Raw genomic sequence first — 230,686 nt, 5'->3', positions numbered from 1 at the left:
CGGCAGCTGCGGCGGTGGAAGAAGCAGCTGGACGCCTCCCGCAGCCGGGACCTGCCGGGCGTCGACGAGCTGCACGACCGGCTCGCCGCGGCGGTCCCGGTGTCCGGGACGCCGTCGATCGTCCACGGCGACTACCGCCTCGACAACGTCCTGGTCGACGAGACCGGCCGGATCTCCGCGGTGCTCGACTGGGAGATGTCGACGCTCGGTGATCCGCTGACCGACCTGGCGCTGCTGGTCGCCTACGCCGAGCGCGACAAGGTGTCGCTGCCGTTCGTGTCCAACGCCAGCTCGGCGCCCGGCTACCCGAGCACCGACGAGGTCGTCGCCCGCTACGCCGAGCTGTCCGGGCGGGACGTCTCGCAGCTGAACTGGTACGTCAGCTTCGCGTTCTTCAAGCTGGCCGTGATCCTGGAGGGCATCTACTACCGCTTCAGCAAGGGCCAGACGGTCGGAGCGGGCTTCGAAGGCGTCGGGGCCGGGGTCGCCCCGCTCGTCGCGCACGGCAACGAGATTCTCAAAGAGGAGAAGTAAATGGACTTCGCGTTCGACGAGAAGACCGAGGAGCTGCGCGGGAAGCTCCTCGAGTTCATGGACTCGCACATCTACCCCGCGGAGCCGGTGTTCGAGCAGCAGCTCGCCGAACGCGACGACCCGTGGGCCATCCCGCCGGTCGTCGAGGAGCTCAAGGCCGAGGCCCGCAAGCGCGGCCTGTGGAACTTCTTCCTCCCCGGCGAGCACGGCGCGGGCCTGACGAACCTGCAGTACGCGCCGCTGGCGGAGATCACCGGCCGCAGCATCCGGCTCGCGCCGACCGCGCTCAACTGCGCCGCGCCGGACACCGGGAACATGGAAGTGCTGGCCATGTTCGGCAACGAACAGCAGCAGAAGCAGTGGCTGGAACCGTTGCTGAACGGCGAAATCCGCTCGGCCTTCGCGATGACCGAGCCGGACGTCGCCTCCTCCGACGCCCGCAACATCGAGACCGCCATCCGGCGTGACGGCGACGAATACGTCGTCAACGGCCGCAAGTGGTACATCTCCGGGGCGATGAACCCCGCCTGCAAGATCTTCATCGTCATGGGGAAGACCGACCCGGACGCCGCGCCGCACAAGCAGCAGAGCATGATCCTGGTCCCCCGCGACACTCCCGGTGTCACGGTCAAGCGCGGCATGCACGTCTTCGGCTACGACGACAGCGACCACGGCGGCCACGCCGAGGTGCTCTTCGAGGACGTCCGCGTGCCGGTCGAGAACCTCATCGCCGGCGAGGGCGACGGCTTCGCGATCGCCCAGGCCCGGCTCGGCCCGGGCCGCATCCACCACTGCATGCGCGCCATCGGCATGGCCGAGCGCGCGCTGGAGCTCATGTGCCGCCGCGCGATCTCGCGCGAGGCGTTCGGCAAGCCGATCGCCCAGCAGGGCGTGGTGCAGGACTGGATCGCCGAGTCACGGGTCAAGATCGAGCAGCAGCGGCTGCTGGTGCTCAAGACCGCGTGGCTGATGGACACCGTCGGCAACCAGGGCGCGCACACCGAGATCCAGGCGATCAAGATCTCCACCCCGATCACCGTCGAGTGGATCCTCGACAAGGCCGTGCAGGTGCACGGCGCGGGCGGGGTCAGCCAGGACTTCCCGCTGGCCGCCATGTGGGCCGGGAACCGCACGCTGCGCCTGGCCGACGGGCCGGACGAGGTCCACAAGCGCTCGCTGGCCCGGCGCGAACTGAAGAAGTACCTCTCGGAGGGCGCGAAGTGACTGTCACCGCCGAAGACCTGACCCGCCAGGCGACCGAATTCCTGGCGAACCACGACCCCGCGTCGACCGACCGCATGGACTTCCTGCGCGCCCGGTTCGACGCTGGGCTCGCCTGGATCCATTTCCCCGCCGGGCTCGGCGGGCAGAACGCGCCGCGCGCGCTGCAGTCCGTTGTGGACGAAGTGTTCACGGCGGCGGGCGCGCCGGACAACAACCCGCGCCGGATCGGCATCGGCCTCGGCATGGCCGCGCCGACCATCCTCGCCTTCGGCACACCGGAGCAGCGCGAGCGCTTCCTGCGTCCACTGTGGACCGGCGAGGAGGTGTGGTGCCAGCTGTTCTCCGAGCCGGGCGCCGGCTCCGACCTCGCCGCCCTCGGGACGCGCGCGGTGCGCGACGGCGACGACTGGATCGTCACCGGCCAGAAGGTCTGGACGTCCGGCGCGCACGAGTCGCAGTGGGCGATCCTGGTCACCCGCACCGACCCGGACGTGCCGAAACACCAGGGCATGACGTACTTCCTGTGCGACATGACCGCGCCCGGCGTCGAGGTCCGGCCGCTGCGCCAGATCACCGGCGAGGCCGAGTTCAACGAGGTCTTCCTGACCGACGTCCGGATCCCGGACACCCAGCGCCTCGGCGCGGTCGGCGAGGGCTGGAAGGTCGCGCAGACGACGCTGATGAACGAGCGCGTCGCGATCGGCGGGCACGTCCAGCCGCGCGAAGGCGGCCTGATCGGGATCGTCGCGAAGACCTGGCGCGAACGCCCCGAGCTGCGCACGCCGGAGCTGCGCGACCGGCTCGTGAAGCACTGGGTCGAGGCGGAGACGCTGCGGCTGGCCGGCACCCGGCTGCGCCAGCAGCTCGCGGTCGGCGCGCCCGGGCCGGAAGGGTCGGCCATGAAGGTCGCCTTCTCCGAGCTCAACCAGGCGCTCACCGGCCTGGAGGTCGAGCTGCTCGGCGAAGAGGGCCTCGCCTACGACGACTGGACGTTCCGCCGCCCGGCGATCGTCGACTTCACCGGCCGCGAAGCCGGTTACCGCTACCTGCGCGCGAAGGGCAACTCCATCGAGGGCGGCACCTCGGAGGTCCTGCGCAACATCATCGCCGAGCGCGTGCTGGGGCTGCCCTCGGAGCCGCGCGTCGACAAGGACGTCGCCTGGAAGGACCTCCCCCGATGACCGACCTCCTGTATTCCGACGTCGAAGAGGACCTGCGGGCTTCGGTCCGGGACCTGCTCGCGGACAAGGCCGGCGCCGAGGCGCTGCTGGCGCGCGTGGAAACGGCCGAGCCGTACGACCTGAAGCTGTGGCGCACGCTGGCCGACGAGGTGGGCGTGGCCGGGCTGGCGGTGCCGGAGGAGCTGGGCGGCCACGGCGCGTCGGCCCGCGAGGTCGCCGTCGTCGCCGAGGAACTCGGCCGCAGCGTCGCGCCGGTGCCGTTCCTCGGCAGCGTCGTGCTGGCGACGACGGCGCTGGTGCACGCCGGCGCGCGGGACTTCGTCGGCAAGCTGGCGGCGGGCCAGGCGATCGGTGCGCTGGCCGTGCCGCTGTCGACGGCGCCGGGGGCGGGCTTCCCGTCGTCGGTGACGGCGAACCCGGACGGCACCTTGAGCGGCCGGGTGGGCACGGTGGCGGACGCGTCGGTGGCGGACCTGCTGGTCGTCCCGGCCGCCGGCCCGGACGGCCCCGGGCTGTACGTGGTCGAGGCGTCGGCGGCGACGGTGTCGGAGCTGGTCTCGTTCGACCTGACCCGGCGGGTGGCCGACGTGACGCTGGACAACGCCCCGGCCACGCCGGTCGCCTCCGGTCCGGCGGCCGCCGGGGCGCTGGAGCAGGCGCTGCTGTTCGGCGCGGGCATCCTGGCCTCGGAGCAGACCGGCGTCGCGGAGTGGGCGCTCACCGAGACCGTGCGCTACCTCAAGGGCCGGTACCAGTTCGGCCGCCCGGTCGGCGGGTTCCAGTCGCTCAAGCACCGGCTGGCGAACCTGTACACGGACCTGGTGCTCGCCCGCGCGGCGGCCCGCAACGCCGCCGACGCGCTGGCCACGGGCACCGACGTGCCGATCTCGGTGGCGGTCGCCCAGGCCCGCAACGCGCCGATCGCCGTCCGCGCGACGGAGGAGGCGATCCAGCTGCACGGCGGCATCGGGATGACGTGGGAGCACCCGGCGCACCTGTACCTGAAGCGGGCGAAGGCGGACGAGATCGCTCTCGGCACCCCCGGCAAGCACCGGGCCCGGCTCGCGGACCTGATCGACCTGCCCGCCTGATCCATCGGCGGAAACGGCCCTTTACCCGGGCCGTTTCCGCCGATGCGCAACACATTCGGCCGTGCCGGACGGGGCAATGACTGCCGTACGCTGGCTCCCATGGCGCAGGCCATCCAGAAGCACCTCAACCAGGCCCTGATGCGCATTCCCCGGCGCGCGGAAAGCGCCGACCGGTCGACACTGGCCGCCACCTACGTCGCCGCCGGATCCTTTTCCGCGATGATCAATTCCGCGGATCACCAGATCCTGTTCGGCCGCCGTGGCACCGGCAAGACGCACGCGTTGCTGCACCTGCAGGAACTGGCCGAGGGCACCGGGGACATCCCGGTCTACCTGGACCTGCGGACGATCGGCTCCACCGGCGGCCTGTACGCCAGCACCGCGCTGAGCCCCGCCCAGCGCGGCACGCAATTGCTGGTGGACACCCTCGAAGCCGTCCACGACCGGCTTTTCGCCTTGGCCGTCGACGGCGATTTCCCGGACGCGTTGCTGAGCGGCCTCGACGCACTGGTGTCCGCCGCCACCGAAGTCGAAGTCATCGGGGAAACCGAACAGGAACAGACTTTCGGCGACGCCGTGGAACGGGAATACTCGGCGGAATTGTCCGTCGCCCGCCACGGCGGCGCCAAAGCCGGCGGCCGGCGCAGGACGTCGGCGACGGCGTCGAGCCGCCGCAAGCGCACCGGCGTCGAGCAGCACCGCGTACTGTTCGGCCCGCTGAGCCGGGCCGTGCAGGCCGTCGCCGACGGCGTCCGGCCGGCCCGGCTGTGGCTGCTGCTGGACGAGTGGAGCAGCGTGCCGCTCGACCTGCAGCCGTTCCTGGCCGACCTGCTGCGCCGCAGCGTCCTGCCGGTCCGGGGCGTCACGGCGAAGATCGCCGCGATCGAGCACCGCGCCCGGTTCTTCGTCCCGCTCGACGACGACTACCTGGGCATCGAAGTCGGCTCGGACGCGGCGTCCGCCGTCAGCCTCGACGACGCCCTGGTGTTCGGGCAGTCGCCGGAAGCGGCGCAGGCGTTCTTCCGCGAGCTGTTCGGCAACCACGTCCGGCCGATCCTCGCCTCGATGCTGCGGACGCCGGTGCCCGGCGCGTTCGTCGACACCGCCTTCGACGGCGGGGCGTTCGGCGAGCTCGTCCGGGCCGCCGAGGGTGTCCCGCGCGACGCGATCAACATCGCGGCGCTGGCCGCCCAGCACGCCCACGAAGAGAAGATCGGGCTGGCGCACGTCCGCCGGGCCGCGCGGGACTGGTACCTGCGGGACAAGCAGTCGGTGATCAGCCGCGACGACGACGCCGACCGGGTGCTGGGCCTGCTGGTGGACGAGGTGGTGGGCCGGCGCCGGTGCCGCACCTTCCTGCTGCCCGCGCGGGACCGCCCGGCCGCGATCGACACGCTGTGCGACGCGCGGCTGCTGCACATCCTCGAGCGCGGGGTGGTCGACCCGCGGCACCCGGGCCGGCTGTACGACGGGTACGCGATCGACTACGGCTGTTACGTTTCGCTGCTCGCCGGGAACCGCCGCCCGGCCGATGTCTTCACGGTCGACAAGGCCGTGGTGGACCTCCGGCGACTGGGGATTTCATGAAGAAACTTCAGTTTCCGGCCGAATTTTCGCTCATCTGAGCGAGAATTTTGTGAGCCAGGCCACTGCGGGCGCAAACGTGTGACAAAAGTGCCCTTATCCCCATGGTTCTGTCGGGTGGTGCGGATCTAGCCTGTGCGCCATGGAATCAGCCGTCGCCCCGACGGACGCCGCCGCGCTGGAGGAACTGACCATCGCCGTCGGCGGCCACCACCACACCGCGCTCGCGGCCGGGCCCGAGTCGGGCGAGCTCGTGCTGCTGCTGCACGGCTGGCCCGAGTTCGCGGAGTCCTGGACCGAGCAGCTGCACGCCCTCGGCGAGGCCGGCTACCGGGCGCTGGCGGTGGACCAGCGCGGGTACGCGGCGGGCGCGCGCCCCGACGGCGTCGAGCACTACGCCCTGGACCTGCTGGTCGGCGACGTCCTGGCGTTCGCCGAGAGCCAGGGCGCGGACCGCTTCCACCTGATCGCCCGCGACTGGGGCGGCATGGTGGCCTGGGTGTTCGCCACGGCGCACCCCGACCGCCTCCGGTCCCTGACGGTGCTCTCGACCCCCCACCCGGCGGCCCTGCGCCAGGCGGCGGCCACGGACGACGGCCAGTTCCACGACCTGGGTTACATCCGTTTCTTCCGCCGCGAAGAAGGCAAGGCCGAGAAATACCTCTTACGCGGTGAAGCGGCGCAATTACGGGCCGTCTACAGCCGCCGCGTTCCCCCGCGGATCGTCGAGCGCACCGTCGAGCGCCTTTCCGAACCGGGCGCGATGACGGCGACGTTGAATTGGTACCGGGGAGCCACGAACGACGAGTTCGACATCCCGGCGGGCCGCATCAAGGTCCCGACGCTGTACCTGTGGGGCCGGGAGGACCCGTACCTGGGCCAGAGCGCGGCGGAACTGACGGTCCACCACATCGACGCGGAGTACCGCTTCCAGATCGTCGAGGGCGCGAGCCAGTGGATGGCGATGGAGGCCCCGGACGAGGTGAGCGCGCTGCTGCTGGACCACGTGCAGCGGCACTAGCCCGCCGGCGGCCGCAGGGCGTCGAGGAGCAGGTCCGCGTAGTGGTCGCCGATCTGGCGTGCCGTCAGCGAGCCGCTTCGCCGGTACCAGGACCCCAGGTGGTGCACCGACCCGAAGAAGAAGTCCACCACCACGTCGGCCGGCTTGTCCGTGCGGAACTCCCCCGACCGCTGGCCTTCCTCGACCAGGCCGCGGAACCGCTCGTGGTACTTGCGCCGCTCGGCCCTGACCGCCTTCTGCTTGTCCGGGGACAGCTGGTGCATCGACTGCAGGAAGATCGTGTTGTCGTCCAGGTTGTCGATGCTCGACACCACCACGTCGGACGCCGCCGCCGCGAGGCGCTCGCGCAACGGCGCGTCCGACGAGGCCACGCTCTCCAGCTGACGGGTCTGCTCCCGCAGCACCCGCGCGTAGATCTCGTAGAGCAGGTCGTCCTTCGAGCCGAAGTAGTGGTACATCGCGCCCTTGGTGACGCCCGCGGCCTCGACGATCTCCTGGACCGAGGTGCGGTCGAAGCCCTTCTTCGCGAACAGCTTCGTCGCGTGCTCCAGCAGCCGCCGGGGGACGGCGGCCTGGTCGTCGCCGGTGGCCTCGCCCGGCTTGCGGGTGCTTGCTCGGGTCACCGCAATACCCCCTCTCAGGACGCACCAGGATAACGCCACGACAGGAACCGCCGCGGGTTGTCCACCAGCATCGTCGTGATGTCCGCTTCGGACACCCCGCGCTCCCGCAGCGCCGGCAGCACGTCCCGGGTGATGTGCAGGTAGTGCCAGTTCGGCGCGATCGACGGCAGCTGCGCCGACGGGAGCCAGTCGATGTAGCAGGACGCGTCGTGCGAGAGCACCATGCTGCCCGCGTAGCCGCGTTCGCACAGCGCCGCCACCGTGTTCACCCGCTCCTCGAACGGCAACAGCAGGTCCAGGCCGAACCGGTCCATGCCCAGCAGCGAACCGCGGTCGGCCAGCTCCGTCAGGTAGCCCAGGTCCGTCGAGTCGCCCGAATGCCCGAGGAGCACGCGGGTCAGATCGACGCCTTCGGACGCGAACACCTCCTGCTGCTCCAGGCCGCGCCGCGTGCCCGCGTGCGTGTGCGTCATGATCGGCGCGCCCGTCTCGACGTGCGCCTTCGCCACCGCCCGCAGTACGCGCTCGACGCCCGGGGTCACGCCGGGTTCGTCCGTCGCGCACTTGAGCAGGCCCGCCTTGACGCCGGTGCCCGCGATGCCGTCGCGCAGGTCCCCGACGAACATCCCGACCAGCGGGTCCTCGCCCTGCAGCAACGTGCCCGGCCCGCGGAAGTGCAGGTAGTGCGGCACGTCGTTGTAGGTGTAGAGCCCGGTCGCGACGACGATGTTGACCTCGACCTCGGCGGCCACCCGCTGCACGCGCGGGATGTAGCGGCCCAGGCCGATCACCGTCGGGTCGACGATCGTGTCGATCCCCGCGTCCTTCAGCTCCTTCAGGCGCCGGATCGCCTCCGGGACGTGCTCCTCTTCGCGGAACCCCTCGTGCTCGGGGTAGTTCTCGGCGAATTCGGGGCTCAGCACGAAGAGGTGCTCGTGCATCAGCACCCGGCCCAGCGCTTCCGGCGCGATCGCGCCGCGGACCGTCTCGACCATCGCGCTACCCCCGAGCCCGCAGCTCGCGGCGCAGGATCTTGCCGCTGGTCGTCTTCGGCAGCTCGTCGAGGACCTCGACGGTCCGCGGGTACTTGTACGCCGCGAGCCGTTCCTTGCACCAGGCGACCAGGTCCGCCGGATCGGCGGTCGCGCCGGGCGCCGGGCTGACGTACGCCTTGACCGTCTCGCCGCGGTATTCGTCGGCGACGCCCACGACGGCCGCCTCGCGGACCGCCGGGTGCGTGTACAGGACGTCTTCGACCTCGCGCGGCCAGACCTTGAAGCCCGACGCGTTGATCATGTCCTTCTTGCGGTCGACGACGTAGACCCAGCCGCGCTCGTCCATGAACCCGATGTCGCCGGTGAGCAGCCGGCCGCCGGGCAGGGCCTCGGCGGTGGCGTCGGGCCGGTTCCAGTAGCCCGAGACGACCATCGGGCCTTCGACGGCGATCTCCCCCGGCTGCCCGGGCGGCAGCTCTTCGCCGTCCTCGCCGAGGATCCGGACGATCGTGTCCGGCACCGGCAGGCCGATCGAGATCGTGCCCGACTCCGGGTCGATCGGCGCCTCGAGGGTGCCGGGGACGACGACGCAGCCCGCCGTGGTTTCGGTGAGGCCGTAGCCGTTGTGGATGTAGTGCCCGGTCTTCGCGCGGAACGCCTCGACGACGGCGGGCGGCAGCGCGGCGCCGCCGGAGTACAGCAGCGCGAACGAAGCGAAGTGCTCGCGGCTGAAGGACGGGTGGGCCATCAGCGCCATGTAGGCCGTCGACGGCCCGACCGTGTACGACGGCTTGTGCTCCAGGAAGGCGTCGAGCACGACGCCCGGCTCGAAGCGGTAGGCCAGGGCGAGCGTGCCCTCGATGTCGATCGCGGACCCCAGCTCGCAGACCATGCCGGTGATGTGGAACAGCGGCGCGAGCCCGAACAGCGTCGAGCCCGCGGGCAGGCCGCTGAAGGACCCGAGGCCCGCGGCGTTGATGCCGATGTTGCCGTGGGTGTTGGTCGCGCCCTTCGGCGTGCCGCTGGTGCCGGAGGTGTAGCTGATCAGGGCGGTGTCGCCGAGCGCGAAGGCGGGTTCCGGCGGCTTCGGGCCCGGCGTGGCCGCGGCTTCGAGGAGCTCGGTCGCGCCCGGGGTCGCTTCCCGCTCGATCTTGGCCAGGACGCGCTCGTCGTCGCGGGTCTGGAACTCCAGCTCGCTCGTGGTGAGGGCGATGCCGACGCCGTTCGCGGCCGCGGTCTCGCCGATGTAGGCGTTCCAGCCGCGCTGCGAGCAGACGACCGCCTTCACGCCGGCGTCGGTGAACACGTGCGTGAGCTCGCGTTCGCGGTACATCGGGTTGACCGGCACCACGATTCCGCCGGCCTTCCACGCACCCAGCAGCGCGATGACGAACTGGGGGATGTTCTGCAGCACGAGGGCCAGCCGGTCGCCGCGCGTGAAGCCCTGGGCCGTCAGGTACCGGGCGACGCCGTCGGAGAGCTCGTCGACTTCGCGGTAGCTCAGCTGCGCGTCGAAGTACGCGATCGCGGCCCGGTCCGGCACGTGGTCCACGGCGCGGCGGAACGACTCGGGCAACGTCGTCGGCTTCGCCGGCTCCGCGTCCCGCACGCGTTCGTCGTAGCTCGCGAGCCAGGGCTTCGCGTCGTACCAGCTCATCCAGTGACCTCCTTTGGACACCGACCGGTCGGTATGCCGACGCTAGGAGGACACGGCGGCCCGCGTCAAGCCCGCGCGAGCACGCCGAAATGGCGCACCGCAATTCCCGTGCGCCGAAATCGCCGCAAAACAACGTGGCCAGATGCCACCGTCACAGGAGTACACGTCCCCCGGTTCGAAATGGTTCAGATCTTCTTTTCCGACCGGATCACACTGGACAAACCCCTGGTACAGAGGCCACCATGGCGTCGGCGACCAGATTGGACCGCCCCATCCGAATACTCCGCCGTATCCCCCGAACACGGCGGAGACCCCATATGTTCACGCTAACTCACGCACGAAAACGGAGTCATTCATGCCTGCTTCCGGTGGACGACACCGCCTCTCCAAGCGGACGAAGATCGCGACCGGCGTCTTCGCCCTCGCGATCGCGGGCGGCGCACTGGCGGTCGCCACGACCTTCGGTGACCCCGGCGCCGCCAGCGCCGCCTCGGGCGGTCAGGCGGCGGTCGGCCAGATCAGCTGTCCCGACGTGGCGAGCAAGCTCCCGGCCATCCCCGCCCAGGCCCAAGCCGAGGTGACGCGCAACCTGGACCTGCTGAACACCCAGATCGCCGAAGCCAACAACCGCCTGAAGACCAGCGTCGGCCAGGGCGGGCCGAACTTCGTCCAGAACGCCATCCTCGGGCCCCTGGCGGACAAGCGGAAGTCGACGATCGACCGGATCGCCATCTCGATCGGGCGCCGGGCCGAGAAGCCGCAGGGCCTCGACAGCCTGGCCACCTGCTCGGTCGGCGGGCAAGCCGGCGCCCCGGCACCGGCCCAGGGCACCGGCAACGGCGGCCAGAACCAGAACAACGGCAACAACGGCAACAACGGCAACAACGGCCAGAACGGCAACCAGGGCAACAGCGGCAACACCGGGAACGCCGGCGTCGGGCAGATCTCCTGCCCCGACGTGGCGAGCCAGCTCCCGGCCATCCCCGCCCAGGCCCAGGCCGAGGTCCAGCGGAACCTCGAACTGCTGAACACCCAGATCGCCGAAGCCAACAACCGCCTGAAGACGACCGTCGGCCAGGGCGGCCCCAACTTCGTGCAGAACGCCATCCTCGGCCCGCTCGAAGACAAGCGCGTGGCGACGATCAACCGGATCGCCACCGCGATCGGCCGCAACGCGGCCAAGCCGCAGGGCCTCGACGCCCTCGCGCCCTGCAGCCGGTGACCGGCCGCACACCGCGGGACCGCTGACACCGCGGGGCCCGGCGAGGGGTGCGCCTCGCCGGGCCCGGTGGTGAGCCGCGGTTCCCGTGGCGGGGGCCGGACGTGAACGTCGTCGGGTCGTCCGGCCCGGACCCGTTCGTGAGGGGAACCCCGGTTCCCCTCACGAACGGGGAAACTCCTCAGCCGGCGACGGCCTGCGGAGTTCCCGGCCGGGACCCGGAGAGCTGCGTCCGCTGCCGGCGCGCCGCCGCCGAGCCGGCCGCCAGGACGGCGAGCCCCACGACGTTGACCGCCGCCCCGACCCACAGCGGCGAGACGAACCCGAGCCCGGCCGCCAGAGCCAGGCCGCCCAGCCAGGCGCCGAGCGCGTTGCCGATGTTGAAGGCCGCGATGTTGGCGCCCGACGCCATCGTCGGCGCGTCCTCGGCGTACCGCATGATCCGCAGCTGCAGGCCGGGCGCGGTGGCCAGGCCGACGGTGCCCATCAGGAACAGCGAGACGATCGTCAGCACCTTGCTGTGCGCGGTCAGCGCGAACACCGCGAGCACCGCCGTGAGCAGGCCGAGGATCACCAGCAGCGACTTGTCCAGGGCCCGGTCGGCCGCCTTGCCGCCGAGGAAGTTGCCGGCGAACATGCCGACCCCGAACAGCACCAGCAGCCAGGGCACCGTGGTGCTCGCGAACCCGCTGACCTCGGTGAGCGTGAAGGCGATGTAGGTGAACGCGCCGAACATGCCGCCGTAGGACAGCACGGTGATCGCCGCCGAGATCCAGACCTGCGGACGGCGGAACGCGCCGAGCTCACCGCGCACGCCGGCCCGCTCGACCGGCGCCGGCCGCGGCACCAACAGCGCGATGCCGGCCATGGTGACGAGGCCGATGACCGTGATCGCCCAGAACGTCGAGCGCCAGCCGAGCTGCTGGCCCAGCAGCGTGCCGAGCGGGACACCGAGCACGTTGGCCACGGTCAGGCCGCCGAACATCAACGCGATCGCGCTGGCCTTCTTGTTCTCCGGCACCATCTCCGCGGCGACCACCGCGCCGACGCTGAAGAACGCGCCGTGGCACAGGGCCGCGACGATCCGGCCGAGCAACATCACCGAGTAGACCGGCGCGACGGCCGAGATCAGGTTGCCCGCGATGAACAGCACCATCAGCCCAAGCAGCACCTTCTTCCGGTCGAACCGGGTGATCGCCAGGGTGAGCGCGATGGCCCCGACCGCGACGCTGAGCGCGTAACCCGAGACCAGGTACCCGGCCACCGGTTCGGTGACGCGGAAGTCCGCGGCCACCTCGGGCAGCAGCCCCACGATCCCGAATTCGGTGAGCCCGATGCCGAAGCCTCCCAGCGCCAAGGCGAGAAGCCCGATAGGCATTTCTACCCTCCATTCAATGAGCACGCCTCGTGGGTGAATGACCTCATCGTAGGAGTGGCACGGGAACGGGCACCGCCGTCGTAGGTGGAATCGGCACTACGACCTTCGTGACATTGCGCCCTGCCTCATCGGCTCCTCCGGCCCCGGTTCCCTTGAGCCCCGGAGCCCGCCACCCCTAATTTCGACAGCGCATGCGGCAGCCACCGGCGGTAGGGCGAGATTGCCCCGTTCCCGCCTTCGAAAAACTCAGGGAGAGGCGATGAGAGTGGTTCCTTCCCGTCCCGGTCCGACCGTGCTCCCGTCCCGGCGGGACCGCGTCGTCGGCTTCTTCCCCGGCCTGGGCAGCCGGGACGCGTACCGGAACGTCGGCCGCCACCTGCTGGACTCCGGCGACCCGGACGTGCTCGAGGTCTACCGGCAGGCCGCGCGGGTGCTGGGGTGCCCCGGCCGGCCGGAGAAACTCCTGCTGGTCCCGGAGAACCTGCCGTCGGGAAGACTGGCCCGGCAGGCTTTTCTCGGCGCGGCGTTCCTGGTGCACAGCGTAGCGCTGGAGGCGCACCTGCGGGGTACGGCGGCGAAGCAGGGTGTCCCCCTCGGCTTCCTGGCCTACACCGGGGAAAGCTTCGGGATCATCGCCGCGGCGGTGGCGAGCGGGGCGTTGTCCGTCGGTGACGGTGTCAAGATCGCGCGGGCGTTCACGCCGCTGATGCTGGTGGCCGCCGACGGCGAGGTGCCGGACGAGCCGGTCGCCCGGGAGGTCGCCGTGCACCTGCCCGACGCGCTGTGCGACCGGCGGCTGGTTCCGGAACCGTTCCACGTCGTCGCACTGAAGGGGGACATCGGAAACCTCACCTCCGTTCTGCGTGAAATCGGGAAAACGTACCCGGTGGCGGACGTCGAGGTGCACAAGCTCTATTCGGACCGGCAGACGAACGTGTACGTGCGCGCGAGCGTCAAGGCGGATTTCGACCGGTTCATGACGCGATTCCCCGCGGTGGGCACCGAAGAGCTCAAGAAACCGACGAACTTCCTGGCCCATTCCGCCCGGATGAGCGGCGTGCGCGAGGCGCTCGAGCGTTTCCTGGACGCGAACGGCATCGTGTTCGGCGAGCCGCACACCCCGGTGGTCTCGAACCACGGTGCCGGCCTGCTCACCACCGCCGAAGACGTGCGGAACGGCGTTCTCGCGATGACCGACGAAGTCATGGCCTCGCGGGAGACGGTGGCGGCCGTGGCCGACCTGGGGCCCGAGCTGGTGGTGGAGCTGGGGCTGGGCGGCAAGTCCGTGCAGCTGCTGACCGACAACGGCATCGAGGCGCCCGTGACCGCCTACACCGGGACCGCGGGCGCGAAGGACCCGCTGCTGCGCGTGGTGAAACTGGTGGACGGCCTGCTGGCCGGGCTGGCGAAGCTGCGCCGTTCCGGCGACCAGCTGACCGGACGGCACCTCGGCCGGCTGCGCACCCTCTTCCGGCTGGCGGCGAAGAGCTCCTTCGCCGAGCAGTACCTCCACCAGACCATGCGGCGCGTCATCACCGGCGAAATGCTCCGCCCCGAGCGGGACGCCGCACCGGCCTTCTACGAGCTCCTCGAGGTCTACCAGCACACCTACCGGCACCGCGGCGACGTCGACGCCGGCCGGGGCGAGCTGGTGCTGCGGGCACGGACGAAGAAGCAGCTCACCGGCGACCGGCCCGGTGAAATCTGCACCGAGCTCCGGCTGATCGACCGCGCCGGGCGGGTCACCGACCGGGAACTCGCCACGACCGGGCGGCCCGAGGTCGTGGTCGTCCACTTCGACCGGCTCCCCGGCCACGACCCGGCGGCCATCGCCCGGCAGCACCGGCTGTTCCAGGCCCTCCGGCACGACCGGCCCGCGCTGTTCCGGCCGAACGACTGCTACCTCGCGGGCAGTGACCCGACCGGCTGGCTGACGGCCCTGGCGGCGTCCGGTGCGGTGCCGGTGGCCGACGTCGCCGCCCTCCACGAGCTGTACCTGAGCGGGGGCACCGGCCTCGACCTGGAAGCGGAGCTGGACCGGGTGCTGCTGGCCCTCGAACGCCCGGAGCTGCCGGTCGTCTCGCCGTCGGGCGTCCCGCTGTGGTCGGCGAAGGACCTCGCGGTGGCCACCCGGGCCGTCTTCCTCGACGGCGCGCTCGACGCCCGGGTCCGGCGGATCCACCTCAACGGCAACTGCCTGGTCCTGGCGCTCGGGTCCGCGCTCGCGGCCGGCGACGTCGACGCGGGGCCGTACCGGGCCGACGTCATCGGGGTGTCCTCGCCGTCCGGCAGCCCGGCGCTCGACGAGTTCGAAGACCAGTGCGTACTGGCGATGACCGTGGAGAACGAGAAGGTGCTGCGCTACGCCCGGAGCCGGCGGGTGCTCAGCAGCACGGTCAACGCCTACGTCGGCATCGGCGAGCGCGTCCTGGGCTTCGGCAAGGGCGGCAGCGAGTCGATGACGATCTTCCTGCGGAAGGACGGCGAAGAGCGGATCACCGTCCGCAAGGTCCTGAGCGAGGCGCTGACCACCGTCGGCTGGCACCCCGACGGCACGGGCGTGATGCTGCCGCCGTTCGCCAAGGCCCGCAAGCAGGCGGAATACCTGCAGGCCCTGCCGGAATCCGTGCGCCGGTACTTCCCCGAGGTCCACGACGTCCGGGAGCGCACCACAGCCACCGGCGAGAAGGAAGTCCTCTACGAGATGAGCTACGTGCCGGGCGAGGAGATCAGCCGGTACGTCGAGCGGTACTCGCCGCCGCCGGCCGTGGTCGCCCGCCTCTACGAGCAGATCTTCCGCGTGCTGAACCGGAACGTGCACACCGTGAACCGCGTCCCCGCGCCCGGTGAGACCCTCGACGTCTCCTACTTCAAGAAGATCGAGGACCGCCTGGCCCTGTGCCGGCGCACGGCCCCGCGCACCTTCACCCCGGAGCTGCTCGACACCGAGCGGATCGTCATCGACGGCGTCTCCTACCTCAACGTGCCGGCCCTGCTGGCCCGGTTCCGGGCGCACCCGGAGTACCTCGAGATTCTGGAACCGCGGTTCCACTCCCTGGTGATGGGGGACACGAACACCGAGAACATCAAGATCGGGAACACCGCACCGCTGCGGCACGCCCAGCGGCTGATCGAGACCGGTGCGCCGGCCCCCGAGATCGATGCCGCGCTGGCGGCGATCACGGCGGAGTCGGTGGGGATCCGGTTCCTGGACCCGCGGGCCATCGGCTTCAAGAGCGACGGCGCGGACACGCGCGACGACGCGATGTACGACAACAAGCCGTGGCACAACTCCATCGGCCACTACGACGAGATCCACTACGAGCAGTTCAGCCTGCGGGTCAGGACGGGCAAGGGCCGGACCCCGCGGGTCGACGTCGGCTTCGTCGCGGGGAACCCGTACCAGAAGTCTTACCGGGTGCGGGACGTGGTGGCCAAGGGGGAAGCCGTCGACCCGGCCGCTCCGCGGGGGATGGAGGACTACTTCGGCTCCGTGATGGCGGCGGTGCACCGGGACGACCCGGAATCCCGGCAGCTGAAGGACCCCTACTGGCTCATCCGGTTCGTCTTCCTGATGGGCACCCACTTCGCGGCCATGCCGCCGTTCCACTTCCAGTCCGAACTGGACGGCACGCTGGTCGACACCTACCAGGCCCAGCGCCGGCCGGTGGCGATCTACTGCGAGGGCGTCAAGTGGCTGAACTGGGCGCTGCAGCTGCTGACCGGGGAGCGGACGGAGTTCCTCGGGGTGCGGGTGCCGCCGCTGGGTCACCTGGAGCGCACCCGGCGGCACACGGCCACCGGGCCCGTCCCGCGCCGGCACCCCGCGCACGGGCACCGCGCTCCCGTCTCGCCGCGGCCGGGCACCCGCCCGGCGACCGGCACGCGGCACACCACCCGGGTTTCCCGGGTCCGGCAGAAGGAGGAGGGCTGACCATGGACCGTCCGTCGTCGGTCCTGCCGGTGGCAGGGCTGGCCGACCTCACCACCGAGTCCCGCATGATCGCGACACCGTGGAGCCGCATGGTGCGCGGCATCGGGCTCGGCCAGTACCCGATCGGCTACGACCCCGCCGCCGCCCGGCGGATCCGGCACACGTTCGACCTGCTGGCGGCGAAGGTGCCGCCGTCGAACTCCTACACGCTGTTCGCCCGGCGGCTGGCGGACCTGATCCTCAACGTGGCGGATCCGGCCGTCGACCTCTCCCGCACCGACACCGGCGCGGCCGTGGGGTCCATTGTGGACGCCGTGCGGGCGGAGGAGAACCCGTACCACCGCGTCACGGCGGGCAGCATCCTGATGGACGCGTTCGCCAAACTCGGCCTGGACCGGACGCTGCTGGTCAACGAGTGGATGGACTTCCCGGCCGAGATCCTCGCCACCACCGACCAGATCCGGCCCGACCGGATCGAGGACGAGAACCAGGGGCGGCACGGCGACTACGAGCGGCTGTCGGCCTGCACCGCGGTGTTCCTCGCCCTCGGCCAGCTGGGCCTGGCCGACCGGCTGGTCACCGGCGAGCGCGACCACGTCCGCGAGTCGCTGGAGCTGCTGGACCGGATCCCCGCGCCCTTCTTCCGCGGGCGCGGCGGCTCCATGCTGCTCTCGGTGCTCTTCTTGCTGGGCTACGACAGCCACGTCTTCGGCGGGCCGCGGGACCACCTGAAGGAGGTCCTGGACTACCTCGACCGGGCCGACGAGCTGAACCTCCCGCCCGCCTTCCCGCAGCCGATGACCGAGGCGTTCGGGAAGATCTACCCGCTGCTGACCATGTTGAACGCCGTCGCGGCGTCGGGCCGCGCCGAGTACCTCACCGACGGGAAGGACCGGCTGGCGGAAGCGAAGGAGCTGCTGGGCCGGATCGACCCGGTGGAGCGGACGCACATGGGGCTGTACTACCTCGTGGCGCTGCACAACCTCGGCCGGCTGTCCGCGGAGGTACCGGACCTCGACGCCTTCGTGGAGGACGTGCTGGGCCCGTGGGACCACGCCGATCCCGGCGCGAACTTCTTCCGCAACGGGATCGCCTACCCCTACATGATCGAGACGGCGATGCTGACCGGCCGGCTGGACCTCATCACCGGACGGGGGCTGGACCGGCTGGTGCACTCCTACCCCGGCCTGGACCGGACCGATCTCGACCGGGCCAACCGCCCCTACCCGTTCAGCTACACGCTGAACATGCTGGGCGAGATCGGCGCGGCGGACCGGCTCTACACGCCGTCGGACACCTACGGCGGCCGCTCGGCCGTGGCCTGGGTCGTCGACCACCTGTCCGACGGTGGCCGCGAAGAAGGGAGCCGGCTGTACATGCTGGACCACGCGCTGGTCAGCTACGCCCTCCGGCTGCGAGACCGCGAGCGCGCCGAGACGGAGGTGTTCCGGAACTTCCGGTTCCGGCTGGCATCCTGAAGCCGCACAAGGGAAATCCCCGGCCACACCGGTGGTGGCCGGGGATTTCCCTTGTGGTCAACCGTGCGCGCCGACGAGCGGGGCGGCCGGTGCCGCCGGAGTTCGTTCGCATTCGGGCCGCCACGTGCCCACGTGCACCCACTGCCGCCGCCACCGGTAGGTGGCCAGCACCGTCGACCGCGAACACCGCGGGCACGGCTGGGGTGCCGAGTCGACCCACATCCCCGCCATGGAAACCTCCAGGTGTGCCGATGGTTCTCGATACCCGGAGGATGCCGCCCGCCGGCTACGCGACGGTTATGATCAAGTCCACTGTGGACGCAAGGATCAGGGGTCGAGGCCCTCGATGAGCCGGGCTTTGACCGCCTTCTTGATCGCGTCCACCCGGGACACCGCGCCCAGTTTCCCGTAGATGTTGGTGAGGTGCCGCTTCACCGTGCCCTCGCTGATGAACAGGCGCGAGGCGATCTGCGCGTTGCTCATCGCCGTGGCGACCAGCCGGAGGACCTCGAGCTCCCGTTGGGACAGCAGGGTGCGCTGCTCCTGCTGGCGCTCCAGCGACTCCATCGTCGCGCGCGGGATCGACAGCAGCACGTTGTCCTTGCTGCGGCTCACCGACCGGATCGCGGCGATGAGCTCGTCCCGGGCGATGTTCTTCACCAGGTACGCCGCCGCGCCGCGGTCCAGCAGGTCGCGCACGAGCGCGGGCGCGTCGTGCATGGTCAGGATGACCACGGCGGTGTCGGGGCACGTCCGCCGCACCCGCTCGATCACCGCCTTCGCGCCGGGCCCCGGCATCTCGACGTCGAGCAGCAGGATGGCCGGCCGGTGCCGCTGGACCAGCGCGATCGCCTCCTCGCCGTGGGCGGCCTCGCCGATCACCTCGAACCCGGGATCGGTGGACAGCAGCTCGCGCAGCCCCTGGCGGAACAGCGTGTGGTCGTCGGCGACGACGATGGTGACCTTCGGCTCCCCCGGCCCGGTCACCGATGGGCTCCGAGGTGTGTGACGGCGATCGAGATCACGGTCCCCCTGTCCGCTTCCGCGACGATCTTGAACGTCCCGCCCAGCAGCTCGAGCCGCTCCCGCATGGACGACAGCCCGACCCCCGCCCGCGCGGCCAGCGCGGCGGCGAGGTCGAAACCCCGTCCGTCGTCCCGGACCGTGGCGTGCACTTCCGCGTCGGCCACCGTGACGGTCACCTCCAGGGTACGCGCGCCGGAATGCAGCACGGCGTTGCGGATGGCCTCGCGGAGCACGATGTACAGCTCCTCGCACACCTCGTCCGGCAGGTGCTCGTCGCCGGTCACCGCCAGGGTGGTGTGGATGGCCGGCGGGACCCGGGTGGCCAGGTAGTCGCCGAGCGCCTTCGCGAGCCCGCCGATCTCGACCGCGGATTCGCGCAGTTCCCGGGCGAGCCCGCGGATCGAGTCGAGCGCTTCGCGCATCGCGGTGCGGGCGGTGCCGATCCGCGCCGCGGCGCGGGCCGGGTCCGAACCGGCGTAGACGTCGTGCAGCTCGAGGTCCTGCAGGGCCACGCCGACCGAATGCGCGGCCCGGTCGTGCAGCTCCCGGCCGATCCGGCGCCGCTCGTCGCGGTGCGACTGGTTCACCTTCTCGAGGAGGAAGCTGGCGTAGGAGACGGCGCCGATCCCGACGCGGAGCATGATGGACTCATGCAGGGCGCCGGCCGCGGTGAGCAGCGCGGTTTCCCCTTCGCCACGGGCCCGGGTCCGGTCCAGGACGACCGGGAGCAGGACCCGGTACATCGTCACCGCGGCGTGCGCCGATTCGATCGGGTGCACCCCGCGGCTGGCGCGGCTGGCTCCGATCTCCGCGCTGAGCCGCTCGGCCTCGCTCGCGGGCGCCGGAGCGCCCGCGAGCGCGGTTTCGACGTCGTCGAGCACGGATTCGGCCTGGCGCAGCAGCTGGGCGGCCGCGTCCGGGATGTCGGCCAGGCGATTGCCCGCCGCCCGCAGGCTGTCGCGGAACGACCGCACGGTCGCCCGCCGGAGGGCAGCGGGAAACATCACGTCCTCATCGGCCACGCCGGGAATTGTCTCACAGCGACCAGATCGGCCCAAGGCAACCGAACAGCGCGATGTGCGCACAGTACTGGGTCGCCATGAACACCCGGTAAGGCCGCCGCTGCGCCGACCGGGAACCCCGGCTCACCCGGCTCAGCACGATCAGGGAAAGCGTTGCCGAGCCCGCCAGCACGACGAGGGCCGCGGGCAGGAACCCGGCCGCCCGAATGGCGAAGAGAATGGCGAAGACCCAGCCGGCCGAGCTCGCCGAAACGGCCATCACCAGGCGCGCCCGGAAATCACCGAGCAGGACCGGCAGCGTTTTCCGGCCGGCCAGCCGGTCGCCTTTCGCGTCGGCGAGGTCCTTCGTCGCCCCGCCGAACCCCATCCACAGGGACATCATCAGCCCGAAGAGCACGACCGGCCCGGTCGGCCGCCCGCCGCCGGCCGCCGACCACCCGGCCAGGTAGGTCAGCAGGCCCAGGGTGATCACCGCCGCGGCGAAGCCGGCCAGGTTCGCCTTCAGCGGCCACGGCCCCCACGAGTACGCCCACCCGACGCCGAGCATCGCCGCGGCCAGCAGGGCCTGGGCCGGCGACGTCGCCGCCGAGAACCCGAGCCCGGCCACGCACAGGATCCGGACGACGGCGATCGCCGCACGCGGGGACAGTTCCCCTTGCGCGATCGGGCGGGCCTTGCCGTTGGCGCGGTCTTCGACGACGTCGGCCACCCCGTTCATCAGGTAGACGGCCCAGGTCGTGGCGAGCCAGCCGAGCGCGGCGGTCAGGAGCCCGGGTCTGCCCGCCACGCCGTGCGCGCCGCTCGCCAGGCCGAGCGCCGCGCCCGCGGCGAAGCGCAGCAGGAAAATGGCCTGGACCACCGGGCGCGCCTCCTGCCACGCGAGCCGTAGCCGGCGGAGCGCGGACGCGGACCGCACGGGACGGGAAAAAGGGAAAACATCGCTCGGGAAAGTTGTCGACATCGGTCACCTCCGTTCGGCCGGGTAGCCGGTTCCGGCTTGGACAACCGGCCATTCTGCGACCTCGTGGAGGGCGCCGACACTGCCGGAAGGGGAAAGGTGCTACGACGTTCGTCACATGATGTCCAGACCATCTTCCCGAACCGGTTCTTCCTTGGCCGTCCGGTTCTTGAAACGGCGAACGGCGGACACCTAGCCTTGACCCGGGAACGTTCGTGAGCCGATCTTTCGGGTTCGATGGGGGCCGCATCATGCGAGAAGATCACCACGGCACCGGACTCGTGGTCCGGTGCTTCGGCACTTTCGAAGTCCGGCTGGCCGGGGAACCGGTGGTGTCCTGGCACGCCGGCAAGGCACGCAACCTGTTCCAGTACCTGCTGCTGAACCGCGGCCGGATCATCCGGCGGGAAAAGCTGTTCGAAGCGTTGTGGCCGGGCAGTGCGTGGCCGTCGGCGGCGGGTTCGCTGAAGGTGGCGGTGCACGCGGTCCGCCGGGCCCTCGCCCGGGCCGGTGCCCGCCCGGCCGAGGTCCGCTGCCGCGAGCACGGCTACCAGCTCGACGCCACGGACCTGTGGCTGGACGTCGACGAGTTCGACACCGCCCTGCGCGAAGCCCACGTCGCCGAGTCGCTGGGCCGGCCGGCCGAGGCACTGGCCTGCTACCGGCGCGCCGCGCAGCTGTACGCGGGCGACCTGCTGCCCGGGGAAACCGGGGACTGGGTGGAGGAGCAGCGGGAGTACTACCGGACGCGGGCGCTGTACGCACTGGGCTCCCTGCGCGCCGACGCGCTGCGGCGCGGCGACCACGCCGAGGTCGTCGAACTGTGCCGCCGGATCCTCGACGTCGACCCGTACGACGAACGGATGTACCAGACCCTGATGGTCCTCCACGCCCGCCGCGGCGAACTCGGCCAGGTGCGCAACTGGCACCGGATGTGCGTCCGGCGCCTGCGCCGCGACCTGGACGTGGCGCCGACGGAGACGACGCGGCGGATCTTCGCCCGGGCGGTCCGGGGTGAGCTCAGGGTGCCCGCTGCCCCGGCACCGGCCACCTGGCCCCGCCGCGGCCCGGCACCGCGACCGAAGAACCGCCCCGGCGCCCGGCCCGCCTCGTGGACGGCGGGACCACACCGGTGAGCCGGGCGCACCGCCCCCGCCTCACCGGGCCAGCAGCGCGCTGATCCGCAGGAAGCCCCGCGCGGTCATCGTCACCCGCACCTCCGTGGTGCCGACCGGGTCGAAGGCGAACGTCGTCGGGTCGTCCGAACCGGTCCCCCACGTGATCCGCAGGTTCGGCACCGGCTCGAAACCCCGGGCCGTGCGGTAGGCGACCTCGGCGGCGACCGGCAGCGTCAGCGTCCCGTCCACGACGAAGTTCGCCGTGACGGCGGAGATCCGCTGGGCCGACGGCCACGCCAGCGACACCCAGTCCCGGGCGCGCGGCCTGCTCACCGCGTTCAGGGTCGCCGTCGCCGGCTTGACGTAGTGGTTCGACCAGCCGGTGGCCGGGTTGCCGTCCAGCATCGCGGCCGGCAGCGTGTCCGGGGCGCCCGAGTAGCTCGCGTCCGCCGTCGAGGCGCCCGGAACCACCGGTGTTCCGGCCGCCCGCGCTCCCGGGCCGTGGGGCTGCCCCAGGGAGCTACCGGGCAAGGTGAGCTGCCCCGGCGCCAGTCCCGGCGCGCTCGCCGTCACGGTGATCGGCCCTCGCCCGCCGGTCGCCGCGACGACGGCGACCGCCAGGCCGTTGAACGCGGGGATCACCGGCTGCTGGTAGCTCTGGGCGAGTTCCTGCCGCCCGTTGTCCACCCCGGCGATCCGGCCGGGCCCGCGGACGCCGAACCGCAGCACCGGTCCGGCGCCGGGCACGACGACCCCGCGGGCGTCCACGACGGACGCCGTCACGAACGTCATCGCCCCGGGAACCACACCACCGCCGGGATGTTCGGCCGCCAGGGTGATCGCGTGCGGCGGCCCGGCCGTGACGAGCTCGTCGCGGGCGACCTCGCGGGCGCCGGACCGGGCGATCGCGGTCAGCGTGCCGGGCCGGAACGGCACGGTCCAGGTCAGGTGCAGCTTGCCGGTGCTGCCGTTCGGGCTGACGTAGCTGCCGGACGGGTCGTTCTTGTCGTCGCCGGCGGGTTCGGTCGTCTCCAGGTACAGTCGTCCGTCCACTGTGGTCTTGCGGTCGAACTTCTTCACCCCGAGCGACTTTCCGCTGAGCACCAGCTCGACGGTGTCCACAGTAGAGTAGACCCACACCGCGACGGGCTCGCCGGGACGGTGGTTCGTCCAGTCCATCGGGGTCAGGTGCACCATCGGTGCGGTGGTCCACTGGCTGCGGAAGAGGTGGAAGGCGTCCTTCGGCAGGCCGGCGCTGTCGACCGCGCCGAAGAACGACGTCTTGACCGGGAAGACGTCGTAGGGCGTGGGCTCGCCGAGGTAGTCCTGCCCGGCCCAGAGGAACTGGCCCTGGCAGAACTTCCGGTCGCGGTCCTTCTTCAGCGAGTACTCGCCGCTGAACGTCCACGACGCCAGGTTGTTGTCGTAGGACGAGGTCGCCCGCTTGCCCGGCGTGTGGTTCTCGCCGGTGTTGAGCAGGTCCGGCTCCTGGTAGACCCCGCGCGTCGACGTCGCCGACGACGATTCCGACTCGAAGAAGAACTTGCCCGGGTACTGCTGGTGCAGCCCGTCGATCGACTGGGCGGTGTTGTAGTTGACGCCGAGGCCGTCGAGCTGCTTGAGGATGAGGTCCTGCGGCGAGCCGGGCGCGGGCACGCCGCGGTAGCGGTCCGAGCCCATCACGACCGGCCGGGTGCCGTCGATCGCGCGGACCGCGGCGATCAGGCCCGCGGCGATTTCCGGGCCGCCCGCCATCGACGCGTCCGGCACCTCGTTGCCGATCGACCACAGCACGACCGCGGGCGAGTTCTTGGCCGCGTGCACCATTTCGGCGATGTCGCGGCCGCTCCACTCGTCGAAGTCGCGGTGGTAGTCGTACTCGAGCTTGCCGGTCCGCCAGCAGTCGAACGCCTCCACCATCATGACGATCCCGAGCCGTTCGCACACCGTCACCAGCTGCGGGTCCGGCGGGTTGTGCGCGGTCCGCAGCGCGTTGACGCCCATCGCGAGCATCAGCCGCATCTGGTGTTCCAGCGCGGCCGGGTCGATCACCGCGCCGAGCGCGCCCTGGCTCGCGTGCAGGTTGACCCCGCGCAGCTTCATCGGCACGCCGTTGAGCGAGAACCCGTTGTCCGGGTGGAATTCGGTGTACCGGAAGCCGAAGTCCGTGGTGGTCGTGTCCAGCACCCGCCCGGCCACGACGACGTCGGTGCGCAGCCGGTACAGCCGCGGCGCGCCGACCGACCACAGCTGCGGGCGCTCGACCCGCAGGCCGGACACCGCCGTCACCGTCCGCCCGGACGGCACCGCCACGGCGACCGAGCCGTTCGCCACCACGCGGCCGGCCGGATCGGTGACCGTGGTGCGCACTTCCGCGGTGACCGCGGCGCCCTCGTTCACGACGTCGGTGGCCACCCGGACGGTGCCCCGGCCGGCGGCGATGTCCGGGGTGGTGACGAACGTGCCGTGCCGGGCCACGTGCACCGCCTCGGTGACGACCAGCCGGACCCGGCGGAAGATGCCGCCGCCGGAGTACCAGCGGCTGCTGGGCAGCGGGTTCGTGGCGCGCACGGCGAGGACGTTCGGGCGCCCGCCGGCGTGCAGCCGCCCGGTGAGGTCGAAGGCGAACCCGGTGTAGGCGTAGGGGTGGTTGCCGAGCAGCTCGCCGTTCAGGTACACGTGGGCGTCCGAATAGACGCCGTCGAACTCGACCGACACGTGTTTGCCGGCGAACGACGGCGGCAGTGTGAACGTCTTGCGGTACCAGCCGAGGCCGCCGCGGAAGAAGCCGGAGCCGCTGTTGGTGCCGACGGGGGTCGGCGGGAGCTCGATGCTCCAGTCGTGCGGGACGTCGACGACCTGCCACGCCGAGTCGTCGAAGGCCGGATCCGGGGCGCGGTCGTAGCGGCCGGTGGGGTCGGTGATGCCGTCGGGGTTCGCGAGGACGAACCGCCAGCCAGTTGTGAAATCGCTTTCTCGGGCCGGCCCCGGCGGCGCGACCGCGTCGGCGGCCCGGGCGATCGGAGAGACGGCCGAGACGGCGACGGCGGCACCCACCCCGCCCAGGACCACCCGTCTGGGGAGACCGCTCGGTTCTTCTTCCGGCATCGGGCAGGCCCCTTCCAGCGCGGCGATGTGCGGGCGGAAAGCACTATGGCACAGAGGTTTCCGGACAATCAAAGGGTTCGACATTTTCGAACCCTTTGCTCGACTTTCCGGCAAGCGACCGCTTAGTATGGTGCTCGACCCCGAGGAGGCGGCGATGTCCACTGTGGATGGTGTGCGGTACGAGGCGGACGGCGCGGTCGCGACGTGCACGTTCGACAAGCCCGGCCGGAACAACGCGATGGACGTGCCGATGCAGGCCCGCTACGGCGCCGTGCTGCGGCAGGCGGACGCCGACCCGCAGGTCCGCGCGGTCGTCGTCACGGGTGCGGGCCGGGCGTTCTGCCCCGGCGCCGACCTGGGCCTGCTCGACGCCCTGGCCGAGGGGCCGCCCGCCGGGGAAAGCGGCCACGAGAACTTCCGGGACGTGCTCGCGGCCACCTCGGTCGGCGTGCCGGTGGTCGCCGCGGTCAACGGCGGCTGCGCCGGGCTGGGGTTCGTCATCGCCTGCTCGGCGGACGTCCGCTTCGCCGCCGCGGGCGCCAAGTTCACCACCGCCTTCGCCCGCCGCGGCCTGATCGCCGAGTACGGCATCGCGAAGCTGCTGCCGGAGCTCGTCGGCCAGGGCCGGGCCCGCGACCTGCTGCTGTCCGGCCGCACGTTCACCGCGGAGCAGGCCTTCGATTACGGCTTGGTCCAGGAGGTCGTCCCGGCCGAAGAGCTGCAGCTGCGCGCGCACGCCTACGCCACCGAACTGGCGACCCACAGCGCGCCGCGGTCGATGGCGGTGATGAAGGCGCAGTTCGCGCGGGAGGCGCTGCTGCCGCTGCCGGAGGCGGCCCGTTCGGCCACGGAACTGATGATCGAGTCGTTCGGCCGCCCCGAGCTGGCGGAGGGCCTGGCGAGCTGGAACGAACGCCGTCCGCCGCGGTTCCCGCCCGGCCGATGAGTTCCGGCGGCGGCCGCCGTCAGTACCTGCGTCCCCGACACGGAGGTGGGTCCCATGGCCAAACTGCTCTACGCGTTCAGCTGCTCGGTCGACGGTTTCATCGCCGGCCCGGGCGGCGACATGTCCTGGCTGACCCCGCACCTGGGTCCCGACCCCCTGGTCGACGACCTGATCCCACGCATCGGAGCGCTGCTGGTGGGCCGCCGCACGTACGGCGGCGACGACCCGCACCGCGGCGGCGAGGGCGAGGGCAAGGCGTTCGGCGGCGGCTGGGAAGGACCGCAGTTCGTCCTGACCCACCACGCCCCGGCCCCGGCACCGGGCGTGACGTTCGTCGGCGACCTGACGACGGCGGTGGCCGCGGCGAAGGCGGCGGCGGGCGAGAAGTACGTCAACGTGCTCGGCGCCGACGTCGCCCGGCAGTGCCTGGAAGCCGGGCTCCTCGACGAGATCCTGGCGTTGCCGGTGCCGGTCCTGCTCGGCTCCGGGGTCCGGATGTTCGACCGGGCCGGCCCGGCCGTCGAACTCGAGCCCCTCGCGCCGCATTGGTACCGGGTGCTCGGGTAGACCGTGGCGCCCCGCCGTCTCCGCGGCGGCGGGGCACCCACGGACGTCACTGCGGTCCGAGCGCCTCTTCGACCTTGCGCTGCAGTTTGTTCATCCCGCCCAGCCACCGGTCGGTTTCCGTGGCGCGTGCCGCGTAGTAGCCCGCGACCTCCGGGTGCGGCAGCACCAGGAACCGCTTCTCGTCGATCGCCGTGAACAGCGCGTCCGCCACCTGTTCCGGCTCGATCGCCGACGCGCCCATCAGCAGCTGGCCCGCCGTGCCGGTGCTCTCCAGCATCGCCGTGCGCACGCCCTGCGGGCAGATCGCCTGCACCGTGATGCCGCGATGCCGGTAGGTCGCCGACAGCCATTCGGCGAACGCCAGTGCGCCGTGCTTGGTCACCGAGTACGGCGCCGAGCCCAGGCTGGTCAGCAAGCCGGCGGCGGACACCGTCGCGATGAAGTGCCCCCGGCCGCGTTCGAGCCACGCCGGCAGCAGCAGGTTGGCCGCGCGGACGTGCGCCATCACGTTGACGTCCCAGGTGCGCGCCCACACCTCCTCGGGGCTTTCCGCGCCGCCGAAGGGCGCGATGCCCGCGTTGGCGCAGAAGACGTCGATCTCGCCCAGCGTCCCGCGGGCGCTGTCGACCAGCTTCGCGACGCCGTCCGGGCTCGCGACGTCGCCCGCGAACGCCGTCCCGCCGACTTCGGCGGCCACCTCCGCGGCCTTGTCGCCGTCGAGGTCGGCCACCACGACCCGGGCGCCGCCGGCGGCGAAGCGGCGGGCCAGCGCGGCGCCGATGCCGCCCCCGCCGCCGGTGACGACGACGCCGGTCACAGGCCACCGCCGAGGGTCACGCCGCCGTCGAGGACCACGGTCTGCCCGGTGATCCAGCCCGCGTCGTCGGACAGCAGGAACGCGACCGCGCCGGCGATGTCGGACGGCACGCCGAGCCGCTTCATCGGGTACGCCGAGGCGACCTCCTCCTCGCGGCCCTCGTACAGCGCCGTCGCGAACTTCGTTTTCACCACGGCCGGGGCGACCGCGTTGACGCGGATCTTCGGCCCGAGCTCGGCGCCGAGCTCGACGGTCAGCCGGATCAGCGCGGCCTTGCTGACGCCGTACATGCCGATGCCCGGCGAAGCGCCGAGGCCGGCGACGGAGGCGACGTTGACGACGGCACCGCCGTGCTCGCCCATCCACGCGTCGCGGGCGCGCTTGGTCCACGCCAGCGGCGCGAGCACGTTGACGGCGAGGATCTTCGCCGCGGCGGCGGGGTCGATGTCCAGTGCCGGGCCGTAGGCGGGGTTGATGCCGGTGTTGTTGACCAGGTAGTCCAGCCGGCCGAAGGTCTCGATCGTCTTGGCGACCGTCTCGTCCTGGTGGGCGGTGTCGTCGGACTTGCCGGCCACGAACATGGCGACGTCCGGGCCGCCGAGCGAGCTGACCGCCTCCTCCAGCGCCTCCGGCTTGCGCGCGGTGAGGCACACCTTGGCGCCCCGCTCGACGAGCGTCTTCGCGATCCCGAGGCCGATGCCCCGGCTGGCCCCGGTGACGATCGCGACGCGATCCTTGAACGAGTTCACGGGTCTCCTTCGGCTGTGGTGCCCGGCACATACCAAGCAGTCGGTCAGGGGTCATTATGCGCGATGCGCCCCGGGTCTCAAGGCGGACACACGTCACACCCGCCGCCGCGATGATGTCCCGAACGTGACCTTCTCCCGATACTTTCCCCGGGATCACGACACCGAGGGGGCCCCGTGCGCAGGACCGGCTTGTCGATCGCCACGGCCGCGCTGCTCCTGGCCGCCTGTGATCCCGGCCCGGCCGGCACCCGGCCGACGGTCCCCTCGACGCTCACGGCTCCGGTCACCGACGTCGGCCAGCTCGTCGCGGCCGCGCGCGCCGGCATCGCCGAAGCGCCGTCCGCCGGCTTCGGCATGGCCGCCGTGCTCGGGACGAACACCAAGGAGGCCACCGGCTCGCTGAGCTTCGACGGCAGCACGGGCAGCCTCACGATGGTGGTCGACGGCACCGAGTTCCGCGTGATCGGCAAGAAGACCTTCACCCACACGCCGCAGGGACCGCCCGGCAAGGAGTGGATCGGCACCGACCCGGACAGCCCCGACCCGGTCCTGCGGGCGGCCGGCGCGGGGATCCCGGTGCTCCTGAAGCTGCCCGACCTCGGCCGGGCCCTGGTGGAGATCGAACGGACCGGCCGGATCGTGTCGGCGGAGCCGACCCGCCTCGCCGACGGGCCGGTCAACCACTACGTCCTGGAGCTCGACACCGCCAGGGCGCCGGAGCTGTTCCCCGAGCTCGCGGTGCCGTCGGCGGACGGCAGGCCGGCCGCGCCGACCGCCAAGCTGCCTGCCGAGCTGTGGCTGGACGCGGCGCGGCGGCCGGCGCGGTTCTCCGTCGACTTCACGGCCGGGGCCCCGGCGAACGCGCACGGGGACCCCACGCTGCGGGCCACGACCGACTACCGCGACTGGGGCAAGCCGGTGGACATCCGGCCGCCGCCCGCCGACCAGGTCGTCGACCTGGGCGAGCTGATGAAGAAGATGGGGACCTGAGTCACCGCACGCGGAGCACGAGCTTCCCGGTCGTCGAGCCGGATTCGAGGCGGCGGTGCGCCACCACGGCGTCCGCCAGCGGCAGCGGTTCGACGTCGACGCGCAGGGTGCCGTCGGCGACGGCCGCGACGGCGCGGCGCAGGGCCCGGCCGACGGTTTCCGGGGCGACGGCGGACAGCGCGGCGAGGTTGAAGCCGGCCACGGTCTTGTTCGTGAACCACAGTTCGTTGGCGGAGATGCCGGCGTCTTCGGCGCCCGAGGCGTTGCCCATGACCACCAGGCGGCCCATCGGCGCCAGCAGGTCGAGGCTCGCGCGGCGCGCCGGCCCGCCGACCATGTCCACCACGACGTCGAACTCGCCGGTGCCGCCGGCCTCGCCGCGCAGGACGACCTCGTCGTAGCCGTACGACTCGGCGACGGCGATCTTCGCCGCGCTGCCGACGGTGCCGACCACCCGCCCGGCCCCGAGCAGCTTGGCGACCTGCCCGAGCTGGCTGCCCACGCCGCCGGCGGCGGCGTGCACCAGCACGCGCTCGCCGCGCTTCAGCCCGGCCACGAGCTCCAGCACGAGGAAGGCAGTGGTGCTGTTGGACGGCACCGCGGCCGCCACCGCCGGATCGATCCCGCGCAGCGGGGCGACGAGTCCGGCGGCGGTGGTGACGACCTCGGCGTAGCCCCCGCTCGCCACGATCGTCAGCGCGGCCACGGGTTCCCCCACGGCCAGGCCCGTCACGCCTTCGCCCAGGGCACGGATCCGGCCGGAGACCTCGATGCCGGGGACGAACGGGAGCGGGACGTCCACGACGCCCTGCCGGTAGAGGATCTCGGCGAAGTTGGCGCCGGCGTGGGCGACGTCGATCGAGACCTCGCCCGGTCCCGGTTCCGGGACCGCCACGGACGCGAGCCGCAGGACCTCGGCGGGGCCGAATTCGGGGATGGTGACCGCGTTCATGCTGTTCGTCATGGCCTCGACACTGCGGCAGCCGCGCGGGACGGGCCAGGCCCGGCCGAACCTGGGTCTGCCGGGACCAGGTTCAGCGCGGCACCAGCGACGTCACCGCGTCGACGACGCCGGGGCCGTCGAGCAGCACGGGGTCGTTGTGGTCGGCGCCGGGGACTTCCACCAGCCGGGCCGAGGCCGCGGCCGCCACTTCGCGGCTCTGGGACGGCGGGACGATCGAGTCCCGGCCGCCGAGGACCACGACCGCCGGGACGTGCAGCCGCGCGGCCTCCTCCTTCACCGGGAACCGGTCGCGCAGCAGCAGGCGCACCGGCAGGTACGGGTGGATTTCCGCGGCCACCGAAGCGAGATCGGTGAACGGCGACCGCAGGACCAGCCCGGCCGGCGGGTGTTCGAGGGCCAGCTCCGTCACGACGGCGCAGCCGAGGCTCTCGCCGAAGTAGAGGAGGCGCCCGGGCGGGACGCGCCGGTCTTCGGTCAGGAAGCGGTGCGCCGCGCGGACGTCCTGGGCGAGGCCGTCCTCGCTGGGCTGGCCCGGGTTGCCGCCGTAACCGCGGTAGTCGAGCAGCAGCACGGCCAGCCCGGCTTCCGCGAGCTTCGCGGCCAGCGGGGCACGCCCGGCGCGGTTGCCGCCGTTGCCGCCGGCGACGAGCACGGTGGCCACCGGCTCGCGGCTCGGCGGCCGGACGTACCAGGCGCCCAGCTCCAGCCCGTCGGAGGTGCGGAGGCGGACGTCCTCGGCGCCGGGCAGCAGCTGGGCGGCGGCGGGCACCGGGGTGGTGTCCGGGAGGTAGATCAGCCGCCGCTGGACGGCCCACAGCGCGGCGAGCACGAGCAGCACCACCACGACGGCCCATCCCATCCACGGGAAACAACGGCGTCCCCGCCACGTTGTACCCGGTGATGACCGCACCCTTGAGATTCTGCATCCTCGGTGACTCCCTGGCGGCGGGCGTCGGCGTCACCCGCGAGGACGACACCCTCGGCCGCCGGCTGGCCCGGCGGCTGCGCGACGCGGGCCACCCCGTCCGCCTGCGGGGCCTCGGCGTGCCCGGAGCCCGCTCGGCCGACCTGGAACGCCAGGTCGGCGTGGCCCTCGGCGAGGGAGTCGACCTGGCGCTGATCGTGATCGGCGCGAACGACCTGGCCGGGTTCGTTTCGCCCGCGGTCGGCGCCGGGCAGCTGCACGACGCCGTGGCCCGGCTGGTCCGGGCGGGCGCCCGGGTGATCGTGGTGCCGGCACCCGATCTGGGGATCGTGGCGCGGGTACCGGGGCCCTACCGGCAGCTGGTCTCCGCGGCCAGCGGCCACTACGCACAGGCCCAGGCCGAAGCGGCCATCCGGGCCGGGGGCGCGGTGGCGACGGCGGGCCCGGAACTCGCGGCCCGCTTCGCCGCGGAACCGGCGCTGTTCTCCGCCGACCGCTTCCACCCGTCGTCAGCCGGGTACGCGGTGATCGCCGACGGCCTGGCACCGCACGTGCTGGCCGCGGCCGCGCAGCTCGCCGCCTGAGCCGTTGCCACTGGGTTGTCTGCTACCGGGTTGTCGCGCCCCGGCAGCAGCATGCCGGCTCGGTCCATCACAGCTGATAGGCCGGGCTTTCGGTCGACAGGCCGGTGCCGGCGCCACCGGCGCGGACTTCCCAAAGTCCCGGCGCGATCAGCACCGAGTCGGACCGGATCCTGTCCGCCCAGAACTCCGGCCACTGAGTGTCGTTCGTCCAGCGCACACCGTCCAAGGGAATGCCCCGGAGGTTGATGTCGGTGAAATCCGCGCCTGCCATCGAAATGACGGCCTCCTCCAGCAGTTCGACGACTTGCGCGAGCTCGTGGGCGCGAGCGTAGAGCGGTGAGTGCTCGCTGTCGCGGATCAGAGCTCCGACGAGCGAAGTTTCCAACGCAGGGGTGTGGTGCGCCGTGTCACTCAACGCCCTGCGAAGAACGTCGACGAGGGTTTCCACGATCTCGTAAATGGGGACAGGATTGCTCAAGAGTCCGCGGGCACGGTTCATGACCAGCTCGCGTTGCGCCGTCCAGTACAGGTCGAGCTCGCCGAGGCGGCCGATATCGTCGGCGAAGCCACATACTCGGGGCCGGTCGAGATCTTCCCCGGCGTCGACTTCCAGCGCGAAGTCGTAGGCGCAGGCCGTCACGTTGGCGATACTGCGGAGTACCGGCAGTCTCGCCAGCGGAAGCCACGCACGAGCGAGCAGCCGCTCCCGAGGGGAACGCAGCACGAAATCGGCTACGTAGGTACCGAGGAGCGTCTTGAACGGTGAAGCGTGACCTTCCAGCTCCAGCAGGGAGTCCGGCGCCTGGGACGGTGGCAGGATGGCAGCCAAGCCCGCGTCGATGTCCAGAGTCTCGCCCACGTAGGCGACGAGAATCTCATACCGGGAACCGATCAGGATCTCGGCCAGGCCGGCATCGACGTCCAAGCCGGCGGCAACTTCATAGATGCTGTCTTCGTGCCACCTGTACAGCGTTCGGTCGAACCAGTGGCCGTCGAACCAGTAGCCACCCAACTCTTCGTAACTCACGGTCGCCCCCAGTTGGCGGGCCCGACCTGGTTCGACAATGCCCGGCGAGCCTTGAACAGAGCGGTACGTGTTGCTTCCGGTGTGATGTCCAGCTCTTCCGCGATTTCCGCGGGGCTGTATCCGTCCATCGTCCAGGCCAGGACCTGGCGCTGGCGCGGCGGCAAGCGCGCCAGCAGGCGCAGGATATGGTTGCGTTTCTCCAATTCCTCGATGTCGTCCGTGGGACGAAGCAGCGCACTGCTCACGGATCGGGATTCGACAGGTGTCTCGACGTCATGGGCGATCCGGCCCCACTCACGAGACGCGACACGTCTGACCCAGGCGTCCGGGTTCTGGATGGTGGCCCAGTGCCGGTGGGCCTTGATCATGGCCTCCTGCGCCGCATCGGCCGCATCGGCCTGCCTCGCACCCTGCCACCTCAAGAACGTGACGAGCCGGGCCATGGAGTTCCGGTAGAAAGCACTGAACGCCGCGTCGCGCAGGTCAGCGGCGGGATCCCGGAGCTTGCCGGTGTCCGCCTTCGCGCCCTGGGCGCCGTCACCCTTGTCCACTGGGCCCCTCCGGATCTCGGTCGAGAACTCCGGCGCGAGTGCCAGCCACGGTGATCCGAATCCGGCTGCCATCGGGCCGGATCTCGTCAAGCTCGCCGAAATGCGGCAATGCTGCCGCCCAGGTCAGCACCGCAAGCCGGCGTGTGTCTTCCTGCCGGGCATGCCAGCTCAGCCGGATCCACATACTCCCCAGCGCGACACCGCGCACGCTCAGTGCTCCGATGATCGCCATGAACAGAGCCATTCCGTCCTCTCTCGCCGCCTGCGGTCTGTGGGTCGGCCGCACGATGGAAAGAGGGTGGAAATCGAGCCCGCGTTACCTCACTGGGGAAAAATCGTACCGTGCACCGTGATCAAACGAGGCGACTCGAAAGAACGCTCATTTGAGTACCTTTGTCAAGGGTTTGCTCTTCACTGGACCAGGTGACTTGCTTGCCGACCACAGACGCCGCGCAGCTTGCCGCCTGAGGCGTCAGCTGCGGGCCGACAGCTCCGCCGGGTGCAGCTCGTACAGCGCGTACGCCTTCCGGATCACCGGCTGGGCCACGTTCCGCACCCGCACCCCGCCCGGCGTCACGCCCTGTTCGCAGCCGAAGTGCGCGTGGCCGTGCAGGGCCAGGTCCGCGGCCACCTCGTCGATCGGTTCGCACAGCAGGTACGACCCCAGGAACGGGTGGATCTCCGGCGGCTCGCCGTGCAGCGTCCCGGGGATCGGCGCGTAGTGCGTCAACGCGACGACGACGTCCGTGTCGAGGCTTTGCAACGCTTTGCGCAACGAATCGGCCGACGCCATCGTGTGCTCGACGAAGTCCTTCATCTCGCGCTCGCCGAAGCGGCTGGCGCACTTGCCGGCGAACCCGCCGCCGAAGCCCTTCACGCCCGCGACGCCCAGGGAGCCGTCCGGCAGGTCGAAGCGGACCGCGTCGCCTTCGAGGACCGCGACCCCCGTCTCGCGCAGCAGGTTCGCGATCGGCTCGGCCGCGTCGCTGTGGTGGTCGTGGTTGCCGAGCACCGCGGCGACCGGCACGCCGAGGCCGGCGATCTCCTCCGCCACCACGCGGGCTTCCTCGAGCGTGCCGTGCCGGGTGAGGTCGCCGGCCAGCAGCAGGACGTCGGCCGTGCCCGCCAGGTGCTCCAGGGCCGGCCGGAGCAGGCCGCGGGAGTCCTCGCCCAGGTGCACGTCCCCGACCGCGGCGATCCTCATCGGCCGATCTCCTCCGCGCTCGCCGGTTCGCGGACGTCCGCCACCCGGATGTCGTTGTGCACCAGCTCCCCGGTCAGGTACTCGCCGACGACGGCGTCCACCTCCGCCTTCCGCTCGGGGCAGAGGACTTCGCCGGTCAGGTGGACGTGCTCGCCCCGCACGGTCACGTGCACGCCGAGCTCGGCGGTGCGGGGGTCTTCGGCCAGGGCCCGGCTGAGCCGGGCGACGAGGTACTGCGGTGCTTCGGGCACGAGAGCCTCCTTCGGGTCGATCACGGCCAGGTCGCCCAGCAGCGCCAGGAACGCCCGGGCGTAGGGGGACGCGGACACCTGCACGGCGACGTCGTGCCAGTCGACCTGCTCGCGCAGGTCACGGGCGATCCGCAGGAGCGGCGCGAAGTCGCACCGGTGCGCGCTCAGCACGAGCAGCTTGTCCACCAGCAGGTCGGTGCCGGAGACGACGGGCGCCGCGGTGGAGCCGATCCGCATCAGCGCGGCGCGGTCGAGCAGCTCGTCGGTCACCGGCCGGTGGTTGGGGCCGTGGATGAGGTCGACGAGGATTTCGCCGTCGTAGACCTTCGTCAGCCAGTCCTCCGGCGGGTGCACGCGGCGCAGCCCGGCGGCAGTGAGCACCTCCGCGGCCCGGTCCGCGTCGCCGGGTTTGAGGAACAGGTCGACGTCGTGGTCCGACGGCGGACCGCCCCGGGCGTACACGGCCAGGCCGCCGGCGACGGCGAACCGGATGCCCGTGCCGTCCAGCGCGGTCACGACGCGGGTCAGGCTCTGCAGCAGCGCCTCCGCTTCCATGGCCGGGGGTTACCCGCGGGCGGCCCGGCCTTAACCGCCGTTACGCGGCCCGTTCCCGGATCCACGCGCGGGCGTCGTCGACCGTCCGGTGCAGCGCCAGCGTCTCGTCCAGCCGGGTGACCTGCAGTGCCCGCAGCACCGGACGACCGTCGGCGACCACCGCGAAGGGCAGCCGCCCGGCCTCGGCCGTCGAGACGACCTCGGCGATGACCTGCAGGCCCGCGGAGCCGCAGAAGCTGACTCCGCCCAGGTCCACGATGAGCGCCGGCGGTGCCCCGGCCAGCGCCGCCCGTGCTCCCGCGCGCAGCACCGACGCGGTGCCCAGGTCCAGGTCGCCGTCCGCGGCGACGACGACGGCTTCGGGCAGGGTGCGGATGCGCACCGTCAGCGTGGGCGCCGGCTCCTCGGGCACGGTGTCTCCTTCTCGTCGATGCCCCGACCCTAGAACGTTTGCATCGTTTTGTCATCGATTTGCCGGGTACCCCCGGAATGGACGATCCCGACCCGAGGAAAGGACAGGCCGCGATGAGCACCGTCACGGAATCCGTCGACGTCGAGACCGATGTCACCACCGCCTACAACCAGTGGACGCAGTTCGAGTCGTTCCCGCGGTTCATGGAGGGGGTCGACGAGATCCGGCAGCTCGACGACACCCACACCCACTGGAAGATCAGCGTCGGCGGGCAGCCCCGGGAGTTCGACGCCACGATCACCGAGCAGCACCCCGACGAGCGCGTCGCCTGGAAGTCGGACTCCGGGCCGACCCACGCGGGCGTCGTCACGTTCCACCGCCTCGACGACCGGCGCACCCGGGTCACCGTCCAGCTGGACATCGATCCCGACGGCTTCGTCGAGAACGTCGCCGACAAGCTGGGCATCCTCGACCGCCGCGTCAAGGGCGACCTCGGCCGGTTCAAGACCTTCATCGAGGAGCGCGACGGCCAGGAGACCGGCGCCTGGCGCGGCGACGTCGCCCGCCCCGGGAACTGACCCCGCCGGTGGACCGGCTCGTACCCGCCCCCGCCGTCACCTGGACGGCGGGGGCGGTCGCGCAGATGCTGGGGCTGCCCGCGTCCACGCTGCGGGCGTGGCACCGCCGCTACGGCCTCCCGCTGTCCGCGCCGCAGCCGGGCCGCCACCGCCGCTACGGGCGGGCGGACGTCGACGCGCTGCTGCGCATGAAGCACCTGATCGAGCAGGGGTGCAGCGCGGAAACCGCGGCCGCGCGGGCGTTCCGCCCGGGCGGCGGCACCGACGTGGGCACCCTGCTGACCGCCGTCCGGCAGCTGAAGCTCGACACCGCCGTCGCGCTCCTCGACGCGCACCTGGCCGGCCGCGGGGTCGCCGGCACCTGGGACGAGCTCTGCCGGCCGGCGCTCGGCGCCCTCTGCGGCCCGGACGCCGGCCGGTGCATCGACCTGGTGCACGGGCTGTCGTGGGCGATTGCCGCGGCCCTGCACCGCATCCCCACCCCCGCCGGGGCCGCGCCACCGGTGCTGCTGGCCTGTGTGGACGGTGAGCGGCACACGCTCCCCCTCGAAGCCCTGCGCGCGGCACTGGCCGAGCAGGGCCGCGCCGCCCTGTTCCTCGGCCCTTCGGTGCCGGAAACCGCGCTCCGGCACGCGATCGGCCGGGTCCGGCCGGCCGCCGTCGTGCTGTGGAGCACCCGCCCGGTTGCTCCTCCGAGCGGCCTTCGGGCGCGCCGGCTCGTCGTGGCCGGGTCCGGTTCCGACGAGCCGGGCAGCCTCCGCGCCGCCGTATCGCTGCTGACCGCCACGGCCTGAGCCGTCCGGTTTATCCCCGGACCGCCCGGGTAGCCAGCCGCACTACCAGGCCGGTGGTGAGCGCCGGCACCCACGAAGGCGCGGAAATGCTTCTCCCGCAGGAGGCCGAAATGACGCAGGGACCCGGCGGTCAGTCACCGCCGCAGCAGGGCGGCGGATCGCCGTCGATACCGGAAACCGCCAAGGAAGAGGCCCGCGAGGTGGCCACCACGGCCGCCGACCGGGGCGGCCAGGTCGCGCAGACGGCCGCGGACCAAGCCAAACACGTGGCGCAGCACGCCCAGCACGAAGCGCGCGACCTGCTCCGCGAAGGCCGGGAACAGCTGCAGGCGCAGGCCAGGGACGGCCAGCGGAAGGCCGCCGACAGCCTCCACCAGCTGGCCGGCCAGCTGGAGCGGATGGCGGAGCAGACCGACTCCCCCGGGGTCGCGGCGGACCTCGCCCGCCAGGCATTGGAGCGGACGCGTTCGGTGGCGGGCTGGCTCGAGCACCGCGAACCCGGCGACCTCCTGGACGAGGTGCGGCGCTTCGCCCGCCGCCGTCCCGGCGCGTTCCTGGTCGGCGCGGCCGTGGCCGGCGCGCTCGTCGGGCGGCTCACCCGGGGCGTCGTCGCGCAGCAGAAGGAGGAACACTCGCCGGACGGCCGCGCGGGCGCGCCCCAGCCCCACGCCGGCCCGGCCGCGACGCCGCCGATCCCGCAGCCGGGTGACGCGGCGCCGCAGGGGCTCCCGCAGCCGGCTGACGCGGCGCCGCACGGACTCCCGCAGCCGGACGCGGCGCCCGCCGGCTACGGCGCGGGAACCGGATACGCCGCCCCGGGCGGCTACAACGCGCCCCAGCCGCCGGGCGGACTCCCGCAGCCGAGCCGTCCGGGCGCGGCGCCGGCCGGGTACAACGCACCGCAGCCCCCGGACGGCGGCCCGCACGCACCCGGCCTGCCGCAGCCCGACCCCCGCTTCTCCTCGCCGGGCCAGGTGCCGTGATGACGCAGGGCCCCGGCGAACCCGTCGACGTCGCCGACGCTTCGGTCGGCGAGCTGATGTCCAACGTCATGAAGGACCTCTCCACCCTGGTGCGGCAGGAGGTGGAGCTGGCGAAGGCCGAAGTGAAGGCCGAGGCGGGCAAGGCCGCGAAGGGCGCGGGCATGCTCGGCGGCGCGGGTTTCGCCGGCTACATGGTCGCGCTGTTCCTCTCCATCGCCCTGTGGCAGGGGCTGGCGAACGTGCTGGATTCCGGCTGGGCGGCGCTGATCGTCGCGGTGCTGTGGGCGATCGCCGGCGCCGTCCTCTACGCGACCGGACGGCGCGAGGTCCGCCGGATCAACCCGAAACCCGAACGCACCGTCGAGACCCTCCAGCAGGTCCCGGACGCACTGAAAGGCGAACGACCATGACGGAACCGGAGCGGATCCGCCGCGAAATCGAAGGCACGCAACGGAATCTCAGCACGGACGTGAACGCCCTCACCGAAAAGGTGAGCCCGGGCCGGATCGTCGAACGCCGCGTCGGCCGGGTGCGCACGGCGTTCGGCACCGCGCGCGACCGCGTCATGGGGACGGCGGCCGACCAGACGTCGGCGGCCGGGGACAAGGTGGGGTCCGTCGCTTCGGCGGCCGGTGACGTCGCTTCGGTGGCCGGCGAGAAGGTGAGTTCCGCGGCCGGCGCCGTCGGCGAGGCACCGGCGTCGATCCGCCGTGGCACGCAGGGCAACCCGCTGGCCGCGGGCCTGATCGCTTTCGGCGCGGGCTGGCTGGTGTCGTCCCTGCTGCCCGCGAGCGAGCCGGAACGCCGGCTCGCGAGCCAGGCCACCGACCTCGCCCGCGAGCATGTGGCCCCGGTCGCCCAGCACGCGGCCGAGGAGTTGAAGGAGAACCTGGCCGAGCCCGTCCAGCAGGCGGCGGAGTCGGTCAAGTCCGAAGCGGCCGACGCGGCGTCGACGGTGAAGGACGAAGCCCGGTCGGCGACCGGGGACGTCACCGACCGTGCTCAGGAGGCGCGGGAAAACGTGCGGTCCCAGAGCTGAGGCGCCGCTTCCGGGGCGCGGCCGGCCCGGCCGCGCCCCGGCTTCCGGAGAAGGGTTCCCGATGACCTCGTTCGACCCGCCCGGCGGCGACTCGCTGATGTTCGTCGGGACCGCGACGACCGTGCTGCGGCTGGGCCCGTTCACCCTGCTCACCGACCCGAACTTCCTGCACCGCGGCCAGTGGTCGTACTTCGGCCAAGGCCTGTTTTCCCGGCGGCGCACCGAACCCGCGCTGCAGCCGGCGGACCTGCCGCCGCTGACCGGGGTCGTCCTGTCGCACCTGCACGGCGACCACTTCGACCGGATCGCGTCGCGCGAGCTCCCGCGCGACACCCCCATCCTCACCACCGAGCACGCCGGCACCCGCCTGCTGCGGCGGGGGTTCCACGCGCCGCTCCCGCTGCCGACGTGGACCACCGAGACGTTCTCCGACGGCGACGCGCGGCTGACGGTGACGTCCGTGCCCGCCCGCCACGCCCCCGGCCCGGTGCAGCGGCTGCTGCCGCCCGTCATGGGCAGCGTCCTGGAGTACCGCCGGGACGCGGCGGCCGAACCGCTTCGGATCTACCTCAGCGGCGACACCGTGCTGCACGACGAACTGCGGACCATCCGCGACCGCTTCCCCGCCCTCGACCTCGCGGTCGTGCACCTGGGCGGCACCCGGGCGTTCGGCGTCCTGGTCACGCTCGACCACCGCGGCGGCGTCGACCTGCTGAACCTGCTGGAGCCCCGGCGCGCGATCCCGGTGCACTTCGACGACTACGGGCTCTTCCACTCACCGGTGTCCAACTTCCTCGAAGAGGTCCGGCGGCGCCGGCCGCCGACGCGGGTGCAGCTGCTGCAGCGGGGCGAATTCCTGGCGTTGTGACCCCGGTTCACGGCCACGGTTCGCTGTCGTCGAGGACGGGCGCCTCGCGGTGCTGATCGGCGAAGTCGGCGGGGTCGGCGTCGACCGGGACATCGGCGGCGTCCTCGGCGTCTTCGGCGTCTTCGCGGGCGGGGCCGGCCGGCGCCTGCTGGTCGGCCAGGTCGTTGGGCGGGGTGAACTCGTCGGGCATCTTGGTCTCCTTCCGCTCGCCCCCACCCGGTCCCGGAGCCGTCGGGCGGCACCGGGACCGGCGGAGGAACCAGCGTGTCGAAACCGTTGTCCGTGGTCTGCGCGAACTTGACGGCTCCCGGCACGCCGGCGTCGCTGCCGCGGGGATGCGCCTGGAGGCGCGGTGGCCGGGCCCGCGGGGTCCTACCGGCCGCTGTCGGGGCAGGCAGCGCACGCCGGCGCCGGAGTGCGTCCGGGTGCCGTCCCGGCATCACCCCTCTTTCCTCAGTGTCCCTTCACTTTCCGGCGTCCGCGGCGGCGCCCGCTCCCGGCGTGGGCACTTCGCGGCGAGCAGCCGGACACCCGGCCGGCGCCGCGGCCGGCCGAGGACGGCGGCCGGGCGGAAGCCTCGCGGACGGTGCCGGGCGGCGGGAACGGGAGGGGGCGGCGGACCGAAGTTCGCGGCCACGATCGCGTCGAACTCCGCCCGGACCCACGCGGGGTCGGCCAGCACGAGGTCGGTGAACCCGCCGGCCGCGGCCGAACGGGCGATCTTGTCCGGCATCGTCGTTCACTCCCCGGATCGTCTCGCGATGTCACCAGGTCATGTCCTGCTCTCCCTTATTCCTATAGCACTTCACGGAAATCACTTCAAGTCCGTTGAGGACCGGGGCGCTCCGGTGAGGATTTTTCCGGATGCACCCGGGCGGCGCAGCCCGCCGCGCCCGCGTTCACCGGGCGTCAGCCGGCGCGGGCCCGATCGGGCGGCCCGGCACGAGAGGTCTTCCGCCGTTCAGTGACCGTTCAGTCCGCGTCCGTGCCGGAAAGCGCTTCCCCGCCGCGGGTTCCGGAGCTCACGCGGTGGCCGGTGGCGGGCGACGCCACGTATGGTCGTCCGGCACGACTCCTGGGAGCGCTCCCCTATTCCGGCCCCGACGAAGGAGGACAGCGTGGTTCCCCGCAAAACCTTGCTCTCCCTGCTGGTCACGGCGGTGACCGCCGTGCTGCTGGGCGGCGTGCTCACCGGCGTCGCCGACGCTCACGGCTCGGCCACCGATCCGCCGTCGCGCAACTACGGCTGCTGGAACCGCTGGGGCAGCGATTTCCAGAACCCCACGATGGCGACCAAGGACCCGATGTGCTGGCAGGCCTGGCAGGCCGACCCGAACGCGATGTGGAACTGGAACGGGCTCTACCGCGAAGGCGTCAAGGGCAACCACCAGGGCGCGATCCCGGACGGCACGCTGTGCAGCGGCGGCCGCACCCAGGCGCCCCGGTACAACGCCCTCGACACGGTCGGCCCGTGGCAGACGGCGAACAAGGACAACCGGTTCACCCTCACCATCACCGACCAGGCCCACCACGGCGCCGACTACCTGCTGGTGTACATCACGAAGCAGGGCTTCGACCCGGCGACGCAGCCGCTGGGCTGGGGCAACCTGGAGCTGGTCGCCCAGACGGGCCGGTACGCCCCCGCGGGGCAGTACCAGGTCGCGGTCAACGCGGGCACCCGGACGGGACGGCACGTGGTGTACACGATCTGGCAGGCGAGCCACCTCGACCAGTCGTACTACTTCTGCAGTGACGTGAACTTCTCCGGCCGGTGATGGGTCCGGGCCGCGGGGTCGCCCGCGGCCCGGGTCTCCGGCAATGGACTCAGCTTGCCCGGCAGCGTGGCGTGCAGTGTCGGATGCCGCGGGCGGCCGCACGACGGCCGGTGGGAGAAAGCGCTTTCTGCCGGGTGCCGCGGATGGCGGCTCCTCGGTCGCGCCGGGGGCGAAACGGAACATCCGGGTAGCGGTTCTCGCCCGCGGCGGGGCAATGCCGCACCCGGGCACGGCCGTGCCCGCACCCGTGATCACCTCGGGTGCGGGCACCGGACCGCCGGACTAGTGGGCCTTGTTCTGCCCGCGGCCCGCGGGCGCGCGGCCGTTCGCGCCGTCGGTCTTGACCGCCTGGGTCGCCTTCTCGCCGGCCGCCGGCGGCTTCGGGGTTGCCGGCTTCTCGCCCGGCTTCGGGGCGAGCGGGTCGGCCGTCTCCGGCTTGGGGGCCGCCGGCTTCTCGGCCGGGATGGCCGCCGCGTTCTCCGTCGACTGCGTGGCCGGCTTCTCCGTCGGCTTCTGCGTAGTGTCGTTGTCCGCCAACGGGTTCGGGCGGCGGACCTTGGCCACCGCCACGACCGCCGCCGCCAGCGCGCCCAGCGCCAGCAGCCACGGCCAGCGCGTCCGCTTGGTGCGCTCGCCGCGGGCCACGCTCTTGGCCTCCTGCAGCGCCACCGCCAGGTCGCGCTTCGCCGTCGCCACCGTCTTGCGGCGCCGCCGTCCGGACTCGCCGGCCGAGCTCATCACCGTCGCGACCGCCTGCGCCGCCTTGCGGCCCGGGTCGCGCAGCTTCGCCGCCCGGGCCAGCACCTCGTCGCGGGCGGCGCCGGAGTGGGCCAGCACGTCGCGGCGGGACGACCGGGTGCTCTTGTCGAGGTCCTTGGTCGCCGCGCGGCCGACCTTCGCCAATTCGTCCTTGCTCTCGGCCAGCTTCCGGTCGGTGATTTCGACCGCCCGCGCGGCTGCGGCCGCCCCCACCCGCGCGGCCTCCGCGGCGAGATCCCGTACGCCGGCCGCCGCCGTCTTCACCGATCGCCCGACCGGGGCGTCGCCCTGGCTCATGTGATCACCTCTCACTCGTCGCAGCAGGCATGGCCTGCCCAGCTCACACCTGTGGGCTACCCAGTGAGAGGCCGTCCGGAACCTCCGCCACCCATCGGCGTCACGAACCGCCGCTCCGGCGCCGCCGGTAGCCGGCGGATTTGGCCTTCGTCCCGCAGGCGGTCATGTCGCACCACCGGCGGCGGCCGGCGTGGGAACTGTCGAGGAACAGCCGGCTGCAGTCCGGGTGCGCGCACTCCCGGATCCGGGCGGCGTGCGGGCCGGCGAGCAGGTCGATGGCGTCCCGGGCGAGGGTGGCGAGCGCCTGCCCGAGGTCGCCGCGGTACTCGACGGCCGTGCCCGTCCAGTGCGGCACCAAGGGCGGCCGGGCGGCGAACGCGTTCAGCTCCGCCCGGTCGGTGTCACGTCCGGTCCGGCGGCACAGGCGGTCGACGGTTTCACGGAGGGCGATCGTCCGGCGAAGCCCGTCCTCGTCGACGGCGATGTCCGGCCCGTAGCCGGCCTCGGCCAGCCAGCGCGTGACGTCGGCGGGGGTTTTCAGCAGCTCACGGGGGTGCTCGCGGTGCCGGACCTGCAGCGTGGTCGTCAGGTCCAGGCAGGGGCGGCCGCCGAGGAAGGTGAACACGTCACCATATTGACCGGTGACGTGGTCGCCTGCCAAGCTGGCGTCACCAGACAGTGGGGTGACGGGGGTGTGATGTCCGGCCTGGCGCGGTACCTGACGGCGGCGGTGCTGGTCCGCGGCGCCGACAGCGGAGCAACGGTGGGGCTCCTGCTCCTGGCGGCGGACCGCCACCAGCCCGCGGCGGTCGGCGGACTGCTGGTCGCGGCGCTCAACGCCCCGCATCTGGCGGGCCCGTGGCTGGCGGCCCGCTTGGACCGGGCGGCCGACCGCCGCCGCCTCCTCGCGGCGGCGTACGTGGGGTACGGAGTGGCGCTGGCGGCGGGCGCTTGGGCACTGGGACGCCTCCCGACGGCGGTGCCGATCGCGGCGGTGGCGCTCGCCGGAGCCTGCGGGCCGCTGTTGACCGGCGGGTTGAGCAGCGTCCTGGGCGACCTGCGCCCGGGCCGGGATGCGTTGGTCCTCGGCCCGGGCGGCGGCCGCGGCACCGCCGCCGCCAGTGGCGCAACGAGCGCATGCTGCGGCACCGGCGCTCTCGCGACCGCGCCGCGCTCCCCCGCCCCGAGCCGCAGCACCAGCACCCCCGCCGACACCACCACAGACCGGCGCCGCCGCGGTTGGGATGCGCTCACCTACGGGGTCGGCAACACCGCCGGTCCCGCTGCCGCGGCCTCTCTCACCGCGCTCTCCAGCCCCCTCCACGCCGTCCTCGTCCTGGCCGGTGGCGCCCTCGCCGGGGGCCTTCTCGTCCTCACCCTCCCGCTCGCCGGCCGGGCGACCACCGCCGCCGCCGTGAGCCTCCGGGCCGGCCTCGGGGTCCTTCTCCGCCGGCCGCCGCTGCGGCGGGTTACCTTGCTCACCCTGCTCGGGGCCGTCGAACTCGGGGCCTTGCCCGTCATCGCCGTCCGGTTCGGGGCCGAACTCCACGGGAGCGCCGCCGCCGGGGCCGCCCTGACCGTCTCCTACGGCGCCGGGAGCCTGCTCGGCTCCGCCCTCGTCACCGTCTGGCCCCTCAAAGGCGAACCCGAAACCCTCGCCACCCGGCTCTTCGCCGCCATGGCGGTGGCCACCGCGTTGTGCGCGCTCGCCCCCGGGTACGCCCTCGCCGGGTTCGGCGTGCTCGGCCTGCTGAACGCGACCTCCTTCACCGCGACCCTCGCCGCCCGCGGGGCCTACGCGCCGGCCGGGGCCCAGGCGCAGGTTTTCGTCACCAGCGCCGGGCTCAAGGTCGCCATGGCGGCCGCCGGGGCCGCGCTCGCCGGGGCGGTCGGCGAACGCGGGCCGGTCCTCCTGCTCGGGGCCGCCGCGACCACCGGTCTCGCGGTGGTCGTGGCGCGGCTCGACGCCCGGTGTCAGGCCGGCCGCACGTCCAGCGGCAGGTGACGCACGCTCACGATCACCGACGGGTTCTGGAACACCACCGGGGCGTCCGTCGCGACCGCCAGGTCCCGGTACCGCTCGAACAGCACCTCGAACGCGATCCGGCCCTCCAGCCGGGCCAGGGGCGCGCCGAAGCAGAAGTGGATGCCGTGGCCGAACGTCAGGTGCGGGTTCGGGGCGCGCTCCGGGTCGAACACCTCCGGGCGGGCGAAGACCGCCGGGTCGCGGTTGGCCGCCGCCAGGTCCGCCATCAGGATCGCGTTCGCGGGGATCCGGTGGCCGCCCAGCTCGACCTCCGCCGTCGTGCGGCGGCCCAGCTCCGGGAACGGCGGCAGCAGCCGGAGCACCTCCTCCAGCGCCGCCGGCAGGCCGCCCTGGTTCGACCGCAGCGCCGCCGCGGTGACCGGGTTGCGGTCGAACGTCACCACCGCGTTGCCCAGCAGCGCCGTCGTGGTGATGTGGCCGGCGATCAGCAGCAGCGCCACGAACCCGACGATCTCCTGGTCCTCGAGCCGCTCGCCGTTGAACTCCGCCTCCACCAGCCGGCTCGTCAGGCCCGGGCCGGGGTGGGCGCGGTGGTGGCGGATGTGGTCGAGGATGTAGGCGTTCATCTCGCGGATCGTCGGCGCGATCGCGTCCAGCGCGCGCTGGATGTCCTCCATGTCCGCCGATTCGCCCAGCTGGTCGCCGCTGAACAGCACCTGCGCCCAGCGGGTGAACAGCGGGCGGTCCGCGACCGGGACGCCGAGCAGCTCCGCGATCACGATGATCGGCAGCGGGTAGGCGAGCGCGTCCACCACGTCGAAGCGGGACTGCCCGGCGACCTCGTCCAGCAGCTCGCCGGCGATCACGCGGATCCGGGGCTCCAGGCCGGCCACCACGCGCGGGGTGAACGCCTGGCTGACCAGGGTGCGCAGCTTGCGGTGGTCCGGCGGGTCCATCCCGACGAAGTTGCCCTTGCGGAAGGTCTCGAAGTCCTCCTGGACCGGGGTCAGCCCGCTGAAGTCGGACGAGAACGTGGCCGGGTCGGACAGCACCCGCGAGACGGACGCGTGGTCGAGCACCCGCCACAGGCCGCGTTCCTCGTCGTGGTGCACCGGGCCGCGCTCGCGCAGCTCGGCCGCACGGGCCAGCAGCTCCTCGAAGGCGAAGGAGAGGCCGGATTCCTGGGTTGTCATGGGGTTTTCTCCTCGGTAGTCGTGGGCTCGGACGCGGGGACGAGGGTGTCGGCGCGGGGGAACCGCCGCAGGGTGGGGCTGACCGTGACGACCAGCGTCACCAGGGCGATCCCGGCCGCGCACAGCAGGACCGCGTCGGTGCCGGGGAACGCCTGGACCACCAGGCCGCCGAACGCGGGCCCGGTCGCCGCGGACACCCCGCCGATCACGCCCATCACGCTGGTCAGCCGGCCGCGCAGCCGGTCGGGGGTCAGCAGCAGCTGGTAGGTGCCGATCGTCGTGTTGGCGGTCGGCGGGAGCAGGGCCATCGCGACGAACAGCGCGCCCAGCAGGTAGCCGTCGTGGATCGCGGCCGCCAGCGGGGTCAGCAGGGTCAGCACCCAGAACACGCTGACGATCGAGATGTAGGGCCGCAGCCGCCGCTGCAGGTACGGCGCGATCAGCGACCCTGCCACCCCGCCGACGCCGAGCATCGCGGCCATCACGCCGATCTCGCCCGAAGTCACGCCGCGTTCCTTGGCCAGCACGATGATGACGATGTAGTAGGCGCTGAAGAAGAAGTTCAGGCTCACCGCGCACGCCACCGTGACGCGCACGTGCCGCTCGCTCCACACCCAGCGCAGCCCCTCGGCCATCTCCCGGCCGAGGTGCCCGCCGCCGGCCGGCGCGGCTTCGGGGCGCGGCGCCCGGACGAAGACCAGCGCGACCAGCGAAACGAGGTGGACGAGCACGTCGAAGGCGAACGGGACGGCCCGTCCGAGGCCGTAGAGGAACCCGCCGGCCGCGGTGCCCGACAGCTGGCCGAGCGCGCCGCGCGCGGAGTTCATCGCCACCGCGGTGGGCAGCTGGGCCGCGGGCACGACCCCGGCCAGCATCGCGCCTTCGGCCGGGCCGAACAGCGACCGGCAGCAGCCCATCACCGCCGCGACCGCGACGAGCTGGGGGACGCTCACGACGTCCCACCAGATCGCCGCCGCCAGGCTCCCCACCGCCAGCGCGTAGACCGCCTCGCAGCCGAGCAGGATCTTCTTGCGGTCCCAGCGGTCCGCCAGCGCGCCCGCGGGCAGCCCCGCGACCAGCTGGGCCATCGCGTCGACGCCGAGCACCAGCCCGGACAGCGCCGGCGAGCCGGTCACCGTCAGCACCAGCAGCGGCAACGCGATCATCGACGCGCTGAACCCGGCTTCCGACAGCGCCTGGCTGCCCCACAGCAGCTGGTAGTTCCGGTTCCGCGAAAGGCGCGTGGTCACCGCCGCTCCTTCCGGCGGGCCGGGGCCTGGCAGTCGGCGGCGATCCGCCGCAGCGCGGTGGCGAAGTCGCCGGCCACCGCTTCGACCGTCCGCCGGTCGTGCCGGCCGGGCTGGTAGATCAGGGAGAACACCAGTTCGCCGTCCTGCACCGCGCCGACCAGGTCGAGCAGGTGCGGGTGGTGCTCGGCCGGATCGTGGTCGAGGCCGAGCGACCCGCGGACGGCCGCGTAGAGGCTGCCGGACGTCGTCGCGGCGGCCCCGGAGCCGTCCCACTGGCCGAGGTAGTTGAACGAGATCTGCGGACTGCTTCCCGCGAGCCGCTCCCGCACCTCCGGGTCGCCGAGGTGGCGCAGGGCGCCGAAGCCGAACCCGTTGCCGGGCACGGCCCGCAGCTGCTTGCGGACGGACTTGACGAGCGTCCGCCAGTCGTCCCCCTCGGTGTCCGCGATGGACAGGGTGACCGGGAACAGCGTGGTGAACCAGCCGACCGTCCGGTTGAGGTCGACGCCGTCGAGGACGTCCTCGCGGCCGTGGCCCTCCAGGGCGATCGCCACGTCCGGGCGCCCGGTCCACCGGGCCAGCGCCCAGGCCAGTGCGGTGAGCAGGACTTCGTTGACGCGCGTGCGGTAGGCCGCGGGCGCCGAGCGCAGCAGGGCGTTCGTGTCGCCGGCGTCGAGCGTCACGACGACCTCCGCGGTGCCGGTGACCGCGGTGTCGTGGTCCACCGGCAGCTCGCCGGCGGCCGGCAGGCCGGTCCAGTACGGCAGTTCGTCGTCGAAGCCGCCGGCGCGGACGTGGTCGCGCAGGCGGTGCGCCCAGTCCCGGAACGACGTCGTCCGCGGGCCGAGGTCGACCGGGACGCCCCGGGTGGCCTGCCGGTAGGCGGTGTCGAGGTCGTCGAGCAGGATGCGCCAGGAGACGGCGTCGACCACGACGTGGTGCGCGGCCAGGAACAGCCGCGGCCGCCACGCCGGCTCGGCGGTGACCAGGACGGCGGCCAGCAGCGGGCCTCCGGTCAGGTCGAAGCCGGCGTGGACGTCGTCGGCGATCCGGCCGAGCGCGGCCGCCCGGTCGGCTCCGGCCACGGCGGTCAGGTCCTCGTGGCGCAGCCGTGGCACCGGCTCGACGCCGTCGTTGTGCTGCTGCCAGCCCTCTTCGGTGCGGGTGAACCGCATGCGGAGGGCGTCGTGGTGGGTCCACACCGCGGCCAGCGCCCGCTCGAGCGCGCCGGCGTCGAAGCCGTCGGCCAGCTCGACCAGCATCGACTGGTTGAAGTGGTGCGGGTTGACGGTGTGGGTGGCGAAGAACCAGTCCTGGATCGGGGTCAGCGGCACGTCGCCGACGACCGGCCCGTCCGCCGCCGCCTCTTCGGTCACCGCGCCGGCTTCCGGGGCCAGCGCGGCGACGGTCTGGTGCAGGAAGATGTCCTTTGTGGACACCCGAAGCCCGGCCTGCCGGGCCCGGGACACGACCTGCATGCTGAGGATGGAATCCCCGCCCAGCTCGAAGAAGTTGTCCGCGGTGCCGACCCGCTCCAGGCCGAGGACCTGGGCCCAGATTTCGCACAGCGCCCGCTCGGCCGGGGTCACCGGCTCGACGTGCCGGGTGGCGGGCTCGGCCGCGGCGGCGACCACGGGCAGGGCGCGGCGGTCGACCTTGCCGCTCGGGCCGAGCGGCAGGGCGGGCAGTTCCAGCAGCGCCGAGGGCACCAGGTGCCCGGGCAGCGACCGGCCCAGGAACTCGCGCAGGCCGGCGGCGCCGACCGGCTCCGCCCCCGGCGCGGTGACGAAGCAGGCGACCAGGCGCTTGTGGCCCGAGGAATCCTGCTGGACCGCGGCGACGGCGGAGGCCACGCTCGCGTGCCGGGTCAGTGCCGCTTCGACTTCGCCCAGTTCGATCCGGAAGCCGCGGACCTTGACCTGGTCGTCGGCCCGGCCGGTGAACTCCAGCTGCCCGGCCGCGGTCCAGCGGACGACGTCGCCGGTGCGGTACATCCGCTCCCCCGGCGCACCGAACGGGTCGGCGGTGAACCGGTCGGCGGTGAGGCCGGGCCGGTCGAGGTAGCCGCGGGCCAGGCTCGGCCCGGCCACGTACAGTTCGCCGGCCACGCCGATCGGCACCGGCTGGAGCGCGGCGTCGAGCACGTAGGCGCGGGTGTTCGGGATGGGCCGGCCGATCGGGGGCGGCGTGCCGGGAGCCAGGGGCTCGCTCCAGGTCGCGACGATGGTCGACTCGGTGGGGCCGTACGCGTTGATCATCCGCCGTCCCGGGGCCCACCGGTCGACGAGCTCGGGCGGGCAGGCGTCCCCGCCGACGACGAGCGTGCGCAGGTCCGGCAGGTCGCTCGCCGGCACGGTGGCCAGCGCGGCCGGCGGGATCAGGGTGTGGGTGATCCGGTGGGTGGCGAGGAATTCGGCGAGGGGCTCGCCGAGCAGCGGTTCGGGTGGCACCACGACGAGCGCGGCGCCGGACGCCCACGCCAGGCAGAGTTCGAGGATCGAGGCGTCGAAGCTCGGCGACGAGTAGGCCAGGACGCGGTCGCCCTCGGCGACCCGGAGGTGCTCGGCTTCGGCGGCGGCGAACCCGGCCAGGCCGGCGTGGGTGACGACGACGCCCTTGGGGCGGCCGGTGGAGCCGGAGGTGTAGATGACGTACGCGGGGTGTTCCGGACGGACGGGGACCGCCGGGGCGGGCTCACCGTCGAACAGCGCCGGGTCGTCCAGGGTCAGCACCGGCACGCCTTCGGGCACCGGGGGTGCCAGGCCGTCCAGGGTGAGGACCAGCGCCGGGCGGGCGTCGGACAGCATGAACGTGATGCGTTCGAGCGGGTAGGTCGGGTCGACCGGGACGAACGCCCCGCCCGCCTTCCACACCGCCAGCTGCGCCACCACGATCTCCGCCGACCGCGGCAGCGCCAGCGCCACGATCCGCTCCGGGCCGATGCCGTGGCCGGCCAGCACCCGGGCCAGCCGGCCCGCGCGGGCGTCCAGCTCGGCATACGTCAGGGTCTCGCCCGCGATCACCGCCGTCGCGTCCGGTGTCCGGCGTGCGCGGGCCGAAACCAGCTCGGGCAGCGTCTCCGGCCCGACCGGGCAGGCCGTCTCGTTCCAGGTGCCCAGCACCAGGTCACGCTCGGCCGGGCCGATCAGGGGCAGCCGGGACACCGGGCGGTCCGGGTCGTCCGCGACACCCGCCAGCAGCACCCCGAGGTGCGCGGCCAGCCGGTCGATCGTGGCGGCGTCGAACAGGTCCGTGTTGTACGTCAGCGCCGCCCGCAGCACGCCGGCGTCCTGCTGGAACTCGAGCGTGAGGTCGAAGTTCGCCGCCGTCGCCGGCTGCGGGAGCTCCTCGGTCTCCAGGCCCGGCAGGCGAGCCGCTTCGCGGGGGCTGTTCTGCAGCACCACCATCACCTGGAACAGCGGCGTGCGGCTCGGGTCGCGGCCCGGCTGGACCGCGTCGACGACCCGGTCGAACGGCAGGTCCTGGTGGTCGAACGCCGCGCGGACGCCCGCGGCGGCCTCGTCCAGGAACGTCGTGAAGGCCAGGTCCGGGCGGACCCGCGAGCGCAGCACCAGCGTGTTGACGAAGAACCCGACCAGTCCTTCGAGTTCCGGCCGTTCCCGGCCGGAGGTGACCGTGCCGACGGCGACGTCGTCCTGGCCCGCCCAGCGGCCGAGCAGCACCTGGCACGCGGCGACGAGCGTGGTGAACAGGGTCGTCTCGCGCTGCCGGCTCACCTGCTCGAGCCGGGTGGTCACCGCCGCCGGGACGACGATCTCGTGCGTCGCGCCGCGGGTGGTGCGCACCGGCGGGCGGGGCCGGTCGGTGGGCAGTTCGAGGGGGGTGAGGTCGCGCAGGCGCTCGGTCCAGTACTCGGTCTGGCCGGACAGGACGCGCTCGGCGAGCCGGCCGCGTTGCCAGGCCGCGAAGTCCGCGTACTGCACCGGAAGCGGCGGCAGGTCCGCCGGCTCGCCGCGCAGGGCGGCCGCATAGAACGTGCCGACCTCTTCGGCGATGAGCCCGTTCGACCAGCCGTCGGTGACGATGTGGTGCACCGCGACCGTGAGCACGTGCTCCCGCGGCGCCAGCCGGATCAGCTTCGCCCGCAGCAGTGGCCCTTTCCTGAGGTCGAAGGGCTGTTCGCCGTCGGCGCGCAGGATCTCCGCGAGGTCCTCCTCCCGGGCGTCGACGACCGGCAGCGGCACCGGCGACGGCGGGTGCACGACCTGGACGCCGTGCCCGTCGGCGGAGCCGAACGTGGTGCGCAGCGGCTCGTGCCGGGCCACCAGCGCGGTGAACGCCCCGGCGAGCGCTTCGGCGTCCAGTTCGCCGCGCAGGCGCACGGCGGAGCTGGTGACGTACTCGGTGCCGCCCGGCTCGAACTCGTCGAGGAACCACAGCCGCTGCTGGGCGAAGGACTGCGGCAGCTCGCCGTCGCGGGGCACCGCCGGGATCGGGTCCCGGTCGGTGGCGCCGACGGTTTCGACGGCGGCGGCGAGCCGGGACACCGTCGGGTGGGCGAACACCGCCCGCGGCGACAGCGACACGCCGCATTCGGCCAGCAGCCGGGAAACCAGCCGGATGCTGAGGATCGAGTCGCCGCCGAGCTCGAAGAAGTTGTCCTGCGCCCCGACCCGCTCGACGCCGAGCAGCCGCTGCCAGATCCCGGCGACGGCACGCTCGGTCGCCGTCGACGGCTCGGCGTAGGGCCGTTGCGACGGCATCGGGCCGTCCGGCGCGGGCAGCGCGCGGCGGTCGACCTTCCCGTTGCGGTTCAACGGGAGCTCGGCCAGCACCAGGACGGCGGCCGGGACCATGTACTCGGGCAGCGCCGCCGCGGCGTGCGCGCGCAGCTCACCGGGATCGGCGGCGCGCTCGAGGACGACGTGGGCGAGCAGCCGGCGGGTCCCGGAGGAGTCCGTGTGCACGGTCGCGACCGCCTGGGCGACCGCCGGGTGGGCGGCCAGCACGGCTTCGACCTCGGCGAGCTCGATGCGGAACCCGCGCAGCTTGACCTGGTCGTCGGAGCGGCCGAGGAACACCAGTTCCCCGCCGGGTCCGCGCCGGACGACGTCGCCGGTGCGGTACATCCGCTCCCCCGGCGCGCCGAACGGGTCGGCGACGAACCGCTCGGCGGTCAGGCCGGGCCGGCCGAGGTAGCCGCGGGCCAGGCCCGCGCCGGCCAGGCACAGCTCGCCGGGCGCCCCGGCGGGCAGCGGCCGCAGCTCGGCGTCGAGCACGTACGCGCGCATGCCGTCCAGGGGACGGCCGATCGGCACCGGTTCGGGCACCGCCTCGCCGGGGATCCGGAACGACGTCGCGAAGGTGGTGGTTTCGGTGGGGCCGTAGCCGTCGACCACGACCAGGCCGGGGCAGGCGGCCTGGACCGCCCGGACCACGGCGGGCGGGACGACGTCGCCACCGGTCCACACCTCGCGCAGGCCACGGAGGGCGTCCGGGGCGTCTTGGGCGAGCAGCCGGAACAGGCCCGCGGTCAGCCACGCGGACGTGACCTCGTGCGCGGAAACCGCGCGCCGCAACGACTCGACGGTCAGGTCGGGGCCGCCGGGCAGGACCGTCGCGCCGCCGGTGAGCAGCGGGACCCACAGTTCGTAGGTGGAGGCGTCGAAGGCCAGCGGCGAGTGGGCCAGGACCCGTGTGTGGGCGCCGCCGGTGAAGCGGCTGTCCTGGGCCAGCGCGGTGATGTCGCGGTGGCGCACGGCGACGCCCTTGGGGACGCCGGTGGAGCCGGAGGTGTACATCACGTAGGCGAGGTTTTCCGGCCCCACCGCGGATTCCGGCGCGGACGGCGACCGCTGTCCGCCGACGGTCAGCACCGGTCCACTGTGGACGGCTTCGGCGGTCGCGACCCAGGTGTCGCCGGCCACCACGACTGACACCCCGGCTTCGGCGAGCACGGAACGCAGGCGCTCGTGCGGCGCCCGGGTGTCCAGGGGAACGTAGGCTGCGCCGGCCTTGAGCACGGCGAGTTCGGCGACCACGTGATCCACCGACGGTTCGAGCAGCAGGCCGATCCGGTTCTCCGCGCCCGCGCCGAGCCCGGCCAGGCGGTGCGCCAGGTGGTTGGCCCGCTCGTCGAGCCCGGCGTAGGTGAGGACCTGGTCGCCGGCCAGCACGGCGGGGTCGTCCGGGTGACGCCGGACCTGGTCGGCGAACAGCGCGGGCACGGTGGACGGCGTCCCGGCGGCGCTGAGACCGTGCGCGTCGGCGAGGACCCGGGCGCGTTCGGCCGCGCCGGTCCACGGCACCCGCGCCAGGGGCCGCCCGGCGTCGGCGGTGACGGCGTCGAGCAGCGACACGAGGCGGTCGGTCAGGCCCGTGATGGTGGCGGCGTCGAACAGGGCCGGGTCGTAGGCGAGGTCGAGGGCGAGGCTCTCGTCCAGGGACGCCCGCAGGCACAGCGGGAAGTTCGTGGCGTCGGCCGAGGCGACCTCGACGACCCGCGGCGCGCCCGCGGTGGCGGGTTCGCTGATCGGATAGTTCTCGAACACGACCATGCTGGCGAACAGGTTCTGTCCCGCGGCGACGTCGCTGAGCGGGCGCAGCCGGGCCAGCGACACGAAGTCGTGGTCGCGGGCCTCGCTCTGGGCCGCCTGCAGCCGCCCGAGCCACTCGGCGACCGGCAGGGTGCCGTCGACGCGGACGCGGGTGGGGACGGTGTTGATGAACAGCCCGATCATGGTCTCGACGCCGGCCAGGTCGGCCGGGCGGCCGGAGACGGTGGTGCCGAAGACGACGTCCCGGTCGCCGGAGTGCAGGGCCAGCAGCAGGGCCCAGCCGCCCTGCACGAGGGTGTTCACGGTGAGGCCGTGCGTGCGGGCGAACTCCCGCAGCCGCAGCGTCGCGGCCGGGGCCAGCTCGGTCCGGACCGAATCGGTGGACCGCGACTGGTGGGCTTCGGACGGCGGGCGGTCGTAGGGCAACGCGGTCGGGGCTTCGAAGCCGGCCAGGGTCTCGCGCCAGAACGCGTCCGCCGCGGCCTGGTCGCGCTCGGCCAGCCAGCCGAGGTAGTCCCGGTAGGGCCGGCGGGTGACGAGGGCGGGCCGGACGCCGGCGGTCGTGGCGGCGTACTGCTCGCAGGCTTCGGCGAAGAGCTGTGCGGAGCTCCAGCCGTCGAACAGGACGTGGTGGGAGGTCCAGATCAGGTCGACCTCGTCGCCGGGGAGGGCGGCGATCGTCAGCCGGGTCAGCGGGGCCCGGGTGAGGTCGAACGGGACCGCGCGGTCGGCGGCCAGCGCCTCCGCCAGGGCGCTTTCGCGCTCTGCCTGCCCGAGGCCGCGCCAGTCGTGGTGGACGACCGGCAGGGTCGCCGTGCGGTCCACCACCTGGACGGGCTCTTCGACGCCGGTCCAGACGAGCCGGGTGCGCAGCACCGGGGTCCGGTCGGCCACCCGCTGCCAGGCCGCGGCGAGCGCGGCGGGGTCGGCGACCCCGGCGAGGCGGATGCGGACCTGCTCGAAGTAGGCCGGGGAGCCGTCGTCGAGCAGGGTGTGGAACACCATCCCGGCCTGCAGCGGGGTCAGCGGGTAGACGTCCTCGACCGCGCGGCCGTCGCCGGCCACGGTGTCCAGTTCGGCCGCGCTCAGCCGGGCGAGGGGGAAGTCCGACGGCGTGCGGCCGCCGGCCCCCGGGGTGGCGCAGTGCCGGACGATCTCGCGCAGGGCCGTGAGGACCTGTTCGGCGAGCCCGCGGACGGTGTCTTCGCGGTGCAAGCCGGGGGCGTAGGTCCAGGCGAGTTCGAGCTGCCCGCCCGCGACGATGCCGACGACGTCCAGGAGGGCCGTGCGCGGCCGCTCCGGGTCGATGTCGTCGCCGAGGTCGGCGCCCCAGCCGCGGTACAGGCCGCCGTCGCCGCCGCCGGCGGTCCACTGTCCGTGGTAGTTCAGGGAAATCTGCGGTACCGGATCGTCGTGCCGCCGCAGCGCGCCGTAGCCGAGGCCCTTGCCGGGGATGGCCCGCAGCTGCTCCTTGACGGCTTTCAGCGTCGGGCCCCAGTCCTCGGCAGGCGGGACGGTCAGCGCGACCGGATACTCGGCGGTGAACCAGCCGACCGTGCGGGAAAGGTCGAGGTCGTCGAAAAGCTCCTCGCGGCCGTGTCCCTCCAGGGAGACCAGGACGCGGTCGCGGCCGGTCCAGCGGGCGAGCACCCGGCCGAGGGCGCTGAGCAGGACGTCGTTGATCTGCGTGCGGTAGACGTCCGGCACCCGGTGCAGCAGGGCGTCGGTCGCGTCGGCGTCCAAGCGGACGGTGACCGTGCGGGCGCTGCCGGCGGTGTTCTCCCCCGCCGCGTCCACCGGCAGCTGCGGGTCGACGCCGTCGAGTGCTTCGGTCCAGTACGGCAGTTCGGCGTCGAAGCTGTGCCGGGCGAGGCGGTCCGCCCAGCGGAGGTAGCTCGCCGGCGCCGGGCCGAGGTCGATCGGCTGCCCGGCGGCGACCTGGCGGTAGGCGGTGTCCAGGTCGTCGAACAGGATCCGCCAGGACACGCCGTCGATCACCAGGTGGTGGACGACGAGCAGCAGCCGCGGCGGCTGCCCGGGAGACGTGATCAGGACGGGCGCGGCCAGCGGGCCGCCCTCGACCCGCAAGGTGGCGCGCGCTTCGGCCGCGACGGTACTGGTGTCCACATCGGACACTCGCCGGAGCGCCGGGATTTCCGCGTCGGGCCGGAACTCCTGCCGCCACCCGGCCTCGGTGCGGGTGAACCGGGTGCGCAGGGCGTCGTGGCGGGCCAGCACCGCGCCCAACGCCGTTTCGAGGGCCCCCAGGTCCACGTCCGGGTCGAGCTCGGCGAGCGTGGACATCGTGAAGTGGTCGTGGTGGCCGGTTTCGAAGAACCACCGCTGGATCGGCGTGAGCGGCGCCGAGCCGGAGAAGACCGCTTCGGGTTCGGCGGACGGTTCGGCGGCGACGAGCGCGAGCTCGGCGATGGTCTGGTGGCGGAAGACGTCCCGGGAGGTCAGCCGCAGGCCCTGCCGACGGGCCCGGGAGACGATCTGGATGCTGAGGATGGAATCCCCGCCGAGGGCGAAGAAGTTGTCGTCGGCACCCGGCTGTTCGATGCCGAGGACGTCCGCCCAGATCTCCGCCAGCCGCCGTTCGGTTGCGGTGCGCGGCGCGGTCCGGCCCCCGGCAGGCGCCGGGTGGACGGCGGGCGCGGGCAGCGCGCGACGGTCGACCTTGCCGCTGGTGGCCAGCGGCAGCCGGTCCAGGGGGACGAACACCGACGGCACCAGGTGCTCGGGCAGGGTCTCCTTCAGCGCGGTCCGCAGCCGCAGCGGATCCGCCGCGGAGCCCGGGACGACGTAGGCGACCAGCCGGCCGTCACGGGCGACGACCACGGTGTCGGCGACCTCGGGCAGGGCGCGCAGGGCCGCCTCCACTTCGCCGGGCTCGATCCGGAAGCCGCGGATCTTGACCTGGTCGTCGGCCCGGCCGAGGTACTCCAGCCGGCCCTCGGCGGTCCAGCGAGCGCGGTCGCCGGTGGCGTACATCCGGCTCCCGGGCGGGCCGAAGGGGTTGGCGCGGAAGCGATCCGCGGTCAGCCCGGGCCGGTTGAGATAGCCGCGGGCCAGCTGGACGCCGGCCAGGTGCAGTTCGCCGGGCACCCCGATCGGCGCCGGGCGCAGCCGGTCGTCGAGGACGTAGGCCTGCACGTTCCCGAGCGGGCGGCCGATCGTCTCGCGCGGGGTCTCGCCGATCCGGCACAGGGTGGCGTCGACCGTGCATTCGGTGGGGCCGTAGAGGTTGAACGCGGTGACGCCGTCGAGGTCGCCCAGTTCGCGCCACAGCGTCTCGCCGACGGCTTCCCCGCCGATCAGCAGCACGGACGGCCGGTGGTCGCCGAACCCGGCGTCCAGGAGGTGCCGGACGAACGACGGCGTCGAGTTGACCAGGTCGATCTCGTGCTCGGCGACGTAACCGGCGAGCAGGGCGGGGTCGAGCCGCGTGTCGGCGTCGATCACGTGCAGCTCGTGCCCGGCCGTGAGCATCAGCAGCACGGTTTCCCAGGACGCGTCGAAGGTGAACGCGGTGGTCAGCGCGACCCGCAGCCGGTCCTTCCCGGCCGCCGCGGTGAACTGGCCCGCGTGGTCGACGGCGAAGTTGGCCAGGGCGCGGTGGGTGACGAGGACGCCCTTCGGCGTGCCGGTCGAGCCGGAGGTGTAGATCGCGTAGGCGGCGTGGTCCGGGGTGATGGGTGTGCCGAGATCCGTGCCGGTTCCCGCCGCGGCCACCGGTTCGGTGATCACGAGGATCGGCCGGGCATCCGCCAGCAGCCCTTCCCGCCTCCGGGCGGGCAGCTCCGGATCCAGGGGCAGGTAGGCGGCACCGGACTTGAGGACGGCGAGCAGGGTGACGACCAGCTCGGCCGAGCGCGGCAGGGCGACGGCGACCAGGCGCTCGGGCCCCGCGCCGCGGGCCACGAGGGCGCGGGCAATCCGGTTGGCCCGGGCGTTGAGCTCGGCGAACGTCAGGGTCGTGTCACCGCAGACGAGCGCGGTCGCCTGCGGGGTCCGGGCGGCCAGCGCCTCGAACAGCTCGACGACGGTGGTCTCCGGCACCGATCTGGCCGTGGCGTTCCAGGTCTCGACGACGAGGGCTTGTTCGGCCGCGGGCAGCATCGGCAACGCGTCGACAGGCCGGTCCGGGTCGGCGACGACGGCGGTGAGCAGGACCGTGAGGTGCTCGGCGAACCGCACCATCGTGGCCGCGTCGAACAGGTCGGTGTTGTAGTTCAGCAGGCCACGCAGGCCGTCCGGGCGCTCCTCGAACTCGACGCTCAGGTCGAACCCGGCGGTGGTCATCGGCAGCGTCAGCTCGCTCGCCGTGAGCCCGGCGAGGGCGGGCAGGCGGTTGCCGGCGTTCTGCAGCGTGACCAGGACCTCGAACAACGGGGTGCGGCTGGGGTCGCGGTCGGGGCTCAGCTCGTCGACGATCCGCTCGAACGGCACCTCCTGGTGCGCGAACGCGTCCAGGACGGTCCGGCGGACGGTGCCGAGCAGCTCGCCGAAGCTCCGCCGTCCGTCCACACGGGACCGGAGCACGACGGTGTTGACGAAGAGGCCGACCAGGTCCTGCACCTCCGGGTGGTCCCGGCCGGAGGTCACCGTGCCGACCGCGACGTCGTCCTGGCCGGACCAGCGCCGCAGCACCAGCTGGCAGGCGGCGGTCAGCGCCGTGAACAGGGTGGTGTCCCGGTCGCGGCTCAGCCGGCGCAGTCCGGCCAGGGCCCCGGCGTCCAGGGTGAACTCGTGCTCGGCGCCGTTCGACGTCCGGGTGGCCGGGCGCGGGCGGTCGGCCGGCAGGTCGAGGGGACGCAGGCCGTCGAGCTCGCGCCGCCAGAAGCCGAGCTGCTCGTCGAGGAACTCGCCGGTGAGGCGTTCGCGCTGCCAGGCGGCGAAGTCCGCGTACTGGACCGGCAACGGCGGGAGCTCGGCCCGTTCGTCGCCGTAGAGGGTGGCCAGCTCGCCGACGAGGACGCCCATCGACCAGCCGTCGGTGATGATGTGGTGCAGCGCCAGGACCAGGGCGTGGTCGTCCGCGGCCAGCCGGACCAGCCGGGCGCGCAGCAGCGGGCCGCGGGCGAGGTCGAACGGCCGGGCGAGGTCCTCGGCCAGCAGCCGCCGCAGGTCGTCTTCACCGGAAGCTTCGGTCACCGGCAGCGCGAGCTGCCACGGCTCCCCCACTTCCTGCCGGGGCCGTCCGTCGGTGGCCGGGAACGTGGTGCGCAGCGACTCGTGCCGGGCGATCAGCGCGGTGAGCGCGCGGGCGAGCGCGTCCGGGCGCAGGTCGCCGCGCAGCCGCACGCCGAACACTGTGACGTGGTCGGTGCTGCCGGGCGCGAAGTCGTCGAGGAACCACAGGCGCTGCTGGGCGAAGGACAGCGGCAGCTCGCCGTCGCGGCCGACCGGCGTGATCGCCGCCGTGACCGCCGCGGCCGACGCGGCGGGCAGGGCCGCCGCCAGCGCTGCCACCGTCGGGTGGTCGAACACCGTCCGCGGCGAGACGTCGACGCCGAAGGCTTCGCGCAGGGCGGAGCTGAACCGGATGCTGAGAATGGAATCCCCGCCCAGTTCGAAGAAGTTGCCGTCCGCCCCGACGCGCTCCAAGCCGAGCGTGGCGGCCAGGACCGCGGCGACCGTGCGTTCGGTTCCGGTGCGCGGTTCGACGAACCCGGCGTCTTCCGCCGCGGTCGCGGCGGGCGCCGGCAGCGCCCGCTGGTCGAGTTTCCCGTTGCGGGTCAGGGGGAGCTCGCCGAGCATGACGAACGCCGACGGCACCATGTAGTCCGGCAGCGTCCGGCCCAGGTGCTCGCGCAGCCGGGCCGTGCCGGGCGGGGCGTCCGGTGCCGCGGCGACGACGTAGGCGACCAGCCGCTTGCGGCCGGGTTCGTCCTCGCGGGCCAGCACCGCCGCCGAGCGGACGTCCGGGAGGGCCAGCAGGGTGGCCTCGATCTCGCCCGGTTCGATGCGGAAGCCGCGGATCTTCACCTGCTGGTCGGCGCGGCCGTGGTAGCGCAGGGCGCCGTCGCGAGTGCGGGACACGCGGTCGCCGGACCGGTACATGCGGGAGCCGGGCGCGCCGAACGGGTCGGCGACGAACCGGGCGGCGGTCAGCCCCGGCCGGCCGAGGTAGCCGCGGGCCAGGCCGTCGCCGGCCACGTGGAGTTCGCCGGGCACCCCGGCCGGGACCGGGTTGAGGTCCGCGTCGAGGACGTAGCCGGCCAGGTCGGGCAGTGGCGTGCCGATGATCCCCGGAGTGTCCACATCGGACTGCAGGTCGTGGTGGGTGACGTGCACGGTGGTTTCGGTGATGCCGTACATGTTCACCAGCCGCGGCGCGCGGTCGCCGTGGCGGGCGAACCAGCCGGCCAGCCGGCGCGTGTCCAGTGCCTCGCCGCCGAAGATCACGTACCGCAGCGCAAGGCGGGCACCGGGATCGTCTTCGTCGGCGCGGACGAGCTGGTAGAACGCCGACGGCGTCTGGTTGAGCACGGTGACACCCTCGTCGGCCAGCAGGCGCAGGAACTCCCGCGGCGAACGGGACACCACGTGCGGCACGACGACGAGCCGGCCGCCGTGCAGCAGCGGCCCCCAGATCTCCCACACCGAGAAGTCGAACGCGTAGGAGTGGAACAGCGTCCAGACGTCGTCCGGGCCGAACTCGAACCGGCCGGCGGTCGCGGCGAACAGGCGGGTGACGTTGCGGTGCGGGATCACCACGCCCTTGGGCAGCCCGGTCGAGCCGGAGGTGTAGATGACGTAGGCGGGGTGGTCCGGCGTGCCGCGCGGCGGCGGGTCGGTGTCCGGGCCGTCGGCCACGTCGACGTCCTCGGGGGCGAGAACGGCGACGGGTTCGGTGTCGGCGAGCATGCGCTCGACGCGTTCGGCCGGGGTGGCCGGGTCGATCGGCAGGTAGGCGGCGCCGGCCTTGAGCACGGCCAGGATCGCGATCACCTGGTCCGGCGAGCGCGGCAGGCGCAGGGCGACGAACCGTTCCGGGCCGGCGCCGAGCGCGATCAGCCGGTGTGCCAGCCGGTTCGCCCGCGCGTTGAGCTCGGCGTAGGTGAACCGGGCGCCGTCGCCGGTGAGCGCGACCGCGTCCGGGCGGGCCGCGACCTGGGCGGCGAACAGCTCGGTGATGGTGGGCGCGGGCAGCGACGCCGGCCGGACGGCGACCAGCGCCGCACGGTCGCCGTCCGGCAGCCACGGCAGCCGCGCGATCGGGCGGTCCGGGTTCTCGGCCATCCCCAGCAGCAGGGTCTCCAGCCGGGCCGCCAGGGCGGTGGCGGTGTCCTCGTCGAACAGCGCCGGGTCGGTGGCGAGCTCGAAGCCCAGCTGCCGGTCGGCGTAGGCGCGCAGGGTCACCGGGAACGTCGTGGCGTCGAGCGCGGTCACCTCCCGCAGCGTGACGCCGGCCTGCGCGGCGGCGTTCTCGTCGAAGGGGTAGTTCTCGAACGCGACCATGCTGTCGAACAGGTTCCCGCCCGAGGGGACGTCGCTGAGCGCGCGCAGTTTCCCGAGGGCGAGGAAGTCGTAGCGGCGGGACTGGTTCTGCTCGTCCTGCAGCCGCTGCAGCCAGGTCAGCACCCGCTCGCCGCTGTCGACCTGCGTGCGCGTCGGGACGGTGTTGATGAACATCCCGATCATGTTCTCGACGCCCGGCAGGTCGTCGGGGCGGCCGGAGACGGTGGTGCCGAACACGATGTCGGACTCGCCGCCGGAATGGGCCAGCAGCAGCGCCCAGGCGCCCTGCACGAGGGTGTTGACGGTCAGGCCGTGGCGCCGGGCCACCTCGCGCAGCCGGTCGGTGTCCTTTGTGGACAAGGACGTCCGGATCGAGCGTGACGAGCGCGTCCGGTGCGCCTGGCCCGGGGGCCGGTCCCACGGCAGCGGGGTCGGGGCGGCGAACCCGGACAGCACCGTGCGCCAGTGGTCTTCGGCGGCCGCGGCGTCCTGGGCGGCGAGCCAGCCGAGGTAGTCGCGGAACGGCCGGTGCGCGGGCACCCGCGGGATCCGGTGCTCGGTGATCGCGGCGTACTGCTCGCACACCTCGGTGAAGATCTGGGCGAGGCTCCAGCCGTCGAGCACGATGTGGTGCGAGGTCCACATCAGCAGCACGCGGTCGTGGGTCAGGGCAACGATGGCCAGCCGCATCAGCGGCGCGGTGGTGAGGTCGAGGCCGGTGGCGGCGTCCTCGGCCGAAAGCCGCTCCAGCTGGGCGTTCTGCTCGGCTTCGGACAGCCCGCGCCAGTCGTGGCGGGTGATCGGGACGACGGCCCGGCGCCGCACGACCTGCAGCGGGTCCTCGAGGCCGTCCCAGACCAGCTCGGTGCGCAGGACCGGGGTGCGGTCGGCGACCTGCTGCCAGGCCTGCGCGAACGCGTCGGGCTCGCGGACCCCGTCCAGGAGCATCCGGGCCTGGTCGACGTAGGCGTCGGCGGCGGGGTCCAGCAGGCTGTGAAACAGCATGCCCGCCTGCAGCGGGGTCAGCGGGTAGATGTCGTCGACCTCGCGGCCGTCGCCCACGATCCTGTCCACAGTGGACTGGTCGAGCCGGGCCAGCGGGAAGTCCGACGGCGTGCGGCCGCCGCTGCCGGGCTGCGCGCAGTGGGCGACGATCTCGCGCAGGTTCGCCCGCATCTTTTCGGCGAGGTCCCGGACGGTGGCTTCGTCGTTGACCTGGTCGGAGTAGGACCACGTCAGCGACAGCTCGCCGGATTCCACCACGCCGGTGACGTCCAGCTGGTAGGTGCTCGCCTCGTCCGGGGCGATGTCCGCGCCCGGGCTGTCGTGCCGGCCGCGGAACAGCCCGTCGGCACCGGCCTGGGCGTCCCAGCGGCCGTGGTAGTTGAAGCAGATCTGCGGCAGCGGGAACGCCTGGAGGGCGTGCCCCGGCGCGCCGGGACCGCCGAGGTAGCGCAGCGCCTCGTAGCTCAGGCCGCGGCGCGGGACGGCCCGCAGCTGTTCCTTGACCGCCTTCAGCGTCGCACCCCAGTCCCCCGACGGCGGCAGGTCGAGCGCCACCGGGAACTGCGTGGTGAACCAGCCGGCCGTGCGGGACAGGTCGACGCCGTCGAGGACGTCCTCGCGGCCGTGGCCCTCCAGGGCGATCAGGACGCCGTCCTCCCGCGTGCGGTCGGCCAGCGCGCGTCCGAGGGCGCTCAGCAGGACGTCGTTGACCTGCGTCCGGTAGGCCGCGGGCACCTGGTGCAGCAGCGCGTCGGTGTCCTCCGCGCCGAGGGTCACGGTCAGCGTGCGGGTCGAGCCGGTGGTGCCCGCGCCCGCGTGGTCGGCGGGCAGGGCCGGCGGGACCCGGCTCGCCACCTGCGTCCAGTGTGCGAGGTCGTCGTCGAACCCGCCGGACCGGACGTGCTGCTCCAGCAGGTGCGCCCACTGGGTGAACGGCGTGCCCGTGGCCGCGAGCCGGACCGGCGCCCCGGCGACGACCTGGCCGTAGGCGGTTTCGAGGTCGCCGAGCAGCAGCCGCAGCGTCACGCCGTCGGCCACCAGGTGGTGCACGGCCAGGAACAGCAGCGGCGGCCGGGTGCCGCGGGCGAGCAGCGCCGCGCCGGCGAGGGTGCCGGTCGCCAGGTCCAGCCCGGCGCGCACCTGCGCGGCCGCGGCCTCGATGCCCGCGCGCTGCCCGGCGTCGCCGAGCGAGGCCAGGTCCCGGATCCGCAGGATGCCGGTGGGCGGCGCCGGCGTGACCTCCTGCCGCCACTGGCCGTCGACGGTGAAGAACCGGGTCCGCAGGGCCTCGTGGTGGGCGACGACCGCGTCGAGGGCGGTCCGCAGCGCCTGCGGATCGACGTCGGCGGGCAGCTCCAGCAGCTGCGACATGGTGAAGTGGGCCAGCGGGCCGTGGGTGTCGAAGAACCAGTGCTGGATCGGGGTGAGCGGGGCCGGACCGGCGACCGGGGCGGCCGCCGGGGTGAGCGCCGTGGTGGTCTGCACCGCGGTCGCGAGCCCGGCGATGGTCTGGTGCAGGAAGATGTCGCGCGAGGTGAGCCGCAGGCCGGCCTGCCGGGCCTGGGCGACCACCTGGATGCTGAGGATCGAGTCGCCGCCGAGGCCGAAGAAGTTGTCCTCGACGCCGATGCGGTCGTGGCCGAGCACCTCGGACCAGATCGCGACCAGCTGGTGCTCGACGGCGGTCCGGGCGGGCACGTAGGTCCGGCCGCCGTCCGCCGGCGCGTCGGGGGCCGGGAGGGCCCGGCGGTCGACCTTGCCCTGCGGGGTCAGCGGAATCGCGTCGATCGGGACGAACGCCGAGGGCACCAGGTAGTCGGGCAGCGTGGCTCTCAGGGCCGTGCGCAGCCCGTCCGGCGTGACCTCTCCGTCGCCGACGACGTAGGCGACCAGCCGGGCGTGGCCGCCCTCGGGCCGGTTGGCGACGACGACGGCCGCGGCGACACCGGGCAGCCGCACCAGCGCGGCCTCGACCTCACCGGGCTCGACGCGGAAACCGCGGATCTTCACCTGGTCGTCGAGCCGGCCCAGGTATTCCAGCTGCCCGTCGGCGGTCCAGCGGACGCGGTCGCCGGTGCGGTACATCCGCTCCCCCGGCTCGCCGAACGGATTCGCGACGAAGCTGCCGGCGGTCCGGCCCGGCCGGCCGAGGTAGCCGCGCGCCAGCTGCGCCCCGGCGAGGCAGAGTTCGCCGGGCACGCCGGCGGGCACCGGCCGCAGGTCCTGGTCGAGGACGTAGGCCCGGGTGTTGGCCAGTGGGCGGCCCAGCACCGGCCGGGCCGTGGCGCCGACCCGGCACGAGACGGCGTCCACTGTGTACTCGGTCGGGCCGTAGAAGTTGTGCGCCACCGTGACGTCCGCGGCGGCGAGTTCCCGCCAGAGCGGTTCGTCGAGGGCTTCGCCGCCCAGCATGAGGATCTTCGGCCGGTGCCGCGGGTCGGTCAGCAGCCCGGCGGGGACCAGCCGGCGCAGGTAGGTCGGGGTGAGGTCGAGGAAGTCGATCCGGCGTTCGGCGATGTAGTCCACCAGCGCGTCCGGGTCGAGCCGGACGTCTTCGCCGATCAGGTGCAGCTCGTGGCCGTCGGCCATGAGCACCGGGCCTTCCAGCGATGTGTCGAACGACAGCGTCGCCGTCAACGCGACCCGCAGCCGCCGCCCCGGGACGGCGAAGTCGGTGCGGTGGTTGAAGAGCAGGTTCGTCAGGTTGCGGTGCGGGACGGCCACGCCCTTGGGCCGGCCGGTCGACCCGGACGTGTAGATGACGTAGGCGGTGTTGCCCGGCCGCAGCGGCGCGATCCGGTCGGCGTCGGTGAGGTCGGTGCCGGGGTGGTCCGGGCTCGCGGCGGCGATTTCCGCCGGTCCGAGGACGAGTTCGGCACCGGAGTCGCGCAGCAGCAGGTCTTTCCGGTCGGCGGGCAGGGCCGGGTCGATCGGCAGGTACACCGCGCCGGCCTTGAGCACGGCGAGGAAGGCCACGATCGCGTCGGCGGTGCGCGGGAGGGCGAGCGCCACCACCCGCTCCGGGCCGGCGCCCAGCGTCACGAGGTGCCGGGCCAGGCGGTTGGCCGTCGCGTTGAGCTCGGCGAAGCTCAGGGCGACGTCCCCGGCGACGAGCGCGGTCTCGTCCGGGCTGCGCTGGGCCTGCGACTCGAACAGCTCGGTGACGGTCGCCTCGGGGACGTCCAGCGCGGTGTCGTTCCACTCGGTGAGCAGCCGGCTTTCTTCGGCGGCGGTGAGCAGCGGCAGTTCGCCGACCGGGCGCCGCGCGTCGGCGGCGATCGCGGTCAGCAGGACGGTGAGGTGCTCGCCCAGTGCGACGGCGGTCCGCTCGTCGAACAGGTCGGTGTTGTACTCCAGGGACCCTTCGAGCGCGTCGGCGGACGGCTGGAACTCGACGGTGAGGTCGAAGTTGGCCGCGCGGCGGGTCACCTCGACCGGCTCGGCCGTCAGGCCGCCGAAGTCCGGCTGCCCGCCGGCGCTCCCGTGCAGCAGCACCATCGCGTCGAACAGCGGGGTGCGGCTGGGATCACGGTCGAGTCGCAGGGCCTCGACGAGCTTCTCGAACGGGGCTTCGGCGTGCTCGAAGGATTCCAGGACCGTCGTGCGGACGGCGTCGAGCAGCGTCCCGAACGGGGTCGTCATGTCCACAGTGGACCGGATGACGACGGTGTCGACGAAGAACCCGACCGTGCGCTGCAGCTCGGGCCGGTTCCGGCCGGACACCACGGTGCCGACGGCGATGTCGGTCCGGCCGGTGTAGCGGGCGAAGAGCACCTGGCAGGCCGCGACGAGGACGGTGTACAGCGTGGTGTCGTGGACCCGCGCCAGCTCGGCCAGCCCGGCAGCGACGTCGGACGGGACGCGGAAGTGGTGGACGGCCCCCGCCGTCGTGCGCACGGCGGGCCGCGGCCGGTCCGACGGCAGGTCGAGGGGTTCGACGCCGGCGAGCTGCGTCGTCCAGTAGGCCAGGTGCCGGTCGAGGGCGGGCCCGGCGAGGCGGTTTCGCTGCCAGACGGCGAAATCGGCGTACTGGACCGCCGGTTCGGGCAGCTCGGCGGCCTCGCCGCGGACGGCGGCGGCGTAGAGCGTGCCGAGCTCGCCGACGAGGATGCCCATCGATTCGCCGTCGGTGACGACGTGGTGGGCGGTGACGAGCAGGACGTGGTGCTCCTCGGCGACCCGCACCAGCAACAGCCGCACCAGCGGCCCGCGGCGCAGGTCGAACGACCGGCTGTACTCGGTCTCCAGCACCTCGTCGAGATCGGCCGGCCGCAGCGCGGGATCGCTGGTCAGGTCGACCGTCCGCACCGGGATCTCCGGATCGGCGTGGATGACCTGCACCGGGGTCCCGCCGGTGTCGTCGACGGTCGTGCGCAGGGCCTCGTGCCGGGCCACCAGCTGCGCCAGCGCCCCGGTGAGCGCGCCGGTGTCGAGCGGCCCGGTCAGTCGCAACGCGACGGCGCTGTTGTATTCGGCGTCCCCCGGGCGGAACTCGTCGAGGAACCACAGCCGCTGCTGGGCGAACGACAGCGGCAGGGCGTTCTCCCGCGGCGCCCGGCCGATGACGTCGGACCGCTCCGCCCGGCCGGCCAGCCGGCGCTTGAGCGTCTCCCGCAGCTCCGCGGGCAGCGCGTCGATGCGGCTCTTCCTCGAGGTGGTCATCGCTTTCGTTTCCTCACAAGCGCAGTTCGGGTGATCCGGGGTGGGCGGGCGGTTCAGGAAGCCCGGCGGCGGCGCCGGGCGACGCGGCCGCCGGCCTGCATCGCGCTGACCGTTCCGGTGGCCGGGTCGGTCAGGAAGCGGCCGCCGATGATGCGGCGGCCCGTGGCCGGTTCGCGCACCGAGAACGAGCCGTCGCGCAGCAGGGCCAGTTCCGGGTAGACCTCGCCGTCGACGACGAGGACCGCGTCGCCGTCCGCGCGGATGGCCACCTGGTACTCCAGGTCGCCGTTGGTGTAGCTGCCGGTCAGGTCGGCGGCCGGGCGGGCGGCCCGGTCGAGGCCGCTCGGCAGCTCGTAGTCGCCGACCGGGAGGCCTTCGAGACGCAGGGCCGCGACCAGGTCCGTCCACAACGCCGAGCCGGTGCTCCCGTTGGTGGTCAACGCGACGACCCGGCCGTGCTCGGCGTCGATCCGCAGGTGGCAGGAGGTGCCGTCGGCGGTGCCGTCGTGGCCGGCCCAGTCCGCGTCCGCGCCGCGGTAGCCCGCCAGGCCGAGCCCCCAGCTGTCGGCCAGGCCGAACGGTTCCGCCCCGGGCACCGGACGGCGCATCAGCTCGGCCAGGTCCGCCGGCAACGGGCCGTCGCCGCCGCAGAACATGCTCCCGAACGCGGCGAGGTCCCGGGCGCTCAGCGCGAGCGCCCCGGCCGCGGCCTCGGCGGTGGTCAGGGTCTGCGCCACCGGCCGGGCGCGGCCGGTCGCCGCGTGCACCGCGTGCCCGCTGACGTGGCCGCCCGTCCGGCGCCGCGCGCCCGGCTCCACGACGAACGCGGCGTCGATGCCGAGTTCGCCGAGCAGCAGCGTGTCCATCGCCTCCCACCAGCTCATCCCGGTGATCGCCTCGACGACGTAGCCGACGAGCACGTACCCGACGTTGGAGTAGGAGAAGCCCAGCCCCGGCGGCTGGACGAGCCCGGCGTCGCGGCACGCCCGCAGGTACCGGCGGGCCGAGCCGGCCCCGTCGGCGGCGGCGCCGAGCGCGGCCGGCAGCCCGCCGGTGTGGCTGAGCACCTGCCCGAGCGCCGGTCTGCCGACCTGCGGGCCGAGCCCGTCCAGGTGCTCGCCGAGGGAGTCGTCCGGGTCCAGGTCGCCGTCGGCCACCAGCAGCATCGCCAGTGCCGCGGTGAACGCCTTGGTGATCGAGCCGGCCGGGAACTTCGCCTCGGCGCCGACCTCGCCGGCCGTGGCGGAGTCCGTCCGGCCGCCGTCGGTGACGACCAGCTGGGCGGCCGGCACGCCGTGCTTGTGGGCCAGGCCCGCCAGCAGCCGCTGCAGCCGGCCGTCCGCCGGGGCGAGCGGAACCCGCAGGGAGGACTGGGAAAGCGTCGTAGGTGAGGGCATGGGGTGGGGACCTTCCGCGTCGGGTCGGGGCTGCGGCAGCTGCCGCAGCCGGTCGTCAGGGGAAAAGCGGGTGCTAACCCGCCTTTTCACTCACGACGAGCCGCGGCAGGCTCGGCGTCGGCGGCCATCTGCCGCTGCAGGCTCAGCGGCCGCATGTCGGTCCACACCTCGTCGACGTGGTCCATGCACTCCTGGCGGCCGCCGCGGAAGCCGTCGGCGCGCCAGCCCGCGGGTACCTCGTTGGCCAGCGGCCACAGCGAGTACTGCCCCTCGTCGTTGACCAGTACCTGGAACTCGGCGTCGTCCTGCATGGGATCTTCCTTTCCGGTGAACGGTTTTCAGTGGTCTTGGCCGGCGGCGAGCCGCTCGAGGTCCTGCAGGACCCGTTCTTCGACCAGCTCGGCCAGCGCCAGCACGGTGCCGGCGGTCAGCACGTCCTTGGGGGTGAGCTCGACGTCGAAGGCGGACTTCGTCATCGAGGTGATCCGCAGGCTGCGCAGCGAATCGCCGCCGAGGGCGTAGAAGTTGTCCTCGACGCCGACCCGGTCGAGGCCGAGCGCCTCGGCCCAGATCGCGGCGAGCACCTCTTCGGTCTCGGTTTCCGGGGCCGCGTACTCCGCGCTCTCCACCGGCGCTTCCGGCGCCGGCAGCGCGCGCCGGTCGAGCTTTCCGTTGGCGGTCAGCGGAAGCGCGTCGAGCCGGACGAACGCGGCGGGGACGAAGTGGGCCGGCAGGGTCGCGGCGACGTGCTCCCGCAGCCCGGTCGCGGTGCCCGGATCGGCCACCACGTAGGCGATCAGCCGCTGGTCGGCGGCGACGACGGCGGCGTCGCGCACGTCCGGGTGCCTGCGCAGGACCGCCACGATCTCGCCGGGCTCGATCCGGAACCCGCGGATCTTGACCTGGTCGTCGGCGCGGCCGAGGAACTCCAGCGTTCCGTCGGCCCGCCACCGCACCAGGTCGCCGGTGCGGTACATCCGCTCCCCCGGCCCCCCGAACGGATCGGCGAGGAACCGGGTGGCGGTCAGCCCCGGCCGGCCGAGGTAGCCGCGGGCGAGCCCGGCCCCGGAGACGTACAGCTCCCCCGCGACCCCGATCGGCGCCGGCCGCAGCGCGCTGTCGAGGACGCGGACGCGGGTGTTGCGGATCGGGCGGCCGATCGGCGGGGTGGTCCCGGGTTCGAGGGGGTCGCTCCAGGTCGCCACCACCGTCGTTTCGGTGGGCCCGTAGGCGTTGATCATCCGGCGGCCCGGCGCCCAGCGGGCCACCAGGTCGGCCGGGCACGCCTCGCCGCCGACCACCAGCGTGCGGAACGCGGGCAGCTCGACGTCGGGCACGCTCGCCATGGCCACCGGCGGGATCAGCGCGTGGGTGACACCCTCGTCGCGCAGCACCGCGGCCAGGTGGTCGCCCAGCAGCGGCCCGGGCGGCGGCACGACCAGGGCGGCCCCCGCCGGCAGCGCCATGCACAGCTCCAGCACCGAAGCGTCGAAACTCGGCGAGGAGAACTGGAGCACGCGGTCGCCCGGCCGGACGTCGAAGTGGGCGATCTCGGCCCCCGAGAAGCTCGCCAGGCCGGCGTGGGTGACGACGACGCCCTTGGGCGTGCCGGTCGAACCGGAGGTGTAGATGACGTACGCGGGTGCGCTCAGCGGCACCGGACGGCTCAGCGGGCCGGCGGGGCCGTGGGCCTCGGAGCCGTCGAGGACGAGCACGTCGTCCACCGGCAGCGGCGTTCCCGGCTGGGTCACCACGACGACCGGGTCCGCGTCGGCGAGCATGAACGCGATCCGCTCGGCCGGGTAGTCCGGGTCGACCGGCAGGTAGGCGGCGCCGGTCTTCAGCACGGCCAGCTGCGCGACGACGATCTCCACCGAACGCGGCAGCGCGAGCGCGACGATCCGCTCCGGCCCGGCGCCGCGCGCGGCCAGCAGCCGCGCGAGCCGGTCGGCGCGCGTGTCGAGTTCGGCGAAGGTGAGCTGTTCCTCGCGCGAAACGACGGCGACGGCGTCGGGCGTGCGGGCCGCCTGGGCCTCGATCAGCTCGGTGAGGGTGACCGGCGGGACGTCGTGGCGCGTCTCGTTGAACGCCACGAGGACCTGGTCGCGTTCGGCGGCGGTGAGGACGTCGAGCGCCCGCAGCGGCCGGGCCGGGTCTTCGGCCAGCGTCTCGAGGAGGTGTTCGAGCTGCCCGGCCAGCCGCTCGATCGTCGGCTCGTCGAACAGCGCCGGGTCGTAGCCCAGGCCGAGCGACAGGCGCGGGCCGGGGGCGGCCACGACGCTGAGCGGGTAGTTGGTCGTCTCCATCGCCTGCAGGTGGCGCAGCCGCACGCCGTGGGCGGCGGCATCTTCGGCGGTGACCGGGTAGTTCTCGAACACCACGAGGCTGTCGAACAGGTTCCGGCCGCCGCCGACCCCGCTCCACGCCTGCACCGCGGTCAGCGGGACGTGCTCGAACCGGCGTGATTCGGCCTGCGCGGCCTGCAGGTCCCGCAGCCACCGGGCGACCGGGGCCGCCGGGTCGGCGGTGACCCGCACCGGCAGGGTGTTGATGAAGATGCCGGTGATGTCGTCGACGCCGGCCAGCCCGGCCGGGCGGCCGGAGACGGTGGCGCCGAAGCAGACGTCGGTCTCGCCGCTGTGCCGGGCCAGCAGGAGCGCCCAGGCCCCCTGCACGACGGCGTTGAGGGTGAGCCGCTCGCGCCGGGCGAACGCGGCCAGCCGGCCGGTCGCCGCTTCGCCGAGGTCGCGGCTGACCCACGTCGACGAGCTCGATTCGTGCGCTCCGGCCGGGATTCGGTCGTAGGGCAGCGGCGTCGGCTCGGTGACGTCGCCGAGCTCGCGGCGCCAGTACTCCTCGGCGCCCTCGGCGCTCTGGTGGCTCAGCCAGGTGACGTAGTCGGCGAACGGACGGCGGTGCGGCAGCGCGGGCGTGGTGCCGTCGCGCAGGGCCGCGTACGCCGTGCAGACGTCCGAGAGCACCTGGAAGACGCTCCAGCCGTCCAGCAGGACGTGGTGGAAGGTCCACAGGAGCTGGACGGCGTCGCCGGGCAGGCGGGCCAGGGTGACCCGCAGCAGCGGCGCGGCCGTCAGGTCGAACGGCACGTCGCGGTCGCGGGCGAGCAGCTCGTGCAGGGCCTCTTCGCGGTCACGGTGCCGCCAGTCGAGCTCGGTGACCGGGACCCGCGCTTCGCGGTGGACCACGAGCAGCGGCTCCGGGACGTCTTCCCAGACGACGCTGCCACGCAGCACCGGCGTCCGGTCCACCACGTGCTGCCAGGCTTCGCCCAGCAGCCGCGGGTCGGCGACGCCGTCCAGGACGGCGGTGACCTGTTCGAAGTAGACGCCCTGGGCTTCCTGGGACAGGCCGTGGAAGACCATGCCGGCCTGCATCGGGGTCAGCGGGTGGAGATCGGTGACCCCGCGGCCGTCCCCGGCGATCCGGTCGACCTGCCGCTGGTCCAGCCCGGCCAGCGGGAAGTCGCTCGGGGTCCGGCCGCCCGCGCCCGGCCCGGCGCAGTGGGCGACGGCTTCGCCCAGCGCGGCCACCAGGTCCGCGGCCAGCGTTTCGACCGTGGCGGCGGTGTGCGTGTCGCGGTAGTAGGACCAGGTCAGTTCAAGGGAATCCCGGTCCACCCGGCCGACGACGTCGAGCAGGTGCGCCCGGCCCGCACCCTCGCCGGCCGCCGAGTCCAGGCTGCCGGCCGCGCCGTCGAGGCGGCCCAGGTAGTTGAAGCCGATTTCCGGCGCGAGCGCGGGGGCGGTCCCGGTCAGGTACCGCAGCGCGCCGTAGCCGACGCCGCGGCGGGGCACCGCGCGCAGCTGTTCCTTCACCGACTTGAGCAGGGCGCCCCAATCACCGCGGATCCGCAGCGCGACCGGGTACAGCGAGGTGAACCAGCCGACCGTGCGGGACAGGTCGACGTCGTCGAACAGGTCCTCGCGGCCGTGGCCTTCCAGGTCGACCAGGACGCCGTCGCGGCCGGTCCAGCGGGCCAGCACCCGGCCCAGCGCGGCCAGGAGCACGTCGTTGACCTGCGTCCGGTAGACACCGGGGACGTCCTGCAGCAGCGCCCGGGTCAGCTCGGGGTCGAGCCGGGTGGTGACCGTGGCGGCGCCGGTGCCGGTGGCGTCGCCGTCGACCGGCAGGGTCGCGTCGACCGCGAGGGCTTCGCGCCAGTACGGCAGTTCGTCGTCGAACCCGCCCGCTCCGGCGTGCTCCGCGAGCCGGTTGGCCCAGTCGCGGAACGACGTCGTCTTCGGCGGGAGCGGGCCGCCGCGGTAGGCGGTTTCCAGGTCCTCCAGGAGGATCCGCCACGAGACGCCGTCGACGACGAGGTGGTCGACGGTCAGCCGCAGGACGGCGGGCGCCACGAGTTCGGCGGTGAGCAGCGGCCCGCGGGTCACGTCGATGTCCGCGCCGAGGATCTCGGCGGGCTCGGCCGGGGCGTTCTCCTGACCGCCGCCGGTGAACCGCATCCGCAGGGCGTCGTGGTGCTCGACGAGCGTGGCCAGCGCCGCGCGCAGGGTCTCGACGTCGAACGGCTCCGCGCGTTCGATCCGGACCGACTGCGTGAACCCGTTCGGGTCGCCGAAGTCCCCGGCGAAGAACCAGTGCTGGATGGGCGTCAGCGCGGCGGGACCGGTGACCGGCCCCTGCTCGGCCGCGGTCACCGCGGCCGAGCCCGCCGCGACGGCCAGCGCCGCGACGGTCTGGTGGGCGAACAGGTCCCGCGGGGTGAGCGCGAGGCCGTGGCGCCGGGCCCGGGAGACGACCTGGATGGACAGGATCGAGTCCCCGCCGAGCTCGAAGAAGTTGTCCTCGACGCCGACGCCGGGCACGCCGAGCACGTCGGCCCAGACCTCGGCGAGCACGCGTTCGGTGTCCGTGCGCGGCGGCACGTACCCGGCCATCGGCTCCGCGGCGGGCTCCGGGAGTGCCTTGCGGTCGACCTTCCCGTTGGCGCTCAGGGGAAGCGCGTCGAGCGTCACGAACGCCGACGGCACCATGTAGTCGGGCAGGTCCCGCTGCAGCCACGCCCGCAGGTCCGGCTTCCCGGTCGGGACGACGTAGGCGACGAGCCGCCGGTCCCGGGCGACGACCACCGCTTCGGTGACGTCGGGGTGAGCGGCCAGGGCCGTTTCGATCTCGCCCAGCTCGATCCGGAAGCCGCGGATCTTGACCTGGTCGTCGGCCCGGCCGACGAACTCCAGCACGCCGTCGCCCGTCCACCGGACGACGTCACCGGTGCGGTACATCCGCTCCCCCGGCGCGCCGAAGGGGTTGGCCACGAAGCGTTCCGCGGTAAGGCCCGGCCGGCCGAGGTAGCCGCGGGAGACCCCGGTGCCGGCGATGAACAGCTCACCCGTGACGCCCGGCGGGACCGGCCGCAGCCCCTCGTCCAGGACGTAGGTGGCCATGTTGTCCAGCGGCTGCCCGATCGGCATCGCGTCCGGCACGGCGGCTTCGGGCGCCAGGAAGTACCGGCTGGCGAAGGTGGTCGTCTCGGTGGGGCCGTAGCCGTCGACGACGGTCAGCCCGGGGCAGGCCTCGCGCACCTGCCGGACGGAGGCGGCGGGGACGACGTCGCCGCCGGTCCACACCTCTCCGACACCGCGCAGGCACGCGGGATCCTCCTGCGCCAGCAGGCGGAACAGCCCGGCGGTCAGCCACAGCGCGGTGACCCCCTGCCGGGTGACGACGTCCCGCAGCACCTCGGCGTCCACGTCGCCGGGCGGGGCGACGACCACGCGGCCGCCGTTCAGCAACGGCACCCAGACCTCGTACGTCGAGGCGTCGAACGCCTGCGGCGAGTGCAGCAGCACGGTCCGGTGGGCTTCCCCCGCGAACGACCGGTCCGAGGCCAGCCCGACGATGTCGCGGTGGGTCACGGCGACACCCTTCGGCTTGCCCGTCGACCCGGACGTGTACATCACGTAGGCCAGGTTTCCGGGCCGCACGGGGACGTCCGGCGTCTCTTCCGGGCCGGTCTCGTCCACGCGGACCACCGGTCCACTGTGGACGTCCTGATAGGACTGATCCGCGATGACGACGGAGACGTCCGCCTCGGCCAGGACCAGGCGCATCCGGCTCGCCGGGGCCCGCAGGTCGACCGGGACGTACGCGGCACCGGCCTTGAGCACGGCCAGCTCGGCGACGACGAGCTCGGGCGAGCGCTCCAGCAGCAGCCCGACCCGATCCTCGGCGCCGACGCCGAGTTCGATCAGCCGGGACGCGAGCCGGGCGGCGCGCGTGTCGAGTTCGGCGTAGGTCAGGTCGCCGACCGCCGGGGCATCCGGCGTCCGGCGGACCTGGTCGGCGAACCGGCTCACCACCGTGGCCTCGGGCACCGGGCAGGCCGTGTCGTTGAACGTCCGCAGGACGAGCTCGCGGTCGGCGCCGGTGAGCAGGTCGAGCTCGCCGACCCGCCGGTCCGGGGCGGCGGCGATGCGTTCCAGGGCCAGCGCCAGGTGGGCGGCGAGCCGGTCGATCGTGGCCCGGTCGAACAGGTCCGGGTCGTGGTCGAACGAAACCGACAGCCGCTCCCCCGGGGTGACGACCACGCTGAGCGGGTAGTTGGTCGGCTGCAGTTCGCCTTCCTCGTGCAGCCCGATCCCGTGCGCGGCCAGGGCGTCGGCGTCGAACGGGTAGTTCTCGAACACCAGGATGCTGTCGAACAGCGTGCTGCCGCCCAGCCAGCCCTGCAGCTGGGCCAGTGACACGAAGTCGAACCGGCGAGATCGGGCCTGGGCCGCCTGCAGGTCCCGCAGCCAATCGGACACGGTCAGTCCGTCGTGGACGGTCACCGGGGCGGGCAGGGTGTTGATGAACAGCCCGACCATCGATTCGACGCCCGGCAGGTCGGCGGGCCGTCCGGACACGGTGGTGCCGAAGATGACGTCGGATTCCCCGCTGTGGCGGGACAGCACGAGTCCCCAGGCGCCCTGGACGATCGTGTTGAGCGTGAGACCGGCGCGCCGCGCCAGTTCCCGCAGCCCGTCGGCGGGCACCGACACGTGGACCGCGGCGGCGGACCGGGCGCGGTGCGCCTCCACCGGACGGCGGTCGTACGGCAGCGGCGTCGGCGTCCGCAGCCCGGAAAGCTGTTCGCGCCAGTGGGTTTCGGCGGCCGCGGTGTCCTGGTGGCCGAGCCAGCGCAGGTATTCGCGGAACGGCGGGCGGTGCCCGGACGCGCTGGTGCCGGCGTACCGGGCGCACACCTCGCCGAACACCTGCGCGGCGCTCCAGCCGTCGAGCAGCACGTGGTGGAACGTCCACACGAGGAGCACGTCCCCGCCGGGCAGCCGGGCGAACGCCAGCCGCATCAGCGGCGCGGCCGCCAGGTCGAACCCCTGCGCGCGGTCGGCTTCGAGGAACCGCTCCTGCTCGCGTGCACGCTCGTCGTCGCTCAAGCCCGCCCAGTCGAGGTGGACGACCGGGACCCCGGCGGTGCGGTCGACGACCTGCACCGGTTCGTCGAGGCCGTCCCAGACGACGCGGCTGCGCAGCACCGGCGTGTCCGCCACCACCCGCTGCCACGCGCGGGCGAGCCGGGTGGGGTCGTCGATGCCGGACAGCCGCAGCCGCACCTGGTTGAGGTAGGTCCCGGCGGCGCCGTCGACGAGGCTGTGGAAGACCATGCCCGACTGCATCGGGGTGAGCGGGTAGATGTCCTCGACCCCGCGGCCGTCGCCGACCAGTCTGTCCACTGTGGATTGATCGAGGCGGGCCAACGGGAAGTCCGACGGCGTGCGGCCGCCGGCGTCCGGCCGGGCGCAGTGCGCGACGATCCCGGTGAGCGCGTCGAGGAAGGCGCCGGCCAGCCGGCGCACGGTGGCTTCGGTGTGCACGCCGATCGAGTAGTGCCAGGTCAGCTCCAGCTCGTCGCCGACGACCGCGCCGACGACGTCCAGCTGGTGCGGCCGGGTCTGCGCGGGGTGTGCCGCGCCGCCGAGGCCGCCGCCGTGGTCGAAGCGGCCCAGGTAGTTGAAGCTGATCCGCGGGTCGATCTGCGGGGCGGTGCCGGTGAGGTAACGCAGGACGCCGTAGCCGATGCCCCGCCGGGGCACCGCGCGGAGCTGTTCCTTCGTCGCCTTCAGGGCGTCGCCCCAGTCGCCGCCGGGTGCGGTCAGCTCGAGCGGGAAGATCGAGGTGAACCAGCCGGCCGTGCGGGAGAGGTCGATGCCCGGGTACAGGTCCTCCCGGCCGTGGCCTTCGAGGTCGACCAGCACGCGGTCGCGGCCGGTCCAGTCCCGCAGGACCCGGCCGAGCGCGGCCAGCAGGACGTCGTTGACCTGCGTCCGGTACGCCGCCGGCACGTCGTGCAGCACCGCCCGGGTCGCTTCGGCGGGCAGCCGCACGACCACGGACCGGGCCGAGCCGTAGGTGTTCTCGCCCGTTCCGTCGACCGGCAGCGCCGGGTCGGCGCCGATCGCCGCCCAGTGGGCGAGTTCGTCGTCGAAACCGCCTTCGGCCGCGTGTCCGGCCAGGGTGCGGGCCCAGTCGCCGAAGGACGTCGTCCGGGCCGGCAGCTCGCCGCCGGCCAGCAGGGTGTCCAGGTCCTCCAGGAGGATCCGCCACGACACGCCGTCGACGACCAGGTGGTGCGCGGCGAGCGTCAGCGTCGTACCGGACAGCTCGGCACGCAGCAGCGGGCCCTTTTCCAGGTCGATCGTGGCGTCGAGGACGTCGGCGACGTCGGCCGCGTAGTGCTGGCCCTCGGGGGTGAACCGCAGCCGCAGGGCGTCGTGGTGCTGCTGGAGGTCGCGCAGCGCGCGGCCCAGCACCGCCCGGTCCGGCGGCTCGGGCAGTTCCACGGAGACGGACTGGACGAACTGCTCCGGGTGCACCGGCCGCGGGTCGAGGTACCAGTGCTGCACCGGCGTCAGCGGCACCTCGCCGGTCATCGGCCCGCCGGGCGCCGCGACGGGCGCGGCCGGGGTGGCGGCGAGCGCGAGGGCGGCGACGGTCGGGTGGTCGAACACCTGGCCGGGCATCAGGTCCAGCCCGGCGCGGCGGGCGCGGGAGACGACCTGGATGGACAGGATCGAGTCACCGCCGAGCTCGAAGAAGTTGTCGTCGGCGCCGACCCGCGGCACCCGCAGCACCTCGGCCCAGATGCCGGCCAGCAGGCGCTCGGCGGCCGTGTCGGGTTCGCGGTACCCGGGCGAGGACACGAAGTCCGGCGCGGGCAGCGCCCGGCGGTCGACCTTCCCGTTTTCGTTGAGCGGCAGGGCTTCCAACGGCACGAACACGGCCGGGACGAGGTAGTCCGGCAGGGACCGCAGCAGGAACTCGCGCAGGTCGGGCGTCCCGGTCGCGACGACGTAGGCGACGAGTCGTTTGCTCCCGGCGGTTTCCACCGCGACGACGACGGCTTCGGTGACCTCCGGGTGCGCGGTCAGCGCGGTCTCGATCTCGCCGAGTTCGACGCGGAAGCCGCGGATCTTCACCTGGTCGTCGGCACGGCCGACGAACTCCAGCACCCCGGCGCGGGTCCGGGTCACAAGGTCACCCGTGCGGTACATCCGCTCCCCCGGCTCGCCGAACGGGTTCGCGAGGAACCGTTCGGCGGTCAGCCCCGGCTGCCCGAGGTAGCCGCGGGCCAGCCCGGTGCCGGCCAGGTACAGCTCGCCGACGGCGCCCGGCGGCACCGGCCGCAGCCCGTGGTCGAGGACGTGGGCGGCCGTGTCGTCCAGCGGCCGCCCGATCGGCAGCACGTCCGGCACCGGCTCGCCCGGCGGCAGGGGGAACCGGGTGGCGAAGGTCGTCGCCTCGGTGGGCCCGTAGACGTCGACCACGGTGAGCCCCGGGCAGGCGGCCGAGACCCGGTGCACCGCGTCGGGGCGCACCACCTCGCCGCCCGTCCACACCTCGCGGACGCCGCGCAGGCAGCCGGGGTCCTCCTGCGCCAGCACGCGGAACAGCCCCGCGGTGATGAACAGCCCGGTCACCCCGTGCGTGGTGACCAGACGGCGCAGCACGTCGGCGTCGAGGTCCCCCGGCGGGGCGACCACGACCCGGCCGCCGCTCAGCAGCGGCACCCACAGCTCGTACGTCGACGCGTCGAAAGCCAGCGCGGAGTGCATGAGCACGGTCCGGTGGGCGGGACCGGCGAAGGACCGCTCCTGGGCCAGTGCGACCACGGCCCGGTGGCTGACGGCCACCCCCTTGGGGGTTCCGGTCGACCCCGACGTGTACATCACGTACGCCAGGTTTTCCGGCCGCAGCACGATCTCCGACGCCTCGGCCGGCTCGTCACCCGCTTCGCCGATCGACACCACGGGTCCACTGTGGACCTCCTCGGCCAGTGCCCGGCCGGCGTCGTCGGTGACCAGCACGCGCACGCCGCCGAGCAGCGTCTTCAGCCGCTCGCGGGGCGCGCGGGCGTCCAGCGGCAGGTACGCGCCGCCGGCCTTGAGCACCGCGAGTTCGGCGACGACGACGTCGGCCGAGCGGCCGAGCAGCAACGCGACCAGCTCGTCCCGCCGCGCGCCGAGCTCGGCGAGCCGGCGGGCGAGCCGGTTCGCCCGCGCGTCCAGTTCCGCGTAGGTCAGGGTTTCGGCGCCGGTGACGGCGACCGCGTCCGGGGTGCGGCGGACCTGCTCGGCGAACGCCTCCGGCACGGTGGCGGCCGGGTGGTCCTGCGCGGTGTCGTTCCACCGGGCCAGCTCGTGCTCCTCGGCCTCGGTGAGCATGTGCAGCCGCGAGATCGGCTCGTCCGGCCGGGTCGCGAGCTCGGCCAGCAGGGTTTCCAGGTGCCCGGCGAACCCGGCGACCGTCTCGCCCTCGAAGAGCGCGGGGTCGTAGCCGAACAGCAGCTCGAGGCGGTCCTCGCCGGGGTAGGCGACGACGCTGAGCGGGTAGTTGGTCGTCTCCACGCCCCGCAGGTCGCGCAGCCCGAGCTCCGCGGTCACCGGATAGTTCTCGAAGACCAGCAGCGTGTCGAACTCCCCGCCCCAGCTCTGCAGCCGCGCCAGTGACAGGTGGTCGAACCGGCGGGCCTCGGCCTGCGCGGCCTGGAGGTCGCGCAGCCAATCGGCGACGCGGGCCTGTTCGCCGACGTCGGCGACGACCGGCAGCGTGGTGATGAACATGCCGGTGATCTCGTCGGCGCCGGGCAGTTCGGCGGGCCGTCCGGACACCGTGGTGCCGAAGCAGACCTCCGGCCGGCCGCCGTGGCGGGCCAGCAGCACCGCCCAGGCGCCCTGGACGAGCGTGTTGAGGGTCAGCCCGTGCCGCTGGGCGGCGGCGCGCAGCGGCCCCGCGGCCAGCTCGATCCGCAGCGACGCCGTCGACTCGACGACGTGGCCGTCGGGGGTGCGGTCGGTGCGCAGCCGGACCGGCTCGGGCCGGCCGGCCAGCTGCCCGCGCCAGAACCGTTCCGCCGCCGCCTCGTCCTGCCCGGCCAGCCACCGGACGTGGTCGGCGAACGGGCGCCGGGCCGGCAGCGGGCGCCCGGCGTGCGCGGCCGAGACGTCCGCAAGCACCTGGAACAGGCTCCAGCCGTCGAGCAGGAGGTGGTGGAACGTCCAGACCACGCGGACCTCGGTCGCCGAGACCTTGGCCAGCAGCAGCCGCATCAGCGGGACCGCACCGAGGTCGAGCCCGGCGGCGCGGTCGGCGGCCAGCACGGCCTCCGGGTCTTCGGGCGCGGTGGTCCAGTCGCGGTACTCGACCGGCAGGGTGACCTGCCGGTGCACCACCTGGACGGGACGGTCGACGCCGTCCCAGACCACCTGGCTGCGCAGCACCGGCGTCCGGTCCACCACCCGCTGCCAGGCGCGGCCCAGCGCTTCCGGGTCGGGGACGCCGTCCTGCACGAACGTCACCTGCTGGAGGTAGGCGTGGCGGCCGCCGCCGGTGAGCCGGTGGAAGAGCATGCCGGCCTGGGCCGGGGTGAGCGGGTAGATGTCCTCGACGGCGCGGCCGTCGCCGGCCAGCCGGTCCACCCCTGCCTGGTCGAGGCCGGCCAGCGGGAAGTCCGACGGCGTGCGGCCGCCGGCCCCCGGTGCCGTGCAGTGCGCGACGATCCCGGCCAGCCCCCGGACGAGGTCGTCGGCGGCCGTGCGGATGGTGGCTTCCCGGTGGAGCTGGTCGGAGTAGAACCAGGTGATCTCCAGGCGGCCTCCGGCGACCCGGGCGACGACGTCGACGGCGTGCGCGCGGACGTCGGCGGGGTTCTGCCGGAGTTCGAGCTCCCGTTCGAGGCCCCGGTACAGCTCGCCCTCGGCCTCGAAGCGGCCGAGGTAGTTGAAGCTGATCCGGGGCCTCACCGCGGGAGCGGTACCGGTGAGGTGGCGCAGCACCCCGTAGGACAGGCCGCGGGCCGGGATCGCGCGCAGCTGTTCCTTGACGGACTTGAGCAGGGTCGCGACCTCGGTGCCGGGGACGTCGAGCGCCACCGGGAACATCGACGTGAACCAGCCGACCGTGCGGGACAGGTCGACGTCGTCGAACAGCTCCTCGCGGCCGTGGCCTTCGAGGTCGACCAGCACGCGTTCGCCGCCGGTCCAGCGGCGCAGGGCCCCGCCGAGAGCGGTCAGGAGGACGTCGTTGACCTGCGTCCGGTAGACGCCCGGGACGTCCTGCAACAGCGCCCGGGTCAGCTCGGCGTCGAGCCGGGTGGTGACCGTGCGGGTGCTCGCCACGGTGCCGGCGCCCTCGGTGTCGAGGGGGATGTCGGCGCCCTCGACCGCCTGCCAGTACGGGAGGTCGCCGCCGAAGTCGTGCCCGGCGAGCCGGTTCGCCCACTCCTGGAAGGACGTCGTGCGGGCGGCGAGTTCGCGCCCGTGGTAGGCGTGGTCGAGGTCCTCCAGGAGGATCCGCCAGGAGACGCCGTCCACCACCAGGTGGTGCACGGCCAAGCGCAGCGTCGTGCCGGTGAGGTCCGCGCTGACCAGCGGGCCGCGTTCGATGTCGATCTCCGCGCCGAAGACGTCGGCTTCGGCGGGTTCGGCGTGCTCCTGCGTCCAGCCTCCGGCCGTCTTGCGGAACCGCAGCCGCAGGGCGTCGTGGTGGGCGACGACGGTGTTCACTGCCGCGCGCAGCCGGTCTTCGTCGACGTCTTCGGCGAGCCGGAGGCTCAGCTGCTGGACGAACTGGTCCGGGTCGGCCGGATCGGTGTCGAGGAACCAGTGCTGGATCGGCGTGACGAGCACTTCACCGGTCGCCGCGGGCCGCTCGGCCACCGGCGCGGCCACCCCGGCCGCGCCGGCGAGCGCGGCGATCGTCTGGTGCCGGAAGACGTCCTTCGTCGTGATCCGCAGGCCGGCCTTCGCCGCCTCGGACACGAGCCGGATGCTCAGGATCGAGTCGCCGCCGAGCTCGAAGAAGTTGTCCTCGACGCCGACCTCGGGCAGGCCGAGGGCACCGGCCCAGATCTCGGCCAGCAGCCGTTCGGTCTCGGTGCGCGGCGCGACGCGGGTGGTGCCGCCGGTGAAGTCCGGGGCGGGCAGGGCGCGCCGGTCGAGCTTGCCGCTGGGGTTCAGCGGCAGCTTTTCCAGCGGCACGAACGCCGACGGCACCAGGTGCGCGGGCAGCGAGGCGCCGAGGAACTCCCGCAGGTCGGCGGGGGCTCCGGGGACGACGTAGGCGACCAGCCGCTGGTGGCCGGCGTCGGTGCGCGCGACGACCACGGCCTCGGTGACGTCCGGGTGCTTCCGCAGCGCGGCCTCGACCTCGCCGGGCTCGATGCGGAAGCCGCGGATCTTGACCTGGTCGTCGGCGCGGCCCAGGTATTCCAGCTCGCCGCGGGCCGTCCAGCGCACGACGTCGCCGGTGCGGTACATCCGCTCCCCCGGCTCGCCGAAGGGGTCGGCGACGAACCGGCCGGCGGTCAGGCCCGGCCGGCCGAGGTAGCCGCGGGCCACCCCGGCGCCCCCGAGGTGCAGTTCACCGGGGACGCCGACGGGCACCGGCCGCATGCCGGGATCGAGGACGTACGCGCGGATCCCGGCGATCGGGCGGCCGATCGGCGGGGTGCGGTCGGTGTCGTGGTACCACGCGGTGGCGTACACAGTGGACTCGGTGGGCCCGTAGATGTTCGCGATCCGGCTGCCGGGCAACGCTTTCCGGATGTCGTGCAGCGCGTGCAGCGTCAGCGCCTCACCGGCCAGGACCACAGTGGACGGCCGGACCGACACCGCGCCCTGGGCCAGCAGCTGCGCGAACGCCGACGGCACGCCGCTGACCAGGCCGACCGGCCGGCCGGTGGTTTCGCCTTCGCCGAGCGCCAGCACGTCCCGGACGACCTCGACGGTGGCGCCGGTCATCAGCGGCGCGAAGATCTCGAAGACCGAGACGTCGAAGTTCAGCGACGTCGAAGCGACCACTGTGGACCCCGGCCGGAAGACGTCCGCGAAGTCGTTTTCCGCCCACGCCATCAGGTTCGCGGCGCTGCGGTGGGCGACCACGACCCCCTTGGGGCGGCCGGTCGAGCCGGAGGTGTGGATCACGTAGGCCGGGTGGTCCGGGTTCGTGGCGCGGCCGAGCGGCGCAGCGGACCGGCCGTCGAGCAGGGCCGGGTCGTCGAACGCCAGCGTGGGAACGGAACCGGGACCGCGGCCGTCCGGCGTGAGCAGCAGGGCCGGAGCGGCGTCCTCGAGGATCAGTTCCTTCCGGTCCGCCGGGTAGGCCGGGTCGACCGGGAGGTAGGCGGCGCCGGACTTCAGCACCCCGAGCAGCGCCACCAGGATCCGTTCGGTGCGCGGCAGCGAGACGGCGACGAACCGTTCGGGCGCGGCGCCCCGGCCGGCCAGGACCCGGGCCAGCCGGTTGGCCTGTTCGTCGAGCTCGGCGTAGGTGAGCGAGCGGTCTTCGCAGACGACCGCGACCGCGTCCGGCGTCCGGGCCGCCTGGGCCTCGAACAGCTGCGGCAGCGTGGCTTCCGGCGCGTCGAGCACCGGCCCCCGGGACAGCTCGGCCAGCCGGGCCAGCTCGGCGTCACCCATGATCGGCAGCCCGGCCACCGGCCGGTGCGGCTCGGCGACCACGGCCGCGACCAGCGTCCGCAGGTGCCCGGCGAGCCGGTCGATCGTCGTGGCGTCGAAGAGCGCGCTGTCGTACTCGATCGCGAAACCGCGGCCCTGCGGCTGGAACTCCAGCACCAGGTCGAACCGGGCCCGGGGGCGGGGCAGATCGTGCTCGCCCAGGCGGAGGGCGCCCGCCTCCCGGGGCCGGACCAGGTCCTGCTGCAGCACCAGCAGCACCTGCACCAGCGGGGTCCGGCTCGGGTCACGAGCCGGCCGCAGGTCGTCGACGACCTGGTCGAAGGGCACTTCGGCGGCGGCGAAGGCCGCCAGCGTCGTTTCCTTGACCCGGCCGAGAAAAGCGTCGAACGGTTCTCCCCGGTCGACCGCGGACCGCAGGACGAGGGTGTTGACGAAGAATCCGGCGAGCCGTTCGAGCTGGTCGTGGTCGCGGCCGGACACCGCGGTGCCGACGGCGACGTCGTCCTGGCCGGTGTAGCGGGCGAGCAGCACCTGGACGAGCGCGGTCAGCGTGGTGAACAACGTCGCACCGGTGTCGTGGGCCAGCTCGGCGAGGCCCGGGGGCAGGTCGTACCGCCGGATCGCGCCCGCGGTGGCGCGGACCGGCGGGCGCGGCCGGTCGGTGGGCAGGTCCAGGGGCTCGAGCCCGGCCAGCTGCTCCCGCCAGTACGCCAGCTGCCGGTCGCGCAGCGGGCCGGCCAGCCGCTCGCGGTGCCAGCGGGAGTAGTCGCGGTAGCCGATGTCGAGGGGGTCGAGCTTCTCCCCCGCGTACAGCGCGGCGAGCTCGTCGACGAGCAGGCCGACCGACCAGCCGTCGGTGACGATGTGGTGCTGGCTCAGCAGGAGCACGTGGTCTTCCGGGCCCCGGCGGAGCAGCAGGGCGCGGGTGAGCGGCCCGGTGGCCAGGTCGAACGGGCGGTCCAGTTCGGCCGCGAGCTGCGCGTCCAGGTCGGCTTCGGCGTCGGCCTCCGCCAGCGGGATCGTCCCCTCGTCGGCGATGACCTGGACGCCTTCGCCGTCGACGGTCCGGAACGTCGTCCGCAGCGACTCGTGCCGGGCGGCCAGTGCGTCGAGGGCGGCACGCAGGGCGTCGCGGTCCAGGGGGCCGGTGAGGGTCAGGCCGACGCCGGCGTTGTATTCGGTGCTGCCGGGGCTCTGCTGGTCGAGTACCCAGAGGCGGCGCTGGACCGGCGACAACGGCACCACGGCGTCGTGGGCCACGGGCTCGATCCGGCCGGCGGCCGGGGCGTCGCCGTCGGGCAGCAGCTCGGCGAGTTTCGCGATGGTGCGGGCGTCGAACACCACCCGTGGGGAGAGGTCGGCACCGAAGCGGGCGCGGATCCGGGCGAGCGCGCGGGCACCGAGGATCGAGTCGCCGCCGAGCTCGAAGAAGTCCGCGTCGACGCCGACCTCCGGCACGCCCAGCACGTCGGCCCAGATTTCGGCGAGGGCCGCCTCGGCCGGGGTCCGGGGCGCGGTGTGCGCGGCGCGGACCTGGGCCTGCCAGTCGGGCTCGGGCAGCGCGTCGCGGTCGAGCTTGCCGTGGTGGGTCAGCGGCATCGCGGCCAGCACGACGAAGGCGGCCGGGACCATGTACGGCGGCAGCCGGTCGGCCGTGGCGGCCCGCAGGTCGGCCGGATCGGCGTCCCCGACGACGTAGGCCACCAGCCGTTTGACGCCAGGCTGGTCCTCGCGGGCGACGACGACCGCCTCCCGGACGTCCGCGCGGTCCAGCAGCAGCGCTTCGATCTCGCCGGGTTCGATCCGGAACCCGCGGATCTTCACCTGGTGGTCCGCGCGGCCGACGAACTCCAGCTCGCCTGAGCCGGTGCGGCGGACGACGTCGCCGGTCCGGTACATCCGGGCCCCGGGGGCGCCGAACGGGTCGGCCACGAACCGGCTCGCGGTCAGCCCGGGCCGGTCGAGGTAGCCGCGGGCCAGTTTCGGGCCGGCGAGGTAGAGCTCGCCGGTGGTGGCCGGGCGCAGGGATTCGTCGAGGACGTACGCGGTGGCGTCCGGCAGCGGCCGGCCGATCGGGGGCGCGCCGCCGGGGACCAGCGGGTCGCTCCAGGTCGCCACGACGGTGAACTCGGTGGGGCCGTAGGAGTTGATCATCCGGCGGCCGGGCGCCCAGGTCCGGACCAGTTCGGGCGGGCAGGCGTCCCCGCCGACGATCACCGTCCGGAAGTCCGGCAACGCGGCGGCGTGCTCCACCGGCAGGGTGGCCAGCGCGACCGGCGGGATCAGGGCGTGGGTCACGCCCTCGTCCCGCAGCACGGCGGCGAGGTGGTCGCCGAGCAGCGGGCCGGGCGGCGGCACGACGAGCGCCGCGCCCGCCGGCAGCGCCATGCACAGCTCGAGGATCGACGCGTCGAAACTCGGTGAGGAGAATTCGAGGACCCGGTCGCCGGGCCGCACGTCGTAGCGCTCCCGCATCGCGGCGGCGAACCCGGCCAGGCCGCGGTGGGTGACGAGCACGCCCTTGGGCACCCCGGTCGAGCCCGACGTGTAGATGAGGTAAGCCGGGTGGTCGGCGTGCAGCGGGCGCGTCCGGTCCGCGTCGGTGAGGTTGTGCTCCGGCAGACCGTCGAGCAGCCCGGGTTCGCCGAGGTCCAGAGCGTCCGGGCGCGCGGACGAACGCGACACCACCAGCACCGGCCGCGCGTCGGCGAGCATGAACGCGATCCGCTCGGCGGGCTGGTCGGGGTCGACGGGCAGGAAGGCCACGCCGGCCTTGGCCGCCGCCAGCTGCGCCACGACGAGGTCGGCCGACCGCGGCAGGACGAGCGCGACGACTCCTTCCGGGCCGCCGCCGCGGGAGACCAGCAGCCGCGCCAGCCGGTTCGCCCGTGCGTTCACCGTCGCGTAGCTCATCGCGGCGCCGGCGCCGGTCAGCGCCGTCGCCGCGGGAGTGCGGGCGGCCTGCGCTTCGAACAACTCGGCCAGGGTGCGCACGGGCACCGGTCTGTCGTCGTCGGCAGCGGGAACCGAGACGTCGTATCGCGGCATTGCGGAAACCTTTCGAGCACGGTGACGTCAGCGCAGGGGCGTCCAGGCGCTGGAAGAGCACATGCAGATCGGGTCTGCGACCAGGTGATTCACGAAATGCGGGGTAGCAGCGGGCGCGTTCCGGCCGTCGACCCCCCGAGGCCGGGACGCGGTTCTTTTTGCCACTCGTTCAACAAATCGGCCCGGCGTGCCACCCGCCGGGCGAACCCGCTGGAACGAGCGCAAGACACAGTGATCCTTTCCACCCGGGCAGCCGCGGCGAGCCCCGGAAACAGTTCCGATATCGGCGGTCACCCCCGCGGTGCGATTGGCACCAGCGACCACCGAACGCGCGCGACAACCCGGTGTTCTTCGTGCGACAGGTCGTCATCCGGCCGTCAAGTACCCCCAAGACCAGCCGGATTGGCATCACGCTACCCAGAGAACGCCTTGCTCGTACCGCCGAACGGAGCATTGGCAAAAATGTCCAAAAATCGCGTCGATTAGCCCGGACAGCGAGTAGTTCGACGTCGGTTTTTGTTCACTCTTCTGCCGCAAAATGTTACCTCGATTGGGAGGTTTGAGTTTGCGGCAGTGCGCCTACCTGCAGAGACCCGGCGTCACTCGGGTGACGATCACCGCCGAGCGGGCGGATACGCGCACAGAAGCAAGTATCAAAAGCCGTGGCCCACGTTACGGGACATCACCCGATTGGCGGGTAACACGGACATCGGCGAAAAGGGTGCCGCACCGGGCGGCTCGGGATAGCTGTCGGCGGTCTCCGTCAAGCGGACAAACTTCACGCGGTAATGGAGGGCGCGCGGATTGCGCGGCCGGGCTCCGGGGAGGTGCCGGGTCGAATTCGGTGATGCGGACCGCCGCGTTGCGGCACGCGGCCGGGGAGGCGGACCGGCGGGGTCCGAAGCGACGGGGTCAGCCCCAGATACCCCCGCCGCCGTCGAAACAAACCCACCGACGCCGACCACCCGGGCCGGCGCCCCCGCCACCCCAGCACCGACCCGGGCGAGAGCCGGGCCCGCAGCCTCCGGTCGGCGCCTTGCGGCCCGCAGCCGGAGCCCCCTAACGTTCGGCGGGTCGACACGGGGGAGGCAGCGTGCGGGTGTTCGGAGCGGTCCTGGGCAGCTTGCTCGTCCTGGCCGGCGGGACGCCCGCCCTGGCCGAGCCCGGGTGGTCGCCGTCGGCGATCGCCTGGACCACCTGTCCCGATGATCCGGACAGTCCGGCCCCGCCCGATGGCGAATGCGGCACGCTCCGGGTGCCCCTCGACTGGGCGCGGCCCTCGGGCCCCTCGATCAGCCTCGCCGTGGCCCGCCACCGGGCCGCCGATCCCGCGCACCGGCTCGGCGTGCTGCTGGCCGACCTCGGCGGGCCCGGCTCGTCGGGTGCCGAGTTCGCGCTGAGTCCCGGCCTCTTCAGCCCGGAGGTCCTGGCCCGGTTCGACGTCGTCGGCTTCGACCTGCGGGGCACCGGGCGCAGCGAGTTCATCCGGTGCGAGGACACGAGCGTCCCGCCGGACGACGAGCCGGGCGACCGGGCGCAGTTCGATGCCCTGCGCAGCTACAGCGAGAAAGCCGTCTCCGAGTGCCGCGCCCGCAACCTGCCCGTCTTCGACCACGCCGACACCGGCGTCAACGCCGAGGACCTGGACGCCGTCCGCCGGGCGCTGGGCGAGGCGCAGATCAGCTTCCTCGGCATCTCCTACGGCACGCTGCTCGGGCAGCAGTACGCCGAGAAGCACGGCGACCGGGTCCGGGCGATGGTGCTCGACAGCTCCATCGACCACAGCGCCGGCATCGAGCGCTTCCTGGGCGACCGGGCCACCGCCGCGGACGAACTGCTCCGCCAGTTCGCCGCGTGGTGCGACCGGACGACGGCCTGCGCGCTGCACGGCCGGGACGTCCTGGCGCTCTGGCCGCAGGCCCTCGCGGCGGCCGACGGGATGCCGCAGCGGCACAACTGGCTGCGCGACCGGGTGTTCAGCGACATGTACGGGCCCGACTGGGACGACGCGGCCCGCGTCATCGCCGACACCCTCGCCGGGCAGCCGCCGGTGACCGCGCAGTTCGAGTACAACTACGCCTCGATCCGCCTGGCCGTCGTCTGCCAGGACTTCGACCTCCGGATCCGGGACTTCGCGCAGTACCGGGCGTTGCACGCCGGGGAGCTGCGCCGCGGCCCGCTGATGCGCGGCAGCACGCTGGGCCACGGCGAGGCGATGGCGTGCCTGGGCGTCCACGGCCCGCCGGCCAACCCGCCCCACCGGCTGAGCATCCCGCGCGCGCCGCAGCTCCTGCTGCTGAACTCCCGCTACGACCCGGCGACCCCGTACGCCTGGGCCTTGGCCATCCACCACCAGGCACCGGCGAACACGACCTTGCTCACGTACGAGGGCTCGGGCCACGCCGTCTACCCGCGCACGGCCTGCACGCGGTCGGCGGTGGACCGCTACCTGCTGACCCGGCAACCGCCGCCGCACGACATCAGCTGCCCGGCCTGACCAACACTCCTGCGGCTGGACACGAAGGCCGTCACCGGCCACTGCGTGGCCCGCCCCGGCAGCAGCCCGGCGTCCGACTCGTACCGGCCCAGCCGACCGGCGGCCGAGCACACCGCGCCGAAGACGTCGAGCCCGGCCGCTTCGGCCCAGGCGGCGGCGAGCGCCGCCGTTCGAAGAGCCCCTCGACCGGGGTGCCGAGCCGGGCGACCCGGTCTCCGCGCGCCGCGTTCCTGGGCGGACCGGGCCCCGGTGCACACCACGGCCACGCAGGGGGTGATCACCGCGATGCGCCTGCCGGTGAGGTCGTGGACGCTCGGCCAGGTGCCGCGCGTGCACGTCCGCCGACGTCCCACCGCCCGTCCCGGCCATGGGTGATACACCAACGGAAATGGTATCCGCCCCGGAATTTTCGCCGCATCATCGTCGCCGGAACCGTGCGAATTCCGCCGTACAATACCGGGATGAGCAGCCAGGAACAGCACGCCCTCGACGCGCTCTACGACGTCGACAACGTTCTCACGATCGATATCGTGCTGCCGCAGGCGGACTGGGACGCGGTGCGCGGCGAGCAGCCCGCCGGCGGGGCGTGCAACTTCGACTGGACCGGCGGAAGCCGTTACACCTGGCGGAAAGCGACGTCGGTCGAGATCTCCGGGTCGAAGTTCCCGGCGCGGACCTCGTTCCCCGACGTCGGGATCAAGAAGAAGTCGTTCTGCGGTTCGATCGACAGCGACAAACCCTGCCTGCACATCGACTTCGGCAAGTTCCTCGACGCGAACAAGGCGCCGGTCCAGGAGCTGATCGGTTCCCGGTACCTGACGCTCAACAACTCCGTGCAGGACCTCTCCTATCTGCGGCAGCTGCTCGGTTACAAACTGTTCGAGCTCGCCGGTCTCCCCCATTCACGGGCCGGCTACGCGCGGGTGCTCGTGAACGGCACGCCGATCGGGCAGGGCGTGGCCCGCGTCAACAGCCCCGGCGTATACGTGAACGTCGAACCGGTCATGCCCCGGTACATCGAGCGCAACTTCGGCAGCCACAAGGGGAACCTGTACGAGATCGAGCACCAGGACGACTTCGTCGACGGCCGGTTCTCCTTCGTCGGCGTGGAACCGCTGTCGAGGTTCGACGACAAGGCCGACCTGCGGTTCGCCATCGACCACATCGCCGCGCACGGGATCGCCGGGGCGGCCGACGTGTTCGACCTCGACCAGTTCACCCGGCTGTACGCGATGGAGTTCTTCCTCAAGCACTGGGACGGCTATTCGCGGAACACCAACAACACCTACGTGTACAACGACGTGGACGCGGTCGCGCAGCCGGGGATTGACGACATCGACTTCAAGCTGATCCCGTGGGGCCTCGACCAGACCCTCCAGCCCGGCCGCCACTTCCGCCTCGACACCGCCGGGCTGCTCGCCAAGCTGGTGCGCGACGACCCCGGCCGGCGCGCGCAGGTGCTCGACCGGATCCGCGAGTACCGCGAGACCGTGTTCGGCCACCGGACCCAGCAGGAAGTGCTCAAGCCGTACCTCGACCGGATGGCGGCGGTGCTGACCGGGCTCGGCGTCCCCGACGTGCCCGCGCAGCTCACGATCGTGCGCAAGCAGCTCCGGCTGGCCACGTCCGCCGGTTACCTCTGCGGCGGCCTGCCGGGCGAAGCGGGCGCGTACGTCCGCGAAGACGTCACCAACGAGTGCCTGCACGCCAGCGCTTCCGAAGCCGTCGCGGACGGTTTCGAGGTCACCCACCGGCTCCGGCCGGCGAACGTCGACGACGCGGATCTGTGGTGCTTCGCCCCTTCGGGCGGCGGGCAGTCGGTGCGCAGCAAGGCGTCCGGCCGGTTCCTCCACGCGACCGCGGCGACGTCGGCGCAAGGACACCCGCTGCTCGCCACGCAGGCCGGGGAGGACGCGTTTTCGGTCCTCCCGGCCGACCCGCCGGACGACGTCTTCACCTACAGCGGCCACTTCACGCTGAAGAACGCCGGGACCGGCTTGAGCGCGGCGTTCGGCACGGACCCGACGCCGGCCGGGAAGCCGCGCGTGTACCAGGATCCGGTGCCTTCGCAGCTGTACTTCTCCTGAATCCCGGCTCAGAGCACGGTGTACCCACCGGTGTCGTCGACGACGAGGATCCGCTCCTCGCCGTCGACGCGGAAGGCCGTGACGCCTTCCGGTTTCGCGGACCGGTGGAAGGCGACGTCGAGCAGCTCGGCCCGGCCGCTGCCGGGGTTCCAGGTGGCGAGCCGGAACGGCGCGTCGCCGTCGCTGGTGGACCGTCCGAGCAGCAGCAGGAAGTCCCCGGCCCGCGCGGAGATGTCGCGGATGCCCCAGGTCACGTCCGGCCGCGGCAGGCGCACCGGGACCACCTCGGGCGCCCCGAGCACCGCGGTCGTCCACCTCCGTGCGCCGACGTCGGCCGGGATCCGGACGACCGCGGCCTCCCCGGGGGCGGCGGGTCCGCGGAGGCCGAACAGCAGGGTGCCGGCCTCCCAGGCCAGGCCCTCGACGTTCAGCCCGCCGGCGTCGGGTTCCAGCCGCCCGGCCGCGGCGAACTCGGGCAGGCGCGCGAGGAGCCAGTCACGGAAGCCGTCCATCGGTTCGGCGGTCAGGTCGCCGCCGGGCCGGTACCGGACGCGCACGAGCCCGTCGCTGACCCGGTGCCCGCCGGCGCCCAGCGAGGACGCGACGACCAGCAGCCTTTCCCCGGCCAGGTCGATCCGCGCGAGGCCTTCGGGATCGCGCAGGGCCGCCTTGCCCAAGCCGGCCAGCCGGCGGCGGCGGATCCGCTCGACCGCTCTCACGCGGCTGTCGAAGGCCATTTCGAACAGGGCGGCCGGGTCCTTGTTGTCGACGAAGACGAAGGTCCGCGCGCCGACCCGGGTCACGCCGGAAGCGTTGAACGGCACGGTGCCGTTCTTCTCCGGGAAGGGAATCGGCTTGACCTTCACGACCACCTCGGCGGGGAGTGCGTTCCGACACCGCTGAGTCGCGTACCCCCGCCGTGCTGTTACACACCGTCCATTGTGGACTCACAGTGTGGTCAAGCCTTCCGCACGCGCTCGCGGAAGGCGGCCGGCGTCGTCCCGGTGCGGTGGCGGAAGAACTTGGAGAAGTTGGACGCGTCGTCGAAGCCGAGGTCGGCGGCGATGCGGGCCACCGGGTCGCGGCCGTGGGCCAGGCGGCGCCGGGCTTCCAGCACGATCCGTTCGTCGATGAGCTGCTTGGCGCTCAGGCCGGTGTTCTCGCGGGCCAGCCGGTTGAGGGTCCGCGCCGAGTAGCCCAGCCGGGCCGCGTACTCCGCGACCTGGTGCCGTGTCGGGAAGTTCTTCTCCAGTTCCTCGCGGAACCACACGAACGCCTGGTGCGTCGGCGGCCGGCGGCCGCTGCCCTCCGGGACCGCCATCACCAGCAGCAGCAACGCCGCCGCCAGGGCGCGGGCCAGTGCGGCGTCCCGCAGGTTCGTGTCCGGAGCCGCCGCCGTGGCGAGCGCCGTGGTCAACGCCGCCGCCGCGGGCGTGCCCGCCACCGTCCCGCCCGCCCAGTGGTTCGGCATGGCCACCCCGGCGGCGCGGATCAGGTCCCAGGTCGTGTCGTCGATCGCGGACGGCGTGAAGAGGAACACCGGTCCTTCGATGACCTCGACGGCACCCCACTGCTGCACCTGACCGGCGCGGACCCAGAGCAGGTCGCCGGGCCCGAGCGGGTGGCCGGTGAAGTCGACGGTGTGCACGGCGTGCCCCGACTCGACCGTGACCAGCAGGTCGAAGCCGAGACGCTGCGGGGCGACGAACTCCTCCGGCCCGCCGCGGGCCCGCATGCGCGCCAGCGACGTGAGCTCGATCTCGCCGGTCACCCCGGGCGGCGGCTCGTACCGGACCGGCCGGATGCTGTGTCCCATTTTTACCATGATACGTCCGGTGCGGACCGTGAAAAGCCCAGCTCGGCTTCCTAGCCTGGGATCATGAAAGTGAAATTGACCTATGTGTTCGACGCCTACTGCGGCTGGTGCCACGGCTTCGGCCCGGCGGTCACCGGGTTCGCCGCGGCGAACGCGGGCCGGATCGAGCTGGACGTCGTCAGCGGCGGCCTGTTCACCGGCGCCCGGGTCGTCCCCATCGGCACCATGCCGTACGTGGCCGGCGCGAACGCCCGCATCGCCGAGCTGACCGGTGCCGAGTTCGGCCCCGGCTACCAGGCGCTCGTCGCCGACGGCCGGTTCCGGATGGACTCCACGGCCGCCGCCACCGGGTTCGCCGCGCTGCGGGCGGCCGCCCCCGGGCGGGCGCTGGAGGCCGCGGAGGCGATGCAGCACGCCTTCTACGTCGACGGCCTGAGCCTCTCCGAACCCGCGACCTACCGGCACCTCGCCGGCCGGCTCGGCCTGGACGCCGACGCCGTGCTCGCCGGCTTCACCGACACCGCGGCGACGCGGGACTTCACCCGCGCCGCCCGGCTGGGCGTCACCGCCTACCCGGCGCTGCTGCTGCACACCGGCACCGGCGTGGTGCGCCTCGGCGGCCCCACCTCGACCGCCGCCCAGCTGACCGGCGCCCTCGGCCGCCACCTCGCTTCCGTTTCCGCCTGACCCGAAAGGCAACTCCCATGAGCACCCTCGACTACCGGATCATCGACGCGGCCGACAGCTCGCTGAACAAGACCAGCGTGCTGGTGACCGGCGAAACCGAGGCCGTCGTCGTCGACGCGGCCTTCACCCGGGCCGACGGGCACCGGATCGTCGCCGAGGTCCTCGACGCCGGCCGGCGGCTGACCACGGTGCTGGTCACCGCCGGCGACCCCGACTTCTACTTCGGCGCGGAGGTCATCGCCGACGCCTTCCCCGAGGCGGTGTTCCTGGCGCCGTCCGACGTCATCGAGCACATCCGCGAGACCTACGAGCAGAAGCTGGCCGCGTGGGCGCACCTGGGCGCCAACCTGCCCACCCGGCTGGTGGACATCGCGCCCCTGACCACGCCTTCGGTCACCGTGGACGGTGTCGCGCTCGAGGTCCGCCGCGGCAGCACGGCACTGGGCGACCGCGCCTGGTACGTCTTCGAGCCGGCCGGGCGGGCCCTGCTCGGCGGGGTGCTGCTGTTCGAGGGCCTGCACGTGTGGACCGCCGACAGCGCGACCACCGAGCAGCGCACCGAGTGGCTCCGCGTGCTGGACGACCTCGAAGCGCTCGAACCGGCCTTCGTCGTGGCCGGCCACCGGGTCGCCGGCGCCCCCACCGACCGGACGGCGATCCGGCACACCGCCGAGTACTTGCGGTTCTTCGAGAAGACCGTCGCCGAGTCGGCCGACGCGGCCGCGGCCGAGGAGCGGCTGCTGGCCGCCTACCCGGACGCCGGGCTGCAGATCGCCGCCTCGCTCGGCACCAAGGTCGCGAAGGGGGAAATGACCTGGGGCTGACCGGGGAAACGCCGGCGGCCGTGGTCCGGCGCCGGTACCTCGTTTCCGCGCTGGTCCGGGCCGCCGCCACGCCCTGGACCATCCCTGCCGCGGCACCCGGCCGGCCCCGCGACCGGTGGCCGCCGCCCGGCGGCAGGCAAACGATTGCCGCGCGAGGCGGCCGGTCGGCGCGTCGATCACCCCGTATCGTTCCGGGGTGGACCGAGTGGAACTGGGATTGCTGCAGGCACTGCAGATCTACGGGCGGGTGCCGTTCAGCCAGGTGGCCGAGGTGCTCGGCGTGTCGGACCAGACCGTCGCGCGGCGGTACCAGGCGTTGCGCGCCTCCGGCGCCGTCCGGGTCGTGGGAACGACGGCGCCGGATGCCGTCGGCGAGGAGTCCTGGCTGGTCCGGGTCGCCTGCACGCCGGGCGCGGCCGACGGGCTCGCCCGGGCCCTGGCCAACCGGCCGGAGACGTCGTGGGTGCACATCGCCTCCGGCGGCTCGGAGATCGTCTGCATGGTGCGCACCCCGGCGCAGGCGGCGACGTCGTCGGTGCTCGCCCGCCTGCCCCGCACGCCGCCGGTGACCCAGGTGAGCGCACACTGCGTCGTGCACGTCTTCTTCGGCGGCCCCACCAGCCAGCTGACCAGATCCGGGCCGCTCACCCGGGCCCAGGTCGAGCAGTTCCGGCCGCCGGACCCGGTGCTCCCGGACGACCCGGTCGAACTGACCGACGGCGACCGCGCGCTCCTGGCGGAGCTGGGCCGCGACGGGCGCACCGGCTTCCGCGAGCTCGCCGCGGCGACGGGCTGGTCGCAGACGACGGTCCGGCGGCGGCTCGGCGAGCTGCGCGACTCGGGGGCGCTGTACTTCGACGTCGATTTCACGCCCGAGGTGCTGGGGCTGCGGACGGCGGCGTCGCTGTGGCTGTCGGTGGCTCCCCGCCACCTCGAGTCCGCCGGGGCCGCGCTCGCCGGGCACGCCGAGGTGGGTTTCGCCGCGGCCACGACCGGGCCGGCGAACCTGTACGTCAGCGTCCTGTGCCGCCACCCCCGCGCGCTCTACGGCTACCTCACCGGCCCGCTGGCCGCGCTGCCCGGCGTGTCCGCGGTGGAGACCGCACCGGTCATACGCACGCTCAAACGGTCGGAAACCACCGTCTAGCCTCTGATTCGGGAGAATAACGCCGAAGTCTGCCGGTTTTCTGGGGTTCTCCCGGCACGGCGGTGACAGTGGGGCCGTCCTGGTTCCCTCCCGATCGGAGACCTCCCATGTCCCTCGGCCTCGGCCTGCCCGTCGCCCGCCCCGAACGGCTGCTCGACTGGGCGAAACGCGCCGACGACGGCCCGTTCCGCACCCTCGGCCTGGCGGACCGGCTCGTGTGGGACAACCCCGAGCCGCTGGTCACCCTGGCGGCGCTCGCCGGCGCGACGAGCCGGATCCGGCTGCAGACCGAGGTGCTGCTCGCCCCGCTGCGCGAACCCACGCTGCTGGCGAAGCAGGCGGCGACCCTGGACCGGCTTTCCGGCGGCCGGTTCACCCTCGGCCTCGGCGTGGGCGGCCGCGCGGACGAGTTCGACCTCGTCGGCGTGGACCTGCGCACCCGCGGCCGCCGGTTCGACGAGCAGCTGAAGCTCATGCGCGACATCTGGTCCGGCGGCCCGATCGGCCCGGCCCCGGCCCGCCCCGGCGGCCCCGAGGTGCTGATCGGCGGCTTCGCCGAGCGGGCCCTCGACCGCGTGGCGCGCTTCGCCGACGGACTGCTGTGCGCGACCGCGCTTTCCGCGGCGGGCCGTCAGTTCGAGTACGTCGAAGCGGCCTGGGCCCGCGCCGGCCGCCCGGGGCGGCCGCGGCTGGTCGGGCAGGTGACCGTCGCACTGGGCCCGGAGTCCACTGTGGAGGAAGCGCGGGCGCAGATTCTTGCCTACTACGCGTTCGATCCGGCACTGGCGGCCGCGACGGCCGGCCGCCTGCTGACCACCCCGGCGGCGATCCGGGACGCGGTCGCGGAGTTCACCGCCCTGGGCGCCGACGAGGTGGTGTGCTACTGCTGGTCCCCGGACACCGACCAGGTCGGGCGCCTGGCCGACGTGCTCGGCTGAAGCATCCCCGGCAGCTCGAACCCGCCGGTCGTCGCGTCCTCCCGGTCGAGCAGGGCCCGGGGCGGCCGCGTCTTCGATCGCAGGGTGCGGTCGCGCCGGCGGCCCATCTCCGGGAGCAGGCGAGCGCGGCGGCGCAAACGTGGCCAATTCCGCGTTCCGGCCGACCGGTGCCGTGAAATTTTCATTCGCGTACTCGGCCTTTCCCGGCCCCTCTTGTGAGCGTGAACATCCGATGCGACACTGCGTTCACCCCGGCCGGGAAAGGCCGTTCCCGAAACTTTCGCCGACGAATGGTGCGCCGCCTCTCGGAATGCATTCACCGGCGAGCGGAGGACCACGATGAAACTCGCGAAAACCGTACCGGCGGACACGCGATCGGCTTCGCCGCGCCGGGCCCGGCGCACCTGACCACGGCCACCCCGACCTCTCCCCGCAGCCCGTCCACCCCGCCTGGCCGCGCCAGGTGCTCCCCAGGAAGTGCGCACCATGAAACTGACATCGCGGTCCCTCTCCCGCGCGTCCCTCGCCTCGGCGCTGCTCGCGGCGTCCCTCGGGATTTCGCTGACCATGGTCACCTCGGCCGGCGCGGCGACGACACTCGGCGCTTCGGCCGCCCAGACCGGCCGCTACTTCGGCGCCGCCGTTGCGGCGGGGAAGCTCGGCGACTCCACCTACGTGAACATCCTGAACCGTGAGTTCACCATGGTCACCCCGGAAAACGAAATGAAGTGGGACGCCACCGAGCCCAACCGGGGGCAGTTCAACTACAGCGGCGGTGACCGGATCCTCAACCAGGCGGTCAGCACCGGCAAGCGGGTGCGCGGGCACGCGCTGCTGTGGTACCAGCAGGAACCGGGCTGGGCGCAGCGCATGGAGGGCTCCGACCTGCGCTCCGCCATGATGAACCACGTCACCCAGGTCGCCACCCACTACAAGGGCAAGATCTACGCCTGGGACGTGGTCAACGAGGCGTTCGCCGACGGCGGCAGCGGCGGCCGCCGCGACTCGAACCTGCAGCGCACCGGCAACGACTGGATCGAAGCGGCCTTCCGCGCCGCCCGGGCCGCCGACCCCGGCGCGAAACTCTGCTACAACGACTACAACACCGACGGCGTCAACGCCAAGAGCACCGGTATCTACAACATGGTCCGCGACTTCAAGTCCCGCGGCGTCCCGATCGACTGCGTCGGGTTCCAGTCCCACCTGTCCGGCAACCCGCCCGGTGACTACCAGGCCAACCTCCAGCGGTTCGCCGACCTCGGCGTCGAAGTCCAGATCACCGAGCTCGACATCGCCGGCTCCAACCAGGCCAACGCCTACGGCGCGGTGACCCGTGCCTGCATGGCCGTCGCCCGCTGCGCGGGCATCACCACGTGGGGCATCCGCGACACCGACTCCTGGCGCTCCGGGGAGAACCCGCTGCTGTTCGACGGCAACGGGAACAAGAAAGCCGCCTACAACAGCGTTCTCGACGCGCTGAACGCCGGCGGCCCGACCGTGCCCACCACGCCGACCACCCCGACCACTCCCACCACGCCGACCACGCCGACCACCCCGACGACACCGACCACCCCCACCACGACCACGCCGGTGCCGAGCGGCTGCAGCGCGTCGGTCTCCCTGAACCAGTGGAACGGCGGGTTCGTCGCGAACGTCAAGGTCACCGCGGGCTCCACCGGCCTCACCGGCTGGCGCGTGACGACGAACCTGCCCTCGGGCGCCGCCGTCACCAGCTCCTGGAGCGCCGCCAACACCGGCACCACGGGCAGCGTCACGTGGGCCAACGTCAGCTACAACGGCACCGTCGCGGCCGGGCAGACCACGGAATTCGGTTTCCAGGGCACCGGAAACGCCGAAGGGGTGACGGCTTCGTGCGCCGCAAGCTGACCTGCCTGCTGGCCGCCGTCGTGGCCGCGCTCACCGTCCTGCCCGGCGCCGCCCACGCCGACAACCCGATCGTGCAGCACATCTACACCGCGGACCCGGCACCGCTGGTGCACAACGGCCGCGTCTACCTCTACACCGGCCACGACGAAGACGGCTCCACGTACTTCACCATGAAGGAGTGGCGCGTCTGGTCGTCGGCGGACATGGTCAACTGGACCGACCACGGCTCGCCGATGAGCCTTGCGACGTTCAGCTGGGCCAAACAGGACGCGTGGGCCGGGCAGGCCGTCGAGCGCAACGGGAAGTTCTACTGGTACGTCCCGGTGGTCAACCGCGCCACCGGCCGGATGGCCATCGGCGTCGGTGTCGCGGACAGCCCCACCGGGCCGTTCCACGACGCCATCGGCCGCCCGCTCGTGGAGAACGGGGAAATCGACCCGACCGTGTTCATCGACGACAACGGCCAGGCGTACCTCTACTGGGGCAACCCGAACCTCTGGTACGTGCGCCTGAACGCCGACATGACGTCGTTCTCGGGTGGGGTCAACCAGATCCCGCTCACCACGGCCGGGTTCGGCACCCGCCCGAACGGGGGCAGCCGCCCGACGATGTACGAGGAAGGGCCCTGGGTCTACAAGCGCAACGGCCTGTACTACAACGTCTTCGCGGCCAAGTGCTGCTCGGAGTTCATCGGCTACTCCACCGCGCCCGGCCCGACCGGTCCGTGGACCTACCGCGGCACGGTGATGCCCACGCAGGGCAGCAGTTTCACCAACCACCCGGGCCTCGTGGACTTCAAGGGCAGCTCGTACTTCTTCTACCACAACGGTGCCCTGCCCGGCGGGGGCGGTTACACCCGCTCGGTGGCCGTGGAGAAGTTCGCCTACAACGCCGACGGCAGCATCCCGACCATCACCATGACCACGAGCGGGCCACCGCCGGCCGACACGCTCGACCCGTACACCCGGCAGGAAGCAGAAACCATCGCCTGGGGCTCCGGCATCGAGACCGAACCGGCGTCCGAGGGCGGCATGAACGTCGGGTGGATCGAGAACGGCGACAGCATCAAGGTCCGCAACGTCGCCTTCGGCGCGGGCGCGAAGTCGTTCACCGCCCGGGTCGCGTCCGCGGCCGCCGGCGGGACGATCGAGCTGCGCCTGGGCAGCGCCACCGGCACGGTCGTCGGGCGCTGCACGGTGGCCGGCACCGGCGGCTGGCAGACGTGGACGTCGGTGTCCTGCCCGGTCACCGGCGCCACCGGCACCCAGGACCTGGTCCTGCGCTTCACCGGCGGGAGCGGCTACCTGTTCAACGTGAACTGGTGGCAGTTCGCCGCCTGAGAAGTTTCCCCCAGCGAAGGAACATCATGTCGTTACGTTCTTCGGCCATCCGGCCGGTCCTGGCGGCGGCCACCGCGGTCGTCGCCGGGACGGCCGCGACCCTGCTCGCCCTGTCCGCCCCCGCCGTGGCTGCCTCCGGCTGCTCGGTCGGCTACACGAAGACGTCGGAGTGGCAGGGCGGCTTCGGCGCGTCCGTGTCGATCACCAACCTCGGTGACGCGATCAGCGGCTGGACGCTCGAGTGGTCCTTCGCCGACGGCCAGCAGGTCGGCCAGCACTGGAACGCGACGATCACCCAGGCCGGCACGCAGGTCACCGCGAAGAACGTGACCTACAACGCCGCCATCCCCACCGGCGGGACGGCGGAATTCGGGTTCAACGGCACCTTCTCCGCGGCCAACCCGGTTCCGTCGTCCTTCCGGCTCAACGGCGTCGCCTGCACCGGCGGTGTCGACACGCCGGCTCCGACCACGACGACACCGACCACCCCCGGCACCCCGACCACCACCACGACGCCGAACCAGCCGTCCACCTTCACGAACCCGGTGGTGTGGCAGGACTTCGCGGACGGCGACATCATCCGCGTCGGCGACACCTACTACTACTCGGCCTCCACGATGCACTACTCGCCGGGCGCGCCGATCCTGCGCTCCTACGACCTGGTGAACTGGGAGTACGCCGGGCATTCGGTGCCGAAGCTGGACTTCGGCGCCAAGTACGACCTGAACGGCGGACGCGGCTACGTCCGCGGCATCTGGGCGTCGTTCCTGAACCATCGGGCGAGCAACAACACCTTCTACTGGGGTGGCTGCATCGACTTCGCCAAGACCTACATCTACACCGCCACCGCGGTGGACGGCCCGTGGTCGCGGCACACGACGATCGACAAGTGCTACTACGACGCCGGGATGCTCATCGACGACAACGACACGATGTACGTCGCCTACGGCAACACCACCCTCAGCGTCGCCCAGCTCTCGCCCGACGGGAAGACGGAAGTCCGCTCGCAGCAGGTGTTCCAGACGCCGTCGAACATCGGCACCCTGGAGGGTTCGCGGTTCTACAAGCGCAACGGCAGCTACTACATCTTCGCCACGCGCCCGGCCAACGGCCAGTACATCCTCAAGGCGAGCAACCCGTTCGGCCCCTACACCGTGCAGCAGGTGCTGCTGGACCTGCCGGGCCCGATCCAGGGCGGCGGCGTGCCGCACCAGGGCGGGATGGTGCAGACGCAGAACGGCGACTGGTACTACATGGCTTTCGTCGACGCCTATCCCGGCGGCCGGGTCCCGGTGCTGGCCCCGATCACCTGGACGGCCGACGGCTGGCCGCGCCTGCAGACGGTCAACGGGCGCTGGGGCGTCACGTACCCGAAGCCGAACCTGCCGCCGCCACCCCGCCAGGTCGAACCGATGATCGGCACGGACACCTTCCAGGGCACCGCGCTGAAGCCGCAGTGGGAGTGGAACCACAACCCCGACACGACGAAGTTCTCCGTCGGCAACGGGCTGAAGCTCGCCACCGCGACGGTCACGAACGACCTGTATTCCGCCCGCAACACGCTGACCCGCCGCATCCAGGGCCCCACCTCCACGGCGACGGCGACGCTGGACCTGACGTCGATGCGGGACGGCGACCGGACCGGGCTGGCGATGCTGCGCGACTCGTCGGCGTGGATCGGCGTCAAACGCGACGGCGGCCGCAACCGCGTCGTCATGGTCACCGGCCTGACCATGGACGGCAACTGGAACACGACCGGCACCGGCACCGAGGTGGCGGCGGCGGACCTGCCGGGCACGAAGATCTGGCTGCGCGCCAACGCCGACATCCGCCCCGGCACCGGCCGCCAGGCCAAGTTCTCCTACAGCACGGACGGAACGACGTTCACGCCGCTGGGCAGCGCGTTCACGCTGAACAACGCGTGGCAGTTCTTCATGGGCTACCGGTTCGCGGTGTTCAACTACGCGAGCCAGTCGCTCGGCGGCGCGGTCACGCTCCAGCGGTTCGACCTGACCACGCCGTGACCCGCCACGGGGTGGCCGCCGCAGCCCGGCGGCCACCCCGGCGGCCTACTTCCAGGACTCGATCTCCTCGATCACCGCACGGGTCAGCCGCACCGCTTCGTTCGCCTTCCGGTCGGCCGCCACCCCCGCGTGGATGCCGACGGCGGCCGGCGACCGCTCCTCGAGGTAGGGCGAAACCGGCGCCCCGCTCTCGCCACCGGAGGTGGAGATCCGGTAGCTCAGGATCCGGGTGCCCGGCGGGCTGAGCAGCTTGCCGCTGTCGTACCACAGCGAGTTCTCCGGTGCCTTGTCGTCCGGGTAGCCCGCGACCTGCCACGTCCCGGCCGTCAGGTCCGCGTCCGAGGCCGCGGTCAGCCGGTAGAGCGTGACCGGGGACGGCAGCGCCGTCGCGAGCCGGACCAGGCAGTAGTCGTACGGCCGGCCGCCGGACGGGTACTGGCCCGGGTAGGTCCACGCGGTCGCCTTGACCACGCCGAACGGCGTCCGGGTGGCGTCCCGCCCGGCTTCGAACGTCACCGCGACGGCCCGGCCGCCGTGATCCCGGTCGTGGACCGCGTGGGCCGCGGTCACCACGTAGTCGGGGGCGATGGCGAACGCCGTCGACTCCAGCACTTCGCCGTCGGGCATGGTGGCCGAGAGCAGGCCGAGGCCCGACCAGGGCGGCTGGGTGGTCTGCTGCACCCGCTCCCGGCCGTCGGGCGGGAACGGCATCCCGACCCGGGCGTGGCTGCGGACGGGCTGGTGGAACACGGGCAGGGTGATGGTCATGGCATTGCCTCCAAGGGGTTTCGTGGTCAGACCCTGACCCGGCGGGGAGTGGCCGAGCGGCGCAGGCGCTGCGCGGGCACCAGGCCGCCGGTGACGGCTTCCTCGATGCGCGCCAGCACCTCGTCGACCTCTTCGGGCGAGGCCGCGGTGATCTCCGGGCTGCCGTCCTCGCGGATGCCGCCGATCGACGGGTACTCCGTGAGCGTCATGGTGTTCAGCGTCGCGAGCATCGTCGAATACTGCTGCGGCGACCACTCACCGGATTCGACCTTCGCCATGTAGAGCAGCAGCTTCTGCCGCTTGGCTTCCTTCTCGGCGTTGATCCGGCCCTGCAGCCCGTCGTGCTTGGCCTTGGTGACGCAGCCCTGCTGCATCAGCTGCAGGTCGTAGAAGTGGCTCTCGGTCGTCGCCGCGCACGGCACCGCCAGCGCCATCGAGCTGTTGAACCGGACCGGCATCATCCCTTCGAACGAGACCTTCTGGTCGAAGGTGATCTCCTGGTCGAAGAAGTTGCTGACGTACCCGACGTTGATCGACGTGGTGAACGGCAGCAGCTTCGACGCCCACTTCTCGTCCTTGGTGGGCTCCTGCGGGACCGGGTTCGGTTCGAACTTGAACAATCCCTCCCCCGCGGTGATCTGCTTGTTGATCGCCTCGAACAGGGTCTTCGTGCTGTTGAGCATCTGCCAGCCGAACTCGTTGCCGCCGCCGCCCTGGATGTAGCGGATGTCGACGATGTTGTTCGTGATCAGCTCCTGGGTGATCTTGTCGATGCTGGTGCCGAGGTTGAACCAGCCGATGTTCAGCCCGACGTCGACCTTCGTCCGGGTGTACTTCCACACCTTCCGCAGGTCGGCGTGGATCTCCGCCACCCACGGGTCGGCGTACAGCTCGGCCTCGCCGGAGATGTTGATCGCGAAGTCCGGCCGCGGCTCCGAGTTGTCCTGCTCGCTGCCGACCAGTTCGGCGAACAGGCTGTTGCCGCTGCCGATCTGGTAGCCGGTGCTCGCGCCGATGGTCAGCTCGTTGGGGAAGGTGGCCGAGCCGCCGGTGCCCATGTCCACGATGTGCTTGGCGAAGATCGGCTGCACGGTGACGTTGTTGAGCACCAGCGGCACCAGGTTCGGTTTCTTGACGCCGTAGACGTCGCCGATGACCTTGGTGATGTTGGCCCGCTGGGCCGTGGTGATCTCCGGCACGGCGGTCCCGGACAGGTTGCCGCCGACGCAGCTCTGGTAGTGCTCGTTGCCCAGGTCGACCCAGTAGGGCGCGGCGTTCACGCCGTAGTAGTCGACCTTGAAACTGCGCAGGGTCTCGCCGAGGACCGAGTCGATCCGCAGCGGGAAGTAGTGGAACATGTCCGGCTTGTCCTTGTCCTGGTACGCAACGACACCGTCCGCCGCAGCGGGACGGTTGAGCCTTCCGGCCATGGGAAACTCCAGAAAAGGGAAGGGAACAACGGATACGTGGTCCGGCGGCCGCCGCTTTTCACGCCTCAGCCACGGTACGCAGAATTCCCGCGCGACCATCAGTCCACGAACTGATGACCTTCACTCACCGCGGGTCACGACGACTTCCGGTTTTCCCCCGGTCCGGCATGATCGTGCCGCCAAGCGGACCGCTTTCCCGCCGCGGCCACCGGCACCGCTCTTGGTGCGCCGGCAAAATCCCCTTGGCCGCTGGACGAAGACGTCGAGTGAGCGCGGCTGCTCCACGCGGGGCAAACGCTTCACGTTCCGGGGTAATCACGGCCGGGCAATTCTTCGACTCCGGCGTCCCGCATTCCCCGGACGGAGGCCGGCATTGGTCGAAACGGGGGTGGATTCCGGCGTCAAAGGCCCAGCGCACTCGCGAACAACCCGCCCACCGCCGCCCGGTGCTCCGGCCGGTCCTCCCACCGCAGCAACCGGCCGGCCTCGACCACCACCCCGAACCCCGCGTGCACCAGCACCCGCGCCTGGCGCGCGTCCAATTCCGGCCGCGCCGCGCGCAGGTGCTGCTCCCACACCGCGATGTGCTCGCGCTGCGCCGCCACCAAGGGACGCCGCAGCGCCGCCGGCAGGCCCGCGATTTCGGCGTCGGCCACGCTGGTCAGGACGTGCTGCTCGAAGCTGTAGGCCACGTACGTCGCCGTCAGGGCGGCCAGGGCGTCGTGCGGGCCGGCCGTTCCGCGGAGGTTGTGCTCGACCGCCTGGGCCAGCAGGCCCGCCGCCTGCAGACAGGCGGCCGCGAGGATGTCGGCCTTGCCCGGGAAGTACCGGTAGAGCGCGGACGGCACCAGGCCCACCGCCTCGGCGATCCGGCCGTTCGTGACCGTGGCGAACCCGTCCCGCTCGAACAGCGGAACCGCGGCCGCGAGGATCTCCGAGCGGCGGGTGCGGGGCACGGGCGGCGCCGGGAGTTCGACGACCCGCGCGTTCGCCGCCGGAGCCGTTGCGGCCACGCGCGACGCCGCCTCCTGCAGGAGGGTTTCGGCGCGGCGCTGGGCGATCGAGGTGTGGTGCATCGTGACGGACCCGATCGCCCCGAGCGCGCCCACCGCCCGCAGCTGCTCGCCGGGCCACGGGTGCGCGCGCCGCACGGCCTCCGCGACACGCCCGACTACCTGGGCGAACTTGGCCCGCAGCAGCCTGCGGTCGGCGCGTTCGAGGTACCGGGCTTCCCACCGGTACACGCCACCGGACGCGCGGTGGGCGACGGTGACCCGGGTGACGGCGGCGAGGACGTCCGGCAGCCCGGCGTCCGCGGGGACCTCGCCGAGCGCCGCCACCAGCCGGTCCGCCATGACATTGGCGCACTCGGCGAACAGCGCGTACTTGTTCGGGAAGTGGCGGTACAGGGCGGCCGCGGTGATCCCCACGCGCGCCGCGATCTCCTCCATCGACGCCGCGTGGTAGCCGCGCTCGCTGAACAGCGTGGCGCCCGCTTCGACGATGAGCTGCCGCCGGTTGCGCGGCCGGACGGCCGCGGCGGGCCCGGCCGTCACCGCGGCCGCCGGGGCGGGGTGCGCGGACAGCGGGCGGCCATGACAGCCATCCAACCACAACCCCGCGAGGGCTTGCCGACCCGCGATTCACCTCCTATGTTAATGAGGAATCTCCTCTCGACGTCCGCGTCCGACCGCGGATCACCACCGCGAATACCCGGCCTGACCGGCCTACTGCCTACCATGGAAGCTAGGTAAGTAAATGAGCAATCTCAGCCGGAGGAACGTCCTTACGCTCGGTGTCGCCCTGGGGCTGGTGAGCGCGGCGAGCGTCGTCCCCGCCTGGGCGGCGGGCACCGCCGACCCGTGGTGGGTCTGGGACGACGAGGTGGACCGCCTGGTCGCGGGCCTCGTCGACGGTGGCCAGGTCCCCGCCGTGAACACCGCGCTGCGGTCGTGGGCGGACAACGGCGACCCGCTGCCCGCCGGCCTGCCGGCCGGGCTCGCCGCCTGGCTCGGGCGGGTGAACGGGCTGCCGTCCTGGGCCGACGCCGCGAAGCTGCGCCGTGCCGCCGACTTCAACCGCCGCAAGGACACCTACCTGTTCATGCTGTACGGCCTCGGCAGCGGCATCATGAGCACGGTCATCCCGCGGGAGGCCCGGTCGGTCTACTGGTCCGCGGGCGGGGCGGACATGCAGGACCGCGCGGCCAAGACGTTCACCTTCGGCTACGACCTGAGCGACCTGAACGCGTTCGAGCCAGGCGGCCAGTTCGTGGTCACGGCCACCAAGACACGCCTGGTGCACGCCGCGGTCCGGCACCTGCTGCCGCAGTCACCGCACTGGCGGGCGGTCTCCGACGAGCAGGTGCCGATCAGCAACGGCGACATCCTGGTCACCTTCCACAGCCTCGGCACCTTCGTGCACCGGAAGCTGCGCGAATGGCACGTCCCGATGTCGGCCGCGGACGAAGAGGCCTTCCTGCACCAGTGGCAGGTCGCCATCCACCTGCTCGGCGTGCGTGACGAGTTCATCCCGAAGACGTGGGCGGAGGCGGACGCGCAGTCGGCCCAGGTGCTCACCCCGCTCCTCGCCCCGACGACCGAGGGCAAGGAGCTGGCCGAGGACCTGCTCGGGCTGACCGCGCAGATCGACCTGGGCGTCACCCGCGGGTTCCTCAACGAGTTCGTGCGGTACGTGCTCAGCGACGAGGTGGGCGACTGGCTCGGCCTGCGGCGCGACTACGCGGCGGCCGCGCTGGTCCGCACCGGCTGGCCGGCCTACATCGCGTTCCGCGAGGGCCTGCTCCCCATCGCGCCGGCGGGTTTCTACCTGTTCGACCAGTTCCTGCGCGCGATCGCCATGCTGTTCCTGAACAAGATGTCGTCCCCGGCGAGCACGCCGATCACCATCCCGACCGGGAACCGGCCCGGGGCGTGACCGGCCGGCACCGGGGACCCGCCGGCGGAGGGGCGGCCCGCGGAACCGGGCCGCCCCGGGGCCGTCAGCAGAAGTACTGCGCCAGGACGTAACCGCCGTACGGCGAATTGATGTGCCACCACACGTTGTCATTGTGGTTGTCGACGTTCACCCGGACGCCGTAGCCGATCGTCTCGCCGGGGATGGCCGGGCCGCCCGGGTAGGACCGGACCGTGACGCTGTCCGCGCCGCACTGCCAGCGGACCTCGTCCACCGAGCTGCCACTGGCGCCCGCGATCCCCGGGGCACCCAGGCAGATCGCCGCGGCCACCAGCAAACCCGTTCCGATGACGTTCTTCACGCTCGTTCCCTTCCGGTTCAGTCGTTGTCGTTGTAGAGGGAAGCCGGCCGCTGGACGCAGCCGATCGGCAGGAATCCCCAGCCGAGCACCGTGTCGCGCACCACGGCCGCCTGGCCGTCGCGCGTGGTGAAGCGGTAGCGGACACTGCTCTGCGGCGCGCCCGCCGCCGTCGCCCAGTGGCCGCCGTTCGACGCGAAGTCGGTTCCGTAGAAGTAGTTGAAGTACAGCGTGCACGCCGGGTTGGCCGGCACCGCGCTGCCGTCGGTCGCCTGGTGCGCCGGGGCGTTGTAGTCGCGGCCCACGGTCAGGCGGTGCGAGATCGTCGCCTGGGTGGTGGCGGAGCAGCTGTCCGCCACCGGCCCGACGTCGGCGCCCATCGAGCCCGGCAGCACCCAGCCGCACATGTTCACCGTCGACTGCGCTCGGCCGAAGTGCCAGTTGGCGCTCGTGGTGACCTCGTCGTCGAAGGTGTCCCCCGGCATCGCCCGGCCGACGTAGTACCCGCTCGGCTTGTTGACGATCCAGCTCCCGCCTCCGTCGACGGGCGCCCCCGTGCTGGGCGACGGCGCGGTCTTGATCCGGTGCACCTCCCCGGCCTGCGCGGCGGGCGCCGTCAGCAGCGCCGGAACGGCCACGGCCAGGGCCAGGACGGCCCGCAATCGGGTTTTTCCCATCGCACCTCCTTTCGTTCGGTAATCGGTGACCTCACCGAATGGATCCTGGTGAACGGCCGACGACGGCGGCTAGGGTTCGGGACGCACCCGGACGGATCCGGACGAGAAACGGGGAGAAGATGCCGACCGGAACGACGACGCAATTGATCGGTGATCTGCGCGGGATCCGCCGGAGAAACGGCATGCCGAGTTTCGCGGAACTGGCCCGAAGAACCGGCTTCCCCCGCAGCACGCTGCACGACGCGCTCCGGGGTGACCGCCTGCCGGCCTGCGACCTGGTGGTGGCGGTGGCCGAGGCGTGCGGCGAACCGGGCCCGGTCTGGAAGGAACGCTGGATCGCCGCGTCGGCCGCCGAGCAGTCCGGCCGTCCGGTCCCGTCCGGCGGCCGTCCGGCCCCGTCCGAGACGTCGCCGTCCCGGCGGATCAGCGTCCGGACGGCCCTGGTGGTGAGCGCCGCGGCGGCGTTGACCGGCGCCGGCGTGGCCCTGCTCGGCACGCCGGACGAGCCGTGCGTGCCGGCCCGCGACTACCGGGTCACCCGCGCGGGCGCGGTCCTCGACGCGGCGGGCAGCCCGATCGGCGAGGTCCGCGCCGCCGACGTCGTCCACGTCCGCACGCTCCTCCACGACCGCTACCCGCACCGCTACTTCGGCACGGTCGCCCGCACCGGGATCAGCGGGTACGTCGACGAAGCCAAGCTGACGTTCACCGCGCCCAGCTGCACCTCGTGACCGCGACCCGGGAAACCGCGTCCCCATTCCCGGTGCCGTAGGATCGGCTTCCTTCGCACGGGGGAACGCGATCTTGGGGAGTTCGATGACCGGCGGCACGTCCACCGATCCGGCAGGCACCGGCGACAGTTCTTCGAAGAACGGCATCGGGGGAAATGCCGCTCAGGTCGTGCAGGCCCGCGACATCACCGGGCCCGTTTACGTGGGGCGGCCACGCGCCCGGCCGCGGTGGTGGCTGATCGGCGGCCTGGCGGCGGTGATCCTGCTCGCCGGCACCGGCGCCGCCGTCTGGCTGCAGCCGTCCGGGCCGGCCGAACTGCGCGTGACCGCGGACCTGTCGGCCAACGACGCCGGGCCGTGGGGCTATGCGAGCGAAGACCCCGGTTTTCCCGGCCCCGAGCTGGCCGCCCGGCTCGCCCGCCCCGGGGCCGACCGGGATTCCCAGCTGGCGCACGACGTCCGGGTCGCCGGCGGGGCCGGCCTGCTGCACCAGGTCATCCGCCTGCACCTCGAAGGCCCGCGGACCGGGCAGGTCGTCGTCACCGACATCAGGGCGGTGATCCGCAAGCGGCTGCCGCCGTTGAGCGGCACCCTCGTGTGGTCTCCCCCGCAGGGCGCGGAAGATTCGGCGGAGACGCTCCTCGAACTGGACGACCGGTTCCCCGTCCTGCAGTCGGCCGTGCGCGACGCCACCGGCAACCGGAACTTCCCGGCCGGCCCGTACTTCCCGGCGCACACGATCAAGCTCGTCGACGGCGAAACCAAAGAGGTGATCGTGACCGCGTCGGCGGCCAAGGGCGCCTACGACTTCGACCTCGCCGTGTTCTCCGAGGCCGGTAAGGAGATCAAGCAGACGACCGTCGACGACGCCGGGAAGCCGTTCCGCGTGACCGGTTTCCCCTGCAGTGCCCGGGGGCAGGCGTCGTACCGCACCGTCTACTTCGCCCAGGCCGACACCACCGTCTCCCGCCAGCCGGATCCGGAACACTTCGACGGGGTGGGGGAATGCTGATCATGGAGCGCTCCGGGCGAAGGAGAACCCTGTGGTTCGCGGCGGGTGCGGTGATCCTGCTGCTGCTCGCCGGAACCGTTTGGCTGCTGACCCGCGGGACCGATCCGGAAACCGCCTTGCCGCCGCGGGACGCGTCGGAGTGCGGGGCGATCACGATGACCGACCGGACCGGCCATGCTCTGGACGAACAGCTCCTCGCCCCGGTCGCCGCCGTGCACCACGCGGCCTGCCAAGGTGACTACGAAGCTCTGGCCGAGTGGATGGACAACCCGTTCGGCACCCGCAGCGCCGACGCGGCCCTCGCCGAGCTCCGGGCGAACGACGGCGCCCCGCTGACGATCCTCGCGCAGACCCTCGAGGCCACGGCGATCGCCGACCAGGGCGGTCTCACCTACTGCCACCCGCACGGGGCGATCGCGGTCTTCGCCCGGGGAACCCCGGACCACCAGGGCAAACTGACCGATTTCACCCTCACCGCCGACAACCCCATGGCCGGGGCCTGCTACGACGCCGGGTCGCGGTAAGCCCCATCGCCCCTCAGGGATCGAGCACGACGCCAGGTCTCCGGCGGCGGGCCGGTCACGGCAGCAGGCCGGGACAGATCGCGTGCGTCAGGGCGAGCAGATCCTCTTTGGCCTCGATCTCGGGGCCGTCGGTGCGCAGCATCTCCCGCACCGTGCGAGCCAAGGTCTCCGGGGGCAGCCGCTCGCGCAGGATCTGGAGCTGGTTCAGGAAGAGCACGCGGAACCGCCGTCGTGTTTCGTGGTCGTAGGGCGCGAAGCCGTGCACGGCGTGTTTCAGGCAGGGAAAGTACGCGGCCGCCAGCTCGTCCGCGCCGGCTCCGCTCCCGGCCTTGAGCCACAGGGTGATCAGGGCGTGGGCGGGTGAGACGGGCCGCGCGTCGCCGAAGCCGTAGAACGTGGTGATCATGTTCCCGTAGCCGTCCGCGAACGGCGCCAGGGCATGGGCTGCGGTGTCGCCTTCGACGCTGCACAGGAACTCGAGTTCCGACGCGAGCGTGTCGAAGGGAAACCGGATCCAGCCGCGATAGCTGTCTTCGCCGTGGAACTGGTCATCCGGCTCCATCCGGTAGGACCAGTACAGGTCGATGTCCTGTTCCCGGTCGCCGGGCCGGGCCGACCCGGTCGTGATCCGGACGATCCTCCTGCCGTCCTGCCAGCTCCGGAACAGCTTCAGCGTCTCCACGAGTCCGTGCCGTCCTTCGGAGGACAGCTGGGCGACCCAGAGCGTCGCGGTCCTCGTCCATTCCCTGACCGGATGCTCTGCGCCGGGGAAGAGCTGGCCGGTCGTGACCTCGAACGGCGGGGCGGTGACCAGCAGCAGGCACAGGTTCGCGGAGTACACGGCACAGCGCGCGGGCACCAGGGCCCGGTCCGGCTGATAGCCGAGCAGCGACGAACTCCTCGGCAGCAGCGCGGCGTGGAACAGCGTCAGGAGGGTTTCGCGCATCGGGCCGACGAGTGGCGCCGGCAGCTCGGTCACGATGCTGCCGATGAAGGCCGGCACGGTTTTCCGGTCCGTGAGCGCCGCGAACGACAGCAACGCGTGGAAGAAGTCGTCGTTGTCGCGGCGCCCTTCGGCGATGGCCCGCAGCTCGCGCACGGTGAGCCGGGCGATGAGGTACTCGCCGAACGTCGGGTGCATGAACTCGTACGTCCGCAGCCGGCGGTCGTCGTCCTTGACAGCCTGCGCGGTGTGGATGAAGTAGAAGCTGCTGATGACCACCCGGGCACTGACCTCCCCCACCGGCAGCGCGGCGAGATCGGTGTCGAGCTCCTCCGCGGTGACCCACTGCCGTCCGCGGTTGAACATGGCGAACGCCGCGACCGACAGCCGGACCAGTTCCTGCTCGACCAGCCGCGTCACCTCCTCGCCCGGCTCGTCCGCGTGCTGCTTGAGGACCTCCCGCCTCGCGAACCCGGCCAGCAGCCCTTCGTAGAGCTGGATCTGCCCGATGGCGTCCCCGCCCTCCTCGAGCGGCGACTCGGTGCGGTCGTAGATCGCGAGCAGCAGGAGCAGCAGGGGCTGGCGCGCCAGGTCGGCGTGCGGACGCAGGACGTCGACGGTGAGGCCCGTTTCGTTGAGGCGGCGCCACGGACCCAGCCACTGCTCGATCTGCTCGTCGTCGAACGGTTCGAGCAGCAGGCTGACCATCCCGCCGACCGGCCGGGCCCGGTCGGCCACCGAAACGCGGCTGGTGACGACCACGACGACCGGGTGTCCGAGATCGGCCTCCCGCTGCTGGAACCGGGCCAGGCGCTCGAGGAAATCGGACTGGTTCGTGTTCGTCGCCTGCAGGAGTTCGTCGAACCCGTCGAGCAGGACCACGGGCACCGCGTCACCCGCGGAACCGGCGAACTCCCGCCAGGGCAGCTGTTCCCCGGTCGAGATGCGGAGGCCCTGTTCGATCTGGGTCTGCACGTCGCCGTCGGCGGAAACCTCGCGCAACGGCACCGGGACGGCCAGGAAATCGCCGGGCGGCAGGCGCGCCGCGAGCACCTTCGCCAGCATCGACTTCCCCGACCCCGGCTGGCCGAGCACCACGAGGGGCGCCTCGGTGGCCGCCGGCGACGTCAGGTGCCCGATCAGGAACTCCTGCAGGTCGGTGCGGACGGGTTGGCCGTCCCACCACCCTTCGTCGGCGATGTGGTCGTGCGCCACGTCGGCGGCGACGCGGAAATGGGGGTTCACGTAGGCCTCGGCGACGCTCGGCAACCGGACGCCGGCCGGGGTCGCCGGCAGCAGCGGCCGGGCCAGCACCGCCTCGTGGAACCGCGCCAGCCGCGCCCGCCGGTCGTCGGGGACCTGCCCGGACGCGATCTCCGTCAGCACCCGGGTGACCCCCGCCAGGCCGGCCCGCAGATGGCGGATCTCGGCCCTGGTCGCCTGGTGGTCGACGCGGTTGGCCCAGAAGGCGACCTCGGGGAAGTCGGTGGCCAGGCGCCGGAACATGTCCTCGTACTTCGTGACCGCCTTCGCCGTGGCTTCGCCGAGCATCGCCGTTTCGACGGCCCGCCTGCCGCGGTCGTCCAAGTGGTCCCACACGGCCAGCCCGGTGAGGAACTCCAGGACCTCGCCCGCCATCCGGGCGTAGTGGCCCGCCAAGGCTTCGATCGACTGCTCGTAGGGCCGGTGCGGCGCCAGCAAAGGAGCCGGGGTGAGCAGCAACGCGGTGGTGAGCCGGTCCGACGGGGTGAGCTCGAGTTCGGCCAGGGCGAAGGGCAGGCGGACCGTCGCCATCGCGTCGAAGAACGCCGCCACCACGATGGCGCTGTGCGCGGCGGACAACTGCTCGCCGCGTTCCACCCGGCTGCTGCCGCGCAGCCGCGTGTTCAGCCGGGACACGAGTTCGCCGGTCAGCCGGAAGAACTCGGACTTGGCGTCGAACAGGCTCAGCGCGAGCGCGGACCCGGTGGCGCTCAACGCGAGCAGGACACCACCGGTCAGGCGGTCGAGCGCGGTCACCACTTTGTCCGGTGCTCCGCCGTCCAGCACGCGCACGGCGTCCGCGTAGCTCAAAGCCCTCGACATCGCGCCACCTCCACCAGGTAATCGGAAGCGGGCGGAGCGGTGTTGCGGTTTCCGGTACCGTGCGGCCCGCAGGAGGTACGCATGCCCTCGATCCGTGACGTCGCCCGGCGGGCGCAGGTCTCCACGGCCACGGCTTCCCGTGCCCTGCGCGGGCTTCCCTCGGTCACCGCCCAGACCCGGGCGCGGGTCGAACGGGTGGCCGCCGAGCTCGGCTACGTCATCCCGTTCAACGCGTCGAGCCTCGCCTCGGGCCGCACCAACTCCGTCGGGATCGTGGTGCCGTTCGTCTCCCGGTGGTTCTTCGGCACGGTGATCGCCGGGGCGGAAACCGTGCTGCGCGAAGCCGGACTGGACCTCGTCGTGTACGGGGTGCCGGGCGAGCCGAGCCGGGAACGGTTCTTCGCCGAGATGCCGGTGCGGCGGCGGGTCGACGCCGTCCTGGTGCTGTGCCTGCCGCTGACCCGGTGCGAGGCCGATGCCCTGCGGGCCCTGCGGATCCCCGTGGTCCTCGTCGGCAGCACCGCCGACGGCATCTCGTCGGTGCGCATCGACGACTTCGCCGCCTCGGCCCGGGCGGTGCGGCACCTGGTCGAGCTCGGGCACCGCCGGATCGGGCTGCTCGGGGAGACCGACCCGCCGCCCCACGGGTTCACCACGCCCGGCCGGCGCCGCGACGGCTACCTCCGGGTCCTGGCGGAGGCGGGGATCGAGCCGGAACCGGACCTGGAGGCCGCCGGCCACTTCACCGCCACCGGAGGCGAAGCCGCGATGGAACGCCTGCTCGCACGGCGGAAGCCGCCGAGCGCGGTGTTCGCGATGTCCGACGAGATGGCGTTCGGCGCGCTGCAGGCGCTGCGCCGGGCCCGGGTCGACGTCCCCGCCGGCATGTCGGTCATCGGCTTCGACGACCACGAACTGGCGGCCGCTCTCGACCTTTCGACGATCGCGCAACCGGTCTTCGCCCAGGGTCAGCGTGCGGCCGGTCTCCTGCTCGACCAGCTGCAGCGGCAGGCTCCGGCCGTGGACGTCGTGCTCCCGGCCGAGCTGGTCCGCCGGGGCACCACCGGACCCGCGGCCGCGCTGAACTGAACGCCGGCGCCCGTCACCCTTCTTCGGCCGCGCGCCGGCGGGACCACGTGCCGGCGTCGGTGGTGTAGCGGACGAGGAGCCGCGCGAACTGGAGGCGTTCCTCCGGCGGCCAGGCGGCGGTGATCTCCTCGAACGCCGCCCGCTGGACGGCGGCGAACCGCGTGCGCTCCGCCTCGCCGCGTTCGGTGAGCTCGAGCACGGTCCGGCGGCCGTCGGCCTGGGACGCCGCCCGCCGCAGCAGGCCGTCGGCGATGCAGGCCGCGACCGTGCGGCTGGCCACCGGCTGCACGACGCCCATCTCCGCGGCCAGCCCGCCGACCGTGAGCTCGCCCGGAGCGTCGGCGACCACGTTGAGCACCAGGTTCCGGGACAGGTCCCGGCTCGAGGCCGGGGTCCGGCGGCGCAGCCGGGACAGCGCCGGGCCGACCTGGTCCAGCAGCGGGTCTTCGGCGGAACTGGTCACCCGCCGGATCGTAGTACTCCCGGCATTTGCATACCAGTCGTAAAGTGCATAGCATCAGGTATGTAACTGCGACGAGAGAGCGAGGCCGCCATGGCCACCACTGCCATCACCGGTGCCCGGGTGTTCGACGGGGAGAAGCCACTGGGGGTGCAGACGGTCGTCCTCGACGGCCCGAAGATCCGCCGGATCGGCGGCGACGTGCCGGAAGGCGCCGAAGTCGTCGACGGCCGGGGCGCGACCCTGCTGCCCGGCCTGATCGATGCGCACGTCCACTCCGGCCCCGGCTCCCTGGCGCTGGCGCTGCGGTTCGGCGTCACGACCGAGCTGGAGATGCAGGGCCTGCACACCCGCGAAAACCGGGCGCACATCACCGAGGACGACACGGTCGCCGACATCCGGTCGGCGGGGTTCGGCATCACCCCGCCCGGCGGTCACCCCAGCGAGCTGATGCCGGAAGGGTTCCGGCCGGCCGGCGACCTCCCGCCGGTGATGCCGCTGATGCCGTTCGCCACCACGCCGGACCAGGCCGCCGGCTACGTCCCCCAGCTCCTGGCCCGCGGCTCCGACTACCTCAAGTTCATGATCGACGACGGCAGCGTCGAAGGCCACCCCGGCCTGCCGATGCTCGACCAGGCCACGCTGAACGCGGGCGTCGCCGAGGCGAAGAAGCACGGCGCTCTCACGGTGGCCCACACGCTGACCCTCGACGCGACCCGGATGGCCGTCGAGGCCGGCATCGACGGCGTGGTCCACGTGTTCATGGACCGCCCGCACACCCCCGAAATCGTCGATCTGATCGCGGCGGCGGACATGTTCGTCGTGCCGTGCATCTGCCTCGACGCCTCCATGATGGGCATCACCGGCAGCACCCTCGCCGACGACCCCCGCGTGTCCCGCCGCCTCGACGTCAAGTGGGACGAAACGCTTCGGTCGAGCTACAACCGTTATCCGCAGGGGAAAATCGAGGACGTCCTGGAGACGGTGCGGGCACTGGCCGAGGCCGGCGTGGACATCCTGGCGGGCACGGACGCCTCGATGCCCGAGACGTTCTTCGGCGGCCTGGCCCACGGAGCCAGCCTGCACCAGGAACTGCAGTACCTGGTGGCAGCGGGTTTGCCGCCCGCACAGGCCCTGCGCGCCGCAACGGCGACGACGGCCCGCCGGTTCGGCCTGTCCGACCGGGGCCGGATCGCGGAAGGGCTTCGAGCCGACCTCCTGCTGGTCGACGGCGATCCGGTGGCGGACATCGGGGACACACTGAACACGCGCGCGATCTGGCGCCGGGGCAGCCGGCTCCGGCAGACGTGACCACGACCGGCTTCGCGCTTCCCGGCGTCCGGCGCCTGCCGGTTCAGCCCGGCTTCCTGACCGCGTCCGGCTGCCGATCCGCGACGAACATGCGCAGGCGTCTGGTCATCCGAGCCGGGATGAACGAGGATCCTCGGGTGCCCGACTTCAGAGGTTTCACCCTGATCGCCCGGATTGGCCTGACCTGCTACGCCCTGGTGCACCTGCTCGTCGCGTGGCTGGCGGCGCAGGTGGCCCTCGGCGACAACGAGAAGGCCGACAAAGCCGGCGCCCTGCAGATCGTCGCGTCGGGGGGTGGGGCGTGGTTGCTGTGGCTGATCGCCGCCGGGACCGGGCTGCTCGCGGTGTGGCAGCTCGTCGAAGCGGTCAGGGGCCACCGGCACGCCGCACCACGCCGGCGGTGGGTGCGGCGGACGGCCAGCGGCGTCGAAGTCGTCCTGTACGGCCTCGTCGCCTACAGCGCGGGGAAGATCGCGACCGGCGGCTCCGGCAAAGCGGGCTCGGTGGTGGCCACGGTCCTGGCCGAACCCTGGGGCGCCGCCGCGGTGATCGCGACCGGAAGCGTCGTCATCGCGGTCGCCGCCTTCCTCGGCTACCGCGGGATCAGGAAGAAGTTCGTCCACGACCTCGACCTCGGCGGGACCTCCCGGACGGTCCGGCGGTCGGCGGAGCGGCTGGGCCAGGTCGGCTGGTCGGCGATGGCGGCCGCCTACGGGACGGTGGGCGCGATGTTCATCGTCGCCGCCGTGGAATACGACCCCGCCAAAGCCGGCGGCCTGGACCCCGCGCTCAAGACGCTCGCCCTCCAGCCCTACGGACAGGCTCTGCTGCTGGCCCTGGCCGCCGGCATCGCCGTGTTCGGCGTGTTCGCGTTGCTCGAAAGCCGCTACCGCAGGATCTGACTCCCTCGCCGGTGTGAAGACACCAGTTTGGACGGACGAGGTCCTGGGCACTCCCGGGCCGAGTCGAGCCGGCGCCCACCCCGGGCGCCGCCCTCTCGGAAAAGGAGCTCCCCCACCGTGATCATCCTCGGCGTCATCCTGATCATCCTCGGCTTCGTGATCGGCATCCCGGTGCTGTACACGATCGGCATCGTGCTCGCCGTCGCCGGTGTCGCCCTGGCCATCCTCGGCGGGACCGGGCGCAAGGTCGGCGGACGCGCGCACTGGTTCTGAGACACGCCTTCCCTTTCCCCGGCGGGGCCGGAGGTGCACCCTCCGGCCCCGGCCCCTTCGGTCAGGGAGCGATGCCCACCCCGTCGATGCGGCTCCACGAACGCTCCTGCGCCGCCGTCATGGCCGGCCAGTGGACATCGCCCGGGCGGGGCCGGATCCGGGTGCCGTACGGCGCCGGGCGGTAGCCGGGCTCGTAGAAGCACCCGCCGTGGTAGGTGCTGTCGAACGCGGTACAGGCATGGGCGATGGACTGCGGTGTCGGCTTCCGGCCGGTGCGCACCCAGTTGTCCAGAGCGGCGATCGAGCTGGCGTACTCGGCGACGCTCAGCTCGTCGTGTTCGGATTCGCGGGTGAAGGTCTGGACGAGGTGGCCGTCCCGGCCGGCGCCGGCGAGCGTGGCGCGGTACGCGGCCTCGTGTTCCACGAAGACCGAAGGGTCGTCGATCGCGTGCAGGGTGAGCACCGGGAGGGAGACCTGGCCGGTGAGGTCGCTGTCGTAGGAGAGGTCACGCACCGCGGTGGGGTCGGGCGAGAACCGGTCCACCCCCGCGTTGAGGGCCCGGTCGTCGTGCGAGCCCGTGTACCGCACACCCCGGTTGCCGAACGGGTTCCGGCCGCCGAGCCGGTTCGAGACGATGTCCTGGAACAGGAAAGTCGCGTACTGCAGGTGCGTCGGCAGGGAGCGTTCCGGGATCGTCGTGACCGCGGTGATGTCGTCCAGGTTGCGTTGCTGCCGGGGCGTCCGGCCGGCCGGGGCGGAGGCGATGCCGGTGCACTCCTGCAGGCGGTCCATGACATCGTCCGGGGTCAACGGGGAATCCGCCGGGAGCCCTTGCCACAGCGGGTACTGCGGCTCGGCCGGGCGGGGCAGGTTGCGGCAGTAGTACTGGTAGACCACCCGCAGGTCCACGCGGTGGTCGTAGCCGCGGGACCCGCCGGCCAGCAGCCCGCTGGTCAGCAGCACCCCGTCGTAGGCACCGCCCTCCCGGCCGTAGCTCTCGGCGACCTTCGCGGCGACGTTGCCGCCGAAGGACTGGCCGTGGACGTAGGTTCGGTCGGGCCGGCCGAACCGCTCGACGAACAGGCGCCGCACGTTCTCCGTGTCGGCGGCGGCCATCCTGACCCCGTAACCGCCGCGCCGGTACGAGGACGCGGCCCAGGCGTACCCCTCGTCGACCAGCACCGCCCACTGCGCCAGGTCCTCCGTGGTACTGGCGGGATCGTAGGCCGGGGAGGGGCCACCGTGGGCGTGGACGACGAGCCCCCGGTTCCACCGAGCCGGGATGGCGATCGTGTAGTAGGCGCCGTTGCCGTCCTGGCCGGAGTAGCAGGTGGCCTTCCCGGCCAGGACGGACGGGCACGGAGTCGTCGGCGGCCGCGTCGTGTTCGCGTAGCCGGGGGCCGCGGTCCCGAGTGTGCTCAGCAGCGCCGTGGCGAGCACGAGCAGACGGCGGGCGGCGAAGGTTTTGGTCAAGGAACTGCCTTTCCTCGGATGTCCGGCAGCAGGCCGGTGAAGAATTCGACGACCGGCGGCCGGGTTCCCGGGGCGCTGTGCCCGACGCCGGGGACCACGACGTGCTGCACCGCGGTGCCGTGCAAGGCCAGGGACCGGCCCAGCCGGTCGAGCTGTTCCGGCCGGCTGTGGCCGTGGTCGCCCATGGCGGCCAGGTCGGCCCGCCCGTCGTCGTCGGCGCCGATCACGAGCAGCACCGGCACCCGGGCGACCGCGGCGGGATCCACGGCGATCCCGAACCGCTGCCGGGTGTCACCGGTGCCTTCCGGCCAGGCGAGCGCATCGTCGAGCAGGGTCACGCCGCCGGGGGCACCGACCGCGACGGCGGCGACCCGATCCGGGTGCAGGTACAGGAAGCGGTGGGCGAACTGGCCCCCACCGGAGTGCCCGCACAGCAGCACGGTGCCGATGCGCGCGTTCCACCGGAACCGGACCTGCTCCAGGATGTCCAGCAGCACCAGGTCGAACCGGATCCCGTGGGCGTCAAGGACCTTGTAATTGTCCACGTCGTCGGGGTTTTCGATGCCGACCGGGAACAGCGGGACCACGACGATCACCTGGTGCTCTTCGGCGAAGGGAATGAGCCCTTCGCGTAGCTCCCCGACGCTGCGACCGGTGCCGTGCACGGCCACCAGGACGGGCAGTTCGGTCTCCGGGGTCCAGCTGGTGGGGACGTACACGCAGTAGCTGCAGCGCGGCTCGCCCGGTGCGGCGAAGAACGGCGTCCGCTTGGTCAGCAGCCGGCGGCCGGGGTGGGCGGCGGGCAGGTCCGCGACCCGGATCACGCGACGTCCCCGCGGTGGACGGCGACCGGGACGCGGGCCAGCGGGACGTGGTGCTGTCCCGCGTGGACGTCGCGGTCCCGGAGCGAGCCCTGGCTCACCGGGCGCGGGAAGGAGATCTTCACGACGTTGAGCGAAGGGATCCGGAAGATCCGGATGGTGTGCTCCTCCAGGCGGTACAGCCGGGCGATCATGCGCTCGTCCACCAGGTCCGCGGCGAGCCGGTAGCCGTCGGCGTCGCGCATGAACAGTTCCATGGTGACCCAGAACGGGCCCGCGTTCTTGGACCGGACCTCGTGGGCGAGATCCGCGAGAGTGGTTTCAGGCACGGGTTTTCTCCCCCAGCTCGGTCCGGAACAGGTCGGCGGGATCGGCGCAGTCGACGACGTGGTTCAGCACGAACTCGTACGCCGCGCCGCGCTCGATCTCCGCGGGTGAGAACGGGAAGGCGAGACTGGGCAGGTAGTCCATCCCCGGCGTCGGCAGGTGCAGCAGCAACGGGTTGGCGACCTTGGCGACCGCGGTGGCGGTCGGCTGGTCGGGCGCGTTGACGAGCAGCATGACGCCGACTTCGCGCGGCGGCCCGGTCTCGGGCTCGAGCTCGTCCAGCACCGCGTTGTGGCCGTAGAGGCGGAGGTCGAAGGCGTACTCGTCCTCGGCCAGCTCCAGGGTCTGGCGGACGCGCTCGGTGATCATCGTGCGCATCAGCCGGGCCCAGGCATCGATGTCGGCGAGGATGAACGGGTCCCGGATCGCCGAGAACGACACGGTCTCGTAGCCGGTGATCCGGGCGCCTTCCAGCTTGATCGTGTACTGGCCGGCGACGTGGAACCGGGACCCCTCGACGCGGACGATCCGGTCGTCGACCGCGGTGTACCGCGCGTCCCGGACGTCGAGGGTGCCGGCGGGTTCCCGCATCTGATGCGGGTTCGCCGTCTCGTAGAGCATGTGGGCGGCCACCGAGATCGGCGTGCACGACACCGCGGGATCGAGCGGCTCGATGGTGAAGCCGCCGGCGTCGATCGTGGCGAGCACACCGCCCGCGCGCGGGTTGCTCGTGCACTGGCCGCCGCACTCGACGATCTTGGCGGCGTGCCAGGTGGGCCCGGGCGGCATGCCCTTCATGAGCGGGTACGCCGCCGCGACCGCCGTGTCGGTCGCGCGGCCGGCCAGCACGACCTGGGCGCCCGCGCGCAGCGCGTCGACGATCGGCTCGTGCCCCATCGCACCGACGATGTGGGTGCAGCTTTCGAGGGTCTCGGCCGTCAGGTCCCCCAGCGGGGGCAGCGGGTGGATCCGGCCCGCGCCGAGGTGCTCCTTCAGCCCGGCCGCGTCCTGCTCGCTGTAGATCTTCGCGACCTTCAGGTCCAGGCCTTCCCCGGCCATCACCTCGGCGGCGATCCCGGCGACCCAGTCGACGCCGCGGTCGGTTCCGCTCGTGCCGCACGAGCCCACGATCACCGGGATGCCCGCGCCGGCGGCGGCCGTCAGGAGGCTGCGCAGGTCACGCGCCACCGCCTTGGCCGTCGTCTTGGGCGACGCGGACCCGAGGTAGTAGGGACCCGAGTCGGTGGAGCCGGCGTCGATGCTGATGACGTCGGCGCCCAGGGCGATGCCGCGCTCGATCGTGGCGTGGTCCCAGCCCGCGCCGAGCATGCCGCTCGGCGACAGGACGCGCACTGTCTCCATGTTCCTCATTTCTCTGCGTTCACTGCGAATCGCGCCCGTCCGGCGAGGGCGGCGACCAGTTCTTCCGCGCCGCGCAGGCCCGCGGCGGCACGTGCTTCGGCCGTCTGCCCGGCCAGGTGGGAATAGACGACGATCCCGTCCACGCCGCGCAAGGGGCTGTCGGCGGGAAGCGGCTCCTCGCGCACGACGTCGAGCGCGGCGCCCGCGATCTGTCCCGATCGCACGGCCGCGACGAGCGCGCCTTCGTCGACGATGGCGCCGCGGGCGGTGTTGACCAGCAGCGCCGTCGGCTTCATCCGCGCGAACGCCGCTGCGTCCAGCAGGCCGCGGGTCCGTTCGGTGAGCGCGGTGTGCACCGAGACGTAGTCCGAAGTGGACAGCAGCTCCGGCAGCCCGGTGAACCGGACCCCCGGGTCCCGCAGCCCGGCCGGAACGTTCGTCGTGCACACCACGTTCATGCCGAACGCCCGGGCCAGCGGGACCACCGCGCGGGCCGACGCGCCGTAGCCGACGAGGCCGAGCGTCGAGCCGCGCAGTTCACGGCCGTCCTCGCGCGGCCAGTTCCCCTGTGCCACCCCGGAAGCGGACTGCACGAGCCGCCGCGCTCCCGCCAGCAGCAGGCCGATGGTGTACTCGGCCACCGCGTTGGCGTTGATGCCGGGCAGGTTGCTCACGGTGATCCCGAGCCGGGCCGCGGCGGCGACGTCGACCGAGTCGTACCCCACGCCGGTCCGCACGATGACCCGCAACCGCGGTGCGCGGGCCAGGACGTCCCCCGTCAGCGGCTCGTTGGCCACCAGCGCCGCGTCGATCCCGGCGAGCGCGGCCACGAGGTCGCCGGGATCACGCCGACCGGTCATGGGCAGGTGGCTGGTCTCCAGCCCGGATCCCTTCAGGAACAGGTCGACGTCGTCGCCGGGACGCAGGTAGTCCGTGGTGATCAGCACGCGCCCGGTCACAGCGCACGACCCGCCGACGACCGGCGCTGCAGGACGCTGACGCGCACGACCGCCAGCACGGCGAGGAGCGCGACGACCGCGACGTGGAGCAGCAAAAGGCTCCAGCCGGTCAGGTCGACCAGACCCCCGACCAGGGCCGGTCCCAGGAAGCCGCCGCCGACCCAGCCGACGGTGTAGAGCCCGGTGTAGGTCCCGACCACGTGGTCGGACGGGGCGAGGTTCCACAGGACGACGACCGCGTTGACCAGGAACGAGGACGCCCCCGCGGACGCGACGCAGAGGCCGGCCACGACGCCGGCCGGCGTCGCCACCACGGTGGCGAGCACCATGCCGGCCGCGAACACCGTCATCCCGGCGGCCATCACCCGCAGGCGGCCGAAGCGTTCGGCGAGCCTCGCCACCGGGTAGGCGGCCACGATGAAGGCCGCCCCGCTGGGCAGGGTGAGGCCGCCGGCTTCGCCGCGGGACATGCCCAGCACTTCCATGCCGTAGGGCGTGATGAGCGCCCGGGAGGCGGCCCAGGCGCCGCCGAAGAGCAGGATGGACACGATGAGCAGCAGCCGGCTGCGGTTGCGGTCCCGCACGATGTCGAGCACGGTGTCCCGCACCCGCGCGGCGGGTGCGGCCTGTTCGCGCTCCTCCTCGACGGCGCTCCGGTAGGCCGGCGACCGGCTGTCGCGCACGTTCGCGGCCAGCACGGCCAGCGACACCACCATCAGGATCGCGGGGATCGCGAACGACAGCTTCGGATGCGTGTCGATCAGGAAGATGCTGATCAGGGCGGCCACCAGGACCGTGAGGCTCGCCGCGATCTTGACGACCGCGTTGGCCCGGCTCCGCCGCTCGGGCGGGACGAAGTCCGGGAGCAGGGATTCGGCGATGGGCTTGAACGAGTTCGCGACCAGCGCGTAGCCGAACATGACCAGGATCAGCAGCGGCAAGGTGCCCGCGACGTGCGGGATGACGAGGAACAGCAGGGCCGCCACGGGCATCCCGACGAGCAGGTAGGGCATGCGCCGGCCCCACGAGGTGCGGGTGCGGTCCGACCGGTTGCCCATCCACGGCTGGATGAAGATGCCGAGCACGTTGTCCATCCCCATCAGGAGACCGATCAGCGCGGCACTGCCGATGTGTTCGCGCAGCAGCGGCGGAACCTGCGAGTCGTAGAGGTTCCACGTCGACTCCTGCGCGAAAACCGCCAGGGCGACGAAGAACGTGATCCGTCCCGTCCGCACGCGGCGGGTGCTCGACGTCGTCGTCATGTCCGCCAACCTACTTTTGCTATAGCAAGAACGTCAAGTGTTTCTTACTGACGTTGCCATGGCAGATAGGGTGGCGGTATGGCAAGTGAGACCCTGAAGGGACTGGCGGCCGACACGCTGGCCGACCGCGCCTACCGCGCCATCCGCGACGCGATCACCACCGGCGAGCTGCGGCCGGAGCAGAAGGTGACCGAACGCGGGCTGGCCGAGCGGCTGTCGGTGAGCCCGACCCCGGTGCGGGAGGCCATCCGGCGCCTCGAGCAGGACGGTCTGCTCGAACGCACCGGACCGCGGACGGTCCAGGTCGCCGCGTTCGGGGACACCGCGATCCAGGACCTCGCCGAGGTGGAGGTGGCCCTCCGCGGGATGGTCGCCCGCTTCGCCGCGCGGCACGCGTCCCCGGCCCAGCTGGACCACCTCGACGCCGTGCTCGACGAAGCCGACGACCTCCTGATCGTCGTCAAGCAACGGCAGCAGGCCGGGCAGGACGTGAACCGGCACGTGGACCGGCTGCTCGACACCATGCAACGCTTCAACGAGGTCGTCGAGTCGTGCGCCTGCAACCCGGTGCTGGTGCGCCTGCTCGGCCAGACGCGGGTGTTCTCCTGGCCGGAACGCCGGGCCCGGCTGATCGAACGCATCGCCGGGAACGACCGGTTCGGTCTCGACCGCTACGGCAGCCACCGCGCGCTCGTCCGGGCGTTGCGGGCCGGCGACTCGGCGGCGGCCGAGGCGCTCGTCATCGAAGACGCCCGTGGCGGGCTGGGAGACCTGCTCGCCGCGCCCGCCGCCGTCGCCCCGGCTTGACCGATCGTCACGGCCCGACGTCGACGAGGAGCGTCAGGTCGTCGTCGACCCGGATCCGGCACTCCGGCCCGAACGCGCACGAAGACTCGCGTTCCTCGAACACCGCCGGTCCCGTGAGTTCCGTCCCCGGCCGCAGCCGGTACCGGTCCCACACCGTGGCCGCGAGCCGGCCGTGGCCGGGGAACCAGACATCGCGGCCGGTGCGTCGCGGGTCCCCGGCGACCGGCTCACACCCCAGCGGGATGTCGTGGCCGGGCAGCCGGGCCGAGAGCCGCCAGGTGACGACTTCCGCGGGGCCGTCGAGGGACCGCCCGAACGTCGCGCGGTAGGTCTCCTCGAAGGTGCGCCGGAGATCGTCCGCGGCCGGACGGCCCGAGTCCGGCAGCTCGACTTCGATCCCGGCCCCCTGCCCGAGGTACCGCAGGTCGGCCGAGCGCCGCAGCCGCACCTGCGTGCCGTCCGCCCCCAGTACCGCGGTGGCGTGGGCGGCCATCTCGGCGTAAAGGGCCGTGACGCGCTCCCAGTCGACCTCGGTGAGAGCCGAAGGAAGGCTGCGTGCCTGGTCCACCGTGGGGGGAGCGACCAGGAACCCGTAAGCGGACATGACGCCGGCCCGCATCGGCACGACGATCCGGGTGATCTTCAGCTGCTTCGCCAGGCCGTAGGCGTGCACCGGGCCGGCGCCGCCGAACGCCACCAACGCGAAGCCGCCGGGATCCCGGCCGTGCTCGGCCAGGTGCGTCCGGGCCGCGGCCGCCATGCTCGCGGTGGCCACCTCGACGATGCCGGCGGCGGCACCGGCCGTGTCCAGGCCGAGCGGCTCGGCCACCTCCCGGTCCAGCGCCTTGCGGACCTCGGCCGTCCGCAGCGGCAGCTCACCGCCGAGGAACGCGGCCGGGTCGAGGTGGCCGAGCACGAGGTCCGCGTCCGTGACCGTCGGGCGCTCCCCACCCCGGCCGTAGGCGACCGGCCCCGGAACGGAACCGGCGCTGCGCGGGCCCACCTTGAGCAGCCCGAGGGCGTCCGGAGCCGCGATCGACCCGCCGCCGGAGCCGATCTCGATCAGGTCGACGACGGTCAGCCGGACCGGCAGCCCCGAGCCCGGCTTGAACTTGTCCACCCGGCCGGCCTCGAAGTCGTGCCGGCGACGGGGGCCGTCGCCGCCGACGACGGCGATCTTGGCCGTGGTGCCGCCCATGTCGAACGAGAGGACGTCCGGTTCGCCGAGCCGCCTCGCCACGGCGGCCGCGGCGATCGTGCCCGCGGCCGGGCCGGATTCCAGCAGCCGGAAGGGGAACTCCTTCGCGTCGGCCAGCGTCGTGACCCCGCCGCCGGAAAGCATGACGCGCAGTGGTGCGTCGATGCCCATGGCGAGCAGGTCGTCGCGGAGGCGGTCGAGGTAGCGCGTCATCGACGGCTGCACGTAGGCGTTGAGGCAGGCCGTGCTCGCCCGTTCGTACTCGCCGACGACGGGAGCCACCGCGCTGGAAAGGGTGACCGGCACCCCGGGGTGGACCCGCGCGAGCAGGTCCCGCACCCGTCGTTCGTGCCGGTCGTCGCGGTGGGCGTGCAGCATGGCGACGGCCACCGCTTCGACACCTTGCTGCAGGAGCTCGCCCACCTGTACCAGCACATCGTCCTCGTCCAGCGGCTCGAGCTCGGCGCCGTCGGCGGCGAGGCGGCCCCGCACGCCACGGCACAGGTGCCGGGGCACGAGCGGGCGGGCCGGACGCGCGAGCAGGTCGGTCGTGTCGAACCTGATCTCCCGCGCCAGCTCCAGGACGTCGCGGAACCCCGCCGTCGTCAGCAGTCCCACCACCGCGCCGGTGCGCTCCAGCAGCGTGTTGGTCACCAGCGTCGTGCCGTGCACGATCCCGGCGACGTCCCGGGCCGGGGTGCCGGTCTCGGCCAGCAGGCGCGCGATGCCCGCGGTGATCGCCTCACCGGGCGCGTGCGGCGTCGTGGGCAGTTTCCCCGGCCAGGTCAGGCCGCGCGCCGGGTCGTGCAGCAGCAGGTCGGTGAACGTCCCGCCGACGTCCACGCCGATCCGGACCGTGCGGCTCATCGGACGTACCCGCCGAGCTCGTCGGCCCGCACCAGCTCGGCCTCCCGCTCCTCCGGCGCGCCGAAGCCGCCGCCACCGGGGAAGGAGATGACGACGGAGGCGCCGGGGGCCAGCTGCGAGACCGACTTCAGCGGCACGCGCTCGCCGCTGTCCAGCACCGCCTGCGCCGTGGCCCCCGGCTCGCCGCCGGCGAGCCCGAGGGCCGGATGCCGTTCGCGGTCGCCGAGCACCACCAGCTGGACCGGGTGGCGGGTCGGGTTGTGCACTTCGACGTCCTGCCCCAGTCCGCCGCGGCGCCGGCCGCGCCCGCCGGAACCGGGCCGGAGCTGCTTGCGCACGATCCGCAGCGGCGACGCGACCTCGAAGGCCTCGATGCTGCCGCTGCCGGAATTGGTGGGGAACGCGGTCGCCGAAAGCCCGTCCTGCTCCCGGGAGGCACCCATTCCGGCGTTGGCGAAGAGCATCTGCGCGAAGGGGCGGCCGGCGTCGTCGACCCCGGCGAACCGGACCCGGAGCGCGGGCGCTCCCCCGCTGTCGGCGATGATCCGGCCGGGCAGCACCGGCGCGAGCGCCCGGTGGATCGCGCACGACAGCAGGTGCCCGGTCAGGTGCCGCGCGACCACCGGCGCGGGAAACACCGGGTTGACGATCGTCCCTTCCGGCGCGGTGACGTCGATCGCCCGGTAGGAACCCCAGTTCGTCCGCGTGCCCGGATCGAGCAGGATCTTCAGCGGGTACATCGAGTAGGCGCGCGTGTAGTTCAGGGTGGAGTTGACCGGGAAGGGCACCTGCGGCGAGCTTCCGGCGTAGTCGATCCCGATCCGGTCACCGCGCACCGTGACCGTGCACTCGATGTGGGTCGGGTGCCCCTCGACGCCGTCGGCGTCGACGCCCGCCCGGTACACCCCGTCCGGCAGCTCCCGGACGGCGGCCCGGACTGCGGCGTCGGTCACCGTGTGCACTTCGGCGGCGAACCGTTCGAAGTCCGGCTCGCCGAAGTCGCCGAGGAACTCCCGCGCGCGCCGGCGGCACACCTCGTGGGCGGCGGCCTGCGCCTCCAGGTCACCCCACAGCGGACCGGGCAGCCGGACGTTGGCCAGCAGCAGGTCCTTGACTCCCCGTTCGACCCGGCCGGCCCGGTACAGCCGCAGCGGCGGGATCAGGATGCCTTCGGAGATCAGGTCGGTGGCCCCCAGCGCCGGGGTCCCGCCGATGTCGGGGGAATGCGCGGCGGTCCCGGCGTAGGCGACGAGCGTGCCCCGGTGGAAGACCGGGGTGATCATGGCGATGTCCGGCAGGTGACCGGTGGCGATCCACGGGTCGTTGGTGATCACGCAGTCGCCGTCCTGCCACTCCTGAGCCGTGAACCGCTCCAGGACCAGCCCGGTCAGCGAGCTCATCAGCGCCGCGAACCCGGGGATGCCGGCCCGCGACTCCGCCATCGTGCGTCCCCGCCGGTCCGTCAGGACGACGGTGTAGTCGTTGGATTCGCGGATGATGGTCGAGAACGCCGTGCGCAGCATGGTCGACGCGGCCTCGTCGACCGCGGTCGCGAGCCGGTCCCACCGCACCTCCAGGCCGACCGGGTCGAACGCCGGGGTCATGACGCCACGGCCTTCACGGGCGCGATTTCGGCGGCGATCGCCGTGCCCAGGCCCTCGGTCGTGCCGGTACCGCCGAGGTCGGGGGTGAGCACTTCCGGGCGCCCGGCGAGCACCCGCTCGATCGCGGCCAGCACCGCCGCGGCCGCAGCGGTCTCGCCCAGGTGCTCGAGCATCATGGCACCGCTCCAGATCTGCCCGACCGGGTTGGCGATCCCGCGCCCGGCGATGTCGGGGGCCGAGCCGTGCACCGGCTCGAACAGGCTCGGCCAGGTGCGGTCCGGGTTGATGTTGGCGCTCGGGGCGATCCCGATCGTGCCGGCGCAGGCCGGGCCGAGGTCGGAGAGGATGTCGCCGAAGAGGTTGCTGGCGACGACGACGTCGTACTGCCCGGGCTGCAGGACGAACTTGGCCGCCAGGATGTCGATGTGGTCCTTGGTGGCGGCCACTTCCGGGTAGCTCTCCGCCATCGCCGTCGCGCGCTCGTCCCAGTACGGCATGGAGATGGCGATGCCGTTGCTCTTGGTCGCCCACGTCAGGCGCCTGCGGGGGCGGGTGGCGGCGAGCTCGAAGGCGTACCGGAGCACCCGGTCCACCCCGGTCCGGGTCATCACGGTCTCCTGCAGCACCGTTTCGCGGTCGGTGCCTTCGAAGATCCGGCCGCCGATGCTCGAGTACTCGCCCTCGGTGTTCTCGCGGACGACCAGGAAGTCGATGTCCCCCGGCCCGTGGTCGCGCAGCGGGCTGCGGACCCCGCGCAGCAGCCGCACCGGCCGCAGGTTGACGTACTGCTCGAACCCGCGCCGGAACCGCAGGAGGCTCCCCCACAGCGAAACGTGGTCGGGCACCACCTCGGGCCACCCGACCGCGCCGAAGAAGATCGCGTCGAAACCGCCGAGCACGTCCCGCCAGTCCGGCGGCAGCATTTCGCCGTGCCGCAGCCAGTAGTCGGCGCAGGCGAAGCCGAACTCGACGACGTCGAGCTCGAACCCGTGGGCGTCGGCGGCGGCCCGGAGGCACCTCAGCCCTTCCGGGACGACTTCACGGCCGATGCCATCCCCCGGGATGACCGCGATGCGGTGCGGCTGGGACACGAGACGCTCCTGTCGATCCGGTGAACACGCGCCTTCCACCCTGATCGGCGGCGAGCGTCCCGGCAAGAATCCCCGCGGCAACCTATCCTTTCGCTGAGCGAAAGGGACGAACCGCGATGATCGACGATCTCCGCTTCTTCCAGGTGGTCGCGGCCAGCGAAACGCTGACGGCGGCCGCCCGCGAGCTGCAGTGCTCGCTCCCGGTCGTCAGCAAGCGCCTCAGCGCACTGGAACGCCGGCTCGACACGCGCCTGGTGCACCGCGGCACGCGCCGGCTCGTGCTGACCTCCGAGGGAGAGCTGTTCGCCGCGCGGCTGGAACCGATCCTCGAGCAGGTCCGCGAGCTCGAGGACGTGGTCGGCCACCGCTCCGGCGATCTGCGCGGGTCGATCGTGGTCCAGGCCACCCTCGGGCTCGGCCGCGCGCACATCGCCCCGCTGCTCGGCGAGTTCACCGCCCGGCACCCGCGGTTGACCGTCGAGCTCCACACGTCCGCACTGCCCCTGCGTCCGCACCGGCGCGAGTTCGACCTGGCGATCCACGTGGGCACCCCGCCGGACTCGTCGCTGCGGATGCGCCGGCTGGCGAAGAACCGCCGGGTGCCGTGCGCGGCACCGTCCTACGTGGACTCACGCGGGATGCCCGAGCGGATCGAGGACCTGGCGGACCACGATTGCCTCGTGCTCCGCGAGAACGAGGGCGACTTCGCGCTGTGGCGCTTCGGCGACGCCCGCCACCCGCGCCAGATCCGCGTGCACGGCCGGCTGTCGAGCAACGACGGCGACATCGTGACCGGCTGGGCGTTGCAGGGCCACGGGGTGATCATGCGCTCGGAGTGGCAGATCCGCACCCACCTCGACAGCGGCGCGCTGGTCCGGGTCCTGCCGAACGTGCCGACACCACCGGCCGACATCTACGCCCTCCGCGCCGACGACACCCACCTACCGCGGCGGATCAGCGAGCTGATCAAGCACCTGGCCGCGCGGTTGCCGGATCGCATCGCGGGCTCCGCCCAGGCCCGGACGAAGTCAGCCACACACCCGTAGCTCGGCGTAGTAGGCAAACGGAATACCGGTGTGGCGCACGAGGTGCAGGCCCGCGTCGTTCGCACAGGACGCGAGCTTCAGCAGCGGAACGTAGTGGCGGTCGGCGAACTCCCCGACCACCACCCGGCCGGCCGGCTTCAGCACCCGGCGCAGCTCCCGCAGCGCGTACCGCGGGTCGCCGGGGATCTCGCCCAGCACGGTGACCAGGTAGGCCGCGTCGAAAGTGGCGTCGGGGAACGGAAGTTCGCGCGCGTCCGCCAGGGTCGGCACGATCGCCGGGATGCCGCACCGGGCGGCCCGGCGGGCGACGTGGTCGAGCATCGGCTGCTGGACGTCGACGATGTCCAGGCGGCCGCCGGGACCCAGCCGGCGCGCGACGGGCAGGGACTGCAGCCCCGTGCCGGGACCGACTTCCAGGACCCGTTCCCCTTCGCACGGCGCGAGAATCCGCTGCAGCCGTCTCGGGGTGAGCAGGGGCAGCGGCAGGTTCAGCACCCAGCGCTGCGCGACCGGATACGGCGCGGTGTCGGTACCCCAGACCGTGGCCGCGGCCGCACCGGCGACACCGAGCGCGACCCATCCCATGCTGCGATCGACCTTCATGGCTTCCCCCGTCCGACGGCCCGGTCGTCCGTCGCACACCAAGACGGCCGACCACGGGAGAAGGTTGCGCGGCCCGTCGCCGGGCCGGTGTCCGAATCGGACTATTCGATTTCCGGTACCCCGGTCCGCCAGCCGAGAAGGATCGCGCGGAGCGCCTGCTCGGCGAGCCGCCGGGCGCGTTCATTGCCGACCGTGCCGAGACCGCCGAGCGAGGCTATGCCGTAGAGCGTGCCCCAGATGATCTCGCAGGCCTCATCGGGATCGGCCAGGACCACGTCGTGGGCGTCCGACCAGGCGGCGAGCAGTTCCTTCAGTACGACGATGGCCGGTTCCGCGGCGCGCCGGCGCTCGTCCGCGTCGACCACGGCGCCGTTCATCACCTGGTAGAGGTGCGGGTGCTCGCCGGCGAACCGGACGTACTCGGACGCGATGCGCAGCATGCGCCGGTCGATCCCGGGCTCCTCGGCGGCCTGCCGGAACCCGGCCAGTAGCAGGCAGTGGCCGTGCGCGACCAGCTCCAGCACGAGCGCGTCCTTGTTGGCGAAGTGCTGGTAGACGACGGGTGCGGAGTATTCGATGTCGGTCGCGATGCGCCGGATCGTCAGCGCCGCAACGCCGTCGGTCTCGAGGACGTGCAGCGCGGCCTCGATGATCCGTTCGCGGGTACTCGCCCGTTCCCGGGCCCGTCTCGTGCTGGTCGGCATGCTCCGCCACTTCGCTTCGGTGGTCTCCTCGGACACTAGCCGCCGCCCCTTGACGACGACATCTCGACGTGGCTAAGTTAACTACGTTAGAAAACCTAACACTGTTAGATGCGGAGTACCTCGTCATGGCCGAACACGTCATCATCGGCGCCGGTTCCATCGGCACGAACGTCGCCCGCCTGCTGGCCGAGCGCGGCGACACCGTCCGGATCGTCACGCGCAGCGGCTCCGGCCCCGCGCACCCGCTGATCGACCGGGTCGCCGCGGACGCCTCCGACCCGTCACGGATGACCGAGCTGTCCCGCGGCGCGAAGGTGATCTACCACTGCGCGAACCCGCCCTCGTACACGCTGTGGGAGCGCTTGTTGCCGCCCCTGCAGACCGCGGTGATCGCCGCCGCGAAGGCCAACGACGCGGTCCTCGCGCTCACCGGCAGCCTCTACGCCTACGGACCACAGCCCGGCGGCCGGATGAACGAGCACACACCCATGGCCGCCACCGGGCGCAAGGGCCGCCTCCGCAAACGGATGTGGGAAGAGGCCCTCACCGCGGGCATCCGCACCTTCGAGGCCCGCGGCTCCGACTACATCGGCAGGGACGCCAACGGCATCTACTCCCTGCTCATCGAGCCGGCCTTGAAGAAGGGCCGTACCGCATGGATCACGGGGCACCTGGACATGCCGCACACGTTCACCTTCAACGGCGACATGGCCAAAACCCTGGTGACCCTCGCCGAGGACGAACGCGCATGGGGCCGGGCGTGGCACGTGCCATCCCCACCGGCCGTCACCATCCGCGAGCTCGCACGACGCTACGCCCTCGCCGCGGGCCGGCCGCCGGTCAAACTGATCCAGCTGCCGCGCTTCGCAATGCGCACGGCCGGGCTGGTCGTGCCCATCGCCCGCGAGATGGCCGAGATGGACTACCAGTGGTACGCACCGTTTCACATGGACGCGACAGAGACGGCGGACACGTTCGGCCTGACCGCGACCGACCTAGACACCGCCATCCGCGACCAGGTCGGCGCGACCGAGGGGGAACACGCCGACGAGGGAATGCCGCCGAAGAGGTGACCAGCGTGTTGTCCATGCCGCCAGGTGGATCTCGCCGTCGCGGTTGCCGATGGCGGGCAGGTCCAGCTTCGCCTTCATGCCCGCAATTGCGTGATGGAGGGCCGGCCCGCTGCCAGCTCTGACCCAGCGCACGCTCATGCCGCAGGTGACGCACTCCTCCTGGGCTTGTGCAGGGCTACTGCAGACGGTCCGGCTGCCTTCTAGGCCGCCGTCGGCTCGGACAGCACAGCCGCCGCCCGCTCGCGCCGTTTCGTCGACATCGGCGACGTCGAAGCCGAGTACGGCGTCCCCTGGCTACGGGACGCCGCTGCCGGGGTGGATCAGCAGAGGGGAAGACCCGTCACTGGCCTCGGGGCCCATGATGTGCCCGAGCACGAGGGGGTAGGAGACTGCTTGCGCACCGAGATCACCGCGACGATTTGGGCGAACAGGAAGGAGGACATGGGACCAGTACAACGGTCCCGCGTTCATGTCGGTGGCGGTTGTTCCAGAAGCGTACCCCGACGACCGGCATCCTTGACGATTCTGTGCCTCACCCGAGCACGCTCCAGTGCGCGATCCGGCCGAGGTACCCAAGCAGGCTACTCCTCTGGGATAGACCACGAAATGAAAGAGCTGCGGAGAAACACCGCTCAGTGCCATAGTGGCCAAGCGACGGGAGGGAGAACCCATGCGACACGAACCGGTGATGCCCAAGCCCGGTCCTTTTGTTCCGAGGCAGCTACCCGCCCGCCCCCGGGCTTTCTGGGGGCGGGAAGAGCAACTTGCCTCGCTGGACAGGCAATCGACCAGCGATAGTCCTGACTGGCCGATCGTGGTGATCACCGGCATGCCGGGCGTCGGCAAGACTTTGCTGGCCATCGAATGGGCGTGGCGGCGAATTGACCAGTTTCCCGACGGAGTGTTATACGCCAATCTAAGAGGTTACTCGCCCGGCGAGCCGTTGCCGCCGAGTACTGCCTTACGCGGGTTCCTCGACGCCGTTGGCACTGCCTCAAATCAGGTCCCAGAGGACTTCGCCGCCCAAGCACGCCTGTATCGGTCCCTGATCGCGGACAAACGGATGCTGATCATCCTGGACGATGCAGGAGACTCTCGCCAGGTCATGCCATTACTGCCGGGAACCGCCTCGTGCACCGTCATTGTAACCAGTCGCAAGGTCCTCCCTCAACTGACCGTCCGCCACGGTGCGAGCCGACTGAAACTGGACACACTCCGGGAGCCGGAATCGCGGTCCTTACTGGCCCACCTTGTCGGAGCCGAGCGTGCCGCAGCCGAGCCGGGGGCCATCGACGAACTGGTCCGCGCCTGCGCCGGCCTCCCGCTGGCCCTGAGGCTTCTCGGCGGGCGGGCACAAGCACGCCCTCAACTGTCGTTGACCGACATCGCCACCCAGATTCGCACCGCCGTGCTCGAATTACAGGACGTAGACTCGGAAACCAACCTGCACTCGGTACTGTCCTGGTCCTACCGAGCCCTTCCTGACGATGTCGCGCGCTCCTTCCGGCTGATGAGCCTGGCGCCCGGACCGGACTTCGGGTTGAACGCCGCTGCTACCTTGAACCATCGGAGCATCGACCGGACTCGGCGCGCTCTGACGACCATGGAGCATGCCCACCTCGTCGAACGCCGGACGCCCGATCGGTACGCGTTACATGATTTGGTTCGCACCTACGCCCTTGAGCTTGTCCGTTCGGTTGACGCCGAGGTCGATCGGTCGGACGCGCGAGACAGGGTGATCGATTTCTACCTGCACACAGCGAAAGACGCGAACCAACAGCTGTCGCAGCGCAAAGACCGCCTGGAGCTCGGTCAATTCGTGCCCGGAACCATTCCCCTGACCTTGGCGGACGCGGCCGAGGCCCTGACGTGGTTCGACACCGAGCACATCTGCTTGCTTGCGGTGCAACGGATGGCCTCCACCTTGGGCCGGTACAACGCGGTTTGGCAGCTAGCCGCCGCCATGGACACATACCTCCGGCGCAAGGGCAGCCTGGACGACCGGCTCGCAAGCTGGCGGACGGCGCTCGCGGCAGCCGAGCACCTCGGCGACCCGGCTCCGCTCCTCGTCGCCCTCCGTCAGCTTGGCGATGCTTGCTCACGCACTGGGCAGCACACCGAAGCTCTCGAACTCGCCCAGCGATGCCTCGGGCTGACAGATTCGGCCGCGGCCGCCGACCAAGCCGAAGCCCACCGGACGCTGGCAATGATCCTCGAACGCCAAGGTGACGGCGAACGAGCTCTCGACCACGCCCTTCAGGCTCTCGACCGCGTCCGCTCGCTCGGTGACGGCCTCGCCGAAGCGGAGGTCCTCAACGCCGTCGCCCGATACGCCGCCCAGCTCGGCCATTTCGACCAAGCTCGCGACCACTGCAGAGCGGCACAGGAGCTGCACCGCTACCACCCCGACCGCGCCGGCGAGGCCGACACCCTGGACACCTTGGGCTACGTCGCCCACCACTCAGGCGAATATCCTCAAGCCCTCACGCTCTACCGGGAAGCTCTGCAACTGCGCCGCGACCTGCGTGACCACTACCAAGTCGCGGACACCCTGCGCAATCTCGGCGAGATCCACGCCGGCGTCGGCGACTACCACACTGCCCGGCTGTCCTGGACCGAGGCCCGCAAGCTGTTCACCGAGCAGGGCCGGGTGGACGATGCCGACGACACGCGGCACCAGATCGAAGCTCTCCACCATGCAGCGCCGGGTGACGCGGAAGAGGTCACGGTCCACACGTCCGGCGACGACGGCCAGCAGGTGCGAGACGCCCTAGTCGATCTCTTGGAAGTCGCCGGATTTGACGTCATTTCAGGCGACGTACCCCAGCACGGATCTTGGTTCCAACGCCTGTTCGTCACGCAGAAGAACCCCCAAGGCGGGGAAGAGCTGGGGCGGCTGGTGGCGGCCGCGGTAGCCAACCAGCTGGGCGGCACGGTGAACGGCTCAGTGATCCAAGGTCGCGACATTCACCTCAACCACAACACCGCAGGCGCCGGGCACAGCGAACAAGAAGCCAACGCGATCGCCCGGTTGCTCGAAGCGTGCCAAGCCCAGAGCGAGGTCGCCGTCTGCACCAGTTCGTTCGTGCTCGTCAAGGTCGACGGCCGGATCACCTGTTGGGTGCCCACCACCGAGACCATGCACATTCTGCGCGCGAACCCGCAACTGTTGCACTCACCAAGGGAACTGTTCGAAACACTTTCCCGACTTCCGGACAGTATTGCCGGTGGTCAATCGCACACGGGCCGACCACCCACGACCGCGCACGGCGACTTCCCCGCCTAGGGCCGAACATCGTCGCGCGCATTCCTCAGCTCTGAACCGCCGACTCCACCGAGGAGATCAAGAAAATTTCTTAAGAAAAGAGTTCACGCTAGCTGTATGAGGCCATGACGTTGGTGACGCCAGCGTGGAGCCTGGACGCTGGTGGCTGATCTCCGGCGGCAGTGTGTGGTCGATGGTAGTTGTAGTGGATGTTCCAGACGGCCAGAGCTGCGGTGCGATCGGCTTCGCTGAGCCAGACATGCGCGTAGAGGAATTCCTCGGCCAAGATCCTGTTGTAGCGTTCGACCTTGCCGTTGTGGCGTGGGGTATAGGGTGTGATTCGCTGGTGGCGGGCGCCGCGCAGGACGGTGGCGAAGTCTTTCGCGCGGTAGCAGGAGCCGTTGTCGGTGACGAGGCGGTGGATGTGGGTGATGCCGTGTCGGGCGAAGAACGCCCGGGCCCGGTGGACGAACCCGATCGCGGTGCGGGCGGTTTCGTCGGGCAGGGCTTCGGTGTAGGCCAGGCGGGAATAGCCGTCGACGGCAGAGTGCAAGTAGGTGTAGCGAGCCCGCCCGCCACGGGTTTTGGTGCGGGCGACCTTCCGGTCCTGGTCGCTGCCTTTGCCGTGGATCCGCCAGCCGCCGCCGTCGGGGATCTGCCCGATTTTCTTCACATCGAGGTGCACCCATGTGGCCGGGCCAGCGGGCGATGATCCGCCTCGGCTGGCGGTTGGTGGCTCCGGTCGGGTCGAGGAACCGGCGTCGATTGAGCCCAAGGTGCAGCAGGTGCCGGCCGACGGTGCGGACAGAGATCGTCACGCCTTCGGCGGCCAGCTCCGTGGCGATCCTTCGGGCGGAGTACTTCCGTTGCCGGCGTAGCTGCTCAATCCGGACCACAACCTCGGCCGGCGTGGCGGTGGGCTGGCGGTGCGGGGCGCTCGACCGGTCGAGCAGGCCAGCCTCGCCGTAGCGGCGCCAGCGGTTGACCCACTTGGATGCGCATTGCCGCGAGATGCCCATCTCAGCGGCGACGTGGGCGATCGGGCGAACCTGGCAACGCGCTACGAGCCGGCGGCGGCCCTCGAGCGACAGCGGGGCATTACGGTGGGACACGGACGGGTCTTTCTCTCGGCAGGACGAGTGGGTCGCACTTCTCATCCTGCCGCCGAAAGACCCGTCCCTCGTCTCAGGTCCCGTCGGCCGTCACCAACGTCATGACCCGCAACAGCTAGCTATTAATTCGCCATCAAGACGTGCAGAATTCGGTTCGGTAGCCGCTCCTCTGCGATATCGAGAACCTGCTCAAGAGGTACGGCAAGTTCTGATGCATCAAGGTCGATCGCCGCAGACCATGCCGCAGGCTCGTACCGAGTGAGGCTCGAAAGCCCGAGCAGTATCGACCACCAGAGCATGAGAGGATGCGGACAGGCAGCGCCGGCGATCTCCGGGAGGGCATACCCGACGAACTCTGGAATCTTACTATGCCGGTACCCCGGAGCAATCTCCACGACAGACGCGAACTCGCGCGTTTTATTCCATATCTCATTCAGGGTCGTAACAGGCGGGCAACGCAGCCCGATGATCGCAGCCCTGTCCGGCCGGTTCTCATTGCGGACAACCTCTTCGCCAGGAGCGGCTTCCTCTGGTCCTTGCGATCCTTGCTTGACGGCAAATGCGTCACGAAGCGAAGGATAGCCCGCTAGTGCGGCGGTAATCTCCCGTGCAGTGGTCCCCGGCACGTCGATCGGCATGGTGACGGTTCCATTCGTGTGAACGACGCTGGCTTCATATCCGACCGCAGCTCCCGCCGGAGGTTGCAGATCTCCCAGCTCCAGCTTGATGGGGCGTCTCCAGGCTGCCGAAGATCCGGGAATTCGCACATCCAGGAGATCCGGGTTCGCAGCCCAGAGCTCGCCGAGCTGAGCCGACGCCACCAAGCTTGAGGAGCGGATCGCGGCGGCAGTTCCGTGATACGAGTCCTGCGAACCAGACATCGGCGTCACAGTGCTTCGAATGATCTGACCGGGATTCGATCCCACCTTCAGGCCATGTCCGCGAAGTTGCCATGGATCAGGCAGGTGAGCGGCCGCGATAGCTCGCCCGGCTTGGCTCAACGCATAGAACAGGGGCAAAGCCTTAGTAGCGTAACTCGCCGACGCTGCCGCCTCTGCGAGTTCTTCGGCTTGCCGAAGGGCAGCAACGAAGGTTCCCTTTCGATCGACATCTCCAGCCGCCAGCCCCGGAGGGGTTGCCCGTAGCGCTCGGAGCTCCTGCCAGCTTGTCAACCGTGCCATCCACGCATTTTCGCACGCGCTGGAGTACTCAGCTGTCCGCGGTCTCCAGACCATGCTTCGGGCCAGCCCGCCGGATTCATCCAATACTTGGGCGACCAACTACGAAACTTGCGGCGCGCTCAGTTGACTCCCGTCTGCGACGTCCGCGATGAAACGTGCGAATTGGCAGTTTCAGATGCCGCGCTGTCCGTGTTCTTCGTGGAACACGGACAGCGGCACCGGCGGTCCAGCTCATCCCGTAGCAAGTGCCCCTGAACCATGGTCATGCGGGCTATCGTGAGCGTCCGCCCGCCGGCGCCTTGGCCGAGCCGCCGCCCATCGTTCTCGAGGCCCCCTCTTGCCAGGCAGACGTCGGCAACTGGTCGCCGTGACCGTCTACTCGGGCGTCCAGGATGCAGACCCGGCGGACGGTCGACCGGGTCGATCAGCAGACAGCACCGTGACGACCTCAGCGTCTGGGCTGGCATGAGATCAGAGCGGTCAAGGTCAACGCCCATCACGTAGCCGGCCGACGTCTGGACATCGAATCCGGCGCTCTGCCACTGCACGGTGTTCAATTGCACGTGGACAGGAACCGTCACGGCGTTGGCCGAGTCCGCGAAGGTGACACAGCCAGCCTGACTCCCTTGTAGCGGCGTCTCGAAGCTCTTCGGCGGCGAGTTTCCTGCTCGGCGGGCGACGTCGTCGCAGCCGATCAGCGATGCGGACCCGAATCTGCCGCCGACCGTGTCGTGACCTGCGCCGCGGTTGAGGACGGCGAGCACGCCCGCGGCGACGCCGATCACGACAACCACGCCGATGGCCACGATGGCGATGATCCAGCCGGTCCGTGAACCTTCCCTGGCGGGCGGGAGCCCTCCGCCGTGATACTGCGGGCCCCGGCAAACCGATGCGTTCCCGGCCGGATCGGATACCTCAGGTTAGCGCTCGCTTACAATGGCCGGGATCGGGCCGGCCGTCGGGGCCGCCGGTGGGGCGGGGCTATCTGGGAGGATCAGCGGATGACGATGTCGCTGTCGGCCGAACTGTGGCCGGACGTGCAGCCCGAGACCGCGCGGCGGCTGATGCTCGCCGGGGTCGAGGCCTTCGCCAAGCGGGGGTACCACGCCACCACCACGCGGGACATCGCCGGGGCCGCGGGGATGTCGCCCGCCGCGCTCTACGTGCACTTTCCCTCCAAGGCCGCGCTGCTGTTCGCCATCAGCCGGTACGGGCACGAGCAGACCCTCGCGCTCGTCGAGAACGTCGTCGCGAAGGAAGCCGATCCCGTCGAACGGATCCGGCTCATCGTCGAGGACTTCGTGGCCTGGCACGCGCGGCGGCACACCGTCGCCCGGGTGGTCCAGTACGAGCTGCAGGCCCTTCCCGAGCAGGAGTTCGAGGTGGTCGCCGAGCTGCGGCGGCGGATCGAGCGGATCGTGCGGGAAGTCATCGCCGAGGGCGCCGCCGGTGGCGTGTTCACCGTCTCCGACCCGCACGTCGCCGCGCGGGCCGTGCTCTCGCTCGGGGTCGACGTCGCCCGCTGGTACACCGAGCGGGCCCGGCAGACCCCCACCGCGCTGGGCAAGGAGTACGGCGGGCTCGTGCTCCGCATGCTCGGCGTGATGCCCGTCACAGACTGAGCGGTCGTTCAACAAGGCTGCACAGTAGCGGTCATATTCTGTCCGCTTTCTCTGCCAGAGTGACGCCGTGCCGAAACTGGACAGCCGCGCCCTCAACCGCGCCACCCTCGCCCGCCAGCTGCTGCTCGAACGCTCGCCGCTGCCCGTGTCCGACGCCGTGGCGCACCTCGGCGGTCTGCAGGCGCAGGAGCCGCAGGAACCGTTCACCGGGCTGTGGTCGCGGCTGCGCGGGTTCGCCCCCGCGGCGCTGGACGACCTGCTGACCGGCCGGCAGGTCGTGCGGACCCACCTCATGCGCCGGACCGTGCACCTGCTCACGGCCGGCGACGTGCTCGCGTGGCGGACCCGCTTCGACGCGATGCTGCGCCAGCGCGTCCTCGGCACCTACCGCCGCGAACTCGCGGAGGTCGACCTCGGCGAGCTCGCGGCCGCGGGCCGGGAGGTGCTGGCCGACGGCGAGCCGCGCTCGATGGGCGAGCTGGCCCGTGCGGTCGCCGGCCGCTGGCCCGCGGCGGGGCCGCGGCCGCTCGGGGAGATGCTGGTCGCCGCGCTGATCCCGATGGTCCAGCTGCCGCCGCGCGGGCTGTGGCGGACCAGGGCCGGCGTGCGCAACCTGCCGCTGACGGCGTGGCTGGGCCGCGACGGCGACCCGCTCGACCCGGCCGACGGCGTCGGGCAGGTCCTGGTGCGCCGCTACCTGGCGGCCTTCGGCCCGGCGGCGACGGCGGACCTGCGCGCGTGGTCCGGCCTGGCCGGGCTGCCGGCGGCCGTGAAAAAAGTACGCGAGGAGCTGGTGGCGTTCCGCGACGAGCGCGGCCGCGAGCTGCTCGACCTGCCGGACGCCCCGCGCCCCGGCCCGGACACCCCGGCGCCGGTCCGGTTCCTGCCGGCGTTCGACAACGCGATCCTCGGCTACGACGACCGCACCCGCATCATCGACGACGCCCACCGCGGGCTGTCGGTGGCGGGCGAGCGGGTGGTGCTGGTGGACGGCCGGGTCAGCGCGACCTGGACGACCGACGGCGGCGCGGTGGTGGTGCGGCCGCTGCGCCGGCTGACCGGGCAGGAACGCCGCGAGGTGACAGCCGAGGGAAGCGAGCTCGCGGCTTTCCTGAGCGACGGCGAGAGCGACCGGACGCGGATCGAGTCCCGCTGAACCTCACCCGACCGCCCGCGCGAACCGCTCCGCCACCTCCCGCAACCGCTCCACCAGCCCGTCCGGCGCCTCCTCCACCACGAAGTCGTACCCCCACTGAGCCAGGTGGTACGGCACCGTGTCCAGGGTGTTCGCCCCGGTCCGAACCCGGCAGCAGTGCTCGTCGATCGCCTCCACCACCCCCGACGTCGGCGGGATCCGGCGCGCCAGCACTTCCGCCGGCGCGGCCACGCGCAGCACGAACCGGTGCGGGTACGGCGCCGTCGAGATCTGGCGGGAGACGTACTCGGCGAGGTCCGCGGCCGGCGGCTCGCGCGGGGCGAACCGGAAGCCCGCCGACGGCACGCCGTCGATCCGGTCCACCCGGAACGTCCGCCACGCGTCGCGGTCGAGGTCGAACGCCACCAGGTACCAGCGCCGTCCCGTGTGGACCAGCCGCAGCGGCTCCACCGACCGTTCCGTCGCGGCCCCCGTGCGGTCGCCGTAGCCGAAACGCAGGCGCTCGTGGTCGCGGCAGGCCGCGGCGATCGTCGTCAGCACCGACGCGTCCACCGTCGGCCCCGCCCCCGGCAGCGAGACCGTCGCGGCCTGCAGGGCACCGACCCGGGGGCGCAGGCGCGCCGGCAGCACCTGCTCCAGCTTCGCCAGCGCGCGCACCGACGTCTCCTCGATGCCGCTGACCGTGCCGCTCGCCGCCGTGCGCAGGCCGACCGCGACCGCCACCGCTTCGTCGTCGTCCAGCAGCAACGGGGGCAGCGCCGCGCCCGCGCCGAGCCGGTAGCCGCCCGCCACGCCGGGTGTCGCGTGCACCGGGTAGCCCAGGGAACGCAGCCGCTCGACGTCGCGGCGGATCGTGCGGACGTCGACCTCGAGCCGGGCCGCCAGGTCCGCGCCCGGCCAGTCCCGGCGGGCCTGCAACAGAGACAACAGCCGGAGCAGGCGTTCCGAAGTGCCGTACATGGCACGCAGTGTGCCAGACATCGCGGACAGATCCGGTCCGCGATCCGCCGGATAGTGCAGTCGGGCGGCCGAACACTTGCCAGGCGCCGCCCCGGCCGGAAAGAGTGGCGCATGCCGATCGACCCGCACACGCTGCTCGCCGTCGCCCGCGAAGAAGCCGAGCTGGGCAAGGCCGAAGGCGGCGTGCCGATCGGGGCCGCGCTGTTCGACACCGCGGGCACCCTGCTCGGCCGCGGGCACAACCGGCGCGTGCAGGACGGCGACCCGTCGATGCACGCCGAGACCGCGGCCTTCCGCAACGCCGGCCGCCGCCCGCACTACCGCGACACGATCATGGTCACGACGCTCTCGCCGTGCTGGTACTGCTCCGGGCTCGTCCGTCAGTTCGGTATCGGGCGCGTGGTCATCGGCGAGGCGAAGACGTTCCACGGCGGTCACGACTGGCTCGCCGGGCTGGGCGTCGAGATCACCCTGCTCGACGACCCCGGCTGCACCGCGCTGATGACGGAGTTCATCGCCGCGCGCCCGGACCTGTGGTTCGAGGACATCGGGGTCGAGAAGTCCGACTAGGACAGTGTCGGACCGACAGCGCTGGACGAGGAGCCGGTATGCCGTCATCCGTTCCGCTCGTGGACCTTTCGCCGTGGTTCGCGGGCACGTCCGAAGGCCGCGCCGACGTCGCCGCCCGGATCGACGAGGCCCTGCGGGAGTCCGGCTTCCTGCTGGTCACCGGGCACGGCGTGCCGGCGGACCTGCGCACGCGGACCCGCGAGCTGGCGCGGCGGTTCTTCGCGCTGCCCGAGGACGTCAAGCAGCGCTACGCCGTGACCGTCGGCGGCCGCGGCTGGCTGCCGCCCGGCGTCGAGGCCAACGGCTACGCGGAGGGCACCGAGACCCCGCCGGACCTCAAGGAGTCCTACTCCGCGGGCGCGGACCACAAGCTCGGCGTCGCCGAAATCGACGGGTTCTGGTTCCAGCCCAACGTCTGGCCGCACGAGGTGCCCGGCCTCGGCGAGGCGGCCACCGAGTACATGCGCCGGATGCGGGCGCTCTCGGACCACCTGCTGGAGATCTTCGCCGCGGCGCTCGGCCTCGCGGAAAGCCACTTCACCCGGCACACCGCGCACCCGACGTACACGTTCAACATCAACTGGTACCCGCCGATGACCCACGTCGGCCCGCCGGAGCCGGACCAGTTCCGGATCGGCCCGCACACCGACTTCGGCACCGTCACCGTGCTCGACCGCCAGGCCGGGCTGGGTGGCCTGCAGGTCTGCACGGCCGGCGGCGAATGGGAGGACGCGCCGTTCCACCCGGACGCGTTCACGGTGAACATCGGGGACCTGATGGCCCGCTGGACCGGCGACCGCTGGCGGTCGACGCGCCACCGCGTCCTGCCGCCGCCGGCGTCGGCCCCCGACGAGGACCTGGTCTCCCTGATCTTCTTCTACGAAACCGACCACGACGCCCGGATCACGTCGCTGGCGCCGCCGCTGGGCACCCGGACCTACCCCGAGGTGATCGCGTCGGAGTACCTGCGGGAGAAGCTCGACGCCATCACGATGAGCTGACGTCCGGTTCGGCGCAGAAGGTCCGGTTGCGGCCCGCCGCTTTCGCCCGCAGCAACGCCGTTTCCGCGGCCAGCAGCGCGTCCGCGAGGACGCCGCCGGCCGCGCAGTCCGCCACGCCGATCGACACCGTCACGCCGACGAACTGCGGGCCGTCGCCCGACGCCTTCAGCGCCACCAGCGTCGAGGCGATCCGCAGCCGGATCCGCTCGGCGATCGCCATCGCGTCGAAGGCGCCGGTGCCGGGCAGCAGCACCGCGAACTCCTCGCCGCCCGAGCGCCCCACGAGGTCGGCGGCCCGCACCTCGTCGCGCAGGGTGCCGGCGACCGCGCGCAGGACGGCGTCGCCGATGCGGACGCCGTAGCGGTCGTTGAGCAGGCGGAAGTGGTCGAGGTCGAGCAGCAGCACGGCCGGACCGGGGCTGTGCCCGCCGAGGCGGTCCAGCCGGGCCTCGGCGGCGCCGCGCCAGGACGCGGCGGTCAGCACGCCGGTGCCGGGATCGAGGGTGACGTGGTCGCGGCGGCCGGCCCCCAGCCCGCCGCGGTGCAGCACCACGGTGGCGCCGGCCAGCAGCGGCACCAGCAGCGGCGCGGCGACGACGGCCCAGGCCAGCGGCAGGCCGAACGCCGTCATCGCGGCGTCGAAGGCGTGCCCCGGTGCGGCGTCGCGCGGGCGGCGGGGCCCGTCGGCGCCGGTCACGAGGGCGGCGTTCACCGCGAGGAACACCACCCCGGCGACGGTGAGCAGGCCGACGGTCCGGGCGTCGAGGACCTCGCCGAGCGGCCGGACCCCGGTCGCGGTGAGGAAGGCACCGGCGGCGAGCCCGGCCAGCGCCGTCGCCGCGGCGCCGGACACCTGCCGGTACCCGGGTCTTCTGCGGACCCGGAACCACTGGTGCAGCGCGGAGAGCACGACCAGCGCGACGGCGAGTCCCGGGCGGAGCACGAGCACCCCGGCGAAGACCCACGGCGTGTCGACGCCGGGGCCGAGCAGGGTGTCCTCGCGGTGGCGTTCCACCGGCCGCGCGAGTTCGGCCGACACCAGCATCCCGCCCAGGAGCAGCGCGAACGGCGCGAGCATCGCGGGCAGGGGCGGGAAGCGGAGGGCGGCGAGCACGACGGCGGCGACGGCGAGCGCGTCCACCCCGAGGAGGTAGCAGACCTGGCCGCGGCGCGGCAGCCGCCACAGCGCCCACCGCCGCGGGGACCAGCGCTGCGGGAGGAGGGCGGCCAGCAACCGGCCAGGGCGGCGTTCCCCGCCGGCGGCGACCGTGGAATCCCCCACCATTTCGGCAAAGTAGCCGGAATGCGGGCCGGTGTCGATCCGCCTTCAGGGGAATTCGACCTAGGTGGTCCGGACGACTCCGTGGGTCATTTTCCGACTGGCGGAGGGTTGACACGCAATATTGGTCTAGTCCATTGTGTGGTGGCACACAGCACTCCTCCCGGGTTGATCCCGCCGCCTCAAACCGGAGGTGCTCCACCCTGCATTCGGAGGACCCCCATGAAATCAGTGCGCCGTCTAGTCACCCTCGCCGCGGCCGCCTCGGCCGCGCTGGCGACGACGGTCGGGCTCGCCCCGCAGGCCATGGCCGCGGTCGACCCGGTGCTCGCCTCCCCGTACCTCTACCAGTGGGGCGGCCAGACCAGCCCGACCGCGGCGATGTCCGCGACCGGCGTGAAAGCGTTTACGCTCGCGTTCGTCCTGTCGGACGGGACCTGCAACCCGAAGTGGGACGGCAGCCGTTCACTGACCGGCTCGGACAAGACGATGATCCAGAACATCCGCAACGCCGGCGGGGACGTGATCCCCTCCTTCGGCGGGTGGTCCGGCACGAAGCTGGGCTCGAAGTGCACGTCGGCCTCCGCGCTGGCGGGTGCGTACCAGAAGGTGATCGACGCCTACGGCCTCAAGGCGATCGACCTCGACATCGAGAACACCGACGAGTTCCAGAACAACACGGTCCAGGACCGCATCCTGGGCGCGGTCAAGCTGACCAAGCAGAAGAACCCGAACCTGCGCGTGGTGATCACCATCGGCACCACCACGACCGGCCCCGACTCGTGGGGCAAGCGCCTGATCAACCAGGCCAAGGCGATCGGCGCGCCGGTCGACGTCTGGTCGGTCATGCCGTTCGACTTCTCCGGCGGCGGCGACATGGCCGCGCTGACGAAGTCCGCGGTCGACGGGCTGAAGAACCAGCTCAAGACCACGTTCGGCTGGAGCGACGACACCGCCTACCGGCACAGCGGCCTCTCCTCGATGAACGGCAAGACCGACAACGCGGGCGAGACGGTCACGGTCTCGAACTTCACCTCCATCCGCAGCTACGCGACGAGCCACCACCTGGCCCGCTTCACGTTCTGGGCCACCAACCGCGACTGCAGCGGCGGCGGCGAATGCAGCGGCATCACGCAGGACAAGTACGCGTTCACCAAGGTCGTCGCCGGCTACACCGGCTGACACGGGGCCCGTAGTGGGGCAGTCGGAGGCCCTCTCACCGGCATCGGGGTCGGTGAGGGGGCCTTCGCGGGTCAGCGCCGCCAGCCGCCGCAGTAGTACGGGTTGCACTGGTAAGGATTCCACCCGGGCGCCCAGGTGGACGGCTTCGTCGTGACCGGCGGCGGGGGCGGCAGCTCGACGGTCACGGTCGGGGTGGGCGTCGGCGTCCGCCGCGCGTGCATGACGACCGGCGACGGCGTGGTCGTCTCGGTGGGCGCGGCCACCGCGGTGGACGACGCCGGGACGGCGGTGGCCGGCTGCAGCTGCGGGAACTGCGTGGACCCGGGCACGGAGTCCGGCCGCGTCGCGAGCACGAGCACCAGCCCGCCGAGCACGACGATCACCGCCGACGCCAGGGCCATCCGCGCCGCACCGCTGGGCCCGGGGCCGGCCCCGGTGTCCCGGCGCGCCGCGAGCTCGGCCGCCCGCGAACCCGGTTTGCGCGGCCGCGCGCCGGTCTGCCGGAGCAGTTCGTCGACCGTGACCCGGTCCCGTCGCCTGCGCGCACTGCGCGTCATGCACGACCTCCACCCGATACCCCCGCCGCCGCGCTCGCCCGCGGCCGCATGATCCGGGTGGATAGTAGAAACCGTTGCGGGAAAAGTAAACGCGCTGATCGGAGCGGTCTCGTTACCGTTCCGAGACAACCGGATCGCGTTCCCGGCCGTAGCCGTCAACGAGGCGGCGAGCCACCGCGGCCCGGCCGCGCCCGCAAGCCGTCAGCGCGCCACCAACCGCCGTCCCAGTCCGGCCACCCGGCGGGTCACCGGGGTGAACTCCGGCAGCCTCAGCACCGCCAGCAGCCCGAACGGCACCGCCATCCCCAGCAACCCCTGTACCGGCAGCTTCACCCACGCCCCCGGGATCACCCCGAGCGACGCCGGCACCGCGTACCCGGCCAGCACCGCCGCCACCACCCCCAGCCCGCTCACCGACAGCGTGATCAACCCGACCCGCAGTGAGCGCTTGCTGCGCAGGTGGCCGAGCCGGACCCACAGCCACACCTGCCCCAGCACCGCGCCGACCACGAACCCGGCGCCGTTGACCAGCATCACGCCGTAGACGATGTGCTCGCCGTCGAGCAGGCCGCGGCAGAGCAGCAGCAGCGGGATCTTCACCGCCGTCATCACCAGCATGATCAGGGTCGGCGTGCGAGCGTCCTTCATCGCGTAGAACACCCGCAGCTGCAGCATGACCAGCGCGAACGGCAGCAGCCCGACCGCGGAGACGGCCAGGGTCTGGCCTAGCCGCTCGGCGTCGTCCAGGGTGCCGCGGCCCCAGGTGAAGATCGCGATGCCGATCGGCGTTCCGACCACCGCCAGCACCGCCGAAATCGGCACGAACAGCACCGTCGACATGCGGGAGGCCAGCGAGAGGTCGCCGACGAGCGACACCGTGTCGCCGTCCGCGGCGGCGCGGCTCATCCGCGGCATCAGCGCCGTCAGCAGCGAGACGCCGAGGATGCCGTACGGCAGCTGGAACAGCAGCGACGCGTAGCTGTAGGCCGTGACGCCGCCGCTGTTGCCGCCGGTCAGCACGCGGGTGGTGACGACGAACCCGACGTGGCTGACCACGACGTAGCCGAGGATCCATGCGGCGAGCCCGCCGAACTCCCTGATCCGCGGGTCGAAGCCCCAGCGCCAGCGGAACCGGAACCCGGTGCGCAGCAACGCCGGGATCAGCACGAGCGCCTGCGCGACGATGCCGAGCGTGGTGCCGAGGCCGAGCACGAGCAGCTTCGGGTCGCTCATCCGGACCGGGTCGAGGGTCAGCTCGCCCGGCACCAGCGCGAACAGCACGAGCGTGCCGGTGACGACGACGTTGTTCAGCACCGGCGCCCAGGCCGGCGGGCCGAAGACGTTCTGCGCGTTGAGGATCGCCGAGAGCAGCGCGAACAGCCCGTAGAACAGGATCTGCGGCAGCAGCAGGTACGCCAGCGCGGTGGTCAGCCCGGGGTTCGCGGTCGGAGACGATTTGTCGACGTAGAGGGCGGTGAACAGCGGGGCGATGGCCACCGCGACCGCCGTGCCGACGACGAGCAGCACCAGCGCCATCGTGATCAGCCGCTGCGTGTAGGCGCGGCCGCCGTCCGGGTCGTCGTGGGAGCGGACCAGCAGCGGCACCACGACGCTGGCCAGGACACCGCCGAAGAGCAGCTCGAAGACGATGTTGGGCAGGGTGTTCGCGACGGTGAAGGAGTCGTTGGCCACCCCGGTCCCGACCACGGCGGCCAGCAGCAGCTTCGCGACGAACCCGGTGACCCGGCTGACGGCGGAGGCGACCGCCATCCGGCCGCTGGAGCGGGCCAGCGACGAGCCGGCTCCTTCCCCGCGGCCGGCGCTGACCGGCGAAGCGGGCGGCCGCGCGACGATCTGGCCGGCGAACTCGTCGTAGGGCCGCCGCGAGACGTCGAGGTCACGGGTCGGCCAGTGCGGGCCCCGCAGCTCGCTCGGGAGGAAGACCGTGGCCTCGTCGTCGACCGGTGGTGGGTGCTCCGCCATGAGGACAAGCCTGCCAGGTCAGGAGCACGCGCGGGAGACCGAACACCTGTTCGAGACCGCGACGGTCCGTGATGTTCAGGCGGCGGCGGTGACCGCCAGCGCGGCCCGCCCGGCTTCGGTCAGCTCGGCGGTCACGCGCCCGGTGCCGCCTTCGACGGCGGGCCGCAGGTAGCCGCCGTGGGCGAGGGCGTGCGCGGTGATCTGATCGCAGCAGGCGAATCCGTCGACGAAGAGGTCGGGCTCGCAGCTGCACGACATCTGCGCACGGCCCGCGGCCACCGCCTTCAGCATCGCCATCGCGCGGTGGGTGAGCTCGACTCCTGAACCGGACACCGGTCTGCCTTCCTCTTTCGTCGCTACAACGAGTTATTCGCCCGTTGGGCCGATTGTGTTACTTACGGCACTATGACGTTCGGGGGGCGGGTGAGGTTCCGTCCGGTCTCGGTGCGGTCGGGTTCGAGGGAAAAGATGTCCTCGCCGGACGGGCAGGCGCCGGGATGCCCTGCCCGCTCCTTTGCCTGGTTGCTCAGCCGAGCCGCAGCTCCAGCGTTCGGGCCCACTCGCGGACGATCTGCCGTCTCCGCCTTGCGTCGTCGGTCAGGAGGTTGGCCAGGCCCAGGCCGCGGGCCAGGTCCAGGGTGGCCTGGACCAGTTCGCGGGCCCCCGGGCGGGACTCGTCGACCCCCAGGAGCTCCACTGTCACGCGGTGGGCCTCGCGGCCCACCCGCGCTTCCAGCGGGACCAGCACGTCCCGTAGGGCGTCGTCGGTTGCCGCCACCGACCACAGTTGCAGGGCCGCTCGGAACAGCGGGCCGGTGTACAGGTTCAGGACCATTTCGACGACGCGCTCGATGCGGGATGCTCCGCTCGGCAGGTCGGCTGCCTGGGCGCGCAGCTCGTCGATCTGGGCCTCGCCCAGCAGGTCGACCGCCGCCACCACGAGGTCCTCGCGGGCCGGGAAGTGGTGCTGGGCTGCGCCGCGGGAGACGCCGGCGCGTTCGGCGATGCCGGCCACCGTCACGCCGTGCCAGCCGCGCTCGGCGAAGCTGTCGAGGGCGGCCTCGACCAATCGGCGCCGCGTGGTGCGGCTGCGTTCCTGCTGGGGTTCGCGGATGCCGGTCAAGACGCTCCTAGTACGACTTCGGGAGGCCGAGGCTGTGCTGGCCGACGAAGTTGAGCACCATCTCGCGGCTGACCGGGGCGATCCGGCCGAGCCGCACCGCCGTCACCAGGGTGCCGAGGCCGTATTCGGTGGCGAGGCCGTTGCCGCCGTGGGTCTGCACGGCCTGGTCGGTCGCGCGGATCGCGACCTCCGCGGCGGCGTACTTGGCCATGTTGGCCGACTCGCCCGCGCCGAAGTCGTCGCCGGAGTCGTAGAGCGACGCGGCCTTCTGCGTCATCAGCTTGGCCAGCTCCAGCTCGATCTTGATCTCCGCGAGCGGGTGCGCGAGGCCCTGGTGGGTGCCGATCGGGGCGCCCCAGACCTGCCGCTGGTTGGCGTAGCCGACCGCCTTGGCCAGCGCGTACCGCGCGATGCCGAGGGAGAACGACGCGCCCATGATGCGTTCCGGGTTGAGGCCCGCGAACAGCTGGGCGATCGCCGCGTCCTCCTCGCCGACCAGGGCCTCGGCCGGGAGCTTGACGTCGTCGAGGAACAGCGAGAACTGGTTCTCCGGCGCGACGATGTCCATCGGGATCTTCGTGTACTCGAAGCCTTCCGTGCCGATCGGCAGGATGAACAGCGCGGGCTTGAGCCGGCCGGTCTTCGCGTCTTCGGTGCGGCCGACGACGAGCACGGCGTCGGCCTCGTCGACGCCGGAGATGTAGACCTTCCGTCCACTGAGGACCCAGCCGTCGCCGTCGCGCCGGGCCGTGGTGGTGATCTTGTGCGAGTTCGACCCGGCGTCCGGTTCGGTGATCGCGAAGACCATCCGCTTGGTACCGTCGGCGATGCCGGGCAGCCACTGCTTCTTCTGCTCTTCGGTGCCGAACCGGGAGATCACGGTGCCGCAGATGGCCGGGGAGACGACCATGAGCAGCAGCGGCGAGCCCGCGGCGGCGAGTTCCTCGAGGACGGCCGCGAGGTCGGCGATGCCCGCTCCGCCGCCGCCGTACTCCTCGGGGATGTTGACGCCGAGGTAGCCCAGGCGGCCGGCCTCGTCCCACAGCTCGTGCGTCTTCTCGTCCGCGCGCGCCTTGCGGGCGTAGTACTCGTGCCCGTACTTGGCGCCGAGCTCGGCGACGGCCTTGCGAAGCGCGATCCGCTCCTCCGGCTCGATGAAGTTCATGTTCATGCTTCTTCTCCCACCACCGCGAGGATCGTGCCCACTTCGACCTGCTGTCCCACTGTCACCGGCAGTTCCGCGACCACGCCGTCGGCGGGGGCGGCGATCCGGTGTTCCATCTTCATCGCTTCCAGCCACAGCAGCGGGTCGCCCGCCTTGACGGGGTCCCCGGCCTGCACGGCGAGCCGGACGACCGTGCCGGGCATCGGGGCGACCAGCGACCCGGCGGCCAGTGCGGCGTCCGGGTCGGCGAAGCGCGGTGCCGCCGTGAGCGCCACCGATCCGAGTGCGGAGTCCACATAGGACACGCCGTCGTGCCGGGCGACGTCGAAGGTGCGTCGCACGCCGTTGACGTCCAGCACGACCCGGCCGGGCGCACTGGACACCAGCTCGGTGTCGAAGCCCTCGGCCCGGAGGCCGTCGCGGGTGAGTGAGTAGACGATCTCGTACTCGCGGTCGCCGGCCGTGAAGACCTTGCGCTGCCCGGCCGACCGGACGTTGCGCCAGCCACTGGGCAGCCTGCTCTGCGTCGTGGCTCGCGCCCGGTTGCCCGCGGCGTCCGCCAGCGCCGCCGCGAGCGCGGACAGCCGTTCGGTGCCGGGCGTGGCCAGCGGCGCGGCCAGGGTGTCGAGGCCGTGGCGGTCGAAGAACGCCGTGTCGGTCTCCCCGGCCAGGAAGGCTTCGTGGCGGAGGATGTTCACCAGCAGGTCGCGGTTCGTGACGACGCCGTGGATCTTCGCCGCGGCCAGTGCCTTGGCGAGCCGCCGGGCCGCTTCGGCGCGGGTGGGGGCCCAGGTGATCACCTTGGCGAGCATCGGGTCGTAGTGGACACCCACCACCGAACCGGTTTCGAAGCCGGAGTCGAGCCGGAGGCCGGGCCCGTGTTCGAACGAACGGTCCACATCGGGCACTTCGAAAGTGTGCAGCGTGCCGCTTTGCGGCTGCCAGTTCGCGGCCGGGTCTTCGGCGTAGAGCCGGACCTCGATGGAGTGCCCGACGGTCGGCGGCGGGTCGGCGGGCAGCCGCTCACCCTCGGCGATCCGCAGCTGCAGGGCGACCAGGTCGAGGCCGGTGACGTTCTCGGTGACCGGGTGCTCGACCTGCAGCCGGGTGTTCATCTCCAGGAAGTAGAACCGCCCGTCGGGCCCGGCGAGGAACTCGACCGTGCCCGCGCCGACGTAGTCGATCGCCTTGGCGGCCTTGCGCGCGGCCTCGAACAGCTCCTCGCGCATCGCCGCGCCGACGAACGGCGACGGCGCCTCCTCGACGACCTTCTGGTGCCGGCGCTGGATGGAGCACTCCCGCTCCCCCACCGCCCACACCGTGCCGTGCCGGTCGGCGAGCACCTGGACCTCGATGTGGCGCCCGGTCTCCAGGTAGCGCTCGCAGAAGACGGTCGGGTCACCGAACGCCGACCCGGCCTCCGCACTCGCCCCCTCCACGGCCTCGGCCAGCTCGCCGAGCGAGCGCACCACCCGCATGCCCCGGCCACCACCGCCGGCGGACGCCTTGACCAGCAGCGGCAGGTCTTCCGCCGTCACCGACGCCGGGTCCAGTTCGGCCAGCACCGGGACCCCGGCGGCGGCCATCAGCCGCTTGGACTCCACTTTGGAGCCCATGGTCTCGATGGCCTCCGGCGGCGGCCCGACCCAGGTCAGCCCGGCGTCGAGGACGGCCCGGGCGAAGGCGGCGTTCTCGGACAGGAAGCCGTACCCCGGGTGGACGGCGTCGGCACCGGTCTCGGCCGCGGCCTTGACCAGCAGTTCCGCCCGCAGATACGTCTCGGACGGCGCGTTGCCGGGCAGGCGGACGGCCGCGTCGGCTTCGCGGGTGTGCGGGGCGGCGGAGTCGGCGTCGGAAAACACCGCCACCGTGCCGATCCCGGCGTCGCGGCAGGTGCGGAAGACGCGGCGGGCGATCTCGCCGCGGTTGGCGACCAGCAGGTTCTGGATCATCGCTCGCTCACATCCGGAAGACGCCGAAGCCCTCGGCGCCCTTCACTGGTCCATTGTGGATCGCGGACAGGCTCAGGCCCAGCACGGTGCGGGTGTCGCGCGGGTCGATGATGCCGTCGTCGTAGAGCATGCCGGAGAGGAACATCGGCATCGACTCGGCCTCGATCTGGCCCTCCACCATGGCGCGCATGGCCTTGTCGTGCTCCTCGTTGTACTCCTGGCCGCGGCTTTCGGCGGCCGCGCGGGCCACGATGGACAGCACGCCGGCCAGCTGCGCGGGGCCCATCACCGCGGACTTCGCGCTCGGCCACGCGAACAGGAAGCGGGGATCGTAGGCGCGGCCGCACATCCCGTAGTGGCCGGCGCCGTAGGACGCTCCCATCAGGACGGACAGGTGCGGCACCTTCGAGTTCGACACGGCGTTGATCATCATCGCGCCGTGCTTGATGATGCCGCTCTGCTCGTACTCCTTGCCGACCATGTAGCCGGTCGTGTTGTGCAGGAACACCAGCGGCGTGTGGATCTGGTTGGCCAGCTGGATGAACTGCGCGGCCTTCTGCGACTCCTCGCCGAACAGCACACCCTGGGCGTTGGCGAGCACGCCGACCGGGTAGCCGTGGATGCTCGCCCAGCCGGTCACCAGCGACGAGCCGTAGAGCGGCTTGAACTCGTCGAAGTCGGAACCGTCGACGACGCGGGCGATCACCTCGCGCGGGTCGAACGGCACCTTGAGGTCGGTCGGCACGATCCCGAGCAGGTCCTCGGCGTCGTACAGCGGCTCTTCGTAGTCCGGCTTGGGCGACGGCCCCTGCTTGGTCCAGTTGAGCCGCTTGACGATGGTGCGGCCCAGCCGGATCGCGTCCTGCTCGTCGGCGGCCAGGTAGTCGGCCAGGCCCGAGGTCCGCGCGTGCATCTCGGCGCCGCCGAGCGATTCGTCGTCGGACTCCTCGCCGGTGGCCATCTTGACCAGCGGCGGCCCGCCGAGGAACACCTTCGCCCGTTCCTTGACCATCACGACGTAGTCGGACATGCCCGGCAGGTACGCGCCACCCGCGGTGGAGTTGCCGAAAACCAGCGCGATCGTCGGGCAGCCCGCCGCCGACGCCCGCGTGATGTCCCGGAAGATCCGGCCGCCCGGGATGAAGATCTCCTTCTGCGTCGGCAGGTCGGCGCCACCGGATTCGACGAGGTTGATCGACGGCAGCCGGTTCTGCGCGGCGATGTCCGCGGCCCGGAAGCTCTTCTTCGTCGTCCACGGGTTGCTCGCGCCGCCCTTGACCGTCGGGTCGCTGGCCGAGATCAGGCACTCGACGCCCTCGACCACGCCGATCCCGGTGACCAGGCTCGCGCCGACGCGGTAGTCGGTGCCCCAGGCGGCCAGCGGCGACAGCTCCAGGAACGGCGAGTCCTCGTCCAGCAGCAGCTCGATCCGTTCCCGCGCGAGGAGCTTGCCGCGCTTGCGGTGCCGTTCGACGTACTTCTCACCGCCGCCGGCCACGGCCTTGGCGTGTTCGGCGTCGATCTCCGCGAGCTTCTCCAGCATCGCCTCGCGGTTCGCGCCGAATTCGGCGGCCCGCGTGTCCACTGTGGACCTCAAGGTAGTCACGAGGTGTATCCCAATCGCTTCGCGGCCAGGCCGGTGAGGATCTCGGTGGTGCCGCCGCCGATGCCGAGGATCCGGACGTCGCGGTAGTGCCGCTCCACTTCGGACTCGCGCATGTAGCCGAGCCCGCCGTGCAGCTGGACGGCCTCGTTGACCACCCACTCGGCCGCTTCGACGGCGGTGTTCTTGGCGAAACAGGCTTCGGCGATGACCTCTTCGCCCGAGACGTGCCGGACCGCGGCCTGCCGGGTGTAGGTGCGGGCGACGTCGACCTTCCGCGCCATCTCGGTGAGCTTGTGCTGCACGACCTGCCGGGAGATGAGGGGGCGGCCGAACGTCTCGCGCAGCCGGCACCAGTCCAGCGTCAGGTCGAGCGCGCGCTGGGCGTGGGCGTACGCCTGCACGGCCAGCGACAGCCGTTCGGTGACGAACTGGGTGGCGACCTGCGCGAACCCGCTGTTCTCGGCGCCGACCAGGTTCTCCACCGGCACCCGGACGTCCACGTAGGACAGCTCGGCGGTGTCGGAGCAGAGCCAGCCCATCTTGTCGAGCTTGCGGCTCACGGTGAAGCCCGGTGTCCCGCGTTCGACGACGATCAGGGAGAGCCCGTGGGCGCCGTCGCCGCCGGTGCGCACCACCGTCGTCACGAAGTCCGCCCGGCAGCCGGAGGTGATGAACGTCTTGGCGCCGTTGACGACGTATTCGTCGCCCTCGCGGACGGCGCTGGTCCGGATCCCGGCGACGTCGGAGCCGCCGTCCGGCTCGGTGACGGCGAGGGACCCGATCTTGTCCCCGGCCAGGGTGGGCCGGACCCAGCGTTCGATCTGGACGGGATCGCCCGCCTCGGCGATGTGCGGGACGGCGATGCCGCAGGTGAACAGCGACGCGAACAGCCCGCCGGAGCCGCCGGCGTAGTGCAGCTCCTCGGCGACGACGAGGGCGTCGAGGTAGTTGCCGTCTCCTCCGCCGATCTCCTCGGGGAACGCCACCCCGAGCAGCCCGAGGTCCCCGGCTTTCCGGTGCAGGTCACGCGGCAGCTCGCCGGCGCGCTCCCAGTCGTCCAGGTGCGGCAGGACCTCCTGCTCGACGAACTTCCGCACGGTCTTGCGCAGTTCCGCCCGTTCGGGCGTCCGGAAGGGGTCGGTCACAGCAGGACCTCCGGGACGTCGATCTCCCGCGAGCGCAGCCATTCTCCGAGGGCCTTGGCCTGCGGGTCGAACCGCGCCTGCGAAGCGACGCCCTCGCCGAGGATGCCTTCGACGACGAAGTTCACCGCCCGCAGGTTCGGCAGCAGGTACCGCGTCACCGGCAGGCCGGCGGTCTCGGGCAGCAGCAGCTTGAACTCGGCGACGGTCAGCCGGTGCACCAGCCACCGCCAAGCCTCTTCGGACCGCACCCAGACGCCGACGTTGGCGTTGCCGCCCTTGTCACCGCTGCGCGCCCCGGCCACCGTCCCGAGGGGTACCCGCCGCACCGGCCCGTGCTCCAGCGGTTCGGGCAGTGCCGGTTCATCCACTTCGGACAGTTCCCGAGTGGACACCGAAGGAGCTATGTCGACACGCATGCCGTCCGGCAGCACGGCCACGTGCGGCACCTTCGCAGCGTCCACGTAGGCCGCGGTGTAGACGCCATACGGCGAGGCGTCCGACGGCGGTGCCGTCACGTGGAAGCCGGGGTAGCTGGCCAGCGCGAGTTCGACCGCGGCACCGGTGAAGGCGCGCCCGGCGACCTTCGGATCGGCGTCCTTGACGGCGACGTGCAGCAGGGCGCTCGCGGTCTGCTCGGTGTCGGCGTCGGCGTGGTCGGTGCGGGCGAGGGTCCACCGGACGTCGGCGGGCGGCCGGTCCTTCATGGACGCTTCGAGCTGTTCGCGCACCAGCGCGGCTTTCGCCTCGATGTCGAGTCCGGTGAGGACGAACGTGGTCTCGTTGCGGAACCCGCCGAGGGTGTTCAGCGCGACCTTGAGCGTCGGCGGCGGCGCTTCCCCGCGGACGCCGGAGATGCGGACGCGGTCGGGGCCGTCCTGGGTCAGCGAGAGCGTGTCGAACCGGGTCGTGACGTCCGGTCCGGCGTACCGCGCGCCGGTGATCTCGTACAGCAGCTGCGCGGTGACCGTGCCGACGTTGACCACACCGCCGGTGCCCGGGTGCTTCGTGATGACGCTGGAGCCGTCGGCCTCGATCTCGGCGATCGGGAACCCGGGCACGCCGAGGGTGTGCTCGGTGAAGAAGGCGTAGTTGCCGCCGGTGGCCTGCGCGCCGCATTCGATGACGTGCCCGGCGGCGACCGCCCCGGCCAGGGCGTCGAAGTCGTCGCGGGCCCAGCCGTAGTGCGCGGCGGCCGGCCCGACGATCACCGAGGCGTCGGTGACGCGGCCGGTGACGACGACGTCGGCCCCGGCGTTCAGGCATTCGGCGATGCCCCACGCGCCGAGATAAGCGTTGGCGGTCAACGGTTTCCCGAGGTCCAGCTCCTCGGCCCGCTGTACGAGGTCGTCGCCTTCGACGTGGGCGACCTTGACGTCGAGGCCCAGTTTTTCCGCCAGTTCCCGGAGCGCGTGGGCCAGCCCGGCGGGGTTCAGTCCACCGGCGTTGGCGACGATCTTGACGCCCTTTTCCTGCGCCAGGCCGAGATTCTCCTCCATCTGGCGGAGGAACGTCTTGGCGTAGCCGCGAGTGGCGTCCTTCATCCGGTCGCGGCCGAGGATGAGCATGGTCAGCTCGGCGAGGTAGTCGCCGGTCAGGACGTCCAGGGGGCCACCGGTGAGCATCTCGCGGACGGCCGAGAACCGGTCGCCGTAGAAGCCCGAGGCGTTGCCGATGCGGTACGGCTGTGTCATTGCCGCCTCCGCGGGAAAGAGTCCGTCGGCGGTGCGAACTGCCCCGGCTTCCGCCCGTTCCCGGGCGGCCCCGCGAAGGCCTGCGCGATGCCGAGCCACTCTTCGACGTCGGCACCGTGGGCGACGAGGCCGGTGTCGGCCGGGTGCCGCCGCTGGGTGACGACGAGGCAGAAGTCCAGGGCGGTGCCGGTGAGCTTCTGCTCGGCGTCCTCGGGCCCGAAGGCCCAGGTGGAGCCGTCCGGCGCGGTGAGCTCGACACGGAACTCCTCGGCCGGCGGGGCGAGGGAGTTCGTCTTGTAGGCGAAGTCGCGGGTCCGGGTGCCGAAGCGCGCGATGTGCCACAGCCGCATGGCCGGCTCGCGGGTGAGCCCGAGCGCGTCGAAGATGTCCTGCCCGTGCGCCCAGGTTTCCATCATCCGCGCGGTCGCCATCGAGGCGGCGCTCATCGGCGGCCCGTACCACGGCAGCTTCTGCCCGTCCGGCACCGCGGCGAGTGCCTCGGCCAGCGCCGCCCGCCCGGCCCGCCAGTCTTCGAGGATCTCCTCCGGCGGCCGCCGGGCCCCGGCGGCGGCCCCGTCGTCGACGTAGGTCTCCCCGGCCTTGAGGAGCTCTTCGACCTCGGCCTGCCAGTCTTCGGGACGCGCGGCCGCGATCAGCGCCTTCCGGTCGGTCCAGGCCAGGTGCGCGATCTGGTGCGCGATCGTCCACCCCTCGGCGGGCGTGGCCCGCGCCCAGCCGGACGCGGGCAGGTTCGCCACCACGTCGTCGATCGTCCGTGTCTCCGCGTCGAGATCCCCGAGGATCACGCCGAGATCCGCCATCGCCCGCCTCCTTGCGTCCTGCGGCCAGCGTGGCACCGGCGGCGAGAAAAATCAAGCACGCCTGATTGTTTTAACCCCGGGCGCCGGCCCTAGTTCCGCCACAGGTAGAAGCGGCGGAGGACGTCGATCGCCCGGCCGCGATCAGCTCGGGAAACCCGCCGGTCGCGGCTCAGGTCGTCGATCAGATCGGTGATGGTCAGCCGATCCACGTCGACGTTGCCGACCGGATCCCACCGGAAGTCGTCCGAAACGGACCGGTGGACGTCCAAGGTGCCCGACAACCGCGCGTACTCGCCGAGCAGCAGGTGGGCGAGCAGCTCGGCGGCGTCGGCCCGGGCCACCCCCGCCACCGCCCGGTCGCCGACGAACCCGAGGAGAACGCGAACGGCGGCCGCCTTGTCGATCGATCCCTGCAGGGCCGCGACGAACACCCGGGCGCGGTCCCCCAGAGAGCGATCGTCGACCAGCGCCTTCACCGCCTCGGCGCCGCGACGGCCGCCGACCTGGAGCAGGATTTCGAGGACCCGGAGCCTCCCGTTGTCGTCGAGCGTCGTGTCCCGGACCAGCGACTCGAGCAGCTCGATCGGGTCGTACCCGGCCATGGCGGCCAGCATCTCGACCGCGCCGATGCGCACGTTGTGGTCACTCAGGCGCTGCTTCGCGATGCGTTCGAGCTCCCGCAACGCGTCCTTGTCCCCGCGTTCCGCCAGCGCGCCGGCCGCCCGGATCCCCACGTGCGGATCGACCGAAAGGTCCGACGCCAGCTTCGACAACGCGTTCTCCGCCTTGGAGCCACCGTGCTTGACCAGCGCACGGACCGCCTCCTCCCGCACGTAGACCGGAACGTCGGCGGCACGGGCCAACCCGTCGAGCAGTTCGATCCCGCGAAGCTCCCCCGCGCCGGCCAGGACACCCGCGGACCGGACCCGCGCGTACCCGCCCATCCTGGCGTCCAGCGCGAGTTCGGCGAGCAGCTCCGACGCCAGCGCAGCGTCGTGGTCGCGGAGGATCATGACCGACGCGACCCGTTCGCGGCCGGCCAGCGTGGCGTCCCGGGCGAGATCGACGAGCAGGCGCGACACGTGGTCCGGATCCAGCGATCCCACCCGGGCGGCGAGCGTGGCGCGCATCCGTGAGCCGATCGACTGGTTCCTGGCCAGCTCGTCCAGCAGCTCGACCGCGGTGGCGACGTCGACGCCGGCGTCGATGACGGCCTCGGCCGCCCTGGCCCGGACGGCGGGGTGGAGGTCGTCGTCGCGAGCGATCGAGCGCAGGCGGTCGAGGCCGTCGTCCACGCCGATCGAGGCCAGCAGACGCAAGGCCAGGAAGGCGTTCTCGAACCGCTCCTGATCACCCCGGACCACGCCTCGAGCACGACGGGAAGGGGCGGAGTTCTCCGGGCCACCCCAGCTCCAGACCAGGTCGACCAGCCGTCCGGCCATGGCCAGGACGACGCTCCGGGGAACATCGGTCCCGAGCCGGAGCAGCACGGCGACGAAGCCGCAGCCGGCCAAGCCGCCACGGTCGACCAGCCGGAGCAGGTAGCCCGCGACGGCGTCCTGGACTTCGCCGCACTGGTCGATGACGAACCCCGTGAACGAGGTGTCCACTTCCGGCGGCGGCAGGACCCGCCGGCCGAGGACCCGTTCGGCGAACGGAACGCGATGCTTTCTCCCGAAGAGGGCCGCGAGGGACTCCAGGCACGCCGACGCCGAGCGCGTCGCGTGCGCGGCGGCCAGGAACTCACCGACGGTCTGGTGGAAGAACGACAGGTCACCGCCCCGCAGGAGCACCAGACCACTGCGTTGCAGCAGGCTTTGCAGGTATTCGCGCCAGACCGTGGCCGGGACCCGTTTGGGACACGCGGCCCCGGGCAGACCGGCGAAGACGTCCAGGATCGAAACCGGGCTGCCACCCAGCATTTCGGCCGCCGACCGCGAGATCAGTTCGGGCAGGCGCTCGAGGGTCCGCCACCCCTCGCCGAGGGCCTCGTCCCCGTAGCGCGCCAGGCTGGCCCGCACCTGGGCCTGGATGCCCGACGTGTCCGCACCCTGCATGCGCCGCATCAGCTGTTCGACGTACTTGCGGTAGATCTCACCGCGGCTGGCCGGCAGCGGCGCGTCGGGGTTCGCGCCGTGCAACTGGCACAGCAGCGCCGCCATCAACGGCGTCCGGGCGAGCCCGAAGACCCGGGTCCGCCGCACCGCGCTCGCGAACCTGCCGGCCACCCGGTCCGGGTTCTCCAGCCCGAGGACGCGGAACCAGTCGGCGGACACGCGGTTGAGGTCGGACCAGGTGAAGGGTTCCAGCTCGTACACCGGAGCCTGCGCCCCGAGGACGGCGAATTCCCACTCGGGCAGGGGCCGGGTGGCGATGACGAACCGGTACTGGCGCCCCCGGCTGCCGTCGGAAATCCGGTCGAGCGCCGCCAGGAGGTTCCGGCGGCCGGCCGGGTCGGTGATCTCGTCGAGCCCGTCGACCATGACGAGCCACGGCACCTCCTCGTAAGGGCACCTCTTGAACAGCTCGTCCGGCAGCTTCTCGAGCAGGCCGAAACTGCTCAGCTCCGCGGTGACCGCCTCCGCCAGCGCAGCCGTCAGGGGCTTGGCCGTCAAGGCGGCCGCGGGGACCAGGATCGGCAGCGCGGTCTCGAGCTCACCCGCCCTCCTCGCCTCGACTGCCCGGATCAGGTGCGTGCGGAAGAGACTGGTCTTGCCCCCGCCGGGGGCGCCGACGACCACGCAGATGCGGTCGCCGTCCAAGATCTGCTCGGCGGACAGCCGGCCCGGCATCCGCCGGCCCGGTGGGGCCGCGGACGTCCAGGGCACACCCGATCGCGGAGGGGTCTCCGCCACCCGGACGCGTTGACGCACGTAGACCTCGGTCAGCGGCGGCGTGTTCCCCGGCAGGACGCCCGGGTAGGGCTGTTCTCGAGCGGCCCGGACAGCCGCCGCGATGTAGTCGTCGATCAGGGAGTGGGCCGGGCTGTCCGCCGGCTCGGGCTCCGGCCTGGTGCGGCCTTTGGCCGGCCGGCCGGGCTGGGCGGCCTCCAGCAAGTCAGCCCAGTACCGCTCCGCGGGAGCGGTGTCACCAGCCTGTTCGCTCCACACCCGGGCGAGTGCGAAGACGGCGGCCAGGCTGTTCGGCGACGGCGTTTTGGTCTTCGAGAAATCGTCCGCCAACCAGTCGCTGAGCCGCTGACCGCGGAAATCGGCGATGAGGTACGGCGGTCTGCGCAGGATTCGTTCGATTTCGTCCTGCGACCACGGACGGAGGCCGGCCGTGCGACGGGCAGCGTCGGCTTTCCCTTTCAGGGCGCGCAACTCGTCGTACAATCGCCGGTCACTCCGTGTAGCGATGGCTCCCTCCCCGCAGCCGTCCTCGCCCGCAGCGGGTGATATTGCCGCCCGAAGCAGCGTGCAGCGTAGCCCACAACCGGCCCGCTTCACCCGCTCGAGACGCCAACTCGCCGGGAGCCGCCGAACGATGCATCTCCCAGGCAGCCCGGCCGAGGAGGCACCGTGCAGCACCCGAAACGCATCCAGGACGAGAACGAGATGCGGCGAGGGAAATCGCTCCCGCGCCCGACCGGGAATCGGCCCGGCGCGCCAGGGCCTCCGGTTCCCGGTGGCCCGTCCCGGGGACTATTGACATCTTGCCAGTAGCGGTCGCCTGCCCTAGCTTCGTCCCATGGCCGACTACGCCGAGATCACCTACGCCGTCACCGACCGGGTCGCGACGGTGACGCTGAACCGGCCTCGGGCGCGCAACGGCTACACGATCCGGATGGCCGACGAGCTTCACGCCGCCATGGACCGGGCCGATCGGGACGAGGACGTCCGCGTGGTCGTCCTCACCGGGGCCGGCCAGGACTTCTGCGTGGGGGCCGACCTTTCGCAAGGCGGCTTCGACTTCGATCCCGCGGAAGGGCCCGGCCAGGAATGGCAGGAGCCCGCCGGCCGGTGCTCGAAGCGGATCTTCACCATGAACAAGCCCGTGATCGCCGCCCTGCACGGGGCCGCCGTCGGGGGCGGGCTCACCATCACGCTGTCGTGCGACTACCGGCTCGCGTCCGACGACTCGCGGTTCGGGTTCGTCTTCACCCGCCGCGGGATCTACCCCGAAGGCGCGTCCGCGTGGTTCCTCCCCCGGCTCGTCGGCATGGGCACCGCGCTCGACTGGATGATCAGCGGCCGGGTGTTCGAAGCCGCCGAAGCCCTCGAAAAAGGCTTGGTGCACAAGGTTTTCCCGGCCGGAACCGTGCTCGGAGAAGCGACGAAGCTCGCGCGGGAGATCGTCGAGACGACCGCGCCGGTGTCGGTCGCCGTCACCCGGCAGCTGCTCTACCGGATGGCGAGCGCCGGGTCGCCGTTCCCCGTGCACGAGCTCGACTCGAAACTGATCGGCGGCCTCGGCACGAACCCCGACGCCGTCGAAGGCGTGCTGTCGTTCCTGCAGAAACGGCCGCCGTCGTTCGGCCTGCGCGTCGAGCGGGACCTGCCCGACTACCTGCCCTGGCTGGAGAAATGACCACCTACCCGCCACCGCCCTGGAATCTCGTCGCCGACGCCCACGTGTCGATCTGGCGCGTTCCGGCGCGTGACGTGCACCCGGGCGCGCTGTCCGTCGCCGGGTACACCACCGTCTTCACCGCCTGGATCGCCTACCGCGAGCCCGGGCAGCTGAGCTACCACGAGCTGCTCGCCGCCGTCCCGGTGCGCGGACGGCGGACCACCTGCACCATCACGCAGATCTGGGTCGACTCCGAGGTCTCCCTCGCCGGCGGCCGCGAGCTGTGGGCCATCCCGAAGGACCTCGCCGCCCTCCGGTTCACCGACCGCACGTACACCGCGGCCACCGGCGGCGACTGGATCGCCACCGCGGCCTTCACCCCGCGGCCGGGCTCCCCGCTGGCTCTCCCGAGCCGGTTCGACGTCCTCCAGGACCGCGACGGCACGCCCGTGCGGACCCCGGTCGGCGCAAAGATCCGGCCCGGGCTCGCCGCGGCCGCCTGGACGGTCAACCCGGGCGGCCCGCTCGGTTACCTGGCCGGGCGGCGGCCGTTCCTGAGCCTCGCCCTGCCCGGCAGTGAGCTGCGGTTCGGGGCTTGAGCAGCGCCTCTGGGTGATCACGCAACCCCGCCAGAGTGAACTCATGACACGCCATCTGGGGTACCGCGCGGACCCCGACCCCAACATGTAGTCTCTGGGAACCGGCAGCCCCCAGCGACGGGGAGACCGCTGCGGAGGGTCGCCGGGCAGCTTTGGAGAAACCGCAGCGCACGGCCTCATGAGGCCGTGCGGCGATCGAACGCGCCCGAAAACTTGGAGACACGCATGTCAGTCGAAACCGGTCAGCGGCCGTCCGCTGCCGACTCACCCACCGCGATCCGGGTCATCCGGCGGGACGGCAGCGTGTCGCCGTTCGACGCCGGGAAGATCTCGGTCGCGCTGACCAAGGCGTTCCTCGCGGTCGAGGGCGGCGACGCCGCCGCGTCCTCCCGCGTGCACCACGTCGTCGCCGAGCTGACCCAGCAGGTGGAGACCACCCTGCTGCGGCACGCCGGCCCCGAGACCGCCCTGCACATCGAGCAGATCCAGGACATCGTCGAACTCGCCCTCATGCGCGGCGAGCACCACAAGGTCGCCCGCGCCTACGTCCTCTACCGCGAGGAGCGCGCGAAGGCCCGCGAGGCCGCGAAGCCGGTCGCGACCGAGGTCGCGCTGAACGTCAAGGGCACCGACGGCGTCCTGCGCCCGCTCGACTGGGCCCGGGTTTCCCACGTCGTGGGCGAGGCCGTCGCCGGCCTCGACGACGTCACGGCCGAGCCGGTGCTGGCCGAGACCAAGCGCAACCTCTACGACGGCATCAGCGCCGACGAGCTGGCCCTGGCCCAGATCATGGCCGCCCGCGTGCTGGTCGAGCAGGAGCCGAACTACTCCTACGTCTCCGCCCGGCTGCTGCTGGACAAGCTGCGCGGCGAGGCGCTGAGCTACCTGGCGAAGAAGCCGCGCCAGGCCAGCCAGGACGAGATGGCGGCCGAGTACCCCGCGTACTTCCGCGCCTACCTGCGCCGCGCGATCGAGCTGGAGCTGGTCGACGGCGAGCTGCAGCGCTTCGACCTGGACAAGATCACCGCCGCGATCCGCCCCGAGCGCGACCTCGACTTCGGCTTCCTCGGCCTGCAGACGCTGTACGACCGGTACTTCCAGCACCACGACGGCACCCGCTTCGAGCTGCCGCAGGCGTTCTTCATGCGCGTCGCCATGGGCCTGGCCATCCGCGAGGACGACCGCGAAGCCCGCGCGATCGAGTTCTACGAGCTGCTGTCGAGCTTCCACTTCATGGCCTCGACGCCGACGCTGTTCAACTCCGGCACCACGCGCCCGCAGCTGTCGTCCTGCTTCCTGACCACGGTGGACGACGACCTGGACTCGATCTTCCAGGCCTACAAGAACAACGCGCTGCTGGCCAAGTACTCGGGCGGCCTCGGCAACGACTGGACCCCGGTCCGCGGCCTCGGCGCGCACATCAAGGGCACCAACGGCCAGTCGCAGGGTGTCGTGCCGTTCCTCAAGATCGCCAACGACACCGCCGTCGCGGTCAACCAGGGCGGCAAGCGCAAGGGCGCGGCGTGTGCGTACCTCGAGACGTGGCACGTCGACATCGAGGAGTTCCTCGACCTGCGCAAGAACACCGGTGACGACCGCCGCCGCACCCACGACATGAACACCGCGAACTGGGTGCCGGACGAGTTCCTGCGCCGCGTCGAGGCCGACGCGCAGTGGACGCTGTTCTCGCCGAACGAGACGCCGGACCTGCACGACCTCTACGGCAACGAGTTCTCCCAGCGCTACCGCGAGTACGAGGCCGCCGCCGAGCGTGGCGAGATCAAGGTGTTCCGGCGCGTCCGCGCGGTCGACCTGTGGCGCCGCATGCTGACCATGCTGTTCGAGACCGGCCACCCGTGGATCACCTTCAAGGACCCGTGCAACCTGCGCTCGCCGCAGCAGCACGTCGGCGTCGTGCACTCGTCCAACCTGTGCACCGAGATCACGCTGAACACCAACAGCGAAGAGGTCGCGGTCTGCAACCTCGGCTCGGTGAACCTGCTCAAGCACGTCACCCCCGAGGGCCTGGACACGAAGCGCCTCGAGAAGACCGTGCGCACCGCCGTCCGCATGCTGGACAACGTGATCGACATCAACTTCTACACGATCCCGGAGGCGCGCCGCTCCAACCTGCGCCACCGCCCGGTCGGGCTGGGGCTGATGGGCTTCCAGGACGCGCTGTTCGAGCTGGGCCTGCCGCTGTCGTCGGAAGCCGCCGTGCAGTTCGCCGACACGAGCATGGAGCACATCTCCTACTACGCGATCTCGGCGTCGACCGACCTCGCCGAGGAGCGCGGCCAGTACCAGTCGTTCGAGGGTTCGCTGTGGAGCAAGGGCATCCTGCCGATCGACTCGATGCAGCTGCTCATCGACGCGCGCCAGGGTGACAACCTGGACGTCGACCTTTCGACCACTTTGGACTGGGCGCCGCTGCGCGAGCGGGTCAAGACGGTCGGCATGCGCAACTCCAACGTGATGGCGATCGCCCCGACCGCGACGATCTCCAACATCTGCGGTGTCGGCCAGTCGATCGAGCCGCTGTTCCAGAACCTGTACGTCAAGTCGAACATGTCCGGCGACTTCACCGTGGTGAACCCGCACCTGGTCCGCTCGCTGAAGGCGCGCGGGCTGTGGGACGAGGTCATGGTCAGCGACCTCAAGTACTTCGACGGCAGCCTCGGGCAGATCGACCGCGTGCCGGACGACCTGAAGGCGCTGTACGCGACGGCGTTCGAGATCGAGTCGAAGTGGCTGGTGGACGCGGGTTCGCGGCGCCAGAAGTGGATCGACCAGGCGCAGTCGCTGAACCTGTACATCGCGGCGCCGAGCGGCCGCAAGCTCGACCAGCTGTACCGCTACGCGTGGCACAAGGGCCTCAAGACCACGTACTACCTGCGGGCGCAGTCCGCGACGCACGTGGAGAAGAGCACCCTGCGCGGCACCGACGGCAAGCTGAACGCCGTCTCGGCCACCCCGGCTCCCGCGGCCGCTGCTCCGGCCCCGGCTCCCGCGCCGACGCCGGCCCCGGCGCCTGCTCCCAAGCCCGAGCCGGACGTCGACTTCGTGGCCACCGAAGGCGCCGCCTGCCGCATCGACGACCCCGACTGCGAAGCCTGCCAGTAAAGGAATCCCTGCACAGATGACCAACGTGGAGACGACGGACGCGACCGGCCTCGGGGAGATCGAGGTCGGCGCCGCCCGGATCAACGTCGACGACAAGCGCATGATCAACGCGCGTGCCGACGTCAACCAGCTGCTGCCCATGAAGTACAAGTGGGCGTGGGAGAAGTACCTGGCCGGCTGCAACAACCACTGGATGCCGACCGAGGTCGCCATGCAGGCCGACATCGCGCTGTGGAAGTCGCCGGACGGCCTCACCGAGGACGAGCGGCAGATGCTCAAGCGCAACCTGGGCTTCTTCGCGACCGCGGAGTCCTTGGTGGCCAACAACATCGTGCTCGCGGTGTACCGGCAGATCACCAACCCCGAGTGCCGCCAGTACCTGCTGCGCCAGGCGTTCGAGGAAGCCGTGCACACGCACACCTTCCAGTACATCTGCGAGAGCCTCGGCCTGGTCGAGGGCGAGCTGTTCAACATGTACCGCGAGGTCCCGTCCATTTCGGACAAGGACGCGTGGGCGCTGAAGTACACGCAGAACCTGGAGAACCCGGACTTCGAGACCGGGACGCCGGAGGCCGACCAGGCGTTCCTGCGTGACCTCGTCGCGTTCTACGTGATCTTCGAGGGCATGTGGTTCTACACCGGCTTCGCGCAGATCCTGTCGCTGGGCCGCCGGAACAAGATGGTCGGCATCGCCGAGCAGTACCAGTACATCCTGCGCGACGAGTCGATCCACCTGAACTTCGGCATCGACTGCATCAACCAGATCAAGATCGAGAACCCGCACCTGTGGACCGAAGCGTTCCAGGCCGAGGTGCGCGGGATGCTGCAGGAGGCGTGCGAGCTGGAGGTCGCGTACGCCCGCGACACGATGCCGCGCGGCATGCTCGGGCTGTCGGCGCAGCTGTGCGAGCAGTACATGCACTTCATCACCGACCGGCGGGCGCAGCAGATCGGCCTCCAGCCGATCTTCGGCGAGACGGAGAACCCGTTCCCGTGGATGTCCGAGGCGATGGACCTGAAGAAGGAGAAGAACTTCTTCGAGACCCGCGTGATCGAGTACCAGTCGGGCGGCGCCCTCGACTGGGACTGAGTTCCCCGGCGAACGGCCCCGCCCCGGTGAACCGGGGCGGGGCCGTTTCACGTCCGCACGGCGATCTCCGCGTCGAGCGGGCTCATGTCCGGCTCGACGGGCTCGCGCGGCGACCACCACCGGAAGCCGCGTCCTTCCTCGCTCAGGGTGAGCCGGGGCGTGGCCGCGAGCTCGGTCCGGTAGACGGCGAGCAGCTCCCGCCGCGCGGGCCGGAGGAGTTCGAACTCGGCCACGGCGGCGAAGGTCAGCGCCACCCCGCGGATGCCGGTTTCCTCGGCGAGCTCGCGGACGGCGGTCTCACGGGCGGTTTCCCCGGGGTCGGCCATCCCGCCGGGGAGTTCCCACTGCCGCCGGCGCCGGTCGAACATCATCAGGACGGCCCCGGCGTGGACGACCACGACCACCGACGCGGGCACCGGCGGCAGCTCGCTCTCGGCCACCCGGTGCACGGCGAGCAGCACGTTGCCGGCCCGGTCCCGGAGCGGAAGGTCGGCCATCTCGCTCGTCAGTAGCTGTAGCGGCGCACGGTTTCCGGGTGGATGACCAGCCGCAGCTGGTCCGCCTTCAGGATCGCCTCGAGGTCGGCCGCGCGGACCGGGTCGTCGAGGTTCCAGTAGCGCGCCGCCAGCCGGGCCGCGAGGTCGTGCGCGCCGCCGGGTTCGACCGAGATCCGGCCGGTGACCGAGATCCACCGTTCGCGCTCCCCCACCGGCGCCGCGACCACGATCGACGCCCGCGGATCCCGGCGTGCCCGCCGGACCTTCAGCGCGTCCGGTTCGGTGAACAGCTGGATCGTGCCGTCGTCGGCCGCCTCGAACCAGACCGGGCGGGGTTCGCCGGAGGCCACGGTCAGGAAGCCGTGGAGGGGGCGGCGGAGGAACTCGAGGTCGTCGGGGGTCAGTGCGTTCATGGTTCCAGTGAACCGCGTGCCGCCGGACGATCCCATGGGTGAAACACCGGAATCCCTGTCCGTTCGTCTAATCTCGGGACCGTGGACGACCTCTTCCGCGGTGTGCGGGCCCACGGGTCCCTGTTCGGCAGCTCGGCCCTCTCGCCGCCCTTCGCCCTGCACTTCGTCGACGGCGCCCCGCTGACCCTCTGCACCGTGCTCTCCGGCGGCGGCTGGATCGTCCCCGAGCACGGCGAACCCGAGCCGCTGACCGCCTACGACACGATCGTCGTGCGCGGGCCGGGGACGTTCACGTTCGTCGACGAGCTCGGCACCGGCGCCGAACCCGTCGCGTGCGGCGAGTACTGCGCCGCTCCCGAACTGGGCGGGACGCGGTACCGGCGCGGCTGGCGCGACGACGGCGACGGCCCGACCACCCTGATCGTCGGCGCCTACCCGGCCGGCGGCGAGGTCAGCCGTCCGCTGCTGGACGCGCTTCCGCCGGTGCTGCGCGTCGACGGCGGCGGCACCGGGGACGCCGTCCTGGACCACCTCGCCGCCGAAGCCGCGGTGGATGCGCCGGGGCAGCAGGTGGTCCTCGACCGGCTGCTGGACTGGATGCTCGTCTGCACCCTGCGCGCGTGGTTCGACCGGCCCGGCGGCGAACCACCGGCGTGGTGGACGGCCCAGCGGGACCCGGTGGCCGGGCCCGCGCTGCGCCTCCTGCACGACGACCCCGCCGCGCCGTGGACGGTCGCCGCACTGGCCGAGCGGGCCGGAGTGGCCAGGTCGACCCTGGCCAAGCGGTTCGCCGAGCTGGTCGGCGAACCGCCCCTGACCTACCTCACCCGGCGGCGGATGGCGCTCGCGGCGGACCTGCTGGCCGAGCGGCCGTCCGTCACCGTCTCGGAAGTCGCCCGGCAGGTCGGGTACGCCGACGCCTTCGGGTTCAGCGCGGCGTTCAAGCGGGTCCGCGGGGTGACGCCGAGCGAGTACCGGCGCCAGGGTCCACCCGAAAAGACGGCCGCCGAGGTGTTGTCAGACCGTCAACAAGAGGGCATCGTGGAGGGGTAGCCGATCTCGACGCAGGAGATGGTCATGCCGGGCACCGTGAGCCGAGCCGCCGAAGCCCTGCGGGAGCGCGTCCCACCACTGACCGCGCTCCCGCTGCCGCACAGGGTCGACGAGCGCTGGCTGCAGTCGCGCTGGCCCGTGAAGGAACTCGCGACACCGCCCGCGGGCAGCGGCCTCAAGCCGGTGCTCGGCGACGAAGGGCCGCCGGTGGTCGGGCACATGCTCGAGATGATGCGGTTCGGCCCGGCGTTCGGCCTGCGCCGCTACGAGCTCTACGGCCCGGTGTCGTGGACCGCCGGGTTCGGCCGCCGGATCGTCGCCCTGACCGGGCCCGACGCCACGCAGATCGCGCTCGTCAACAAGGACAAGGCGTTCTCGCAGGAGGGCTGGAAGTTCTTCATCGAGAAGTTCTTCGAGCGCGGCCTGATGCTGATGGACTTCGGCGAGCACCGCCTGCACCGCCGGATCATGCAGGAAGCCTTCACGCGCCCGCGGCTGGCCGGCTACGTCGGCGAAATGGGCCCCGCGCTGCGCGAGGGCGTCGCGGGCTGGGGTTCGAGCGAGCGGCCGCGGCTGTACTGGGCCCTCAAGCAGCTGACCCTCGACGTCGCGACCCGTGTGTTCATGGGCATGCGCAGCGGCGCCGACGCGGCCCGGATCAACCGCGCGTTCGTCAGCTCCGTGCGGGCCGGCACCGCGTTCGTCCGCTTCCCGGTGCCGGGCGGCCGCTGGTCGGCCGGGCTGCACGGGCGGAAGGTCCTCGAGCGCTACTTCGGCGAAACCCTGCCCGCCAAACGGCGTTCCGGCGGGGACGACCTGTTCGCCGCGCTCTGCCAGGCCACCACCGAAGACGGCGACCGGTTCTCCGACACCGACATCGTCAACCACATGATCTTCCTGATGATGGCCGCGCACGACACGACGACCATCACCAGCAGCGCCATGGCGTACTACCTCGCCAAGCACCCGGAGTGGCAGGAACGCGCCCGCGCGGAGTCCCTGGCCCTCGGCGACGGCATCCCCGATATCGAAGCCGTCGAACAGCTCGAAACCCTCGACCTCGTCATGAAGGAGGCGCTGCGGCTGGTGGCGCCGGTGCCGTCGCTGACCCGCCAGACCGTCAAGGACACCGAGGTCCTCGGTCACTACATCCCGGCGGGCACCCTGGTCGGCGTCTCGCCCACGGTCAACCACTTCACGCCGGAGTGCTGGACGAACCCCTTCGCGTTCGACCCGGAGCGCTTCGCCGAGCCGCGGCGCGAGGACAAGTCGCACCGGATGGCGTGGATGCCGTTCGGCGGTGGCGCGCACAAGTGCATCGGGCTGCACTTCGGCAGCCTCGAGGTGAAGTTGCTGATGCACGAACTGCTGCGGGCCTACCGCTGGTCGGTTCCGGAGAGTTACACCGCGCGCTGGGACTACGTCTCCCTCCCGGTGCCCGCGGACGGGCTCCCGGTGCACCTCACCCGTCGCTGACCCCGGACAGTGTCCACGACTGCATACATTAGGTAACGAAACGTTACCGCTTGTGGAGATTCGTTCACTCGTTCAGCCGGTAGACACCCCGTTACGCACATGATGGCGTGGCATCGATCGTGGGCGAGCGCTGCCTGGTGTGGCTGCATGATCCCCGACACCGTGTCCGACCTGGCCATACCTGTGCGTGAAGAGGTGGAGTGTGCCTGAGCCCGGTGCCGCGCCAGTGCTGCTGGACGTGGCGCGCCGGTGGGCGGCGACGTTGGCCGACACCAAAGGAGTAACACTTCCCCCGGAGGAGCTCGAATCCCTGCTGCTGGAGGTCGCGACCGACGCGGTCGACCAGGCCGGCTCGCGCCACGACGGCGCGCTCCTGCGGTTCACGGCGTTGTACGCCGCGTCGCCGATGGGGATCGCGCTCGCCGACCCCGACGGCGCCATCGTGGAGGCCAACCTCGCCCTCGGCCAGCTGCTCGGCTGTTCCCCGGATCGGTTGCGGGGCAAGCACCTCACGGAGCTCGGCTCCACCGACCACGACGTCTCGCGCCTCGAGGCGGGGCTGGAGCAGGTGCGCGCGGGGCGTGAGCGCTACCAGGAGCGGATGCTGCTCGACCACAGCGAGGACGGCCAGCTCTGGACCGACGTCACCCTCGCCCGGCTCCCCGGCGACCGGCCGGGCTCGGTCTACCCGGTGCTGATGGTGTCGGACGCCAACGAGCTGCACCTGCTGCAGGAGCGGCTGCTGCACCAGAACGTGCACGACCCGCTGACCGGCCTGCCCAACGCGTCGTCGTTCACCACCAAGCTGGAGGCCGCGCTCGGCGCCGGCGCGCGCGACGACATCGCGCTGGTCTACCTCGACGTCGACGGCTTCAAGGTGATCAACGACGGCCTCGGCGCCGGCGTCGGCGACCAGGTGCTGCGCGGAGTCGCGAACAAGCTGTCGGCGGTGTTCACCGGCCACCACGACGGGTTCGTCGCCCGGCTGTCCGGCGACGGCTTCGCGGTGCTGCTGCGCGGCGAGCTCACGGCGACCGAGGTCGTCGGGCTGGTCGAACGCGCCCTGGAGGACCTCAACGAGCCGATTTACCTGGGCGGCCACGGCATCGGCGTGAGCGCGAGCGCAGGCATCGTGGTGCGCGCGGCGGTCGAAGGCGGCGCGGCGGAGCTGCTGCGGGCGGCGGAGATCGCGCTGCACCGGGCCAAGGAGGCCGGCAAGGCGCAGTGGATGCTGTTCGACCCGGAGCTGGACGCCCGCGACCGCGGCCGCTACCAGCTGGGCGCGGTGATCGCCGGAGCCCTGGAGAACGGCGAGTTCTCGCTGGTCTACCAGCCGACGGTGAAGCTCGCCCACCCGGACGAGCTGGCGGCCGTCAACGCCGGGCTGCGCTGGAACCACCCGGAGAAGGGCGAACTCGGTTCCGACGAGTTCTACCCGCTGGCCCAGACCACGGGCATGACGGTCCCCCTGGGCCGCTGGCTCCTGGCGGAGTCCCTGGCGGCCACGGCCCGCTGGCGCGCCCGCCTGGGCGACGCGGCCCCGGACGTCTGCGTCCGCCTCCCGGCCCGCCTGGCGATCGACCCGGACCTGGTCCTGCTGGTGAAGGAGCAACTGGACAGGCACGAGCTCCCGGCACGGGCCCTGCGCCTGTGCACGGACCGCGATTCGATGCTCGACCCGCGCGGCGAAGTCCTGGATTCCCTGGCTGTACTGGCCGACCTGGGTGCACAGCTGGTGCTGACGATCTCGGGCTCGGCGGACCTGGAGCTGATCCCCCAGCACGGCTTGCCGGTCCGGCACGTGATCCTGTCCGGCCCGGTGGTGGACGCCCTGGACACCGACGACCCGGCGGAGTCCGACCTGCGGCACCTGACCCAGCTGATCACCCGGGCCCGCGAGCTGCACCTGCGGGTGGGGGCGGAAGGAGTCCGCACCCACGAGCAGGCGGCCCGCCTGCGCCAGCTGGGCGTGACAGCGGCCAGGGGCCCCTTCGTGGCGGACTCGGCAACGGGCGACGAGGTCGACGAGCTGATCAACCGCCACCCCCGCCGCTGACCCCGGGCGACCGGCCGGCAGCTGTCAGGACCAAGCCGGTGCGAAGGCGGCTCCGAACCACGGAGAGAATGGGCTCAGCCGCCGACGAAAGGACCTCCATGGACGCCGGAGACCTCGCCCCCGACTTCACCCTGCCCGACGACCAGGGCATCGAGCGCAAGCTCACCGACTTCCTGGCCACCGGACCGGTGGTCCTGTTCTTCTACCCGGCCGCAATGACCACCGGCTGCACGACCGAAAGCTGCCGCTTCCGCGACCTGGCCGCCGAGTTCGCCGAACTCGGCGCACACCGCGTCGGAATCAGCCCGGACGGCATCACCAAGCAACGCCAGTTCTCCGAAACCCACAGTTTCGACTACCCCCTCCTGTCCGATGTGGAGGGTGAAGTGGCCAAGCAGTTCGGCGTCTGGCGCAAACTCCTCCCGCTGCACACCAAACGCGCCACCTTCGTGATCGGCGAAGACCGGAAGATCCTCGCGAAGATCAAGAGCGAGCTGAACTTCACCGTCCACGCCGACGAGGCGCTCAAGGTGCTGCGGGAGCGGAACAAGGTGTCCTGACCAGCCGCCACACGTGGTTGGTGCCGGCGCACGACGGCGCCAGCGGCTTCTCGGCCGGCTCCGTCCGCACCTTCGTGAACCCGAGCCGCGCGGGAACCGCTCCACTTCGGACGTTCCACTCGTCGTGCTTGATCTCGACGTACCCGGCGCCGAGCCGGAACGCCTCCGCCGTCAGCAACCGGACCGTCCGCGTGACCAGCCCGCGGCCGACGAACCCCCGGGCGAGCCAGTAGCCGATCTCGACCCCGCCCTCGCGCGCCATGACGCCGACGGCGCCGGCGATCGAGCCGTCCACGCGGATCGCGAAGTCGTGCGCTTCGCCGCTCGCCCAGTTCTGCCGGGTGGTGCGCAGGAATTCCGCACCGTCCTCGGCGGTGTAGCCACCGCTCGCCCAGATCATCCACGCGCGGAGGTGCTCGAGCGACCCGTTGACCGTCGCGACGAGTTCCGGCTCGTCGGCGAATTGCCAGCGGGCCAGGGTGAAGCCGTCCTCGCGGTAGGTCTCGGCCGGGGTTTCCATGCCCTTCATGGTGCCCCGGCCGGGAGACCGGGCGCGAACTAATTCACGATGACGCTGTCCGGGATCTCGCTGTCGTTCTTCAGCGCGTCGAACAGCTGCTTCGACTTGGCCTTGTCCCAGTTCTCCGCCGACCCGCTGGTCACCGGCACCGTCGTCGTCACCACGCCGCCGGAGGAGATCCCGCGCATCGCGATCGCCAGGCCGGCCAGGTTGTGCACGTGGTCGCCGGAGTCCATGGTCAGCGCGTCCGGCGCCGAGGACAGCAGCGGGAAGAAGTCGAACGGGTTCAGCAGCGTGCCGGGACTGGCGATCTGGCTGACCAGCGCGCCGATGAACTTGCGCTGGTTGGCGACGCGGTCGAGGTCCGAGCGCGGGGTCGCCGCGCTGTGGCGCATCCGGACGAAGCCCAGCGCCGACCGGCCGTCCAGCGACTGGCAGCCGGCCTTGATGCTGATGCCGGTCATGGTGTCGTCCATGTCCTGGTCGATGCACATGTCGACGCCGCCGATCGCGTCGACGATCTTGGCGAACCCGCCGAAGCCGATCTCCGCGTAGTGGTCGATGTGCAGGCCGGTCGCGCCTTCGACGGTCTGCGCGAGCAGCTTCGGGCCGCCGAGCGAGAACGCCGCGTTGATCTTGTTCTTGCCGTGGCCGGGGATCGACACCTGCGAGTCGCGCGGCAGCGACAGCAGCGTCGGCTTGGTGCTGTTGTCCGGTAGGTGCGCGACCATGATCGTGTCGGTGCGCTGGCCGCCGCCGGCCGCGGCGACGTCGCCGGTGGCGAGCCGCTCTTCGTCCTCCGCCGTCAGGCCTTCGCGGCTGTCCGAGCCGACGATCAGCCAGTTCGTGCCGGACGCCGCGACCGGGCGGCCGGAGTAGTCGGCCAGCGCGTCGACGCGCTTGATCGAGAACTCGAGGTAGACCCAGATGCCGGCGAGGAACACGACGAACACGAGCACCAGAGCGCCGAGGACCTTGCCGACGCTCCAGCGGCGACGCCGGCGCGGCGGCCGGGACGGCGGGTAGTCGTCCTCGGGCGGGCGGCGGGGCGGGTCCTGCCGCGGCGGGGGCGGGGCGTACTCCGGCTCGCGGGTGCCCATCGGGCGGGTGCGCTCGTCGTACGGGCTGCGGCCCCGCCCGGGCAGCGGCATCATCTGCGCGCGCTGGTGGTCCCGGGAGCGGCCGGCAGGCGGCCGGGGCGGCGGCATCCGGCGCCCGCCGTCGTCGCCACGGTACGTCATCACCATCACCCAATCCCGATCCGGACAAAACTGTCGGCGCCAGTACACCGCACGTCCTCGGAAGGAGGACGCCCGGCACCGGGGTCGGGTTGCGGTTACCGGCCGGTTGCCTCGTAGCCGAACTGGTGGACCTTGAGGTACCCGGACCGGAACCCGGCCTCGGAATAGGCCAGGTAGAACTCCCACATCCGGCGGAAGACGTCGTCGAACCCGAACCCGGCGATGTCGGCCCAGCGGTGCAGGAACCGTTCGCGCCACCACCGTAGCGTGCGCGCGTAGTCCTGGCCGAACTCGCGCATCCCGGCCAGCTTGAGCCGGGTGTTCGCCTTGACGCCCTCCTCGATCGAGCGCACCGACGGGATGATGCCGCCGGGGAAGATGTACTTGTGGATCCAGGTGTAGGCGCGCGACGCCGCCAGCATCCGGTCGTGGTCCATGGTGATGGCCTGCAGCCCGAACCGGCCGCCGGGCCGCAGCCGCTCGCCGATCACCCGGTAGAACTCCGGCCAGTAGGACGCGCCGACGGCCTCGATCATCTCGACGCTGACCACGGCGTCGTACCGGCCGCTCGACTCGCGGTAGTCGCACAGCTTCACGTCGACGCGGTCGGCGAACCCGGCCGCCGCGATGCGTTCGGTGGCCAGCGCGCGCTGCTCCTCCGAAATGGTCAGCGACGTCACCCGCGCACCGCGGGCGGCGGCGCGGATGGCGAGTTCACCCCATCCGGTACCGATTTCGAGGACCTCGCTGCCTTCGCGGACGCCGGCGTAGTCCAGCACGCTGTCGATCTTGCGGTGCTGCGCGGCGGTGAGGTCGTCGCCGGGGCCGAACAGCGCCGAGGAGTACATCATCGACTCGTCGAGGAAGGCGCCGAAGAGGTCGTTCGACAGGTCGTAGTGCCGGTGGATGTTGGCCCGCGCGCCTTCGAGGGTGTTCTCCTCCGACGGCGGCTGTGTGCGCTCGGCGATCCGCCGGAACTTCTGCAGCACCGGCGGCACCAGGGTGGCCATCCGCTCGGCGAACGGGGTCAGCACCTCGGCCAGCTCGGACGCGGTCCAGTCCCCCGCCATGTAGGACTCGCCGAAGCCGATCTTGGCGTCGACGCCGAGGCGGTGGAAGAACGCTTCCGGCCGCAGGATGCGCATCTCGGGCGATTCCGGCCCGCCGGCGCCGAGCACGGTGCCGTCCGGGAACGTCACCCGCAGCTCCAGCGGGCGGACCGCGTGGCGGAACAGCGCGGCGGCGATCCGCGCGCGCAGGGCGGAGTGGGGCGGGGCGGCCAGGCCCGGCCACCGGGATTCGTCCGGGACGTCCAGGGCCGACGCCCGGTCAGCGCTCGAAGTGGTCACGGTTCTCCCTCCGGCCGGCCAGCTGCGCCGGTGATCGATCCTAGTCGCCGCACCCCTGCGGCGCGTGTCGCCGAATGCCCTGTTCGGGGCGTTTTCACACCGGGATCCGCAGCCGTTCGGACCCGGTTGCGGCCCAGGCCCCGCGCAGGTCGTCGCCGTCGTCCCCGGCGAGCAGGTCCAGGGTGAACGCCACGGTCAGCCGGGTCCACACCCGGGCCCGCCGCAGCATCGCGTGGCCCTCCCCGCCGATTTCGAACCGGGCGACGCGGGCGGCGACCGCCGCGGCCCGTTCGGCGAAGGCGAGCGACTCCGCCGGGCTCGTCATCCGGTCGCGCGTGCCGTGCACGACGAGCACCGACCGCCCGGCGACGGCGCCGACCGGCTCACCCCGCGGCGTCCACGGCGCCAGGGCGCAGACCCCGCGGACGGCCGGGTCGTCGGCCACGCGCAGCGCCACCCGGGCCCCCATCGAGTGACCGACCAGCACGACCGGCAGGCCGGGGTGGTCGGCGTGGATGCGTTCGAGCGCCCAGCGGGCGTCGGCGACCGGGTCCTCGTCCGGCGCGTTCCAGCCGTAACGGCGGTTGCGCAGCAGGCGCACCTCGACGCCGCCGTGCCCATCGGGGCTCCGCCCCGAGCCGGGGGCTCCGCCACCCGGACCCCCCGAAAAGCGAGTGTTGCGGCCGGCCCGGTGGAGCGCGCGCGCGATCGGGACCATCCTCAGAAAGGCCGGCTTCCAGGGCGGCACGCGGCCCGTCCCCCGCTCCGCGCCACCGTGCAGCACGAGCACGACCGCCCGGGTCCTCCCGCGCGCCGGCCACACCGACACCGCCGGATCCACGTCGCCCACCCGCGTCCTCCTGTTCCCCCGCATCCGGGTCAACCTCGGTTCCCCACCCGGCTATTCCACCGTGCGAAGTGGTCCGCACGGTAGATTCGGCGCCCGATCCCCGACGGAAGGGTGGGTGTGGTGAGCACCACGGACATCGCGGGCAGTGTCGCCAAGCAGCTGGCGGACGTCGAGCAGGCCAACACCGAGGAGGTCCGCGCGGCGGCGGACCTCGTGCTGGGGGTGATCCGGGCCGACGCACTGGTCTATACCGCCGGCGCCGGGCACTCGCTGGCGGCAGTCGCCGAGACCTTCTACCGGGCCGGCGGGCTGGCCTGCGTCTACCCGCTTTACCACCCGGAGCTGCTCCCGCTGCACGGTGCGGTGCACAGCACGCAGACCGAGCGGCGCACCGGCCTGGCGGCGGAGGTGCTGGCCGGGCGCGCGCCGGGGCCGGACGACGTGCTGGTGGTGTTCTCGACCTCCGGGGTCAACCCGTACCCCGTCGAGCTGTGCATCGAGGCCCGGAAGCGGGGCGCGGCGGTGATCGCGGTGACGTCGCGGGCGTGCGTCGCGGCGGCCCCGCGGCGGTCTTCGAGCACGCTGGTCGAGCAGGGCACGGTGGTACTGGACTCGCTGGTGATCCCCGGGGACGCGAGCTACCCGCCGGACGCCCCGCGCACCGCACCACTGTCCACTGTGGTCAACGCCTTCCTGTGGAACCTGGTCCTGGCCGAGGTCCACGACCGCGGCACGGCCGAGGGCCTCGACGTCCCGCTGTGGCGCAGCTCCAATGTGGAGGGTGGCGACGAGGCGAACGCCGCGCTGCTGGCGAAGTACGGGGAAATCGTGCCGCAGCTGCGGTGACCCGGTGAAAAAGCACCGGCCGGGCACGTCTTGACGCCGCGTGCCCGGCCGCCCTAGCGTCGACATACCGACTGGTCGGTGTGGACCGGTCGCACTCCGAGGGAGGTCCCATGGACAGTGCCACGGTCACGGTGCACGGCGAGTGCGCCCCGGGGTTCGAGCCGGTGCGCGCGGCCTTCGAGGAGAACTTCCGCAGCCGCGGCGAGCTGGGCGCGGCGTTCACCGCCATCCGGAACGGCGAGGTCGTGGCGGACCTGTGGGGCGGCTGGGCCGGGCCCGGCCGGACCCGGCCGTGGCAGCCGGACACCCTGGCCAACGTGTGGTCCACGACCAAGGGCATGACCGCGATCTGCGCGCACCGGCTCGCCGACGCGGGCGAACTCGACGTCGACGCGCCGGTCGCGAAGTACTGGCCGGAGTTCGCGGCCGCGGGCAAGGGCGGGATCCCCGTCCGGTGGCTGCTTTCGCACCGCTCCGGCGTGCCCGGGATCGGCCTGGACCGGCCGGTGGCGATCGAAGAGCTGTACGACTGGGACCTGATGACGTCGCTGCTGGCGGCCCAGGAACCGTTGTGCGAGCCGGGTTCCGCGGGCGGTTACCACGCGCTGGCCTACGGCTGGCTCGTCGGCGAGGTCGTCCGGCGGATCGCCGGCCAGGGCATCCGCGAGTTCTTCGCCGAGCAGGTCGCCGGGCCGCTCGGCGCCGACTTCTCGATCGGCCTCGCCTCCTCCGCCGATCTCGGCCGCTGCGCGACCCTGGTCGACCCGGTCATGACCGAGGAGATGGCCAACGCGCTGGCCACGGCGTTCGCGGCGGCCGGTCCGGTGGCCCAGGCGGCGTTGATGAACCCGCGCGTCCAGGGGCACGACGCCAACGAACCGGCGTGGCGGCAGGCGGTCATGCCGGCGTTGAACGGCCACGGCACGGCCCGCGCGATCGCCACGATCTACGCCGGGCTCGTCGACGGCACGCTCCTGTCCCCGGCGGCGCTGGCGCGGGCGCGGGAGAGCCAGGGCAAGGAGATCGACGCGATCCTCGGCCTCCCGAACGAGTGGGGCCTGGGCTTCTACCTCGGCAGCGACGCCCGCGGCTTCGGCCCCAACCCGGCCGCCTTCGGCCACGACGGCCTCGGCGGCTCCACCGGCGCCGCCGACCCGGAAAACGGCATCGCCTTCGGCTACACCCTCAACCAGCTGGGCCCCCTGATCCGCGACGACCCCCGCAAAATGGCCCTGGTCCAAGCCCTCTACACGTGCTTGGAGGGTCGACACGCGTGATTCAGAGGTCGACACGCGTGATTGAAGGGTCGACACGGCGCAGACACCGTGTCGACCCTTCAATCACGTGAGTTGACCCTTCAATCACGTGAGTTGACTCTCCGATCACGTGAGTTGACCCTTCAATCACGCGACGGCGGGTTCTTCGTCGGCGAACTGGGTTGCGTGGAGGGTGGCGTAGCGGCCGCCTGCGGCCAGGAGTTCTTCGTGGGTGCCGCGCTCGACGATCTCGCCGTGTTCGAGGACGAGGATCTGGTCGGCCGCGCGGACCGTCGAGAGGCGGTGGGCGATGACCAGGGCCGTGCGGCCCGCGAGGGCGTGCGTGAGGGCCTCGGCGACCGCCGCTTCGGACTCGGAGTCCAGGTGCGCGGTGGCCTCGTCGAGGATGACGACCTTGGGCTGGGCCAGCAGGAGACGCGCGATCGTGAGCCGCTGGCGCTCGCCGCCGGAGAGGCGGTAGCCGCGCTCGCCGACCGTCGTGTCGAGGCCGTCGGGCAGCGAACGCACCAGCTCACCCAGCCGCGCGCGCTCCAGCGCCGCCCAGATCTCGTCGTCGGTGACCTCGGGCCGGGCGTACGCCAGGTTGGCGCGGATCGTGTCGTGGAACAGGTGCCCGTCCTGGGTCACGACGCCGACGGTTTCCCGCAGCGAAGCGAAAGTCAGGTCCCGGACGTCCACATCGGACAGCCGCACCGCCCCGGCGTCGACGTCGTACAGCCGCGGCAGCAGCGACGCGATCGTCGACTTCCCCGCGCCCGAAGACCCGACCAGCGCGACCATCTCCCCCGGCTCGGCGCGGAAGGAGATCCCGTGCAGCACCTCGTCCCCGCCGCGGTGGTCGAGCGTGGTGACGTCCTCCAGCGACGCCAGCGAGTACCGGTCCGCCGCCGGGTACCCGAACCGGACGTCCGCGAACTCGACCGAAACCCCGCTCGAAGGTGGCAGAGAGCGCGCGGAGGGCTTCTCCTTGATCATCGGGTCCAGGTCGAGGACCTCGAAGACCCGCTCGAACGACACCAGCGCCGTCATGACGTCGACGCGGACGTTGGCCAGCGCGGTCAGCGGCGCGTAGAGCCGGGTCAGCAGCAGGGCCAGCGCGACGACCGTGCCCGGCGCGAGCCTGCCGGTCAGCGCGAGATACCCGCCGAGGCCGTAGACCAGCGCCTGCGCCAGCGCCGACACCAGGGTCAGGCTCGTCATGAACCAGCGGGTCAGCATCGCGGTCCGGACGCCGATGTCCCGCACCCGCCCGGCCCGCAGCGCGAAGTCGTCCGCCTCCTGCACCGGCCGGCCGAACAGCTTCACCAGCGTCGCACCGGGGGCGGAGAACCGCTCGGTCATCTGCGTGGTCATCCCGGCGTTGAGGTTCGCCGCCTCCCGCTGCAGCCCGGCCATCCGGCGCCCGAGCCGCCGCGCGGGGATCACGAAGATCGGCAGCAGCACCAGCGCGATCAGGGTGACCTGCCAGGACAGCGTCAGCATCACGGCCAGCGACAGCGCCAGCTGGATGACGTTGGTGACCAGCCCGGACAGCGTCGCGGTGAACGTCCGCTGCGCGCCGATGACGTCGTTGTTGAGCCGCGAAACCAGCGCGCCGGTGCGGGTGCGCGTGAAGAACGCGATCGGCATCCGCTGCACGTGCTCGAACACCGCGCGGCGCAGGTCGAAGATGATGCCTTCACCGATGCGCGCGGACTGCCACCGCTCGACCAGCCCGAACCCGGCGTCGGCGACGGCCAGCGCGGCGATCACGACGGCGAGCCAGACGACCAGCGTGACGTCGTGGCCGCCGACGATCGCGTCCACCACCTTGCCCGCCAGCACGGGTGTCGTCACGGCCAGGACGGCGGAGACGACGGTGAGCACGAGGAAGGCCAGCAGACGCCGCCAGTGCGGCCGGGCGAAGCGGGCGACGCGTTTCAGCGTGCCGCGGCTCAGCGCCTTGGGTGCGTCGCCGGCGCGCATCGCCGAACTCCACAGCCCCCACATGTTGTCCACGGGTACCCCCAGTCTCGGAAACCTCCAGAATAGCTGAGGTTTTCGGCGGATATGACCTGGGCAACGCCCTCGTCGCCCGTTTGCTTCCCGCTGCCGTTCACTCCCCGCGAACAACCCGGTGGAGGGCGGCGCGCAGCCGTTCGCCGTCCTCGGCCGGCAGCGGCTCCAGCAGGAGCGCCTCCGCCTGCCGCGTCGCCTCCTCGCCCGCCGCGCGGACGCGCTCGCCTTCGGGCGTCAGCGTCACCAGGCGCTTGCGGCGGTCCCCCGGCGCGACCTCGCGCCGGACCAGGCCCTTGGCCTCCAGTTCGTCGACGAGCGCGACCATCGTCGTCCGGTCGACGCCGAGGCGGGCCGCGCCGTCCTGCTGCGACTGCGCCGGCCCGGCCCCGAAGAGCGCGAGCAGCGCGAGCTGGCGCCCGGTGACGCCGAGCGGCGCGTACAGCGGCTCGGCCAGTTCGGCCAGCCGCAGCTGGGCGTGCTTGAGCAGGTAGCCGAGCCGGCTGGTGACGGCGGGAGGCGCGCTGGACATGCGAGAACTCTACACCTACGCTGATCGTCAGTTTTACTGACGATCAGGAGCCCAACATGATTACCGTCGGCCTGAAACCGCCACAGCAGCACATCGGCATCGCCGCCCTCCGCCGGACCTGGGCGATCGCGGACGACGCCGGCTTCGACGGCTGCTGGGTGTTCGACCACCTCGCCCCGATGGGCCCCGACCGCACCGGCGACGTCTTCGACGGCTGGAGCCTGCTGGCCGCGATGGCCGAAGCCACGAAACGGGTGCGGATCGGCTGCCTGGTCTCCGGCAACACCAACCGGCACCCGGGCACGTTCGCCAAGCTCGCCGCCACCGTCGACCACCTCTCCGGCGGCCGGCTCGACGTCGGCCTCGGCGCGGGCGGCGACGCGCTGACCGACGCGATGATGGGCACGCCGACGCCGTCACCGGTCGAACGCGTCGAACGGCTGGCCGAGACCTGCGAAATCCTCCGTCTGCTGTGGACCCGGGCCGAAACCACCCACCGCGGCCGCCACTACACGCTGACCGGCGCGATCAGCGACCCGAAGCCGGTGCAACGGCCGAAACCGCCGCTGTGGCTGGGCAGCAGCGGCGAAAAACGCGGTCTTCGGGTTGTCGCCGAGCACGCCGACGTCTGGCTCAACGCCGCCCTGCCCGGAACGGAAATCGCCGAGCTGCAACGGCTTTCCCGCGTGCTCGACACGCATTGCGCGGCGGCCGGGCGCGACCCGGCGACGATCCGCCGGGCGGTGCAGTTCCGGCTGCCGTCCGATGCGGACAGTGCCCTGCGCCTGGCGCGCAGCTACGCCGAGGCGGGCTTCACCGAGCTCGTGCTGATGCCGACCGGCCGCGACGACGTCGTCGCGGCGTCGGAGGCGGCCGCGGAGCTGCTCCCCCGCCTGCGAGACGTCGGCTGAACCGGGCGGCGGCGCCTCGGTAGCCTGGCGACGTGGAAACGGAGGTGGGCCAGGCGCCCGCATGGCGGCGCGCGGCCCGGCTCTTCACGGCGCCTTCGCGCACCGGAGAGGCCGCGCCCCTGCGCTGGGACCTGGGGTTCTACCTGGCCTGCCTGGCTTTCGCGCTGCCGACGGCGCTGGTGTCCGAATTCTACGGTTACCGCGTCTGGGGGAACTTCGCGACGGTGGCGTACGGCTTCGGCGTGGCGCACAGCGGATACCTGCTGTTGTCCGCCCGCCGGGGGCGTACGCCGGGCGGCGTACTCGGTTCCCGCTGGTGCGCCGTCGCCGCGGTCGCCCTGTTGGCGATGATCCTTCCGTTGGCGCTTCTGGTGATTCGCCGCCTGACCGGGGTGGACTGGCTGATCACGCCGTTCTCCTGGGCCGCGCAGCCCGAGGTCTGGGTGATCGAGCGGTCCGCGGATCTGCTGCTGCACCACGGGACGCCGTACGTCGACGTCACCGCGCTCGGCCGGGCCCCCGTGGTAAACGATTACACCCCCTACGGCCCGGTGATGGCGCTCTTCGGCCTGCCGCGGGCGGTCTTCGGCGGCACCCCGCTGACCGACGCGCTCACCGACGCCCGCTGGATGTTCGCCCTGGCCGCCTGCGCGTGCGTGCTGGGCACGCTGAAGCTGCTGAAGTGGCCGCGGGTGCCGGTCGGCGCCGCGCAGCTCGCGCTGGCCTGCCCGCTCACCGCGCTCACCTGGGCCGTCGCCGGCCCGGACCTCGCGATCGTCGGGCTCCTGGTGCTCAGCTGCGCCCTGGCCGCCACCGGGCGCGCCGCCTGGTCCGGCCTGGTGCTGGCCCTGGTGATCAGCGCGAAGCTCATCGTCGCGCCCGCGGCCGCGGTCCTGGCGGTGCTCGTGCTGGTACGCCGCCGGAAGGGCCTCGACTGGGTGGCGCTGGGGCGGTTCGCGGCGGCACTGGTGGCGACGACGGCCGCGCTGCACCTGCCGGTCTACCTGGTGGATCCGGCGGCGTTCGTGGAGCACGTCTTCCGGTTCCCGCTCGGGATGGGCGTCGTGCGGTCGCCCGCGGCCAGCCCGCTGCCGGGCCACCTGATCGCCGAGACCGGTGTGGCCGGCCAGGTGGCGGCGTTCGTGCTAGTCGGTGCCGCGGCCGTGGCCATGCTGGTGTGGCTGGTGCGCCGGCCCCCCGCGAACGGCTCCGCCGCACTGCTGCGCATCGCCGTCGGACTCGGCGCGTTGATCCTGCTCACCCCGGCCACCCGCTACGGCTACCTGGTGTACCCGCTGGTCCTGCTCGGGGCCCACCTCGCGTTCCGGATGGCCGAAGTTCCCGCTGCGCCCCCCGCGCAGCGTTCCGCGACTACTTCTTCTTGACCCTGGTGGCTCCGCCGCGCCCCCGCAGCTGGACGCCGGACTCCGACAGCACCCGGTGGACGAACCCGTAGGACCGCCCCGTCGACTCCGCCAGTGCCCGGATGCTCGAGCCCTTCTCGTATTTCTTCTTCAGGTCAGCGGCCAGCTTGTCGCGCGTGTTGCCGGTGATCCGCGCGCCTTTCTTGAGATCAGCCACGTCGATCGCCTTCCCGCCGAGAGTGTTCTGGGCCACATATCGGCCCCTGCCGGGGCAATGATCGAACACTGAGCGCCGGAATGCCAGACGACAGACGTGAAACAGCCGAAATTGCGATCACATTGGGCCATTCCAGTGCTCTGCGGTCAGCGATCTTGCACCCGAATGGACGCACCGCTCACGCGAGCTGGACAAGTTCGAGGTAGTCCGCCGACCAGTGATCTTCGGTTCCGTCGGGCAGCAGGATGACCCGCTCGGGCTCCAGCGCCTCGACCGCGCCCGGGTCGTGCGTCACCAGGACGACGGCACCGGCGAAGCTGCGCAAGGCGTCCAGGACCTGCGCGCGGCTGGCCGGGTCCAGGTTGTTCGTCGGCTCGTCGAGCAGCAACACGTTGGCAGCGCTGGAGACCAGGCCGGCCAGCGCGAGCCGGGTCTTCTCGCCGCCGGAAAGCGTGCCCGCCGGCTGGTCGAGTTGTTCGCCGGTGAAGAGGAACGAGCCGAGCAGGTTCCGCAACTCCTGCGCGCCGGTGTCCGGAGCGAGATGTCGGATGTTTTCCCACACCGACGCTTCATGATCAAGAGTTTCGTGCTCCTGTGCGTAATAGCCCAGGCGCAATCCGTGACCCGGAACGACGGATCCGGTGTCCGGGGTTTCCATTCCGCCGAGCAGCCGGAGCAAAGTCGTCTTTCCGGCACCGTTGAGCCCGAGTACGACAACCTTCGAACCGCGGTCGATGGCGAGATCGACGCCGGTGAAGATTTCCAGTGAGCCATAGGACTTCGAGAGCCCTTCCGCGGTGAGCGGGGTGCGGCCGCACGGCGCCGGCTCGGGGAACTTGATCCGGGCGACCTTGTCGGCCTGCCGGGTGTCCTCCAGCGAGGACAGCATCTGCTCGGCGCGGCGCGCCATGTTCTTGGCCGCCACGGCCTTCGTCGCCTTCGCGCCGAGTTTCGCGGCCTGCTGCTGCAGTGCCGACGCCTTCTTCTCGGCGTTGGCGCGCTCGCGGCGGCGGCGCTTCTCGTCGGTGGCGCGCGCGTCGAGGTAGCGCTGCCAGCCCATGTTGTACAGGTCGAGCTCGCCGCGGGTGGCGTCGAGGAACCACACCTTGTTGACCACGTCGGCCAGCAGCTCGACGTCGTGGCTGATCACGACCAGGCCGCCGTCGTGCTGCTTGAGGAAGCCGCGCAGCCAGTTGATGGAGTCGGCGTCGAGGTGGTTGGTCGGCTCGTCGAGCAGCAGGATCGTCTCGGACTTGCCGCCGGCCCCGGCTTCGGCGGCGGCGAACAGGATCCGGGCCAGCTCGACGCGGCGGCGCTGGCCGCCGGAAAGCGTCCCCAGCGTCTGCGCCAGAACCCGGTCCGCCAGGCCCAGGTTGGAGCAGATCCGCGCGGCTTCGCTCTCCGCGGCGTACCCGCCGAGGGAGGCGAAGCGCTCTTCGAGCCGGGCGTAGCGGTTGATGGCCTTGTCGCGCGCGGCGTCGTCGACGAGCTCGGCCATCGAGGCCTGCGCCTTCTCCATGTCGCGCATCAGCTTGTCCAGACCGCGCGCCGACAGCACGCGGTCCTTCGCGGTGACCGAAAGATCACCTTCGCGCGGGTCCTGCGGCAGGTAGCCGAGCTCGCCGGTGCGGCGGACGTCACCTGCGTGCGGCTCGCCTTCGCCGGCGAGGACCTTCAGCGAGGTGGTCTTGCCCGCGCCGTTGCGGCCGACGAGGCCGATGCGGTCGCCGGGCTGGATGCGGAGGGTGGCGCCGTCGAGCAGGATGCGCGAACCCGCGCGCAGCTCAAGGCCGGTGGCCGTGATCAAGGGAACTCCCGTGGACGGGGGTGAACGGAGGACAGCAGCGGGCGGCCACACGGGCCGCGGCGTCACTCCAGCTGAATATCCACGGAGCCCAGTGTACGGGCCGGGGTCGAGCGGTTTTTCCGGACGTGTGCGGTCTCACCCGTCGCGGAGCGTGACCTGCACGGACAGTGCCCGCACGGCAGCCTCGTCGAGCACGGCCCGGCTCGGTTCGCCGGCGTCCAGTACCCGGGGTTCCGCCCGGGCGAACACCGGCGCCAGCCTGCGGTCCTCGCGCAGCTCGTCGAGGGCCCGCCGGTCGCCGCCGAGCACGAGGGCGTCCACTTCGGACAGCCGCGGGACGAGCACTTCGAAGACGTCCTTCGCCGCGTCCTGGAGCGCGTGCCGGACCTGTCCCGCGCGACGCCGGGCGAACCGCTGCTGCGACCAGCCACCGGCCGCCGAGCGGCCCTGGACGAGGTGCCGGTCGGTGCGCGAGACCTCGATCCGGCCGCCGCGCGCGATGCCGACGCTGTGCCCGCCGCGCCGCACGATCACCAGGGCGATGCGCCGCGGCAGGAGCGCATGGGCGACGAGCGCGGCGACAGAGGGTTCGCCGAGCGGCCCGAACGGGACCGTCGCGGTGGCGGTGGTGCCGTCGGCCGCGGTCACCCGGACTTCGTGCGCCGATCCCGACGTCGCCGTGATGCCGCCGTGCCGCTCGGCGAAGCGCGCGAAGAACCCCGCCAGCCGCTCGGGCGGCACCTCGACCGTGCGGCCGCCGCCCGCGGCTTCCTTCGGCTTCACGAAAAAAGGGTACGGGGCCGCCGCGATCACCGCGACGGCCCCGTACCGGGTACTGCCTACAGCGGGTGCACCGGGCCGTTGTTCGTCACGCCCCGCACGTTCGACGGCGCGCCGGCCGCCGGGGGCTGCACGAACCCGTTGATGTGCAGGGCCACCGAGCGGATCGAGCCGGTGTCGCTCGCGGCGGCGTCGACCACCGAGAACGTCCACGTGCCGTCCGCCGCCGCGGCGGTCAGGCCGCCGAGCGCCTGTGCCGGCCGGTACGAGCCGGTGAACGGCGCGTTGGACGACGTCACCGTGCTGAACGCGGTCGCCGCGGAGTCGGCGAAGACCACCTGGCACAGGTTCTTGCCCGAACCGCCGTTGCGCTGGAACACCGTCGCCTTGGCGCCCGAGGGCGCGGTCAGCGTGCCGACGAGGTCACCGACGTACGAGTGGTTCAGACCCACCGTGGTCGACGCCGGGTCGGTGCTGCAGGTCGTGCCGTCCACCGAGAACGCCACCTTCGACGCGCGGCCGACCCCGGTGACCGGGATGGTCACCGACGCCCCGACCGGGCTGTTGTCCGGGATCGCCACCGGCGCGCCGGTGTAGGCGAAGTCCTGCGCGACCGGCGACGGGGTGCCGACCGGCAGCGAGAACGTCGACGTCGTCGGCGAGTGCGAGCCGGCGAAGGTGACGCGGGCGTTCAGCACCACCGGCACGCCGAGCTGCTGGCTCGCCGGGACGGTGATGGTGAAGTCGTTGACGCCGGTCTGTCCCGGGCTGATGGTGCCGTAGGACTTGGCCCGCGGCGCCACCGTGACACCCGGGGTCGGGCTGGTGAGCACGACGCTGGTGGACACCGCGGTGCCGTCACCGTCGTTGGTCACCGGCAGGGTCACCTTGGCCGTGTCGCCCGGGTCGAGCGCCGAGCCGCCGTCGGCCGGGGTGACCGTCGGCTGCTTGGCCACCGCGAGGGGCTGCGGGCTGGCGCCGGTGTAGGCCAGCACCTTGTCCGCGAGGATGACGCCGGAGCCGGTGAAGTTGTCGCGGCCCGGGGTCTCGATGTCGATCGCGGTGTTGATCAGCGCTTCCCGCACCTCCGCGGGCGGCAGGCCGGGGTTGCCGGACAGCACGAGCGCGGCGATCGCGGCCGCGTGCGGAGCGGCGGCCGAGGTGCCGAAGAACGGGTTGAACCCGCTCACACTGGTCTGCACGCCGTCGGCCGCGGTGATCTCCGGCTTGTTCCGGACCTCGCCGCCGGTCGAGGAGACGTTGCCCGGGGTGATCGGCGTGCCGTTCGCCTCGTAGAACACGCGGCGCGGGCCGTCGGAGGTGAACCGCTCGGCCTTGGTGGCGCCGCTGAACGAGCCCGGGTACGGGCCCGCCGGGTTGGCCGGGTCGCCCGGCTCCAGTGCCCGGCCGAACGCCTCGGCCGCCGGGGCGGCCGCGACGCTGAAGGCGTCCCGCGCGGCCGAGTGGCCGACCGTCACGCCCGGGGTGTTGTACGCCTTGAGCCCGTCCGCCGAGTCGGAGAACCGGCCGCGCAGCGCGGACAGCGAGAGGTAGCGGTTCTGGCCGGAGAACTTCACGATGGCCAGGCGCAGCCCGGTGCCGCCGAAGGTGGGCGTCTGCAGGATCTCGTACGGGTCCTGGGTGCCGTCCTGGACGTTCTGGCTGAAGCTGACCACGGCACCCGCGGGGTTGAGCAGGTAGAGGTCGTAGTCGTTGGCGGACGCGCCGATCGGGTCCGACCAGTGCAGCGTCACCGGCACGCCGGCCGAGGACGCGTTGGAGATCGGCTCGTAGATCTGAGTGCCCGCCGCGCCGGCGAAGTTGTGCGCGGTGCCGGCGAACTTGCCGATCGCCTTGCCGGAGTCGGCGAAGTCGCCTTCCCAGTGCCCGGCGGTGCCGCTGGCGACGTTGCCTTCGTTGCCCGCGGACGAGAAGTACAGCGCGCCGTCGGCGGTGACGTCGTTCACGGCCTGGGCGATGATCCAGTCCTGGAACGGCGATTCCTTGAAGTAGATGACGTCGTCGACGATGACGTCGCAGTGCGATTCGAAGCGCAGCTTGCGGATGTTGTCCGCGAAGCTGGCGTCGGAGTTGAACGCCGAGGCGAAGCCGAGCGCGGCGCGGGGCGCGAGGTCGTGGATGATCTCGAGCATCGCGGTGCCCTCGTCGCCGTCGCCCTCCTGGCCGGCGATGACGTCGACGTCCGGCGGCAGTTCGCCCTTGGCCTGCGACGCGGCGAGGGAGTCGACGCCGTCGGACAGGGCGCACGCCTTGACGCCGACGCCGGTGACGCCGAACTGCTGGCGCGCGATGTCGGCGTTGTGCGCGCGGTCGCCTTCGCTGGTCAGGGTCGCGGCCGCGGCGGCGCTGCGCTGCTGGGCCTTGCCGGCGATGGCCTTCTGCAGCTCGCCGGCGATGCGGTCGGCCTTCTGCTGCTTGGTTTCCGTCTGGGTGCCCGCCTTGCCCGGCGTCGTCGCCGGGGTGGCCAGCTCGCGGGCGGTCATCGCCTGGTCGGCCTGCTCGACGCGCTTGACGTCACCCCGGGCGGCGATCTCGCTGACCTTGGCCACCGGGAGCTCGGCCCGGACGCTGGCGTACCGGTCGGACACCGCGCGGATGCCCGCCCCGGCCTTCGTGAGCCCGGCGATGAGGTCGGGCGAGACCTTGCTCGCCCGGATGTCGACGACGACGGTGCCGCCGTCGCTCACGCCGGACTGCAGCGCGTTCAGCTGCTTCCCCAGCCCCTTTTCGGCGACCAGCAGCTTGCTGTCTACTTTGGACTCGGTGGCGGTGCGGCCCGCCTTGACCGCCTGCAGGGCGGCGATCTGCTGTTGCGCGGTTTCACTGAAGGTGTCCGGCCCGGACGCGGGAGCGGCCCCCGCGACGGGCGGCGAAACCAGGCCGAGGGCGGCGAGCAGTGCCGCGGCCCCGGCGGTGAGCACAGTGGATCTCGATCTCGTGGAACGGGTACGACGCACGTGCGCCCTCCGATTCTCCAGGCGCGTGCCCCGACTCACGCTGACCGACGCCGGTGATCACCGGCTGGATCCAGCTAAGTACCGGTAGTTCTCCGTAAACATCAGCCGTTCGAGTGACAAAGGACGGATAATTTCCCGAATAGGCCGGATGACGTAGGCCGTTCAGCGCAGCGGTGAACCGGTCACCGGACACGCACCGGACAAATGATCGTCCCACCGCCGTCCGCAAGGGGCGACCACGCAGTGGGATGTCCACAAGCAACAGCCGGGGCGTGCAACCGCCGGTGCCGTGCGGAGAATTCGTTACGGTGCCGTCAGAGGACGAACGAGTCCGACCACGGCTGCGAAGCCCGCCCGGACAACGCCTCCAGCAACGTCACCGCCTGCTTGTCCGTCAGCGAAGCCACGAAGTCGACCACCGCCCGGCCGCGCGCCAGCCCGCGCACGGCGTCCGCGCCCGTCACCGGCTCGCCCGTCGCGCCCACCAGCAGTTCCGGCGCCGAGCGCGCCAGGCCCGCGTACTCCGCGCGGGCCAGCTCGACCAGGTCGTGCAGCCGGCGCGGCAGGCGGGAAACCTCGTCGCGGTCCAGCAGCCAGGCGTCGAGCGCGTCGACCAGGCTCGTCACCAGGCCCGCCTGGCCGCGCTGGTGCAGGGCCAGGTCCGGGCGCAGCAGCACGAACCGGCGGTGCACGAATTTGAGCACCTGCACCTCGTGCCACTGGGCGGGGCGCAGCGAGACGTGCCCGGTGCGGGTGGACGGCGAGGCCAGCAGGAACACGCCGTCGACCAGGCGGGCGGTCCAGTTCGCGGAGAACGCCGCCGTCGCCTGCTCCGCCTCGATCGAGCCGTCGAACTCCCCGGCCAGCAGGCCGTCGGCCAGTTCCGCGCGGACCCGCGTGACGGCGGCGGCGAACGCGTCGTCGTCGACGATCCACGCGTCCTTGGCGTGCATGCGACGGCGGAGGCGTTCCAGCGACCGGCCCGGGCGGCGCAGGTCCGCGTGCAGCGTCTCGTCGTCCAGCGCGGCCAGCTCCGCCGCGTGCTCGAGCCACTCCCCCAGCTCGGCGGCGACCGGCGCGTGCTGCAGGACGCCGATGCGGTGGAAGTCCTGCAGGTCGTGGATGGCGTAGGCGATGTCGTCGGCGGTGTCCATCACGGACGCTTCGACGGTCTGCTGCCAGCCTTCGACCCGGCCCGCGAAGACCGCGCGCGCCTGCTCGAAGTCGTCGAGTTCGGTGGCGTAGGCGGAGAACTTGGCCGCGCCGGTGCCCGGCAGGTCACCCGGCTCGGCCGCCCCGCGCGGCGGCACGGCCAGCTCCGACGGGTGCGGCGCGGGGTGGTGCAGCCGCAGCCACGGGTACTTGAGGACGGCGGCCCGCACCGCGGCGGTCAGGTCGAGCCCGATCGCCGACGGCCCGCGCACGTCGGTGGTGGTGATGATCCGGAACGTCTGCGCGTTGCCCTCGAAGCCGTCGGCGAGGCCGAAGCGGTGCCGGGCGATCCGGTCGAGCGTCTGCTCCCCGAGGTGCCCGAACGGCGGGTGCCCGAGGTCGTGGGCGAGCGCGGCGGCCTCGGCGACGTCGGGGTCGCAGCCGCCGAGCTTGTCGGCGAGCCCGGCGTCGGGCCCGCTGGTGATCCGCTCGGCGATGGCCCGGGCGACCTGCGCGACCTTGAGGCTGTGGGTGAGCCGGTTGTGCAGCAGCCCGGCCCCGCCGGCGCTGACGACCTGCGTCACCCCGCCGAGCCGCGCGAAGAACGGCGACGCGGCGATCCGGTCGCGGTCGATCCGGAACGGGCTGGTCGCCAGGTCGGTGAACCCGCCGACGTTCGCCACGGGATCGCGCCGCGCGGCCCGCGGGTCGGTCTCCTGCTCCATGCGCCCGACCCTATCCCGCAGGTTCCCCCGAACGGCGGCCGAGCCCGCCACCGTGTCGACCCCCCGATCACGAGTGATGCCCCTCCAATCACGCGTGATGCCTCCCTGATCACGAGTGATGCCCCTCCGAGCACACGAGATGCCCGGCGCCGCACGCGAGACGTTCCGCGGCAGGCAGCGTCGGGCCCGGACGCGGCTCGTCCTCGCCGCCGGCCACGGGCGCCGACCTGTCCCGGCCGGTCGGGGTTTCACCCGATCGATGGGCAACGCCACGCGTTCACCGATCGATGGAGGAGGTGATCCCCGAGAAAGGAACCGCTGTGAACCGCCCGATCCGCCTCGCCATCGCCGTGCTGCTCGGCACCGGGCTCGCCGCGTGCGGGGCCACCACACCCGGCGGGCCGGCCTCGACCGGCACCTCCGCCACGACCGCCACGACCGGCGCCGGAACCACCGCGCCGCCGGTCACCGCCTCGCCGAAGCGGATCAAGGTCCCGGACGTCTCCGGCATGAACCACCAGGACGCCCAGAACGCCATGCAGCGCGCCGGGCTCTACAACCTGCGCGAGGTCGACGGCACCGGCCAGGGCCGCGCGCTGGTGATCGACCGCAACTGGGTCCAGACGGCGCAGGACCCGGCGCCCGGCACGGAGGTCGACGCCGACGCGGTGATCACCCTGACCGCGGTCAAGTACACCGACCGTTAGGCCTCCGGCGGGGTCGTGTACGCCTTCAGCGTGCGGTCGGCCGCCGCCCGGGCGGTGGCCGGGTCCGCGCCCGCCGCGACGTCGGCCTCGTACCACGCCTCGTTCGACGCCGTCATGAAGCGGACGCCCTCCGGAGACATCATCCAGGCCATCGCCGCCTGCGGGTCGACTGCCGTGCCCGGCGCGGACAGGTGCAGGACCAGGCCGACCAGGGCGCCGTCCCAGCCGATGCCGACCGCGCCCGGGCCGAACTCGTCCCAGCGGTCGTCGATGTGCGCCACGTGCTCCAGTTCGAACCGCGTGCCCGAACCCTCCGGCGTCAGCCGGACCTCGATCCAGCTGACGTTGCCGCCGAACTCCCACGTCGCCGCGAAGCTCTTCGGCGGGTCGCAGCGCTCGACCGTGCCGCCGGCGTTGCCCTCCAGCTGGTACTTCCCGCCGACCTTCAGCTCGCCGGACACCGGCAGGAACCAGCGCGGGATGCGCTCGGGGTTCGTCACCGCGTCCCACAGGTCGGCGAGGTCGGTGTCGTAGACCTGGCTGATCGTGAGGACGCGGGCCTCCTTCCCTTCGAGCACCCGGTCGCCGAGCGTCCGGCGGACGGCGCTGATCTGGTGGCTGACGTCGATCACGAATCTTCTCCTTCGGTGAGGCGTCGCGCGCGTTTGCCGCGGGCGATTTCGGTGGCCAGCGCGTCCAGCGGCGGGGTCCAGTACCGGCGGAACCGGTCGAGCCAGCCGTCGATGTCCCGCAGCGGCGCGTGGCCGACCGCGTACAGCCGCCGGGTCCCGTCCTGGCGGACGACGGCGAAGCCGTTCTCCCGCAACACCTTCAGGTGCTGGGAGACGGCCGGCTGCGAGATGCCGAACTCGGCCCGGATCACCTCGGTCACCGCGCCGGCGGCCCGTTCGCCGTCGGCCAGCAGCTCGAGGATCCGGCGGCGGACCGGGTCGCCGAGGACGTCGAACGCGTGCACCCGGATAAAATACAAGCAGCGGCTTATATAAGTCAACACTGAAACAGCTACTCCGATGTGAGGAACCCGGGTGCCGCCCCGATGAACATCAGTCGACATCGGTTCCGCTTCGCCGCGAGACCCGCGACGATCGGCCCGTGAAGTCGCCACGCGCGGTCCGCTTCGCCTTCCAGCCGCTGTACAGCCTCCACACGGGAGGCGTCGTGGCGCACGAAGCGCTGGCCAGGCCCGGCCACGGAACGGTCCCCGAACTCCTCACGCAGGCGCGCCGGGAAGGCCGGCTCGCCGAGGCCGACCTCGGGCTGGCGGTCGCCGCCGTCCGGCAGGACGCCGAAAACCCGACGTCGCTCCCCCTGCACCTCAACCTCTCCGCCCGCACCCTCGCCGCACCGCAGGCGATGTACGACGACCTCCTCGAAGAGCTCGGCGACGCGGGCCGCCGCACCCGCGACGTCGTCCTGGAGATCGGGCCGCCGTTCGCGCCGCTGCCCGCTGGCCGCGCGCTCGCCGGGATGCGGACGCTCACCGAGCTGGGCTTCCGGCTGGCGCTCGACGGCCTCGGCCGCGGCGACCTGCCGCTGGGCCTGCTCGTCGAAGCGCCGGTCGACCTGGTCAAGCTCGACCGCACGGTGCTGCGCGGCCTGCCGGACGACCCGGCCGCGGTCGCCGTCGTCGAGGCGCTGCTGCACTACACGAACCGCACCGGCACCCGGCTCGTCGCGACCGGGCTGGAGACCGACGCGCAGCTCGACGCGGTCCGCGACCTCGGCGTCCGGATCGCGCAGGGCAACCTGCTGGCCCCGCCGACGGCCGCCGGCCCGGCCCCGGCGCTGCTCACCCGGGCCCGCCGCGCCCACGGCCCGGGCGCGCCGGCGCCGTGCGTCGGCGACTTCCTCCGCCCGGCGACGACGTTGCCGGAGACGGCGACGTGCGACGAAGTCCGCGAAGTGCTCGCGGCGGCCGACGCGCCGAGCGGCGTGGTCGGGGTGGACGAGCTGAACCGGCCGCGCTGGTCGGTCGACCGGACGCGGTTCCTGGTGGCGGTCACCGGCCCGTACGGGCACGCGCTGCACGCGAAGCGCCCCGCGGCCCGGCTCGCGGACACGCCGCACACGATCGAGGCCCGCGCGGGCGCGATGGAGTTCCTCGAGCTGGTCACCGACGCCGACTGGGGCCGCACGGGCGACGACGTGGTCGTGGTCGACGAGCTCGGCCGCTGCCTGGGCGTGGTGCTGGTGACCGAGGTGGTCCGCGGCGTGGCGGAGGCGAAGGTCGAGGCGGCCGCGGCGCTGAACCCCCTGACGCGGCTGCCGGGCAGCGACACGGTCGCCCGCGACGTGGCCCGCCGGATCACGATCGGCGAGCCGTTCGTGGCCGCCTGGCTGGACATCGACAGCTTCAAGGAGGTCAACGACACGGCCGGCTTCGCGGCGGGCGACAACCTGATCCGCGAGCTGGGCGCGGCGCTGACGGACCTGGCGGGCGGCCTGCGGCGGATGCGGGTGAGCCACGTCGGCGGCGACGACTTCCTGGTCGTGTGCGACGTCGACGAGATCGCCACGGTGGCGGGCGCGCTGCTGGACCGCCACTGGACGGCGGAGGGCCTGCCGGTGACGGTGTCGCTGGCGACGCTGGTCTGCGCGAGCGGCGCGATCGGTTCCTACCAGGAGGTCTCGCGGCTGCTGGCACCGTTGAAGAAGCGCGCGAAGGCGGTGCCGGGGTCGAGCTGGGTGCTGAGCCGCCCGGGCTCGGACCGGGTGGAAGTGCTGCGCGGCATCGGAACCCGCGGTTTGCAGGCGGCGGCCGGCTGACGCTCACCCCCAGTCCAGCGTCAGCTGGGCCGGGATCGCCGCGGCCGCCCACTGCACGTACTCCTCGTGCGCCCAGCCGCACACCGTCGTCAGGTGGTCGTACGCCTCGTGGGACGTGATCAGCCCGATCGCGTCGGCGAGCCGTCCCGCGGAGCGGCCTTCCGGTGCCAATCCCGCCGCTTGCAGGCGCTTCCCGATCTCCGTCCGGCGGGCCACCGCCAGCTCGGCCCGGACCGCCGCCACCTCCGGGTCCGCCGCGGCCGCCGTCGTGAACGCGCGCCAGATCGGCAGGGACCGGCGCACGCCGGCGGCCACGTTCGCCACCACCGCCGGCAGGTCCGCCGGGCCGGCCGGGCCCGCCAGCGCGTCCAGGTTCACCGCGTCCGGGTCGCCCGCGAAGCCGTCCCGGAACGCGGCCAGCAGCAGCTGCGGCTTGCGGCCCGTCTGGGTCACCGTCTCCAGGCTCACCCCGGCCTCGGCGGCGATCTGCCGCATGCTCGTGCCCGCGTAGCCGCGCGAAGCGAACAACTCCCCCGCCGTCGCCACCACGTGGGCCCGCGTCCGGCGCGCGCGGGCTTCGCGCACCGGTGATGCGTAACGGCGTCGCGCGCCTTCGGGTACCGTCATCAATTGGATGGTACAACGTATCGCTCAAAGGGGGAGCCATGACCCGCGTGCTCGTCTGCGTCCAGCCCGCCCGGGGGCACGTCGGCCCGGTGAAACCGATCGCCGAAGCGCTGATCGCCGCCGGGCACGAAGTCCTCGTCGTCACCGGCGCGCGCTACCGGGAGACGTTCGAGAAGCTGGGCGCCACCGTCGAACTGCTGCCGCCGGAGGCCGACTTCGACGAGACCGACCTCGACGGCTCGGTCCCCGGCCGCGCCGGCAAGCGCGGCCTCGGCCTCGCCCGCTTCGAACTCGCGAACTTCGTCCGCGCGATGCCGCACCAGCTGAGCGTCATCGACGAGCAGCAGGCCGACGTCGTCCTGTGCGATCCGCTGATGATGGCCGGGCTCGCCCTGGTTCGCCGGGCGCACCGGCCACGGCTGCTCACGCTGGGGTTCCTGCCGTTCCTGCCGCCGGTGCCGACCGGCCCGCCCGGCCGGTTCCGGGGCCTGGCCCTCAGGGCGCTCGCGCCGCTGGTGACCGGACCGGCGCAGAAACTGGCCCACGACCTGCTCGGCGGCGACCCCGGCATGCTGTTCACGGACTGGCCACTGCACAGCGACGGGGTGCTGCAGATGACCTGCCCGGGCTTCGAGTACCCGCGCGCGGGCGCGCCGCTGCACTTCATCGGGCCGACGACGGTCAGCGCGGCGAGCGAGCACCCCCTGCCGCCGTGGTGGGCCGACCTGGACGGCGGACGTCCGGTGGTGCACGTCACCCAGGGGACGATCGCGAACGACGACCTCGGCCGGCTCGTCGAGCCCACCATCGACGCCCTGGCCGGCGAGGACGTCCTGGTCGTCGTGACGACCTGCGGCACGCCGCTGCGGCCCGGCCCGCTGCCGGAGAACGTCCGGGTGGCGGACTTCCTGCCCTACGACGAACTGCTCCCCCGCTGCGCCGCCATGGTCGGCAACGGCGGGTACGGCGGGGTCAACCACGCCCTCCGCTACGGCGTGCCACTGGTCGTGGTCGGGGCCAGCGAAGACAAGCGGGAGGTCGCCGCCCGGGTCGCCTGGTCCGGGGCCGGGATCGGCCGCGCCCGCGCCTCGGCCTCACCACGGACGCTGCGGCGGGCCATCCGGACGGTCCTCGACGACCCGCGCTACCGCACCCGCGCGCGCGAACTGGCCGCCGAGATCGCCGCCGGACCGACGATGGCCGAAGTGGTCGACCTCATCACCGATCCTGCCGCGGCTCGTCGTGAGTGAGAAACAGTGTTAGAACACTGTTTCTCACTCACGAGCCGTGGGCGGACAGGTAGCTTGCGAACCGCTCGTCGACCTCCTCGGGGGTCAACCCGAAGTCCGCCAGGCTGTAGCGGTGCACCGGTTTCCGGTCCCCGGTCCGGCTCGCCTCGTGCACCGCGGTCATGGCCGTCCGCGCTTCCGGCGTGAACTCCAGTCCGAAGTGGTCGTACACAGTGGACACCGTGCCGATCGGGTCCGCGACGAAGTCTTCGTACCGCACGTCGAAGAACTGCGCCGGATTGTGCCGCGCGCGAGCCCAGCCGAACTCGTCGGCTCCGCGGGCCCACAGTTCGAGCTGACCCCGCCCGATCACCTCGCCGCGGAACTTGTCCGACCAGCCGTCCGCCGCCTTTTCGGCCAGGCTGCACATCGATGCCATGATCGTGCGCGGCGACCGGTGCGTCTGGATCACCAGCGCGTCCGGGTAGTTCGCCATCAGCGCGTCCAGCGCGAAGAGGTGACTCGGGTTCTTGAGCACCCAGCGCTGGCCCGCGTCCGGCAGCCCGATCAGCTGCAGGTTGCGCTTGTGCCGGGCGTAGGCGTCCGTCCAGTCCTGTTTGGCCAGCCAGCGCGAATACCGCGGCAGGTGCGCGAGGCACTCGAACGACACCGACCGCATCGACTGGCGCAGCAGCTGCCAGCACTCCTCCACCTGGTCGGCGGACATGTGGTGCACGCCCATGAACTCCGGGTGCTCGACGTGGTGGCGTTCGTACCCGGCCTGGATGCCCTGGAAGATCGGGTTGTCCGCCCACGAGTCCCGCGGCGGCCGCGGCTGCGGGACCTCGGCGAGCCACACCTCCAGGCCCTGATGGGCGGGGTCCTCGGCGAGCAGCCGGTGCAGCGCGGTCGTGCCGGTGCGAGGCAGCCCGGTGACGAAGATCGGCCGCTCGATGCGGACGTCGGCGTACGCCGGGTTCTGCTTCCACGACGCTTCGCTCAGCAGCCGCGCCACCAGAGCGCCGCGCAGGAACGCCCGGTGCACCTTGTTGCCGTACGGGGTCAGTTCCGCGTCCGCCTCGTACGACTCCAGCAGCACGCGCAGGCCTTCGAGGTACTCGTCCGCACCGAAGTCGGCGAGCCCGGTGAGCTTCGACGCCGAGGCGTGCAGGTCCTCGACGGTGCCCACGTCTTCGCGGCCGGGGAGCATCGGTCCTCCTAGTGGTGGTACTCGCCGCCGTTGACGTCGAGGCACTGCCCGGTGATCGCGCGGGCCATCGGCGAGGCGAGGAACACCACGGCGTCGGCGATCTCGTCGGGCTCGGGCAGCTTCCGAAGGTCTATTGTGGACGCCGTTTCGGCGTAGACGTCCTCCGGCGTTATGCCGCGTTCCTTGGCCAGGTAGGCGAAGTACCACTGGAGGTTCGGCCCCCAGATGTACCCGGGCGCCACGGTGTTGACGCGCACGCCGTCCGGCCCCAGCTCGCTGGCGAGGCTCTGGGACAGCGACAGCAGCGCCGACTTCGCCATCTTGTAGGCCCCGAACGTCCGCCGCGAATGCCGCAGCACGGCCGAATTGATCATCACCAGCGAGCCCTTGCTCTCCTTGAGCGCGGGCAGGAACAGCCGGGTCAGCCGGAGCACGGAGATCGCCGCCGTCTCGAACCCCGCGCGGACCGCGTCGAGGTCCACAGTGGCCAGATCGGTCAGCGGCGGGACGGCGAAGGCGTTGTGCACCACCGCGTCCACCCGGCCGAACGCCTTGACCGCCTCGGTCACCAGGTTCGCCGCGGAGTCCGCGTCGTCGATGTCGGTGCGGACCGCTACCGCCCGGCGGCCGAGGTCGGTCACCTCCTTGGCCACCTCGCTGAGCCGCGACTCGGTGCGCGCGGCGAGCACGACGTCGGCGCCGGCCAGTGCGCTGCGCACGGCGATCGACCGGCCGAGCCCGGGCCCGATCCCCGAGACGACGACCACCTTGTCCTGCAGCAGGTTGTCCACGCTCACCCCAGCATCCGGGCGGCGACGGCGTCCTGCCGGGCCGCGATCCTGGCCGCCCACTGCTCCGGCGTCACACGCGCGTCGGCGTGGTAGGGCAGCCGGTCGGGCAGCTCGCCGATCTTGACCACTTCGACCACCGGGCCGTCGTCCGGGCCGAGGTCGCGCGCGAGCCGCTGCCAGCGGATCTGCACGTACCCGCGGTCGTGGCCGGTGAGCTCGAGCCAGTTCGCCAGGCCGGGATCCTGTTCGGCGAGCACGAACCGGATCCTGCCGTCGGGGTCGACGCGGGCCTGGTCGGCGGTGAGGCTCGTCTGGTGGTTGATGTAGTCGAGCGAGACGTACCAGAGGCTGCCGAGCTGGATGCCCTGGTAGGGGGCGTCCGCACAGCGCGGCACGGTGACGATCATCGCCTCTTCGGGGCCGAGCTCGTAGTGCCCGGCCGAGGAGAACTGGGTCGTCAGCCCGCCCGGCGTCGAACGCGGCTCGGTCATCGTGTTCACCGGCAGGTTGTCGTAGAACCACTTCGGGAAGGCCAGGAACGTCTTCAGCCGGCTCAGCAGGATCTTGCCGGTGACGCCGTAGCGCTTGGCCAGCGCGGACCGGTCCGGCACCGGCGGCGCCTGGCCCGCGGTGTCGACGCACCGGATGCGGATCTCGCCCCGCCGCTCGGTGGCCCAGTCGCTGTAGACCTCGCGGACGACGAGCATCGACGAGCCTTCGCCGAGGACGAAGTAGTTCGGCCCCGGGTTCTCGCGGGCCGGGCCGAAGCGCAGCTCGAACCGGCCGTCCGGGCCGATCTCGATCGCCCGGTCGTCGAACGCGGCGAGGCTGTCGGGCACCTCGACCGGCGAGTAGTCGCCGTTGAGGATCTGGAAGCTCAGGTCGGCGGTGGTGCCGCGGACCCCGGTGACCAGGTACTCGCGGTCGTCGCGGATGTTCGCGTTGAAGTACAGCGTGTCCGGGTTGTCCAGGCCCATCTTCGTGTACGGCCCGGTGGACGCGGTGAAGTACGGGAAGTCGCGCTGGTAGGCCCAGGCCATCTGCAGCGACGCCCGAATGCTGCCGGCGAGGTAGTCGTAGCCCTCGAGCAGCCCCTGCTCGGTCCGGGCGGGCGCGGCTTCCGCGATCAGCTTCTCGGCCTCGACGATGGCGTCGGCGAACGGCCGGGTCAACGAGAACTCGTTCTCGATCATGCCGGAACAGCCCAGCGGTTCGCCAGCAGCCGGTAGCCCGGGATCGCGTCCCAGGACTGCATCGACTCGTAGGTGCGGACGTACCCGATGTGCGACATCCGCCAGACGCCGTCGTGGTCGCGGCGGTAGGTGTCCTCGTAGAACGCGGCGCCTTCGATGATCACCTTGTGGTCGGGCACGATGACCTTGTCGGTGAACGACCACCGCCCGGTCGCGGTGTCGCCGTCGACGTCGATCTCCGGCTGCGCCGCGTGGTGCACGGTGATGATGCCGTTGCCGAGGCTCTGGGTCAGGAATTCGACGATGGCGTCACGGCCCTCGAACTGCTTCCCGCCACTCCCGACCGCGCGGGTCCCGTAGTCGGCCGTGGCGTCGACGGTGAAGGTGTCGGCCACCTCGTCCCACAGCTTCAGGTCCACCCCGCGCAGGTACCGGTACTTCACCCGCTTGATCTCTTCGAGCACGCCCAGGTCCATGCCCTACAGCGTCCCGCACGGCTTGACCAAAGACAAGAACATGTTCTACTTTTTTCCGGTGTCCGTGACCTCGTACGAGCTCTCGCACCTGGCCGCGCTCGAAGCGGAGGCCGTGCACGTCTTCCGCGAAGTCGCGGCGACCTTCGAGCGCCCGGTCCTGCTGTTCTCCGGCGGCAAGGACTCGGTGGTGATGCTGCACGCCGCCGCGAAGGCGTTCTGGCCCGCTCCCCTGCCGTTCCCGGTGCTGCACGTCGACACCGGGCACAACTTCGACGAGGTCATCCGGTTCCGCGACGAGACCGTCGCCACCCTCGGGCTGCGCCTGGAGGTCGCGCGCGTGCAGGACGACATCGACGCCGGCCGCGTCGTCGAGGAGACCGGGCCGCGGGCCAGCCGCAACCGGCTGCAGACGGTGACGCTGCTGCGGGCGATCCGCGAGGGCGGTTTCGACGCGGTCTTCGGCGGCGCCCGCCGCGACGAGGAGAAGGCCCGGGCCAAGGAGCGCGTGTTCAGCTTCCGCGACGAGCACGGCCAGTGGAACCCGCGGGCGCAGCGCCCGGAGCTGTGGAACCTCTACAACGGACGGCACCGCCGCGGCGAGCACATCCGCGTCTTCCCGCTGTCGAACTGGACCGAGCTGGACGTCTGGCAGTACATCCGGGACGAGCGGATCGCGCTGCCGCCGCTGTACTACGCGCACCAGCGCCCGGTGGTCCAGCGGGACGGCATGCTGCTCGCGGCCACCCGTTTCCTGTCCCTTGTGGACGGTGAAACGCCGTACGAGGCGACCGTGCGCTTCCGGACCATCGGCGACGCCACCTGCACCGGCTGCGTCGAGTCGTCGGCGACGACACCGTCCGAAGTGGTCGCCGAGGTGGCCGCCACGCGCGTCACCGAGCGTGGCGCCACGCGCGCCGACGACCGGATTTCCGAAGCCGGCATGGAAGACCGCAAGCGGGAAGGTTACTTCTGATGCAGCTGCTGCGGATCGCCACCGCCGGGAGTGTCGACGACGGCAAGTCCACCTTGATCGGGCGGCTGCTGTTCGACTCGAAGGCGATCTTCACCGACCAGCTCGCCGCCGTCGAACGCGCCAGCCGGGACCGTGGCGAGGACTACCCCGACCTCGCGCTGCTCACCGACGGCCTGCGCGCCGAGCGCGAACAGGGCATCACGATCGACGTCGCCCACCGGTACTTCGCCACGCCCAAGCGCAAGTTCATCATCGCGGACACCCCGGGGCACCTGCAGTACACGCGGAACATGGTGACCGGCGCGTCGACGGCCGACCTGGCGCTGATCCTCGTCGACGCGCGCAAGGGCGTCCTCGAACAGTCGCGGCGGCACGCGTTCCTCGCGTCACTGCTCGGGATCGGGCACCTCGTGGTGTGCGTGAACAAGATGGACCTCGTCGGGTGGTCGCAGGAGCGGTTCGACGAGATCCGCGAGGACTTCCGCCGGTTCGCGATGAAACTCGACGTCGCCGACCTGACGTTCGTGCCGGTTTCGGCGCTGCACGGCGACAACGTCGTCCACCGCAGCACCAGCATGCCGTGGTACGAAGGCACTTCGCTGCTGCACCAGCTGGAAGAGGTGCACGTCGCCTCCGACCGCAACCTCATCGACGCGCGGTTCCCGGTGCAGTACGTGATCCGCCGGTCCGACTTCCGCGGCTACGCGGGCACCATCGCCGGCGGGGTGTTCAAGCCGGGCGACGAGGTCGTGGCGCTGCCGTCGGGGTTCACGTCGAAGGTGCGCGCGGTCTGGGGTCCGGGCGGGCAGCCCTTGGCCGAGGCGTTCACCGGGCAGGCGGTGGCGGTCGAGCTGGCCGACGACCTCGACCTGGGCCGCGGGGCCATGCTGTGCCGCCCCGGCAACCGCGCCGAGTCGGCCCGCGAGGTCGACGCCCTGGTGTGCTGGTTCTCCGAGCGTTCCTCCCTGACTCCGGGAGCTTCGTACGTCGTCCGGCACACGACCTCCGAAACACGGGGCACGGTGGAGCGGCTGGAGTACCGCCTCGACGTCACCACCCTGCACCGCGACGAAACGGCGGAAGCGCTGTCCCTCAACGACATCGGCCGCATCCGGCTGCGGACCCGCACCGCGCTGCTGTTCGACCCCTACCGCCGCAACCGCGCGACCGGCGGCTTCCTGCTGGTCGACGAGCACACCGGCGACACGGTCGCGGCGGGCATGATCACCGGCGCGGTCGCGTCTCCCGTCGTCTGGCACACGGCGGCGGTCCGGCGCGAGGACCGCCCGACCCGCGGTGCGACGGTGTGGCTCACCGGGCTGTCGGCGTCGGGCAAGTCGTCGGTGGCGGTCGAGCTGGAACGCCGGCTGGTCGCGGCGGGCCGTCCGGCCTACCTGCTGGACGGCGACAACCTGCGGCACGGGCTCAATGCCGGGCTGGGGTTCAGCCCGGCGGACCGGGCGGAGAACGTCCGGCGGGTGGCGGAGGTGGCCCGCCTGTTCGCGGACGCGGGCGTGGTGGCGATCGCGTCCCTGATCAGCCCGTACGAAGCCGACCGCACCCGGGCGCGCGCGGTGCACGACGGGCTGCCGTTCGTGGAGGTGTTCGTCGACACGCCCCTGGAGGTGTGCGAAGCCCGCGACCCGAAGGGCATGTACGCGAAGGCACGCGCCGGGGAGATCACCGGCTTCACCGGCATCGACGCCCCCTACGAGCGTCCGTCGTCCCCCGACCTGGTGCTGCGCCCGGCCGACGGCGACCCGGCGGCGATGGCGGCGGCGATCCAGGCCCTGCTCGACGACCTCGGCTGAAATCCGCTTGCCCGGGCCGCCTAGGGTGGGCGGCATGACGTCGGTCAGGCAGGTCCAGATCACCTTCGACTGCGCGGATCCCGAGCGCGTCGCCCGGTTCTGGAGCGAGGTGCTGGGGTACGAGCTGCACGGCACCGCCTGCAGTGACCCGGCGGGGGTGGGCCCGCGGCTGTACTTCCAGCGCGTGCCCGAAGGCAAGGTCGTCAAGAACCGCGTGCACCTCGACGTCCGGGTCGGCACGGGCCTCGTCGGCGAAGAGCGGCTGGCCGCACTCGAAGCCGAGTGCGCCCGGCTGGAGAAACTCGGCGCGGTCCGCGGGCAGCTGCTGCTCGCGGACGAGGAAAACGAATCGTGCCAGAACATGCAGGACGTCGAGGGCAACGAATTCTGCCTCGACTGAAGCCGCCTCATTCGACCGGGACGTAATCGCCCCCTTTCTGGGCGGCGGCGAGGTCCGCGTGCGTCGACGCCTTGGTCAGGAAGCGGCCCCGGACAACGCGGATGCAGGCACCGTCCAGCGGGAAGACGAGCACGAATTTCGGTCCGTCGTTCCCGCGCAGAACGGCACCGGCTCGCAGGTGGCCGAGGAATTCGATGATGTCACGCTCGATTTCGCCGGCGAATTCGCGGTGCTCGTCCCGGGAGATGTCGTACAGGTCGGTGTCGATGTCGTAGGTGGCGCGCCGGCCGCTCTGCGGGTCCCGCGCCTCGAATTCGAGGCCGAGCCAGCGCCCCGGCTCGACGACCACGGTGGCCTGCCACGTCGACCCCGTCAGCTGCCACTTCGCGCAAGCGCCGGCCTCGGTGACGACCACCGTCCACGGGGTGGTCGCCTGCAGCTCGCGCAGGAACCCGAGCAGGCTCGCACCGGACACGCTTATCCGGCTTCCAGGACGAAGAACAGGAAGCTCGGGAACGTGTCGAGGATTTCGAAATCCCCGGGGAACAGCTCGCGCGCGGCCGGCACCGGGTGCGGCTCGCTGATCGCCGCGATCCGGAAGCCGGCCGCGGTGAAGGCGTCGGTCATCGCGTGCAGGGGTTTGTTCCAGAACGTCATGCGCGCGGGCCGGCCGTGCAGCTCGAACTCGTCCGTCCAGGTGTACTGCTCGAAGTAGTCCGGCCGCGGCCCTTCCTGGCGGTGCGTGATGTTCACCATCATCGGGTGGTTCACCGACGCGATGAGCCGGCCGCCGGGCTTCAGCACGCGCCGCAGCTCGGCCAGCGTCGGAGCCCAGTCCCGCAGGTAATGCAACACCAGGGACGCCACCACGTCGTCGAACTCCGCGTCGGCGAACGGCAGCGGGCCGGCCAGGTCCGCGACGCGCAGGTCCGCGCCGTCGCCGAGGCGCCGCCGGGCGAGCTCCACCATGCCGGAGCTCTGGTCGATGCCGCTGACGACGGCGCCCTTCTCCCGCAGCGCCGCGAACAGCGGTCCCGCGCCGCAGCCGGCGTCCAGGATCCGCCGTTCGGCCACGTCCCCGGCCAGCGCCAGGGTCGCGGGCCGTTCGTAGTAGGCGTTCATCAGGCTGGTTTCGTTCTCGGCCGTGTACGCCTCGGCGAAATCGTCGTATGCGGCAGTCATGCGGCCCATGATGCCCGAATCGGCCGGACGGCGTCACGAAGCCGGAATCGTGGAGTTCGGCGGCAATCTCCACATTGGACAGACCACCGGCCGTCAGCCGACCGGCAAAGGGTGGCCCCCGAACCGGAGGCCACCCCGAAACCGATCAGTAAGCGACCGCGCGGCTTTCGGCCCCGGCCACCAAACCGTTCACCCACAACGACTGCACCTTCGCCGCCTCGGCAGCCGACGGATTGGCGTTCTTGCAGGCCGTCCCAGGACCGTGGCCCGACATCAGCTCCGTGCACGGCCCGCTGTAGTGGTCCGGCAGGCCGAGGTTGTGCCCCAGCTCGTGCGCGGCGATGCGGGTCGGGTCATAGCCCTCCGCCACCTGGCTCGTGTCCAGGTAGATCTGGCCGCGGCCGTGGCCGTTCGTGTTCGTGTACGAGCCGCCGCTGTGGACCTCGTGGAACACGATCGTGGCGCTCGTGTTGCGCTTGACCAGCTTCACGTCGGTGACCGCGGCGTTCCAGTTGGCCGCGCCCTGGTCGATCTGCGCGAGATAGTCCGGCGCGCCCGAAGAGCTGTAGTACAGCGTCGTGACAGCCGCCGCCGAAGCGGCCGGGGCGGCGGCCAGCCCCAGGCCCAGCGGGGCCGCGACCGCCGTGGCCAGGGCCACCACCCGGCCGATCACGCGTCCGTTCATCGTGTCTCCTTCGTCCGGTTCAGGGAGCACTTCACCATGGTTCGCGCGATCAGGTTAGAAGCCCACCACCGTGGGGGCCACGGCCGAAAGTCGTTCCCTCGCGGGAGGGAGGCTTCGTCGTCTTCCGGCGGTCCGCGCGAGCGTCACGACCACCCCGGGCCCGGCCCCGCGGCGCCGGCGGCCCGGGCGGGAACGCGAGTTCGGTCACGCCGATCCATCGCCGCTCACCTGCACCGTCACCCCGCACGAGGCGCGTACATGATCACCGCGACCCCGGCCAGGCACAGCAGCGCGCCGAGCACGTCGTAGCGGTCCGGGCGGTAGCCGTCCGCGACCATCCCCCAGGCCAGCGAGCCCGCCACGAAGACGCCGCCGTACGCGGCGAGGATGCGGCCGAAGTGGGCATCCGGCTGGAGGGTCGCGACGAAGCCGTACACCCCCAGGGCCACGACGCCGCCGCCGATCCACAGCAGACCGCGGTGTTCGCGGACGCCCTGCCAGATCAGCCAGGCGCCGCCGATTTCGCAGACGGCCGCGGCCAGGAACAGGAGGATCGACCGCAGGACCACCCCGGGATACTAACGTCCGTGCCGTTCACGCTGTGTCACCCGGCCGCCGTCCTGCCCCTGGCGAGACGGCCGCTGGTTCCGTCGGCGCTCGTCGCCGGGTCGGTCGCGCCGGACGTCTTCTGGTTCGTTCCGCGGCTGCCGGGGGTCGGCCTGACCCGGACCCACGAGTTCGCGTCGGTCCTCTGGCTCGACCCGCTCATCGCCCTGGTCCTGCTGGCCGTGTTCCACGTCCTGCTGAAGCGGCCGATGCTGGCGCTGGCGCCGAGACCGCTCGCCGAACGGCTCCCCCGCGGCTTCAGCTGGAAGAACCCGGGCTGGATCGCCGTTTCGCTGGTGCTCGGCGCCGCCACGCACGTCGGCTGGGATGCCTTCACCCACAAGGATTCCGGGCTGCCGTTCCTGAGCACCCCGCTCGTCACCGGTGTCGACGTCGGACGCCTGATCCAGCTGATCAGCACGATCGCCGGCGCCGCGGTCCTCGGCTGGTGGCTGGTCCGCTGGTACCGCCGCGCCCCCGCCGAACCCGCTCCACCGCGCACCCGGCACCCCCGGTCCGCCACGGCCTTCCTCGCCGCCGGAGCCGTGGCCGGCGTGCTCGCCGAAACCCTGCCGTTCTTCGCCCAGCACGACGCGATGACCCCCGCGGGCGTCTTCGGCAACGCGACCTACCTGGCCGTCACCGGCGCCTGCAGCGGGTTCTTCGTCGCTCTCGGCTTCTACGCACTCGCCTGGCACGCGCGGTATAGGCCGTTATACGGAAAGCGGGCCACCTCGGAAGGTGACCCGCTCGACGCGAAGACTCTCAGACGGTGAAGCCGAGGGCGCGCAGCTGCTCGCGGCCGTCCTCGGTGATCTTCTCCGGGCCCCACGGCGGCATCCAGACCCAGTTGATCCGGAAGTCCTTGACCAGGCCGCCGCTGGTCAGCGCGGCGTTCGTCTGGTCCTCGATCACGTCGGTCAGCGGGCAGGCCGCCGACGTCAGCGTCATGTCGAGGGTCGCGGTGTTGTCCGGCTCGACGCGGATGTCGTAGACCAGGCCCAGGTCGACGACGTTGATCCCGAGCTCCGGGTCGACGACGTCGCGCATGGCCTCTTCGACGTCCTCGATCTTCGCCAGGTCGAGGTCCTGCTTCGCGGTGGTCTCGGCGTCGAGGTCGGCGGCGGTGCGCCCCTCACGAGTGGCGGTTTCTTCAGTCATGCCTTTTCAGCTCCACTGCTCGTCCGGGCGACGGCGTCCTTGAAAGCCATCCAGCCGAGGAGGGCGCACTTCACGCGAGCCGGGTACTTGGCGACGCCCGCGAAGGCGACCCCGTCCTCCAGCACGTCCTCGTCCGGCTCGACCTTTCCCTTGCCCTGCATCAGTTCCACGAAGGCGTCCATGGTGGTGAACGCCTCCTCGACCGTGTGGCCGACGACGAGGTCCGTCAGCACCGACGTCGACGCCTGGCTGATCGAGCAGCCCTGGCCGTCGTAGGAGACGTCGGCGACCTTCCCGTCGTCGAGCTTGACCCGCAGGGTCACCTCGTCGCCGCAGGTCGGGTTGACCTGGAACGACTCGGCGTCGAACGGGTCACGCAGGCCGCGCCCGTGCGGGTTCTTGTAGTGGTCCAGGATGATCTCCTGGTACATGCTCTCCAGGTTCACTGCGCCACCCCGAAGAACTTCTGCGCCTCGCGGATCCCGGCCACCAGGGCGTCCACTTCGGACAGATCGTTGTACAGGTAGAACGACGCGCGCACGGTCGCCTGCGCCTGGCAGGCGCGGTGCAGCGGCCACGCGCAGTGGTGGCCGACGCGGACGGCGATGCCGAGGCTGTCGAGCACCTGGCCGGCGTCGTGCGGGTGCACGCCGTCGATCACGAACGACACGGTCGCGCCGCGGTCCGCCAGGTCGGTCGGCCCGATGATCCGGACACCCGGGATCGCGCCGATGCCTTCCAGCGCCGCCGCGGCCAGTTCCTTCTCGTGCGCGGCGATGCGATCCATGCCGACGGCCGAGAGGTAGTCGACGGCCGCGCCGAGGCCGATGGCCTGCGACGTCATCGGGACGCCCGCCTCGAACCGCTGCGGCGGCGGCGCGAAGGTCGAGCCCTCCATCCGGACCATCTCGATCATCGACCCGCCGGTGAGGAACGGCGGCATCGCTTCGAGCAGCTCGGTCCGCCCGTACAGGACACCGATGCCGGACGGGCCGAGCATCTTGTGCCCGGAGAACGCGGCGAAGTCGACCCCGAGCTCGTGGAAGCTCACCGGGAAGTGCGGCACCGACTGGCAGGCGTCCAGCACGGTGAACGCGCCGACGGCCTTGGCCTTCTCGACCAGCAGCGAGACCGGGTTGACCGTGCCGAGCACGTTGGACTGGTGCGCGAACGCGACCACCTTGGTGCGCGGCGTGATCAGCTCGTCCACATCGGACAGATCGAGGCGGCCGTCGGGGGTCACCTTGAACCACTTCAGCGTCGCCCCGGTGCGCTGGCACAGCTGCTGCCACGGCACGAGGTTCGCGTGGTGCTCCATCTCGGTGACGACGATCTCGTCACCCGGGCCGACGACGAACCGCGCGGCTTCCGGGCCCGCCGTGGCGGCGTTGCCGAACGAGTAGGCGACCAGGTTGATGCCCTCGGTGGCGTTCTTGGTGAACACCAGCTCCTCGGGGTCGGCACCGACGAACTCGGCGATCTTCGCCCGCGCGGACTCGTAGGCGTCGGTCGCCTCTTCGGACAGCTGGTGCGCCCCGCGGTGCACGGCGGCGTTCGAGGTGAAGACGTACTCGCGTTCGGCCTCGAACACCGCGGTCGGACGTTGCGACGTCGCTCCGGAGTCCAGGTACACCAAGGGTTTCCCGTCGCGGACCGTGCGCGACAGGATGGGGAAGTCGGCCTTCAGGGCCGCCACGTCCAGTGGCAGAGAACCGGCCGAGGTGGTGGTCATCGGGCCGACTCCTCTCTTCTCGGTGTAGTGGTGGAACGTCAGACCGCGGCGGGCTCGGTCTTGCCGGTGTACTTGACGTACCCGTTCTCCTCCAGCTCGTCCGCCAGCTCGCGACCGCCCGACTCGACGATCTTGCCGCCGGCGAAGACGTGCACGAAGTCCGGCGTGATGTGCCGCAGGATCCGGGTGTAGTGCGTGATCAGCATGACGCCGACCTCGCTGCTGGCCTTGTACTGGTTGACGCCCTCGGAGACGATCCGCAGCGCGTCGACGTCGAGGCCGGAGTCGGTCTCGTCGAGGATGGCGAACTTCGGCTTGAGCAGCGCCAGCTGCAGGATCTCGTGGCGCTTCTTCTCGCCGCCGGAGAAGCCTTCGTTGACCGAGCGCTCGGCGAACTCCTGCGAGATCTCGAGCTTGCCCATCTCCTCCTTGACCTCCTTGACCCAGTGGCGCAGCTTGGGGGCCTCGCCACGGACCGCGGTGGCCGCGGTGCGGAGGAAGTTGGACATCGACACGCCCGGCACCTCGACCGGGTACTGCATGGCCAGGAACAGGCCGGCCCGCGCGCGCTCGTCGACGCTCATCTCGAGCACGTTCTCGCCGTCGAGCAGCACCTCGCCGGAGGTCACCTCGTACTTGGGGTGGCCGGCGATGGCGTAGGACAGGGTGGACTTGCCGGAGCCGTTGGGGCCCATGATCGCGTGCGTCTCGCCCGACTTGATGGTCAGGTCGACGCCCTTGAGGATCTCCTTGGCGCCTTCCTCGGTGGTGACCGAGGCGTGCAGGTCCTTGATTTCCAGCGTTGCCATTCTTCGTTTTCCTAAGTCAGAGAGGGCGGTCAGGCACCGACGGCTTCGAGTTCGGCTTCGATCGCGGCTTCGAGGCGCTCGCGCACCTCGGGGACGTCGATCTTGACCAGGATCTCGTGGAAGAACCCGCGCACGACCAAGCGCCGCGCGGCTTCTTCGGCGATCCCGCGCGACTGCAGGTAGAACAACTGCTCGTCGTCGAACCTTCCCGTCGCGCTCGCGTGGCCGGCGCCTTCGATCTCGCCGGTCTCGATCTCGAGGTTCGGCACCGAGTCCGCGCGGGCGCCCGGCGTGAGCACCAGGTTGCGGTTGAGCTCGTAGGTGTCGGTGGCCTCGGCGGCCGCGCGGATCAGGACGTCGCCGATCCACACCGTGTGCGCGTCGTCGCCCTGCAGCGCGCCCTTGTACATCACGCGCGACTTGCAGTTCGGCACCGCGTGGTCGACGAAGAGGCGGTGCTCCTGGTGCTGGCCCTTGTCCGCGAAGTAGACGCCGAGCATCTCGACGTCGCCGCCCTTGTCGGCGAAGGTCGCCGTCGGCGAGACGCGGACCAGGTCACCGCCCAGGGTGATCACGGTGTGCCGCAGCGCGGCGTCGCGGCCCAGCTTCAGGTGCTGCTCGGAGACGTGCACCGCGTCGTCGGCCCAGTCCTGGACGCTGACCACGGTGACCTTGGCGCCGTCGCCGATGACGAACTCGACGTTGTCGGCGTAGGTGCCGGAGCCGACGTGGTCGAGCACGATCACGGCTTCGGCGAACGCCTCGGCGCGGACCTGCAGGTGCCCGTAGGCGACCTGGCCCTCGCCCGGGCCGTGGATCCGCAGCACGGACGGCTTCGACGCCTTCGTCTCCTTCGGCACCGTCACGACGGTGGCCTGCTTGAACGCCGAGTACGCCTGCGCGGCGATCCGGTCGCTCGGGACACCGGCGGCGCCCAGCCGCTCGTCGTCCCGGCCGACCGACTCGATCTTCAGCTCGGGCGCGGCCTCGGTTTCGAGGGTGATCTCGCCGGTGGCGACGGCGCTGCCGTCGTGCAGGCCGCGAAGGCGCTTCATCGGCGTGAAGCGCCAGTTCTCCTCACGGCCGCCCGGGACCTCGAAGGCCTCGACGTCGTAAGAAGTGAACCGCTCCGCGCGGGAGGCCGCCGGAATGACGGCCCCCTCGCGGAGGGCTTCGGAAACGTTGTTCTCGGTAACCGACATGACTAGCCGACGGACCCTTCCATCTGGAGCTCGATCAGGCGGTTCAGCTCGAGCGCGTACTCCATCGGCAGCTCACGGGCGATCGGCTCGACGAAGCCGCGCACGATCATCGCCATCGCCTCGGCCTCGTCGAGGCCGCGCGACATCAGGTAGAACAGCTGGTCCTCGCTGACCTTGGACACCGTGGCCTCATGGCCCATGGACACCTCGTCGTTGCGGATGTCCACGTACGGGTACGTGTCCGAGCGCGAGATCGTGTCCACCAGCAGCGCGTCGCAGACGACGCTGGAGCGCGAGTGGTGCGCCCGCTTCGCCACGCGGACCAGGCCGCGGTACGAGGTCCGGCCGCCGCCGCGCGCCACCGACTTCGACACGATGGTCGAGGACGTGTGCGGCGCGAGGTGCTCCATCTTGGCGCCCGCGTCCTGGTGCTGGCCCTCGCCCGCGAACGCGACCGACAGGACCTCGCCCTTGGCGTGCTCGCCCATGAGGAACACCGACGGGTACTTCATCGTCACCTTGGAACCGATGTTGCCGTCGATCCATTCCATGGTCGCGCCCTCTTCGCACTTGGCGCGCTTGGTGACCAGGTTGTAGACGTTGTTCGACCAGTTCTGGATGGTCGTGTAGCGGCAGCGGGCGCCCTTCTTGACGATGATCTCCACGACCGCCGAGTGCAGCGAGTCGGACTGGTAGATCGGCGCCGTGCAGCCCTCGACGTAGTGCACGTACGCACCTTCGTCGACGATGATCAGGGTGCGCTCGAACTGGCCCATGTTCTCGGTGTTGATCCGGAAGTAGGCCTGCAGCGGGATCTCGACGTGCACGCCCTTCGGCACGTAGATGAACGAGCCGCCGGACCACACCGCCGTGTTCAGCGCGGAGAACTTGTTGTCCCCGGCCGGGATGACCGAGCCGAAGTACTCCTGGAACAGCTCGGGGTGCTCGCGCAGGCCCGAGTCGGTGTCCAGGAAGATCACGCCCTGCTCCTCCAGGTCCTCGCGGATCTGGTGGTAGACGACCTCGGACTCGTACTGCGCGGCGACACCGGCGACGAGGCGCTGCTTCTCCGCCTCGGGGATGCCGAGCTTGTCGTACGTGTTCTTGATGTCCTCGGGCAGTTCCTCCCAGGAGGTGGCCTGCTTCTCCGTGGACCGCACGAAGTACTTGATGTTGTCGAAGTCGATCCCGGAGAGGTCGGCCCCCCAGTTGGGCATGGGCTTCTTCTCGAAGAGCTTGAGCGCCTTCAGTCGCGCTTCGCGCATCCACTCCGGCTCGGACTTCTTCCCGGAGATGTCGGTGACGACATCTTCGTTCAGCCCGCGACGGGCGCTGGCGCCCGCCTCGTCGGAGTCCGCCCAGCCGAACGCGTACTTGCCAAGGGACTCGATGGTCTCTTCCTGGCTCAGTGGCGCGGTGGTGGGAGTGCGCTGCTCGGCAGCGGCAGTCATGCGGGTTTCCCTCCATTCGGGATCCGTGCTGTGTGCCCCTCGGGGGACACCGTTCTCGCCGGCTCGGGATGGGCCGGCTGACCCGCCGTGACGGGTACGTGGGTGGTGCACGCGGAGTCCCCGCGTGCGATGGTCGCCAGCCGCTGGACGTGGGTGCCCAGCAACTGCGCGAACGCCTCCGTCTCGGCCTCGCACAGCTGCGGGAACTCCGCGGCCACGTGGGCGACCGGACAGTGGTGCTGGCACAGCTGAGCCCCGACGTTCTGGCCGGGCGCGGGGGTACCGACCTGGCGGGTCGACGCAGCGTAGCCTTCCCTGCTCAGCGCGGTCGCGAGGGCCTCCGCGCGCGCCGCCGGATCACCCGGGCCGGTGATCGCCGAGCGGTGCGGGCCGACGAGCTTCTCGATGCGCTGCTCGGCGAAGGCGCGGACGGCGTCCTCCCCGGCGTGCTCGGCCAGGAACCGGATCGCGGAGACGGCCAGGTCGTCGTAGGCGTGCCCGAAGCGGGCGCGGCCGGGCTCGGTCAGCAGGAAGAGCTTCGCCGGACGACCCCGGCCCCGGGGTCCGCGGCGGGGCGCGTCGCGCGTCTCGGCTTCGCCATCCGCGAGAAGCGCGTCGAGGTGGCGGCGGACGGCCGTGGGGCTGATCCCGAGCTGCTCGGCGACCACGACGGCGGTCATGGGACCCTGTTCGAGCAGCAGCCTCGCGACCTCGTGGCGGGTCTTGCCCTCGGCGCTGACCTGCGACGGAACGTGCGGGTGCGCGGCGCGGGGCATGTCGCCGCCCGCCTGGTCACCCGCCTCCGTCTTTTTCACAACACAAGTGTGTCTTATTTCCGGACGACCCGCAAAGGCGGGGCCCGCGGCAGTGATCCGACTCACTCCGGGGCGGACCGATACCCTGCACCCGTGGCAGTGGGTGAACAGGACCGGCAGGTGGCACGGCTGGTGAGCGGGCGTGTCCAGGCGGTGACGCTTTCCCCGGTGCGGCCCCGCGAACCGCTCCCCCTCGAGGCAGGCGAGCAGCGCGGGCTGGACGTCGTGCGCCGGTTCGGCACCGTCGGGTCGCTGTTCCTCGCGCTCGGTTCGCTCGGGGCCGGCGCCGCCCCGGTGATCAACCCGGTGCAGGAGATCCCGGTGCTGCGGCTGTTCACCCGGATCCCGACGGTGTCGCTGGCCATCGCCATCTCCGGGATGGGCATCCTGGTGCTGAGCTGGCTGATGCTCGGCCGGTTCGCCCAGCCCAGCCGCACCCGGCTGGCGTCGCAGGGCCAGCTCGCGCGCACCATCGCGCTGTGGGTGCTGCCGCTGCTGGTGATCCCGCCGCTGTTCTCCCGTGACGTCTACAGCTACCTCGCGCAGAGCGAGATCGTGCACCGCGGGATGGACCCGTACGTCCTCGGCCCGGCGCAGGCCCTCGGCGTCGCCGACCCCTACACCTCGGGCGTCTCCAACATGTGGCGCGAGACGCCCGCCCCGTACGGGCCGCTGGTGCTGCGCCTCGGCGGCTGGCTGGCGCCGCTCGCCGGCAACAGCATCGCCGTCGGCGTGCTGCTGCAGCGGCTGCTCGCGATGGCCGGCGTGGTCCTCATCGTGTGGGCGCTGCCCCGGCTGGCCCGCCGGTTCGGCGTCCAGCCCGCCACCGCGCTGTGGCTCGGCGCGCTGAACCCGCTGCTGATCTTCCACTTCGTCGCCGGCGCCCACAACGACGCGCTCGCCATCGGCCTGATGCTCGCCGGGCTGGAGGTGGGCATCCGGCGGCTGCCGATCCGGGTGAAGGGCGACACACCACCACCGCTCGCGCGCGGGGAACTGCTGTACATCGCCCTCGGCGTCGCGATCATCACGCTCGGGGTCGCGGTGAAGCTGCCGGCGGTGTTCGCGCTGCCGTTCTTCGCCGTGATGGTGGCGCGGCGCCGGCACGGGCGGCTCAAGGACCTGTTCGTGGCCGGGGTGCCGATGGCGCTGTGGTTCGGCGTGGTCCTGGTGGCCGTCTGCTTCGGCACCGGGCTGGGCTTCGGCTGGTTCGGGGCGACGTTCGCCGCGCCGGGGCTGGTGCACAGCTGGATCTCGCCGAGCAACGAGCTGGCCAACCTGGCCGGCGTGCTCGGCATCACCCTGAACCTCGGCAACCACACCAGCGCCCTGGTGCCGATCTTCGGCATGCTCGGCTACGCCGTCGCCGTCGCGATCACGGTCAAGTTCCTGTGGGACAGCTTCAAGTGGCGCTACCGGCCGATCATCGGGCTCGGCGTCTCCCTCGGCGCGGTGATGGTCCTGCAGATCAACCTGCAGCCGTGGTACCTGCTGTGGGCGGTGATCCCGCTGGCCGCGGCGGCCGGCACGTCCCGCTTCCGGGTCGCCGCGACGGTGGTCAGCGCGGCCCTGCCGTTCCTGCTCCCGCCCACCGGCAGCACCTTCGACGGCCGCCCGTACGTGCTGCCCTTCGCCTACGTCGCGGCGATCGTCGTCTGCGGCGGCGGGATGCTCATCGTGCGGCGGCTCGCGCCCGCGTTGTTCGCCAAGCCGTCCCCGCCGGTGCCCGGGCCCGTCGACGCCGTATCGTGACCCGATGTGAGTGTCCCTGCCGTCGAGATCAGCGGGCTGGTCAAAAGCTACGGCTCCACCCGCGCGGTCGACGGCCTCGACCTGCGGATGGAGCGCGGCAGCCTGCTCGCGCTGCTCGGCCCGAACGGGGCCGGCAAGACCACCACCGTCGAGGTCTGCGAAGGCTTTCTCAAGCCTGACGCCGGTTCGGTGCGCGTGCTCGGCTTCGACCCGGTGCGCGAGTCGGCGGCGCTGCGCCCCGGCGTCGGGATCATGCCCCAGGGCGGCGGCGCGTACCCGGGCGTGCGCGCCGACGAGATGCTGCAGCTGGTGGCGTCCTGCGCGGCCACCCCGCTCGATCCGGCGTGGCTGCTGGACGTCCTCGGGCTGGCGCCGGTGCGCCGGACGCCGTTCAAGCGCCTCTCCGGCGGGCAGCAGCAGCGCCTTTCCCTGGCCTGCGCCCTGGTCGGGCGGCCGGAACTGGTGTTCCTCGACGAGCCGACGGCGGGCATGGACCCGCAGGCCCGCCGGCTGGTCTGGGACCTGCTGGGCGCGTTGCGCGCCGACGGCGTTTCGGTGCTGCTGACCACGCACCTGATGGAAGAGGCCGAGGCGCTGGCCGACACGGTGGTGATCGTGGACCACGGCAAGGTCGTCGTCTCGGGCGCGCCGCAGTCGCTGACGATGGACGAGACCGGCAGCGCGGGCCTGCGCTTCAAGGCCCGAACCCGCCTCGACACGGCGTTGCTGACCGCGGCGCTGCCGGAGGGTTACGCGGTCCGCGAGTCGGCTCCGGGGACGTACGTGGTGCTCGGCGTGGTCGACCCGCAGGTCGTGTCGACGGTCACGGCGTGGTGTGCCCAGCAGGGCGTGCTGCCGGAGGAACTGCAGGTCGGCAAGCGGACCCTGGAAGAGGTCTTCCTCGAGCTGACCGGACGGGAGCTGCGGGCATGACTTTCGCCCCCGGGACGTTCACCCCGGCGCCGGGCCGCGGCTCGCTGGGCCGCATGCTGCGCACGCACGCCCGCGTCGAGGCGAGCCTGACCCTGCGCCACGGCGAGCAGGTGCTGCTGACCCTGCTGATCCCGCTGGCGCTGCTGATCGGCCTGTCCCTGCTGGACATCCTGCCGGCGTCCTCGCTGGGCTCGACGTCCAAAGTGGACTGGATCACGCCGAGGATCCTGGCGCTGGCGGTGATGTCCTCGGCGTTCACCGGCCAGGCGATCGCCCTGGGGTTCGACCGCCGTTACGGGGTGCTCAAGCGCCTCTCGGCGACGGCGTTGCCCCGCTGGCTGCTGGTGGCCGGGCGGTTGGCGGCGGCCCTGCTGGTGGTCGTGCTCCAGTCGGTGATCCTCGGTGTGGTGGCGGCGTTCCTGGGCTGGTCGCCGTCGGCCGCCGGGCTCTTTTCGGCGGTGCTGCTGCTGGTGCTGGGCACGCTGGCGTTCGGCGCGCTGGGCGTCCTGCTCGGCGGGGCACTCCGGGCCGAAGCCGTGCTGGCGCTGGCGAACATCGTGTGGTTCGTGCTGCTCCTGGCGGGCGGCATCCTGCTGGCCCCGTCTTCGTTGCCCGCGGGCCTGGCGCACGTCGTGGAGCTGCTGCCGTCGGGCGCCCTGGCGGAAGGCATGCGGGCGGCCCTGGTCGACGGCTCGTTCGCACCCGGGCCGATGGCGGTCCTCGCGGTGTGGGCGGTCGTCGCGGGAGCCGTGGCCTCCCGCACGACCAAGCTCACCTGACCGCCGGCACCGACACCATCGCGCGGTAGTACCCCTCCGGATGCGGCTCGCCGACATCCCGCCCCTCGGCCCGCACCCAGGCGTGCGCCGCGAACGGCGGGCTGACCCGCACGCCCGCGCACCACTCCGGCCACTGCCCGGCCAGCCGGGCCACCAGCACCGTCGCCACCGACCGGCGCAGGCAGCCCTGGGGCCCCGCGGCCTTCAGGCTGACGCTGGTCACCAGCGTGCGGCACCGCAAGGCCGTCGCGTGGTCCGCCGGGCGCGCGCCCCGGCGCACCACCCGGAGCACCGCGCGCAACCGCGCCGGGGGCAGGGCCGCCAGGCGCCCGGCCACCAGGGTCAGCACCCCCGCCACCAGCCGGTGCGGCCAGGGAAACCGCGCCGACGTCCGCGCGATCGTCTGGGGTGAGGTCATTTCGTCCCCCGGACCGGCACGAGCAGGCCGCGCTCGGTCAGCCGGCCGACGAGCTGGTCCACGTCGTCGCGCGCGGTGGCTTCCGGGACCGCGAACCGTTCCGCCACCCGCTCGGCGGCCCGGTCCGCGTCCCCGTCCAGCAGCGCCCGGAGGACGAACAGGCCGGTCGTGTTGAGGCCGAAGTACCGGCCACGGCGTTCGTCGAGCAGCACCGCCCCGTAGTCGGTGTCGGTGACCAGCACCGTCTTCGCCAGCTGGTAGGTCATTCCGCCTGCCTTTCCCCGCAGGTGCGCAGCCACGCTTCGGCCGCGATCGTCGGTTCGATCCGGTACGCCGGGCGCCGGATCTCCAGGGGCCCGCGCGTCTGTTCGCGCCAGGCCGCCACGTCGAGGAGGCCCAGCCCGGCGAGGCGGCTGTCCTCCCCCACACCGCGGATTCGATCGCGGTGCCGGGCGGCGCCGGTGATCACGGTCGCCGCCGTGTTGGACTTGCCCGTCCGGGTCAGCGCCGCGCCGGGCACGATGCCGTCCATGGCCGCCGTCAGGACCTGCTTGTACCGGGCCGGGTCGAACCGCACCCCGGGCCGCACGGACAAGGCCGCCCGGACGACGCGGTCGTCGAAGAACGGCGCGGACACCCGTTCGCCGGCCTCCTCGGCGAGGGCCTTGTAGGCCGCCGCGATCGCCGATCCACTGAGCACGGTGGCCAGCGACGCGTGGACGCCCCGGTCCCCGGCCAGCGGCTCGGCGGTTTCGGCGGCACGCAGCAGCTCCTCCGCCGCGAGCGCGGTGACCTCCGGCGTCGCCCAGGCCGGGACGGTGGGGACCGTGCCCCAGCCGAGGTCGTGGCCGAGCCGCGGCCGGTCCCGTTCGCCGATCCGCGCCGCCGTCCGGCCGAGCCACTGCCGGTAGGTCTCGCGGCCGAGCGCGCCGCGCAGGACTTCCCGGTAGGACCAGCGGTTCTTCACGACGGTGTGGCGCAGGGCCCGGGCGCCGGTCACCGGCGACGTCCGCAGCAGGGTGGCGATCACCTGGATCGGCGCGGAACAGGTTTCGTCGCCGCCGAACCCGGTCAGGTGCACCACGGGCCGGTGCCGGCCGCCGCGCCGCACGATGTCGAGGAACCGCCGGGCGTTGTGCCACAGCGGAAACGGCTCGTCGAACGCGGGCGCGGGATCGAGGATCCCCGCGTACACCAGGGGCACCTCGCCGGCGGGGATCACCTCGTGCCGGATCGTCCCGCGGGCTTCGAGCCGCTTGACGGTCTCGGTCGCGTAGCCGACGTCGAGGTCCATGGCGTCGGGCTGGGCGGCGGTCATCGCGACCACGTCGGCCCCCGCCCGCACCGCGAGCGAGCACAGCGCGCTCGAGTCGAGCCCGCTCAGGTGGGAGACGACGGTGTGGCCCGCACCGGCCCGGACGGCCACGGCCCGGTCGAGTTCGGTCCGCAGCTCCTCCGCGGCGGCTTCGAGCGGGCGATCGGGCTCCGGCGGCGTCCACCAGCGGCCTTCGGCGCACCCGGCGGCCGTCACCTCCGCGTACTGCCCGGGACCGACGGCCCGCACCCCGGCCCACACCGGCTCCCAGGACAGCGGCCAGGGCGCGCCGGGGAACACCAGCCGCGAGGCGATGGCACCACGCCGGAAGCCCGCGCCGGTCAGCTTCGCGAGCACGGCCGCGGAATCGCTCAGCACCTCGATGCCGCCGATCCGGGCGCGGTAGACGCGCCGCAGCCCGGACGCGGTGCCCTGCGCCCGGAGGCGGCGGGGGTCCGCGGCGATCACGTGGCTGCTGCCGGGCAAGCCGGCCAGGGTGGCGGCGGCCCGCGGCAGGTCCGCCGGAAGCGCGCGCAAGGTGTGTTCCGTCGCCGTGTGCTCCCCGACCAGCGCCGTCACCAGCCCCGGCTGCCTGCCGACGACGAGGCTGCCCGGCCGGAACCGGCCGGCCAGCCAGGGACGGCCCGACGGGTGGTCGTGCACCTCGATGGTGCTGTCCGTGCGCCGCAGCGCATCGGCGATCGCCTGGCTCCCGCCGGCGTCGGGCAGGACGACGAACCAGCTCCGGGCCGGCCCCGGGCCGCCGCCGGTCATCGGGCCCCGGCCGGGGCGCAGCGGAACTGCGCCCCGGCGGGAATCCGGATCAGTGCCACTGGGCGCCGATCCACTCGAAGTCGTCGCCCTGCACCCCGGCGGTGTTCTCGCCGAAGTCGCCGAGTTCGGTCAGCGTGGGACGCTCGTACTCTTCCATCCGTTTCCCCTCTCGGAAGTGATTCACGGTCAAGCACCAAGCTAGTGATCAATTCACCGGCGGTCATTCCGGCGATGAGGTGATCGGTGCAAACCTGAGCGCTCGGGGAAACCGTTGGAGGAAAAGGGATTCAGCTCGCTCCGGGCTCACGGCCGAGCCGGGCCAGCGCCTCGGCCCGCTGCCGGATCGCGGCGCGCACGTCGTTGCGCCGGCCGGGGGCGACCGCGGACAGCAGCTCCGCGAACTCGGCGCCGCCGGGCGTTTCCTGGTCGAGGAGCAGGATCAGCAGGCGCCCGGCGGCGGTCCGGTTCCACGCCCGGCGCAGCCCCGCCGGGAGGGAGACCCGCCCGGCGTCGCCGGGCCGGCGGCGGGCCAGCGGGTCCTCCCCGCGCCGCCACCGGCTGCGCACGTCGTGGGCGGTGCCCACGGAAACGCCGGCCTCGCGGGCGATCTCGCGGACCGAGGCGCCGGGGTTCTCCGTCAGCACGCGCAACGCCCGCGCCCGCCCCGCCGCCTGGTCGGTCGGATACCGGCGGCCGTCCCGCCCGATCCGGGTGTTCGGCTGCGGGCGGTCCGCACCCGAACGCCGGCGCGCGGCCGCGACGGTCTTGTCGGAGAGCCCGCTGGCCGCGGCGATCGCCCGGTCGGACCAGGCCGGGTGCAGTTCGACGAGCCGCGCCGCGGCGGCGGCCCGGTCGATCGGCGAGAGCGTCCGGCCGCTGTTCGCGTTGAGGCGGACGGCGAGCAGGAACTCGTCACCGGGAGCGCAGTCGGCCAGCAGCACGTCGACGTGGGTGCGCCCGGCGGCCTTCGCGGCCAGCAGCCGGTGCGTCCCGTCGATGACCCGCAGCCCGTCCCGGCTCGCGACCACCGGCGGCAGGCGGTCCGCGAGCTCGGCCAGCTCGCGGACGTGCTCGGTGTCCACCCCGCCGACCCGCGGCGAAACCGCGGGCCGCAGGGCGTCCACCGGCACGCGCACCGCCGGCTCGGCCGTCGCGAGGCGAGCACAGAGGTCTTCGAACTCCCGCAGTCCGCGCCCGCCGGGCGGCCCCGGACGGGACACGGGGGTCAACCGCCGGTCCGGCGTCCCGCTCGAGCCGGCGGATCCCAGACAGATTGGCGCGCAACGATCACAAGGTCCCTCCCCGGTCCTTGATCGTCACTATACACATCGGCGGCGGTCACGTTCGGCTACGAAGGGGCCGAGCCGGTGACCTAGGTCCCTTGCGCCGGCGGCGCCGTTCTGGGCGCCGGGACCTGCCGAAAGCGCGTTTTCCGCGCGCTCTACCATCGGATGCGTGCCGTTCACCAGCCTCGTCGCCCGTCTGCCGTACCCCTCCGCCGCCGTGCAGCGGGCCGTCGGGATCGCCGCGGTCCTCGCGCAGGCGCTGATCGGCGTCACCGGCTCGATCGTGCGCGTCACCGGGTCCGGGCTCGGCTGCCCGACCTGGCCGCAGTGCGTCGCGGGCAGCCTGGTGCCGGTGGACCACCCGGGCATCCACGCGCTCAACCAGTGGATCGAGTTCGGCAACCGGCTGCTCACCGTGGTCGTCATCCTGGTCGCCGCGGTCGCGGTCGTCACGGCGTGGCGGGTGCGGATCGACCACCCCACCCGCACGCGCCTGGTGAAGCTGGCCTGGACGATGCCCGGCGGCGTCGTGCTGCAGGCCGTCGTCGGCGGCCTGACCGTGCTCGCCAAGCTGGAGTGGTGGACGGTCGCGATCCACTTCCTCGCGACGACCCCGCTGGTCTGGCTGGCCGTCCTGCTGCTGCGCGCGTTCCGCGAAGGCGACGAGCCGGCGCGGCCGCTGGTTCCCGCCGCCGGCCGCACGATCCTGGTCCTGCTCGCCGCGGTGATGTGGCTCGTGCTCGCGGCCGGCACCACGGTGACCGGCGCCGGCCCGCACAGCGGCGACCTCAACACCCACCGCCTCGACGCCCCGGTCGAGGCACTCGCCCAGGTCCACGGCGGGCTGCTGGTGCTCTACCTGCTGCTGCTCGCGGTGTTCGGCCTCCAGCTGCTGCGCGTCGGCGCGCCGAAGAGCCTGTGGCAGCGGTACACGGCGGTCTGGGTGGTGGCTGTCGCGCAGGGCGCGCTCGGTTCGCTGCAGTACGCGCTGGGCGTGCCCGAGGCGATGGTGTCGTTCCACGTGCTCGGCGCGATGGCGGTGATCGTCGCGACGGCGTCCCTGTGGACGGGCAGCCGCGACCGCGGCCCGGCGGTGTCCCTGACCCCGGCTCCGCGCGAACTCACGGCCGCCTGACGGCAACGCGGGCTTAACTCCGCGGCGGCGTGCCCGTCCCGGTGGTGGGTTACTGTTCGCGCCATGACGTCGCGCACCCCGTCCAAGCCGCTGATCTCGCACCGCCGCGGCACCGGCGAGATGATCGTGCTGAAGACCTTCCTGCTGGTGCCGTTCGCGGCGCTCCTGATCGCGGTCCCGCTGGTCTGGGGCTGGGGAATGACCTGGGTCGACCTGATCCTCGCCGCGGTGTTCTACGTCTTCGCGACGCTCGGGGTGACGGTGGGCTACCACCGTTACTTCACCCACGGCGCGTTCAAGGCGGCGCGCCCCCTGCGGGTGGTGCTGGCCATCGCGGGCAGCATGGCGGTCCAGGGCTCGGTGATCTTCTGGGTGGCCAGCCACCGCCGCCACCACGCCTTCGCCGACCGCGAGGGCGACCCGCACTCGCCGTGGCTGTTCGGCACGTCCCCGTCGGCGTTGCTGCGCGGCTTCTGGCACGCGCACATGGGCTGGATGTTCGGCCGCGAGGTGACCAACGCGGACCGTTTCGCCCCGGACCTGGTGGCGGACGCGGATCTGCGCTGGGTCAACCGGTATTTCTGGCTGTGGATCACGCTGAGCCTGGCCCTCCCGGCACTGCTGGGCGGCCTGCTGACGTGGTCGGTGTGGGGCGCGGTGACGGCGTTCTTCTGGGCGGGCCTGGTGCGCATCGCGTTCCTGCACCACGTGTCGTGGTCGGTGAATTCGGTGTGCCACCTGATCGGCGAGCGGCCGTTCGCCAGCCGCGACCGCGCGGCGAACTTCTGGCCGCTGGCGCTGCTGTCGATGGGCGAGTCGTGGCACAACTCGCACCACGCGGACCCGACGTGCGCACGGCACGGGGTGTTGCGCGGGCAGGTGGACGTCTCGGCGCGGGTGATCCGGACGTTCGAGCAGCTCGGCTGGGCGACCGATGTGCGGTGGCCGCGAGCGGACCGGCTGGCGGCCAAGCGAGCCTGAGCTCGTCACCCACCGTCACTTCCACCTTCCTCCATAGTGGACGGACACTCCCAGTAACTTTCCCTTACCGTAAGTCGAAGAAGGGAAGTCTGATCAGTGTTCATCAACGGCGGCGAAGGCAACGGCGGCGGTAGCGGCAACGGCGGCGGCAACACCGGCAACTAGCCTCCGGAGGACCCGAGCCACGCCCCGGTGTGGCTCGGCCTCGAGCACTCCTGCGGCCACCGGAAAGCGATCCCGTACTCCTCTCGCGGCTGGCACGGCCCCGCGAACGTGTGCTGCACGAACCCGTCCTCCACGACGAGCAGGTGCGGATCCCCGGCGGGCGGCCGCCGCAGGCGTTCGTGTTCGGTCTGTTCCGCGTACCACCAGCACGCCTCCGGCAGGCAGCCCTCGTCGAAGGTGACCTGGATGGTCAGCCCGGCCACCGGTTCCCCCGCCCGGTTCCGCTCGCCCACGGCGATCCCGTGGTGGTCGACTTCGACGTTGACCCATTCCCGCTGCTGGTCGAGGCGGTCGTCGGTCGCCTCCGAAACGAGGCTGTACGACTCCCCCTGGCGCAGCTTCCGGCGGAACCGCAGCCGCGCCATGACCGGGTCACCCGGGTGCGGCCCGGGCACGGCGACGAGCCGGCAGTTCCAGATCGCCTGCACCGGGATGCCGGCGAGATCGCCCGCCCGGCCGGTCAAGGCGTGGACGTCATACCCGTCGACACCGTCCCCGCAGGCGACGAGGGTGCGTTCGGTCAACCGGCGCGACACCGTTCTGCGCCCCATGACCACCCGCACGAGCATCCGTTCGAGGAACACCGGCTGCGCACCGCGGGACGGCGGCCGAAGACCGGGAACGCGACCGCCCGGTCCGGCTGCGGCGGCCGCTCGCCCGGCCTCGACGTGGACCTGCCACCCGGTGCCGTCGCGCTGCAAGCGGCCGAACTCCCGCGTCAGGCAGTCCGCCAGCAGCGCGACCGCGCGCCGCCAAGCCTTGTGCATGGGGGTCGTCGTGCTGGGTGGCGGGCTGCCGAAAACGCCGTCCAGCGCCGTCAACTGTTTGAAGCGGTCGTCGAGGGTGCCCTTCCACACCGCGGCCGGACCGGGCGCCGGCGGCAGCCGGAAGGCGGCCTTCAGGGTGTTGCGGCGGCGCGAATCCTCGGCGGAACCCGCCTTGGCGACCTCTTCGACGATGAGGCCCCAGATCGCCAGGGCCCGCGACTCCGGCGTGCCGCCGGGCAGCGAAGCCGTCGGCCCGGCCAGGCAGCCGACGGCGGCGGCCGACTCGCTCGCCGGTTCCTCGATCGCGTACCGGAGGAACCGCAGCGGTTCGCCCTCCTTCCGGGTCGCGAGCCAGCGCAGTGCGGCTTCGACCGCCGCGGGCGAAGCCGCCTGGTCGGTACGGGCGAAATCCAGCTGTACGGTCACGGCGTTCCTCCGCAGCCCGGCAATGATCGACAACCACCGACAACCCGGGGCAACGGCGAGACCGGCCACGACCACCGGCCGACGGCGAGAAACCCGCCGCGACCACGAAAGATCACTTCCCGATCCGGCCACCGGAGCTCACCATTACCCACAGGTGTACTAGTACACGACACACCGAGGTGGAACAATGGTGCAGAAGTCCCCGCGATCGCCGGGATGCGGACGGGACGGCCGCCGTCGTCCCGCGGGCCCCGCCGCGCCTACGCCAGCTGCTGCCGCACCGCCGACGCGAACCGCGTGGCCGCGCTCGGGTCCGTCTGGCGGAAGCCCAGCGACGGCTCCGTCAGCTCCAGCTCCAGCAGCAGCGGCTTCCCGTCCGCGCCCCGCACCAGATCCACCCGTGCGTACAGCAGTTCCGCCCGCAAAATCCCCAGCAGTGCCGATGCCGCGTCCAAGACGTCCTCGGCCAGCGCCACGGCGTCCGCGGGCGGCGTGGCCGGGGCCAGCTGCTCCGACAGGTACAGCCCCGAAGAGTCCATACTGGACCCCAGCATCGCACCCTTCGAGAAGGCGTGCGAGTAGATTCCGCCCAGGTAAACCAAAGCCAGCTCACCCGCGCTGTCCACACTGGACTGGTACGGCTGGATCAAGGCCGTGTGCCCGTCGGCGTGCAACGCAGCCACGTGCGCAGCAGCGTCAGCGCCGGCAGCGAACCGCGCCGCGCCGCGGGATCCCGCCCCCACCGAGGGCTTCACCACGAAGTCCGACGACGGGAACGAAGCCGGCGAACCCGGCTCGACCAGCGCCGTGGGCACCACCGCCAGACCCGCGTCGAGCAGTTCCACCAGGTACGACTTGTCCGTGTTCCACCGCACCACGCCGGCCGGGTTGAACAGCGACGGCACCGATTCGCACCACGCGAGGAACTCCGGGCGCCGGGACGCGTAGTCCCACGTCGCCCGCAGGATCACCGCGTCGGCCGCCGAAAAGTCCGCCGGGGAATCCCACGGTGCCCACGACACCGAGAAGCCCAGCGAGGACAAGGCAGGCACGACGGCGTCGTCGTCGCCGTCACCCGAAGGGAGCTCCGCGCAGCTGACCAGGATGGCCGTGGGGCTCACTTGCCCGCCATCTTGCGGCGGTGCTCCGGGCCGATCTTCGCCTGCTTGACCGTCTCCGCGTCCCAGGTCGCCGGCGCGAGGTCCTCGACCGCCTCGACCAGTGCCTCGCCGGTCGCCACCGAGGGCACCACGACGTCGCCGAGCGCGCCGTCGGCGCCGACCAGGACCACGCGGGCACCGGCCCGGCCGATGTTCTCCACCACCGCCTTGGCCGGCTTGCCGTGCGCCTTCACGAACTTGCGTGCCGCGCCCAGCTGCGCACCCGACGGCGGGGCGACGGTCTCTTCGGTTTCAGCCACGTCCCGAACCATAACCAACCGGGAGCCGGAACGCGGAACAGCGTGGCGTCGGCCATAGTTGCACCCGGGAGAACCCGACCCGAGGAGGACGCATGCCCACCGCAGTCCAGGTGACGAAGACCGGCGGCCCGGAGGTGCTCGAACCGGCCGAAGTGGACGTCCCCGCCCCGCAGGACGGCGAACTGCTGGTCGACGTCGCCGCGGCCGGGGTCAACTACATCGACACCTACCAGCGGCAGGGCATCTACCCGATGGAGCTGCCGTTCGTCCCCGGCCTCGAGGGCGCCGGCACGGTCGTGGAGGCGGCCGCCGGTACCGGCTTCGCGCCCGGCGACCGCGTGGCCTGGCAGGGCTCGATCGGCAGCTACGCGGCCCGCAAGCTCGTCCCGGCGTCCGTGGCGGTCAAGGTGCCCGAGGGCGTCTCGCTGGAGACCGCCGCCGCCACCATGCTGCAGGGCATCACCGCGCACTACCTGGTCGCCTCGACCTTCGAGGTCAAGCCGGGCCACGACGTGCTCGTGCACGCGGCCGCGGGCGGCGTCGGCCTGCTCCTGGTGCAGCTGGCGAAGGCGCGTGGCGCCCGGGTCATCGGCACGGTGTCGACCGAAGAGAAGGAACGGCTCGCCCGCGAAGCCGGCGCCGACGAAGTGATCCGCTACGACCGCGAGGACTTCGCGAAGATCACCCGCGAGCTGACCGGCGGCGAGGGCGTCGACGTCGTGTACGACGGGGTCGGCAAGGACACCGTCGACGGCAGCCTCGCCAGCCTCAAGGTCCGCGGGCTGCTCGCGCTGTTCGGCGCGTCCAGCGGCCCGGTCCCGCCGCTCGACCCCCAGCGCCTCAACGCCGGCGGCTCGCTCTACCTGACCCGCCCGACGTCCGTGCACTACACCCGCACGCGCGAGGAGATCGACTGGCGGTCGAAGGAGCTGTTCGACGCCGTCCTCGCGGGCGAGCTGGACATCCGCGTCGGCGGCAAGTACCCCCTGGCCGACGCCCGCAAGGCCCACGAGGACCTCCAGGCCCGCCGCACCACCGGCAAGCTGCTGCTCATCCCCTGACCCAGGTGGCGCGCCGGCGGTAGCCGTCCTGCTCGACGTCCTCCGCGGTGAATTCGACCTCGGCGCCGGGGGTCAGCTCGCGGAACCCGCCGGCGGCGTCGATCACCGAGAAGTGCACCCAGACGGGGTCGCCGGAACCCGGCGTCTCGACGACCCCCCAGCCCTCGTCGGCGTGCCATTCGCGGACGCGGCCGCGGCGGGTGTCCATGGGGTGCCTGCTAGGCGGCGGGGACCGAGACGGCGTCGGTGACGAAGACGAGGGTCTCGTTCGGCTTGATGCCGCGGCCGCCCTCGCCGTACGCGAGGTCCGGCGGGATGATCAGCAGGCGGCGGCCGCCCTGCTTGATGCCCTCCAGGCCCTTGTCCCAGCCCGGGATGACCTCGCCGGCGCCCAGGTTGAGGTCGAAGGGCTGGCCGCGGTCGTAGGAGTTGTCCAGGACCTTCCGGTCCGACCACGTCACCAGCAGGTAGTTCATCTTCAGCTGCTGGCCCGCCTTCGCCGCGCCGCCGGTGCCCTCGGACAGGTCCTTGGTGATCAGCTTCTTCGGCGGGTCGCAGTCGTCGGGGATGGTGATCGCCGGCTTCTCGCCGAACTTGCCCGTCGTCTTGATGTCGTCCGCGGTGCACTCGCGGCCCTTGCTCTGGGTCGCCGGTGCCGCGCTCGGCGACGGGACGGCCGGGCCCGCCGGGGCGGCGGTCTCGGTCTTGGCCTGCTGGCCGCACGCGGCCAGCGACAGCGCCGCCGCGGCGGCGACCACGATCTTCCCGATCTTCTGCATGCGAGGCACCCTAGCCAAGCACGGAGAGTGCCGGGACGTCGTCACCGGTGGTGACCACCCCGAGCCGGCGCGTGGCCCGCGTCAGCGCCACGTACAGGTCGTTGAGCCCGCGCGGCGACCCCGCGACGACCTCGTCCGGCGCGACCAGCACCACCGAGTCGAACTCCAGGCCCTTCGACCGCTCGACGGTCAGCACGCTCAGCCGTTCGCCGTGCCCGGAAAGCCACGAAGACACTTCGTCGAACCGCTGCGCCGGCACCAGCACCGCGACCGTGCCACCGTCCACTTCGGACAATTCACGTTCCACGAGCCCGGGCAGCTCCGCGGCCAGGGAGGCCGGGCGCACCGACCACGGCGGCACCCCGGTCTCCCGCACCGACGACGGCGCCGCCAGCCCCGGAGAGACCTGCGCCAGGACCCGCGCCGCGACCGCCATGATCTCGGCGGGCGTGCGGTAGTTCACGGTCAGCTCTTCCAGGCGCCACCGGTTTTCGACGTAGGGCGAGAGCACCTCGCCCCACGACCGGGCGCCGCCCGCCGCGCCCGTCTGGGCCACGTCGCCGACCAGGGTCATCGACCGGTTCGGCGACCGCCGCATGAGCAGCCGCCAGTCCATCGCCGAGAGCTCCTGGGCCTCGTCGACGATGACGTGCCCGAACGTCCAGGTCCGGTCCTGCGCGGCCCGCTGGGCGGCGGTCAGCTCGCTGCGCGCCTGCTGGCGCTCGGCGAACAGCTCGGCGTCGAGGACGTCCGAGACGCGCAGCAGCTCCTCGTCGATGATCTCCTCGTCCTGTTCGAGGATGTCGAGCACGCCCTCGGCGTACGCGCGGTCCTCGCGTTCACGGCGTTTGCGCTCGACGCGGGCCTCGGTGTCGTCGACGCCGATCAGCTCGGCCAGCTCGTCGAGCAGCGGGACGTCGGCGGGGGTCCAGCGCGCGTCGCGGGGGCTTTCCAGCAGGGCTCGGTCCTCGGCGGACAGCAGCTTGCCGGCGGCCTGCGCGAGGCGTTCGCGATCGGCGAACAGGTCGTCCAGCACGCCTTCCGGCGTCAGCACCGGCCACAGCTCGTCCAACGCCGCGGCGACGTTTTCGTCGGCGGCCAGCTCGGCGCGGATGTCCTGCAGGTCCTGTCCGTCGAGGAGGTCGTCGCCCAGTTTGCGGGCGGCCTGGCGGGTCAGGGCGTCGAGGACGTCGGAGACGAACAGGCGCCGCGCCGGGTTGTGCGGGCGCCGCGAGCGGCGGGCGCGGGTCCGGGCGTCGGTGCAGGTCTTGCGGTCCAGCCGCAGCACGTCGTGCTCGTACTCGATTTCCAGGACCGGCTCGGGCACGCGCTGGCGGTCGCGGACGGCGTTGGCGAGCACCTCGGCCAGCACGAGCCGGCCCTTGACCTCGGTGGTTTCGCGGGATTCGACGCCGTCGGCGTCCAGGCCCGGGTAGAGCTGCCCGATGGTGGCGAGCAGCACGCCCGTCTCGCCGAGCGAGGGCAGCACCTGGCCGATGTAGCGCAGGAACGTGCTGTTCGGGCCGACGACGAGCACGCCGCGGGTGGTGAGCTGCTGCCGGTGCGTGTAGAGCAGGTAGGCCGCGCGGTGCAGCGCGACGGCGGTCTTGCCGGTACCGGGGCCGCCCTGGACGACCATGACGCCGCCGAGCGGGGCGCGGATGATCCGGTCCTGCTCGGCCTGGATGGTGGCGACGATGTCGCTCATCTCGCCGGTGCGGCGCTGTTCGAGCGCGGCCAGCAGCGCGGCTTCGCCGGCCAGCCCGAGGTCCTGGCCCTGGTCGGCGGCGGTGAGGTCGAGGATCTCGTCGTCGAAGCCGGTGACCTTGCGGGTCAGCGACCGCAGGTGCCGCCGCCGGCGCACCCCTTCGGGTGACGCGGCGGTGGCGAGGTAGAAGGGCCGCGCGACGGGCGCCCGCCAGTCGACGAGCAGCGGCCGGTAGTCGTCGTCTTCGTCGAAGAGCCCGAGGCGGCCGATGTAGGTGGTTTCTTCGGCGCTCTCGGGGACGAAGTCGAGCCGCCCGAAGGCCAGGCCCTGCTCGACGGAGCCGAGCTGGGCGAGCCGGTCGGTGTAGAGGGTGGTGGCGACATCGCGTTCGGTGCGGGCCTGCGGGGTGCCGCCGGTCTGCCGCAGCGTCTCGTCGAGGCGGCGCTGGGCTTCGAGGCGCTCGGCGTCGAGCTTCGCGTAGAGGGTGGTGACGTACGCCTGCTCGCGGGCGAGCTCGGCGGAAAAGTCGTCCGAAGACAAGGATCCTGCTTTCGCCTCAAGGAAAAAGAGCCAACGAAGTGTAACGGCGGCCGCCGCGCGATCATTCCGTCCCGAGGGCGCAGTAGGGAGAAACCGCACCGGCCCGGACGGCGACGGGCAGCACCTTCTCCCCCGGCGTGCACGAAACGTCCCCCGGCGGCAGCTGCTCACCCCCGGTGATTCGCCCGTCCGGGCCACGGAACAGCACCGCGGCGCCGCGGCTGGTCAGGGCGCGGCAGTTCCCGGAGCGGTACCGGACCCCGCCGGGGACGACGTCGGCGGTCACCGGCGTGAAGCCGCCGAGGGACTCCGGGGCGAGCCAGATCACCGGGCCGACCGCGGGCTGGTCCAGGACCACGCCGATCCGCTGTCCGGGGGTGAGGAGGGGCACCTCGACGCTGCGGGAGCCGGACGTGACCGGGATCCGGTAGGCGGCGAGGGTGCTGGTGTTCTCGACCACCGCGGCACCGGGTCCCTGCTCGGCCACGCGGACGCTGCCGCCGTCGGGCGCGGGCCCGGGAACGGCGGCGATCCGCTGCGGGATGGTGCAGCCGCCGCCGAGGAGCGTGCTCGTGTCGAGGGACACCCGGCCGCGGCCGATGAACCCCAGGAGGCCGAGGACCACGACGGCCGCGAGCACCGCCACCACCCGGTCCCGGGTGAGGCGTGGCATCACGGCGTGCCCGGGCTGGTGATCTTGTAGAGGTCGCCCGCGCGCCCGTAGTACGTCCCCGCCACCACGGAGACCATGGTCCGCGAGCCGGGCTGCCAGTAGGTGCGGATTTCCTCCGGGTCCGGCCGGTACGGCACTTCCGCCAGCGGGACGCCCCGTTCGGTCAGCACCGCGGCGACCTCGTCGAACGGGACCGTGCCGGCGAAGGGGCCGTAGCGTTCACGGATCACGCGGTTGACGAGCTCGGGGTCGCGGAGCCGGAGCCGGTGCGCCTGGACCGAAAAGTGCGTTCCGTTCCACGGCGAGCGAGGGCCGGGCCGCTGCCAGAAGAACTCGACCAGGCCGTGGTCGCGGCCGAGCGAGCGCTGGGAGGGGTTGTCGCCGT

181 protein-coding genes and 1 pseudogene (2 of these 182 only partly in view) are annotated in these 230,686 nt (G+C 72.2%); 73 read left to right on the top strand and 109 right to left on the bottom strand.

Annotated elements, in window-relative coordinates:
- The 6 genes from AB0J55_RS20390 to AB0J55_RS20365 form a co-directional block, all read left to right on the top strand.
- Positions 1-534, top strand: the 3' portion of a protein-coding gene (locus AB0J55_RS20390; protein ID WP_364250349.1) for a phosphotransferase family protein. The gene continues 483 nt to the left of window position 1, outside the view; only the last 534 of its 1,017 coding nucleotides appear in the window; the start codon falls outside the window, past its left edge; it ends in the stop codon at positions 532-534.
- Complete coding sequence (locus AB0J55_RS20385) at positions 535-1,758, top strand: acyl-CoA dehydrogenase family protein (RefSeq protein ID WP_364250346.1); 1,224 nt, start codon at positions 535-537, stop codon at positions 1,756-1,758. It begins immediately after the preceding gene.
- Entirely contained in the window at positions 1,755-2,939 is a 1,185-nt protein-coding gene (locus AB0J55_RS20380; RefSeq protein ID WP_364250343.1) for an acyl-CoA dehydrogenase family protein, read from the top strand. The genes AB0J55_RS20385 and AB0J55_RS20380 overlap by 4 nt, the downstream gene beginning before the upstream one ends.
- Complete coding sequence (locus AB0J55_RS20375; RefSeq protein ID WP_364250340.1) at positions 2,936-4,030, top strand: acyl-CoA dehydrogenase family protein; 1,095 nt, start codon at positions 2,936-2,938, stop codon at positions 4,028-4,030. Before AB0J55_RS20380 ends, AB0J55_RS20375 begins: the two co-directional genes overlap by 4 nt.
- 99 nt (positions 4,031-4,129) lie before the next feature.
- Entirely contained in the window at positions 4,130-5,617 is a 1,488-nt protein-coding gene (locus AB0J55_RS20370) for a hypothetical protein (protein WP_364250337.1), read from the top strand.
- Positions 5,618-5,756: 139 nt separating this feature from the next.
- Positions 5,757-6,635: an alpha/beta hydrolase gene (locus tag AB0J55_RS20365; protein WP_364250334.1), complete on the top strand. Its 879-nt coding sequence runs from the start codon at positions 5,757-5,759 to the stop codon at positions 6,633-6,635.
- Here AB0J55_RS20365 and AB0J55_RS20360 read toward each other — a convergent pair.
- Genes AB0J55_RS20360 through AB0J55_RS20350 form a run of 3 tightly spaced genes read right to left on the bottom strand, consistent with a single transcriptional unit; the run spans position 6,632 to position 9,910 of the window.
- A complete protein-coding gene (locus AB0J55_RS20360) occupies positions 6,632-7,258 on the bottom strand; it encodes a TetR/AcrR family transcriptional regulator (protein ID WP_364250331.1) in 627 nt (208 codons plus the stop codon). The two genes, AB0J55_RS20365 and AB0J55_RS20360, sit on opposite strands and share 4 nt — an antisense overlap.
- Before the next feature lie 14 nt (positions 7,259-7,272).
- Positions 7,273-8,253 (bottom strand): phosphotriesterase-related protein, encoded by a 981-nt coding sequence (locus AB0J55_RS20355; protein ID WP_364250328.1) that lies wholly within the window; start codon positions 8,251-8,253, stop codon positions 7,273-7,275.
- Between the two features lie 4 nt (positions 8,254-8,257).
- Complete coding sequence (locus tag AB0J55_RS20350) at positions 8,258-9,910, bottom strand: AMP-binding protein (RefSeq protein ID WP_364250325.1); 1,653 nt, start codon at positions 9,908-9,910, stop codon at positions 8,258-8,260.
- Between the two features lie 355 nt (positions 9,911-10,265).
- On the opposite strand from AB0J55_RS20350, the gene AB0J55_RS20345 reads away from it, so the two are divergent.
- Positions 10,266-11,132 carry a hypothetical protein gene (locus tag AB0J55_RS20345; protein ID WP_364250322.1) on the top strand — a complete coding sequence of 289 codons (867 nt, stop codon included), beginning with the start codon at positions 10,266-10,268 and terminating at the stop codon, positions 11,130-11,132.
- A 178-nt stretch (positions 11,133-11,310) separates the two neighbouring features.
- Here the strand turns inward: AB0J55_RS20345 and AB0J55_RS20340 are convergent, their stop codons facing one another.
- A complete protein-coding gene (locus tag AB0J55_RS20340) occupies positions 11,311-12,507 on the bottom strand; it encodes an MFS transporter (protein ID WP_364250319.1) in 1,197 nt (398 codons plus the stop codon).
- Between the two features lie 259 nt (positions 12,508-12,766).
- Here AB0J55_RS20340 and AB0J55_RS20335 point away from each other — a divergent pair, with 259 nt between their 5' ends.
- Positions 12,767-16,441 (top strand): ACP S-malonyltransferase, encoded by a 3,675-nt coding sequence (locus AB0J55_RS20335; RefSeq protein WP_364250317.1) that lies wholly within the window; start codon positions 12,767-12,769, stop codon positions 16,439-16,441.
- 2 nt (positions 16,442-16,443) lie between these two features.
- Positions 16,444-17,919 carry a hypothetical protein gene (locus AB0J55_RS20330; protein WP_364250314.1) on the top strand — a complete coding sequence of 492 codons (1,476 nt, stop codon included), beginning with the start codon at positions 16,444-16,446 and terminating at the stop codon, positions 17,917-17,919.
- A 57-nt stretch (positions 17,920-17,976) separates the two neighbouring features.
- Here AB0J55_RS20330 and AB0J55_RS20325 read toward each other — a convergent pair whose 3' ends face one another.
- The 4 genes from AB0J55_RS20325 to AB0J55_RS20310 all read right to left on the bottom strand — a co-directional run bounded on the left by AB0J55_RS20325 (position 17,977) and on the right by AB0J55_RS20310 (position 20,826).
- Positions 17,977-18,150: a hypothetical protein gene (locus AB0J55_RS20325; RefSeq protein ID WP_364250311.1), complete on the bottom strand. Its 174-nt coding sequence runs from the start codon at positions 18,148-18,150 to the stop codon at positions 17,977-17,979.
- 96 nt (positions 18,151-18,246) lie between these two features.
- Positions 18,247-18,906 (bottom strand): response regulator transcription factor, encoded by a 660-nt coding sequence (locus AB0J55_RS20320; RefSeq protein ID WP_364250308.1) that lies wholly within the window; start codon positions 18,904-18,906, stop codon positions 18,247-18,249.
- Positions 18,903-19,967: an ATP-binding protein gene (locus tag AB0J55_RS20315; RefSeq protein WP_364250305.1), complete on the bottom strand. Its 1,065-nt coding sequence runs from the start codon at positions 19,965-19,967 to the stop codon at positions 18,903-18,905. Before AB0J55_RS20315 ends, AB0J55_RS20320 begins: the two co-directional genes overlap by 4 nt.
- A 13-nt stretch (positions 19,968-19,980) precedes the next feature.
- Positions 19,981-20,826: a UbiA family prenyltransferase gene (locus tag AB0J55_RS20310; protein ID WP_364250302.1), complete on the bottom strand. Its 846-nt coding sequence runs from the start codon at positions 20,824-20,826 to the stop codon at positions 19,981-19,983.
- A 350-nt stretch (positions 20,827-21,176) separates the two neighbouring features.
- Between AB0J55_RS20310 and AB0J55_RS20305 the strand changes: the two genes are divergently transcribed.
- Positions 21,177-22,061 (top strand): BTAD domain-containing putative transcriptional regulator, encoded by an 885-nt coding sequence (locus tag AB0J55_RS20305; RefSeq protein ID WP_364250299.1) that lies wholly within the window; start codon positions 21,177-21,179, stop codon positions 22,059-22,061.
- Between the two features lie 21 nt (positions 22,062-22,082).
- On the opposite strand, the gene AB0J55_RS20300 is transcribed toward AB0J55_RS20305, so the two are convergent.
- The gene (locus tag AB0J55_RS20300; protein ID WP_364250296.1) at positions 22,083-25,151 is read right to left on the bottom strand and encodes a glycoside hydrolase family 2 TIM barrel-domain containing protein; all 3,069 of its coding nucleotides are present in this window, start codon (positions 25,149-25,151) and stop codon (positions 22,083-22,085) included.
- A 154-nt stretch (positions 25,152-25,305) separates the two neighbouring features.
- On the opposite strand from AB0J55_RS20300, the gene AB0J55_RS20295 reads away from it, so the two are divergent.
- Positions 25,306-26,097, top strand: a complete 792-nt coding sequence (locus AB0J55_RS20295) for an enoyl-CoA hydratase-related protein (RefSeq protein WP_364250293.1) — start codon at positions 25,306-25,308, stop codon at positions 26,095-26,097.
- Positions 26,098-26,151: 54 nt separating this feature from the next.
- Complete coding sequence (locus AB0J55_RS20290) at positions 26,152-26,664, top strand: dihydrofolate reductase family protein (protein ID WP_364250290.1); 513 nt, start codon at positions 26,152-26,154, stop codon at positions 26,662-26,664.
- Between the two features lie 46 nt (positions 26,665-26,710).
- Here AB0J55_RS20290 and AB0J55_RS20285 read toward each other — a convergent pair whose 3' ends face one another.
- Together AB0J55_RS20285 and AB0J55_RS20280 are read right to left on the bottom strand one after the other, a co-directional pair.
- The gene (locus AB0J55_RS20285; RefSeq protein ID WP_364250287.1) at positions 26,711-27,481 is read right to left on the bottom strand and encodes an SDR family oxidoreductase; all 771 of its coding nucleotides are present in this window, start codon (positions 27,479-27,481) and stop codon (positions 26,711-26,713) included.
- Positions 27,478-28,230 (bottom strand): SDR family oxidoreductase, encoded by a 753-nt coding sequence (locus AB0J55_RS20280; RefSeq protein ID WP_364250284.1) that lies wholly within the window; start codon positions 28,228-28,230, stop codon positions 27,478-27,480. Before AB0J55_RS20280 ends, AB0J55_RS20285 begins: the two co-directional genes overlap by 4 nt.
- 174 nt (positions 28,231-28,404) lie before the next feature.
- On the opposite strand from AB0J55_RS20280, the gene AB0J55_RS20275 reads away from it, so the two are divergent.
- Complete coding sequence (locus AB0J55_RS20275; protein ID WP_364250281.1) at positions 28,405-29,220, top strand: hypothetical protein; 816 nt, start codon at positions 28,405-28,407, stop codon at positions 29,218-29,220.
- Position 29,221: 1 nt separating this feature from the next.
- On the opposite strand, the gene AB0J55_RS20270 is transcribed toward AB0J55_RS20275, so the two are convergent.
- Positions 29,222-30,184 (bottom strand): zinc-binding dehydrogenase, encoded by a 963-nt coding sequence (locus AB0J55_RS20270; RefSeq protein ID WP_364250278.1) that lies wholly within the window; start codon positions 30,182-30,184, stop codon positions 29,222-29,224.
- A 70-nt stretch (positions 30,185-30,254) separates the two neighbouring features.
- Positions 30,255-31,043, bottom strand: a complete 789-nt coding sequence (locus AB0J55_RS20265) for an alpha/beta fold hydrolase (RefSeq protein WP_364250275.1) — start codon at positions 31,041-31,043, stop codon at positions 30,255-30,257.
- A gap of 41 nt (positions 31,044-31,084) precedes the next feature.
- Here AB0J55_RS20265 and AB0J55_RS20260 point away from each other — a divergent pair, with 41 nt between their 5' ends.
- Positions 31,085-31,693: an SGNH/GDSL hydrolase family protein gene (locus AB0J55_RS20260; RefSeq protein WP_364250790.1), complete on the top strand. Its 609-nt coding sequence runs from the start codon at positions 31,085-31,087 to the stop codon at positions 31,691-31,693.
- A 67-nt stretch (positions 31,694-31,760) separates the two neighbouring features.
- On the opposite strand, the gene AB0J55_RS20255 is transcribed toward AB0J55_RS20260, so the two are convergent.
- The 6 genes from AB0J55_RS20255 to AB0J55_RS20230 form a co-directional block, all read right to left on the bottom strand.
- Entirely contained in the window at positions 31,761-32,720 is a 960-nt protein-coding gene (locus tag AB0J55_RS20255; RefSeq protein ID WP_364250272.1) for a hypothetical protein, read from the bottom strand.
- Entirely contained in the window at positions 32,717-33,271 is a 555-nt protein-coding gene (locus tag AB0J55_RS20250) for an RNA polymerase sigma factor (protein WP_364250269.1), read from the bottom strand. Before AB0J55_RS20250 ends, AB0J55_RS20255 begins: the two co-directional genes overlap by 4 nt.
- Positions 33,258-33,515, bottom strand: a complete 258-nt coding sequence (locus AB0J55_RS20245) for a hypothetical protein (protein WP_364250266.1) — start codon at positions 33,513-33,515, stop codon at positions 33,258-33,260. Before AB0J55_RS20245 ends, AB0J55_RS20250 begins: the two co-directional genes overlap by 14 nt.
- Before the next feature lie 228 nt (positions 33,516-33,743).
- Complete coding sequence (locus AB0J55_RS20240) at positions 33,744-34,475, bottom strand: metallophosphoesterase (RefSeq protein ID WP_364250263.1); 732 nt, start codon at positions 34,473-34,475, stop codon at positions 33,744-33,746.
- The gene (locus AB0J55_RS20235) at positions 34,472-35,281 is read right to left on the bottom strand and encodes a nucleotidyltransferase (RefSeq protein WP_364250260.1); all 810 of its coding nucleotides are present in this window, start codon (positions 35,279-35,281) and stop codon (positions 34,472-34,474) included. Before AB0J55_RS20235 ends, AB0J55_RS20240 begins: the two co-directional genes overlap by 4 nt.
- A 40-nt stretch (positions 35,282-35,321) precedes the next feature.
- Positions 35,322-35,693 (bottom strand): STAS domain-containing protein, encoded by a 372-nt coding sequence (locus AB0J55_RS20230; RefSeq protein WP_364250257.1) that lies wholly within the window; start codon positions 35,691-35,693, stop codon positions 35,322-35,324.
- A gap of 113 nt (positions 35,694-35,806) precedes the next feature.
- On the opposite strand from AB0J55_RS20230, the gene AB0J55_RS20225 reads away from it, so the two are divergent.
- From AB0J55_RS20225 to AB0J55_RS20200, 6 genes are all read left to right on the top strand, one after another.
- Positions 35,807-36,271, top strand: a complete 465-nt coding sequence (locus AB0J55_RS20225) for an SRPBCC family protein (RefSeq protein ID WP_364250254.1) — start codon at positions 35,807-35,809, stop codon at positions 36,269-36,271.
- Positions 36,272-36,279: 8 nt separating this feature from the next.
- Complete coding sequence (locus tag AB0J55_RS20220) at positions 36,280-37,065, top strand: MerR family transcriptional regulator (RefSeq protein WP_364250251.1); 786 nt, start codon at positions 36,280-36,282, stop codon at positions 37,063-37,065.
- Between the two features lie 110 nt (positions 37,066-37,175).
- Positions 37,176-38,048 (top strand): hypothetical protein, encoded by an 873-nt coding sequence (locus tag AB0J55_RS20215; RefSeq protein ID WP_364250248.1) that lies wholly within the window; start codon positions 37,176-37,178, stop codon positions 38,046-38,048.
- On the top strand, positions 38,048-38,458 hold the full coding sequence (locus AB0J55_RS20210; RefSeq protein WP_364250245.1) for a phage holin family protein: 411 nt from the start codon (positions 38,048-38,050) through the stop codon (positions 38,456-38,458). The genes AB0J55_RS20215 and AB0J55_RS20210 overlap by 1 nt, the downstream gene beginning before the upstream one ends.
- Positions 38,455-39,087, top strand: a complete 633-nt coding sequence (locus tag AB0J55_RS20205) for a DUF3618 domain-containing protein (protein WP_364250242.1) — start codon at positions 38,455-38,457, stop codon at positions 39,085-39,087. Before AB0J55_RS20210 ends, AB0J55_RS20205 begins: the two co-directional genes overlap by 4 nt.
- A 61-nt stretch (positions 39,088-39,148) precedes the next feature.
- Entirely contained in the window at positions 39,149-39,955 is an 807-nt protein-coding gene (locus AB0J55_RS20200; RefSeq protein ID WP_364250239.1) for an MBL fold metallo-hydrolase, read from the top strand.
- Between the two features lie 7 nt (positions 39,956-39,962).
- Here the strand turns inward: AB0J55_RS20200 and AB0J55_RS20195 are convergent, their stop codons facing one another.
- Both AB0J55_RS20195 and AB0J55_RS20190 read right to left on the bottom strand, forming a co-directional pair.
- Positions 39,963-40,145 carry a hypothetical protein gene (locus tag AB0J55_RS20195; RefSeq protein ID WP_364250236.1) on the bottom strand — a complete coding sequence of 61 codons (183 nt, stop codon included), beginning with the start codon at positions 40,143-40,145 and terminating at the stop codon, positions 39,963-39,965.
- A 249-nt stretch (positions 40,146-40,394) separates the two neighbouring features.
- Entirely contained in the window at positions 40,395-40,688 is a 294-nt protein-coding gene (locus AB0J55_RS20190) for a hypothetical protein (protein WP_364250234.1), read from the bottom strand.
- A gap of 385 nt (positions 40,689-41,073) precedes the next feature.
- Here AB0J55_RS20190 and AB0J55_RS20185 point away from each other — a divergent pair, with 385 nt between their 5' ends.
- A complete protein-coding gene (locus tag AB0J55_RS20185) occupies positions 41,074-41,730 on the top strand; it encodes a lytic polysaccharide monooxygenase (protein WP_364250232.1) in 657 nt (218 codons plus the stop codon).
- A gap of 282 nt (positions 41,731-42,012) precedes the next feature.
- On the opposite strand, the gene AB0J55_RS20180 is transcribed toward AB0J55_RS20185, so the two are convergent.
- Together AB0J55_RS20180 and AB0J55_RS20175 are read right to left on the bottom strand one after the other, a co-directional pair.
- Positions 42,013-42,786 carry a hypothetical protein gene (locus AB0J55_RS20180; protein WP_364250229.1) on the bottom strand — a complete coding sequence of 258 codons (774 nt, stop codon included), beginning with the start codon at positions 42,784-42,786 and terminating at the stop codon, positions 42,013-42,015.
- 100 nt (positions 42,787-42,886) lie between these two features.
- A complete protein-coding gene (locus AB0J55_RS20175) occupies positions 42,887-43,411 on the bottom strand; it encodes an ABATE domain-containing protein (RefSeq protein ID WP_364250226.1) in 525 nt (174 codons plus the stop codon).
- A gap of 72 nt (positions 43,412-43,483) precedes the next feature.
- Between AB0J55_RS20175 and AB0J55_RS20170 the strand changes: the two genes are divergently transcribed.
- A complete protein-coding gene (locus AB0J55_RS20170; protein WP_364250223.1) occupies positions 43,484-44,791 on the top strand; it encodes an MFS transporter in 1,308 nt (435 codons plus the stop codon).
- Here the strand turns inward: AB0J55_RS20170 and AB0J55_RS20165 are convergent.
- The 6 genes from AB0J55_RS20165 to AB0J55_RS20140 all read right to left on the bottom strand — a co-directional run bounded on the left by AB0J55_RS20165 (position 44,761) and on the right by AB0J55_RS20140 (position 86,264).
- The gene (locus tag AB0J55_RS20165) at positions 44,761-45,966 is read right to left on the bottom strand and encodes a cytochrome P450 (RefSeq protein WP_364250220.1); all 1,206 of its coding nucleotides are present in this window, start codon (positions 45,964-45,966) and stop codon (positions 44,761-44,763) included. The two genes, AB0J55_RS20170 and AB0J55_RS20165, sit on opposite strands and share 31 nt — an antisense overlap.
- On the bottom strand, positions 45,963-47,216 hold the full coding sequence (locus AB0J55_RS20160) for an MFS transporter (protein ID WP_364250217.1): 1,254 nt from the start codon (positions 47,214-47,216) through the stop codon (positions 45,963-45,965). The genes AB0J55_RS20165 and AB0J55_RS20160 overlap by 4 nt, the downstream gene beginning before the upstream one ends.
- Complete coding sequence (locus tag AB0J55_RS20155; protein WP_364250214.1) at positions 47,213-66,868, bottom strand: non-ribosomal peptide synthase/polyketide synthase; 19,656 nt, start codon at positions 66,866-66,868, stop codon at positions 47,213-47,215. The genes AB0J55_RS20160 and AB0J55_RS20155 overlap by 4 nt, the downstream gene beginning before the upstream one ends.
- 53 nt (positions 66,869-66,921) lie before the next feature.
- A complete protein-coding gene (locus tag AB0J55_RS20150) occupies positions 66,922-68,265 on the bottom strand; it encodes a serine hydrolase domain-containing protein (protein WP_364250211.1) in 1,344 nt (447 codons plus the stop codon).
- Between the two features lie 86 nt (positions 68,266-68,351).
- On the bottom strand, positions 68,352-68,576 hold the full coding sequence (locus AB0J55_RS20145) for an MbtH family NRPS accessory protein (RefSeq protein ID WP_364250208.1): 225 nt from the start codon (positions 68,574-68,576) through the stop codon (positions 68,352-68,354).
- A gap of 27 nt (positions 68,577-68,603) precedes the next feature.
- A complete protein-coding gene (locus AB0J55_RS20140) occupies positions 68,604-86,264 on the bottom strand; it encodes a non-ribosomal peptide synthase/polyketide synthase (RefSeq protein ID WP_364250205.1) in 17,661 nt (5,886 codons plus the stop codon).
- 1,093 nt (positions 86,265-87,357) lie between these two features.
- Between AB0J55_RS20140 and AB0J55_RS20135 the strand changes: the two genes are divergently transcribed.
- Together AB0J55_RS20135 and AB0J55_RS20130 are read left to right on the top strand one after the other, a co-directional pair.
- Positions 87,358-88,761: an alpha/beta hydrolase gene (locus AB0J55_RS20135; RefSeq protein ID WP_364250202.1), complete on the top strand. Its 1,404-nt coding sequence runs from the start codon at positions 87,358-87,360 to the stop codon at positions 88,759-88,761.
- Positions 88,762-89,222: 461 nt separating this feature from the next.
- Entirely contained in the window at positions 89,223-90,848 is a 1,626-nt protein-coding gene (locus AB0J55_RS20130; protein ID WP_364250199.1) for a CotH kinase family protein, read from the top strand.
- Between the two features lie 8 nt (positions 90,849-90,856).
- Here the strand turns inward: AB0J55_RS20130 and AB0J55_RS20125 are convergent, their stop codons facing one another.
- The gene (locus tag AB0J55_RS20125; protein ID WP_364250196.1) at positions 90,857-91,714 is read right to left on the bottom strand and encodes a DUF3616 domain-containing protein; all 858 of its coding nucleotides are present in this window, start codon (positions 91,712-91,714) and stop codon (positions 90,857-90,859) included.
- Between the two features lie 92 nt (positions 91,715-91,806).
- Positions 91,807-92,664 (bottom strand): helix-turn-helix domain-containing protein, encoded by an 858-nt coding sequence (locus AB0J55_RS20120; protein WP_364250193.1) that lies wholly within the window; start codon positions 92,662-92,664, stop codon positions 91,807-91,809.
- A gap of 63 nt (positions 92,665-92,727) precedes the next feature.
- Between AB0J55_RS20120 and AB0J55_RS20115 the strand changes: the two genes are divergently transcribed.
- From AB0J55_RS20115 to AB0J55_RS20085, 7 genes are all read left to right on the top strand, one after another.
- A complete protein-coding gene (locus tag AB0J55_RS20115) occupies positions 92,728-93,351 on the top strand; it encodes a DsbA family protein (RefSeq protein WP_364250190.1) in 624 nt (207 codons plus the stop codon).
- Positions 93,352-93,368: 17 nt separating this feature from the next.
- Entirely contained in the window at positions 93,369-94,175 is an 807-nt protein-coding gene (locus AB0J55_RS20110; protein ID WP_364250187.1) for an MBL fold metallo-hydrolase, read from the top strand.
- Positions 94,176-94,371: 196 nt separating this feature from the next.
- A complete protein-coding gene (locus AB0J55_RS20105) occupies positions 94,372-95,322 on the top strand; it encodes an Lrp/AsnC family transcriptional regulator (protein ID WP_364250184.1) in 951 nt (316 codons plus the stop codon).
- Between the two features lie 107 nt (positions 95,323-95,429).
- Entirely contained in the window at positions 95,430-96,260 is an 831-nt protein-coding gene (locus AB0J55_RS20100) for an LLM class flavin-dependent oxidoreductase (RefSeq protein ID WP_364250181.1), read from the top strand.
- 486 nt (positions 96,261-96,746) lie between these two features.
- Positions 96,747-98,147, top strand: coding sequence for an endo-1,4-beta-xylanase (locus AB0J55_RS20095; protein ID WP_364250178.1), 1,401 nt, complete (start codon positions 96,747-96,749; stop codon positions 98,145-98,147).
- On the top strand, positions 98,132-99,487 hold the full coding sequence (locus AB0J55_RS20090; protein ID WP_364250175.1) for a glycoside hydrolase family 43 protein: 1,356 nt from the start codon (positions 98,132-98,134) through the stop codon (positions 99,485-99,487). Before AB0J55_RS20095 ends, AB0J55_RS20090 begins: the two co-directional genes overlap by 16 nt.
- A gap of 26 nt (positions 99,488-99,513) precedes the next feature.
- Positions 99,514-101,511 carry a family 43 glycosylhydrolase gene (locus AB0J55_RS20085; RefSeq protein WP_364250172.1) on the top strand — a complete coding sequence of 666 codons (1,998 nt, stop codon included), beginning with the start codon at positions 99,514-99,516 and terminating at the stop codon, positions 101,509-101,511.
- A gap of 45 nt (positions 101,512-101,556) precedes the next feature.
- Here AB0J55_RS20085 and AB0J55_RS20080 read toward each other — a convergent pair whose 3' ends face one another.
- From AB0J55_RS20080 to AB0J55_RS20070, 3 genes are all read right to left on the bottom strand, one after another.
- On the bottom strand, positions 101,557-102,279 hold the full coding sequence (locus tag AB0J55_RS20080; RefSeq protein WP_364250169.1) for a trypsin-like peptidase domain-containing protein: 723 nt from the start codon (positions 102,277-102,279) through the stop codon (positions 101,557-101,559).
- Positions 102,280-102,305: 26 nt separating this feature from the next.
- Entirely contained in the window at positions 102,306-103,709 is a 1,404-nt protein-coding gene (locus AB0J55_RS20075) for a hypothetical protein (RefSeq protein WP_364250166.1), read from the bottom strand.
- A 401-nt stretch (positions 103,710-104,110) separates the two neighbouring features.
- A complete protein-coding gene (locus AB0J55_RS20070) occupies positions 104,111-105,265 on the bottom strand; it encodes a helix-turn-helix domain-containing protein (protein WP_364250787.1) in 1,155 nt (384 codons plus the stop codon).
- Positions 105,266-105,467: 202 nt separating this feature from the next.
- Here AB0J55_RS20070 and AB0J55_RS20065 point away from each other — a divergent pair, with 202 nt between their 5' ends.
- Positions 105,468-106,646: an oxygenase MpaB family protein gene (locus tag AB0J55_RS20065; RefSeq protein ID WP_364250163.1), complete on the top strand. Its 1,179-nt coding sequence runs from the start codon at positions 105,468-105,470 to the stop codon at positions 106,644-106,646.
- Positions 106,647-106,710: 64 nt separating this feature from the next.
- On the opposite strand, the gene AB0J55_RS20060 is transcribed toward AB0J55_RS20065, so the two are convergent.
- Positions 106,711-106,986, bottom strand: coding sequence for a hypothetical protein (locus AB0J55_RS20060; protein ID WP_364250160.1), 276 nt, complete (start codon positions 106,984-106,986; stop codon positions 106,711-106,713).
- Positions 106,987-107,003: 17 nt separating this feature from the next.
- Entirely contained in the window at positions 107,004-107,660 is a 657-nt protein-coding gene (locus tag AB0J55_RS20055) for a hypothetical protein (protein ID WP_364250157.1), read from the bottom strand.
- A gap of 38 nt (positions 107,661-107,698) precedes the next feature.
- On the opposite strand from AB0J55_RS20055, the gene AB0J55_RS20050 reads away from it, so the two are divergent.
- From AB0J55_RS20050 to AB0J55_RS20040, 3 genes are all read left to right on the top strand, one after another.
- Entirely contained in the window at positions 107,699-108,391 is a 693-nt protein-coding gene (locus AB0J55_RS20050; protein ID WP_364250154.1) for a helix-turn-helix transcriptional regulator, read from the top strand.
- A gap of 85 nt (positions 108,392-108,476) precedes the next feature.
- The gene (locus AB0J55_RS20045; protein WP_364250151.1) at positions 108,477-109,403 is read left to right on the top strand and encodes a hypothetical protein; all 927 of its coding nucleotides are present in this window, start codon (positions 108,477-108,479) and stop codon (positions 109,401-109,403) included.
- Positions 109,397-109,927 (top strand): hypothetical protein, encoded by a 531-nt coding sequence (locus tag AB0J55_RS20040; protein ID WP_364250144.1) that lies wholly within the window; start codon positions 109,397-109,399, stop codon positions 109,925-109,927. The genes AB0J55_RS20045 and AB0J55_RS20040 overlap by 7 nt, the downstream gene beginning before the upstream one ends.
- A gap of 55 nt (positions 109,928-109,982) precedes the next feature.
- Here AB0J55_RS20040 and AB0J55_RS20035 read toward each other — a convergent pair whose 3' ends face one another.
- A complete protein-coding gene (locus tag AB0J55_RS20035; RefSeq protein WP_364250141.1) occupies positions 109,983-112,955 on the bottom strand; it encodes an AAA family ATPase in 2,973 nt (990 codons plus the stop codon).
- A gap of 81 nt (positions 112,956-113,036) precedes the next feature.
- Here AB0J55_RS20035 and AB0J55_RS20030 point away from each other — a divergent pair, with 81 nt between their 5' ends.
- Positions 113,037-114,044 carry a LacI family DNA-binding transcriptional regulator gene (locus AB0J55_RS20030; protein WP_364250138.1) on the top strand — a complete coding sequence of 336 codons (1,008 nt, stop codon included), beginning with the start codon at positions 113,037-113,039 and terminating at the stop codon, positions 114,042-114,044.
- 13 nt (positions 114,045-114,057) lie between these two features.
- Here the strand turns inward: AB0J55_RS20030 and AB0J55_RS20025 are convergent, their stop codons facing one another.
- Positions 114,058-114,507: a MarR family winged helix-turn-helix transcriptional regulator gene (locus AB0J55_RS20025; protein WP_364250135.1), complete on the bottom strand. Its 450-nt coding sequence runs from the start codon at positions 114,505-114,507 to the stop codon at positions 114,058-114,060.
- A 90-nt stretch (positions 114,508-114,597) separates the two neighbouring features.
- Here AB0J55_RS20025 and AB0J55_RS20020 point away from each other — a divergent pair, with 90 nt between their 5' ends.
- The 3 genes from AB0J55_RS20020 (at position 114,598) to AB0J55_RS20010 (ending at position 116,990) form a co-directional block, all read left to right on the top strand.
- Positions 114,598-115,815 carry an amidohydrolase family protein gene (locus tag AB0J55_RS20020; RefSeq protein ID WP_364250132.1) on the top strand — a complete coding sequence of 406 codons (1,218 nt, stop codon included), beginning with the start codon at positions 114,598-114,600 and terminating at the stop codon, positions 115,813-115,815.
- A 137-nt stretch (positions 115,816-115,952) separates the two neighbouring features.
- Positions 115,953-116,717, top strand: a complete 765-nt coding sequence (locus tag AB0J55_RS20015) for a DUF1206 domain-containing protein (protein ID WP_364250129.1) — start codon at positions 115,953-115,955, stop codon at positions 116,715-116,717.
- Positions 116,718-116,834: 117 nt separating this feature from the next.
- A complete protein-coding gene (locus AB0J55_RS20010; RefSeq protein WP_247022631.1) occupies positions 116,835-116,990 on the top strand; it encodes a hypothetical protein in 156 nt (51 codons plus the stop codon).
- Between the two features lie 61 nt (positions 116,991-117,051).
- Here the strand turns inward: AB0J55_RS20010 and AB0J55_RS20005 are convergent, their stop codons facing one another.
- The 6 genes from AB0J55_RS20005 to AB0J55_RS19980 are packed head-to-tail and all read right to left on the bottom strand — an operon-like array spanning position 117,052 to position 123,195.
- Positions 117,052-118,464: a DUF6351 family protein gene (locus tag AB0J55_RS20005; RefSeq protein WP_364250126.1), complete on the bottom strand. Its 1,413-nt coding sequence runs from the start codon at positions 118,462-118,464 to the stop codon at positions 117,052-117,054.
- Positions 118,461-119,288 (bottom strand): alpha/beta hydrolase, encoded by an 828-nt coding sequence (locus AB0J55_RS20000; RefSeq protein WP_364250123.1) that lies wholly within the window; start codon positions 119,286-119,288, stop codon positions 118,461-118,463. Before AB0J55_RS20000 ends, AB0J55_RS20005 begins: the two co-directional genes overlap by 4 nt.
- On the bottom strand, positions 119,285-119,614 hold the full coding sequence (locus AB0J55_RS19995) for a DUF4387 domain-containing protein (RefSeq protein WP_364250120.1): 330 nt from the start codon (positions 119,612-119,614) through the stop codon (positions 119,285-119,287). The genes AB0J55_RS20000 and AB0J55_RS19995 overlap by 4 nt, the downstream gene beginning before the upstream one ends.
- A complete protein-coding gene (locus AB0J55_RS19990) occupies positions 119,607-120,974 on the bottom strand; it encodes an acyclic terpene utilization AtuA family protein (protein WP_364250117.1) in 1,368 nt (455 codons plus the stop codon). The genes AB0J55_RS19995 and AB0J55_RS19990 overlap by 8 nt, the downstream gene beginning before the upstream one ends.
- Before the next feature lie 5 nt (positions 120,975-120,979).
- Positions 120,980-121,933: a phosphoglycerate dehydrogenase gene (locus AB0J55_RS19985; protein ID WP_364250114.1), complete on the bottom strand. Its 954-nt coding sequence runs from the start codon at positions 121,931-121,933 to the stop codon at positions 120,980-120,982.
- On the bottom strand, positions 121,930-123,195 hold the full coding sequence (locus AB0J55_RS19980) for an MFS transporter (RefSeq protein WP_364250111.1): 1,266 nt from the start codon (positions 123,193-123,195) through the stop codon (positions 121,930-121,932). The genes AB0J55_RS19985 and AB0J55_RS19980 overlap by 4 nt, the downstream gene beginning before the upstream one ends.
- Positions 123,196-123,273: 78 nt before the next feature.
- Here AB0J55_RS19980 and AB0J55_RS19975 point away from each other — a divergent pair, with 78 nt between their 5' ends.
- Positions 123,274-124,002, top strand: coding sequence for a GntR family transcriptional regulator (locus AB0J55_RS19975; RefSeq protein WP_364250108.1), 729 nt, complete (start codon positions 123,274-123,276; stop codon positions 124,000-124,002).
- Between the two features lie 7 nt (positions 124,003-124,009).
- On the opposite strand, the gene AB0J55_RS19970 is transcribed toward AB0J55_RS19975, so the two are convergent.
- From AB0J55_RS19970 to AB0J55_RS19960, 3 genes are read right to left on the bottom strand one after another with little or no spacing between them, the layout of a single operon-like run.
- On the bottom strand, positions 124,010-126,067 hold the full coding sequence (locus tag AB0J55_RS19970) for a hydantoinase/oxoprolinase family protein (protein WP_364250105.1): 2,058 nt from the start codon (positions 126,065-126,067) through the stop codon (positions 124,010-124,012).
- Positions 126,064-127,671, bottom strand: a complete 1,608-nt coding sequence (locus tag AB0J55_RS19965; RefSeq protein ID WP_364250102.1) for a hydantoinase B/oxoprolinase family protein — start codon at positions 127,669-127,671, stop codon at positions 126,064-126,066. The genes AB0J55_RS19970 and AB0J55_RS19965 overlap by 4 nt, the downstream gene beginning before the upstream one ends.
- The gene (locus AB0J55_RS19960; RefSeq protein ID WP_364250099.1) at positions 127,668-128,762 is read right to left on the bottom strand and encodes a tartrate dehydrogenase; all 1,095 of its coding nucleotides are present in this window, start codon (positions 128,760-128,762) and stop codon (positions 127,668-127,670) included. The genes AB0J55_RS19965 and AB0J55_RS19960 overlap by 4 nt, the downstream gene beginning before the upstream one ends.
- Positions 128,763-128,878: 116 nt before the next feature.
- On the opposite strand from AB0J55_RS19960, the gene AB0J55_RS19955 reads away from it, so the two are divergent.
- Entirely contained in the window at positions 128,879-129,808 is a 930-nt protein-coding gene (locus AB0J55_RS19955; RefSeq protein ID WP_364250097.1) for a LysR family transcriptional regulator, read from the top strand.
- Here AB0J55_RS19955 and AB0J55_RS19950 read toward each other — a convergent pair.
- Complete coding sequence (locus tag AB0J55_RS19950; RefSeq protein WP_364250094.1) at positions 129,791-130,411, bottom strand: methyltransferase domain-containing protein; 621 nt, start codon at positions 130,409-130,411, stop codon at positions 129,791-129,793. The genes AB0J55_RS19955 and AB0J55_RS19950 overlap by 18 nt on opposite strands.
- Before the next feature lie 101 nt (positions 130,412-130,512).
- Positions 130,513-131,151: a TetR/AcrR family transcriptional regulator gene (locus tag AB0J55_RS19945; protein WP_364250091.1), complete on the bottom strand. Its 639-nt coding sequence runs from the start codon at positions 131,149-131,151 to the stop codon at positions 130,513-130,515.
- A gap of 89 nt (positions 131,152-131,240) precedes the next feature.
- Here AB0J55_RS19945 and AB0J55_RS19940 point away from each other — a divergent pair, with 89 nt between their 5' ends.
- Complete coding sequence (locus tag AB0J55_RS19940; RefSeq protein ID WP_364250088.1) at positions 131,241-132,188, top strand: NAD-dependent epimerase/dehydratase family protein; 948 nt, start codon at positions 131,241-131,243, stop codon at positions 132,186-132,188.
- A gap of 670 nt (positions 132,189-132,858) precedes the next feature.
- Positions 132,859-135,474, top strand: a complete 2,616-nt coding sequence (locus tag AB0J55_RS19935) for a tetratricopeptide repeat protein (protein WP_364250085.1) — start codon at positions 132,859-132,861, stop codon at positions 135,472-135,474.
- 88 nt (positions 135,475-135,562) lie between these two features.
- On the opposite strand, the pseudogene AB0J55_RS19930 reads toward AB0J55_RS19935, so the two are convergent.
- The 3 genes and pseudogenes from AB0J55_RS19930 to AB0J55_RS19920 all read right to left on the bottom strand — a co-directional run bounded on the left by AB0J55_RS19930 (position 135,563) and on the right by AB0J55_RS19920 (position 138,552).
- Positions 135,563-136,565, bottom strand: a pseudogene (locus AB0J55_RS19930) (IS481 family transposase).
- A 122-nt stretch (positions 136,566-136,687) separates the two neighbouring features.
- Complete coding sequence (locus tag AB0J55_RS19925) at positions 136,688-137,446, bottom strand: hypothetical protein (RefSeq protein WP_364250082.1); 759 nt, start codon at positions 137,444-137,446, stop codon at positions 136,688-136,690.
- A gap of 419 nt (positions 137,447-137,865) precedes the next feature.
- A complete protein-coding gene (locus tag AB0J55_RS19920) occupies positions 137,866-138,552 on the bottom strand; it encodes a hypothetical protein (protein WP_364250079.1) in 687 nt (228 codons plus the stop codon).
- 195 nt (positions 138,553-138,747) lie between these two features.
- On the opposite strand from AB0J55_RS19920, the gene AB0J55_RS19915 reads away from it, so the two are divergent.
- Both AB0J55_RS19915 and AB0J55_RS19910 read left to right on the top strand, forming a co-directional pair.
- Entirely contained in the window at positions 138,748-139,368 is a 621-nt protein-coding gene (locus tag AB0J55_RS19915; RefSeq protein WP_364250076.1) for a TetR/AcrR family transcriptional regulator, read from the top strand.
- A 67-nt stretch (positions 139,369-139,435) separates the two neighbouring features.
- Positions 139,436-140,524, top strand: coding sequence for a winged helix DNA-binding domain-containing protein (locus tag AB0J55_RS19910; protein ID WP_364250073.1), 1,089 nt, complete (start codon positions 139,436-139,438; stop codon positions 140,522-140,524).
- A 3-nt stretch (positions 140,525-140,527) separates the two neighbouring features.
- On the opposite strand, the gene AB0J55_RS19905 is transcribed toward AB0J55_RS19910, so the two are convergent.
- Positions 140,528-141,484 (bottom strand): YafY family protein, encoded by a 957-nt coding sequence (locus AB0J55_RS19905; protein WP_364250071.1) that lies wholly within the window; start codon positions 141,482-141,484, stop codon positions 140,528-140,530.
- Positions 141,485-141,595: 111 nt separating this feature from the next.
- Here AB0J55_RS19905 and AB0J55_RS19900 point away from each other — a divergent pair, with 111 nt between their 5' ends.
- Both AB0J55_RS19900 and AB0J55_RS19895 read left to right on the top strand, forming a co-directional pair.
- Positions 141,596-142,054, top strand: a complete 459-nt coding sequence (locus AB0J55_RS19900; RefSeq protein ID WP_364250068.1) for a nucleoside deaminase — start codon at positions 141,596-141,598, stop codon at positions 142,052-142,054.
- A gap of 38 nt (positions 142,055-142,092) precedes the next feature.
- Positions 142,093-143,055, top strand: coding sequence for a 2-oxoglutarate and iron-dependent oxygenase domain-containing protein (locus AB0J55_RS19895; protein ID WP_364250065.1), 963 nt, complete (start codon positions 142,093-142,095; stop codon positions 143,053-143,055).
- Here the strand turns inward: AB0J55_RS19895 and AB0J55_RS19890 are convergent.
- Positions 143,042-144,340, bottom strand: coding sequence for a GGDEF domain-containing protein (locus AB0J55_RS19890; RefSeq protein ID WP_364250062.1), 1,299 nt, complete (start codon positions 144,338-144,340; stop codon positions 143,042-143,044). The two genes, AB0J55_RS19895 and AB0J55_RS19890, sit on opposite strands and share 14 nt — an antisense overlap.
- Before the next feature lie 216 nt (positions 144,341-144,556).
- Here AB0J55_RS19890 and AB0J55_RS19885 point away from each other — a divergent pair, with 216 nt between their 5' ends.
- Entirely contained in the window at positions 144,557-145,516 is a 960-nt protein-coding gene (locus AB0J55_RS19885) for a chitinase (RefSeq protein ID WP_364250059.1), read from the top strand.
- Positions 145,517-145,587: 71 nt separating this feature from the next.
- Here AB0J55_RS19885 and AB0J55_RS19880 read toward each other — a convergent pair whose 3' ends face one another.
- The 11 genes from AB0J55_RS19880 to AB0J55_RS19830 form a co-directional block, all read right to left on the bottom strand.
- Positions 145,588-146,073 (bottom strand): hypothetical protein, encoded by a 486-nt coding sequence (locus AB0J55_RS19880; RefSeq protein ID WP_364250056.1) that lies wholly within the window; start codon positions 146,071-146,073, stop codon positions 145,588-145,590.
- A gap of 201 nt (positions 146,074-146,274) precedes the next feature.
- Positions 146,275-148,056, bottom strand: a complete 1,782-nt coding sequence (gene murJ, locus AB0J55_RS19875; RefSeq protein ID WP_364250053.1) for a murein biosynthesis integral membrane protein MurJ — start codon at positions 148,054-148,056, stop codon at positions 146,275-146,277.
- A gap of 75 nt (positions 148,057-148,131) precedes the next feature.
- Positions 148,132-148,389, bottom strand: coding sequence for a hypothetical protein (locus AB0J55_RS19870; protein WP_364250050.1), 258 nt, complete (start codon positions 148,387-148,389; stop codon positions 148,132-148,134).
- A gap of 193 nt (positions 148,390-148,582) precedes the next feature.
- Positions 148,583-149,179: a TetR/AcrR family transcriptional regulator gene (locus AB0J55_RS19865; protein ID WP_364250047.1), complete on the bottom strand. Its 597-nt coding sequence runs from the start codon at positions 149,177-149,179 to the stop codon at positions 148,583-148,585.
- Between the two features lie 7 nt (positions 149,180-149,186).
- Complete coding sequence (locus tag AB0J55_RS19860; protein WP_364250044.1) at positions 149,187-150,350, bottom strand: acyl-CoA dehydrogenase; 1,164 nt, start codon at positions 150,348-150,350, stop codon at positions 149,187-149,189.
- Positions 150,347-152,296, bottom strand: a complete 1,950-nt coding sequence (locus tag AB0J55_RS19855; RefSeq protein WP_364250041.1) for a biotin carboxylase N-terminal domain-containing protein — start codon at positions 152,294-152,296, stop codon at positions 150,347-150,349. Before AB0J55_RS19855 ends, AB0J55_RS19860 begins: the two co-directional genes overlap by 4 nt.
- Positions 152,297-152,303: 7 nt before the next feature.
- Positions 152,304-153,902 (bottom strand): carboxyl transferase domain-containing protein, encoded by a 1,599-nt coding sequence (locus AB0J55_RS19850; protein WP_364250038.1) that lies wholly within the window; start codon positions 153,900-153,902, stop codon positions 152,304-152,306.
- The gene (locus AB0J55_RS19845; RefSeq protein WP_364250035.1) at positions 153,899-155,047 is read right to left on the bottom strand and encodes an acyl-CoA dehydrogenase family protein; all 1,149 of its coding nucleotides are present in this window, start codon (positions 155,045-155,047) and stop codon (positions 153,899-153,901) included. Before AB0J55_RS19845 ends, AB0J55_RS19850 begins: the two co-directional genes overlap by 4 nt.
- Entirely contained in the window at positions 155,044-156,738 is a 1,695-nt protein-coding gene (locus tag AB0J55_RS19840; protein ID WP_364250032.1) for an acyclic terpene utilization AtuA family protein, read from the bottom strand. Before AB0J55_RS19840 ends, AB0J55_RS19845 begins: the two co-directional genes overlap by 4 nt.
- Entirely contained in the window at positions 156,735-157,559 is an 825-nt protein-coding gene (locus AB0J55_RS19835) for a TIGR03084 family metal-binding protein (protein WP_364250029.1), read from the bottom strand. Before AB0J55_RS19835 ends, AB0J55_RS19840 begins: the two co-directional genes overlap by 4 nt.
- 89 nt (positions 157,560-157,648) lie before the next feature.
- The gene (locus AB0J55_RS19830) at positions 157,649-160,741 is read right to left on the bottom strand and encodes a HEAT repeat domain-containing protein (RefSeq protein ID WP_364250026.1); all 3,093 of its coding nucleotides are present in this window, start codon (positions 160,739-160,741) and stop codon (positions 157,649-157,651) included.
- A gap of 508 nt (positions 160,742-161,249) precedes the next feature.
- On the opposite strand from AB0J55_RS19830, the gene AB0J55_RS19825 reads away from it, so the two are divergent.
- The 4 genes from AB0J55_RS19825 (at position 161,250) to AB0J55_RS19810 (ending at position 166,883) form a co-directional block, all read left to right on the top strand.
- A complete protein-coding gene (locus AB0J55_RS19825; protein ID WP_364250023.1) occupies positions 161,250-162,089 on the top strand; it encodes an enoyl-CoA hydratase-related protein in 840 nt (279 codons plus the stop codon).
- Positions 162,086-162,670 carry an acetoacetate decarboxylase family protein gene (locus AB0J55_RS19820; protein ID WP_364250020.1) on the top strand — a complete coding sequence of 195 codons (585 nt, stop codon included), beginning with the start codon at positions 162,086-162,088 and terminating at the stop codon, positions 162,668-162,670. Before AB0J55_RS19825 ends, AB0J55_RS19820 begins: the two co-directional genes overlap by 4 nt.
- A 225-nt stretch (positions 162,671-162,895) precedes the next feature.
- On the top strand, positions 162,896-165,793 hold the full coding sequence (locus AB0J55_RS19815; RefSeq protein ID WP_364250017.1) for a ribonucleoside-diphosphate reductase subunit alpha: 2,898 nt from the start codon (positions 162,896-162,898) through the stop codon (positions 165,791-165,793).
- A gap of 16 nt (positions 165,794-165,809) precedes the next feature.
- A complete protein-coding gene (locus AB0J55_RS19810; RefSeq protein WP_364250014.1) occupies positions 165,810-166,883 on the top strand; it encodes a ribonucleotide-diphosphate reductase subunit beta in 1,074 nt (357 codons plus the stop codon).
- 47 nt (positions 166,884-166,930) lie between these two features.
- Here the strand turns inward: AB0J55_RS19810 and AB0J55_RS19805 are convergent, their stop codons facing one another.
- On the bottom strand, positions 166,931-167,380 hold the full coding sequence (locus AB0J55_RS19805) for an NUDIX hydrolase (RefSeq protein ID WP_364250011.1): 450 nt from the start codon (positions 167,378-167,380) through the stop codon (positions 166,931-166,933).
- A gap of 8 nt (positions 167,381-167,388) precedes the next feature.
- Positions 167,389-167,793, bottom strand: coding sequence for a pyridoxamine 5'-phosphate oxidase family protein (locus AB0J55_RS19800; protein WP_364250008.1), 405 nt, complete (start codon positions 167,791-167,793; stop codon positions 167,389-167,391).
- A gap of 81 nt (positions 167,794-167,874) precedes the next feature.
- Here AB0J55_RS19800 and AB0J55_RS19795 point away from each other — a divergent pair, with 81 nt between their 5' ends.
- From AB0J55_RS19795 to AB0J55_RS19780, 4 genes are all read left to right on the top strand, one after another.
- Positions 167,875-168,846 carry an AraC family transcriptional regulator gene (locus AB0J55_RS19795; RefSeq protein WP_364250005.1) on the top strand — a complete coding sequence of 324 codons (972 nt, stop codon included), beginning with the start codon at positions 167,875-167,877 and terminating at the stop codon, positions 168,844-168,846.
- A gap of 24 nt (positions 168,847-168,870) precedes the next feature.
- The gene (locus AB0J55_RS19790) at positions 168,871-170,322 is read left to right on the top strand and encodes a cytochrome P450 (RefSeq protein WP_364250003.1); all 1,452 of its coding nucleotides are present in this window, start codon (positions 168,871-168,873) and stop codon (positions 170,320-170,322) included.
- A 238-nt stretch (positions 170,323-170,560) separates the two neighbouring features.
- Positions 170,561-172,378: an EAL domain-containing protein gene (locus AB0J55_RS19785; protein ID WP_364250785.1), complete on the top strand. Its 1,818-nt coding sequence runs from the start codon at positions 170,561-170,563 to the stop codon at positions 172,376-172,378.
- A 98-nt stretch (positions 172,379-172,476) separates the two neighbouring features.
- On the top strand, positions 172,477-172,938 hold the full coding sequence (locus tag AB0J55_RS19780) for a peroxiredoxin (protein WP_364250000.1): 462 nt from the start codon (positions 172,477-172,479) through the stop codon (positions 172,936-172,938).
- Here the strand turns inward: AB0J55_RS19780 and AB0J55_RS19775 are convergent.
- The 4 genes from AB0J55_RS19775 to AB0J55_RS19760 form a co-directional block, all read right to left on the bottom strand.
- Positions 172,904-173,458 (bottom strand): GNAT family N-acetyltransferase, encoded by a 555-nt coding sequence (locus AB0J55_RS19775; RefSeq protein ID WP_364249997.1) that lies wholly within the window; start codon positions 173,456-173,458, stop codon positions 172,904-172,906. The two genes, AB0J55_RS19780 and AB0J55_RS19775, sit on opposite strands and share 35 nt — an antisense overlap.
- Before the next feature lie 38 nt (positions 173,459-173,496).
- Positions 173,497-174,705 carry an LCP family protein gene (locus AB0J55_RS19770; protein ID WP_364249994.1) on the bottom strand — a complete coding sequence of 403 codons (1,209 nt, stop codon included), beginning with the start codon at positions 174,703-174,705 and terminating at the stop codon, positions 173,497-173,499.
- A gap of 89 nt (positions 174,706-174,794) precedes the next feature.
- Entirely contained in the window at positions 174,795-176,048 is a 1,254-nt protein-coding gene (locus tag AB0J55_RS19765) for a cyclopropane-fatty-acyl-phospholipid synthase family protein (protein ID WP_364249991.1), read from the bottom strand.
- 94 nt (positions 176,049-176,142) lie between these two features.
- A complete protein-coding gene (locus tag AB0J55_RS19760) occupies positions 176,143-176,898 on the bottom strand; it encodes an alpha/beta family hydrolase (RefSeq protein WP_364249988.1) in 756 nt (251 codons plus the stop codon).
- A 117-nt stretch (positions 176,899-177,015) separates the two neighbouring features.
- On the opposite strand from AB0J55_RS19760, the gene AB0J55_RS19755 reads away from it, so the two are divergent.
- Positions 177,016-177,744 carry an SIS domain-containing protein gene (locus AB0J55_RS19755; RefSeq protein ID WP_364249985.1) on the top strand — a complete coding sequence of 243 codons (729 nt, stop codon included), beginning with the start codon at positions 177,016-177,018 and terminating at the stop codon, positions 177,742-177,744.
- A gap of 110 nt (positions 177,745-177,854) precedes the next feature.
- Entirely contained in the window at positions 177,855-179,021 is a 1,167-nt protein-coding gene (locus AB0J55_RS19750; protein ID WP_364249982.1) for a serine hydrolase domain-containing protein, read from the top strand.
- Positions 179,022-179,147: 126 nt separating this feature from the next.
- Here the strand turns inward: AB0J55_RS19750 and AB0J55_RS19745 are convergent, their stop codons facing one another.
- Both AB0J55_RS19745 and AB0J55_RS19740 read right to left on the bottom strand, forming a co-directional pair.
- The gene (locus AB0J55_RS19745; RefSeq protein WP_364249979.1) at positions 179,148-181,019 is read right to left on the bottom strand and encodes an ABC transporter ATP-binding protein; all 1,872 of its coding nucleotides are present in this window, start codon (positions 181,017-181,019) and stop codon (positions 179,148-179,150) included.
- Between the two features lie 97 nt (positions 181,020-181,116).
- Entirely contained in the window at positions 181,117-181,548 is a 432-nt protein-coding gene (locus AB0J55_RS19740) for a MarR family transcriptional regulator (protein WP_364249976.1), read from the bottom strand.
- Positions 181,549-181,604: 56 nt separating this feature from the next.
- On the opposite strand from AB0J55_RS19740, the gene AB0J55_RS19735 reads away from it, so the two are divergent.
- Both AB0J55_RS19735 and AB0J55_RS19730 read left to right on the top strand, forming a co-directional pair.
- Positions 181,605-182,459: an LLM class flavin-dependent oxidoreductase gene (locus tag AB0J55_RS19735; protein WP_364249973.1), complete on the top strand. Its 855-nt coding sequence runs from the start codon at positions 181,605-181,607 to the stop codon at positions 182,457-182,459.
- Positions 182,460-182,491: 32 nt separating this feature from the next.
- On the top strand, positions 182,492-183,844 hold the full coding sequence (locus tag AB0J55_RS19730) for a glycosyltransferase 87 family protein (RefSeq protein WP_364249970.1): 1,353 nt from the start codon (positions 182,492-182,494) through the stop codon (positions 183,842-183,844).
- Here the strand turns inward: AB0J55_RS19730 and AB0J55_RS19725 are convergent.
- From AB0J55_RS19725 to dgt, 5 genes are all read right to left on the bottom strand, one after another.
- A complete protein-coding gene (locus tag AB0J55_RS19725; RefSeq protein ID WP_003071237.1) occupies positions 183,831-184,040 on the bottom strand; it encodes a helix-turn-helix domain-containing protein in 210 nt (69 codons plus the stop codon). The two genes, AB0J55_RS19730 and AB0J55_RS19725, sit on opposite strands and share 14 nt — an antisense overlap.
- Positions 184,041-184,218: 178 nt before the next feature.
- Positions 184,219-185,847 carry an ABC-F family ATP-binding cassette domain-containing protein gene (locus AB0J55_RS19720; RefSeq protein WP_364249967.1) on the bottom strand — a complete coding sequence of 543 codons (1,629 nt, stop codon included), beginning with the start codon at positions 185,845-185,847 and terminating at the stop codon, positions 184,219-184,221.
- Between the two features lie 135 nt (positions 185,848-185,982).
- A complete protein-coding gene (locus AB0J55_RS19715; protein ID WP_364249964.1) occupies positions 185,983-186,630 on the bottom strand; it encodes an acVLRF1 family peptidyl-tRNA hydrolase in 648 nt (215 codons plus the stop codon).
- A 56-nt stretch (positions 186,631-186,686) separates the two neighbouring features.
- The gene (locus AB0J55_RS19710) at positions 186,687-189,569 is read right to left on the bottom strand and encodes a S8 family serine peptidase (RefSeq protein ID WP_364249961.1); all 2,883 of its coding nucleotides are present in this window, start codon (positions 189,567-189,569) and stop codon (positions 186,687-186,689) included.
- 350 nt (positions 189,570-189,919) lie between these two features.
- The gene (gene dgt, locus AB0J55_RS19705; RefSeq protein ID WP_364249958.1) at positions 189,920-191,482 is read right to left on the bottom strand and encodes a dGTP triphosphohydrolase; all 1,563 of its coding nucleotides are present in this window, start codon (positions 191,480-191,482) and stop codon (positions 189,920-189,922) included.
- A 320-nt stretch (positions 191,483-191,802) separates the two neighbouring features.
- Between dgt and AB0J55_RS19700 the strand changes: the two genes are divergently transcribed.
- Entirely contained in the window at positions 191,803-192,189 is a 387-nt protein-coding gene (locus AB0J55_RS19700) for a PASTA domain-containing protein (protein ID WP_364249955.1), read from the top strand.
- On the opposite strand, the gene AB0J55_RS19695 is transcribed toward AB0J55_RS19700, so the two are convergent.
- Together AB0J55_RS19695 and AB0J55_RS19690 are read right to left on the bottom strand one after the other, a co-directional pair.
- The gene (locus tag AB0J55_RS19695) at positions 192,186-192,821 is read right to left on the bottom strand and encodes an SRPBCC family protein (RefSeq protein WP_364249952.1); all 636 of its coding nucleotides are present in this window, start codon (positions 192,819-192,821) and stop codon (positions 192,186-192,188) included. The two genes, AB0J55_RS19700 and AB0J55_RS19695, sit on opposite strands and share 4 nt — an antisense overlap.
- Positions 192,818-193,165, bottom strand: coding sequence for a metalloregulator ArsR/SmtB family transcription factor (locus tag AB0J55_RS19690; protein ID WP_364249949.1), 348 nt, complete (start codon positions 193,163-193,165; stop codon positions 192,818-192,820). Before AB0J55_RS19690 ends, AB0J55_RS19695 begins: the two co-directional genes overlap by 4 nt.
- 137 nt (positions 193,166-193,302) lie before the next feature.
- On the opposite strand from AB0J55_RS19690, the gene AB0J55_RS19685 reads away from it, so the two are divergent.
- Positions 193,303-194,976 (top strand): GGDEF domain-containing protein, encoded by a 1,674-nt coding sequence (locus AB0J55_RS19685; protein ID WP_364249946.1) that lies wholly within the window; start codon positions 193,303-193,305, stop codon positions 194,974-194,976.
- 3 nt (positions 194,977-194,979) lie between these two features.
- On the opposite strand, the gene AB0J55_RS19680 is transcribed toward AB0J55_RS19685, so the two are convergent.
- Entirely contained in the window at positions 194,980-195,603 is a 624-nt protein-coding gene (locus tag AB0J55_RS19680; protein ID WP_364249944.1) for a helix-turn-helix domain-containing protein, read from the bottom strand.
- A 38-nt stretch (positions 195,604-195,641) separates the two neighbouring features.
- On the opposite strand from AB0J55_RS19680, the gene AB0J55_RS19675 reads away from it, so the two are divergent.
- Complete coding sequence (locus tag AB0J55_RS19675; protein ID WP_364249941.1) at positions 195,642-196,853, top strand: nucleotide disphospho-sugar-binding domain-containing protein; 1,212 nt, start codon at positions 195,642-195,644, stop codon at positions 196,851-196,853.
- Positions 196,854-196,881: 28 nt separating this feature from the next.
- Here the strand turns inward: AB0J55_RS19675 and AB0J55_RS19670 are convergent, their stop codons facing one another.
- From AB0J55_RS19670 to AB0J55_RS19655, 4 genes are read right to left on the bottom strand one after another with little or no spacing between them, the layout of a single operon-like run.
- On the bottom strand, positions 196,882-198,042 hold the full coding sequence (locus tag AB0J55_RS19670) for a sulfotransferase (protein WP_364249938.1): 1,161 nt from the start codon (positions 198,040-198,042) through the stop codon (positions 196,882-196,884).
- 8 nt (positions 198,043-198,050) lie between these two features.
- Positions 198,051-198,839 carry an SDR family oxidoreductase gene (locus AB0J55_RS19665; protein ID WP_364249935.1) on the bottom strand — a complete coding sequence of 263 codons (789 nt, stop codon included), beginning with the start codon at positions 198,837-198,839 and terminating at the stop codon, positions 198,051-198,053.
- Positions 198,836-200,026 carry a hypothetical protein gene (locus AB0J55_RS19660; protein WP_364249932.1) on the bottom strand — a complete coding sequence of 397 codons (1,191 nt, stop codon included), beginning with the start codon at positions 200,024-200,026 and terminating at the stop codon, positions 198,836-198,838. The genes AB0J55_RS19665 and AB0J55_RS19660 overlap by 4 nt, the downstream gene beginning before the upstream one ends.
- The gene (locus AB0J55_RS19655) at positions 200,023-200,502 is read right to left on the bottom strand and encodes a nuclear transport factor 2 family protein (protein ID WP_364249929.1); all 480 of its coding nucleotides are present in this window, start codon (positions 200,500-200,502) and stop codon (positions 200,023-200,025) included. The genes AB0J55_RS19660 and AB0J55_RS19655 overlap by 4 nt, the downstream gene beginning before the upstream one ends.
- Positions 200,503-200,542: 40 nt before the next feature.
- Here AB0J55_RS19655 and cysD point away from each other — a divergent pair, with 40 nt between their 5' ends.
- Genes cysD through AB0J55_RS19640 form a run of 3 tightly spaced genes read left to right on the top strand, consistent with a single transcriptional unit; the run spans position 200,543 to position 203,686 of the window.
- Positions 200,543-201,475: a sulfate adenylyltransferase subunit CysD gene (cysD, locus tag AB0J55_RS19650; protein ID WP_364250782.1), complete on the top strand. Its 933-nt coding sequence runs from the start codon at positions 200,543-200,545 to the stop codon at positions 201,473-201,475.
- Entirely contained in the window at positions 201,475-203,286 is a 1,812-nt protein-coding gene (gene cysC / locus AB0J55_RS19645; RefSeq protein ID WP_364249926.1) for an adenylyl-sulfate kinase, read from the top strand. Before cysD ends, cysC begins: the two co-directional genes overlap by 1 nt.
- Before the next feature lie 34 nt (positions 203,287-203,320).
- Complete coding sequence (locus AB0J55_RS19640; protein WP_364249923.1) at positions 203,321-203,686, top strand: VOC family protein; 366 nt, start codon at positions 203,321-203,323, stop codon at positions 203,684-203,686.
- Between the two features lie 7 nt (positions 203,687-203,693).
- Here AB0J55_RS19640 and AB0J55_RS19635 read toward each other — a convergent pair whose 3' ends face one another.
- The 4 genes from AB0J55_RS19635 to AB0J55_RS19620 all read right to left on the bottom strand — a co-directional run bounded on the left by AB0J55_RS19635 (position 203,694) and on the right by AB0J55_RS19620 (position 206,122).
- A complete protein-coding gene (locus tag AB0J55_RS19635; RefSeq protein ID WP_364249920.1) occupies positions 203,694-204,161 on the bottom strand; it encodes a hypothetical protein in 468 nt (155 codons plus the stop codon).
- Between the two features lie 2 nt (positions 204,162-204,163).
- The gene (locus tag AB0J55_RS19630) at positions 204,164-204,868 is read right to left on the bottom strand and encodes a class I SAM-dependent methyltransferase (RefSeq protein ID WP_364249917.1); all 705 of its coding nucleotides are present in this window, start codon (positions 204,866-204,868) and stop codon (positions 204,164-204,166) included.
- A 145-nt stretch (positions 204,869-205,013) separates the two neighbouring features.
- Positions 205,014-205,553: a snapalysin family zinc-dependent metalloprotease gene (locus AB0J55_RS19625; protein WP_364249914.1), complete on the bottom strand. Its 540-nt coding sequence runs from the start codon at positions 205,551-205,553 to the stop codon at positions 205,014-205,016.
- Positions 205,554-205,789: 236 nt separating this feature from the next.
- Positions 205,790-206,122, bottom strand: a complete 333-nt coding sequence (locus AB0J55_RS19620) for a YnfA family protein (RefSeq protein WP_364249911.1) — start codon at positions 206,120-206,122, stop codon at positions 205,790-205,792.
- Positions 206,123-206,140: 18 nt separating this feature from the next.
- On the opposite strand from AB0J55_RS19620, the gene AB0J55_RS19615 reads away from it, so the two are divergent.
- Positions 206,141-206,935, top strand: a complete 795-nt coding sequence (locus AB0J55_RS19615; RefSeq protein WP_364249908.1) for a DUF4184 family protein — start codon at positions 206,141-206,143, stop codon at positions 206,933-206,935.
- On the opposite strand, the gene AB0J55_RS19610 is transcribed toward AB0J55_RS19615, so the two are convergent.
- From AB0J55_RS19610 to AB0J55_RS19580, 7 genes are read right to left on the bottom strand one after another with little or no spacing between them, the layout of a single operon-like run.
- Positions 206,925-207,320: a metal-sulfur cluster assembly factor gene (locus AB0J55_RS19610; protein WP_003071384.1), complete on the bottom strand. Its 396-nt coding sequence runs from the start codon at positions 207,318-207,320 to the stop codon at positions 206,925-206,927. The two genes, AB0J55_RS19615 and AB0J55_RS19610, sit on opposite strands and share 11 nt — an antisense overlap.
- Positions 207,317-207,766: a Fe-S cluster assembly sulfur transfer protein SufU gene (gene sufU / locus AB0J55_RS19605; RefSeq protein WP_364249905.1), complete on the bottom strand. Its 450-nt coding sequence runs from the start codon at positions 207,764-207,766 to the stop codon at positions 207,317-207,319. Before sufU ends, AB0J55_RS19610 begins: the two co-directional genes overlap by 4 nt.
- The gene (locus tag AB0J55_RS19600; protein WP_364249902.1) at positions 207,763-209,052 is read right to left on the bottom strand and encodes a cysteine desulfurase; all 1,290 of its coding nucleotides are present in this window, start codon (positions 209,050-209,052) and stop codon (positions 207,763-207,765) included. Before AB0J55_RS19600 ends, sufU begins: the two co-directional genes overlap by 4 nt.
- Before the next feature lie 38 nt (positions 209,053-209,090).
- Positions 209,091-209,861, bottom strand: coding sequence for a Fe-S cluster assembly ATPase SufC (gene sufC / locus AB0J55_RS19595; protein WP_364249899.1), 771 nt, complete (start codon positions 209,859-209,861; stop codon positions 209,091-209,093).
- Positions 209,862-209,890: 29 nt separating this feature from the next.
- On the bottom strand, positions 209,891-211,063 hold the full coding sequence (gene sufD, locus AB0J55_RS19590; protein ID WP_364249896.1) for a Fe-S cluster assembly protein SufD: 1,173 nt from the start codon (positions 211,061-211,063) through the stop codon (positions 209,891-209,893).
- Between the two features lie 2 nt (positions 211,064-211,065).
- Entirely contained in the window at positions 211,066-212,514 is a 1,449-nt protein-coding gene (sufB, locus tag AB0J55_RS19585) for a Fe-S cluster assembly protein SufB (protein WP_364249893.1), read from the bottom strand.
- The gene (locus AB0J55_RS19580) at positions 212,511-213,290 is read right to left on the bottom strand and encodes a metalloregulator ArsR/SmtB family transcription factor (protein WP_364250779.1); all 780 of its coding nucleotides are present in this window, start codon (positions 213,288-213,290) and stop codon (positions 212,511-212,513) included. The genes sufB and AB0J55_RS19580 overlap by 4 nt, the downstream gene beginning before the upstream one ends.
- A gap of 159 nt (positions 213,291-213,449) precedes the next feature.
- Between AB0J55_RS19580 and mptB the strand changes: the two genes are divergently transcribed.
- Genes mptB through AB0J55_RS19565 form a run of 3 tightly spaced genes read left to right on the top strand, consistent with a single transcriptional unit; the run spans position 213,450 to position 216,793 of the window.
- Positions 213,450-215,081, top strand: coding sequence for a polyprenol phosphomannose-dependent alpha 1,6 mannosyltransferase MptB (gene mptB / locus AB0J55_RS19575; protein ID WP_364250776.1), 1,632 nt, complete (start codon positions 213,450-213,452; stop codon positions 215,079-215,081).
- A 6-nt stretch (positions 215,082-215,087) separates the two neighbouring features.
- The gene (locus AB0J55_RS19570; protein ID WP_364249890.1) at positions 215,088-216,014 is read left to right on the top strand and encodes an ABC transporter ATP-binding protein; all 927 of its coding nucleotides are present in this window, start codon (positions 215,088-215,090) and stop codon (positions 216,012-216,014) included.
- Complete coding sequence (locus AB0J55_RS19565) at positions 216,011-216,793, top strand: ABC transporter permease (RefSeq protein ID WP_364249887.1); 783 nt, start codon at positions 216,011-216,013, stop codon at positions 216,791-216,793. The genes AB0J55_RS19570 and AB0J55_RS19565 overlap by 4 nt, the downstream gene beginning before the upstream one ends.
- Here AB0J55_RS19565 and AB0J55_RS19560 read toward each other — a convergent pair.
- The 5 genes from AB0J55_RS19560 to AB0J55_RS19540 all read right to left on the bottom strand — a co-directional run bounded on the left by AB0J55_RS19560 (position 216,786) and on the right by AB0J55_RS19540 (position 220,520).
- Positions 216,786-217,211 carry a lasso peptide biosynthesis B2 protein gene (locus tag AB0J55_RS19560; protein ID WP_364249885.1) on the bottom strand — a complete coding sequence of 142 codons (426 nt, stop codon included), beginning with the start codon at positions 217,209-217,211 and terminating at the stop codon, positions 216,786-216,788. The genes AB0J55_RS19565 and AB0J55_RS19560 overlap by 8 nt on opposite strands.
- Complete coding sequence (locus AB0J55_RS19555; protein ID WP_364249882.1) at positions 217,208-217,477, bottom strand: lasso peptide biosynthesis PqqD family chaperone; 270 nt, start codon at positions 217,475-217,477, stop codon at positions 217,208-217,210. Before AB0J55_RS19555 ends, AB0J55_RS19560 begins: the two co-directional genes overlap by 4 nt.
- Positions 217,474-219,300, bottom strand: a complete 1,827-nt coding sequence (locus tag AB0J55_RS19550; protein ID WP_364249879.1) for an asparagine synthase-related protein — start codon at positions 219,298-219,300, stop codon at positions 217,474-217,476. Before AB0J55_RS19550 ends, AB0J55_RS19555 begins: the two co-directional genes overlap by 4 nt.
- A 49-nt stretch (positions 219,301-219,349) precedes the next feature.
- The gene (locus AB0J55_RS19545) at positions 219,350-219,457 is read right to left on the bottom strand and encodes a keywimysin-related RiPP (RefSeq protein WP_354822449.1); all 108 of its coding nucleotides are present in this window, start codon (positions 219,455-219,457) and stop codon (positions 219,350-219,352) included.
- A 130-nt stretch (positions 219,458-219,587) separates the two neighbouring features.
- Complete coding sequence (locus AB0J55_RS19540; RefSeq protein WP_364249876.1) at positions 219,588-220,520, bottom strand: helix-turn-helix domain-containing protein; 933 nt, start codon at positions 220,518-220,520, stop codon at positions 219,588-219,590.
- A gap of 235 nt (positions 220,521-220,755) precedes the next feature.
- Between AB0J55_RS19540 and AB0J55_RS19535 the strand changes: the two genes are divergently transcribed.
- Positions 220,756-221,721 carry a COX15/CtaA family protein gene (locus tag AB0J55_RS19535; protein ID WP_364249873.1) on the top strand — a complete coding sequence of 322 codons (966 nt, stop codon included), beginning with the start codon at positions 220,756-220,758 and terminating at the stop codon, positions 221,719-221,721.
- Positions 221,722-221,784: 63 nt separating this feature from the next.
- Complete coding sequence (locus AB0J55_RS19530; protein WP_364249870.1) at positions 221,785-222,702, top strand: acyl-CoA desaturase; 918 nt, start codon at positions 221,785-221,787, stop codon at positions 222,700-222,702.
- Positions 222,703-222,863: 161 nt separating this feature from the next.
- Here AB0J55_RS19530 and AB0J55_RS19525 read toward each other — a convergent pair whose 3' ends face one another.
- The 3 genes from AB0J55_RS19525 to AB0J55_RS19515 all read right to left on the bottom strand — a co-directional run bounded on the left by AB0J55_RS19525 (position 222,864) and on the right by AB0J55_RS19515 (position 225,552).
- A complete protein-coding gene (locus tag AB0J55_RS19525; protein WP_364249867.1) occupies positions 222,864-224,120 on the bottom strand; it encodes a hypothetical protein in 1,257 nt (418 codons plus the stop codon).
- 260 nt (positions 224,121-224,380) lie between these two features.
- A complete protein-coding gene (locus tag AB0J55_RS19520) occupies positions 224,381-225,241 on the bottom strand; it encodes a hypothetical protein (protein WP_364249864.1) in 861 nt (286 codons plus the stop codon).
- Entirely contained in the window at positions 225,238-225,552 is a 315-nt protein-coding gene (locus AB0J55_RS19515; protein ID WP_364249861.1) for a hypothetical protein, read from the bottom strand. Before AB0J55_RS19515 ends, AB0J55_RS19520 begins: the two co-directional genes overlap by 4 nt.
- Before the next feature lie 80 nt (positions 225,553-225,632).
- Here AB0J55_RS19515 and AB0J55_RS19510 point away from each other — a divergent pair, with 80 nt between their 5' ends.
- Entirely contained in the window at positions 225,633-226,601 is a 969-nt protein-coding gene (locus AB0J55_RS19510) for a quinone oxidoreductase (protein WP_364249858.1), read from the top strand.
- Here the strand turns inward: AB0J55_RS19510 and AB0J55_RS19505 are convergent.
- The 5 genes from AB0J55_RS19505 to AB0J55_RS19485 all read right to left on the bottom strand — a co-directional run.
- On the bottom strand, positions 226,591-226,809 hold the full coding sequence (locus AB0J55_RS19505; protein ID WP_364249855.1) for a cold shock domain-containing protein: 219 nt from the start codon (positions 226,807-226,809) through the stop codon (positions 226,591-226,593). The genes AB0J55_RS19510 and AB0J55_RS19505 overlap by 11 nt on opposite strands.
- 10 nt (positions 226,810-226,819) lie before the next feature.
- Positions 226,820-227,380, bottom strand: coding sequence for an FKBP-type peptidyl-prolyl cis-trans isomerase (locus AB0J55_RS19500; RefSeq protein ID WP_364249852.1), 561 nt, complete (start codon positions 227,378-227,380; stop codon positions 226,820-226,822).
- 10 nt (positions 227,381-227,390) lie between these two features.
- A complete protein-coding gene (locus AB0J55_RS19495; protein ID WP_364249849.1) occupies positions 227,391-229,628 on the bottom strand; it encodes an ATP-binding domain-containing protein in 2,238 nt (745 codons plus the stop codon).
- Positions 229,629-229,689: 61 nt separating this feature from the next.
- On the bottom strand, positions 229,690-230,301 hold the full coding sequence (locus tag AB0J55_RS19490) for a hypothetical protein (protein WP_364249846.1): 612 nt from the start codon (positions 230,299-230,301) through the stop codon (positions 229,690-229,692).
- A protein-coding gene (locus AB0J55_RS19485) for a hypothetical protein (RefSeq protein WP_364249843.1) crosses the window boundary here: on the bottom strand, positions 230,301-230,686 show its 3' portion. 61 nt of this gene lie beyond the right edge of the window; 386 of the gene's 447 nt are visible here — the last part of the coding sequence; its start codon lies beyond the right edge, outside the window — the gene reads right to left on this strand; the stop codon is at positions 230,301-230,303. Before AB0J55_RS19485 ends, AB0J55_RS19490 begins: the two co-directional genes overlap by 1 nt.

It is taken from the genome of Amycolatopsis sp. NPDC049688 (assembly GCF_040674975.1).
Lineage (GTDB): Bacteria > Actinomycetota > Actinomycetes > Mycobacteriales > Pseudonocardiaceae > Amycolatopsis.
This window is presented reverse-complemented; position numbering and strand designations above follow the sequence as displayed.

Bases quoted from the DNA above. Each gene is read 5' to 3' on its own strand.
- AB0J55_RS20385 (WP_364250346.1), top strand. From the start codon at position 535: ATGGACTTCGCGTTCGACGAGAAGACCGAGGAGCTGCGCGGGAAGCTC.
- AB0J55_RS20375 (WP_364250340.1), top strand. From the start codon at position 2,936: ATGACCGACCTCCTGTATTCCGACGTCGAAGAGGACCTGCGGGCTTCG.
- AB0J55_RS20370 (WP_364250337.1), top strand. From the start codon at position 4,130: ATGGCGCAGGCCATCCAGAAGCACCTCAACCAGGCCCTGATGCGCATT.
- AB0J55_RS20365 (WP_364250334.1), top strand. From the start codon at position 5,757: ATGGAATCAGCCGTCGCCCCGACGGACGCCGCCGCGCTGGAGGAACTG.
- AB0J55_RS20355 (WP_364250328.1), bottom strand. From the start codon at position 8,253: ATGGTCGAGACGGTCCGCGGCGCGATCGCGCCGGAAGCGCTGGGCCGG.
- AB0J55_RS20350 (WP_364250325.1), bottom strand. From the start codon at position 9,910: ATGAGCTGGTACGACGCGAAGCCCTGGCTCGCGAGCTACGACGAACGC.
- AB0J55_RS20345 (WP_364250322.1), top strand. From the start codon at position 10,266: ATGCCTGCTTCCGGTGGACGACACCGCCTCTCCAAGCGGACGAAGATC.
- AB0J55_RS20340 (WP_364250319.1), bottom strand. From the start codon at position 12,507: ATGCCTATCGGGCTTCTCGCCTTGGCGCTGGGAGGCTTCGGCATCGGG.
- AB0J55_RS20335 (WP_364250317.1), top strand. From the start codon at position 12,767: ATGAGAGTGGTTCCTTCCCGTCCCGGTCCGACCGTGCTCCCGTCCCGG.
- AB0J55_RS20330 (WP_364250314.1), top strand. From the start codon at position 16,444: ATGGACCGTCCGTCGTCGGTCCTGCCGGTGGCAGGGCTGGCCGACCTC.
- AB0J55_RS20325 (WP_364250311.1), bottom strand. From the start codon at position 18,150: ATGGCGGGGATGTGGGTCGACTCGGCACCCCAGCCGTGCCCGCGGTGT.
- AB0J55_RS20305 (WP_364250299.1), top strand. From the start codon at position 21,177: ATGCGAGAAGATCACCACGGCACCGGACTCGTGGTCCGGTGCTTCGGC.
- AB0J55_RS20300 (WP_364250296.1), bottom strand. From the start codon at position 25,151: ATGCCGGAAGAAGAACCGAGCGGTCTCCCCAGACGGGTGGTCCTGGGC.
- AB0J55_RS20295 (WP_364250293.1), top strand. From the start codon at position 25,306: ATGTCCACTGTGGATGGTGTGCGGTACGAGGCGGACGGCGCGGTCGCG.
- AB0J55_RS20290 (WP_364250290.1), top strand. From the start codon at position 26,152: ATGGCCAAACTGCTCTACGCGTTCAGCTGCTCGGTCGACGGTTTCATC.
- AB0J55_RS20270 (WP_364250278.1), bottom strand. From the start codon at position 30,184: ATGACGAACAGCATGAACGCGGTCACCATCCCCGAATTCGGCCCCGCC.
- AB0J55_RS20265 (WP_364250275.1), bottom strand. From the start codon at position 31,043: ATGGGATGGGCCGTCGTGGTGGTGCTGCTCGTGCTCGCCGCGCTGTGG.
- AB0J55_RS20260 (WP_364250790.1), top strand. From the start codon at position 31,085: ATGACCGCACCCTTGAGATTCTGCATCCTCGGTGACTCCCTGGCGGCG.
- AB0J55_RS20245 (WP_364250266.1), bottom strand. From the start codon at position 33,515: ATGGCTCTGTTCATGGCGATCATCGGAGCACTGAGCGTGCGCGGTGTC.
- AB0J55_RS20240 (WP_364250263.1), bottom strand. From the start codon at position 34,475: ATGAGGATCGCCGCGGTCGGGGACGTGCACCTGGGCGAGGACTCCCGC.
- AB0J55_RS20235 (WP_364250260.1), bottom strand. From the start codon at position 35,281: ATGGAAGCGGAGGCGCTGCTGCAGAGCCTGACCCGCGTCGTGACCGCG.
- AB0J55_RS20225 (WP_364250254.1), top strand. From the start codon at position 35,807: ATGAGCACCGTCACGGAATCCGTCGACGTCGAGACCGATGTCACCACC.
- AB0J55_RS20215 (WP_364250248.1), top strand. From the start codon at position 37,176: ATGACGCAGGGACCCGGCGGTCAGTCACCGCCGCAGCAGGGCGGCGGA.
- AB0J55_RS20210 (WP_364250245.1), top strand. From the start codon at position 38,048: ATGACGCAGGGCCCCGGCGAACCCGTCGACGTCGCCGACGCTTCGGTC.
- AB0J55_RS20205 (WP_364250242.1), top strand. From the start codon at position 38,455: ATGACGGAACCGGAGCGGATCCGCCGCGAAATCGAAGGCACGCAACGG.
- AB0J55_RS20200 (WP_364250239.1), top strand. From the start codon at position 39,149: ATGACCTCGTTCGACCCGCCCGGCGGCGACTCGCTGATGTTCGTCGGG.
- AB0J55_RS20195 (WP_364250236.1), bottom strand. From the start codon at position 40,145: ATGCCCGACGAGTTCACCCCGCCCAACGACCTGGCCGACCAGCAGGCG.
- AB0J55_RS20190 (WP_364250234.1), bottom strand. From the start codon at position 40,688: ATGCCGGACAAGATCGCCCGTTCGGCCGCGGCCGGCGGGTTCACCGAC.
- AB0J55_RS20180 (WP_364250229.1), bottom strand. From the start codon at position 42,786: ATGAGCCAGGGCGACGCCCCGGTCGGGCGATCGGTGAAGACGGCGGCG.
- AB0J55_RS20170 (WP_364250223.1), top strand. From the start codon at position 43,484: ATGTCCGGCCTGGCGCGGTACCTGACGGCGGCGGTGCTGGTCCGCGGC.
- AB0J55_RS20165 (WP_364250220.1), bottom strand. From the start codon at position 45,966: ATGACAACCCAGGAATCCGGCCTCTCCTTCGCCTTCGAGGAGCTGCTG.
- AB0J55_RS20155 (WP_364250214.1), bottom strand. From the start codon at position 66,868: ATGACCACCTCGAGGAAGAGCCGCATCGACGCGCTGCCCGCGGAGCTG.
- AB0J55_RS20150 (WP_364250211.1), bottom strand. From the start codon at position 68,265: ATGCCCTCACCTACGACGCTTTCCCAGTCCTCCCTGCGGGTTCCGCTC.
- AB0J55_RS20145 (WP_364250208.1), bottom strand. From the start codon at position 68,576: ATGCAGGACGACGCCGAGTTCCAGGTACTGGTCAACGACGAGGGGCAG.
- AB0J55_RS20140 (WP_364250205.1), bottom strand. From the start codon at position 86,264: ATGCCGCGATACGACGTCTCGGTTCCCGCTGCCGACGACGACAGACCG.
- AB0J55_RS20130 (WP_364250199.1), top strand. From the start codon at position 89,223: ATGAGCAGCCAGGAACAGCACGCCCTCGACGCGCTCTACGACGTCGAC.
- AB0J55_RS20120 (WP_364250193.1), bottom strand. From the start codon at position 92,664: ATGGGACACAGCATCCGGCCGGTCCGGTACGAGCCGCCGCCCGGGGTG.
- AB0J55_RS20115 (WP_364250190.1), top strand. From the start codon at position 92,728: ATGAAAGTGAAATTGACCTATGTGTTCGACGCCTACTGCGGCTGGTGC.
- AB0J55_RS20110 (WP_364250187.1), top strand. From the start codon at position 93,369: ATGAGCACCCTCGACTACCGGATCATCGACGCGGCCGACAGCTCGCTG.
- AB0J55_RS20100 (WP_364250181.1), top strand. From the start codon at position 95,430: ATGTCCCTCGGCCTCGGCCTGCCCGTCGCCCGCCCCGAACGGCTGCTC.
- AB0J55_RS20095 (WP_364250178.1), top strand. From the start codon at position 96,747: ATGAAACTGACATCGCGGTCCCTCTCCCGCGCGTCCCTCGCCTCGGCG.
- AB0J55_RS20085 (WP_364250172.1), top strand. From the start codon at position 99,514: ATGTCGTTACGTTCTTCGGCCATCCGGCCGGTCCTGGCGGCGGCCACC.
- AB0J55_RS20080 (WP_364250169.1), bottom strand. From the start codon at position 102,279: ATGACCATCACCCTGCCCGTGTTCCACCAGCCCGTCCGCAGCCACGCC.
- AB0J55_RS20075 (WP_364250166.1), bottom strand. From the start codon at position 103,709: ATGGCCGGAAGGCTCAACCGTCCCGCTGCGGCGGACGGTGTCGTTGCG.
- AB0J55_RS20065 (WP_364250163.1), top strand. From the start codon at position 105,468: ATGAGCAATCTCAGCCGGAGGAACGTCCTTACGCTCGGTGTCGCCCTG.
- AB0J55_RS20055 (WP_364250157.1), bottom strand. From the start codon at position 107,660: ATGGGAAAAACCCGATTGCGGGCCGTCCTGGCCCTGGCCGTGGCCGTT.
- AB0J55_RS20050 (WP_364250154.1), top strand. From the start codon at position 107,699: ATGGATCCTGGTGAACGGCCGACGACGGCGGCTAGGGTTCGGGACGCA.
- AB0J55_RS20045 (WP_364250151.1), top strand. From the start codon at position 108,477: ATGACCGGCGGCACGTCCACCGATCCGGCAGGCACCGGCGACAGTTCT.
- AB0J55_RS20040 (WP_364250144.1), top strand. From the start codon at position 109,397: ATGCTGATCATGGAGCGCTCCGGGCGAAGGAGAACCCTGTGGTTCGCG.
- AB0J55_RS20035 (WP_364250141.1), bottom strand. From the start codon at position 112,955: ATGTCGAGGGCTTTGAGCTACGCGGACGCCGTGCGCGTGCTGGACGGC.
- AB0J55_RS20030 (WP_364250138.1), top strand. From the start codon at position 113,037: ATGCCCTCGATCCGTGACGTCGCCCGGCGGGCGCAGGTCTCCACGGCC.
- AB0J55_RS20020 (WP_364250132.1), top strand. From the start codon at position 114,598: ATGGCCACCACTGCCATCACCGGTGCCCGGGTGTTCGACGGGGAGAAG.
- AB0J55_RS19990 (WP_364250117.1), bottom strand. From the start codon at position 120,974: ATGGAGACAGTGCGCGTCCTGTCGCCGAGCGGCATGCTCGGCGCGGGC.
- AB0J55_RS19980 (WP_364250111.1), bottom strand. From the start codon at position 123,195: ATGACGACGACGTCGAGCACCCGCCGCGTGCGGACGGGACGGATCACG.
- AB0J55_RS19975 (WP_364250108.1), top strand. From the start codon at position 123,274: ATGGCAAGTGAGACCCTGAAGGGACTGGCGGCCGACACGCTGGCCGAC.
- AB0J55_RS19970 (WP_364250105.1), bottom strand. From the start codon at position 126,067: ATGAGCCGCACGGTCCGGATCGGCGTGGACGTCGGCGGGACGTTCACC.
- AB0J55_RS19965 (WP_364250102.1), bottom strand. From the start codon at position 127,671: ATGACCCCGGCGTTCGACCCGGTCGGCCTGGAGGTGCGGTGGGACCGG.
- AB0J55_RS19955 (WP_364250097.1), top strand. From the start codon at position 128,879: ATGATCGACGATCTCCGCTTCTTCCAGGTGGTCGCGGCCAGCGAAACG.
- AB0J55_RS19950 (WP_364250094.1), bottom strand. From the start codon at position 130,411: ATGAAGGTCGATCGCAGCATGGGATGGGTCGCGCTCGGTGTCGCCGGT.
- AB0J55_RS19940 (WP_364250088.1), top strand. From the start codon at position 131,241: ATGGCCGAACACGTCATCATCGGCGCCGGTTCCATCGGCACGAACGTC.
- AB0J55_RS19935 (WP_364250085.1), top strand. From the start codon at position 132,859: ATGCGACACGAACCGGTGATGCCCAAGCCCGGTCCTTTTGTTCCGAGG.
- AB0J55_RS19925 (WP_364250082.1), bottom strand. From the start codon at position 137,446: ATGTCTGGTTCGCAGGACTCGTATCACGGAACTGCCGCCGCGATCCGC.
- AB0J55_RS19915 (WP_364250076.1), top strand. From the start codon at position 138,748: ATGACGATGTCGCTGTCGGCCGAACTGTGGCCGGACGTGCAGCCCGAG.
- AB0J55_RS19905 (WP_364250071.1), bottom strand. From the start codon at position 141,484: ATGTACGGCACTTCGGAACGCCTGCTCCGGCTGTTGTCTCTGTTGCAG.
- AB0J55_RS19900 (WP_364250068.1), top strand. From the start codon at position 141,596: ATGCCGATCGACCCGCACACGCTGCTCGCCGTCGCCCGCGAAGAAGCC.
- AB0J55_RS19895 (WP_364250065.1), top strand. From the start codon at position 142,093: ATGCCGTCATCCGTTCCGCTCGTGGACCTTTCGCCGTGGTTCGCGGGC.
- AB0J55_RS19890 (WP_364250062.1), bottom strand. From the start codon at position 144,340: ATGGTGGGGGATTCCACGGTCGCCGCCGGCGGGGAACGCCGCCCTGGC.
- AB0J55_RS19885 (WP_364250059.1), top strand. From the start codon at position 144,557: ATGAAATCAGTGCGCCGTCTAGTCACCCTCGCCGCGGCCGCCTCGGCC.
- AB0J55_RS19880 (WP_364250056.1), bottom strand. From the start codon at position 146,073: ATGACGCGCAGTGCGCGCAGGCGACGGGACCGGGTCACGGTCGACGAA.
- murJ (WP_364250053.1), bottom strand. From the start codon at position 148,056: ATGGCGGAGCACCCACCACCGGTCGACGACGAGGCCACGGTCTTCCTC.
- AB0J55_RS19860 (WP_364250044.1), bottom strand. From the start codon at position 150,350: ATGAACATGAACTTCATCGAGCCGGAGGAGCGGATCGCGCTTCGCAAG.
- AB0J55_RS19855 (WP_364250041.1), bottom strand. From the start codon at position 152,296: ATGATCCAGAACCTGCTGGTCGCCAACCGCGGCGAGATCGCCCGCCGC.
- AB0J55_RS19840 (WP_364250032.1), bottom strand. From the start codon at position 156,738: ATGACACAGCCGTACCGCATCGGCAACGCCTCGGGCTTCTACGGCGAC.
- AB0J55_RS19835 (WP_364250029.1), bottom strand. From the start codon at position 157,559: ATGGCGGATCTCGGCGTGATCCTCGGGGATCTCGACGCGGAGACACGG.
- AB0J55_RS19825 (WP_364250023.1), top strand. From the start codon at position 161,250: ATGGCCGACTACGCCGAGATCACCTACGCCGTCACCGACCGGGTCGCG.
- AB0J55_RS19820 (WP_364250020.1), top strand. From the start codon at position 162,086: ATGACCACCTACCCGCCACCGCCCTGGAATCTCGTCGCCGACGCCCAC.
- AB0J55_RS19815 (WP_364250017.1), top strand. From the start codon at position 162,896: ATGTCAGTCGAAACCGGTCAGCGGCCGTCCGCTGCCGACTCACCCACC.
- AB0J55_RS19810 (WP_364250014.1), top strand. From the start codon at position 165,810: ATGACCAACGTGGAGACGACGGACGCGACCGGCCTCGGGGAGATCGAG.
- AB0J55_RS19805 (WP_364250011.1), bottom strand. From the start codon at position 167,380: ATGGCCGACCTTCCGCTCCGGGACCGGGCCGGCAACGTGCTGCTCGCC.
- AB0J55_RS19800 (WP_364250008.1), bottom strand. From the start codon at position 167,793: ATGAACGCACTGACCCCCGACGACCTCGAGTTCCTCCGCCGCCCCCTC.
- AB0J55_RS19790 (WP_364250003.1), top strand. From the start codon at position 168,871: ATGCCGGGCACCGTGAGCCGAGCCGCCGAAGCCCTGCGGGAGCGCGTC.
- AB0J55_RS19780 (WP_364250000.1), top strand. From the start codon at position 172,477: ATGGACGCCGGAGACCTCGCCCCCGACTTCACCCTGCCCGACGACCAG.
- AB0J55_RS19775 (WP_364249997.1), bottom strand. From the start codon at position 173,458: ATGGAAACCCCGGCCGAGACCTACCGCGAGGACGGCTTCACCCTGGCC.
- AB0J55_RS19770 (WP_364249994.1), bottom strand. From the start codon at position 174,705: ATGGTGATGACGTACCGTGGCGACGACGGCGGGCGCCGGATGCCGCCG.
- AB0J55_RS19750 (WP_364249982.1), top strand. From the start codon at position 177,855: ATGGACAGTGCCACGGTCACGGTGCACGGCGAGTGCGCCCCGGGGTTC.
- AB0J55_RS19740 (WP_364249976.1), bottom strand. From the start codon at position 181,548: ATGTCCAGCGCGCCTCCCGCCGTCACCAGCCGGCTCGGCTACCTGCTC.
- AB0J55_RS19735 (WP_364249973.1), top strand. From the start codon at position 181,605: ATGATTACCGTCGGCCTGAAACCGCCACAGCAGCACATCGGCATCGCC.
- dgt (WP_364249958.1), bottom strand. From the start codon at position 191,482: ATGGAGCAGGAGACCGACCCGCGGGCCGCGCGGCGCGATCCCGTGGCG.
- AB0J55_RS19680 (WP_364249944.1), bottom strand. From the start codon at position 195,603: ATGACGGTACCCGAAGGCGCGCGACGCCGTTACGCATCACCGGTGCGC.
- AB0J55_RS19675 (WP_364249941.1), top strand. From the start codon at position 195,642: ATGACCCGCGTGCTCGTCTGCGTCCAGCCCGCCCGGGGGCACGTCGGC.
- AB0J55_RS19670 (WP_364249938.1), bottom strand. From the start codon at position 198,042: ATGCTCCCCGGCCGCGAAGACGTGGGCACCGTCGAGGACCTGCACGCC.
- AB0J55_RS19660 (WP_364249932.1), bottom strand. From the start codon at position 200,026: ATGATCGAGAACGAGTTCTCGTTGACCCGGCCGTTCGCCGACGCCATC.
- AB0J55_RS19655 (WP_364249929.1), bottom strand. From the start codon at position 200,502: ATGGACCTGGGCGTGCTCGAAGAGATCAAGCGGGTGAAGTACCGGTAC.
- cysD (WP_364250782.1), top strand. From the start codon at position 200,543: ATGTTCTACTTTTTTCCGGTGTCCGTGACCTCGTACGAGCTCTCGCAC.
- cysC (WP_364249926.1), top strand. From the start codon at position 201,475: ATGCAGCTGCTGCGGATCGCCACCGCCGGGAGTGTCGACGACGGCAAG.
- AB0J55_RS19640 (WP_364249923.1), top strand. From the start codon at position 203,321: ATGACGTCGGTCAGGCAGGTCCAGATCACCTTCGACTGCGCGGATCCC.
- AB0J55_RS19630 (WP_364249917.1), bottom strand. From the start codon at position 204,868: ATGACTGCCGCATACGACGATTTCGCCGAGGCGTACACGGCCGAGAAC.
- AB0J55_RS19625 (WP_364249914.1), bottom strand. From the start codon at position 205,553: ATGAACGGACGCGTGATCGGCCGGGTGGTGGCCCTGGCCACGGCGGTC.
- AB0J55_RS19610 (WP_003071384.1), bottom strand. From the start codon at position 207,320: ATGACTGAAGAAACCGCCACTCGTGAGGGGCGCACCGCCGCCGACCTC.
- AB0J55_RS19600 (WP_364249902.1), bottom strand. From the start codon at position 209,052: ATGACCACCACCTCGGCCGGTTCTCTGCCACTGGACGTGGCGGCCCTG.
- sufC (WP_364249899.1), bottom strand. From the start codon at position 209,861: ATGGCAACGCTGGAAATCAAGGACCTGCACGCCTCGGTCACCACCGAG.
- sufD (WP_364249896.1), bottom strand. From the start codon at position 211,063: ATGTCGGTTACCGAGAACAACGTTTCCGAAGCCCTCCGCGAGGGGGCC.
- sufB (WP_364249893.1), bottom strand. From the start codon at position 212,514: ATGACTGCCGCTGCCGAGCAGCGCACTCCCACCACCGCGCCACTGAGC.
- AB0J55_RS19580 (WP_364250779.1), bottom strand. From the start codon at position 213,290: ATGCCCCGCGCCGCGCACCCGCACGTTCCGTCGCAGGTCAGCGCCGAG.
- AB0J55_RS19565 (WP_364249887.1), top strand. From the start codon at position 216,011: ATGACTTTCGCCCCCGGGACGTTCACCCCGGCGCCGGGCCGCGGCTCG.
- AB0J55_RS19560 (WP_364249885.1), bottom strand. From the start codon at position 217,211: ATGACCTCACCCCAGACGATCGCGCGGACGTCGGCGCGGTTTCCCTGG.
- AB0J55_RS19555 (WP_364249882.1), bottom strand. From the start codon at position 217,477: ATGACCTACCAGCTGGCGAAGACGGTGCTGGTCACCGACACCGACTAC.
- AB0J55_RS19550 (WP_364249879.1), bottom strand. From the start codon at position 219,300: ATGACCGGCGGCGGCCCGGGGCCGGCCCGGAGCTGGTTCGTCGTCCTG.
- AB0J55_RS19545 (WP_354822449.1), bottom strand. From the start codon at position 219,457: ATGGAAGAGTACGAGCGTCCCACGCTGACCGAACTCGGCGACTTCGGC.
- AB0J55_RS19530 (WP_364249870.1), top strand. From the start codon at position 221,785: ATGACGTCGCGCACCCCGTCCAAGCCGCTGATCTCGCACCGCCGCGGC.
- AB0J55_RS19515 (WP_364249861.1), bottom strand. From the start codon at position 225,552: ATGGTTCGGGACGTGGCTGAAACCGAAGAGACCGTCGCCCCGCCGTCG.
- AB0J55_RS19510 (WP_364249858.1), top strand. From the start codon at position 225,633: ATGCCCACCGCAGTCCAGGTGACGAAGACCGGCGGCCCGGAGGTGCTC.
- AB0J55_RS19505 (WP_364249855.1), bottom strand. From the start codon at position 226,809: ATGGACACCCGCCGCGGCCGCGTCCGCGAATGGCACGCCGACGAGGGC.
- AB0J55_RS19500 (WP_364249852.1), bottom strand. From the start codon at position 227,380: ATGCAGAAGATCGGGAAGATCGTGGTCGCCGCCGCGGCGGCGCTGTCG.
- AB0J55_RS19490 (WP_364249846.1), bottom strand. From the start codon at position 230,301: ATGCCACGCCTCACCCGGGACCGGGTGGTGGCGGTGCTCGCGGCCGTC.